The organism is Mucilaginibacter sp. SMC90, assembly GCF_022811725.1.
Classification (GTDB): Bacteria; Bacteroidota; Bacteroidia; order Sphingobacteriales; family Sphingobacteriaceae; genus Mucilaginibacter.
Window position 1 is genome coordinate 7,779,048 of sequence record NZ_CP094527.1, and the last position, 230,686, is coordinate 8,009,733.

The 230,686-nt window shown below is 43.3% G+C and carries 210 protein-coding genes, 2 tRNA genes, 2 pseudogenes and 1 riboswitch (2 of these 215 only partly in view); of the genes and pseudogenes, 116 read left to right on the forward strand and 98 right to left on the reverse strand.

Annotated features, from left to right (window positions below; genetic code table 11):
* Window positions 1-853: the 5' portion of a S41 family peptidase gene (locus MTO98_RS32525; RefSeq protein WP_243483713.1), read on the reverse strand. It extends 734 nt beyond the left edge of the window; only the first 853 of its 1,587 coding nucleotides appear in the window; it begins with the start codon at window positions 851-853; its stop codon lies beyond the left edge, outside the window.
* 106 nt (window positions 854-959) lie between these two features.
* On the opposite strand from MTO98_RS32525, the gene murQ reads away from it, so the two are divergent.
* The 6 genes from murQ to metF all read left to right on the forward strand — a co-directional run bounded on the left by murQ (window position 960) and on the right by metF (window position 9,013).
* Window positions 960-1,769: an N-acetylmuramic acid 6-phosphate etherase gene (gene murQ, locus MTO98_RS32530; protein WP_243483715.1), complete on the forward strand. Its 810-nt coding sequence runs from the start codon at window positions 960-962 to the stop codon at window positions 1,767-1,769.
* Window positions 1,770-1,876: 107 nt separating this feature from the next.
* Window positions 1,877-2,443, forward strand: a complete 567-nt coding sequence (locus MTO98_RS32535; RefSeq protein ID WP_243483717.1) for a hypothetical protein — start codon at window positions 1,877-1,879, stop codon at window positions 2,441-2,443.
* Between the two features lie 185 nt (window positions 2,444-2,628).
* The gene (locus MTO98_RS32540) at window positions 2,629-3,357 is read left to right on the forward strand and encodes a Bax inhibitor-1/YccA family protein (protein ID WP_243483719.1); all 729 of its coding nucleotides are present in this window, start codon (window positions 2,629-2,631) and stop codon (window positions 3,355-3,357) included.
* Window positions 3,358-3,489: 132 nt separating this feature from the next.
* Window positions 3,490-3,599, forward strand: a riboswitch (SAM riboswitch).
* A gap of 199 nt (window positions 3,600-3,798) precedes the next feature.
* Complete coding sequence (metH, locus tag MTO98_RS32545; RefSeq protein ID WP_243483721.1) at window positions 3,799-7,503, forward strand: methionine synthase; 3,705 nt, start codon at window positions 3,799-3,801, stop codon at window positions 7,501-7,503.
* A gap of 78 nt (window positions 7,504-7,581) precedes the next feature.
* Window positions 7,582-7,956 carry a four helix bundle protein gene (locus MTO98_RS32550; RefSeq protein WP_243483723.1) on the forward strand — a complete coding sequence of 125 codons (375 nt, stop codon included), beginning with the start codon at window positions 7,582-7,584 and terminating at the stop codon, window positions 7,954-7,956.
* Window positions 7,957-8,056: 100 nt separating this feature from the next.
* Window positions 8,057-9,013: a methylenetetrahydrofolate reductase [NAD(P)H] gene (metF, locus tag MTO98_RS32555; protein ID WP_243483726.1), complete on the forward strand. Its 957-nt coding sequence runs from the start codon at window positions 8,057-8,059 to the stop codon at window positions 9,011-9,013.
* Window positions 9,014-9,070: 57 nt separating this feature from the next.
* Here the strand turns inward: metF and MTO98_RS32560 are convergent, their stop codons facing one another.
* The gene (locus MTO98_RS32560; protein WP_243483728.1) at window positions 9,071-9,817 is read right to left on the reverse strand and encodes a DUF6794 domain-containing protein; all 747 of its coding nucleotides are present in this window, start codon (window positions 9,815-9,817) and stop codon (window positions 9,071-9,073) included.
* A 184-nt stretch (window positions 9,818-10,001) separates the two neighbouring features.
* Here MTO98_RS32560 and MTO98_RS32565 point away from each other — a divergent pair, with 184 nt between their 5' ends.
* Entirely contained in the window at window positions 10,002-10,559 is a 558-nt protein-coding gene (locus MTO98_RS32565; protein WP_243483729.1) for a hypothetical protein, read from the forward strand.
* 60 nt (window positions 10,560-10,619) lie between these two features.
* Here MTO98_RS32565 and MTO98_RS32570 read toward each other — a convergent pair whose 3' ends face one another.
* Entirely contained in the window at window positions 10,620-12,458 is a 1,839-nt protein-coding gene (locus tag MTO98_RS32570; protein WP_243483731.1) for a hypothetical protein, read from the reverse strand.
* A 669-nt stretch (window positions 12,459-13,127) separates the two neighbouring features.
* Between MTO98_RS32570 and MTO98_RS32575 the strand changes: the two genes are divergently transcribed.
* The 4 genes from MTO98_RS32575 to MTO98_RS32590 are packed head-to-tail and all read left to right on the forward strand — an operon-like array spanning window position 13,128 to window position 15,803.
* The gene (locus MTO98_RS32575) at window positions 13,128-13,619 is read left to right on the forward strand and encodes a hypothetical protein (RefSeq protein ID WP_243483734.1); all 492 of its coding nucleotides are present in this window, start codon (window positions 13,128-13,130) and stop codon (window positions 13,617-13,619) included.
* A 19-nt stretch (window positions 13,620-13,638) separates the two neighbouring features.
* Window positions 13,639-14,271, forward strand: a complete 633-nt coding sequence (locus MTO98_RS32580; RefSeq protein WP_243483736.1) for a hypothetical protein — start codon at window positions 13,639-13,641, stop codon at window positions 14,269-14,271.
* Window positions 14,272-14,295: 24 nt separating this feature from the next.
* The gene (locus MTO98_RS32585; RefSeq protein ID WP_243483738.1) at window positions 14,296-15,096 is read left to right on the forward strand and encodes a sensor histidine kinase; all 801 of its coding nucleotides are present in this window, start codon (window positions 14,296-14,298) and stop codon (window positions 15,094-15,096) included.
* Between the two features lie 50 nt (window positions 15,097-15,146).
* On the forward strand, window positions 15,147-15,803 hold the full coding sequence (locus MTO98_RS32590; RefSeq protein ID WP_243483740.1) for a response regulator transcription factor: 657 nt from the start codon (window positions 15,147-15,149) through the stop codon (window positions 15,801-15,803).
* A gap of 93 nt (window positions 15,804-15,896) precedes the next feature.
* Here the strand turns inward: MTO98_RS32590 and MTO98_RS32595 are convergent, their stop codons facing one another.
* Window positions 15,897-16,790 (reverse strand): AraC family transcriptional regulator, encoded by an 894-nt coding sequence (locus MTO98_RS32595; RefSeq protein ID WP_243483742.1) that lies wholly within the window; start codon window positions 16,788-16,790, stop codon window positions 15,897-15,899.
* Between the two features lie 124 nt (window positions 16,791-16,914).
* Here MTO98_RS32595 and MTO98_RS32600 point away from each other — a divergent pair, with 124 nt between their 5' ends.
* Window positions 16,915-17,736, forward strand: coding sequence for a phytanoyl-CoA dioxygenase family protein (locus MTO98_RS32600; RefSeq protein WP_243483744.1), 822 nt, complete (start codon window positions 16,915-16,917; stop codon window positions 17,734-17,736).
* A gap of 93 nt (window positions 17,737-17,829) precedes the next feature.
* Here MTO98_RS32600 and MTO98_RS32605 read toward each other — a convergent pair whose 3' ends face one another.
* From MTO98_RS32605 to MTO98_RS32630, 6 genes are read right to left on the reverse strand one after another with little or no spacing between them, the layout of a single operon-like run.
* Entirely contained in the window at window positions 17,830-18,819 is a 990-nt protein-coding gene (locus MTO98_RS32605; protein WP_243483746.1) for an L-histidine N(alpha)-methyltransferase, read from the reverse strand.
* A 29-nt stretch (window positions 18,820-18,848) separates the two neighbouring features.
* The gene (gene egtB, locus MTO98_RS32610) at window positions 18,849-20,000 is read right to left on the reverse strand and encodes an ergothioneine biosynthesis protein EgtB (RefSeq protein WP_243483748.1); all 1,152 of its coding nucleotides are present in this window, start codon (window positions 19,998-20,000) and stop codon (window positions 18,849-18,851) included.
* A 5-nt stretch (window positions 20,001-20,005) separates the two neighbouring features.
* Window positions 20,006-21,577, reverse strand: coding sequence for an ABC transporter permease/substrate-binding protein (locus tag MTO98_RS32615; protein WP_243483751.1), 1,572 nt, complete (start codon window positions 21,575-21,577; stop codon window positions 20,006-20,008).
* The gene (locus tag MTO98_RS32620; RefSeq protein ID WP_243483753.1) at window positions 21,570-22,532 is read right to left on the reverse strand and encodes an ABC transporter ATP-binding protein; all 963 of its coding nucleotides are present in this window, start codon (window positions 22,530-22,532) and stop codon (window positions 21,570-21,572) included. The genes MTO98_RS32615 and MTO98_RS32620 overlap by 8 nt, the downstream gene beginning before the upstream one ends.
* Before the next feature lie 11 nt (window positions 22,533-22,543).
* Window positions 22,544-23,929 (reverse strand): mercuric reductase, encoded by a 1,386-nt coding sequence (locus MTO98_RS32625; protein ID WP_243483754.1) that lies wholly within the window; start codon window positions 23,927-23,929, stop codon window positions 22,544-22,546.
* 3 nt (window positions 23,930-23,932) lie between these two features.
* Entirely contained in the window at window positions 23,933-24,214 is a 282-nt protein-coding gene (locus MTO98_RS32630; protein ID WP_110584115.1) for a DUF427 domain-containing protein, read from the reverse strand.
* Between the two features lie 197 nt (window positions 24,215-24,411).
* Here MTO98_RS32630 and MTO98_RS32635 point away from each other — a divergent pair.
* The 14 genes from MTO98_RS32635 (at window position 24,412) to MTO98_RS32700 (ending at window position 40,300) form a co-directional block, all read left to right on the forward strand.
* A tRNA-Glu gene (locus tag MTO98_RS32635) sits at window positions 24,412-24,486 on the forward strand.
* Between the two features lie 119 nt (window positions 24,487-24,605).
* A tRNA-Glu gene (locus tag MTO98_RS32640) sits at window positions 24,606-24,677 on the forward strand.
* Between the two features lie 249 nt (window positions 24,678-24,926).
* Window positions 24,927-26,147: a site-specific integrase gene (locus MTO98_RS32645; RefSeq protein WP_243483756.1), complete on the forward strand. Its 1,221-nt coding sequence runs from the start codon at window positions 24,927-24,929 to the stop codon at window positions 26,145-26,147.
* Between the two features lie 75 nt (window positions 26,148-26,222).
* Complete coding sequence (locus MTO98_RS32650) at window positions 26,223-26,534, forward strand: ORF6N domain-containing protein (protein WP_243483758.1); 312 nt, start codon at window positions 26,223-26,225, stop codon at window positions 26,532-26,534.
* Window positions 26,535-27,126: 592 nt separating this feature from the next.
* Complete coding sequence (locus tag MTO98_RS32655; RefSeq protein ID WP_243483760.1) at window positions 27,127-28,875, forward strand: DUF262 domain-containing protein; 1,749 nt, start codon at window positions 27,127-27,129, stop codon at window positions 28,873-28,875.
* Window positions 28,876-29,093: 218 nt separating this feature from the next.
* The gene (locus tag MTO98_RS32660; protein ID WP_243483762.1) at window positions 29,094-29,471 is read left to right on the forward strand and encodes a very short patch repair endonuclease; all 378 of its coding nucleotides are present in this window, start codon (window positions 29,094-29,096) and stop codon (window positions 29,469-29,471) included.
* Between the two features lie 83 nt (window positions 29,472-29,554).
* Window positions 29,555-30,973: an ATP-binding protein gene (locus MTO98_RS32665; RefSeq protein ID WP_243483764.1), complete on the forward strand. Its 1,419-nt coding sequence runs from the start codon at window positions 29,555-29,557 to the stop codon at window positions 30,971-30,973.
* A complete protein-coding gene (locus MTO98_RS32670; RefSeq protein WP_243483767.1) occupies window positions 30,960-33,605 on the forward strand; it encodes a Z1 domain-containing protein in 2,646 nt (881 codons plus the stop codon). Before MTO98_RS32665 ends, MTO98_RS32670 begins: the two co-directional genes overlap by 14 nt.
* Window positions 33,598-34,548, forward strand: a complete 951-nt coding sequence (locus tag MTO98_RS32675; protein ID WP_243483769.1) for a PD-(D/E)XK motif protein — start codon at window positions 33,598-33,600, stop codon at window positions 34,546-34,548. Before MTO98_RS32670 ends, MTO98_RS32675 begins: the two co-directional genes overlap by 8 nt.
* Window positions 34,548-34,799, forward strand: coding sequence for a hypothetical protein (locus MTO98_RS32680; protein ID WP_243483771.1), 252 nt, complete (start codon window positions 34,548-34,550; stop codon window positions 34,797-34,799). The genes MTO98_RS32675 and MTO98_RS32680 overlap by 1 nt, the downstream gene beginning before the upstream one ends.
* A gap of 149 nt (window positions 34,800-34,948) precedes the next feature.
* Window positions 34,949-36,478, forward strand: a complete 1,530-nt coding sequence (gene istA, locus MTO98_RS32685; protein ID WP_243481480.1) for an IS21 family transposase — start codon at window positions 34,949-34,951, stop codon at window positions 36,476-36,478.
* Window positions 36,479-36,498: 20 nt separating this feature from the next.
* On the forward strand, window positions 36,499-37,260 hold the full coding sequence (istB, locus tag MTO98_RS32690; protein ID WP_119407387.1) for an IS21-like element helper ATPase IstB: 762 nt from the start codon (window positions 36,499-36,501) through the stop codon (window positions 37,258-37,260).
* A gap of 156 nt (window positions 37,261-37,416) precedes the next feature.
* Window positions 37,417-39,123, forward strand: coding sequence for an AIPR family protein (locus tag MTO98_RS32695; RefSeq protein WP_243483773.1), 1,707 nt, complete (start codon window positions 37,417-37,419; stop codon window positions 39,121-39,123).
* Window positions 39,124-39,238: 115 nt separating this feature from the next.
* Window positions 39,239-40,300, forward strand: a complete 1,062-nt coding sequence (locus MTO98_RS32700; protein ID WP_243483775.1) for a DNA cytosine methyltransferase — start codon at window positions 39,239-39,241, stop codon at window positions 40,298-40,300.
* Here the strand turns inward: MTO98_RS32700 and MTO98_RS32705 are convergent.
* The 6 genes from MTO98_RS32705 to MTO98_RS32730 form a co-directional block, all read right to left on the reverse strand.
* Window positions 40,289-41,260, reverse strand: a complete 972-nt coding sequence (locus MTO98_RS32705; protein ID WP_243483777.1) for a hypothetical protein — start codon at window positions 41,258-41,260, stop codon at window positions 40,289-40,291. The two genes, MTO98_RS32700 and MTO98_RS32705, sit on opposite strands and share 12 nt — an antisense overlap.
* Window positions 41,261-41,264: 4 nt before the next feature.
* On the reverse strand, window positions 41,265-43,055 hold the full coding sequence (locus tag MTO98_RS32710; protein WP_243483779.1) for a hypothetical protein: 1,791 nt from the start codon (window positions 43,053-43,055) through the stop codon (window positions 41,265-41,267).
* Window positions 43,052-44,107, reverse strand: a complete 1,056-nt coding sequence (locus MTO98_RS32715) for a hypothetical protein (RefSeq protein ID WP_243483781.1) — start codon at window positions 44,105-44,107, stop codon at window positions 43,052-43,054. The genes MTO98_RS32710 and MTO98_RS32715 overlap by 4 nt, the downstream gene beginning before the upstream one ends.
* Window positions 44,108-44,219: 112 nt before the next feature.
* A complete protein-coding gene (locus tag MTO98_RS32720) occupies window positions 44,220-44,513 on the reverse strand; it encodes a hypothetical protein (protein ID WP_243483783.1) in 294 nt (97 codons plus the stop codon).
* Window positions 44,510-46,858 carry a hypothetical protein gene (locus tag MTO98_RS32725; RefSeq protein WP_243483785.1) on the reverse strand — a complete coding sequence of 783 codons (2,349 nt, stop codon included), beginning with the start codon at window positions 46,856-46,858 and terminating at the stop codon, window positions 44,510-44,512. Before MTO98_RS32725 ends, MTO98_RS32720 begins: the two co-directional genes overlap by 4 nt.
* Before the next feature lie 257 nt (window positions 46,859-47,115).
* Window positions 47,116-47,823 (reverse strand): hypothetical protein, encoded by a 708-nt coding sequence (locus tag MTO98_RS32730; protein ID WP_243483786.1) that lies wholly within the window; start codon window positions 47,821-47,823, stop codon window positions 47,116-47,118.
* Between the two features lie 293 nt (window positions 47,824-48,116).
* On the opposite strand from MTO98_RS32730, the gene MTO98_RS32735 reads away from it, so the two are divergent.
* From MTO98_RS32735 to MTO98_RS32755, 5 genes are all read left to right on the forward strand, one after another.
* Window positions 48,117-48,383 carry a helix-turn-helix domain-containing protein gene (locus tag MTO98_RS32735; RefSeq protein WP_243483788.1) on the forward strand — a complete coding sequence of 89 codons (267 nt, stop codon included), beginning with the start codon at window positions 48,117-48,119 and terminating at the stop codon, window positions 48,381-48,383.
* Between the two features lie 23 nt (window positions 48,384-48,406).
* The gene (locus MTO98_RS32740; RefSeq protein WP_243483790.1) at window positions 48,407-48,718 is read left to right on the forward strand and encodes a hypothetical protein; all 312 of its coding nucleotides are present in this window, start codon (window positions 48,407-48,409) and stop codon (window positions 48,716-48,718) included.
* A 215-nt stretch (window positions 48,719-48,933) separates the two neighbouring features.
* A complete protein-coding gene (locus tag MTO98_RS32745) occupies window positions 48,934-49,221 on the forward strand; it encodes a hypothetical protein (RefSeq protein WP_243483791.1) in 288 nt (95 codons plus the stop codon).
* Window positions 49,218-49,772, forward strand: coding sequence for a BfmA/BtgA family mobilization protein (locus MTO98_RS32750; protein ID WP_243483793.1), 555 nt, complete (start codon window positions 49,218-49,220; stop codon window positions 49,770-49,772). The genes MTO98_RS32745 and MTO98_RS32750 overlap by 4 nt, the downstream gene beginning before the upstream one ends.
* A gap of 12 nt (window positions 49,773-49,784) precedes the next feature.
* Window positions 49,785-50,735 (forward strand): DUF5712 family protein, encoded by a 951-nt coding sequence (locus MTO98_RS32755; RefSeq protein ID WP_243483795.1) that lies wholly within the window; start codon window positions 49,785-49,787, stop codon window positions 50,733-50,735.
* 18 nt (window positions 50,736-50,753) lie between these two features.
* Here MTO98_RS32755 and MTO98_RS32760 read toward each other — a convergent pair whose 3' ends face one another.
* Complete coding sequence (locus tag MTO98_RS32760) at window positions 50,754-51,017, reverse strand: helix-turn-helix transcriptional regulator (protein WP_243483797.1); 264 nt, start codon at window positions 51,015-51,017, stop codon at window positions 50,754-50,756.
* A 414-nt stretch (window positions 51,018-51,431) separates the two neighbouring features.
* On the opposite strand from MTO98_RS32760, the gene MTO98_RS32765 reads away from it, so the two are divergent.
* The 4 genes from MTO98_RS32765 (at window position 51,432) to MTO98_RS32780 (ending at window position 57,634) form a co-directional block, all read left to right on the forward strand.
* On the forward strand, window positions 51,432-51,746 hold the full coding sequence (locus MTO98_RS32765) for a hypothetical protein (protein ID WP_243483799.1): 315 nt from the start codon (window positions 51,432-51,434) through the stop codon (window positions 51,744-51,746).
* A 120-nt stretch (window positions 51,747-51,866) separates the two neighbouring features.
* Entirely contained in the window at window positions 51,867-53,201 is a 1,335-nt protein-coding gene (locus tag MTO98_RS32770; RefSeq protein ID WP_243483800.1) for a TlpA disulfide reductase family protein, read from the forward strand.
* Window positions 53,188-56,229, forward strand: a complete 3,042-nt coding sequence (locus MTO98_RS32775) for a SusC/RagA family TonB-linked outer membrane protein (protein WP_243483803.1) — start codon at window positions 53,188-53,190, stop codon at window positions 56,227-56,229. The genes MTO98_RS32770 and MTO98_RS32775 overlap by 14 nt, the downstream gene beginning before the upstream one ends.
* 10 nt (window positions 56,230-56,239) lie before the next feature.
* A complete protein-coding gene (locus MTO98_RS32780; protein WP_243483805.1) occupies window positions 56,240-57,634 on the forward strand; it encodes a RagB/SusD family nutrient uptake outer membrane protein in 1,395 nt (464 codons plus the stop codon).
* A 51-nt stretch (window positions 57,635-57,685) separates the two neighbouring features.
* Here MTO98_RS32780 and MTO98_RS32785 read toward each other — a convergent pair whose 3' ends face one another.
* From MTO98_RS32785 to MTO98_RS32795, 3 genes are all read right to left on the reverse strand, one after another.
* Window positions 57,686-58,024, reverse strand: coding sequence for a hypothetical protein (locus MTO98_RS32785; RefSeq protein WP_183562557.1), 339 nt, complete (start codon window positions 58,022-58,024; stop codon window positions 57,686-57,688).
* A gap of 115 nt (window positions 58,025-58,139) precedes the next feature.
* Complete coding sequence (locus MTO98_RS32790; RefSeq protein WP_243483807.1) at window positions 58,140-58,412, reverse strand: hypothetical protein; 273 nt, start codon at window positions 58,410-58,412, stop codon at window positions 58,140-58,142.
* A gap of 397 nt (window positions 58,413-58,809) precedes the next feature.
* Window positions 58,810-59,766, reverse strand: a complete 957-nt coding sequence (locus MTO98_RS32795) for an AraC family transcriptional regulator (RefSeq protein ID WP_243483809.1) — start codon at window positions 59,764-59,766, stop codon at window positions 58,810-58,812.
* Between the two features lie 1,352 nt (window positions 59,767-61,118).
* Between MTO98_RS32795 and MTO98_RS32800 the strand changes: the two genes are divergently transcribed.
* Genes MTO98_RS32800 through MTO98_RS32810 form a run of 3 tightly spaced genes read left to right on the forward strand, consistent with a single transcriptional unit; the run spans window position 61,119 to window position 62,565 of the window.
* Window positions 61,119-61,322, forward strand: coding sequence for a helix-turn-helix transcriptional regulator (locus tag MTO98_RS32800; protein WP_090463249.1), 204 nt, complete (start codon window positions 61,119-61,121; stop codon window positions 61,320-61,322).
* On the forward strand, window positions 61,312-61,638 hold the full coding sequence (locus MTO98_RS32805; RefSeq protein ID WP_243483811.1) for a HipA N-terminal domain-containing protein: 327 nt from the start codon (window positions 61,312-61,314) through the stop codon (window positions 61,636-61,638). Before MTO98_RS32800 ends, MTO98_RS32805 begins: the two co-directional genes overlap by 11 nt.
* A 3-nt stretch (window positions 61,639-61,641) precedes the next feature.
* Window positions 61,642-62,565, forward strand: a complete 924-nt coding sequence (locus MTO98_RS32810) for a HipA domain-containing protein (protein ID WP_243483813.1) — start codon at window positions 61,642-61,644, stop codon at window positions 62,563-62,565.
* A gap of 432 nt (window positions 62,566-62,997) precedes the next feature.
* Here MTO98_RS32810 and MTO98_RS32815 read toward each other — a convergent pair whose 3' ends face one another.
* Together MTO98_RS32815 and MTO98_RS32820 are read right to left on the reverse strand one after the other, a co-directional pair.
* Complete coding sequence (locus tag MTO98_RS32815; protein ID WP_243483816.1) at window positions 62,998-63,366, reverse strand: PleD family two-component system response regulator; 369 nt, start codon at window positions 63,364-63,366, stop codon at window positions 62,998-63,000.
* A gap of 40 nt (window positions 63,367-63,406) precedes the next feature.
* Complete coding sequence (locus MTO98_RS32820; RefSeq protein WP_243483817.1) at window positions 63,407-65,377, reverse strand: PAS domain S-box protein; 1,971 nt, start codon at window positions 65,375-65,377, stop codon at window positions 63,407-63,409.
* A gap of 291 nt (window positions 65,378-65,668) precedes the next feature.
* Here MTO98_RS32820 and MTO98_RS32825 point away from each other — a divergent pair, with 291 nt between their 5' ends.
* From MTO98_RS32825 to MTO98_RS32835, 3 genes are all read left to right on the forward strand, one after another.
* Window positions 65,669-66,109 (forward strand): Hsp20/alpha crystallin family protein, encoded by a 441-nt coding sequence (locus MTO98_RS32825; protein WP_243483820.1) that lies wholly within the window; start codon window positions 65,669-65,671, stop codon window positions 66,107-66,109.
* Window positions 66,110-66,344: 235 nt separating this feature from the next.
* The gene (locus tag MTO98_RS32830; protein WP_183566087.1) at window positions 66,345-66,638 is read left to right on the forward strand and encodes a hypothetical protein; all 294 of its coding nucleotides are present in this window, start codon (window positions 66,345-66,347) and stop codon (window positions 66,636-66,638) included.
* The gene (locus MTO98_RS32835) at window positions 66,635-66,841 is read left to right on the forward strand and encodes a hypothetical protein (protein ID WP_143013796.1); all 207 of its coding nucleotides are present in this window, start codon (window positions 66,635-66,637) and stop codon (window positions 66,839-66,841) included. Before MTO98_RS32830 ends, MTO98_RS32835 begins: the two co-directional genes overlap by 4 nt.
* Window positions 66,842-66,974: 133 nt before the next feature.
* On the opposite strand, the gene MTO98_RS32840 is transcribed toward MTO98_RS32835, so the two are convergent.
* Window positions 66,975-67,355 carry a single-stranded DNA-binding protein gene (locus MTO98_RS32840; RefSeq protein WP_243483822.1) on the reverse strand — a complete coding sequence of 127 codons (381 nt, stop codon included), beginning with the start codon at window positions 67,353-67,355 and terminating at the stop codon, window positions 66,975-66,977.
* 495 nt (window positions 67,356-67,850) lie between these two features.
* Here MTO98_RS32840 and MTO98_RS32845 point away from each other — a divergent pair, with 495 nt between their 5' ends.
* The 8 genes from MTO98_RS32845 to MTO98_RS32880 all read left to right on the forward strand — a co-directional run bounded on the left by MTO98_RS32845 (window position 67,851) and on the right by MTO98_RS32880 (window position 72,531).
* Entirely contained in the window at window positions 67,851-68,705 is an 855-nt protein-coding gene (locus MTO98_RS32845; protein WP_243483824.1) for an SDR family oxidoreductase, read from the forward strand.
* Between the two features lie 54 nt (window positions 68,706-68,759).
* Window positions 68,760-68,939, forward strand: coding sequence for a DUF6496 domain-containing protein (locus MTO98_RS32850; protein WP_090463211.1), 180 nt, complete (start codon window positions 68,760-68,762; stop codon window positions 68,937-68,939).
* 21 nt (window positions 68,940-68,960) lie between these two features.
* Window positions 68,961-69,965, forward strand: coding sequence for an SDR family oxidoreductase (locus tag MTO98_RS32855; RefSeq protein WP_305852738.1), 1,005 nt, complete (start codon window positions 68,961-68,963; stop codon window positions 69,963-69,965).
* Between the two features lie 82 nt (window positions 69,966-70,047).
* Window positions 70,048-70,593, forward strand: a complete 546-nt coding sequence (locus MTO98_RS32860; protein ID WP_243483826.1) for a ferritin-like domain-containing protein — start codon at window positions 70,048-70,050, stop codon at window positions 70,591-70,593.
* A 99-nt stretch (window positions 70,594-70,692) separates the two neighbouring features.
* Window positions 70,693-70,881, forward strand: coding sequence for a hypothetical protein (locus MTO98_RS32865; protein WP_243483828.1), 189 nt, complete (start codon window positions 70,693-70,695; stop codon window positions 70,879-70,881).
* A 47-nt stretch (window positions 70,882-70,928) separates the two neighbouring features.
* Window positions 70,929-71,609 (forward strand): flavodoxin family protein, encoded by a 681-nt coding sequence (locus MTO98_RS32870; RefSeq protein WP_243483831.1) that lies wholly within the window; start codon window positions 70,929-70,931, stop codon window positions 71,607-71,609.
* A gap of 27 nt (window positions 71,610-71,636) precedes the next feature.
* Entirely contained in the window at window positions 71,637-71,936 is a 300-nt protein-coding gene (locus tag MTO98_RS32875; RefSeq protein WP_243483834.1) for a DUF3175 domain-containing protein, read from the forward strand.
* Window positions 71,937-72,048: 112 nt separating this feature from the next.
* A complete protein-coding gene (locus tag MTO98_RS32880; RefSeq protein ID WP_243483836.1) occupies window positions 72,049-72,531 on the forward strand; it encodes a CinA family protein in 483 nt (160 codons plus the stop codon).
* A 52-nt stretch (window positions 72,532-72,583) separates the two neighbouring features.
* Here MTO98_RS32880 and MTO98_RS32885 read toward each other — a convergent pair whose 3' ends face one another.
* The 5 genes from MTO98_RS32885 to MTO98_RS32905 form a co-directional block, all read right to left on the reverse strand.
* Window positions 72,584-73,138 (reverse strand): ferritin-like domain-containing protein, encoded by a 555-nt coding sequence (locus tag MTO98_RS32885; RefSeq protein WP_243483838.1) that lies wholly within the window; start codon window positions 73,136-73,138, stop codon window positions 72,584-72,586.
* 96 nt (window positions 73,139-73,234) lie between these two features.
* A complete protein-coding gene (locus MTO98_RS32890; protein ID WP_243483840.1) occupies window positions 73,235-73,723 on the reverse strand; it encodes a DUF421 domain-containing protein in 489 nt (162 codons plus the stop codon).
* A gap of 144 nt (window positions 73,724-73,867) precedes the next feature.
* Entirely contained in the window at window positions 73,868-74,350 is a 483-nt protein-coding gene (locus MTO98_RS32895; RefSeq protein WP_243483842.1) for an inorganic diphosphatase, read from the reverse strand.
* Between the two features lie 3 nt (window positions 74,351-74,353).
* Window positions 74,354-74,815 carry a low affinity iron permease family protein gene (locus MTO98_RS32900; RefSeq protein ID WP_243483844.1) on the reverse strand — a complete coding sequence of 154 codons (462 nt, stop codon included), beginning with the start codon at window positions 74,813-74,815 and terminating at the stop codon, window positions 74,354-74,356.
* Complete coding sequence (locus MTO98_RS32905) at window positions 74,812-77,028, reverse strand: hypothetical protein (protein ID WP_243483846.1); 2,217 nt, start codon at window positions 77,026-77,028, stop codon at window positions 74,812-74,814. Before MTO98_RS32905 ends, MTO98_RS32900 begins: the two co-directional genes overlap by 4 nt.
* Window positions 77,029-77,225: 197 nt before the next feature.
* Between MTO98_RS32905 and MTO98_RS32910 the strand changes: the two are divergent.
* The 5 genes and pseudogenes from MTO98_RS32910 (at window position 77,226) to MTO98_RS32930 (ending at window position 79,577) form a co-directional block, all read left to right on the forward strand.
* Window positions 77,226-78,173, forward strand: a pseudogene (locus MTO98_RS32910) (manganese catalase family protein).
* Window positions 78,173-78,334, forward strand: coding sequence for a hypothetical protein (locus tag MTO98_RS32915; protein WP_243483848.1), 162 nt, complete (start codon window positions 78,173-78,175; stop codon window positions 78,332-78,334). Before MTO98_RS32910 ends, MTO98_RS32915 begins: the two are co-directional and overlap by 1 nt.
* Before the next feature lie 16 nt (window positions 78,335-78,350).
* The gene (locus MTO98_RS32920; protein ID WP_183566016.1) at window positions 78,351-78,524 is read left to right on the forward strand and encodes a hypothetical protein; all 174 of its coding nucleotides are present in this window, start codon (window positions 78,351-78,353) and stop codon (window positions 78,522-78,524) included.
* 8 nt (window positions 78,525-78,532) lie between these two features.
* A complete protein-coding gene (locus MTO98_RS32925) occupies window positions 78,533-78,955 on the forward strand; it encodes a DUF1810 domain-containing protein (protein WP_090463174.1) in 423 nt (140 codons plus the stop codon).
* A 40-nt stretch (window positions 78,956-78,995) separates the two neighbouring features.
* Entirely contained in the window at window positions 78,996-79,577 is a 582-nt protein-coding gene (locus tag MTO98_RS32930; RefSeq protein WP_243483850.1) for a DUF4142 domain-containing protein, read from the forward strand.
* Window positions 79,578-79,678: 101 nt separating this feature from the next.
* Here the strand turns inward: MTO98_RS32930 and MTO98_RS32935 are convergent, their stop codons facing one another.
* Genes MTO98_RS32935 through MTO98_RS32945 form a run of 3 tightly spaced genes read right to left on the reverse strand, consistent with a single transcriptional unit; the run spans window position 79,679 to window position 82,746 of the window.
* Window positions 79,679-80,764, reverse strand: a complete 1,086-nt coding sequence (locus MTO98_RS32935) for a glycoside hydrolase family 130 protein (RefSeq protein ID WP_243483851.1) — start codon at window positions 80,762-80,764, stop codon at window positions 79,679-79,681.
* Window positions 80,745-81,209 carry a hypothetical protein gene (locus tag MTO98_RS32940; RefSeq protein ID WP_243483853.1) on the reverse strand — a complete coding sequence of 155 codons (465 nt, stop codon included), beginning with the start codon at window positions 81,207-81,209 and terminating at the stop codon, window positions 80,745-80,747. The genes MTO98_RS32935 and MTO98_RS32940 overlap by 20 nt, the downstream gene beginning before the upstream one ends.
* Window positions 81,199-82,746, reverse strand: coding sequence for an FAD-dependent oxidoreductase (locus tag MTO98_RS32945; RefSeq protein WP_243483855.1), 1,548 nt, complete (start codon window positions 82,744-82,746; stop codon window positions 81,199-81,201). The genes MTO98_RS32940 and MTO98_RS32945 overlap by 11 nt, the downstream gene beginning before the upstream one ends.
* A 419-nt stretch (window positions 82,747-83,165) precedes the next feature.
* Between MTO98_RS32945 and MTO98_RS32950 the strand changes: the two genes are divergently transcribed.
* From MTO98_RS32950 to MTO98_RS32980, 7 genes are all read left to right on the forward strand, one after another.
* Window positions 83,166-83,876 carry an NEW3 domain-containing protein gene (locus MTO98_RS32950; protein ID WP_243483857.1) on the forward strand — a complete coding sequence of 237 codons (711 nt, stop codon included), beginning with the start codon at window positions 83,166-83,168 and terminating at the stop codon, window positions 83,874-83,876.
* Window positions 83,877-83,899: 23 nt separating this feature from the next.
* Window positions 83,900-84,880 carry an ABC transporter ATP-binding protein gene (locus MTO98_RS32955; protein WP_243483859.1) on the forward strand — a complete coding sequence of 327 codons (981 nt, stop codon included), beginning with the start codon at window positions 83,900-83,902 and terminating at the stop codon, window positions 84,878-84,880.
* Window positions 84,831-85,829: an ABC transporter permease gene (locus MTO98_RS32960; protein WP_243483861.1), complete on the forward strand. Its 999-nt coding sequence runs from the start codon at window positions 84,831-84,833 to the stop codon at window positions 85,827-85,829. Before MTO98_RS32955 ends, MTO98_RS32960 begins: the two co-directional genes overlap by 50 nt.
* 593 nt (window positions 85,830-86,422) lie before the next feature.
* Entirely contained in the window at window positions 86,423-87,130 is a 708-nt protein-coding gene (locus MTO98_RS32965) for a DUF4262 domain-containing protein (RefSeq protein WP_243483862.1), read from the forward strand.
* Between the two features lie 343 nt (window positions 87,131-87,473).
* Window positions 87,474-88,328: a hypothetical protein gene (locus tag MTO98_RS32970; protein ID WP_243483864.1), complete on the forward strand. Its 855-nt coding sequence runs from the start codon at window positions 87,474-87,476 to the stop codon at window positions 88,326-88,328.
* A 24-nt stretch (window positions 88,329-88,352) separates the two neighbouring features.
* Window positions 88,353-89,165: an oxidoreductase gene (locus tag MTO98_RS32975; protein WP_243483866.1), complete on the forward strand. Its 813-nt coding sequence runs from the start codon at window positions 88,353-88,355 to the stop codon at window positions 89,163-89,165.
* A gap of 29 nt (window positions 89,166-89,194) precedes the next feature.
* The gene (locus tag MTO98_RS32980; protein WP_243483868.1) at window positions 89,195-89,998 is read left to right on the forward strand and encodes an AraC family transcriptional regulator; all 804 of its coding nucleotides are present in this window, start codon (window positions 89,195-89,197) and stop codon (window positions 89,996-89,998) included.
* Between the two features lie 302 nt (window positions 89,999-90,300).
* Here MTO98_RS32980 and MTO98_RS32985 read toward each other — a convergent pair whose 3' ends face one another.
* A complete protein-coding gene (locus tag MTO98_RS32985; RefSeq protein ID WP_243483870.1) occupies window positions 90,301-90,549 on the reverse strand; it encodes a hypothetical protein in 249 nt (82 codons plus the stop codon).
* A 418-nt stretch (window positions 90,550-90,967) separates the two neighbouring features.
* Here MTO98_RS32985 and MTO98_RS32990 point away from each other — a divergent pair, with 418 nt between their 5' ends.
* The 18 genes from MTO98_RS32990 to MTO98_RS33075 all read left to right on the forward strand — a co-directional run bounded on the left by MTO98_RS32990 (window position 90,968) and on the right by MTO98_RS33075 (window position 116,731).
* Window positions 90,968-91,843 (forward strand): alpha/beta fold hydrolase, encoded by an 876-nt coding sequence (locus MTO98_RS32990; protein ID WP_243483871.1) that lies wholly within the window; start codon window positions 90,968-90,970, stop codon window positions 91,841-91,843.
* 571 nt (window positions 91,844-92,414) lie between these two features.
* Entirely contained in the window at window positions 92,415-96,545 is a 4,131-nt protein-coding gene (locus tag MTO98_RS32995) for a two-component regulator propeller domain-containing protein (protein ID WP_243483873.1), read from the forward strand.
* Window positions 96,546-96,726: 181 nt separating this feature from the next.
* On the forward strand, window positions 96,727-99,885 hold the full coding sequence (locus MTO98_RS33000; protein WP_243483875.1) for a sigma 54-interacting transcriptional regulator: 3,159 nt from the start codon (window positions 96,727-96,729) through the stop codon (window positions 99,883-99,885).
* 55 nt (window positions 99,886-99,940) lie between these two features.
* Window positions 99,941-101,128: a sigma-54 dependent transcriptional regulator gene (locus MTO98_RS33005; RefSeq protein ID WP_243483878.1), complete on the forward strand. Its 1,188-nt coding sequence runs from the start codon at window positions 99,941-99,943 to the stop codon at window positions 101,126-101,128.
* 394 nt (window positions 101,129-101,522) lie between these two features.
* The gene (locus MTO98_RS33010; RefSeq protein WP_243483880.1) at window positions 101,523-102,062 is read left to right on the forward strand and encodes a carboxymuconolactone decarboxylase family protein; all 540 of its coding nucleotides are present in this window, start codon (window positions 101,523-101,525) and stop codon (window positions 102,060-102,062) included.
* A gap of 27 nt (window positions 102,063-102,089) precedes the next feature.
* Entirely contained in the window at window positions 102,090-102,476 is a 387-nt protein-coding gene (locus tag MTO98_RS33015; RefSeq protein ID WP_243483882.1) for a DUF302 domain-containing protein, read from the forward strand.
* Window positions 102,477-102,503: 27 nt separating this feature from the next.
* Window positions 102,504-103,382, forward strand: coding sequence for a nuclear transport factor 2 family protein (locus MTO98_RS33020; protein WP_243483884.1), 879 nt, complete (start codon window positions 102,504-102,506; stop codon window positions 103,380-103,382).
* A gap of 24 nt (window positions 103,383-103,406) precedes the next feature.
* The gene (locus MTO98_RS33025) at window positions 103,407-104,273 is read left to right on the forward strand and encodes an MBL fold metallo-hydrolase (protein ID WP_243483886.1); all 867 of its coding nucleotides are present in this window, start codon (window positions 103,407-103,409) and stop codon (window positions 104,271-104,273) included.
* A gap of 84 nt (window positions 104,274-104,357) precedes the next feature.
* Window positions 104,358-104,894 carry an ester cyclase gene (locus tag MTO98_RS33030; protein ID WP_243483888.1) on the forward strand — a complete coding sequence of 179 codons (537 nt, stop codon included), beginning with the start codon at window positions 104,358-104,360 and terminating at the stop codon, window positions 104,892-104,894.
* A 32-nt stretch (window positions 104,895-104,926) separates the two neighbouring features.
* Window positions 104,927-106,027: a Gfo/Idh/MocA family protein gene (locus MTO98_RS33035; protein WP_243483889.1), complete on the forward strand. Its 1,101-nt coding sequence runs from the start codon at window positions 104,927-104,929 to the stop codon at window positions 106,025-106,027.
* 12 nt (window positions 106,028-106,039) lie between these two features.
* The gene (locus MTO98_RS33040; RefSeq protein WP_243483891.1) at window positions 106,040-106,474 is read left to right on the forward strand and encodes a cupin domain-containing protein; all 435 of its coding nucleotides are present in this window, start codon (window positions 106,040-106,042) and stop codon (window positions 106,472-106,474) included.
* Window positions 106,475-106,610: 136 nt separating this feature from the next.
* Window positions 106,611-107,570, forward strand: coding sequence for an alpha/beta fold hydrolase (locus MTO98_RS33045; RefSeq protein ID WP_243483894.1), 960 nt, complete (start codon window positions 106,611-106,613; stop codon window positions 107,568-107,570).
* Between the two features lie 55 nt (window positions 107,571-107,625).
* On the forward strand, window positions 107,626-108,588 hold the full coding sequence (locus MTO98_RS33050) for an MBL fold metallo-hydrolase (protein ID WP_243483896.1): 963 nt from the start codon (window positions 107,626-107,628) through the stop codon (window positions 108,586-108,588).
* 646 nt (window positions 108,589-109,234) lie between these two features.
* Window positions 109,235-109,705, forward strand: coding sequence for a (2Fe-2S)-binding protein (locus MTO98_RS33055; protein ID WP_243483898.1), 471 nt, complete (start codon window positions 109,235-109,237; stop codon window positions 109,703-109,705).
* Entirely contained in the window at window positions 109,702-110,307 is a 606-nt protein-coding gene (locus MTO98_RS33060) for a hypothetical protein (RefSeq protein WP_243483900.1), read from the forward strand. The genes MTO98_RS33055 and MTO98_RS33060 overlap by 4 nt, the downstream gene beginning before the upstream one ends.
* Before the next feature lie 24 nt (window positions 110,308-110,331).
* Window positions 110,332-112,482 (forward strand): molybdopterin cofactor-binding domain-containing protein, encoded by a 2,151-nt coding sequence (locus tag MTO98_RS33065; protein WP_243483902.1) that lies wholly within the window; start codon window positions 110,332-110,334, stop codon window positions 112,480-112,482.
* A 118-nt stretch (window positions 112,483-112,600) separates the two neighbouring features.
* A complete protein-coding gene (locus MTO98_RS33070) occupies window positions 112,601-116,272 on the forward strand; it encodes an ABC transporter permease (RefSeq protein ID WP_243483904.1) in 3,672 nt (1,223 codons plus the stop codon).
* Window positions 116,273-116,329: 57 nt separating this feature from the next.
* A complete protein-coding gene (locus MTO98_RS33075; RefSeq protein ID WP_243483906.1) occupies window positions 116,330-116,731 on the forward strand; it encodes a cupin domain-containing protein in 402 nt (133 codons plus the stop codon).
* Between the two features lie 18 nt (window positions 116,732-116,749).
* Here the strand turns inward: MTO98_RS33075 and MTO98_RS33080 are convergent, their stop codons facing one another.
* Both MTO98_RS33080 and MTO98_RS33085 read right to left on the reverse strand, forming a co-directional pair.
* On the reverse strand, window positions 116,750-117,442 hold the full coding sequence (locus MTO98_RS33080; protein ID WP_243483907.1) for a LytTR family DNA-binding domain-containing protein: 693 nt from the start codon (window positions 117,440-117,442) through the stop codon (window positions 116,750-116,752).
* Window positions 117,439-118,587, reverse strand: a complete 1,149-nt coding sequence (locus MTO98_RS33085) for a sensor histidine kinase (protein ID WP_243483909.1) — start codon at window positions 118,585-118,587, stop codon at window positions 117,439-117,441. The genes MTO98_RS33080 and MTO98_RS33085 overlap by 4 nt, the downstream gene beginning before the upstream one ends.
* 233 nt (window positions 118,588-118,820) lie before the next feature.
* Between MTO98_RS33085 and MTO98_RS33090 the strand changes: the two genes are divergently transcribed.
* From MTO98_RS33090 to MTO98_RS33105, 4 genes are all read left to right on the forward strand, one after another.
* Window positions 118,821-119,744, forward strand: coding sequence for a GLPGLI family protein (locus MTO98_RS33090; RefSeq protein ID WP_243483911.1), 924 nt, complete (start codon window positions 118,821-118,823; stop codon window positions 119,742-119,744).
* A complete protein-coding gene (locus MTO98_RS33095; protein ID WP_243483914.1) occupies window positions 119,741-122,416 on the forward strand; it encodes a carboxypeptidase-like regulatory domain-containing protein in 2,676 nt (891 codons plus the stop codon). The genes MTO98_RS33090 and MTO98_RS33095 overlap by 4 nt, the downstream gene beginning before the upstream one ends.
* Window positions 122,417-122,901: 485 nt before the next feature.
* A complete protein-coding gene (ppsA, locus tag MTO98_RS33100) occupies window positions 122,902-125,547 on the forward strand; it encodes a phosphoenolpyruvate synthase (protein ID WP_243483916.1) in 2,646 nt (881 codons plus the stop codon).
* 29 nt (window positions 125,548-125,576) lie between these two features.
* Window positions 125,577-126,059, forward strand: coding sequence for a cupin domain-containing protein (locus MTO98_RS33105; RefSeq protein ID WP_243483918.1), 483 nt, complete (start codon window positions 125,577-125,579; stop codon window positions 126,057-126,059).
* A 12-nt stretch (window positions 126,060-126,071) separates the two neighbouring features.
* Here MTO98_RS33105 and MTO98_RS33110 read toward each other — a convergent pair.
* From MTO98_RS33110 to MTO98_RS33145, 8 genes and pseudogenes are all read right to left on the reverse strand, one after another.
* Window positions 126,072-126,914, reverse strand: a pseudogene (locus MTO98_RS33110) (SDR family NAD(P)-dependent oxidoreductase).
* A 70-nt stretch (window positions 126,915-126,984) separates the two neighbouring features.
* A complete protein-coding gene (locus MTO98_RS33115) occupies window positions 126,985-127,734 on the reverse strand; it encodes an MBL fold metallo-hydrolase (protein ID WP_243483921.1) in 750 nt (249 codons plus the stop codon).
* Complete coding sequence (locus MTO98_RS33120) at window positions 127,731-128,807, reverse strand: nitronate monooxygenase family protein (protein ID WP_243483923.1); 1,077 nt, start codon at window positions 128,805-128,807, stop codon at window positions 127,731-127,733. Before MTO98_RS33120 ends, MTO98_RS33115 begins: the two co-directional genes overlap by 4 nt.
* 102 nt (window positions 128,808-128,909) lie before the next feature.
* Window positions 128,910-129,287 (reverse strand): nuclear transport factor 2 family protein, encoded by a 378-nt coding sequence (locus MTO98_RS33125; protein ID WP_243483925.1) that lies wholly within the window; start codon window positions 129,285-129,287, stop codon window positions 128,910-128,912.
* Window positions 129,288-129,364: 77 nt separating this feature from the next.
* Window positions 129,365-130,096 (reverse strand): SDR family NAD(P)-dependent oxidoreductase, encoded by a 732-nt coding sequence (locus MTO98_RS33130; protein ID WP_243483926.1) that lies wholly within the window; start codon window positions 130,094-130,096, stop codon window positions 129,365-129,367.
* A gap of 4 nt (window positions 130,097-130,100) precedes the next feature.
* A complete protein-coding gene (locus MTO98_RS33135) occupies window positions 130,101-130,319 on the reverse strand; it encodes a 4-oxalocrotonate tautomerase family protein (RefSeq protein WP_243483928.1) in 219 nt (72 codons plus the stop codon).
* 28 nt (window positions 130,320-130,347) lie between these two features.
* Entirely contained in the window at window positions 130,348-130,881 is a 534-nt protein-coding gene (locus MTO98_RS33140) for a YceI family protein (protein ID WP_243483931.1), read from the reverse strand.
* Window positions 130,882-130,991: 110 nt separating this feature from the next.
* A complete protein-coding gene (locus tag MTO98_RS33145; protein ID WP_243483933.1) occupies window positions 130,992-131,564 on the reverse strand; it encodes a Crp/Fnr family transcriptional regulator in 573 nt (190 codons plus the stop codon).
* Between the two features lie 437 nt (window positions 131,565-132,001).
* Between MTO98_RS33145 and MTO98_RS33150 the strand changes: the two genes are divergently transcribed.
* A complete protein-coding gene (locus tag MTO98_RS33150; RefSeq protein ID WP_243483935.1) occupies window positions 132,002-132,460 on the forward strand; it encodes a peptide deformylase in 459 nt (152 codons plus the stop codon).
* A 153-nt stretch (window positions 132,461-132,613) separates the two neighbouring features.
* On the forward strand, window positions 132,614-133,654 hold the full coding sequence (locus tag MTO98_RS33155; RefSeq protein WP_243483937.1) for a DUF4097 family beta strand repeat-containing protein: 1,041 nt from the start codon (window positions 132,614-132,616) through the stop codon (window positions 133,652-133,654).
* 78 nt (window positions 133,655-133,732) lie between these two features.
* On the opposite strand, the gene MTO98_RS33160 is transcribed toward MTO98_RS33155, so the two are convergent.
* Window positions 133,733-134,452 (reverse strand): hypothetical protein, encoded by a 720-nt coding sequence (locus MTO98_RS33160; RefSeq protein WP_243483939.1) that lies wholly within the window; start codon window positions 134,450-134,452, stop codon window positions 133,733-133,735.
* A gap of 92 nt (window positions 134,453-134,544) precedes the next feature.
* Entirely contained in the window at window positions 134,545-135,708 is a 1,164-nt protein-coding gene (locus MTO98_RS33165; RefSeq protein ID WP_243483941.1) for a nitrate/nitrite transporter, read from the reverse strand.
* 375 nt (window positions 135,709-136,083) lie between these two features.
* On the opposite strand from MTO98_RS33165, the gene MTO98_RS33170 reads away from it, so the two are divergent.
* The 4 genes from MTO98_RS33170 to MTO98_RS33185 all read left to right on the forward strand — a co-directional run bounded on the left by MTO98_RS33170 (window position 136,084) and on the right by MTO98_RS33185 (window position 142,859).
* Window positions 136,084-136,698, forward strand: a complete 615-nt coding sequence (locus MTO98_RS33170; RefSeq protein WP_243483944.1) for a hypothetical protein — start codon at window positions 136,084-136,086, stop codon at window positions 136,696-136,698.
* A 341-nt stretch (window positions 136,699-137,039) separates the two neighbouring features.
* Complete coding sequence (locus MTO98_RS33175) at window positions 137,040-140,033, forward strand: TonB-dependent receptor (RefSeq protein WP_243483946.1); 2,994 nt, start codon at window positions 137,040-137,042, stop codon at window positions 140,031-140,033.
* 20 nt (window positions 140,034-140,053) lie between these two features.
* Entirely contained in the window at window positions 140,054-141,682 is a 1,629-nt protein-coding gene (locus MTO98_RS33180) for a RagB/SusD family nutrient uptake outer membrane protein (RefSeq protein WP_243483948.1), read from the forward strand.
* 79 nt (window positions 141,683-141,761) lie between these two features.
* Entirely contained in the window at window positions 141,762-142,859 is a 1,098-nt protein-coding gene (locus tag MTO98_RS33185; RefSeq protein WP_243483950.1) for a phosphatidylinositol-specific phospholipase C1-like protein, read from the forward strand.
* A 162-nt stretch (window positions 142,860-143,021) separates the two neighbouring features.
* Here the strand turns inward: MTO98_RS33185 and MTO98_RS33190 are convergent, their stop codons facing one another.
* The gene (locus tag MTO98_RS33190) at window positions 143,022-144,884 is read right to left on the reverse strand and encodes a chloride channel protein (protein WP_243483952.1); all 1,863 of its coding nucleotides are present in this window, start codon (window positions 144,882-144,884) and stop codon (window positions 143,022-143,024) included.
* A gap of 166 nt (window positions 144,885-145,050) precedes the next feature.
* On the opposite strand from MTO98_RS33190, the gene MTO98_RS33195 reads away from it, so the two are divergent.
* Genes MTO98_RS33195 through MTO98_RS33205 form a run of 3 tightly spaced genes read left to right on the forward strand, consistent with a single transcriptional unit; the run spans window position 145,051 to window position 146,607 of the window.
* Window positions 145,051-145,284 (forward strand): hypothetical protein, encoded by a 234-nt coding sequence (locus tag MTO98_RS33195; RefSeq protein ID WP_243483954.1) that lies wholly within the window; start codon window positions 145,051-145,053, stop codon window positions 145,282-145,284.
* Window positions 145,285-145,333: 49 nt separating this feature from the next.
* Window positions 145,334-146,035, forward strand: coding sequence for a Crp/Fnr family transcriptional regulator (locus MTO98_RS33200; RefSeq protein WP_243483956.1), 702 nt, complete (start codon window positions 145,334-145,336; stop codon window positions 146,033-146,035).
* Window positions 146,036-146,061: 26 nt separating this feature from the next.
* Entirely contained in the window at window positions 146,062-146,607 is a 546-nt protein-coding gene (locus MTO98_RS33205) for a hypothetical protein (RefSeq protein WP_243483958.1), read from the forward strand.
* Between the two features lie 194 nt (window positions 146,608-146,801).
* Here MTO98_RS33205 and MTO98_RS33210 read toward each other — a convergent pair whose 3' ends face one another.
* The 8 genes from MTO98_RS33210 to MTO98_RS33245 form a co-directional block, all read right to left on the reverse strand.
* On the reverse strand, window positions 146,802-148,052 hold the full coding sequence (locus MTO98_RS33210; RefSeq protein WP_243483960.1) for a cation:proton antiporter: 1,251 nt from the start codon (window positions 148,050-148,052) through the stop codon (window positions 146,802-146,804).
* 24 nt (window positions 148,053-148,076) lie between these two features.
* Entirely contained in the window at window positions 148,077-149,378 is a 1,302-nt protein-coding gene (locus MTO98_RS33215; protein ID WP_243483962.1) for a phenylacetate--CoA ligase family protein, read from the reverse strand.
* Window positions 149,375-149,752 (reverse strand): holo-ACP synthase, encoded by a 378-nt coding sequence (acpS, locus tag MTO98_RS33220; RefSeq protein WP_243483964.1) that lies wholly within the window; start codon window positions 149,750-149,752, stop codon window positions 149,375-149,377. The genes MTO98_RS33215 and acpS overlap by 4 nt, the downstream gene beginning before the upstream one ends.
* A gap of 295 nt (window positions 149,753-150,047) precedes the next feature.
* The gene (locus tag MTO98_RS33225) at window positions 150,048-151,730 is read right to left on the reverse strand and encodes a C45 family peptidase (protein ID WP_243483966.1); all 1,683 of its coding nucleotides are present in this window, start codon (window positions 151,728-151,730) and stop codon (window positions 150,048-150,050) included.
* Window positions 151,723-153,237 carry an NAD(P)/FAD-dependent oxidoreductase gene (locus MTO98_RS33230; RefSeq protein ID WP_243483968.1) on the reverse strand — a complete coding sequence of 505 codons (1,515 nt, stop codon included), beginning with the start codon at window positions 153,235-153,237 and terminating at the stop codon, window positions 151,723-151,725. The genes MTO98_RS33225 and MTO98_RS33230 overlap by 8 nt, the downstream gene beginning before the upstream one ends.
* Window positions 153,238-157,092 carry a trifunctional MMPL family transporter/lysophospholipid acyltransferase/class I SAM-dependent methyltransferase gene (locus tag MTO98_RS33235; protein WP_243483969.1) on the reverse strand — a complete coding sequence of 1,285 codons (3,855 nt, stop codon included), beginning with the start codon at window positions 157,090-157,092 and terminating at the stop codon, window positions 153,238-153,240.
* 3 nt (window positions 157,093-157,095) lie between these two features.
* Complete coding sequence (locus MTO98_RS33240) at window positions 157,096-158,292, reverse strand: DUF2062 domain-containing protein (RefSeq protein ID WP_243483971.1); 1,197 nt, start codon at window positions 158,290-158,292, stop codon at window positions 157,096-157,098.
* A gap of 821 nt (window positions 158,293-159,113) precedes the next feature.
* On the reverse strand, window positions 159,114-160,646 hold the full coding sequence (locus tag MTO98_RS33245; RefSeq protein ID WP_243483973.1) for a Do family serine endopeptidase: 1,533 nt from the start codon (window positions 160,644-160,646) through the stop codon (window positions 159,114-159,116).
* 191 nt (window positions 160,647-160,837) lie between these two features.
* On the opposite strand from MTO98_RS33245, the gene dapF reads away from it, so the two are divergent.
* Window positions 160,838-161,623, forward strand: a complete 786-nt coding sequence (gene dapF, locus MTO98_RS33250) for a diaminopimelate epimerase (protein ID WP_243483975.1) — start codon at window positions 160,838-160,840, stop codon at window positions 161,621-161,623.
* Between the two features lie 166 nt (window positions 161,624-161,789).
* Here dapF and MTO98_RS33255 read toward each other — a convergent pair whose 3' ends face one another.
* From MTO98_RS33255 to MTO98_RS33265, 3 genes are all read right to left on the reverse strand, one after another.
* A complete protein-coding gene (locus tag MTO98_RS33255; protein ID WP_243483977.1) occupies window positions 161,790-162,203 on the reverse strand; it encodes a hypothetical protein in 414 nt (137 codons plus the stop codon).
* Between the two features lie 168 nt (window positions 162,204-162,371).
* Complete coding sequence (locus tag MTO98_RS33260; protein WP_243483979.1) at window positions 162,372-163,256, reverse strand: DUF4349 domain-containing protein; 885 nt, start codon at window positions 163,254-163,256, stop codon at window positions 162,372-162,374.
* Window positions 163,257-163,372: 116 nt separating this feature from the next.
* Window positions 163,373-163,699 carry a nucleotide pyrophosphohydrolase gene (locus MTO98_RS33265; protein ID WP_243483981.1) on the reverse strand — a complete coding sequence of 109 codons (327 nt, stop codon included), beginning with the start codon at window positions 163,697-163,699 and terminating at the stop codon, window positions 163,373-163,375.
* Between the two features lie 140 nt (window positions 163,700-163,839).
* Between MTO98_RS33265 and MTO98_RS33270 the strand changes: the two genes are divergently transcribed.
* The gene (locus MTO98_RS33270) at window positions 163,840-164,142 is read left to right on the forward strand and encodes a hypothetical protein (RefSeq protein ID WP_243483983.1); all 303 of its coding nucleotides are present in this window, start codon (window positions 163,840-163,842) and stop codon (window positions 164,140-164,142) included.
* A gap of 50 nt (window positions 164,143-164,192) precedes the next feature.
* Here MTO98_RS33270 and MTO98_RS33275 read toward each other — a convergent pair whose 3' ends face one another.
* Window positions 164,193-166,616: a TonB-dependent receptor domain-containing protein gene (locus MTO98_RS33275; protein WP_243483984.1), complete on the reverse strand. Its 2,424-nt coding sequence runs from the start codon at window positions 166,614-166,616 to the stop codon at window positions 164,193-164,195.
* Window positions 166,617-166,728: 112 nt separating this feature from the next.
* Window positions 166,729-166,902 carry a hypothetical protein gene (locus MTO98_RS33280; protein WP_243483986.1) on the reverse strand — a complete coding sequence of 58 codons (174 nt, stop codon included), beginning with the start codon at window positions 166,900-166,902 and terminating at the stop codon, window positions 166,729-166,731.
* Between the two features lie 168 nt (window positions 166,903-167,070).
* Between MTO98_RS33280 and MTO98_RS33285 the strand changes: the two genes are divergently transcribed.
* A complete protein-coding gene (locus MTO98_RS33285) occupies window positions 167,071-167,667 on the forward strand; it encodes a Crp/Fnr family transcriptional regulator (protein WP_243483988.1) in 597 nt (198 codons plus the stop codon).
* 114 nt (window positions 167,668-167,781) lie between these two features.
* Window positions 167,782-168,369, forward strand: coding sequence for a DUF308 domain-containing protein (locus MTO98_RS33290; RefSeq protein ID WP_243483989.1), 588 nt, complete (start codon window positions 167,782-167,784; stop codon window positions 168,367-168,369).
* A gap of 203 nt (window positions 168,370-168,572) precedes the next feature.
* Here the strand turns inward: MTO98_RS33290 and MTO98_RS33295 are convergent, their stop codons facing one another.
* From MTO98_RS33295 to hutH, 18 genes are all read right to left on the reverse strand, one after another.
* Entirely contained in the window at window positions 168,573-168,932 is a 360-nt protein-coding gene (locus MTO98_RS33295; RefSeq protein WP_243483991.1) for a hypothetical protein, read from the reverse strand.
* Window positions 168,932-169,567 carry a hypothetical protein gene (locus MTO98_RS33300; RefSeq protein WP_243483993.1) on the reverse strand — a complete coding sequence of 212 codons (636 nt, stop codon included), beginning with the start codon at window positions 169,565-169,567 and terminating at the stop codon, window positions 168,932-168,934. The genes MTO98_RS33295 and MTO98_RS33300 overlap by 1 nt, the downstream gene beginning before the upstream one ends.
* Window positions 169,530-170,330, reverse strand: coding sequence for an outer membrane lipoprotein carrier protein LolA (locus tag MTO98_RS33305; protein ID WP_243483995.1), 801 nt, complete (start codon window positions 170,328-170,330; stop codon window positions 169,530-169,532). The genes MTO98_RS33300 and MTO98_RS33305 overlap by 38 nt, the downstream gene beginning before the upstream one ends.
* The gene (locus tag MTO98_RS33310; protein ID WP_243483997.1) at window positions 170,323-171,093 is read right to left on the reverse strand and encodes a polysaccharide deacetylase family protein; all 771 of its coding nucleotides are present in this window, start codon (window positions 171,091-171,093) and stop codon (window positions 170,323-170,325) included. The genes MTO98_RS33305 and MTO98_RS33310 overlap by 8 nt, the downstream gene beginning before the upstream one ends.
* Window positions 171,087-172,136: a beta-ketoacyl synthase chain length factor gene (locus MTO98_RS33315; protein ID WP_243483999.1), complete on the reverse strand. Its 1,050-nt coding sequence runs from the start codon at window positions 172,134-172,136 to the stop codon at window positions 171,087-171,089. The genes MTO98_RS33310 and MTO98_RS33315 overlap by 7 nt, the downstream gene beginning before the upstream one ends.
* Before the next feature lie 3 nt (window positions 172,137-172,139).
* Entirely contained in the window at window positions 172,140-173,339 is a 1,200-nt protein-coding gene (locus tag MTO98_RS33320; RefSeq protein ID WP_243484001.1) for a beta-ketoacyl-[acyl-carrier-protein] synthase family protein, read from the reverse strand.
* A 3-nt stretch (window positions 173,340-173,342) separates the two neighbouring features.
* Complete coding sequence (locus MTO98_RS33325; RefSeq protein WP_243484003.1) at window positions 173,343-173,606, reverse strand: phosphopantetheine-binding protein; 264 nt, start codon at window positions 173,604-173,606, stop codon at window positions 173,343-173,345.
* Between the two features lie 186 nt (window positions 173,607-173,792).
* On the reverse strand, window positions 173,793-174,425 hold the full coding sequence (locus MTO98_RS33330) for a hypothetical protein (protein WP_243484005.1): 633 nt from the start codon (window positions 174,423-174,425) through the stop codon (window positions 173,793-173,795).
* Window positions 174,426-174,470: 45 nt separating this feature from the next.
* Window positions 174,471-175,721: an NAD(P)/FAD-dependent oxidoreductase gene (locus MTO98_RS33335; RefSeq protein WP_243484007.1), complete on the reverse strand. Its 1,251-nt coding sequence runs from the start codon at window positions 175,719-175,721 to the stop codon at window positions 174,471-174,473.
* Complete coding sequence (locus MTO98_RS33340) at window positions 175,722-176,861, reverse strand: beta-ketoacyl synthase N-terminal-like domain-containing protein (RefSeq protein WP_243484009.1); 1,140 nt, start codon at window positions 176,859-176,861, stop codon at window positions 175,722-175,724.
* 12 nt (window positions 176,862-176,873) lie between these two features.
* Complete coding sequence (locus MTO98_RS33345; protein ID WP_243484010.1) at window positions 176,874-177,299, reverse strand: thioesterase family protein; 426 nt, start codon at window positions 177,297-177,299, stop codon at window positions 176,874-176,876.
* A 12-nt stretch (window positions 177,300-177,311) separates the two neighbouring features.
* On the reverse strand, window positions 177,312-177,956 hold the full coding sequence (locus tag MTO98_RS33350) for a hypothetical protein (protein ID WP_243484012.1): 645 nt from the start codon (window positions 177,954-177,956) through the stop codon (window positions 177,312-177,314).
* A 6-nt stretch (window positions 177,957-177,962) separates the two neighbouring features.
* Window positions 177,963-178,388 carry a 3-hydroxyacyl-ACP dehydratase gene (locus MTO98_RS33355; RefSeq protein WP_243484013.1) on the reverse strand — a complete coding sequence of 142 codons (426 nt, stop codon included), beginning with the start codon at window positions 178,386-178,388 and terminating at the stop codon, window positions 177,963-177,965.
* The gene (locus tag MTO98_RS33360) at window positions 178,385-179,263 is read right to left on the reverse strand and encodes a hypothetical protein (RefSeq protein WP_243484015.1); all 879 of its coding nucleotides are present in this window, start codon (window positions 179,261-179,263) and stop codon (window positions 178,385-178,387) included. The genes MTO98_RS33355 and MTO98_RS33360 overlap by 4 nt, the downstream gene beginning before the upstream one ends.
* Window positions 179,263-179,520 carry an acyl carrier protein gene (locus MTO98_RS33365; protein WP_091222634.1) on the reverse strand — a complete coding sequence of 86 codons (258 nt, stop codon included), beginning with the start codon at window positions 179,518-179,520 and terminating at the stop codon, window positions 179,263-179,265. Before MTO98_RS33365 ends, MTO98_RS33360 begins: the two co-directional genes overlap by 1 nt.
* Window positions 179,521-179,531: 11 nt before the next feature.
* Complete coding sequence (locus MTO98_RS33370; protein WP_243484017.1) at window positions 179,532-180,752, reverse strand: beta-ketoacyl synthase; 1,221 nt, start codon at window positions 180,750-180,752, stop codon at window positions 179,532-179,534.
* 463 nt (window positions 180,753-181,215) lie between these two features.
* Window positions 181,216-181,944, reverse strand: a complete 729-nt coding sequence (gene fabG / locus MTO98_RS33375) for a 3-oxoacyl-ACP reductase FabG (RefSeq protein ID WP_243484020.1) — start codon at window positions 181,942-181,944, stop codon at window positions 181,216-181,218.
* Between the two features lie 32 nt (window positions 181,945-181,976).
* Window positions 181,977-183,521 (reverse strand): histidine ammonia-lyase, encoded by a 1,545-nt coding sequence (hutH, locus tag MTO98_RS33380; RefSeq protein ID WP_243484022.1) that lies wholly within the window; start codon window positions 183,519-183,521, stop codon window positions 181,977-181,979.
* Between the two features lie 298 nt (window positions 183,522-183,819).
* On the opposite strand from hutH, the gene MTO98_RS33385 reads away from it, so the two are divergent.
* The 5 genes from MTO98_RS33385 to MTO98_RS33405 all read left to right on the forward strand — a co-directional run bounded on the left by MTO98_RS33385 (window position 183,820) and on the right by MTO98_RS33405 (window position 188,656).
* Window positions 183,820-184,203, forward strand: coding sequence for a (deoxy)nucleoside triphosphate pyrophosphohydrolase (locus MTO98_RS33385; protein WP_243484024.1), 384 nt, complete (start codon window positions 183,820-183,822; stop codon window positions 184,201-184,203).
* Between the two features lie 191 nt (window positions 184,204-184,394).
* Window positions 184,395-185,078, forward strand: a complete 684-nt coding sequence (locus tag MTO98_RS33390) for a DUF6134 family protein (RefSeq protein ID WP_243484026.1) — start codon at window positions 184,395-184,397, stop codon at window positions 185,076-185,078.
* A gap of 23 nt (window positions 185,079-185,101) precedes the next feature.
* Window positions 185,102-185,740, forward strand: coding sequence for an RNA polymerase sigma-70 factor (locus MTO98_RS33395; protein ID WP_243484028.1), 639 nt, complete (start codon window positions 185,102-185,104; stop codon window positions 185,738-185,740).
* Window positions 185,737-186,729 carry a FecR domain-containing protein gene (locus MTO98_RS33400; protein ID WP_243484030.1) on the forward strand — a complete coding sequence of 331 codons (993 nt, stop codon included), beginning with the start codon at window positions 185,737-185,739 and terminating at the stop codon, window positions 186,727-186,729. Before MTO98_RS33395 ends, MTO98_RS33400 begins: the two co-directional genes overlap by 4 nt.
* A gap of 175 nt (window positions 186,730-186,904) precedes the next feature.
* A complete protein-coding gene (locus MTO98_RS33405; RefSeq protein ID WP_243484032.1) occupies window positions 186,905-188,656 on the forward strand; it encodes a carboxypeptidase-like regulatory domain-containing protein in 1,752 nt (583 codons plus the stop codon).
* Window positions 188,657-189,398: 742 nt separating this feature from the next.
* Here MTO98_RS33405 and MTO98_RS33410 read toward each other — a convergent pair.
* Window positions 189,399-190,289, reverse strand: coding sequence for a neutral zinc metallopeptidase (locus MTO98_RS33410; RefSeq protein ID WP_371825395.1), 891 nt, complete (start codon window positions 190,287-190,289; stop codon window positions 189,399-189,401).
* A gap of 74 nt (window positions 190,290-190,363) precedes the next feature.
* Entirely contained in the window at window positions 190,364-191,059 is a 696-nt protein-coding gene (locus MTO98_RS33415) for an SIMPL domain-containing protein (protein ID WP_243484035.1), read from the reverse strand.
* Between the two features lie 262 nt (window positions 191,060-191,321).
* On the opposite strand from MTO98_RS33415, the gene MTO98_RS33420 reads away from it, so the two are divergent.
* The 3 genes from MTO98_RS33420 (at window position 191,322) to MTO98_RS33430 (ending at window position 194,748) form a co-directional block, all read left to right on the forward strand.
* Window positions 191,322-192,092 carry a Ku protein gene (locus tag MTO98_RS33420; protein WP_243484037.1) on the forward strand — a complete coding sequence of 257 codons (771 nt, stop codon included), beginning with the start codon at window positions 191,322-191,324 and terminating at the stop codon, window positions 192,090-192,092.
* Between the two features lie 228 nt (window positions 192,093-192,320).
* Window positions 192,321-192,866: a ferritin-like domain-containing protein gene (locus tag MTO98_RS33425; RefSeq protein WP_243484039.1), complete on the forward strand. Its 546-nt coding sequence runs from the start codon at window positions 192,321-192,323 to the stop codon at window positions 192,864-192,866.
* A 487-nt stretch (window positions 192,867-193,353) separates the two neighbouring features.
* Window positions 193,354-194,748 (forward strand): hypothetical protein, encoded by a 1,395-nt coding sequence (locus MTO98_RS33430; protein WP_243484042.1) that lies wholly within the window; start codon window positions 193,354-193,356, stop codon window positions 194,746-194,748.
* Between the two features lie 2 nt (window positions 194,749-194,750).
* On the opposite strand, the gene MTO98_RS33435 is transcribed toward MTO98_RS33430, so the two are convergent.
* A complete protein-coding gene (locus MTO98_RS33435; protein ID WP_243484044.1) occupies window positions 194,751-195,917 on the reverse strand; it encodes a hypothetical protein in 1,167 nt (388 codons plus the stop codon).
* A gap of 165 nt (window positions 195,918-196,082) precedes the next feature.
* On the opposite strand from MTO98_RS33435, the gene MTO98_RS33440 reads away from it, so the two are divergent.
* The 3 genes from MTO98_RS33440 to MTO98_RS33450 all read left to right on the forward strand — a co-directional run bounded on the left by MTO98_RS33440 (window position 196,083) and on the right by MTO98_RS33450 (window position 197,715).
* The gene (locus MTO98_RS33440; protein ID WP_243484046.1) at window positions 196,083-196,238 is read left to right on the forward strand and encodes a lmo0937 family membrane protein; all 156 of its coding nucleotides are present in this window, start codon (window positions 196,083-196,085) and stop codon (window positions 196,236-196,238) included.
* Window positions 196,239-196,416: 178 nt separating this feature from the next.
* Window positions 196,417-197,244: an N-acetylmuramoyl-L-alanine amidase gene (locus MTO98_RS33445; protein ID WP_243484048.1), complete on the forward strand. Its 828-nt coding sequence runs from the start codon at window positions 196,417-196,419 to the stop codon at window positions 197,242-197,244.
* A gap of 66 nt (window positions 197,245-197,310) precedes the next feature.
* Complete coding sequence (locus MTO98_RS33450; protein WP_243484051.1) at window positions 197,311-197,715, forward strand: HAD domain-containing protein; 405 nt, start codon at window positions 197,311-197,313, stop codon at window positions 197,713-197,715.
* Between the two features lie 101 nt (window positions 197,716-197,816).
* Here MTO98_RS33450 and serS read toward each other — a convergent pair whose 3' ends face one another.
* Complete coding sequence (gene serS, locus MTO98_RS33455) at window positions 197,817-199,088, reverse strand: serine--tRNA ligase (RefSeq protein WP_243484053.1); 1,272 nt, start codon at window positions 199,086-199,088, stop codon at window positions 197,817-197,819.
* A gap of 117 nt (window positions 199,089-199,205) precedes the next feature.
* On the opposite strand from serS, the gene rsmI reads away from it, so the two are divergent.
* Window positions 199,206-199,934: a 16S rRNA (cytidine(1402)-2'-O)-methyltransferase gene (gene rsmI / locus MTO98_RS33460; RefSeq protein WP_243484055.1), complete on the forward strand. Its 729-nt coding sequence runs from the start codon at window positions 199,206-199,208 to the stop codon at window positions 199,932-199,934.
* A 153-nt stretch (window positions 199,935-200,087) separates the two neighbouring features.
* Window positions 200,088-201,722, forward strand: a complete 1,635-nt coding sequence (lnt, locus tag MTO98_RS33465; protein ID WP_243484057.1) for an apolipoprotein N-acyltransferase — start codon at window positions 200,088-200,090, stop codon at window positions 201,720-201,722.
* 12 nt (window positions 201,723-201,734) lie between these two features.
* Here lnt and MTO98_RS33470 read toward each other — a convergent pair whose 3' ends face one another.
* The 8 genes from MTO98_RS33470 to MTO98_RS33505 all read right to left on the reverse strand — a co-directional run bounded on the left by MTO98_RS33470 (window position 201,735) and on the right by MTO98_RS33505 (window position 211,568).
* Window positions 201,735-202,316 (reverse strand): TetR/AcrR family transcriptional regulator, encoded by a 582-nt coding sequence (locus MTO98_RS33470; RefSeq protein ID WP_243484059.1) that lies wholly within the window; start codon window positions 202,314-202,316, stop codon window positions 201,735-201,737.
* Between the two features lie 162 nt (window positions 202,317-202,478).
* Window positions 202,479-203,228, reverse strand: coding sequence for a glucose 1-dehydrogenase (locus MTO98_RS33475; protein ID WP_243484060.1), 750 nt, complete (start codon window positions 203,226-203,228; stop codon window positions 202,479-202,481).
* A 1,000-nt stretch (window positions 203,229-204,228) separates the two neighbouring features.
* Window positions 204,229-205,095: an N-acetylglucosamine kinase gene (locus MTO98_RS33480; RefSeq protein ID WP_243484062.1), complete on the reverse strand. Its 867-nt coding sequence runs from the start codon at window positions 205,093-205,095 to the stop codon at window positions 204,229-204,231.
* Window positions 205,092-205,472 carry a response regulator gene (locus MTO98_RS33485; protein ID WP_243484065.1) on the reverse strand — a complete coding sequence of 127 codons (381 nt, stop codon included), beginning with the start codon at window positions 205,470-205,472 and terminating at the stop codon, window positions 205,092-205,094. The genes MTO98_RS33480 and MTO98_RS33485 overlap by 4 nt, the downstream gene beginning before the upstream one ends.
* 41 nt (window positions 205,473-205,513) lie before the next feature.
* Complete coding sequence (locus tag MTO98_RS33490; protein ID WP_243484067.1) at window positions 205,514-206,839, reverse strand: TolC family protein; 1,326 nt, start codon at window positions 206,837-206,839, stop codon at window positions 205,514-205,516.
* Window positions 206,840-206,845: 6 nt separating this feature from the next.
* Window positions 206,846-210,004, reverse strand: coding sequence for an efflux RND transporter permease subunit (locus MTO98_RS33495; RefSeq protein WP_243484069.1), 3,159 nt, complete (start codon window positions 210,002-210,004; stop codon window positions 206,846-206,848).
* 6 nt (window positions 210,005-210,010) lie between these two features.
* Window positions 210,011-211,093, reverse strand: coding sequence for an efflux RND transporter periplasmic adaptor subunit (locus tag MTO98_RS33500; RefSeq protein WP_243484071.1), 1,083 nt, complete (start codon window positions 211,091-211,093; stop codon window positions 210,011-210,013).
* Window positions 211,094-211,100: 7 nt separating this feature from the next.
* Window positions 211,101-211,568 (reverse strand): MarR family winged helix-turn-helix transcriptional regulator, encoded by a 468-nt coding sequence (locus MTO98_RS33505; RefSeq protein WP_243484073.1) that lies wholly within the window; start codon window positions 211,566-211,568, stop codon window positions 211,101-211,103.
* Between the two features lie 181 nt (window positions 211,569-211,749).
* Between MTO98_RS33505 and MTO98_RS33510 the strand changes: the two genes are divergently transcribed.
* The 3 genes from MTO98_RS33510 to MTO98_RS33520 all read left to right on the forward strand — a co-directional run bounded on the left by MTO98_RS33510 (window position 211,750) and on the right by MTO98_RS33520 (window position 216,782).
* Complete coding sequence (locus tag MTO98_RS33510) at window positions 211,750-213,504, forward strand: M61 family metallopeptidase (protein WP_243484075.1); 1,755 nt, start codon at window positions 211,750-211,752, stop codon at window positions 213,502-213,504.
* 119 nt (window positions 213,505-213,623) lie between these two features.
* Window positions 213,624-214,946 (forward strand): APC family permease, encoded by a 1,323-nt coding sequence (locus MTO98_RS33515; protein WP_243484077.1) that lies wholly within the window; start codon window positions 213,624-213,626, stop codon window positions 214,944-214,946.
* A 189-nt stretch (window positions 214,947-215,135) separates the two neighbouring features.
* On the forward strand, window positions 215,136-216,782 hold the full coding sequence (locus MTO98_RS33520; protein ID WP_243484079.1) for a M28 family metallopeptidase: 1,647 nt from the start codon (window positions 215,136-215,138) through the stop codon (window positions 216,780-216,782).
* Between the two features lie 199 nt (window positions 216,783-216,981).
* Here MTO98_RS33520 and MTO98_RS33525 read toward each other — a convergent pair whose 3' ends face one another.
* The 3 genes from MTO98_RS33525 to MTO98_RS33535 form a co-directional block, all read right to left on the reverse strand.
* Window positions 216,982-217,344, reverse strand: a complete 363-nt coding sequence (locus MTO98_RS33525; RefSeq protein ID WP_022830459.1) for a TM2 domain-containing protein — start codon at window positions 217,342-217,344, stop codon at window positions 216,982-216,984.
* 276 nt (window positions 217,345-217,620) lie between these two features.
* A complete protein-coding gene (locus tag MTO98_RS33530; RefSeq protein WP_243484081.1) occupies window positions 217,621-217,929 on the reverse strand; it encodes a DUF2752 domain-containing protein in 309 nt (102 codons plus the stop codon).
* Entirely contained in the window at window positions 217,922-218,332 is a 411-nt protein-coding gene (locus MTO98_RS33535; protein ID WP_243484083.1) for a DUF4199 domain-containing protein, read from the reverse strand. The genes MTO98_RS33530 and MTO98_RS33535 overlap by 8 nt, the downstream gene beginning before the upstream one ends.
* A gap of 157 nt (window positions 218,333-218,489) precedes the next feature.
* Between MTO98_RS33535 and mfd the strand changes: the two genes are divergently transcribed.
* Window positions 218,490-221,837 carry a transcription-repair coupling factor gene (mfd, locus tag MTO98_RS33540; protein WP_243484085.1) on the forward strand — a complete coding sequence of 1,116 codons (3,348 nt, stop codon included), beginning with the start codon at window positions 218,490-218,492 and terminating at the stop codon, window positions 221,835-221,837.
* Window positions 221,838-222,023: 186 nt separating this feature from the next.
* Here mfd and MTO98_RS33545 read toward each other — a convergent pair whose 3' ends face one another.
* The 3 genes from MTO98_RS33545 to hpt all read right to left on the reverse strand — a co-directional run bounded on the left by MTO98_RS33545 (window position 222,024) and on the right by hpt (window position 223,914).
* A complete protein-coding gene (locus MTO98_RS33545) occupies window positions 222,024-222,746 on the reverse strand; it encodes a transposase (RefSeq protein ID WP_243484087.1) in 723 nt (240 codons plus the stop codon).
* 12 nt (window positions 222,747-222,758) lie between these two features.
* The gene (locus MTO98_RS33550) at window positions 222,759-223,259 is read right to left on the reverse strand and encodes a hypothetical protein (RefSeq protein ID WP_243484089.1); all 501 of its coding nucleotides are present in this window, start codon (window positions 223,257-223,259) and stop codon (window positions 222,759-222,761) included.
* Window positions 223,260-223,374: 115 nt separating this feature from the next.
* Window positions 223,375-223,914, reverse strand: coding sequence for a hypoxanthine phosphoribosyltransferase (gene hpt / locus MTO98_RS33555; protein ID WP_243484091.1), 540 nt, complete (start codon window positions 223,912-223,914; stop codon window positions 223,375-223,377).
* Between the two features lie 147 nt (window positions 223,915-224,061).
* Between hpt and MTO98_RS33560 the strand changes: the two genes are divergently transcribed.
* The 3 genes from MTO98_RS33560 to MTO98_RS33570 all read left to right on the forward strand — a co-directional run bounded on the left by MTO98_RS33560 (window position 224,062) and on the right by MTO98_RS33570 (window position 226,938).
* On the forward strand, window positions 224,062-225,291 hold the full coding sequence (locus MTO98_RS33560) for a pitrilysin family protein (protein ID WP_243487966.1): 1,230 nt from the start codon (window positions 224,062-224,064) through the stop codon (window positions 225,289-225,291).
* Between the two features lie 17 nt (window positions 225,292-225,308).
* Window positions 225,309-225,881 (forward strand): peptide deformylase, encoded by a 573-nt coding sequence (gene def / locus MTO98_RS33565; protein WP_243484092.1) that lies wholly within the window; start codon window positions 225,309-225,311, stop codon window positions 225,879-225,881.
* 172 nt (window positions 225,882-226,053) lie between these two features.
* Window positions 226,054-226,938 (forward strand): sugar phosphate isomerase/epimerase, encoded by an 885-nt coding sequence (locus MTO98_RS33570; RefSeq protein ID WP_243484094.1) that lies wholly within the window; start codon window positions 226,054-226,056, stop codon window positions 226,936-226,938.
* Between the two features lie 279 nt (window positions 226,939-227,217).
* Here the strand turns inward: MTO98_RS33570 and MTO98_RS33575 are convergent, their stop codons facing one another.
* The 4 genes in view from MTO98_RS33575 to MTO98_RS33590 are tightly spaced (at most 53 nt apart) and all read right to left on the reverse strand, a layout consistent with a single transcriptional unit that may run on beyond the window.
* Window positions 227,218-228,585 (reverse strand): MFS transporter, encoded by a 1,368-nt coding sequence (locus MTO98_RS33575; protein WP_243484097.1) that lies wholly within the window; start codon window positions 228,583-228,585, stop codon window positions 227,218-227,220.
* Window positions 228,586-228,638: 53 nt separating this feature from the next.
* Entirely contained in the window at window positions 228,639-229,451 is an 813-nt protein-coding gene (locus MTO98_RS33580) for a molybdopterin-dependent oxidoreductase (RefSeq protein WP_243484099.1), read from the reverse strand.
* The gene (locus tag MTO98_RS33585; RefSeq protein WP_243484100.1) at window positions 229,423-230,130 is read right to left on the reverse strand and encodes a cytochrome b/b6 domain-containing protein; all 708 of its coding nucleotides are present in this window, start codon (window positions 230,128-230,130) and stop codon (window positions 229,423-229,425) included. The genes MTO98_RS33580 and MTO98_RS33585 overlap by 29 nt, the downstream gene beginning before the upstream one ends.
* 38 nt (window positions 230,131-230,168) lie before the next feature.
* On the reverse strand, window positions 230,169-230,686 hold the 3' portion of the coding sequence (locus MTO98_RS33590; protein ID WP_243484102.1) for a thioredoxin family protein. 319 nt of this gene lie beyond the right edge of the window; only the last 518 of its 837 coding nucleotides appear in the window; its start codon lies beyond the right edge, outside the window; its stop codon occupies window positions 230,169-230,171.

Here is a 230,686-nt window from a genome sequence, read left to right on the forward strand (position 1 = left end):
TCTGAAACATGCCCGAATCTGTGGCAAAATAATCGGTACGTGGCTCGTGAATCCCTTTGGTATAAACTATCAGCTTTCCGCCGGTTAAAAACTCATCGGCCATTGAGGTAGCCGCGTTTAGGTACCCACCGCCATTGCCTCTCAGGTCAAGTAACAATTTATCCATCCCGTCATTTTTCAGCGTAGTTAATGCTTTTCTGAAATCAACATCGGTAGTAGCCGAAAATTTACTGATCTTGATATAACCTGTTTGGGCATCGGCCATATAGGCGGCGTCAACACTACTCAAATCTACATGACCGCGTTTAACCTTAAGTATTTTCAGGTCTTTGCTTAAAGGAGGTAATACAGTCAGTTTTATTTCCGCGTCTTTATCTCCCCTAAAAACACCATTTATGCGGGTTGCTGTAAGCTTACTGCCCGAAAACTTTTTATCATCAACATTGATCACTTTACTCCCTACCAGCAGTCCTGCCTTTTCGGCCGGGCCACCGGCATAAACCTGTGTTATGATCAGGGTATCGCGCAGCAACTGGTACTCGATGCCTATGCCGTTAAAACCACCGTCTAATCTTTCATTAATGGATTGGGCCTGCTGCTGGGGTAAATACAGCGAATGCGGATCGAGGTTTTGAAGCAGGTTATTTACCGAAACACCTTCAATGCTGTCAATGTTCACACTATCAACATAGTTGCGGTCAACCAGTTGCAGTACTTTGGCAATTTTGCTGTTTGCAGTAAACGAAAGACCGAGATTATGGGTCGCAAAATCCCTGTTAAGCAATAAGCCTATCATTATCCCCAAAAATAGCAGGATCATTGTCCGGAAAATTACACCTGCGGTCCTCTTCATAATTTATAACACAAAGTTAACAAATGCAAGGTCAATAATTTTTACCTGCACCCTTGCATTTGATGATTTTTACCGAATTTTGTTATAAATTATTTGAAAATAGGCTATGGAAACCACCACCGAAAGGGAATCGCACTATAAAAACCTCGAAAAACAGACCGTAAGGGAAATTTTAGAAAACATTAACAACGAGGATAAAACCGTTCCATTGGCTGTTGAAAAGGCCCTGCCACAAATAGAAGCGCTTGCAACCATCACTGCCGAAAGGATGAAAAGCGGCGGCCGGTTGTTTTATATAGGTGCCGGCACCAGTGGCAGGTTAGGTGTGGTTGACGCGTCAGAATGCCCGCCAACATTCGGCGTTCCGTTTGATATGGTGGTTGGACTCATAGCCGGCGGTGACAGCGCTATCCGCAAAGCGGTTGAATTTGCCGAAGATGATGCCGTACAAGCCTGGCTTGATCTGCAGGAATTTAATATCAATGATAAAGACGTGGTGGTTGGCATAGCGGCTTCGGGCACTACGCCTTATGTAATTGGCGGCTTAAAAACCGCTAACGAACACAATATAGTTACTGGCTGTATTGTTTGTAACAGTGGCAGTCCGGTAGCAGCTGTGGCACAATACCCGGTTGAAGTAGTAACGGGACCGGAGTTTTTAACGGGCTCAACCCGTATGAAAGCCGGTACCGCACAGAAATTAGTTTTGAATATGCTGAGCACAAGCGTTATGATCCAGCTTGGCCGCGTAAAAGGGAACAGGATGGTTGATATGCAGTTAAGCAACCATAAATTGGTGAACAGGGGCACCCACATGGTAATGGACGAAACCGGCTTGAGCGAAGAGGAAGCAGCCGCGTTACTGAAACAATACGGCAGCGTACGGAACGCTGTTTATCATTATTTAAAAAAATAAACTGAATTTGAAAATGTGTTGATTTGAAAATTTGAAAATGCAAAGCAGCATTCGAGAAATTCCTCAATTCAATAAATTCAGGTTCAGACAAATTTGGAATTAACACAATGCACGATATTGAACCATATTACCGCTGGAGAGATGATTACGTAGCATCTGAAGATGAGTTTTCGCCTTTTTATGCTACCGAATACAGCGAATTTGAATTTGACAAGCAGGTATATAATTACCTGCTGCACCCCCAATGGGATTCCTTCGGCTCCAATACACTTTACCTTAAAGTACTTTTTGCCGATTACGATAAAGGCTACACCATTATTGAATTGATAGGCGAATGGAATGATGCCATTAATAACGACATCATGCTATTGAAGCGTGAGCTGCTCGACCTCATGATCGATAACGGCATCACCCACTTTATCCTGATAGGCGAAAACGTACTTAACTTTCACTCAAGTGATGATTGCTACTATGAAGAGTGGTTTCAGGATGTTGAGGATGGCTGGATAGCGGGCATCAATTTCCGCGAACACGTGATTGAAGAGTTTAAGAACAGCAATATCGATTATTACATCAACTTTGGCGGCGAGCTCGATAACCTCGGCTGGCGGGCATTAAAACCTGTACAGGTTTTTAAAAAGGTAGAAGAGCAGTTGATGCGTCGTTTAAATTAACTCTAAACCACTGCGTCATTGCGAGGAACGAAGCAATCCCCGACTGTACAGAGAAACCTGCATGGCCGCTCTGCCTCTTGGGGATTGCTTCGTTCCTCGCAATGACGCGGTGGAGAGACAGGCATATATTCTTCACCTCATATTCACTTTTTATTCATAAATTCGTACTATAATTTTAACAAAAAATGGAATTTAAAGAATCTAAATACAACTACGATAATGTTATCGAAGTTAGAGATCAATCAGAAGTTTCTTCACGCAGGTTTATGGCCGGCGTTTTCAGCTGGATGTTTGTTGCGCTCGGCGTTTCGGCTGTAACTGTATACCTGTTTTTAAACATGGGCCTGCTGAGCCTGATCGTTGGCCCAACCGGCTTTACACCTTTCGGCTACTTCGCCTTGTTTTCACCATTAGCGTTTTCACTGGTAATGCAGTTTGGCTATAACCGTATTTCGTACCCGGTACTGGTATTGCTTTTTGTGGCTTATGCCACGCTTATCGGTATCAGTTTAAGCCTGATATTTTTGATTTATACATCTGCATCAATATTAGGTGTTTTCATCACCGCGTCGGTAACTTTTGGTATCATGGGCATTGCTGGTTACACCACTCAAATGGATTTAACCAAGTTTGGCTCAATCATGTACATTCTGTTCATCGGTATATTTGTAGCTTCACTGGCAAACTTCTTTATGCACAGCGAACAAATGGGCTATATCATCAGCTACATAGGCATAGCGGTATTTACCGGTTTAACTGCTTACTACATGCAAATGCTTAAACGTATTGGCGCGGGCATTGAATACGGCGATGCAAGCTCGAAAAAACTGGCGCTGATGGGTGCATTAACACTATACATCACCCTGATCAACCTGTTTTTCATGATCCTCCGTTTATTCGGCAGAAGAAGATAATTTCAGTAAGAAACTCAATCAAAAAGCTGCCTCCAAAAAGGCAGCTTTTTTTGTTTAACAATGTGGCTTAGCTATGATATATTGTATACCTTATACACTTGCAAATGATAACTTTATTACGCAAATTTGCAGTGCTTATGGAGAAAGACGGAGGGATTAGACCCTGCGATGTCTTAGCAACCTGTGCTTCACAAGGTGCTACATTCTACCAGGCAGCAATTATGCGCCCGGACAGATAAGCGAAAGTCATAATAACACCCGACTTTTCGATATAAGCTGTATTTAGATTTGAGATATTAGATTTGAGATTTGAGATAGCTCCTGCTCTTTCCGATTGCTTGTTTAATATCTTTTTATCAGATATATGAGATAAAGTATTGAGTATCCAAGGCTTTTCGCCCCGGTCTCACATCTCAAAGCTCATATCTCACATCTCAAAAAATGGACATTAGAAAAGAATTACAAAAACGCATCCTGGTAATTGATGGAGCGATGGGTACCATGATACAGCGGTACCAGCTTACCGAAAAGGATTTTCGTGGTGAGCGTTTTCGCGATCACCATAGCGACCTGCAGGGCAATAATGACCTGCTCAATATTACACGTCCTGATATTATCAAGGCTATCCATGCCGAATATTTAGATGCTGGTGCCGATATCATTGAAACCAATACTTTCAGTACGCAGGTAATTTCCCTTGCCGATTACCACCTCGAAGAACTGGCCTATGAGCTAAGCTACGAAGGTGCACGTATTGCCCGTGAAGTAGCCGACGAATATACCCAGCGCAACCCTGCCAAACCGCGATTTGTTGCCGGTGCCGTAGGTCCAACAAACCGTACAGCTTCCCTATCGCCCGATGTAAACGACCCGGGATATCGTGCCGTTACATTTGATGACCTGGCCGAGGCCTACTATGACCAGGTTCGTGGTTTGGTTGACGGCGGTTCGCATTTATTATTGGTTGAAACCATTTTTGATACCCTTAATGCCAAGGCAGCCCTTTTCGCCATAAAACGTTATGAGCTGGAATGCAAAGCTGCCGGTAAGGATTTTCCTGCTTTCCGCGATAGCGGTGGCATCATGATCTCAGGTACCATTACCGATGCTTCCGGCCGTACCCTTTCCGGGCAAACGGTTGAGGCCTTCTGGAACTCGATAAGCCATGCCAACCTGCTTTCGGTAGGTTTAAACTGCGCTTTGGGCGCAAAAGAAATGCGCCCGCACCTCGCCGAACTTTCTGAAAAAGCAGGCGTGTACATATCGGCCTATCCAAACGCCGGTTTACCTAACGAGTTTGGCCAGTATGATGAAACCCCTCACGAAACCGCTCACCAGGTTGATGATTTTATTAAAGCTGGCTTAGTGAATATTGTAGGCGGATGCTGTGGTACAACGCCCGATCATATTAAATGTATTGCCGATAAGGCTGCTGCATTCCCACCCCGCCCTATCCCTCAAATTGAGCCGGATATGCGCCTGAGTGGCTTGGAATCCGTTACCATAAAACCCGAAAGCATTTTTGTGAACGTGGGCGAGCGTACCAATATCACCGGTTCACCAAAATTCTCCAAACTTATCCTTGCCGAAGATTATGAGGCCGCATTATCTGTTGCCTTACAGCAGGTAGAAGGCGGCGCACAGGTCATCGATATCAATATGGATGAGGGCATGATCGATTCGGAAGCGGTAATGGTGAAATTCCTGAACCTGGTTGCTTCTGAACCGGATATTGCCAAGCTGCCTATCATGATCGACTCCTCCAAATGGACAGTGATCGAGGCGGGTTTAAAATGCGTACAGGGCAAAGGCATCGTGAACTCCATCTCTCTGAAAGAGGGCGAAGATAAATTCAGGGAACACGCCAGCAAGATATTGAGTTATGGTGCAGCTACCGTAGTAATGGCCTTTGACGAAACCGGCCAGGCCGATTCATTGGAGCGACGCATTGAGATCTGTAAACGATCATATGATATATTAGTTAACGAAGTGGGCTTCCCGCCGCAGGATATCATTTTCGACCCCAACATCCTAACCGTTGCTACCGGTTTGGAGGAGCATAACAACTACGCGGTTGACTTTATTGAAGCCACCCGCTGGATCAAGCAAAACCTGCCCCATGCCAAAGTGAGCGGTGGGGTGAGTAATATTTCGTTCTCGTTCAGAGGTAACAATACCGTGCGCGAGGCCATGCACTCGGCCTTCCTGTACCACGCTATTAAAGCGGGGATGGATATGGGCATTGTAAACGCAGGCATGCTGGAGGTTTACGAACAAATACCCAAAAACCTGCTTGAATTAGTTGAGGATGTACTGCTTAACCGTCGCCCGGATGCAACAGAAAGGTTAGTTGAATTTGCAGATACTATCAAAAGCAAAGGTAAGGAAGTGGTACGCGACGAAGAATGGCGCAAAGGCACTGTTCAGGAACGCCTTTCCCACTCACTGGTAAAAGGCATTGTTGAGTACCTGGATAACGATGTAGAAGAAGCCCGCCAGGCCTACAGTAAACCGCTTGAAGTTATTGAGGGCCCGCTAATGGATGGGATGAACATAGTAGGCGATTTGTTTGGTGCAGGCAAAATGTTTTTGCCACAGGTAGTAAAATCGGCCCGTGTAATGAAAAAAGCGGTGGCCTACCTCCTACCTTTCATCGAAGAAGAAAAAAAGAATAACGTTAATGCCGATCAGCGTGCTAACGCCGGTAAGGTATTAATGGCAACCGTAAAAGGCGATGTGCATGACATTGGTAAAAATATAGTTGGCGTAGTACTGGCCTGTAACAACTTCGAGGTGATAGACCTCGGTGTGATGGTGCCTGCACAACGCATTATTGAAGAAGCTAAAAAGCAAAATGTTGATATTATAGGCTTAAGTGGCCTCATCACCCCTTCGCTTGATGAAATGGTGCATTTTGCCAAGGAAATGGAGCGTGAAAACTTCACCATACCGTTGATTGTCGGCGGCGCTACTACATCACGTATTCATGCGGCTGTAAAAATTGCGCCTCAATATTCTGGTGCTGCTATTCACGTTCTGGATGCATCACGAAGTGTTACTGTGTGCAGCAGCCTTATGAGTAAGGATAACCGCGACGCTTATATCCATGGCATTAAAGATGAATATGCCAAAGCTCGCGAGGCGCATGCCAACAAAAAATCCGACAAACGCTTTGTAACCATTGAAGAAGCCCGCGCAGGTAAATTCCAGATCAGTCTGGATGGTGATGTGGCCCCGAAACCGGCATTTACCGGCACTAAAGTATTTGAAGCATACCCGCTTGAAGAATTACTGCCTTACATCGACTGGACGCCGTTTTTCCATACTTGGGAACTTCGCGGCAGCTATCCAAAGATCTTTGATGATAAGTTTGTAGGCGTTGAAGCCAAAAAACTATTTGACGATGCGCAGTTATTGATGAAACGCATTGTTGATGAAAAGCTATTGACAGCAAGCGGTGTTATCGGTTTTTGGCCGGCAAACAGCGTAGGCGACGATATTGAACTATATACAGATGAAAGCCGCACAAATGTGCTAACGCGCATCCATACGCTTCGTCAGCAGGCCGAAAAGGTGAAGAACGATCCGTATTTTGCCCTGTCGGATTTTATCGCACCAAAAGAAAGCGGCGTACCCGATTACTTTGGCGGCTTTGCCGTAACAACCGGCTTAGGTTGCGATGAGCTGGTAGCTGAGTTTGAGGCCGACCATGACGACTATAACAGCATTATGGCTAAAGCTCTTGCCGACCGCCTTGCCGAAGCTTTCGCCGAAAAAATGCACGAACTGGTACGTAAAGAACACTGGGGTTATGCCAAAGGCGAACAGCTAAGCAATGTTGATTTGATCAAAGAGGAATACCAGGGCATCCGCCCGGCACCGGGTTATCCTGCCTGTCCGGATCATACCGAAAAAACTACATTGTTTGAATTGCTGAAGGCCGAAGATAATGCCCACATGCACCTTACCGAAAGCCTGGCCATGATGCCGGCTGCATCGGTAAGTGGTTTCTACTTCGCGCACCCGCAGGCAAGGTATTTCGGACTGGGAAAGATCAGCAAGGACCAGGTGGAGGACTACGCGATAAGGAAGAACATGCCGCTGGAAGATGTGGAGAGATGGTTGGGGCCGAATATTAATTATTAGTGGCAGTTACCTCATAGTTCAATATAAATTATTAGTGGCAGCTTTTAGTAGTAGTTATTTCGTTAACATAAATCACACATGACCGGAAGTTTTAAGGATTTAAAAGTTTATAAACTTGCATTTGAAACAGCAAGCGACATTTTTAAACTTACAAAAGCGTTTCCTAAAGAAGAACGATATTCACTTACCGATCAAATAAGACGATCATCGAGATCTGTTTGCGTCAATATCGGAGAGGGATATAGGAAACGTATTTATCCGAAGCATTTCACTTCCAAAATGACTGATGCCGACGGAGAAGCGACAGAAACGTCAATTTGGCTGGACTTTGCTTTAGATTGTGAGTATATCGATCAACAGGTTCATACAAATCTTCAAACTAAATATCAGGAAATTGGCAGGATGCTAAACGGAATGGCTCAAAATCCGGAAAAGTTCTTACCTAAAAGCTGAACGCGAGAAAGAACGCCTGCTACTAACTTAACCAACATTCAAAAAACAATAAAAATAAAACTGCAACTGCTTCTGCAACTGCAACTCTAAAAAGGGGCAAATGAAAATACCTGAACATATAGCAAACGCCAACGGCAAAACACTTTTTTCTTTTGAATTGATCCCGCCTTTAAAGGGGCAGAGCATCCAGGGCATTTACAACGCTATCGATCCATTGATGGAGTTTAAACCTCCGTTCATTGATGTTACCACCCTGCGCGAGGATTTTATTTACAAGCAGCACCCAACCGGTTTGCTCGAAAAACTATCTTACCGCAAACGCCCCGGCACCATTGCCATTTGTGCGGCTATCATGAATAAGTACAAGGTTGATACTGTGCCTCATCTCCTTTGCGGCGGTTTTACCAAAGACGAAACCGAGAACGCGCTTATTGAGCTGGAATTTTTAGGAATCGAGAACGTATTAGTATTACGTGGCGACGCAAGGCTTGGTGACTCATCTTTTGTGCCCACTCCCAACGGTCATTGTTACGCCACTGAATTACTGCAGCAGGTGGTAAACCTTAATAACGGTATTTACCTGCACGAAGATCATGGCAATACGGTCAAAACAAATTTCTGCATAGGTGTTGCCGGTTATCCTGAAAAGCATTTTGAGGCCCCTAACCTCAAAACCGATTTCAAATACCTCAAACAAAAGGTAGAGATGGGTGCGCAATTTATTGTAACCCAGATGTTTTTTGACATTGACAAATACAAAGAATTTGTGAACGGCTGCCGGGCCAATGGCATCAACGTGCCTATTATTCCGGGATTAAAGCCGATCACCTCATCAAAGCAACTGGTTACATTATCAAAAACCTTCCATATCGATATCCCTGAAGATCTGAGCGATGCTATCCATGCTTGTGAAAACGAAAAAGCGGTAAAAGAGGTTGGTATTGAATGGATGATCAACCAGTGTAAAGAGCTGATCGCCTTTGGCGCGCCGGTGCTACATTTTTACACCATGAGTAATGCAGGGCCTACTAAAAGGATTGCCGAGGCGATATTTTAGTCAGAGCAGGCTTATTAGTTAAAAGTGGCTCAAACAAACGGGTTGAAAGTTATCCTATTATTTAACTTTCAACCCAATAAGTGAACAATCTATATCATCACCTACCTTAACATTCTTACCAAGAACCTGAGTGTTGCCATAATTCATATATCCTACCTTAACCTTGAAAAAGCCATTTTGGGGGCTATTGATAACATATTTTTCTACTATTTTGCCCTTCATCAATAAATCTTTTTGGGGATTAAATATCCACTCCACTTTTGGACACATGTACTCAAAGACATTTCTATCCCCGTCACTATCATCAACGGGCATGTATATCGAAATTTCATCACCAACCTTGAATTTATTGTAAGTTTTGAACGCATCCTCTTTTTGTTTTTTATCACATTCAATGATCAGCGTCCAATAAGCTTTATATCCTTCAACTTGTTTATTAACATCAATATTTTTATGATTAAGGCTTCGATGCAACGAGGTCAAAATTATTGACGACATATCGTCCGCACTATGAATATCTAATGAATTGAAGTACTTTGTTAAGGCAGCATCCCTTCCCCCTCTAATCCAATTGTTTCTAATCCACAAGCCGGTTTTAAAATGCTGTTCGGCAACCGCTTTTTCTTCAGGCAGTTTTTTAAACTCGTACAATTCGATTTTTGACAGATTTTGTTTGAGACACAAAATAGCTTCATTCAAGTTTTTGGGTAAGCTATTTTGAGCATGAGAATTTGCCGGAGACAGGCAAATCATTAAAATGGCAAAACAAATTACAGTGCTTATTATTTTACATGCCGGTTTCATAGTATGTTAAAACTAATTATTATTGCCGATAATCATTCGGGTAATAGTACTCTTTTTATCAGAGCAGTTTACATACTCTAAAATACAACAAGGCTTTTCTCCGTTTTCCTGCCCAAACCGTTGACCCTGTTGTGATTGATAAATTAAAATATTTACTTTTAGTTATCAAATCCAACGTCTGCCTATGGATACCTTTAGTCACATCAAGGCTGTTATCAGCATTACATTAGGTCTTAGTATTACCCATCTGCTTAAAGGAGCAGCCAAGCAGATTCAGCACCCCGGCAGGGATAAACCTTATTGGGTCCACAATTTGTGGACACTTTACCTTTTTATTTTATTGCTGCATTTTTGGTGGTGGGAAATCAATCTGCATGAAATAAAGCATTGGCTTTTTGCCGAATACTTTTTCATCATCATATACATAGTAACCTATTACAGCGTTTGCGCGCTGCTATATCCTGATGACCTGAAAGATTACCAGGGTTACAAGGACTACTTTTATTCGCGGCGGAAATGGATTTTTGGCATCTTAGGTGCAAGTTACCTGCTTGATCTTATCGATACCGAGATAAAAGGGGCCACATATGTACACCACTATAATATCGAATATCCAATCCGCAATATCAGTCATTTCATATTATGTATGATTGCTATAAAGGTAGAGAACCGGAATTTCCACGCAGTTTTGGTGATCCTGTTTATCCTTTATGAAGCGTCGTACATTCTGAGGCTCTTTTAAAAAGCACCAATAAGAGGGTGCCGACATGCAACGGCACCCTCATCCCCGTACACATACAGGTTACTTGCAAAAGATAACCTGGTTCGTTTTTGCCCAGTCGTTACTTTCGCCGGTAGTTAATTTGCGATAAGTTGTCAGGGTTAGGCTATAAGCACATGAGGGCCATGCGCTGAAAGGAGGAGTTAAAACAAATGGGGCTGGCGCGGCCAGGTTAAACTTTTTGGCGTCACCGCGCGGAACTGTTCCACTGGGTAAGCCATTTACCGTGCCGGTAGCGTTTGACCATACACCCAGCGACCAGCTGGCAATCAGCTCATGATCTACAGTGTAATCGGCATGTGCAGCTCCACCCACCGGGGTACAGCCGCTGCCTCCGCCGGCAAAAAGTTCTTCCAGTTTAAGCAGGCTCACCTCATTCCAGTTGTTCACATAGATCTTACCGATAAGCGATTGCGTATTAAGGTTAGGCGAGCCTGGGTTAGCCGGGTCATCGGTAGTTTGGAATTGGATATATAGCATTCTGCCGTTTTTCTGATTGGCCGCAGGTACTGCTAACCCCGGGGTTAACCCGGCGCTTGCGTCGCCTCCGCCAATAATGGTAACAGTATTTAAATAAAACAGCGAGCCATAAAAGCCATTATCAAGCGCAGGCTGATCAACCCGCACCCAGCCATTAGCATCCGGGTGCAGCACATGATCAGGGATTGCATTAGGGTAATTATCAGCAGGGATGCTATCGGGCACCGAAGCTGCTTGGTTAATATCTATCACTACATTCTGAAACGCAGTAGTACCATTCCAGGTGATTTGCCGGGTGGCAACTTTTAAAGCCGTTGTTTCCATCTGGGCGGTAGTTACAGGATTAAAACTTACATTATCGGTCGAAAACAAAAAGCGGTAATAAAGCGGACTGCCAGGTGCTGAAGGGACTTTCTTGGTGGCATAGCCCCCAAGCTTTACCGAACCAAAGAAACCATAACCAGTACCACCTGCTCCAAATTTGCCGGTGAGGGTTTTACCGCTGCCGTCAATGTCAGATGTAATGCTGAAATTCCCCACTGAAGTAAACCATGGTGTATCGCTGGTAATGATACCGCCACCTTTAATGCAAAGTTTTACACAAAAACAGTTATTGGCATTGTGCCTGTCGTTCTGGCGGCCACGGGTACGATCTTCGGCCAGCAGGACGGTGCCCGACGAACTTTCAACCCTGAAATAGTAATCAGGCCCGGCAGGCCATTCAACATTTAGCCATGGCAATAAGGTTTTCCGGAAATTGTCGCCGGGGTATACGATAGTGAATTTGCCGTTGTTGTCGGTATAGGCATTGCCTAAATAGTCATCTTGCAGCAGGTCTACATCATAGGCAAAAACCTTAACGCCGGGAATTGGCTTTTGGGTTTCACAATCGTTTACATAACCGCAAACCACCCAGATATCCAGCAGGGTAAGGATGCGGCAAAACCATTTGGAATCTATTTTATAATCAAATCTTGCATATTGAGCATTTTCCTGGGTGCTTTTATACAGGGGTTGCAGCGTGGTAATATGAAACTGCAATGCCGGGCCTTTTTTAGGCAGCGGGATTTTGAAGGGCACGTTGCCACAATACCAGTCCACATCGATACTGCCACCCTCATAACCAGATTTAGCGCCATCAATTTCTATAGTAAAATCGCCGCTCTCTTGCACGTCGGCCTGGGTAATGAACAGTCGTTCCTTTGCTTTCAGCTCTTCATCGTTTACCTGGTGAAAGGTTTGTTTGGGATCGGCGACGGCAAGCCGGGTTTCGTTTTGCTGATCGGCGGTGCGATAAACTTTTACCGCTGTCCCCGCAACAGGCAGTTCGCAGTCTGAGCATAATAAACCGCGTAGGTTCCCTTTAATAATGTAGTTCATAAGTTTTTGATTAGTATTTGTACCGGCTTACTCTTTAAACTGGATTTTCAGCATACTCCACCGCAAGCAGCTGAGTACAGCTTATTTGCTGAGTCAAAGTTTGGGCAAAACCGGTACGCAATCAACGTTGCCACTACGCTATTATAACCTGTAACTGTACGCTATTTAACAGCGTACCCTCAACATAAATGAGGCGTAGAACTACGCTTAGGAAATACGTATAAAACAACTGCTCCTTTCAGGCCAAAGGGAATACGCCTTATAAATCTTGTTTGTTGCAGGTATAAAGCGCCGCCTGATTTTTGCCCTGTTTAACTATGCTTTTAAAAGCTGCGCAAAAACCAGCAACCGCCATATTAATATTACAAAAACAGTATAATAAATAATACTTATATTAATACAAGCACCCGGCCGTTGAAGCGTCTTATTTACACGGAAAAAGCAAAAAACAACACCTGTTTTAAGCCACGTAAGATTACAGTTTCTGATACGTAAAAACACGCATAATAAACCCGTAATAAAACGGAACAAAAACACAAATACCTATAAATCAATAATTTAAAAACTCAAAAAAAGACCGCAATATGCCAAGTAACCGGAGCTATGATTGAAAGAGTTACATATTAGCATTAGTTTTATACAATAAATCCCTACACGCTATTATTTTTTATGGAAACACAAGAAAGAAAACCTTCATCACCTATTACCGGCCAGGAAGGCGCACCAATTGAACTTGATTTAGCTGCACAATGGACTGAAAACCACAGACACCGCAATCCTAAAGATATAATATCACAATTTTTTGGTCGCGAAATATTAAATACAATACTTAACCAGCCCGATTGCATGGGTATCCGTATTTATTATGCAAATGATCAAAGGCTGAACAGCTGGCAAAAATTCTGGATAGCAATAAGCAATTTTTTATTATCTGTAATTGCCAACGTTGGCGGACAACAGCATTTTATTATCACCGGGGTTCTTGAAACAGGCGAAGATCAGCTCCCTGATGATACGGCACCAAAAGCAAAAGCTCCTGAAGGAGTACAAACGTTTTCCTTGATGTCTGCCGCAACGTCTAATATACTTGGAGAGCAATCTTATCCTTGTCCTGGCTCAACCGGTTGCCCACAAAACAAGCTTACAGGGAAAACCGAATAGCAAAACAGCAAACTTTAGCATGTCTTTAGATTATACATTTGATCTTGTTTCCATTTTATCTGGTTTCTTACCGGTATTAGCCGCTTTGTATAATCGTAAGTTACTGGATAAGGTGTTAAAGACAGCTGCTGTTTTTTTTTTAATCTCATGCTTTTTTGACCCAGCCACCTGGCTTGCCGCTAAAGCTGGGTTAAAAAACAATATGCCATTCTTTCATTTGTACAACCTGCTTAGTATCCTATTTTTTTCAGCGATATACTATCAACTATTTGTTAATAGTTTACAAAAAAAAATAACCTTATCATTAGGAGCCGTTACACTTTTAATTTTGTTAATATACAATTCCAATATATTTGAGTACCCATCTGTATCAAACACCGCTTTAGGTATATTTTTAATCATTTTATCATTAATATACTTTTACCAGCTCTTAAACCCACAGGAATTTGTACATATCGAGAAGCAGGGACCTTTCTGGATTAATGCGGGAGTTTTATTTTATTCGGCAGTTAATATTTTCCTATTCATGCTATTAGACCGTATACCAAAAGCGCAACAACATAACTATTACATGATCCATAGCGTTACGAATATTATAGCTAATATATTATATTCGATAGGTTTACTCTGCAAACCACAAAAAACATCATAAATTTAGGTTTGTATATAATATATTATGTATAACAGTCCAATCCTACAGGTATCTGAAAACGGCCTCATCCCTGTTCTCATCATCGGCACACTTGTGGTGGTTGTATTGATTATTTTTTTATTCTTCTTCGTAATCGTATATCAGCGGAGAATGCTAAAAAACCAGGCAGAGTTGCGCGCTTTGCATGATGCCCGGCAAACCGACCTTATGACCGCCGTTTTTGAAACCCAGGAAAGTGAACGCAGGCGATTGGCCGAAGACCTGCATGACAGTGTTGGCCAGGTACTTTCGGCTATAAAGCTTAACCTGCACCGGCTTGATAAAAACTGTGTAAATGAACTAACCCAACCTCTGCTTTTGGATACGCGCAAACTGGCCGATGAATGTATCCAGGAGATCAGGAATATCATCCAAAACGTACTGCCCCCTATCCTTACCGATTATGGCTTGCTGGTTGCGGTGGAGGCGCTATGTACCAAGGTTGAAAACAATACGCATATCAAAGTTAAATTCACAAAAAACTTTGCCGATAAACGCTTCCCAAATGAAATTGAGCTGGCGCTTTACCGCATAGCCCAGGAGCTTTTTGGCAATGCAATCAAGCACTCGGAGGCTACTGTCATCAACCTTAATATGGCCTTAGAAGCTGGCTATCTTGTTATGGAATTTAAGGATAATGGCAAGGGCTTTAATATGGGTGATATTAAGCAGGGTTTTGGCCTTAAAAATTTACAAAGCCGCGTGCAACTCATTAACGGCGAAATAAATACGTACAGCAAACCGCTTAGCGGAGCAATAACAATCATTAAATTAAAAGTAGTATAGTTAAGATCAATAGTCTATATTTATTGATTATTTGAATTTTGCAACCACCTATGGGCCCAATTAAATTAGGTATAGTAGACGACCATAAAATTTTCAGAAATGGTTTAAAAGCTACCCTTGAAGATTGCGGAGATTTTGAGCTGCTGCTTGAAGCTTCGAACGGAAAGGAATTGATAGGGTTATTGACCGACAAAATCCCTGACGTTATATTGATGGATATTAAAATGCCTGAGATGGATGGTATCCAAACCGCGGCTTATGTTCATCAGCATTTTAAGGATATCAAGATCCTGGCCTTATCAATGTTTAATGAGGACAAATATATTGTAGACATGATGAAGGCCGGCGCATCGGGCTATTTGCTTAAAAATGCCGAACCGGAAGAAATTATTGAAGCAGTATCAACTGTTTACAACAAGGGGTTCTACTTTAATGAACATCTTTCCATAACCCTGATTAAACAGCTGGTGGGCAATGATCAGGTTGATAATATGCCCAACAATAAAGCCGATCTTAATGAACGCGAAATTGAAGTGCTTAAACTGGTTTGCCAGGAGTGCTCCAACCAGGAGATAGCAGATAAAATTTTCCTGAGTGTACGTACTGTTGAAGGTTACCGTGCAAGGCTGTTTGAAAAAACCGGATCAAAGAACCTGGTCGGGCTGGTTATTTATGCCATTAAGCGAGGCATTATCAATGTAACGTGATGTTAGTCTCAAGTCTTTAGTTCTAAGTATGAAGTCAGAATCGGGAAAGCAACCATAACTCAGGACTTTTGACTTACGACTTCTGACTCCCAACTACGCCGATAGCTTCTTATCGCCTGCCAGGTTGCGCATAAACCTTTTGCGGTAATTGAGCGGGCTCAGGTTCATTTTGGCTTTAAACATTTTATAAAAGTGCGATACATCTCCAAAGCCGCTCTCAAATGAAATTTCTGAAATAGGCTTATCCGTTTGTACCAGTTGCTGTATGGCATAATTAAGGCGGTACTCAATTATAGTTTCCATAAACGTTTTGCGGGTAACTTTTTTAAAGTATTTGCAAAATGCATTCGGCGTCATATTGGCAATACTGGCCGCTTTATCTAACGATACGTGTTTTCTGAAATTTTCAACCAAATAAGCAAAAACGGGGTTGATCCGCTCGCGTTCGGTATTGGAACGCTCACCTATGATCCGGTGCTGATCGAGCAACACATATTCATCTGACGAAGCCATACGATGCAGCACTTCCAGCAGACCTATCAGCATCCTGAAATTACTTTTTTCCTCAACCAGGCTTAGCAACAGCTTTTTAACCTCGGTCCGCGTTTCGCCATAAAATGACACCCCGCAACCGCTTTGCTGAAAAAGCTTTTTAATTAACTGCAGCTCAAATTTGTTAAAAAACTCCTCGCCTAAAAATGCGTCATTAAACTGGATCACCACTGCGCATGCTTCGCGGAGCACAGTTTCATTGGGTTCAAGCTTCCAGCAGTGTGGCAGGTTAGGGCCAAGCAAAACCAAATCGCCGCACGCAAAATCCTCCATATGGCTGCCAACATAGCGCTTGCCAGTACCACTTATAATACACGTCAATTCATATTCTTCGTGAAAATGGTAAGGGGCATCAAATGCCAGCTTATCAAATTTCCGCACAAGAAATGATTGCGTATTTGTAGGCTGAAGAACTTCGTACGACGCTTTTATCATTGCATATTTTAACGTAAATAAAATTATAACTCAAATTACGGATAAAATCACCCATAAATGTACCATTCATTTCATTTTTTTTCAACTAAAGTTAAGCTTACTTTGAAATATAAACCTAAAAACTATGAAGACACAGATCGCTCATTTACCGTCACTTGATAATTTTACAAAACTATCCAACCACAATATTAATGAATTTCGTGAAAAAGGCCATACCCTTGTACACGAAGTGCTTACAAAAAATGAAATTGATGCCTATCGCCCTATAATTGTTGGTGCAGCCGATAGGTACAATACCGAAAAGCGCAAACTGGAAGAACGGGATACCTACGGTAAGGCCTTTTTACAGATCATGAACCTTTGGCAGGTTGATGAAGATGTTAAAGCTTTTGTACTTTCAAAACGGCTGGCAAAAATTGCTGCCGACCTGATGGGGGTTGAAAACGTACGTATTTATCATGACCAGGCCCTGTTTAAAGAACCTGGCGGCGGCCCCACGCCATGGCACCAGGATCAGTACTATTGGCCTATCGATACCAATAACACCGTAACCCTTTGGATGCCGCTGATTGATATTGATGTAAACATGGGGATGCTAACCTTTGCATCGGGCTCATATGTTAACGGGGCGGTATTTAACACCGAAATTTCTGACGAATCGGAATCGGCATTTGATGATTACGTTAAAGAAAAAGGATTTGAAATAACCCGGGCCAACACCATGAAGGCCGGTGATGCTACCTGGCACCGGGGCTTTACTATTCATAATGCCCCCGGCAATAACTCAGATAAAATGCGTGAGGTCATGACCATAATTTACGTTGCCGACGGCGCACGCATCTCCCCTTATAAAAATGAATGGCAAAAAAAAGACCACCACAAATGGTTGATGGGCAAACCCATCGGCGAACTGATAGATTCGGAATTGAACCCGAAGGTGCTCTGAACCGTTGATATTTTTTGATTGCACTGATTACGTTGATTTTTCTGAGCTTTTTCAAGTATCAGTGAAATCAACGTAATCACTCCTACTCAGCGGTCACGCTGCCACCCACACCGCATCGATAAACCATTTTTTAGTATCGAAAAATTGCCCTACCGGCTGAAAGCCCGTGTTTATGGCAATCTGATCGGTTTGCATCAGTGTAAATTTCTGGGAGATCTCCATGTAGATGTATTCATCCTTTTTGAAATCTATTTTTTCATTGCCGATGGTTACCTGCTGATCCTGCAAACTGATGAGGTAGCTTTTGCAAGCCCCGGTTTCAGGATCATAGGTTGGATAATGCTCAAATTTACTTACATCAAAATCGGCATGCAGCTCGCGGTTAATACGGCGAAGCAAATTGAGGTTAAACTCGCGGGTAATACCGTCTTTATCATTATAAGCAGCAAGGATAACCCGCGGATCTTTTTTCAGGTCCATGCCAATTAATACCATATCCCCTTCTGATAGGTTATTCCTCAATTCGCGGCAAAATTCAATGGCCACATCAAGCGGCATATTGCCAATGTTAGAGCCCAAAAACAACACCACCTTGCGTCTCGGCGAAATAGTTGCCGCCTTATTAAGCATTTCAAAATACTCGCCGTTAAGCCCGGTGATCTTTAACCCCGGCAAAGTTACCGGCAGGGTTATGTTAAGGTACGATATCACGTTATCTGAAATATCAATAGGCAGATAGGTAAAGTCAGCTTTTTTATCCAGCAGGTACTTAAGCAGGTAGGTGGATTTAGTGGCGTCGCCGGCACCAAGCTCTATAAGGTCAAAAGCGTCACCATCGGCAATCAGCGCATCGCAGATCTCGGCAGTTTTTTCCGAAAAGATCTCCAGCTCGCAATTGGTTGGATAATATTCAGGGCAATTCATAAGCTCCTGAAACAACTTATCACCATTGGCATCATAAAAATATTTTGAGTTAAGATGCTTAGGCTCTGATTGCAACCCAGCAATAACGTCGGCATAAAACTGCTGATTTTCGGCGCTTATGGTGCAATTAACGGCTGTTGATGTAAAAACTTGATTCATAGGTGATGATGGTGGTTTTTGTGAACAATTTACCTCGCAAGTCTTATGCCAGTAAATTGCCATCGTAAATTTGTCTGAAAAAAATTGCGATAGGTTACACGGCTATGACCCGGAGGCGTAACTTCCGAGGCGCCTCGCAGCACCTTTTGGTTAACCATAAATTTACCATTGTATTCGCCTATTGCACCCGGAGCTTTTGCAAAACCGGGGTAAGGCAGATATGAACTCTCCGTCCATTCCCAACGGCGGCCCCAATTAAACTTTGACGCGGCGGCTTCCCACTCAAATTCGGTTGGTAGCCTTAACCCTTTCCATGAGGCGTAGGCATAGGCCTCAAAATAGCTGATGTGGGTAACCGGCTCTTTTAAATGCAATGGCTCCAGGCCACGGTAGGTATAATTATGCCATTCGTTATCTATCAAATGCCAGTACAACGGTGCTTCAACCTTATTGGTTTTTACCCAATCCCAACCTTCGGCATGCCAGTGACGGAAATCATGATAACCACCGCTACTAATAAACTCCAGGTACTCGGCATTGGTTACCAGCTTAGGGCTTATCTGATAGGCATTCAGGTACACCTTATGGCGGTTAAGCTCATTATCAAAGCAAAAGCCATCGCCGGTAAAACCTATTTCATAAATACCTTCGTTCATGTTAATAAAAACATCGCTCTCTCCTTCGTCAGCATGAGGTGCAGCATAGTTTTTATCATAAGCCGGGAATAGTGGGTTATGCCCCAAAATAAATTTAATATCAGTCATTAAAAGCTCCTGATGCTGCTCTTCGTGGTTAAAACCGAGAATCAGTAATTCTTTAACATCATCACTTACCTCACCGCACAAAAAGCCTTCCATGGCCTCATCAACATATTTACGATAGCTATAAATTTCAATAACCGTAGGACGGCTCAGGTTGCCCCTGTCCGTACGGATCACGCGCGTACCAACGGTTTCATAGTAACTGTTAAAAACGTAATTATAATCGGGATTGTACTCCTGGTAGCCCATAAAGTAGGGCTTAAGGATAAAGGTTTCAAAAAACCAGGTGACATGACCAATATGCCATTTCGGCGGACTAACATCTACCACAGGCTGTACTACATAGTCTTCCGTTTGCAGAAACGAGCAAATTTTTTCTGTACGCTGGCGTACCTCTTTGTACCGGGCTATTAAATCCATTGATGTTACTTCCTATCCAAAAACTGCTTTAAGCTTGAAATTGTTTTAATACCCAATTGCCTAGCCTGCTGTTGCCGCATCATTAAAGCGTAAGCATTGTTGAAGCCAATTGGTTTAAGCCATTTAATCTGATACCTACTTTCAAACTGGCGTTGTACGTAATTGTATGTGCTATCCCTGTTTACTGTTACCTCATTTATTATTGTGGGCGATGCCTGCAAAATAGCCAGCAAACCCGTACCCGTATATTCCGGATAAAAATCTATCTGGTTATTGGTTAGTGCGTCAAAACATATCTTTGTGCCACCGAGGCCTGTTTTTGTCGATACATCATGGTCTGTATAGCCCTTTATCAGCATGCTGTACATATTGGCCAGGATGTATTGCTCTCCAAATATCTTCGACCCTATGCGCACTACGCCATCACTTCCACCCCGCTCAGTTCGCCACAATTTATTGGCTACCAAAAAATCCTTAGCAACCCTTTCGGGGCTTTGGTGAAGATAGTCGGTACGGTAATTTAAAACCGTCATGACCGAATCATTTATTTTACCGGCAAGCAGGTTTAATGTCTGTTCAAGGTCAGGAAATTTTTTCAATACATCATCACGAACTATTGGTGCCGCATAATATGGTGGAAAAATATGCTTGTCATCATCCAGCACAACCAGGTTATAAGCCTTTAACCTGCCATCGGTTGAGTAGCCACTGATCACATCAAGCTGTTTTTCAAACGCGGCCTTATACATCACAGCATCACTGATCACTATGGTATGGATCTTTAGACCGTATTTGCTCCGGAGGCCAAGATCACCATCTTGGCGACCCATAAACTCGGGCGTAAAGCCTGCGGTAAGCTTTCCTTTTGATTTTGCAGGGATAATGTAAAACAGGCATAACACGATGAGCAATGCGGGAAATACATATACAACACGCCCAAGCTTTTTAAAGCTGAACTTTTGCACCATAGATAACAGCAGATCAAAAATAACTGCCAGTAATGCCGAAGGAATAGCCCCGGCCAATATCATATTGGTGTTATTTAACGAGATACCACCGAAAATAAACTCACCTAAGCCACCGGCTGCAATGAGCGAAGCCAGCGTTGCAACACCTACGTTGATCACGGTAGCGGTACGGATGCCGGCAAATATCACAGGCATGGCCAGGGGCAGCTCTACCTTAAACAAGATCTGCCATTTGCTCATGCCCATAGCAACCGCGGCTTCTTTAACCGCTGCATCAACCCCTAAAATACCAGTGTAAGTGTTACGGATTATGGGTAACAAAGCGTATAACAGCAGGGCGACAATGGCAGGCTTAGGGCCGATACCAAAAACAGGGATCATAAAACCAAGCAAGGCTATGCTTGGAATAGTTTGCAATACCCCGGCAATACCTAAAACAACACCGGCCAATTGCTTTTTACGAACGATAAGGATACCCAGCGGCAAACCTACCAGTACAGCGATGCAGAGCGAAATAAACGTAAGCCCAACATGCTGCAAGGTTTGCTCCTGCAGCTTGCCCGACTGCTGCTGCATAAACTGCCATAAAGTTTGCTGCTGCTCATTCATGGGCTTGCTGGTTTTTATATTGATAAAAGGCCGACATCAACTGCTCAAAGCTTACGGTTTTAACCTGGTTTTGATCTTTACTGATATTGATAGTTTCACCATTGTTGAATTTAAAACTCTCCAACGCCTCCCACAAGTTAGTATCAGCGGTAAATGACGATGCATTTGTTTCTTTATGCAATTCGGGCAGCAGTTCCCAAAGATCGTTCAGTTTAATGGCTTTAAACTCCAATTGCAGGCGCTGATGCTTCAGGAAATCTTTTACAAAATCATTTACCGGGTTAAAAAGTAACTGAGCAGGTGTGCCCGATTGGATAATTTTGCCTTGATCCATCAGGCAGATCCTGTCGCCCAATTCAAAAGCTTCCTGAACATCGTGCGTTACCATGATGATCGTTTTACGCTTCAACTCATCGAGGGCCTTAAACTCAGCATGAATTTTTGAGCGGGTAACATTATCCAGCGCGCCGAAAGGCTCATCCATCAGTAACACCGGCGGATCAGACACCAATGCCCTGGCCAGGCCAATGCGCTGCTGCTGGCCGCCACTCAGTTCATTGGGATAAATGTTGAGATATGTAGCATCAAGGTGAAGCTTTTCCATCAGCTCGGCTGTACGCTTTTCCGTTTTCTGCTTATCCCATTTTAGCAGGTTAGGCACAACAGCAATATTTTGGGCAACAGTATAATGCGGAAACAGGCCATTATTTTGCAATACATAACCAATTCCACGACGCAGAATCTCTGGCTGCTGTTCCAGGATGCTTTTACCATCAATGTAGATACTGCCGCTTGTTGGCTCAATAAGCCGGTTGATCATTTTTAACGTGGTGGTTTTACCGCAGCCACTGGTACCTAACAAGATCAGGTTTTCCCGATCCTCTACCTCAAAAGATACCCCATCAACCGCTTTAACCCCGCCAAAATGCTTACTTACATTGTCAACTTTTATCATGCGCGCCGGTTTTAGTCGCCAAGGGTCATGAACAGGTTGTTCAACGATTCGGAATACAGCGGATGGGCAAAAACACAATAACGGATCCTATCATAAGTAATACCACCTTCCATGGCCATTTGCAGCACAGTCATGATCTCGCCGCCTTCGGGGCCAAGTACTGTTGCCCCTAATATTTTTTTTGTATCGGGGTCCACAATCGCTTTCATAAAACCGCGCGTGTCGCCGGTTTCAATGGCGCGGGCAACGTGGGCCATTGGCAGTTTCGCCACTTTATATTTGATGCCCTGTTTTTTTGCTTCTGTTTCGTCAATTCCAACACGGCCCAGCTGCGGATCGGTAAACATACAATAGGGCACCGGGCGGTCTTTGATATTGTAATCTGTACCTTCAAACAGGTTTCGGTAAACTATAGTATAATCGTTATAGGAGATATGCGTAAATGCCGGGCCTCCTTTTGCATCGCCAAGGGCATAAATGCCGGCAGCAGTTGTTTCCAGTTTATCGTTTACTTTAATATTACCGTGCTCATCTGTTTCAACTCCGGTAGCAGACAGGTTTAAAGCTTCAGTTTGCGGTTTGCGGCCAACAGCTACCAACACATGAGTACACTTAATTTTCCGCTCCTCCCCTTTTTGCGAGATAGTCACTGTTATTTTGCCACCTGCTTTTTGCTTAAACTTAACGGCTTGCGTGTTATTGTGAACCGTGATGGATTCCATTTCAAGAATCTTCTGCATCTCATCCGAAACATCCTGATCCTCGTGCGAAACTATCCGTTCCGACTTTTCCAGGATAGTAACCTTACTGCCAAAGCGGCGAAACATTTGCCCAAACTCCAGGCCGATATAATTACCGCCCAGCACCAGCAAATGTTCCGGTACTTTATCAAGGTCAAGGATGGTGGTTGAGTTAAGATACTGGATCTCATTCAACCCCTCAATTTCGGGGATCAAAGGCAAAGCACCCGGATTTAAAAAGACAAGATCGGCCGAAAAGCTTTGCTTTTTACCGCTGTTAAGCCTAACCTCAATTGTTTTTTCGCCGGTAAAAACAGCCTCTCCAAATACCACATCAAGGTTTTGTGTTTTTTCGGCGGCTTTCAATCCGCCATTGCGCGAGCGTAATACTATCTCGTCCTTTCGCTTTTTGATAGCGGCCAAATCAACCGAAAACTTTTTTACAGGCACGCCCAACTCAAAACTTTTAGTGGCCATATAAGCCGCCTTTGCCGAAGCAACCATGGTTTTAGTGGGCGTACAGCCATCATTAACACAGGTGCCGCCATAAAATCGTTTCTCAATTAAAACAGTTTTTTTTCCGGCTTTAGCCAATCTTTTAGCTAAGGGACCGCCGGCCTGACCGGCACCTATAACAATGGCATCGTAAGTTTTCATAGTTTATTCGGTAATTTTAACACCTTTCCAAAACGCTACATAATTGGTAATGTTTGTTGCAGCCTCTTTTGGTTCGGGATAATACCAGGCGGCATCCTGGTTTTCTTTGCCGTCAACTTCAAGACTGTAGTATGATGCCAGCCCCTTCCAAGGGCAGGTTGTATGTACATCAGATGGCTTAAGGTACTCGGCCTTAACACTTTCTTTAGGGAAATAATGATTATTTTCAACAACAATAGTGTCATTACTTTCGGCAATGACCTGGTTATTCCAGATAGCTTTCATAAAAAGATGATTGATTTATGGAATAAAGATAGCCTTAACCTGCTAAAGATTGCAAGCCCGGCGGTGCAATTTTATTTTATTTGATTGATATACAGCTATTTTTACAGGCCATTTAATTTTTTTTTGAAAATTATTTTAATTTTATCACTTAAACTCTATCTTTGCAATCCCAAATCAAGGGAAACAAAATAAAAAAAGGCCCGTTCGTCTAGGGGTTAGGACAGGAGATTTTCATTCTTCAAACAGGGGTTCGATTCCCCTACGGGCTACCAAGACACAAAACCTCAAGTCGAAAGATCTGGGGTTTTTTAATATCTTAACCGTTCGGATCATTAACAATCACCCGGTTAAGCCACAATACGATCCCAGCCATGGGAAACAAAATAAAAATGGCCCGTTCGTCTAGGGGTTAGGACAGGAGATTTTCATTCTTCAAACAGGGGTTCGATTCCCCTACGGGCTACTTAAAACAATATCGAAAGATGCTAAAAACCTGCAAATCAAATGATTGCAGGTTTTTTTGTTTCTATCAAACACCATTTTATGCACCCAATTGCAACAAAAAAGACGCAAATTCGGTGCGTACCTAAATGGGAAAATGCTACGCACCGAATTGCTCATAATTAATTGATTATCAATATGTTCAATCATTAAACATCTTGATAATAGCAGGCTACAAACTTACTTTTGTTTCACTTTTAAGCTTGTAATTATGAAAAGTAATTTCCATCTGCTTTTTTACCTGAGAAAGCAAAAAAACTACAAAGGCGGCCCTATGGCCGTCTACATGCGTATTACCGTAGACGGTAAACGCGTAGAAATGTCTGCCGGGCGTGAATGTGATCCGGCCAAATGGAACAGCCATGCGGGTCGAGCCATCGGCGCAAAAGAAGAGATAAAATCGCTTAATTATTATCTGGACAGCCTGCTAACCAAAGTTAGAAATGCGCACCAGGTGTTGATTGATGCAAACCAGCGCATCACCACTGAAAGCCTGCAGAACCAGTTCACAGGGAAAACAGAAAAGAGTCGCTATCTGATGAAACTGTTTGCTGAACATAATGCGAAAGTAAAGGCATTGATTGGTAATGGTTTTGAGGCGAATACATTAAAAGGATACAATACGTCTGAAAAACACCTTACTGGCTTCCTGCAAAAAAAATATGGCAAAACAGATATAGAGATCAGCCAATTAAACTACGCCTTTATTACAGGATTTGAGTTTTACCTGAAGGCAGATTGTAAAATTACCGGTGTATCTGCCGCCAAGTACATTAAACATCTTAAAAAAATAGCTAATCACTGTATTGCTAATGGCTGGCTAAAGCAAAACCCATTCATCAATTTTAAATCCACTGCCAAGGCAAAAGAACGCACTTTTCTTACGCAGCAGGAACTTGATAATATTACGACATCCCCAAAGATTACGATTGAGCGCCTGAAGCAAGTAAGAGATGTTTTTGTTTTTTGCTGTTACACCGGTTTGTCTTATGCTGATGTAAAGAAGCTAAAACGCAGCGAGATCGGCATTGGCATAGATGGTGAGCAGTGGATATTTACCAGTCGCCAAAAAACGGATACATCTTCCCGCATACCACTGCTCCCTGTAGCTTTAGCAATATTAAACCGTTATCAGGATCATCCGCAATGTGAAAATAAAGGATTGCTATTACCTGTATTGAGTAATCAAAAAATGAATGCTTACCTTAAAGAAATAGCTGACTTATCGGATGTTTATAAACATTTGACCTTTCACCTGGCTAGGCATACTTTTGCCACGACAGTTACCCTATCCAATAGTGTACCGATAGAAACAGTCAGCAAAATGTTAGGGCATACCAATATCAAAACAACCCAGCACTATGCTAAAATCCTGGACTTAAAAGTGAGCCAGGATATGGCAGCTCTCAAACAGAAATATCTAACCGTTTAATAATTACTGCTCTATAAGGTGGCAAAATGGCACCTTATAGAGTTTATTCCCATCTTATCCTTTCAATCTAAAAAAATGGAAAACCAATTTATACCTGATGAAATCATCATGAATAAAATCTATTATATCCGTGGGCATAAAACAATGCAGGCAAGCGATTTGGCGGAATTATACAATATTGAAACACGTGTTTTAAATCAATCAGTAAATAGAAATCTAAAACGATTCCCGCCGGACTTCATGTTTCAGCTTTCGGAAAATGAATATTCATTTTTGACATCACAAATTGTGATGTCAAAGAAAGGGCGCGGAGGGTATTACCGTTTGTCTTTACTGAGCATGGTGTTCTTATGCTTTCGAGTGTTCTTAACAGCGACAGAGCGATAGAAGTAAATATTCAAGTAATGAGGATTTTTACGAAGATTCGCCAAATGCTTTTCGACAATACGGAATTGAGACTCGAAATCGAAAAAATTAAATCCAAGATCAACAGTCAGGATAAAAACATGGGAATAGTATTTCGATACCTGGATGAATTGATTGACAGAAAGAGCGAATCACAACAACGAAGAAGGATTGGTTATAAACCCGATAAGATATGACCATCAAGTATCATGATGAGTGCCCAATCGCGATTAATTAAACATGGCGATTTTACTTAACTTTATAGATTTCTGCATTGCTGAAATCAGAACTTATCTGTTGTCAATTTTGCCCGGAACTAGAATCGCCGCCGTTTTTAAGTTTTCAATGAAAAAACAATAATCTCTGCTTAAATTAAATACTGAACAAAATGAGGATTTAGGTATTCTGGCAAGGTATAGAGGATGCGTACAATTCATTACCATTTTCGTATTTTGATAATTATATATAGAGAAGCCTTTGAAGTGCCATCGATAAGACTTTGGATCGATCTATTTAATCCGTTTCACTTAGGTAGTTTTGTTACTTTTGCGCCTACCGACTTTATTCAATTTATATGCCCAGCGGATTTGTTAACCCTATCACCATTAAAGAGGCAATCAACAACATCGTTGACCGCTCATATCTTTTACCCGCCATACAGCGTAAGTTCGTATGGAGCAGTGAACAAATCGAAATCCTGTTCGACAGTATTATGCGCGGTTATCCAATCAACTCTTTTATGTTTTGGGAGGTTAAAGACAGCAAAATTAAAAGCGAATTTAAATTTTATCAGTTTTTAACCGAATTCCGTCAATTCTTTAAAGAAGACAACCCGGATATGGACACCAAAGGTTATAAAGACTTTATGGCAATAATTGACGGTCAGCAACGCCTAACCAGTCTTTATATCGGATTAAAAGGTACTTATGCTTATAAAATGCCTCGAAAATGGTGGTACAACAATGAAGAGAACTTACCGACTCGAATGCTCTATCTGTATTTGGGCGAACCGCTGTCCGATGAGAACGAACGGCAGATGATATATAATTTTCAATTCCTGACCAAACAGGAATATGAACGTAAATCAACCGATGATCCTTTATGGTTTAAGGTTAATGATATCTTGTCGTATGGAACTGCAGATGAACTGGATAATTTACTTGACGAAAAGGAATGGCTTTCACGTCCGTTCACCAAACAGACCTTGCGAAAGCTTCGAAAGGTAATTTTTGATGAGAAGTTGATTAATTACTATCTCGAAACCACACAGGAAATCGATATCGTTCTTGATATCTTTATCAGAACAAATAGCGGCGGGGAGCCACTAAGTTTCTCCGATCTTCTTATGTCAATTACTACTGCACATTGGCGTGCTGATGCCCGCAAGGAAATACCTGATGTGGTCAACAAAGTATTTGAGATTGGAAACCCAGGTTTTATGATAAGTAAAGATTTTGTCCTGAAAACCTGCCTCGTATTATTTAATGACAACATCAAATTTCAAGTTAAAAATTTCGACCGGAGCAATGTTGTTATTTTCGAGGAACATTGGGATCGTATCAGGAAAAGTATAATAGAAGCGTTCCGATTGCTCGCCAATCTAGGTTTCAACAATCATAGCCTCAGAGCCAAAAACGCCGCTATCCCGGTTATTTACTATATTTTCCATCGCGGTATTGAAAATGAAATAAATAACCCTATACGCCATCAAAGCGATAAAACACTAATTCGTAAATGGCTTTGCTTATCGCTGCTTAAGGGGGTTTTTAGTAGCCAGTCGGATAATGTTCTCAACAATATTCGTAAGGTTATTAAGTCCGAACTGGAAACCGCTGGCGGAATCGCAACATTTCCACTGGACCGTATCAAAGCTGAATTTAAAGGAAACCCATCTAAAAGTCTTTCTTTTGACGATGAGTATATTGAAGGCTTGCTATCAACTCAAAAGGATGCGGGGGATGCGTTCACGATCCTTTCTCTCTTGTATTCACACCTTAATTTTACACAACAGGTGTTTCATAAAGATCATTTGCACCCGGCTGCTTATTTTAATAGTATCAAAAGGGAAGATTTTCAAAGCGAAGGAGACTTCAATTATTATAAAGACCCGTCCAACTGGAACAGCATTGTCAACCTTCAATTATTAAACGGCTCAATGAACCAATCAAAATTGGATACACCACTGCACGATTGGGTAGTAAATAACAGAGTCGATAGAATTAACCAACTAATACCTGATGTTAGCCTGCAACCTGATGACCTTCGAGTTTTTCTTTCCGAAAGAAAAAAAATGCTTATCGAACAATTAAAACGCATGGTGTAACATGAAATTACTTGCAAGATAAACCGTATTATGTTCTGTAAGCGAGACTCACAGTTGTCATAAAGCGTTGAGCATATCATTCCGGAATCATTGGTGAAATCTACAATCGGCATAATTTAGCTATACCTGCGTTAATGATTCCTTCGTACTTAATGGCATATTAGTTGTTTGATTTAAATATGGCAGACGTCCACAGTAAAGATGTAAGGAGTTATAATATGTCCCGTATCCTCAGTAAGGATACAAAACCAGAACTTTTAGTAAGAAAGTTTCTGTTTGGTAATGGATTTCGATATCGGATTCATGATAAAAAACTGCCAGGCAAGCCTGATATCGTATTTCCTAAAAAAAAGATAGCTGTATTTATTCATGGGTGCTTTTGGCATTCACATCAAAATTGTAAATACGCCGTTTCGCCAAAATCAAATACGGAGTACTGGTCTAAAAAAATAAGTAATAATGTAACTCGAGACAGGAAGAATACAGATGAATTATTAGAAAAAGGCTGGAAGATTATTACCGTTTGGGAATGTGAATTAAAGCGTTCGGTGTTAAATCAGACAATGACAGCTTTAATAAAATCTATCTCTTTATGATTTATAAATATTCCTAATTTGTTTTAATATAAATATAGTACATTTAACCTCACTACCCCTATTGCCTGAAACCTTGCTGTGTTATGTTAAAAACCGAACTGGTTAATCCAAATGTGGGGAATTTTATCGAGTCAATCAGGGACATCGGATATTCATTCGAGGTTGCTGTGGCCGATTTAATTGATAACAGTCTTACTGCCGGTTGCACCGATTTGCAGATAATTATGCTTCCTCAGCCCGATCTGATTTTTTCTATGCTGGACAACGGGCAGGGAATGAATGAATTACAGCTCGTTGAAGCAATGCGCATGGCTTCAAGGAACCCTAAAGAAATTAGAAGTAAAAATGATCTGGGAAGGTTCGGCCTTGGATTAAAGACTGCTTCATTTTCTCAATGCCGTAAGCTTACTGTAATTAGTAAGAAAGGAACGGAAATCCATAGCCGGCAATGGGACCTTGATTATATTTCAGAAAAAAATGAATGGCTCCTGATTACTCCTGACACGATTTCGAATATTCCTTTATTTGAAGAGTTAAATAAAATGGAAAGCGGGACGCTAGTCTGCTGGCAGTTAATTGATCGCTGCGATAAAAACAGTCTTACGGACATAATAGATCAAGTTCGAAAACATCTTGCACTAGTATTTCACAGATTTCTAGAAGGTGCAGATCAAAGAGCTGTTAAAATAAAAATTAATAATAACCCTGTTTTTCCCTTTAATCCATTTAATCTTAATCACCCGGCGACCCAGCAGCTTCAGCTGGAGAAAATTAAAATTTACGGTTCCGACGTTTTTGTACAGCCATTCATTTTACCGCATCATTCCAAACTTTCTCAAAAAGAATATGAATTTTATGCCACTGAAGAGGGCTACATTAAGTCTCAGGGATTTTATTTATACCGGGGTAATAGAATATTAATTTATGGAACCTGGTGGGGATTACACAAGACCGTGGATGCTCATAAGCTTGTCCGGATCAAAATAGATATTCCAAATAACATGGATGCCCTATGGGGAATCGACATAAAAAAATCAATAGCAAGGCCTGCCGAAATTATTAAAAATGACTTGCGGCGTATCATTGGACGAGTAACAGAAATTGGATCAAAACCATTTACCGGCAGAGGGCGAAAAATCGAGGATAAGACTGTGATTTCTTTCTGGGAAATTCTTCCCATCAATGAAAATTTCAGATTCGCCGTAAATCATCATCATCCGCTTTATACAGATCTGCAGGATGAATTATCAGCATCCGGTCTGGAAAAACTGGAAATATACTTAAAAGGTCTGGAAGCCTATTTACCTATTGATGCCATACAGTTTAAACTTCAGAACAGTCCGCATCAGCTGAAACAGCAGTCCGCGATATCCGAATCAGATATAGAAGAACTAAGTGTCCGGCTCCGCGGAGCCGGACTTAGCCAAGCATATATAGATGACCTTTTAAAAACCGAAATATATAAAAACCGAAAAGACCTTATCACGGATGCAAACAAATAATTATGAAGTCATTAAGCAGTATATTTTTGGTAAACTGAATAATGCCGGCAGTCCTCTCGAAAGGACGAAAATAGTACAGGAAATCCAAAGTATTCAAACAGTTATTGCAACTGTGAATGCTGAAACGCTACCGTTAATACTTCCTGTGAATGATTTCACAGGTTTGCCCGACGGCGACTGGGAAAGGATGTCCATTGAATTTGAGAAGCACTTTGATGTTGAAATGAAGCATGGCATTTTAATTCAGGGTGACGAACAGCAGAACAGAGATAATACATGGTGGACAGCAATTTTTAAGCAGAAAACAGTTAATTTTTACTGGGACCGTTATCGCAAATATCTGGGGAACGCTCTCCCGCCGGATGTGGTTAAAACAATAGATACTGATACGGATATTGTAATGAACAACCTTGAAAATCCTATTGGAGAGCCCTTTTCAAGATACGGCATGGTAGTAGGTCATGTTCAGTCAGGAAAAACGGGAAACTATTCCGCGCTTATCTGTAAAGCGGCTGATGCAGGATATAAGTTCATTGTTGTTATTGCCGGGGGAATAAATAACCTGAGGGACCAGACCCAAGAGCGCCTGAATGAATCATTTATCGGACAGACTAAAGGTGTTCAGGTTGGTGCCGGTATCGGTAATACGCAACGGGAAACAATGCCTCTAAGCTTAACTACAATAGAAAGAGATTTTAATAAACAGGATGCAGACAGGCTGGCGCACGGGCTCAACTTCGAGACAATAAATGTCCCGGTTCTGCTGGTAATAAAGAAAAATACACGCACATTAGAAAACGTAATTGACTGGCTAGATCAGCAGTACAAAGGTAAAGGGATAAATCATGCGATGCTGGTAATTGATGATGAATCTGACTATGCTTCCATTAATACCAAAGAGGAGGAAGATCCGACAAAAATCAATTTGAAACTTAGGATCCTGCTTAGCCTCTTCAAAAAATATGCCTATGTCGCATATACCGCTACACCTTATGCAAATATCTTTATTGATCACGAGGCATCTCACGATACCGCAGGGCAGGATCTGTTTCCTAAAGATTTTATTTATGCACTTGACGCTCCAAGTAATTACTTCGGCGCACGAAAAATATTTATCGAGAATGCTGACAAATATCTGATACCGATAACAGATAACGAAGAAAGTATTCCGTACAGCCATAAAAAAGACTTCACCCTTGATGAATTGCCCGATAGCCTGCTTGAAGCAATTCGCCTCTTTACATTAGTAATCGCTGTACGCCACCTTCGAGGTCAAAGAGGGAAACATAATAGTATGCTTATTCATGCAACACGGTTCACTGATGTTCATAAACTGCTCGCTGCACTCACCGAAGAATATTTAAGCTCCATAAAAAAAGATGTTGCAGCTTATGCCAGCTTGCCCGACGCATTAACGCAGAGTGCCATCCTTAATACTCTGAAGGCAACATTTGAAAAGCATCTGTCAAAAACTGAATTTTCATGGCATGATATAATGCAGGAACTTCCGGGATTTTCGGAATCAATTGTCGTTCGGGAAGTGCATCAGAAGAAATCTGTTCCTTTAGAATACAGAAAAGATATCGCAACTAATGCCATTGTTATTGGAGGTGCCAGTCTTGCAAGAGGATTCACTGTTGAAGGACTTAGTGTGAGCTATTTTTTAAGAAATACGGTCTTCTATGATACACTGATGCAAATGGGCAGATGGTTTGGCTATCGTCCGGGGTATGAAGACCTTTGCAGAATTTACATGCCGGCTGACAGGATTACTGATTTTGCTAATATCATTGAGGCTACTGAAAACCTAATCCTGGATTTCAAACTCATGGCAGAACAGAAGAAAACACCGAATGATTTTGGTTTGGCCATCCAGCAGAGCCCGGACAGCGCACTGCAGGTTACCGCTAGAAACAAACTAAAAAATGTAAGAGAATTCTTTTTTAATATGCGCCTTGATGGTACTCTGAAAGAAACCAGTTACCTGCTTACATCAAGAGAGGATATTAATCACAATCTTCTGGTTGTGAAAAACCTGCTTGACGAACTTCCCGCCCCACCCCAGACAACAGGGACACGAGTTTGGAAAAACGTCAGCAAATCACTGGTTCGGAAATTTATAAAAGATTTCAAAACCTTTGATAAAGATAAGCTTGGCCTGACATCCAGAATGCCAATCGGATTTATTAAACAGTACCTCGAAGAAAGAGCCACAGACTGGGACATAGCCCTTTATAATGGAACTGGGACTGTTTTTGAGCATGGAGCTATAAATATTAATAAGGAACGCCGCCAGATCAGTATAAATGCCAGCGGTGCTTATGAGGTACTTAACAGGCAGGTTTCCTCAGGTAACTCAGAATCTGTATCAATTGAAGATGAAGATGAGTTCGCAGAAATAGGAAACAACCGCAGAAAAGCGAGAGCCAGCGTGCATCGGTTAAACCCGCTTTTAATGCTGCACATACTCGAAACTGAAACAGAGCCGATAATAAACGAAATTGCCGCATTTGGGATCAGCTTTTCAGGAACAGTCTTAAGTACACAGCAGCCAACCAAGCTTTTAATAAATACGGTTTATTACCAGAACCTTTTTGACAGTATGAACCTTGGCAACGACAGCGATGACTAATCCAGCAGAAAACCCGTGGCTAAATATGCAGGCTGATACTGCCAGAAGGGTGGATATCGAAACCAGTTTTGATTTTTTCTGGATAAAGGATATTGAAAATAGATTAGGCCTGCTTATAAAATTCAAATTTGATCTTTCTGAAATAGCCATTGAAAGTAAAGTAAAAGGAATTTCAGTAATTACCGCAAGTGAAGAGAATGCCGGTAAACTTTATTTTGTTCTCAACAATAATAATGACTGGGAGATATTCCTGTCAGTTTGTACCGATCTTGTCTTTATGGCCAGCCAGAGCAAGGATCAGGCTAAAATGATACCGGTTATAAATCAAAGGATCAGGAGATGGCAGAGGTTTCTAAGCGAAAATAATACGGCCTCAATCCCGGAGATACTGCAAATGGGACTGATATCAGAATTGTATTTTCTGCTTAACTCCCTTGTTCCTGTTTACGGATATAAAGCTTCAATAATTAGCTGGGTTGGCCCTGATGCTGACAAAAAGGATTTTTCCCTGCCAGACCTATTTATTGAAATTAAATCTTTTATCTCCAGCAAAGGAAGGATAGTTACCATTTCATCCATACAGCAACTGGATAATGAAATCAAACCCCTTTACCTTACAGTTTACGGGCTAACTCGTACTGATCATGGAAGTACAATTTTACAAATAATATCCGCTGTCGATGCATTAATACCAGCGGAGGACTTTGAAACCAGAGAGATTTTTGAAAATAAACTGGCAGCTTGCGGATATATTCATACGGTTACTGAACCTCCTTTTTACGGCTATTCGTTCGACTGGAACAAGTCATATTCCGTTTCAGAGGACTTTCCGAAAATTTCGTCCAAAAACATTGACAGCCGGATTGTTGCTTTACAATATTCAATAGACCTAGCGAAATGTGCTGCGCATGAAGCTCCTTTACCATTTAATACCCGATCATAATGGCATCAATTGAAGAATTTCATCAGGATTTTTTGCAGTCTATCCTAAGCGATGCAGAAAGCAGGGGCCTGCTTAAAGCTCAGTCTTTTTTTGAAATAGTCTGTGAAGATCTGGTAAGTGTTGGGGATCTTACAAACAATTACACTCCTGCTGAGTACATTAAAAGAGGAATAGAGGCATATGGATATGATTACGATGAAGAACGAAAAATCCTGACCATATTGGAGAATTCGCTGATATTGACCACCTGATTTCGGCGCAAACTGACCACCGATTCCGCGGGAAAGTGACCACCTGATTTCGGAGGAAACTGACCACCCCGAACGAGCCGCTTATGCTGTAGAAGCAGGCCTATTTTTGAGGTTTAACAACTTCACTAATGGCCAACACTACGATAAGCATGAGTAAGATAAGACAGATCCTAAGGATGTACAGCCAGGGCCGCAGCAAGCTATCGATAGCGGCCCAGACCGGCGTGTCACGCAATACCGCAAAGAAGTACCTTATTGCGTTCGATGCCAGCGGCTTTACGTTCGAAGAGATCAATACCCTTAATGATAAAGAGCTGGAGGACTTCTTTGGCAAAAGCAGTGAACGCCCTCCGGACAAGCGGATGGTAGCCCTGCAACGATGTTTCCCGCAAATAGATAAAGAGCTAAAGCGGGTCGGTATGAACCGCCGCATCCTGTGGGAAGCTTATATCAAAGAGTTCCCTGACGGGTTCAAATACACCCAATTCTGCTTTTATTACAACCAGTGGAAAGCCCGCGTGAACCCCACAATGCACCTGGATCATAAAGCCGGTGATAAGCTGTATGTGGACTTTGCCGGTGAAAAGCTAAGCATAACGGACAAGGATACCGGTGAGGTCATTGAGGCCGAGGTGTTCGTTGCTATCCTTGGCGCCAGTCAATTGACCTATGTTGAAGCTGTGCTGAGCCAGCAGAAAGAAGACTTTATAGCAGCCTGCGAGAATGCCCTGCACTTTTATGGCGGCGTACCTGCCGCCATCGTTCCCGACAACCTGAAGGCTGCCGTTACCAAAAGCAACCGCTATGAGCCAACACTGAACGAGACCTTTGCCGACTTTGCCGACCATTACGGAACGACCATCTTACCAGCGAGGGCGTACCGCCCTCGCGACAAAGCACTGGTAGAAGGAGCTGTTAAGATCGTTTACAGCCGTATCTACGCACCTATTCGCAAAGAGGCCTATCATACCCTTGCAGAACTGAACACAGCGGTCAAGGTCGCTTTAGAAGCACATAACAGCCAGCCGCTGAAAGGCCGCAATTACAGCAGAAAGCTCCAGTTCGAGGAGATAGAACGCCAGGCTCTCTCGCCATTACCGGCATTACGTTATGAGTTCAAACGGCAGCACCAGGCCACCGTAATGAAGAACGGGCATGTTTGTCTTGGTATCGACAAACACTACTACAGCGTACCGTACCGCTTCATCGGCAGGAAGGTCAAACTGCTGTATTCCCGCACCAACGTAGAGGTCTATTACCACTACGAACGCATTGCCATGCACAGGCGTATCAAAAGCCCTTACAGCTATACTACGGATAAAGACCACCTGGCTTCGACACACCGCTTTATGACCGAATGGACACCCGATAAGTTCCTGGAATGGGCGGCATCCATTCATGAGGATGTGAGGCTTTACATCCTGAAGATACTGGACCGGAAGCAACACCCGGAACAAGCTTACCGCTCCTGTATCGGTATCCTCAGCCTGGCGCGTAAGGCAGGTAACGAAAGGCTGGCCAGTGCCTGCAGGCGTGCACTCGGTTATGGCGTTTATAACTACAAGACTATACAGCAGATACTGGAGAACAAGATGGACAGCTACGAGGATAGCTTATTTGCTGACGAACTGCCTATGCCCAGCCATGACAATATCCGTGGAGAGAACTACTATAAATAACCATTAATAAATAGATCGATATGAACACGAACACCTTGGACAAACTTCGCAAGCTGAAGTTCTTTGGCATGTACCATGCCTTTAAAAGCTGCCTGGAAACGGGCCAGACCGCTGAATACACTACTGATGAACTGCTGGCTCACCTGGTAGAGGCCGAATGGGACGACCGGCAGAACAGGCGCATAGAGCGTACCATCATGTACGCCAAGTTCCGCTATAAAGCATCGGTAGAGAACATTCATTATCATGCAGATCGCAGCATCGACCGCAACCAGGTGATGCGTTTGGCAGACTGTCACTTTATTGACCGTAATGAGAACCTGCTGATCACAGGCAGCACCGGTATCGGCAAAAGCTACATTGCTTCTGCTATCGGACACCAGGCCTGCATACTGGGTTACCGCGTGTTCTATGCCAGTACACCCAAGCTCTTCGCTAAGCTGAAGATGGCCAAGGCAGATGGTTCCTACATGAAGGATGTCGCCAAACTGGAACGCCAGCAACTACTGATCCTGGATGACTTCGGTATACAGCCTTTTGATGCGCAGAGCAGGGCTGCACTGATGGAGATCATTGAGGACAGGCACGGTAAGACATCGCTGATCATCACCTCTCAGCTGCCGGTCAGTAAATGGTATGAGGTCATTGGTGAAAAGACGATCGCTGATGCTATCCTTGACCGTATCGTGCATGATGCGCACCGGATGGAACTGAAAGGAGAGTCGATGAGAAAAAGAAGGCCGGCAGAGCCCGAAAAAAGCTATCTGCAAAACACACTTTAAATAACTACTTTTGACAACGCTTCTACAGCGTTCGCTGCGCTCGTTCGCCAGCACTTTAGGTGGTCAATTTGCCACGGAATCACCTGGTCAACTTCTCCGTATTATACACGGTTAAGGACATTTTTCAATAAATGTTCAGAAGGAATGTATAACGATATGGAAGAAACCTCTGAAGCTTATTCCATGGCCTATAACATTTATAAATACTTTGAAAAAAAGCAGCTGAACAAGGTAAGGTTGATGGTGCTGACGGACGGAAAAGCAACACGGAACCTACTTGAACTGCCATCAGAAACCGATAAAAACATTCAGTTTGATTTCAGGGTGGTTGATATTGAATATCTGCATAATATTTATGAATCTGAATCAAAAGCTGCAGTTTCAGATATTGATGTAAATCTGCCATGCCTGAAAATCAATGATGACAGCAATAGTTATCAGTCATATTTAGCTGTAATTAATGGTGACCTCCTGGTTAGCATTTATGAAGATCATGGTCAAAAGCTATTTGAACAGAACGTACGAACATTTCTCCAGTTCAAAGGCGCTGTGAATAAAGGATTAAAAAACACTATTGAATGGCGGCCCGAAATGTTTTTTGCCTATAATAACGGCATTACGGCTACTGCTGAATCTGTTGAAATAGGTGCTGACGGAAATCTCAGGAAAATAAAAAACTTTCAGATTGTAAACGGCGGCCAGACAACATCCGCAATTTATGCTGCTAAAACTACATCTAACCTTGATGTGTCCAAAGTGGCAGTACAGATGAAACTCTCTGTCGTTAAAAAGGCTGAAAATCAGGATGAATTTATATCTAAGGTTGCTGAATACGCCAACACCCAGAATAAAATTAACAACTCTGACTTCTTTTCTAACAGCCCCTTTCATAAGGATATGAAAGAGTATTCAAATCGCATTTACGCCCCTGCAATTGGTGGTTCCCAAAAACGGACTCACTGGTTCTATGAAAGAGTAAGGGGGGAATATCTGAATAGTCAGGCATATCTTAAACCAGCGGAAAAAAACAGGTTTATAATTGAAAACCCCAAATCACAAGTAGTCGATAAAACCCTGCTTTCAAAAACTGAAATAATGTGGCGCCGGAGGCCGGATATTGTTTCAAAGGGCGCTCAGGAAAGTTTCAAGAAGTTTGCAGATGAAATTACAGAAGTCTTGGAAAAAGATAACCTTGCCATTACAGAATCCTATTTTAAGGATGCCATCTGCCGTGTTCTACTATTCAGATCTGTCGAAAAAATGGTTTCAGCTGCTTCCTGGTATGACGGAGGTTTTCGTGCACAGACAGTCGCATATACTATTTCTTACCTCTCTGCTTTAACCCACGCATCAGGACTTGATCTGAACTTTGACCTGATCTGGGAAATGCAGGATATTCCAGGGTCATTAATTGAAATGCTGAAATTAATTTCAGAACAGGTTTACAAAAAGGTTACTCACCCTGCTCCGGGTTATGCGAATATAACCCAATGGACAAAAAACTCAATGTGCTGGGTAAGCGTTCAGGAGATAAATATAGATTTTCCTGAAGAAGACCCCAGGTTATTTGTTTTTCGCGAGGATAAAAACTTTAAAATGAAAGAAGCGAAAGAGGTAAAAGCCGTCGATAAAGGAATTGACGCACAGATAACGGTCATGAAGGTTTCTCATCATGACTGGAATGTAATATATAAGTATTACAGCAACTATCAAGGAATAAAAGTGCTGAGCACCATGCATCTGGATATGCTTTCAAAAATGGCATCAGGAAAAATCACACTTCCGTCAGAAAAGCAAGCAAAAATACTGCATCAGATTTGGGAAAGTGCCAAAGCGGAGGGGGTCGGAGTCGATATTAATTAAAGTGAAATTCGATTTTAAATATCAATCCTTATTCGTTAATTTCATAAATTAAAAAAATTAACTTTGGAAAATTTAAATATTTTCCTTATATGCCTGACTATCACCGCTTTGAATTGTGAATAAAGCTAAAAAAATTGGTATAGACATTTTCAGCGGTGCTGGTGGTTTAAGCTTAGGCGCTGAAAACGCCGGTATTAGAATTGGTCTGGCCATCGAAAAAGAACCTTCTGCGGCAAAAACTTTTGCCACAAATCATCCGGGGGTCAATATTCTATGTAAGGATATTGGTGAAATAAAGCCTCTTGAACACATAGAAAAATATCCGTTTATTGTCTTTGGAGGCCCTCCTTGTCAGGGTTTTTCTTTGTCAAATACTAAGACCAGAACAGAGTTTAATAGGAATAACTATCTCTTTAATGAATTCGTTCGATTTGTTGATGAACTCCAACCTGAGTGGTTTCTATTTGAAAATGTTGAAGGTATCACCACTTTTAATCGTGGTGAAACAGTTAAAGAAATTAAAGCCTGCTTTAAAGAAATCGGGTATGAAACAACCGAAAGGGTTTTGTACGCCTCTGATTATGGTGTTCCCCAACATAGAAATCGCTTCATAATGGTTGGTAACAGGCTTGGTAAACAATTTGAATTTCCGGAGAAAAGCAATAAAAAGGTAAGTGTAGAAGAAGCAATTTCAGATTTACCAGATCTTACCAATGGTGATAAATTTGAGGAACTTCCCTATAAAATGAATTTGGACGAGGTTAGCGTTTACGCTAAATCTATGAGATCAAAATCAAATGCGGCTCGTCAAAATCTGGTTTCCAGAAATGAGTCCTATGTTATCGAACGATATAAACATATTAAGCAGGGTCAGAACTGGCGCGCCATTCCATCGGAAATGATGGAAAATTACGCCAACGTAAATAACTGCCACAGCGGGATTTATAAAAGGCTAGATGCCAAAATTCCGTCTGTTGTTATTTCTAACTACAGAAAGAACATGCTTATTCATCCATTTCAGGATCGCGGATTATCAGTAAGAGAAGCCGCACGCCTGCAAAGTTTCCCTGATCATTTTGTGTTTGAGGGAACCTTAATGCATGTTCAGCAGCAGATAGGAAATGCCGTCCCCCCTTTACTGGCTGAGGCTATTTTTAAGAAGATTTTAACTTATTAATTCTTCGAAATTATAAACCAGGAAGTAGTCAGATGCTTTTGAATAAGCATTGATATTATACTGATTAGCTGACGCGTAGCAAACCTGAATGCTTTCGTTTTTCAGTCCAGCAATTGCGACTCCTAACGTAGAGATCTTGTTATTGAGCGGCGATATAACTACATTGTACTTATCACCGTGCATTGCCAGTAACAGATCAATCTGATTTTTAGTTTCAATGATATTTGTACAAGAGAATTCAAATTCGTCTAAAAGAATAGACTCATTGTGAAGACGTAATTCTGCATATTTTTTATTTGCAATTCCACTGAGATCACTGTTGATTGAGTCTTGCCTGGAAGCTCTTCCTAATATCAGCTGATGAGGCTCAAATGAATTGATAATTTCTTCGGCACGCTCTTCTTCAAACCCGCTTAATAAAATCAACAGCAAGTCTTTTGATGGAGAATGTAAACCAGCGTATCCAAGTACTGAACGTATCTCTCTGACACCTTTAGTCAACCATAAATCCTCATCGTTATTTGAATAGCTTTCAGCTGGCGTGTAAACAAAATTAACATCAAATGCTTTAATGAAAAGTTCAAAAGAAAGTAGTTTTAATAAAATCAGTAAAACCTCTCTGGTAAAAGTTGTGATATCTATCACAACCTTTATTTTCGTATCACCGTCTTTTAATTCATTTAGTTCTTTGAATAGATGGTAAAATCTGTCGTACACTGCTAACGGCGCGTTTTTGGGATAGATTACCGTTATTAATTCAGGAAGATTCGCTTTTACGGATGCCAGGTTATCCTCAGACACTTTGTAAGTATCTTCAATGTGAAATATGATTGATTTTTTAATAGAAGATGCATTTAACATTGTGCCAAGAAATGCTGAACGACCTTCAAAACCGGATGAACATAGAAAGAGATCTATATTTCCTAAAGTTGTAGCAATTAATTCTTTTTCTACCTTCATGAGATTAATCCAATTCTGTTAGTAAACTTAATTGCGGATCTTCGCCACCATTAGACAGTGTTTTATTAGCTTCCCGTTCGAATCTGGCGGGATCAGTAAGGCTGATTTTTAACAGGCTGCTGTTCATGAATTTGTATCCTTTGAAGCCAGCCGGATCTAATTTAAAATATGGTGAAAGTGTTCTGCTTAGAATGTAAAGACGGCATCTTCCTGTTCCCTGTTTATTTCCTATAGAACTTTTATGGAGATACCCATAATGTTCTGCCAGTTCAATAATTTCTTTTAGCTCATTATCCGGATTGTCATTTAATGCCACGGAGAACACAATTCTCTCTGCTCTGTCTGAAACAAATATTCTGTGAAACATCTGACCAAGGCCGATTATTAAATTATAAAGCTTATCTGCTTTACTTAGTCTTTCATTTTCCCCTTTATGCCCATGCTCCTCAATGACTTTTTGAAATTCATTTTCAAGAAAACTGCTCGAATACTCTTTTATTATGGTATCCTGGATGATGACAGGTATAAAATTAATATCCGCTACTTTTACTTCATTCCTGGAAATATGATTGGAAAACATTCTTGTAGCCGGCTCCAGAAAATGCCGGATAATTCCGGATGAAATATCAACAAGATTATCAAAACCTGCATAGTTGAAATGTGATCCAGCCCTGCTGCCTTTTAATTTTTTTACAAATTCAGAAGTTGCATATCTGCGAGCCGCATCACCTCCTGCATATGCCTTGTCAGGGTTACTGTAATCGAGTTTAAGATTCGCCTTAATTGCTTCAATTTCCTTGTCCTGATCTGCATCAAATGGAAAAAAATCGACAGGATCTATTTTTTTCTCTAGATATTTTTCAATTCGCTTGCTAACTATCCGCTCAATCCTTTTATAGTAGTTATTATTTGATGTTGTGTATACGGTAGCAATGTTAACCTGAGAGTAATCGTGCGGTGAATCTATAGTTTTATTAGTAACGGTTTTTAAGGATTTGTAATCTAACTGCGTTGATATTTTGATACTTATATCCTTAGATGTTCTGTATGATACCCATGTGTTTAAAATTCTGGTCTGGGTTTCATTTAAATATCCGGCATCATCAACCAGGATAAAAATTGGTTTATCTGCTGGGAAAAATGCCAGTTTTTTTAATTCCATTAATAACGGATACAGGAAGTCTAAGTAATTACATAACGGCCCATTATATTCTAAGGGAACAGCTGGTGAAAGTCCGACCTTTTTACAATAAGTTTTACATTTGAGGAAAATCTCATCCAGTATTTTTACGATTTTTTCAATATACTCAGCGCTGCTCGTAAGCTTGACTTTATAGCTATCGATATTTTGGCCTGATATGTCTACGTACCATAAAAAGGTCTCATTATAAAACCGTTCTATTTCTTCCAGGCAGCAATCTATATCCTCCCTGTATTGCAGGATATTATTAAAGCATTTTGATGCGACATATGTGGTTAAAAGATGTTCGTTAAAAAAAGTATTTGAACTGTCTTTCAGACGGTCTAATTCTGGATAATTAATATCTGTTAACTTGATTGGAGCATACAGAGAAAAATATTCCAATTCACTTAAACTGCAGTTTTTATCAATTTTCTGACAATCAGGCATCATATACCTGAACATCATGCTTTTTCCGGATCCCCTAGGGCCGTTTAAAAAGGTATGTCCAATTTCTGGTACCTGATAAAAATCTGTAAAAACGTCAACAAACAATTCATAAACTTCTTTTGCTGAAATTCCTTCCGGAGTATTTACTTCAAATGGATTTCTCATACGGTATGAATTTTTTGTTTAACCAGATTTGATATATAATCTCCGTCAATTCTTTGGCCGTTGTGCAATGTCAGACTCTCACAAGCCTGATAAATATCGGTTTTTTCTAGTGTCGGATAACCATTTTCTTTCAGCTCGTAGGCAATCGGCGTAGTGATTTCGTCGTGATCAGAGGAAGTAACAAGATTTATCTTCACCTTGACTATATTAAAACGACATTCTTCGGGCAGAAAGCGACCACAATAGAGCGCCTCTAAGAATGTCTTTTGCGTACGTTTAAATATCTCAGTGATCAGGTATTCATAAACAATACCCTCTTTGGTTCTTTTTGGGTATTTATCCGTCAGATATTTATCCATAACATAAAAGCTCAGCTCAATTTCACGATCACCTAGGTCTAAACTGTCAAGACTGTTAGAGTACAAATGGAATATTTTGCTGGTCTGCTCCAGCTGGTCTATTTCGAGTATAAACTTCGATGCCCGCGTTAAATCTTCTGCAAGTTCATCACCGAGCCGCAATAGCGCGGCTAAAAACTGAGGACGTATTTTCTGATGCGAAACAGAATCCGACGGCGGGAGCTTGCCAATTGGATCGTCCTGACCTCCATGGGCCCTGGCAATATTTCCAATGATCAGCTTTTCCGCTGTATTCAGAATATTACCGGAATCAAATCTGGCCAATAGTTCTTTTCCTTTCTTTGCGTGCTCTGCTCTGCTGCCAATTAAATGCCCTGTATCATGGAGCTGAATAGCCATCAGCAGGATGAAAATTTCATACGGGGAAATGTAAAACTTATTAGCTTCTACAGTCAACGAAGGATTAAGGCAGGTAATTATTTTAGAAACTCTGTCAATGACCATCTTGATATGATCAACGCCATGGTCATTGTAATAACCGTCCTTTTCAATTTCTAGAATTTTGGTTTTTATTTCAGGATGTACATCCTTATCAAATGCATTCTTAAAGGTATTATAAATACCAACATAATCTTTCTGATGAGGAAACACCGATTTATCAGTAATATTTAAAAATTCGGTTTCTATATTCACGAATATTGATTTTTACAAACCAAGATAAGATCAGAAAAATTCTTTTTGTTCAAGGTTTAAGTATGTAAAGTTTGTAAAATTATTTGAAGTTCGTTGCGGTCTGTAAAAATAGTTAAAAATGATCAAGGTTGAGAATAGCTGTTCGGGCCCGAGATTCAACAAAATCATCGACAAAAAGTGAAATAATCTTCCAAGTGTATCGGCGAGCGGCTGATTCACCATCAGAACTAAAATAGTCAGCAGATTGCTTATAATCCGTGAGGCCGCCTGCATTAAATGACAGAATGTTAAACCAGGAAAGGGTAAGAAATCCACTCAACAACATAAAAAAGCAGGAGACGTCAATCAAACGATGGCATTCCTTTGTCTTTAACGACTTTACTAAGTCCCGTTCTTTTCTTTTCATAAAACTTTAGCCGATGACCGTTGCGCCTGCAGAATGCCTAAGATATTTTCCTTCATTTTAATCGCATTTTTGATGCTTAAACCGCCGATGTCAAAACAGTCCGGATCTGCCGGGTGCCAGAAGACCACGCGGTTATAGATATTATAAAGTATACTTATCACGGTTTGATCATCGTCGGTGCTTCTTTCCTCGTCTTTTAACAATTCACTGCATTTGGTTACTATCTTTGTATAAAGAGTTGCGGTGTCGTCATCGGGAAACTCATTTGCCATTTTTATAAAGAGCTGCAGGTCTCCGATGGCGGCTGTCATCCGATCTTTTCCGCCGCTTCCGGCTGAAGCTGCTATACCTAACTCTGGCGGATTTATCCAAGCAGCAGCGATATTGGCAATGATACGTTCCCGAAATTTCCGACTTTCGGTTTTTGGAGGTTCCTGTCCGCGTAGCAGATGGAGGATAAGCTCGATGGCTAATGCCTTGTTGGATGAGGTGATTTTTTTGTCGCTGAGTAGGTCGAGAATTGCATCCACAGAGAATTGCAGTGCCGAGAGCTCACGAATGTTGTTCCACCGATCTTCTTTCGCACCAACCGTTTTTTTGTCCGGATCAGGCGATGTCTTAACAATCGACTTATCTAATTTTACTTGTCGAGGCTGAATTGATTCCAGCTGAAATACTGAAGCGTAACCATCGTCCGACCGGCCATCCAGTGTGTATTCTTGTTTGTTACTTGCTGAAATAGTAAACATTAATGCGTCAGAACCATCTTTGATCTCGAATTCCTGATAACCCTTAACCATGTCTTTCCACAAGCCAACCACCGGCGGTTTTTCTTCCGTTAGCGGTTTTGCCGGCTTTGACCGCACCGCCATTCCTTCAGAGGTTAGCGACAACACCGCCGTTCCAGGATCATCGGCGAGGACGCTGGCGTACCGGGCGGACCACCTGTTCTCTAACTGTGGACCATCACTCAATAGTGCCATAAGTAAGGTAGGGCCAATTCCGCGAATTACATCACTTACCGGTTCCTGTCTTGCAAGGTCCTCACAGATCAGCGCCGTGACAGCCAACCAATCATTTGGCGCCAATATGGTCAAACGTCGTTGCGCGATCGAAGAATATTCAAACCAACGTTTATCGACGGCGAAATAGCCCTCCAATTGATATTGCCGGATCTGGGCGCCATCCAGTTGCCAACGGTGATGTTTCCGCTGAGTGGTTGTATACCACTCGCCTGCGAAGAAAACTGCCATACGCACTTCGTTTTGAAAAGTATTATCGACTCCAGGGTAACCTGTATCCTTTTCATTCATCTTCATGACGCCAGCGATGACCAAAGGTAGCTGCAAACAACTTTGTTGGTCCCTGAACTGTGCACTAAATTTTTCTAACAATAATAGGTACTGGTCCTCGGTTAATGCCATTTCCGGAAACGCAATCAAATCTACTTCGTTCTTTTCTTCCGCAAAATGCAAAACGGTCTTGACCAAAGCGTCTAGGAAAGGTTCATCGATTTCTTTCTTTGTATTCCCTTTGAAATACCGTACGGGTTGATAACTGTCCGGCAGTAGTTCAAAGTCGGCAGGTTCGATCTTTTTGGGATAAGGAACTGCAAGGATATTCAAACTTTGTTTCCGTGCCTCTAATTTTGGAAAAGTCCGCCAAATCACTTCCACTTCGGTTGTATGAAATGTTAAATGATGAGATAGCGACCGGGCGACCATGCCTGCCTGTGGAGTACGCATCTTGGGTAAAACAACGCCGTGGAATTTCGTGATGGTACTCAATGAGCCGGTATTGTTGAGCAGAAGATTAGCTACGGCCATAAATATCCGGTGCTCTAAATTCTCCTTGGCCAATGGCTGGCCCAAGAAGCCGAGACCAGAACAACTGGCATCCGCCAAGATATAAAGGAATAGAAGGGCCTTTGCGAATTCCTTTTCCGCCAGATGCTCTGGTTTTGGACTGCGTTTATAAAGGTCACCGAGAACTCGAAGATGTAACAGGTCCATAGTCGGATTCTTAAATTCCTGCTCCAGCACATCGTAATATTTTTTAAGCACTGGTTTTTCCTTAAATTTCGTATTATCGGCTTTCCTGAGCAACTGATTGCTCGAGGACTTGATCCATAATTTGCTTAATTCTGAAATATCCGATTCCCATTCTTTGGTATTCCACCATTCGGCATCCAATAAGCATAATTTATAAAGACCTGTACGATTAATAACCAGTGCGCATAACGCGAACATATCAGGTGGCCACAGCAGCCATTCGTCCAGCGTCCAATCCAGATTGATATGGTTTGCGAGCTTATTAAAAGTAACGGTATAGGGGCTGATCGGCATATCGATAAGGTTTAAATTTGACGTAAATTAGCTAATACTCGACAGGTCCGCAAATTTTGACACTACTAAAGTACATTGTTTGCGAGCCATATACGTATTATCCATAAAGTGCTCCAACACACTTATTTAAAATCAGCCGGGGCTCCTACAAAGTTCGATTTGCTGTTCTAATGAGGCCAATTTAGTAGATCTATAAGTTGTTTTTTTAGAAGCCCCTAGCTAAGATTGTCTCGGTTCATGATTTTTTCTTTGAAAATCTACAAAGCCTTTCTTCGATAATTCGGCCAGGCACTTACCTGCCCAATCAATGTAGTAGACTTCAACTTCGGAAAATGCAATTCCACATACTCTTTAAAAGACCTGATTGTTTCCATATTGTCCCATTCCATAGCTGTGAGGCAAAGCATTGGCCATTTTTTGGTGTGGATCATAAAACTATATAACTGCAGATAAGGCGGTGCCTTTTCAAATGCTTGCTCGACAAGCTCATTATATAAAGCCTTTTTAAGCACTTTTTTAAAATCCATGATTAGATCATAAGTTACCAATTGAAGAGTACCCCATTTTATTAATTCCGCCATGTGTGGCATTTCTTTATCGTCAAAGAATAGATACAGGAAAGTGATAAAATCGAATTCAGTTACATCACAAAGATCCTTACTCAAATAAGCATAGTTTTTTTTAAATGCCTCCAATGAAAATCCGTCCTTCATTTTATCAATGACAAAACGGATCACATCGTTCTCCTTTTCGATGATCTGTTCCATATCAGGCCCTTTAACACTACCATCCGGCAACTCCAGTGCATACCTGGATTTAGAGAACAGCTCGAAATAATAACTTTTAAAAAATATGGTCTTCCGTTCAAAAGTTACCTGCACATATAAAGGATATGTAAGCTGTCCGTGAAAGTCAACCTGCTTCAGACGGTCATTCAGGTAGGTTTTGAAACTGATTTTATTCACTTTTTTAAAAAATATTTTTTGATGCTATTTGACTGCTTTTGGTGTTCCCTGTTTTCTATTAACCGGGGATGATTTACCAAGCTTAATCAAAAATAAGCAAACCAAATGAAGTTGCTTTCTGATTGAACAGGTCAAAATTAATCATTTGTTTTGACATATTTTATTTTGTCAAAACAATATTTTATATTTGATTTATGCGGAAGCAACTGCAATTCAAATAATTGCAGATTAGGGGAAGCCATTCTCATAAAGTAGCGGGTGGCGAGATACATGATTACTATTAATTTAATACAATGACATCAAATGAATTAGTTACAAAAGAGGATCTGGAGGTATTTGGAAATAAACTCCTAGAAGCAATAACAATTATTCTTCAGCCGGGAAAAGGGCCAAGCAAGCAATGGTTAAAGAGTAAAGATGTGAGAAAACTATTAAACATTTCACCAGGCACTTTACAAAACCTGCGTATCAACGGTACGCTTAGTTATACCAAGATTGGCGGTATGATATATTACAAACTGGAAGACATTCATAAAGTACTGGAAGGGGGTAAACATTGAAACCCGTCGTTAAAACAAAAGAAATGGCGGCCTATGTGGAGCGGGTAAGGCAAATGGGTAGGAACCCGCATCTGCTTGCTACCCACGTAAGCCTATATAATGCTTTGTTTGTTTGCTGGCAACGGAGTGAATATAATAACCCTTTTCCGGTTAATCGCAGGATGCTCATGTCCTACAGCAGGATCGCTTCTACCGCTACTTATCATAAATGCATAAAGGAACTGGAAACTTTTGGGTACATTCTGTATTACCCATCTTATCACCCCATAAAAGGTAGCCTGGCTGGGTGGCCGGAAGATAAGCATGATAGCAGATCTGCTGATAGCGAGATATAATGTTACAGAGATAACCCGATAGTAAGATCGGCTGATAACCTGTTATAATGATAGTTAGATATCATGTTATCAAATGAAGTCATACAACGAACACACCAGCCCTTATTGCAAAACGCTATCTCCAAAGAACTTTAAAAAGGAGACAACTCTAATGCAATATTCTATAGGTGTAACCCCAATAATTTATGCAAAGTAATTGTTTAGATCCTTTTTTGATGAACAAAACCATTAATCCAGGCAATTTTTCTATAGCAGCAATCTGGAATGCGCGACCGTCAAAACGTCCTTTTCTTCTTGGAAGAAAAGGAGCAAGCGGAAGTTGGGCAGAGCCCTACTTTGCTTGCCATTTGCGCTGCAAATGGGGTTTTGCGTATCCTCCGGGGATACTTTACCGCGTTTTTACCGGCAAAAAAGAAGAAAACAGGATACCGCCAGGTATCCTGTATAGATATTTAAAGGCATATCCTGTTATACAGTCTAATGCCTCGTTAAAAATTAAATGATGGAAGATATTAATGTAAGATCCGTAAGATATCCGGTTTCGGTTGATCAGAAGTTTGAAAAGATCGCCCTTAAACTGGGCCGCACAAAGCGTCTGCTTTTTATTCAGATGGTGGACTATTTTTATAAAAGCAAGAAAGATCCTATAGACCTGAATGATGAACTCTTAAAAAATGCACTGATGAAAAACCACCAGCAATACATCGGTTTTATTAAAGCACAGGAAACTATGCTGCTCATTCCTATCAAAACAGAGATGGATAGGGTTTCCCAATCACAGGGAAAGATCATCGACCGCTTTAATTCCGAAGTGCTGAAGCATAATGTGGATGTGTTAAATAACCTGCAAAGCCATGCTAAAGCGTTCGGGGAAGTAGCCCGCGTCATGGATGCGATCTTGAAGGCTATGAAAAGTAAGGAAACCTTTAAAGAACAGTTCTTGTTTATTCTGGATGGTTATATCAGATCCAGGGAGGCTTTTGGCATGATGACATCGGGCAGGGAAAAAGAGGAACTGATCGCCATTACGAAAGAGCAGATCAGGTTATTATAACGAATCGACTTTATGTTTATCAATATTACCGATAGTAAAGAAGCGGCTAACAAGGGCAGCAGCAGCGGACTGGTTCATTACCTGGAAAAAGAGAACCGGATTTATAATAAGAATGAACCCGAGTATTGGTTTAATGGGCAACAGGTCAGAATAGATCCATACGTCGCTATGCGGACAATAGATAACAATATTGCCAAGCTGGGTAAGGACGATGCAAAGTTCTTTCTGCTTAATATCAGCCCCAGTCAAAAGGAGATCACTTTTTTAAAGAAGCAATACGGTGAGGACGGAGCCCAAGACCAAATGAAAGGGTTTGCTGTCAGAGTGATGGATGGTTACGCACAGAATTTTAAACGGGAGGGCATTAACAGCCATGAAGATCTGGTATGGTTTGGGAAGCTGGAAAACTACCGTTATTACACCCATAATGACCCGGAGGTTAAACAGGGCATCAAAAAGCGGGGTGGCCGCAAGGAGGGCGAGCAAATGCATGTACAGATCATTGTGAGCAGGAAAGATGCGACCAACAAAGTCAAGCTTAGCCCGATGAATACATCAAGGGGGAAGAATGAAGATCATTCTAAAAAGATGGGACAGTTTGATCGGGTGGCTTTTAAACAATGTGGTGAAACCCTCTTTGACGAATTATTTGAGTTTGACAGGCAATTAAAAGACACAATGGCCTATGCCAATGCACATAAAAACGGCAGCCTGGCCGAGCGGGTGCAGATGGAAACACGCAATAAGGAAGAAGAAGCCGCACACTTAGGCACCAGTCTTACCGAAAATCAGTCAGACATGAAGTTAGCGCCTGGCATTCATCCATATTCTACCACCATAGACCAGTCTTTTGAAGATTTTATCAGCCCTATCCATGTCGACATCAAAGATGATGTGGATGATGAGGCTATACATGGGAGAAATCGCCATAGGAAAAGACAGGCGAGAACTAATACAAGATGATCGTTAAATAATTTTAACTTAATCTTTTTTTGATTTCTTATCCCACTCATCCTCGGGACGTAGCTTCAAATCCTTACAAAGAAAGTCCATTATTTCTGCATAAGGCACGTCAACAGCCAATGCTATTAAATAGATTTCTTCGGCTGTTGGCCGTGATTTAATATCTACATGAAGTTTGCTGATCCTGTCTTTTGATATTCCCGTACGTCTTGCGAGTTTGGCTTGACTTAAAGGTTTCCGAGACAAGTATAATCCTAATAGAGTTAATGTTTCTTTTTCCAATGAGCCTGTATTCTTAAATGTAGATTACATTAAAAGTACAGATGAAAAAAAACAATAGAAAAATCATTGCTAAATGGCGAATAATTATCTATATTTGTTGATAAATAAACTACATTAAGCGCCTTTCTACTATATAAAGTTTTTAAATGATTTAAAATAATAAGAAAATATTGACACTGATTGTGTCTAGGTTTATTCAGGAGTCTCGTCGCAAAAACTACCACTTTTAACGACCACGGGAAGATAGAGTAAAGCCCATTCTTGGAATTGTGCATATATTTGCGCAATCTTTAGGGATGGGCTCTATCGAAAGTTATGGTCTGGTTCTAGTGGTAGTACCTTGCGAATAGCGGAAGATAGGGTCCTCCCTATTGTATTTTAATCTGCAATAGAGACTCATAAAATTGAATGTTTATGAGTAAAAATCAAACCAAAACTACATCCTTTTTTAGAATCGAAATCTTTCCCAGACGAGTAAAGAATGGCTATGTCTCTGATATATTGTTGCCCTTTCAAAGGCGTTTAATAAACCTTCTTAAACTGCAATTTAACCCCTCTCCAGGTATTTTCCATTTTAATAAAAAGCATTTACTTTCACAAGGAAAGAAGGTTGATAATGAATTAATTAGTTTGTCTACAAGATTGCCCTTTGTTATGCTATTCTTAGGAACGGTAATTTTTTATCCGCTGCAAAACCCAATCAAGAATATTATCTGCTCTCCTGAGTGAAGCTTTTAAAAACGGCAACCTAAGATCAGCTTAATAGTTAATAGTCAATTTCAGGTTGCCGTTTCCTTTTCATAGTCTTACCTGACTCATTTTTTTAATCAGCTCAACTAAAGAAATTTCATGAAAAAAACTATACTTTTTATAGTGCTGGCCACGCTTTGCCTTTTTTTTCAGGTAGAAGCCCAGGATAAATTTACTATCAGTTCCCTTAAGATCGGCGATCAGGTACCAAACCTTAGCATAAATGGCATCATCAATTACCCCGCGCAAACCGCAAAGATCTCTGACTTTAAAAATAAGCTCCTGATCCTGGACTTTATGAATACCTATTGCGGTAGCTGTATTGAGGCATTACCGAGGCTGGATTCTTTGCAACGCCAATACGCAGGTAAAATCCAAATTTTTATTGTTATTGATGAGTCAATAGCACGGGTCAGAGCGTTCCTTAAAAACAATCCGATAGCTAAAAATATAAAGCCGTCTATAATCGTCGGGGATAAAACACTAAGCAGGCTCTTTCCTCACCAATATGTTTCTCACGAGGTCTGGATCAATAACGGGACAGTCAGGGCTATTACAACGGCCCAGTATGTCCAGTCAAAAAACATCGAAGAGATATTAAAACAAGGCGCTGTTAATTGGGAATTGAAATCTGATTTTGCTTTTGATTACCATGCCCCTTTCCTCGTAACCAATGAACAGCATATTCCCGAACAGATCCTTTCTTCCGGCTTATTTTTCTCTGCCTTAACCGGGCATTTAAAAGGTGTGGCAACCCGACATACTTATGAAGTTGATAGTCTGAAAAGACTTGTTAAAATCCATTATATTAATTTCAGCATAGTTGATTTGTATTTGGCCACGCTGCCTGATCAGAAAGATTTCTCGGTAAGCTATGTGCAGATCAGGGCGGAACACCCTGGGAATTTCATTTTCCGAAATAACAATATCGAATATCGGGATGTCTGGAATAATCTGCATACCTGGTGCTATGAAGGGGTATTTCCGATTGATTTCTCTGAACAGGAAATTAAAAGGAAAATACAAAAAGACCTTGATTTCTACCTGCATTTAAACAGCGGTTTTGAAACGGTCAGAACTAAAGTAATTCAATTAGTCAAAGATTCTACTCATTCAAGTTTAGTTAAGCAACCCTTCAAGGTCAGACAGAACGGTAAAGAACTATTGAACCTCATCACTGTAAATGACCTGCTCAAAAAGCTGAATCATGATTTTGTAAACAGGCCGGCAGATAGTAACCTCTCACCTGATGAGGTGATCAATGTCCATATCGATGCGGCTGACCTGATGAAAGAGTCCGACCTCAATGAGGCATTAAAAGCCTATCACCTGACTTTTAAAAACGTGGAAAAAGAAGTCCGCATGTTCGTCCTTTCAGCGAGTAATAGTCCAATTCAAATCACCTTAAACCATTCCATTTATGAAGGCAAATAAACGCTCTCTATTCATATTACTCATTTTTCTTTTTTACGCCAATCTTCTATTTGCGCAACAGTTAAGTCTTAAGGGAAAAGTTGTTTCCGAAACCGGCATGCCGGTTGCAGGCGCTACGGTAGTCGTGAAGTCCGGGAAGCAAGCAACCGTTACTAACCTTGATGGTGAATTTAGCTTAGTTCGTGTTGCGCCTAATGCCACGTTAATTGTTACCTGTATCGGGTACAATATGCAGGAGGCTATTGTTAAAGGTACCGATAGTATGGTCATCAAGTTAAGTCTACATAACAGCCAGCTTGACGAAGTGATCATTCAGGCGTATGGTACGACAACTCAACGGAAGAATACAGGGAACATCACCAAGATCACGGCCGCTGAAATAGCAAACCAGCCGGTGTCTAATCCATTGGCCGCCCTGGAGGGGCGCGTTCCCGGTGTCAATATTACCCAATCCAGTGGAGTGCCCGGATCATCGTTTAATGTCGAGGTCAGGGGAAGGTCTACTTTAGATGGTAGTTTATCCAGGAACGATCCATTGATTGTCATTGATGGTATCTTCTTTGAAGCAGGTAACCAATCCTATAACCAATTGCGGTCGGCGGCAAATGATAATTTCGGTCACGGAGGTTTAAGTCCTTTGAATAATATCAATCCGAATGATATTGAAAGTATAGAAGTGTTAAAAGATGCAGATGCTACCGCGATCTATGGGAGCCGCGGGGCTAATGGAGTACTTCTGATCACAACAAAAAAAGGAAAAACGGGGAAAACCGTTTTTAATGGCAGTGTCTATTCTGGTATTAGTACGGTTCCGGGTACGATGAACCTGCTGAACACGCAGCAATATGTTCAGATGCGAAAAGAGGGTTTTAGAAATGACGGCATAGCACCGAGCGCTGATCCAAGCGATCCGGGTTTTGCTCCGGACATTATGCTTTGGGATACTACCCGCTATACGGATTTAAAAAAACTATTGATCGGAAATACTGCCCGAACTACTGATGTGCAGGGATCATTAACGGGTGGTAACCCGCTCAATCAATTCCTGATCGGGGGAGGTTACCACCGGGAAACCAACGTTTTTTCCGATGATCTGGCAGATACACGGGCTTCTCTTCATTTTAACCTTAACCACAGCTCTGAGAACAAAAAATTCACGATGGGCTTTTCAGGAGGTTATAGCAATGATAAAAATCAACTCATTGCCACAGACCTTACTCAGTACATTAACCTCCCGCCAAATCTGTTGCTCCGGGACAAAAGCGGCAACCTTGTTTTTCAGGAGGCGGGGGTAAGTTACGCAACGGTAAATAACATGGTTAATCCATTGGCTATCTTACAACAGACCAATACGGCTATAACCGAAAATTTGTATAGTAACCTACAGTTGAGTTATAAGATACTACCGTCGCTCCTGTTTAAGGTTAGTGCGGGCTATAATACTTTTAAAACAGATGAAGTATCAATTATTCCGCAAAGTTCCATAGATCCATATGTCGCATCCTATACCCCGGCATCATCTGCTTTTGCAAATACATCCCTGAACAGCTGGATCATCGAACCTCAATTGAGCTATACGAAAAGTATCAGCAAAGGAATTTTAAATGTATTGATCGGCGGTACATTCCAGGAGAAAAAGTTGAAAAGCAATGTGATCCAGGCAACCAACTTTTCCAGCGACCTGCTGCTGAACAATCCGGCTGCCGCGGGATTGGTTACCGCCGATATTGAACAGTTCTTATATCATTATGAAGCCGTGTTCGGCAGGGTTAACTATGACTGGCTGGGCAAATATATCCTGAATGCAACTTTCCGGCGTGACGGCTCCAGCAGGTTTGGGCCGAATAAACAATTTGCCAATTTCGGTGCTATAGGAGCCGGCTGGATATTTTCAGATGAGCCATTCATTCAGCGATCCCTTCCATTTTTAAGCTTTGGAAAGCTAAGGGCAAGTTATGGCATCACCGGGAATGACCAGATCGGTGATTACAATTACCTGAGCCTTTACCAGAATACAGGTATCACCTACAATGGGTCGCCCACCTTATCTCCAGCCAAATTATATAACCCCGATTACCACTGGCAGACCAATAAAAAGGCGGAGATCGGTATAGAGCTGGGATGGTTAAGGGACAGGCTGTTTTTTACCGCATCCTATTACCGGGAAAGAAGCAGCAATCAACTGGTCAATTACCCGCTGCCTACGCAAACCGGATTCCAAAATGTGGTGATGAATTTACCGGCCCTGGTCCAAAACTCGGGTTTGGAGTTGGTGCTGACCACCAAAAATGTGAACCAAAAGAATTTCAAATGGGCCACATCGCTCAATGCAACGATTCCAAGGAATAAGCTGTTATCCTTTCCCGGATTAGCTTCAACCAGTTACAGGAGTATTTATGTAGTAGGACAACCGTTGTCCGTTATCTATGGATTAAAGTACCTGGGGGTAAATCCGCAAACGGGCATCTATAATTTTCAGGATGTCAATAATGACGGAAAGCTGAATGCGTCCGACTATCAGCCTCTTGGTAACCTGAACCCGAAATATTATGGCGGGGTATCCAATACCATTACCGTACACCAGTTTCAGCTTGATTTCCTATTTGAATTTAAAAAGCAAATGGGGCGGAATTATTTAGCACAACTATTTAATAATTTCCCCGGAACCGTGGCTAACCAGCCCACTATCATATTAAACCGCTGGCAGCAACCTGGCAATATAAGTATCGTTCAGCAATACACTGCCGGGAATAACGAAGCAGCCATTATCGCGGCAAACACACAACTGAATATATCCAATGGGATTTATGGAGATGCTTCCTATATCCGCCTGAAAAATATCGCGCTTGCTTATCATTTGCCTGAAAGCTTTTTAAGGCGTTTGGGGATTACAGGAGGAAAAGTTTATATCAATATCCAGAATCTATTGACCATCACAAAATATAAAGGATTAGATCCTGAGACACAGAATTTCTATGTATTACCACCGCTCCGCACCATTGCGGCAGGTCTGCAATTATCCCTTTAAATATAAAAACATGAAAAAGATTTTTTACCATAACCTAAAAAGTTCAATGCTGTATTTCAGCGTGATCAATGCTGTCTGCCTGCTCTTTTCCTGTAAAAAGTTTGTGGAGATCGGAGCCCCGGTAAGTAAGATCGAAACGGCCAGTGTATTTTCCAATGATCAGGCAGCGCTTTCTGCGGCATTAGGCGTTTATGCGAACATGGGGACTTCGGGTTTAACGATATGTTCCGGTGGTGCAACCTTATACCCCGCACTTAGCGCGGATGAACTGACTTATACCTCTACCAATACGGAACTGCTTTCCTTTCAGCATAATGCGATTATAGCCGACAATGGCACCGGGATTTACGGCAGGCTGTGGACACCTGGCTATAAAAATATTTATTACGCAAACGCGGTACTGGAGGGTGTATCGAAATCAGTATCCATCTCTGACACACTAAAAAAGCAGCTCAAGGGTGAAATGCTCGTCGTTCGCGCCTTGAATTATTTTTACCTGTTTAATTTGTTTGGTAACGTGCCGCTTGAATTGTCAACAGATTATAAGGTTAATGATATCATGGCGAGAACACCCGCAAATAAAATTTATGAACAGCTTGTCACAGACCTGACCCTTGCCGTAAGTTTATTGCCTGCTTCAAATCCGGCACAACTGAATATACGGCCTAACAAATGGACCGCATCCGCACTGTTAGCAAGGGTTTATTTATATCAAAAAGACTGGGCCGGTGCCGAAGCACAATCTTCAGCAGTGATCGGTTCCGCGCAGTATCACCTTGAAAATAATTTAAATAATGTCTTTACACAAGGTTCAGCCGAAACGATCTGGCAATTGGCGAGTGATTATAGAAATACCAGCGAGGGAAGCACATTTATTCCGTCAGGTTCATCATCACGTCCATCTTATGCGATCAACAATTATTTATTATCTGCTTTTGAAAGTGGTGACCAAAGGAAAGTGTCCTGGCTGAAAAAGAATACAGTTGGCGGCACTGACTATTATTATCCTAATAAATACAAAGTCAGAACGTCTACACCGATCACTGAGTATTATGTCGTATTCAGGCTGGCAGAACAATATCTGATCCGAGCGGAGGCCAGGGTGCAGCAGAATAATTTCGATGGGGCAAAAGCGGATTTAAACCTGATCCGCTCACGCGCCGGTTTAATCGGTACAGATGCTACTGATCAACCATCATTGCTCAGTGCTGTTGTCGCAGAACGGCAAACAGAATTGTTCTGTGAGTGGGGGCATCGTTTTCTTGATCTCAAAAGAAACGGGCAGGTCGATCAACTTTTAGGAATTAGAAAAGCACCGGACTGGCAGCCGACCGATGCGGTTTATCCAATTCCTTTAAGCCAAATACAGGCAAACCCTTACTTAGTACAAAACTCAGGTTATTGAACAAACAAAAAGCACGACCGGACAGTCGTGCTTTTTTATTAACGCGGAGGTTTAGTTTTGCTTTTTAAGCGGATCGGCATCACCATGCGCAGATGTTGGAAAACTGGTGATCTGAGTATTAAAACCTCTTACACAATCAGCATCGTTCCCTGGTGTGCAAGGCAAATTATCTTCCGCATAAGTAGCATCTACCTTTGCACCGCTATAGGCTTGTGATCCGGCAACGATCTGTCCGCTGCTGTTTACACTGTACCAGTAATAGGTGCTTAGGTTTTTATGCTTGTTAACGAGATGGCCTTTGCTGGTAAAAGCGCTGAAGCCTAAAGCGGAAACAATTAAAATGGCAGCTACTATAGCCGCGTATTTGTTTTTTATCGTGTTTTTTATCACGTGTTTTGAACTTTTTATAATAGCAAAAAAGGGCTCCAAAAACTTTATATTCGTATAATAATGTTGCGTTTTGCCTTTAGGCAGACCTCACCGGAAACTTTTGCGCCCTGGGTGCTTATGTTTCCATTTGCCCGAATAGCCCGGCACGGCTATTCGGGTTTTTCGTGAATAATGCATCTTTACGGTCGTGAACACTGGTGTGGGTAATTCTCTTTCGGACGTAAGCATGATTAAAAAGAGGCCGGATGTTGATGGTATAAAACCACAGACATGCTGCCATGTACCTCTGGATAAAACAGATGCAAAGCGCTGCCATAGCGGCCAGCATGACCTTTGAGTTATAATCCTCTGCCATGTCCCTGATTGTTGCTGCATCAAACCTTTTCATCCTCTACATTTTTTCTTGTTAATCAACTTAACACCAGCGGCGCAGCCTTGGCGTCACCTGTCCTGGGTTTGTGCACTTTATCGCTGTACCCGCGTTCCATGCATCAGCATCCGGTGCCATCTTACCAGTACCGGCCGGATATCCCTCTGATAGTAGTTTACTTTAGGGGCTGCTATCATGTTGCTGATACTTTACCGCCAGGAAATGGCGGCTCGGCTCCCGGTACTCTCCTTACATATCTTTGCAACGGTATTGATCGTTGAGTTTAGTAAATCTCGGTATCTGTTTTCCCCTAAAGCATAAAAAAACAGAGATAATAAGGATGGGAAACCACTAAAAAGGGTAAGTTTTTTATGCCTGTTTTTGAGAAAAGGAGAGAATGGGCATAAAACAAGCCTTAAGGACTATCAGATGGCGGGTATCCGAAAAATTTCTTGAACTGTATGCGAAAACTTTGCACATCCTTATATCCCACGAACATATATACTTCATTGGTGGATAGCTGGCCCGCTGCAAACAATTGTTTTGCCTTCTGTAAACGGAGGTTGATCAGGAACGCGTGTGGTGTGGTGCCAAATTCTTCTTTGAAATTTTCGATCAGTGTTTTCTCCGTGATATGAAAAGTCCGGATCAGTGTTTGGTTGCTGAGTTCGGAGTCTGTATAATTTTTTTCCAGGAAGTCCTTAACGCGGTAGGCCGGTTGTTCCAATTTGATTGAAACCAGGTCGTCATATTGGGCCAGTAATTGTTTGAAGAACCGGAGCAGCTCTGCTTCAATATCAGCTGCCTTATGATCATTCAGCTCGTATAACTGGAGCAATGTCCGGTAGATCGGTCCTGCTATCGGGCATCGGGGCATATGTCCATATAAAGAATTGCCATTATCGAGGTCAAAAACAAATGCCTTTAGTTGGGGATATTGGCCGATATCTTTTTTCAGCCACTCCATTCTTGGAGCGATGTAAAATATACGGTGAATGCCCGGCTGTAGCTGGCCAATATACTCGCCTGGCTTGTTGAATGTGGCATAGCATGTGCCCTTGTCTGCTTCGGTAATGAGCGTACCATCGGGAGTGGAAAAACGAATGTACCCCTCCAGCATGAAAAAAAGAAACAGGGCTGATTCCTCCACCTGGTAACTCAGAGACAACTCCTTGTCTAGTTTAAATTCATACAATTCAATATAAAACAGGTAATGGCTATGATACTGGCGAAGTAATGTACCCCCTTCCAGTCGGATCAACTCGGCATCGGTATAGTTTACCGGGTAACGACTGTACCCTGGCGGTTTTTGACGAATGGGGCTCCGGGAAATAACCGGAGAAGAAAAATATAAGATGATAGGGTTTTTCATAGGCTTGCTAAAAATCTGGCTGCCTCCTATCTGTATCAGGAGTCTGCCTTAGATGTATTTAATCATAGATAATTTTAATATTGCAATAGCTTATTTAATTAAGCTGCTTAATCTCGGCGTTATTTATATTCAAAAGTGTGACATGCGTAAATATTTTTTTTCGGATTGAATAAATGCATTTTTTTAATGCGAAAACAGTGGTAAAAGGGTGGTGACTTTTGGGGGCGAAAAAGGGAGCAAACACCCAATAATTTGCCTGATTATCACTTCAACGCCAACAATTATTGCATAAATCGGCTCTTTTGGGGTTCTTCGCGATGAAAAAAGTAAAAAATAGTTACTACCCTTTACCCCTGTAAAAAAAATTCTTCTTTCTATGACAGCAGTTTCATCATAACCGAACCATTTATTCTGATATGTATCGGGAGAATCTTCCGGCGAAGTATCCTTTTAATTTTCTCCTATTTATCTGTTTCCTTATTTCAGATGATCGTGCACTTATCTTATCTACCCTTTTCTTTGCAATTTTTAGCTAAAGCGTTAACACCGTATTTTATCAGATTAAAGTTATGCTCCTGAAAATCTTTTATCAATCGATTACATTACAAAATGAGTTGATCTACATTACAAAAAAGGTCGTTCTACCTTAATAAATGGATTAATATACATCACAAATGAAGTTGCTTTACCTACCCTTTTTTCGCAATTTTTAGCTAAAACGTGAGTTTTATCCCATCTGGTTAAAGTTATAGTATGGATGTTCTTTTGTCACTAAACAAAGGTTCAGAACGTATTTAACAAAGGATAAAATCGACATTACCGATTGTTAATTGATCAATTAACAATTGGGTTGACTTATTACTTTTCTTATTCGCCGAATATTTTGCACTTTTTATCATCCCATTATTGGCTACCTGAATATTGTGTGTTGACAGAAGCCCTGCTGAAAAATCGCTCTCCTAATACCTATAATATTCAATACACATTAATACAAAAACACTTTCCGTTTACACCATAAATTTCAACGGTCCGTTCGGGATATGCTAAACGTTTGTCGAATAATTTAAAACTTTAACTTATAGGATTTGTCACTGAGAAGTGTGTAGCGATGCTGATTCATCAGGCCCCGTTATTTGAAAATCCGAATGGTAAAAGAGCGTCCAATACTGGTACTCTCAGTACCAGTATTGGATTTTTTTTAAACTGACCGCTAATCCCGATAGGGTATAAAACAAGCATAATTTTACTATATAGTCCCGATAGGGTATAATTATGACATTAATAGAAGGTATGATCCCGATAGGGTATAGTTAATAAATTTAAGTTATATTTGTACCCGAAAGGGTATAATTATGTTGTCAGAGTATTTAAAGAAAAAAAGGAAATCACTAAATCTCACACAGGAAGACCTGGCATCTAAAGCGGGAGTCGGACTTAGGGTCGTTCGTGAGATGGAACAGGGAAAACCAACATTGCGGATGGATAAAGTGAATCAGGTGTTGATGTTATTTGGCGCAGAGCTCGGAGTGGTATTAAAAGTAAAAAATGATGAGTAGAAAAGGTTTGGTTTATTTTCAGAACACATTGGCTGGTATGCTTGCGGAAACTGATGATGGCTACGAATTTACTTACCAGGCGAATTACTTAGAGAATAAGAACGCAAAGCCGGTAAGCTTAACGCTACCATTGTCAACCCAGAAATATGAAAGTAAAGTATTGTTTGCTTTTTTCGATGGCTTGATACCGGAAGGTTGGCTACTGGATTTGGCAACAACACACTGGAAGGTCAAAAGCAATGACCGGTTTGAATTATTACTATTAACATGCAGGGATGCAATCGGAGCTGTAACGGTTATTCCCGAAATAGATTAAGCTATGGCAAATTGTTGGTTTTGTTATCAGGATGCAGGTACATCGTCTTATCATGAAAAATGTTCAAGGCGATTTTTTGGTACGGCTAAAGTACCTGAGCTGGAATTGAATAATAAACTTTTGAAAACGTTGGCAGAACAAACCATCAACGAAAGGATCGCTGTGACCGGAGTTCAGCCCAAGCTTTCTGTTACCCTGGAAAAGACGAAGGGACACATCCGGCTGACAATTGTAGGACTTTGGGGAGAATACATACTTAAACCGCAGCATCCTGATTTTTCGGAAATGCCGCAATCAGAAGATCTGACCATGCATTTGGCAAGCCTATTTAAAATGCCAACTTGTGATCATACTTTAATGGAGGCGTCAGACGGTAGTTTGGTTTATCTTGCCCGGAGGTTTGACCGGGTGAAAGGCCATAAAGTTCACATGGAAGATTTCTGCCAGCTTTCTGAATTTTTAACGGAAAATAAATACAAGGGCTCTTATGAAAAGATCGGTAAGCTTATCCTGAAATACTGCACTCAAACTGGTTTTGATGCGCTGACTTATTTTGAACTGGTGTTATTTTCTTTTTTGACAGGCAACAATGATATGCACCTGAAAAACTTTTCTGTACTATATACGGACGAGGGGGTAAGTCTAAGTCCTGCCTATGACCTTCTAAATGTAAATCTTGTTAATCCACAGGACGATGAAGAGCTGGCCCTGACCATAAACGGCAAAAGGAAAAGAATTAGATTATCTGATTTTGATGTATTGGCAAGAAGCATGAATATACCTGAAACCGCCGTTAGGAATACGTATAACAAATTTTCCTCCAGTAATAAGGAGGTTGGTAAGATGATTGAAGCATCATTCCTGAGCCCCGAAAAAAAGGCACTATACCTGGAAATTTGGAATAGAAAGCAACGGTTGTTTAATTGACAAGCCACAGTTATACATTGTGGATTTTCCTCCTGGTGCGGAAAAAATAAAATCCTTATTCACCGCAGTCGCGAAGATAGCCCACGCCGGAATCAAACGTCAAGGGTACACAAGCGGGCCGTTGTGTCCGCTTCCAGCGGTTGGCCCGCCCTTGACATTTGATCCGGCTAAGCGCTTTTGTTGCTTAAGCGTTGAATAAGGCTCGATTGTTCACAAGCTTTCCTATTTCTTTTGCAATTGTTTGAGCCGGCTTGATAGGATTGCCAGTAGTGCCATTTTGTGGTTTTTTCTAAGAACGAGGAAAATGTGAACCGCTCAACAGCGTCTGATTGTGTAACCATTAATTCCATCATTTCATTAAATACTTTTTCCGCGATACCTGCTTCTCGCGCCAACACACTGAATTGATGCCTTAATTTCCATATTCCCGGATCACGAAGCCATCATATATTCATCAACTTTCGCCTTGAAATGATTGATGTCAAAAGGCTTGCTGATAAATCCGTCGCTATGGGTATTTCCCTGGATTTCCCTCTTGCTCCGGTGTGCTGACATCAGCAGAACCGGAATATGAGTGGTAGCCGCATCCTCCTTCAGTTGCCGGCAGATTTCGACGCCGTCGCCGTCCGGCAGCATAATATCCAGTACAATTAAATTCGGTAATTCCAGGGAAAGGCCCTTTTTAAGCGTGTTTACATCTGGAAACAGCTGCACCTGGTAAAGATCATCTTTTAGGATATAATCAATGAGTAACCTAATGTCCTCATCGTCTTCAACAACAAACACTTTCTTAGTGGACATACAATTTCAATTATATGTGATATACGTCTATACGGCTGTTTTAGTTTGTAAAAGCTGGTAGAGAAAATGTAAATGTCGCTCCATGACCCGGGGTGCTTTCTACCCAGATCCTCCCCCCGTGCCGGTCAATAATGTCCTTGGATATGTAAAGTCCCAGGCCAAGCCCGGAGGTCTTTCGCTCCTGCTCTTTAACACGGTAAAACTGGCTAAAAATGTGCTGCTGGTTTTCGGGCAAAATACCGGGACCCTGATCCTTCACAGAGATGCGAACCTCATTCCCGGTCCTGATAGCAATCATGCTTACCTCTCTGGCGTCCGGCGCATACTTCACGGCATTTCCAAGTAAATTCGTGAGCACCTGTTCTAATCGCATTTTATCGCCCGAGACCCAAAGCTCTCCATCTGCCGCCATTTTCAAATTATAGTGGGCATGGGTCTGTCCAAACGTGTCGGCGATTTCGTCTAAAAGATCCGAAAGATCAAAAGGTTCAAAATTCAACTGTAGTTTACCGGCCTGGATTTTAGATATATCAAAAAGGTCATTGACTAAGTCGTTGAGTTTGGCCAATTGCTTCAGTGCCTTTTCTGCAAAACTTTTGGCAATACCGTCCGGAACCGTTCTTTCTAAAATCTGCAAAAAACCGCTCATCGAAGTCAGTGGCGTCTTAAGCTCATGGGAGGCCAGGGCGATAAACTCATCTTTTTTATTGCTCAGATCTTTTACTTCCTCAAAGAGCCTGGAATTATCTATGGCAACGGCAGCCTGTGAAGCTACGGTGACAACCAGGTCCTCATGCTCCTCTTTAAAAATGCCAGCCTGTTGATGACCAAAAAACAGCCCGCCGATGACCACGCCCGAATGGGTTATAACCGGAACCGCAAGGTAACTCACAACGGGCAAATGGCCTTCGGGCATACCAAAATATGGTGAATTTTTTCCATAACGTGGGTCTTTCGTAACGTCATCCACCCGGACCACCCCCTCACCGCTAAATGTTGGATGGAAAACGGCCGTGTTGCGGGGCATGGGGAAATTCTCAAAAGCCGCCCTTGGAGCGCCCGAAATAGTATAAAGCCAATAAGATTCGCCAGCCTGGTCCACCTGGTTATAGAAGAAAGCACCAAAGTCCGCGCCGGTAAGCCTGGTAGTGGCATCGGTCACTTTTTGTAAGATGTGTTGCAGATCGAGGTCTTCATTGATGCTTTTACTGATTGAATTGAGGATTTCCATGCGCTCCATACTTTTAGCGATGGACCGTTCCGCTTCTTTCTGCGCTGTAATGTTCCGGGCAATTTTGGAAGCCCCGATGATTTCGCCGGCTTTGTTGAGGATGGGCGATACCGTCAGTGATATGTGCAGCTGCTGTCCGCCTTTAGTTCTGCGGATAGTCTGGAAATGATCTACTTTTTTTCCGGCACGAATATTTCCTATAATTATATCTTCTTCATCCAGACGTTCCGGCGGTATTAGTAATGAAATATGTTGACCGATAGCCTCCTGCTCCGTATAGCCAAACATTTTTTCTGCGCCGATATTCCAGCTGGTGATGATGCCCTGCAGGCTTTTACCGACAATCGCATCGTCCGAACTGGCGACAATGGCGGCCAGCCTGGCCTGCTTTTCTTCGGCAGTATTTTCTTCGATGATACTGCGGGCAACCTGAGACGATCCTATAACTTGTCCCTCCTGGTCCCTGATAGGCGAAATGGTTATAGACACGGGGATTTCAACGCCTTCCCTGGTTCTGCGAATCGTTTTGAAATGTCCGATCCGCTTCCCTTCCATAATATCACGCATGATCTCCATTTTTTCCTGCTGCCTTTCTTCAGGGATCAGCAAGTAAACAGATTCATTGATTATTTCCTCATGACCATAGCCGAATAATCGTTCAGCTGCCGGATTCCAATGGGTAATCCGCATATCAAGGTCATGGCAAAATATCGCGTCGTCAATGCCTTCAAATATAGATTGCAGGGTTGATAGTTCTTGTGAATGCTGATGTCTGATCATTAGTTTGGTGCGGCCAGAAAACGGCATTATTTGTTCAGTGGCTTCTGATGTTTGATTTTATCTAATAATAACCTTAAAAACACAGAAAGGTTTTAGGCCTTTGATAGAGGACCGGCCGGTGAAAATCTGGCAGCGAAGCTGTAAATTTTTCAGATGTCCACTGCAAAAATTTCAGTTTTAATTCCATTTCTGACTTTGGCATTTCACTTGTAGTATTACTGCCGAACAACCGTTCTTTAAGTTTAATGAATAAATGGTTTGATCCTTTTAAAAACAATTAAAAGAAAAATTATGACATTGGTTAAATTTAATCCTGAAAAAAGAAACAGTTCACTATTACCAGGTTTTAGTGATGTTTTCGATTCTATTTTTAATGACACCTTTTTTAATGACCGTATGGTAACCCGCGTACCTGCTGTCAACATCAGCGAGACGGAAAACAACTATCATGTGGAACTGGCTGCACCGGGTCTGAAGAAAGAAGATTTCAAACTGAACCTGGAACGTAACGTACTGAATATTGCAGTTGAACAAACCGCCAGTCAGGAAGACAACCAGAAAAATTACAGCAAACGCGAATATAGCTACAGCTCGTTCGTGCGTTCTTTTACGCTGCCAGAAAGTGCGGATGACAGCCAGATCAGCGCAAGTTATACCGATGGCATACTCCGCATCGATATTGCCAAGCGCGAGGAAGCAAAAAGCCTGCGCAGGCAGATCGAAATAAAATAATCGACTCCATCATATATCCGGAAAGGCTGCCGTCATGGCGGCCTTTTTCAGGATATACTAAGAAGTCAGTTTAATTATAGTGGGACTTTAAATTTAAAGTTATTCGATTTAACCGCTTTGCTGACGCCCAAATACGCGGCCGGATGGCTGCTTTTAACAGGACAGCATCTGATATGTGCCAGCGTTAAAAAAGCAAGTGCTCCTCTTGCAATGGCCCTTTCATTTATAAACCGCTATGAAAACACAATTCTATATTTTATTAAGCCTGAAGACGCCGCGCGGCTTTGTCGACTATGGACAGTACTTCTTCGGTGACGACCGCGGTACCGCCTATGAGTTATTCGGGCAGTTAAAAGGTCACCAAAATTTAAAAGATTCTTGCCTTTTACATATTGACCTGATGGAAACCGTCGATGAACTACCGGTAAAGGTCAAAACCATCTGCTGTACGCTGGATGAATTGGCTTACAATTGTAAATTGATCGCAAGAGAGGTTTTTCGCTTAAAGAACCTGGAGGAAATGGAATGATGAATAAGTTATTTTTACTTAGAACACTGATCATCTCCATGATGATCTGCATGTTGATCTTTGACGTGCTGCGGATAATGAGCCATTCGGCTGATGCCTTTCCCGAGCATAAAAAGCTATTACTGACCGGGATTTTATTATGGATCGTTTCCGTAATTACTAACCAGGGCAGTAATGACGACGATTGGGCAGGAGAGATTTAGGAAGATCTGGCCGATTAAAAAATTGCAGAATGCGGCAAAGACTAATATTTGAATAAATCTGCGGCATCTCGAAGCAGCCGCCAACAGGCATTATGTCCATTTCCCTCTCAAAGCGTGTAGTAGCTGAATGCTTCTACTTCTGTGAATGAGTCACATTTTCCAGTAATTCATTAATTTCAAAATCACTGCTCCGTCCCAAAAGGGTAAAGGTTTCAGGAATAATTTCCGTAGTGTAACGTTTGATACCTTCTTTATCTTCAAAAGAGCGGGTACGACATTTACCTTCTACATAGATCAGCTTTCCTTTACGGAGCGATCTATGACCAGCTTCCGCTAGCGAACGCCACATCACGATATTGTGCCATTCTGTATGTTCCGTTTTAACACCGTTTTTGATGATAAACTCGGACGTCGCAAGCGGAAAACTTAAAACTGCAGCGTTATCCGGCAAATACCTGAATTCCGGGTCTTTTCGTAAATGGCCGACCAGGATAACTTTATTAACTCCTGACATAGCTTTTAAATTTAAGGTTATTTCAATTTCCCCAATGTGATAACACCAGTTACCGCATTGGGTTTTAAACAATTAGCCTTCTTGATATTCTTTAAAGCTGAAATTGAAATCTCAAAGTTCTGCTCGTCAGCCTCTATACCTCATTGAACACCTCTGTTCTAAATTAATGACACATATAGTTGATTTTAGTACAATTATTAAATTAAAAAGAAATAATTTTAAGTATAGATAGCTAAAATGTAAAATATTTTTACTCATATATCCACTACTGGAATAATATTGGAGGTGATTTATTCAGATTATTTTGCCGCTCCCGCCCGCTTTCTGCCGCCGCCAATTTTACTCATTTATCAAAGAATGAATCTGTATGATGCAAGCAGTAATTTTTCATAAATCAGGCAGCATTGCCAATAAAGAGAGTTTATGCAAATAGTTGATCTGCCATTCCGGGCTAAAATTGAAAAAGTAATTTGAAGGAAAAAACATTTGACCGATATGGAAACGAAAACAAAAAAGCCACAAAAACAGGATCGCCAGCCGGGTATTGAAGCGGAGATGGATCCGAAACCGGAATATATTAAGGATAGTTACAAGGCCGCCGGCAAACTCCAGGGCAAGATAGCCCTGATCACAGGTGGTGACAGCGGCATCGGCCGGGCTGTCAGCGTCCATTTTGCCGAAGAAGGTGCGGATATAGCCATCGTTTACCTCGATGAAGATAATGACGCCGAAACAACCAAAAATTTGGTGGAAGCCGCGGGCAGAAATTGCCTGCTTATCAAAGGAGATGTGAAGGATGCTGCCTTTTGCAAAAACGCGGTCGAAAGGACCGTTAAGAAATATGGAAAGCTGAATATCCTCGTCAATAATTCAGGAATGCAATTTCCACAAAAAGATGTCAAGGCGATTGACCCCGAGCAGCTGGACACCACTTTCCGCACCAATATATTTGCTTATTTCTACTTCGCTGAGGCAGCAGTGGTGCATATGCATGAAGGTGATAGTATTATCAATACCACCTCGGTAACCGCTTACCGTTCCTCTCCTTCGCTGATTGATTACTCTTCGACTAAAGGAGCTATTACAACCTTTACGCGCTCACTCGCAACAAATCTTGTTGAAAAAAAGATCCGTGTAAATGCTGTTGCTCCCGGGCCGGTATGGACACCCCTGATCGTATCCACCTTCGATGAGGAAAAGATCAAAAGTTTTGGAAGTGAAACAGCCATGAAACGGGCTGGACAGCCTTCGGAGCTTGGACCTGCCTATGTTTTTCTGGCTTCGGATGATGCTTCTTTTATAACGGGCCAGGTCATCCACGTAAACGGTGGTGAAGTAGTCAACGGATAAGGTTATATAATCAACGGAATCGTTTATACTATGAATAACAATTAAATCAAAAAAATGGCAAAGTATTCAGAAAAGGCACAGGACAAGGTCCACAAAGCCTTACATGAGGAAAAAGAAGGAACACTAAAAAGTGGCAAAAGCGGTAAAAAAGTAACGTCCAGAAAACAAGCTGTGGCAATCGGATTGTCGGAAGCCCGCAAGGAAGGCGCTAAGGTTCCAAAAAAGAAATCATAACAAAATACATCCTACACTACCATGAACGAAGAACATAAAATCACCCGGCGGCAAGCGGTCGCCGGGTTAGGTGCCACTTTAGCTGTCGCGACAGTAACACCTGTCTTCGCAGCAGGCGGTAAAACAAACAGTATAATGGAAGCAAAAGCATTAGAAGATCCGATCACCAAATACCCCAAGCCGCCTTTTGAAGGCCAGTCACAGCCCTGGCCAGGCTTAGCCAGTAAAATGAACCCCAAACCGGATCACGGCGAAAAAAGCTATAAAGGTTCGGGACGGTTAGCTGGTCGCAAGGCGTTGATCACCGGTGGCGATTCGGGGATGGGACGAGCTACCGCCATAGCCTACGCCCGTGAAGGTGCTGATGTGGCGATCAATTATTTCCCGACAGAGGAAGAAGATGCCAAAGAGGTGATCGCATTGATCAAAGCTGAAGGCCGAAAAGCCATCGCAATTCCTGGCGATCTGCGTGATGAAACTTTTTGCAAAAAACTCGTAGACGAGGCGGTTAAGGGTTTGGGCGGTTTGGATATTGTAGTAAATAATGCAGGGAGGCAGCAAAGCAACCAGTCTATTTTGGACATTTCTACAGAACAGTTTGACTGGACGATGAAAACCAATATTTATGCTCCTTTCTGGATCATTAAAGCGGCTTTGCAGCATTTACAGCCAGGCTCGGTTATCATCGGTACCACTTCTGAACAGGCTTACGATCCTTCACCCGATCTGTATGATTACGCGCAAACAAAGGCTGCGACAATGAATTATGTCAAGTCGCTGGCAAAACAATTAGGGCCGAAAGGCATCCGTGTAAATGGTGTCGCACCCGGACCGATCTGGACACCGTTACAGGTTAGTGGCGGTGCCAGCCAGGAAAAGCTGAAGCAGTTCGGCGGACAAACACCATTGGGCAGACCCGGACAACCCGCAGAACTGGCCTCTATCTATGTACAATTGGCTGCCTCAGATGCCAGTTACGCAACCGGACAGATCTATGGTTCATCCGGCGGCTCGGGACAGCCTTAATACATAGCGGCTCGCCTGGCCATGATCCAGGCATCGATCCAATTTAAAGAAATTACTAAATCATTTATCAAAAACAAATATCATGGAAACACAAACCGCACAGACTACCGATTCAAAACTCAGGGAGTTTTTTGTCGATCAATTAGAAGACTTGCTTTGGGCAGAAAAAAAACTGGTTAAAACCTTGCCGAAATTGCAGGAAGCCGCTACATCCGCCGAACTGAAGGATGCCTTCGGCAATCACCTCACACAAACTCAAAACCATGTTACCCGGTTGGAACAAGTCTTTGGCCTGATTGGCGAAGACGTGGACACCACCAAATGCGCGGCGATGGCCGGTATTGTTGACGAAGGCGAAGATATTATAGATGAAACCGAAGAAGGCACCGCGCAACGGGATGTAGGTTTGATCTTCGCCGGACAAAAGGCGGAACATTATGAGATCGCCACATACGGCGGCATGGTCACACTGGCTAAAACTTTAGGATATAATGATGCGGCCGACCTCCTGGTCCAGACCCTGGAGGAAGAAAAGGAAGCAGACAACCTGCTGACCCAGATCGCTGAAAATAATATCAATTACCAGGCAAGCACCGAACCCAAAGAAGACAAGGGATTTTTTTCCTGATCTTTTTACAGCGCCTGTCATCAGGCAGGCGCTGCTGAACGCAAATGGAAAACAAGGGTGAAATGAAAGCGTATTTAGGAAACATTTAAAAATTAGCTTATGCCATGGTATAACGGAAACTACCCGCCATCTTATAAGAACCAACCTAAGAAAATCAGGGAAAAGGCAACGGAGATCGCCAATGAAGTGTTGCGAACAACCGGCAATGAAGGGGAAGCAATAGCGACTGGTTTAAAGCAGGCGCGCGCTCATTTTGCAAAAGAAAAAAAGAAGAACAGTGATAGCTGAATCACATCAGGCTGTTATTTTTCTAACTAATTATTAAAACAAACTTCATGAAAGCATTACTTATAAACTGTACGCTCAAACGCCATCCAGATTTTTCCAACACAGGCGCATTGGCTGACAAGGCGGCAAGCCAGCTTCGTGAGCAGGGGTTTGAAACGGAGATTATCCGTCTTAATGATTACCAGGTACTTACCGGTAATTCTTCTGATGAAGGAGGGGGTGACCAATGGCCGCTTATCCTGGAAAAGATCAAATCCTGCCAAATTTTTATTATCGCCACGCCCATCTGGATGGGACACCTGGCCTCGACCGCTCAAAAAGTGATTGAACGGTTAGATGCTATTTTCCGGGACGAAGAACTGAGCAATCAAGAAAACGGACAATATATGCCCTATAATAAGGTAGGCGGCTGCCTGGTTACCGGCAACGAAGACGGTGCCCATAGCTGCGCCGCGCAAGTACTCTGGGCTTTGCAGGAAGTGGGCTTTACAATTCCACCAAATGTTAACGCCTATTGGGTTGGTATGGCCGGAGGAGAAAAAGATTATGTGGAAGCTGGCGGCGAACGGTATTTATATACCAATAAAACCTTGCGTTATATGACCGCAAACCTGGCCTGGTTTGCCAAATTATTAGCCGCTAACCCTATCGGTACCAATCTACTGGAAGAGGATAAAAAAGCGGAAGCAGAAAGCGACAAGCAAGAAGGTTATTATCAACGATACTAAAATCATTTACTGATAAACTATACTTCTATGACTACGAAAACAAAAAAAACAGTAAACAAATGGTCTGCAGATGTTACAGAGCACAGCGATGCGATGGATCTGGAGAAAGATATTTTTAAATCCGGAGATCCGGATAAGATCGCGGCATCAGTAAAACATTCGGCGGAGACAAGCAAACGGCGAAAATCTTCGCCTTATCAAAGCGCGATGTCTATGCTGACCTTTTACGAGAACCGGGCCGGGAAGAACTTAAACGCAGACGAAAAAGACACGCAGGAAAAAGCAAAGGATAAGCTGAGGGAGTTATTCGGTAAGGACGATAAGTGATAAGTAGTAGTCGGTCTGTATACGGAATTTATGATTGTTGGGAAAAGACCTGATGCTTGCGCCAAATGTCTGTATATCCAAACCATTTTCAGAGCCAGATCGTTAAATATAAATGGCGGAAAGCAAAATCATCGTTTGCAGTAAACTCATAGCTCAACGAGGGCTGACTATTGCTTTTGCAGAAAGCGCGACAGCGGGCTGGCTCTGCTCCGAATTTGCGCTGACCGAAGAATCTGGTAAAGTGCTTAAAGGGGGCATTGCCTGTTATGACGCGAGTTTGAAAGTCAGTTTACTAGGTGTACCACAGGAACTCATTGATAAATACACGCCGGAATCGATGGAAGTGACCCGGGAGATGGCTTGCCGCTTAAAAACAATAATCGATTCGGATATTCAGGTAACCGTTACCGGCCTGACCACTCCCGGCGGCAGCGAAACACCGGAGAAACCGGTCGGCACAATGTTCGTTTTTGCTTTGATCTGTGGTCGTGAAGCCAGCTTCCGTCAAGTGTTTTCCGGTTCCTGTGAGGAGGTCATTCATCAGACCATCGAGGCGACCGCTGAACTTTTGATCGCGGCGCTAAGCAAAACTTAAACAAAAAAGGGATACCTTCCGGTATCCCCTGAAAGATCACAATTTGCTTCTTTTATTCTACTTCAGCGGCAGCGGCTTCATTCACATAATTTTCGGCTACTTGGGTCAACAGGGTATCGGCATTTTTTTCTTCAGCTAAGGTTTCGTCAAACAGGTTCTGTGCTTCACTATAGCCCAGGGTTCCGGCTAAGGTGCGCAGGGTACCATAAGATGCGATCTCGTAATGTTCTACCTTTTGAGCAGCAGAAATAATAGCTACATCCCTTACTTCTGTGCCTTTGTCTGTATCGGACAGTAGTTCAGTAGCTTCGTTTAGCAGGCCTTCCATGGCCAGGCATTTCTTAGCCACTGCTTTTTCACCGATCGAAGCGAAAGCGCTTTCCAGACGGGTCACATGGTTCTTGGTTTCTTCCAGGTGGTTGCTAATGGTTTGTTTAAGGTCTTCCGAGGTCGCTCCCTTGATCAGTTTCGGCAAAGCGGAGGCTAAATGTTTTTCCGCCCAGTAGATGTCCTTGATCTCATCAATAAATAATTCTTTCAGCGCACTTTCAGCTTCTGGTGTGCGGCTGGCTGCTGCTGCAGACTTTTTGTTGCTTTTTGTAGGCATGATTGTAGATTTTATTTTGGTTAAAATTATAGTGAACAACGCTGTTGTTAAAAAAACAAGAAGCGTTCCAAACTCCCTGAAAAATCAGAACAATTTTCATTTTTTCCGGATTGCGCTGATCTCGCCGTTTCTTTCCATATAAACTTTTTCAACCCCCTCCATATCTTCGGTTAGCGCTGACTTCCGGACACCCTGCATGATATCTTCTTCACACACTAACCCTTTTTCCATATGGCTTTTAATGAACTTTCCCTGATCAAATAGCAGGATTTTATCGCCTTCCACAAAGCGGCCGAATGCCTTATGATGAACGATCAGCCAGCCAAAGACCCGGTGCAGGAAAACAATCACAAAACAGCAGACGATTACCGGTACAAAAGCTGATGCACCCACAACCGCCCGGCTCATGATGGCTCCCAGTGAAATGGTAATAATGTTGTCGAGCGGCGTCCGCACGCCAAACGAGCGGCGTCCCGAGACGCGGATGAGCAGGAAGGCAATTATAAAAATGACTACGCCTCGACTGCTCATCTGCAGGGCATTGAGGTCTTTGCCCTCACCAAAAATTTTTAACAGCAGTTCCATAGCAATTGATTTGATTCTTATTTAATTCATTTACCGCAGACAGCTGCGGGCTTCTTTAATTCCGCAGCCGGCTTACGGTTAACGAGCCAGGCGGTAATTTACAGTGATGCCAGCATGACCGGTATGAGCAGCTGCTTTATTTCTTCACTCACTTAATAATTTGGCGGCCTGCGGGGCGTTTAGCCTCGCAGTCACGTTAAATTTCTTGCCCGCCTGTTCGTTATAATTTTTGAAAAAGGCTTCGAGCTGGTCAATGAGAACCTGTGGCAGCTCCTCCAGTGTATGGATGTCCGAGTATAACAGGGAAACATCCGGGATGCCGATAAAACGGTCATTCCGTACCTTGTGCCCGTTCCGTTCGGTTTGCTCTGCTTTTAGCCCACCGATGATCCGGCAATCTACCAGGCAACCGGGGAAAGCGGAACATTCGGAGATCACGATGATATCCAGCGGGTCGCCGTCCTCACCTTTGGTTCCCGGGATCATCCCGAAATCAAAGGGAAAGACAAGTCCGGCGGGCAGGATCTTATTCAGTTTAAAACGTTTTTCCGCCGGATCATAGTCGAACTTCTGGTTCGATCCCTTCGGACATTCGATCATCGCGGTGATTGTAGTTGGCTTATTCATGGCTCAGGTCTTTTTAATCGGCTTCCGTGTCTGTGATTTTCTTTTCTGGTTTTCTGCAGCAGCATCTATTGAATGCGTGCGGGTCAGATCATTTTCCTTTTCTGCCAGATCGGACAACCGGATATAAAATTTATAAAGATGGTCCAGTTCTTCCTCGGTCAGGTCCTCGATATTCACCATGCGGTTACTGGTGCCCTCATGCGAAGCTAATAATTCATTTAACTTCAGGTGGATGGCTTTGGAGTCCTTATTCTGCGACTTCTGAATTAAAAACACCATCAGAAAGGTAATGATCGTCGTGCCGGTATTGATCACCAGTTGCCAGGTTTCCGAGTAATGAAATAACGGTCCCGTAACTGCCCAGATGAGCACGGTGGATGTAGCGATGATAAATGCCGCGGAACTTCCGGTGGCCGCTGTGGCCCAGTTGCTGAAACGTTCGAACAAATTCGTCTTTTTTTTCATAAGGCTTTCCATTTGATATGAATTTCACTGTCACCGGGGATGGTAAACTCCAGGTGGCCTTCTTTTGTTTTTTTGCCTTTAGCAGGCTCTTTACCGTCGTTCAACATCACCGTAAATTCCGGCATTTTACCTTTATCCGTTTTAACCAGCATCAGGCGGCAATTAAGCCGCGCATCTCCCGCCAGTCTGAATCTGGCCGGAAGGTGCTTTTTTGGCGAAAAGCCATAAGTGGGATAATCGGTGTAGATCATAAAGGGCTCATCTTCCACCTGCATATAATGGCGCGGCAGGATACCGAAAGCATTTCCCGCGCCGTAAACCTCCTGCCCAACTTCGCCGGACTGTTCCCAGCCATCATGCATGTCTTCCAGGGCGATCCATAGGCTTGCGTCTACCTCGCCGGTCTTTACCTCATCGGATAACATTTCTTTGGGCAGCATTGTCGGGTAATAATACACGGCACGGTCTACCAGATACCGGATATATTCAGCCATCAGTAATCGGAGCGACGGCAGGATCTCGACACCCTCCGCCTGCCTCAGGTAATCATGAAAGGCACAGAAGACTTCCTGCTCCTCGTAAACCGCCGTATAGGGCGCATCGTTCAACGGGAACAGGGCAAAAAAAGATGGAAAATTCCGACCGTAGCCATAATTGCAGTCCCAGAGTTTTACGTTCCTGAACACATTAGCCAGGCATAAATAACTGAGCTCTTTATATACTTCTTTTTGGGTGATCTTATACAGCCGTAATAAGGCACCTGCCGAGAAGGAGGTATTATTCGCCTGGTAGAATAAGTCAAAACCTAAACCTTGCAGTTTTAAAGCGCCTCTTTCAGCTTCGGCCAGATAACGTTTGTTGCCTGTCAGTTCCCAGGCCTGCAGCATCACATGTGCATACAAACCCGGCACATCCTTTTCACCGCCTTTTCCAGGTTGTGTTTCCGCTTTGATCACCTCGAGCGTATCCATTTTATAAAACACCGGCCACCTGTAATTGAAATGACGGGCCACCTTTATTGCGAATTCCAGCGAATCCAGGAACAGCTTTTCGGCAACTTTATCCCCTTTGAGCGCTAAGCGTGACAAGTTCAGCAGCGGGTGATGCAGATACCAGGAATCCATAACCATTGGCTTTTTGTGTTCTTCTTCGCCTTCCATCTTATCGGCCACTTTAGGGTGCCAGCGCATGATCGTGCCAAATTCCTCATTATAAAAAGCGGGCAGGCCTTCCTTGATCTTTTTCATCACTTCCAGCTGGCCATCGCTCCATTCTACATAATCCAGCAAAGGCAGGAGTACTGCCAGTTGTACCATGATCTCGGGTGGTGTTGCATAATCACAGACATAAGCATTCAGGTAATGATTTCCGTTCACCTGTGACCAGCAACCCGGGCTTTCGGTCAGGTCAGTTAAACCTTTTTGTAAAGTTTCAGGCCAGTTTTTATAAGTAGTGGCGGGTTTTGGCAATTCCAGATAAACTGCCGCTAATAAATCAAGATACTGGCGTACCATGGCTCCCTCATCTGCAGGTACTTCTTCAGAAAAGACGATAAGCGCGTCACTCAGGGCATACGTTTTCCCGGCTTCCAATGGTTTATTTTTCAAAGTAGGTGGCAGGGCAAATCCAATTTCCGGCCATTCACCACCCACCGTATCACCGGCCGAGGTCTCGGTCTGCTGGTTATAGTCCGCCAGTGCGGTCAGATTCTGTAGGTAAAGCACAGAACCCGCCTTCGGCCGGGTCAGGCTAAAATAGAGCTGTCCGGAACGTGTGCCTACCTGGCTGACTTTGATCTCACCTTCAGCTATCTTATCGCTGCTAACTGCGCCGAGCGGCACGATATCCCTCGGCCAGAAAGGGAACAAGATCGGTGCTGCCGCTCTCAGTGTTGTCGTAAAACGCAGCACGGGGATTTCTCCAACCGGTAACCGGACAACAGCCTCGTATTCCCCCATCAGGGAGGCGATCCGAAAAGTAATGTTTTGATCCTTCTCCATGACTTTCCTGAGTTCCAGCTGATCGTTGGGTGAATAAGCAAGCCGGAAAGCGATCCGGCTGCCTTTCGGCCAGGCTACAACCATCCAGCAGGAGTCATCAATCAGATAAACTTTAAAGGCATAACCTACTGCCTGCTGTTCATAAACAGCGGTCAGGCCGGGACTGTTCAATTTTGAATTAACAGCCAATAGCCAGGCTGAGGTTGCATTCATGGTAAAAAAAATAATCTTTCAACAATTGGCATAATTACGTTGCAAACGCTTGCGGAAAGCGCTTAAAAGGTAGTACAACAACTATTTTCAGTTAAATATTGTTTTTATATTTCTTTATAAATTATTTAATTAATTAAAAACATAATATCAACTCCTGTAGTTTTATCATTATACATTTACCTAAAACAAATAATATTATGTTTCACCATGTAAAAGACCTTCAATTCAATGCCAGGGTATCTCGTCCCGATCCGCGTTTTGCGAACCTGTTATTGGAGCAATTCGGCGGCGAAAACGGTGAGCTGGCCGCTGCCATGCAATATTTCACCCAGGCCTTCGGCGCGAAAGTTCCACACCCGGATAAATACGATATGCTGATGGACATCGCCACCGAAGAATTCAGTCACCTGGAGATCGTGGGCGCTACCATCCAGATGCTGCTGAAGGGTGTGAACGGCGAACTCAAAAACGCTGCCGATAGTTCCGAAATCATGCAGGTATTAAACGGCAAGGCCGCTAAAGAGGATATTATCCACGCAGCGGTATTTGCTAATCCGCAGTTTGGCATCATCACCGGAGGCGGCGTCACCCCGCGTAACAGCCAGGGCATTCCCTAGTGTGCTTCCTACATCCACTCCAACGGCGACCTGACCGTAGACCTGCGCAGCAACCTGGCTTCTGAATCACGGGCCAAGCTCGTTTACGAGCATTTGATGAAATTTACAGAGGATCCGTACATCCACGAAACCTTATCCTTCCTGATGACCCGGGAGGTTACACACTATAAAATGTTTGAGGCAGCTTTGAACAGCATTCAGCCTAATTTTCCGCCGGGAGTATTGGCTGCCGATCCCCGCTACCTGCAAAACGTTTACAACCTATCCGACGGTACCGTTCGCGGGCCGTGGAATGAGGGTGAGATCAAAGGCATGGGCAAAGAATTTAATTACGTTGAAGACCCAATTGCACAGGTACAGGAAACAGAAGGCCAAACGAAATTGCCGGATGATTTCGGCGCGGAGGTAAAAGAAAGCGAAAAACTCAATAAAGACATGAGCAAGATCAAAAGTGCTGAAGTAAAAAATGCAGAACCAAAAGGTGTCGCTCAATGGAGTGCCTATGGCGCTGAAAAGGTACAAGTATAATGGATGAGCACCTATTTTTGAAAGGACAGCGTGTGATCACTCCTTCAGGTGAAGGCGAGGTTGTTGACGCTATTGGCGATAAGATCGTCGTCAGGCTGGATACCGGATCAACAGAAACTTATCCCTCGGACGACATACAGGATAATAGCAGCGCAGGGTGAACATAAAAACATAACCATGAAAAAAATCATTGTGCCGGTGGCCATCCTCATGATGGCCGCCTTATTTACAAGCTGTACCGCCATCGCAGGTATTTTCAAAGCCGGCGCGGTGGTGGGCATTATAGCAGTCGTGATCGTGATCGCCATTATCATATGGATCATCTCGCTGTTCAGGGGGAAAAGCAACTAAGTAAAAAAATGAAAGAGCACTTACAACGTTTTAAAACTGCGCAGGACCGTGATTATGATACCGCGCTGGCGGAAATCAAAGACGGCCGCAAGCAAGGCCACTGGATGTGGTATATCTTCCCGCAGATCGCAGGTTTGGGCATGACCGAAATGTCACGTTTTTACGCCATAAAAGATATAAAGGAAGCGGGAGACCTGCTGATGGACCCGGAACTCGGGCTGCGGCTGACGACTATCTGTAAAGCGCTGCTGGAATTGGAAACAAATGACCCGCATGCTGTTTTCGGTAGCCCCGACGACCTCAAGCTTAAGTCGTCAATGACCCTATTTGATGCTGTGCCCGCGACCTTCCCGGTTTTTAGCCGTGTACTGGACAAGTTCTATCATGGCGAACGCGATGAAAGGACGCTGGAAATACTTGGTATAAAATAGCTTGACGATAAAAGAGATACAAATTAACAAAACACCCACCATGAAAAAGCTCATGTACATCAGCCTGATCGCAGGTGTCGCCTGTATGGTACAGGCCTGCAGCGGCAACAAGGACAGCAAAGCCAGCGCAGACAGCGCGAATACAGCAAAAGCTGACACGGCCAAAAAGGATTCATCCGCATCAGCAGTCGACAAGGACGATGCGAAATTTGCCGTGGCGGCAGCTAATGGCGGTATGGCAGAAGTCGAGCTCGGCACGCTCGCCCAGCAAAAAGCTGCCAACCAAAAAGTTAAAGATTTCGGTGGCATGATGGTCAGTGACCATAGCAAAGCCAACGAGGAAATGAAGGCCCTTGCAAAATCCAAAGGGATCACCTTGCCAACAACGATAGATAGTGACGAACAAAAGGTGAAAGATAATCTCTCTTCAAAATCAGGCGCGGACTTTGATAAAGCCTATGTTGATAATATGATCGAAGATCACAAAAACGACATCAAAGAATTTGAGGATGCCACTAAAAACCTGAAGGACCCGGGTTTGAAAGCATTTGCGGTGAAGACATTACCAACCTTAAAGATGCACCTCGACGCGATCCAAAAGATCCATGACAGCATGAAATAAAGCATAAGCTTATGAAGCGGCCGCCTTTGCCAGGGCGGACTTTTTTATTTTCCTGCGATAGTTCGATGGTTTGCAGCGTTGCTGAAGAAACTTTCGATATGCTAATAAGAAACCAATTGTTCCAGTATTGCACTGATGGAAAAATGCGCGCCGCACACGAACTCATCTGCCGCGCCATAGTACATCGTCAAGCGGTCACCATCAATCAGGTGCCCGTTGGTAAAAACTACATGCCCAAAAAAGCCGCTTAATTCATATGGTTCCGTAGGCACCATAATGGGTTCAACGGTACGTGAAATGATCTTCGAAGGATTATCCAAATCCATCAGGAAAGCGCCCAGGCAATACTGGTGCTCCGTATTTGCACCGTGATAAATCGCCAGCCAACCCCGCCCGGTACGGATCGGTGCCGCCCCGGCACCGACGCGTGCACTGTCCCAAAGGCCGGGCCTGGTCTTGATCAGGCATTGATGGTTCCCCCATTGTCTGCCGTCGGAAGATTCGGCCAGCCAGATATAATTGCCGCCGATCTCTTTGCTGCTCGGCCGGTGCAGGCAATAATACTTACCGTTGATGGTTTCTTCAAAGATGGCGCAGTCTTTATTATGCGGCGGCAGGATCATGCCAGCATTTTCAAAGTGTTGCCAATCTCTGGTGGTTTGCAAACCTACGCCAACACCACTATCAGAGACTGCGGTATAGGTCAGATAATAAGTGTCACCTATCTGGCTCACCCGGCAATCTTCGATGCCGAATCGTTCCAGGTAGCCCTGTCCAAATATGGGAGCATAGTCTCCCGGCTCGGTGAAATGCACACCATCATCACTGGATAATAAGCGTAAATGTGAGATTGTGGTCAGGTAATCCAGGCCTTTATAGCTGATTACACGGGCATCGATAGCGATCAGGTCGGGATCGTTTAATGGTACTTCGATGATCTCGGTATTCCCAGTCGCGTTCAGGGCGGGGAAAAATAGTACGCCTTCCTTTTGCACAGCACCTTCCGCTACCCTGACCAGAAGCCATATTTTCCCCCCGTAACGGAATACGCCCGGATTCAGCAGACTAATGATTTGTAAACCACCGGCGCTGGGCGCAAGGTCTTTAGGTAATAACAAAGGATTTTCCGGGAAACGTTGGGCCAGATCCGTCCTGCTTTTTTCCGCCTCATCGATGATCTGTAACATAATTTGCTCTTTTTAAGATTTGATAACCGATCCCGGCGAAGACTGCAAAGACCAGGTGAGCCGGAACGAGTTGCAGGTAATATTTATTAAAACTTAACGAAGGCGGCAGCGGGTGCATTTTAAATGTGGCTTTCCAGACCACGACCGCCAGCAAGCCACTTAAGCCACCCAGCCAAAGGTTCGTTTTCAGATCAGGTTTTAATTTTCCGCGCCGCCAAAGCTCCACATAGACTAGTGCAAAAAGCAGGCCTACCCCATAATGACCGAGCCAGCCTAAAGCCTGACTCTGCTGCTTGTCCAGTTTCGGAATGAGACGGCCAGCCAGTTGTCCGAGGCGCTCCGGTTCGCTGAAGTTTTCGCCATCGGCCAGCGAAATGAGGTAGCTGAACAGGGTCATGAAAGTTGTACCGGTAATTCCGCCGGCTAATATTTCCTTAGTTTTCATCGCTGCTGATCTTGGGTAGGTTTTTGGTTGCCGGTCCTGTCAATACATTTCCGTCAATATCATAACGTGCACCGTGGCAGGGGCAGTCCCAGCTTTTTTCTTCACCGTTCCAGTTCACGATACACGCGGCATGGGTACAAACCGGACTGAGCGCGTGGACGGCTCCTTTTTCATCCCGGTATGCCGCTATCTTCTCACCGTCTACTTCCAGCACCTTGCCGGTACCTCGCTGAAGCCGTTTTAATGAATCCGTTTCGTGGATATGAAACCTGTCTGCTATAAAGTGGTAAGCTACATCCACATTTTCTTTAACAAATTCGCTGAAGCTATCCACTGGTTTGATCCGTGAAGGACTGAACAAGTCCTGATATCTATTGGGCCGTCTCCTGACCAGGTCGCTGAGTATTTTGCCGGCGATACTGCCCAGCATCATCCCGTTACCGTTATAGCCGGTTGCGCAGTAAATACCGTCCGCCGCCAGCGGCATCTGTCCGATATAAGGAAGGCCGTCCACAGGTACATAATATTGTGATGACCAGCGGTATTTAACCGACGACACGTTATAATATTTCCGGATATATTTTTCCAGATCGGCAAAGGCTTTTTCCGGGTCGGCATGACCCGTTTTATGATCATTACCACCGGCGATCAAGAGTTTTTCCCCGTTAAGTACCTGTGTCCGGAAATAATGATAAGGTTCCTGCATATCGTAAACCAGGGCATCCGGATAAGTATCCGTTTTTAATTTCAGGCCCAGTACATAACTGCGGTAAGGGGCGCACTCAAAATTGAACAGGTTGATATTGGGCGGCATATGCGTAGCGTAAATCACCGTTTTAGCCCTGATAACACCTGTTGGCGAATGCGCGGTATGTACGCCATTGTCAGTTTCGATACCGGTTACCAACGTGTTTTCCAAAACTATACCACCTGCTTCCCGGTAAGCTTTTTGTAAACCCCGCAAATATTTTAACGGGTGAAACTGTGCCTGCCTATCGAAAACCAGGGCCTTTAAATATTCTACCGGTGTCGGCACTTCTTCCGTATAGTTTACAGGCACACCTACTTTTAAGGCACCATTGTAGATCTCGTCGAGTTGTTTGGCCTCGTCCCCGGTTTCTGCATACAGGTAGCCAGGATTGATTTCGTAATCGCAATCAATCTGGTAAGTATCAATGTTGGATTTAATGGTCGTGAAACCTTCGTTGATCGCATCCGCGAAAAGTTGCGCTCCTTCTTCGCCGAAAGCGCTCGCTACTTCCGCATAAGTAGTATCCGCGAAGGTATTGATGTGGGCGCTGGTCCCACCGGTAGTTCCAAATCCCGGTTTATGCGCTTCGGCGATCACTACTTTTTTTCCCGCTTTCTGAAGAAACAGTGCCGTTGTGATACCGGTAATGCCGCCACCTACGATCAGCGCATCATAAATGGCGGTGGTATCAAATAAAGCTTTCGAAATTATAGTCGCTGCGCCATACTGCCAGGGAGCCTGCAGTGCTCCGTCGCGGGCTAATACGGTATTCGTTGTCTTTCCCATAATTCTATTACAAAAATCATCATCACTCTGTTTGGCAATAGTTTACCTATTTATCAAACAAATCCGCTCGTATACCCGATCTTTTATAACCCGGCGACAATGGGTGTCAGGGCTTAATCGTTTAGGCTAATATCTAATTGTTAAAAAATGTTAAAGCTGTTTGAAGTTTTGAGGCGACTTTTTTTCTTTGAGCCGTCAATTTTTAAACATTAAACCAATTATCGAAAAAGCATTTTTTGAAAGCTATCATTAACCATTTTAGTTGTTAGATCATGTTACCCCAAATCACTATCACCCGTTTCAGCGCAGCGCGCAGCTTGACATTTCTTTTATTATTTCTAACATCCGCCTTCGCATCACAAGCGCAACAGCAGCCAGTCACCTGGCCGGCTGGCAAATCAGGCTTTACCGCCAAACTGATGAACATCGAGGCCGCAACCAGCGAAACCTTCCGTTACAGCACGACGCTCCATAACGGCTCGGCCAGCGCCAAGATCTACGAATTTAAAACCGATATTCCCTTTGGCTGGACGATTGCCTACAAGGTGGACGGCAACCAGGTCACTTCCATAAACATGGACGCAGGCAAAACACAGGATATCGCCATCGAGATCAATGCCACGGCTACCGCCTCCCCGAAAAAATACAAGGTTCCGATCAGGGCCGTATCCGGTTCCGATACCCTATCGCTGAATCTGGAAGCCGTAGTTAAAGGCTCCTACAGTTTGACACTAAGTACACCTACCGGAAGATTAAGCGACGAAGTAACCTCGGGCAGCCAAAAAGAGTTGCAGCTGACCGTCAAAAACACTGGTACGCTGCCGTTGAACGACCTGCAGGTTACCGCACAATTGCCTACCGGCTGGGAATCTACTTTTGAACCCGCGAGTATCAAACAACTGGAGGCTGGGAAAACCGTTGATGTTAAAGCGACCGTAAAAGTGCCGGACAAAACCATTGCCGGGGACTATGCTGCTAATTTTACGGCAACTAATAGCAATACCAACTCACAGATCGCTTTCCGACTCGCGGTCAAAACGTCCTTGCTTTCCGGCTGGATCGGTATTTTGGTCATCCTGTTGGCCATTGGCATCGTTTATTATCTCATTCGTAAATATGGCAGAAGATAAAATAGCCAATCCATTTTTTACCAATGAAAGATCCTATTATACAATTAAAGGACTTAACCAAACAGTATGGCGCTGTTAAAGCGGTAGATGGTTTAAACCTTGAAATAAACAAGGGCGAGATCTTCGGATTGCTGGGGCCTAATGGCGCAGGCAAAACTACCACCATATTGATGATGCTCGGGCTTACCGACCCGACGAGCGGTACCGCTTTTGTTTGCGGGCATAACGCTACCAGCAACCCTATTTCGGTTAAGAAAAAAGTGGGTTATATGCCTGATAGCGTCGGTTTTTATGATAACATGACCGCGCTGGAAAACCTGGTGTATATCGGCAGACTGAACAGCGTACCTGAAAATGAACTAAAAAAGCGTTCGGCCGAAGTGCTGGAGATTGTGGGCCTTGCTGCAGACCAACATAAAAAGACTTCGGCTTTTTCCCGAGGCATGAAACAGCGACTTGGTCTGGCCGATGTGCTGATCAAAAAACCGGATGTCATCATCCTGGATGAGCCAACGCTTGGTATAGACCCAACAGGCGTAAAAGACTTTTTGGCGCTCATCAAACAGTTGAGCCGGCAGCAGGGACTTACCGTTTTACTCTCATCGCACCATTTACACCACGTCCAGCAGGTGTGCGACCGGGTTGGGATTTTTGTGAAGGGCCAATTGCTGGCACAGGGAGATATCGGCGCGCTGTCCGGTCAACTATTCGGCACCGACAGCCATGTCACTTCTATCAGGGTAGCACAACCTGTTTCACAACCCTGGCAGCAGGAGCCGGAACTCCAGGCATGGGAAGCCATCACCCAGATTCGCATCCACGAAAATGAACTGGAATTTACCAGCAGCCGCGATGTAACTGCCGCTCTTGTTCGCTTTCTGGTTGGAAAAGGCTACGATGTGATCGGTGTCAATCAAAAAAATTATGGACTCGACGATATTTACCAGAAATATTTTGAATCAAATAGTACTAAAAATACAAGCTATGAAAAGTCAATCTCTTGATCCGGGGCCTTTTGGTGTTATGATTCATAAGGAAATAGCGGATCATATACGCAGCTGGCGCTTCAGCATATTGATTGCGCTTATTGTGCTTACTTTTATCGCCGCGATGTACGTATCGCTGGCGAATATCAAATCAGCAATAGGAAATACAAAAGATCCTGATCACCTTTTTTTATATCTGAAGTTGTTAACCACAACCGATAATTCCATCCCGCCATTTCATGTGTTCCTGAGTTTTCTGGCACCGTTGCTGGGCATCAGCCTAGGGTTTGACGCGGTCAATTCCGAGCAGAACAACGGCACTTTGACCCGCCTGATGGCGCAGCCCATCTACCGGGATAATTTATTGCTGGCCAAATTTGTGAGCGCCCTGGTTATCGTTAGCGGTTTATTTTTTGCATTGACTTTGCTGATGATAGGCGGCGGATTAGTACTGACTGGCGTGCGTATGGAGCCGCAGGAATTGCTTCGCATACTGGGGTTTATTGTGATCACTATTGCTTATGTGGCTTTCTGGTTGAGCTTATCTATCATGCTTTCCATCTTGTTTAAGCAAGCCGCAACTTCCGCGCTTACGGCCATCGGGATCTGGTTGTTCTTTACGATATTTTACCAGATCGTCATTAACCTTATTGTCAAGTCCTTCTTACCTGATCCGGCTTATCTTAGCCAGGCCGAAATCATTAGTTATAACGACGTTATTTTGAATCTGCAACGCGTTGCTCCAAACCAGCTTTACTCAGATGCCGTCACCACGCTGCTAATGCCTTCCGTTCGCAGCCTCGGCCCGGTAACCATGGAACAAATGGCAGGCGCCATACCAGCGCCATTACCGTTTAAAGAGAGTGTCATGATTGTCTGGCCTCAGGTAAGTGGTTTAATGGCTTCAACGGTAGGCTGTTTTGCATTTGCTTATTATCTTTTTATGCGACGTGAGATACGTAGTTAATAAAACGATGACGCGCTATCTTTGGGCATCAGGAACAGATCGTAGCGACTACCGGCATAAAATCACATAAGTAATATGCGATCTGATATTAAAATTCGTGAATTTATTTATCGGAACGTGGGTTGATGGATTCCCAAACAGCCCAACATCTCAGAGCTTTCTGACCATATTTAAAAAAGCTTCTTACTAGCACAAACATCCACAATGGTTACTACTTTGCTTTTTCGATCTATAATTTGATCTTGTTACAAGTGAAATTAAAAACTGTATAATGAATCATGGTACGGCCTTTTTTGTGATGTTAAAATTGTTAGGGTTTTCAATATTTTGTATCTTCGTAAAGTAAGATTTGCAAATAAAATAATCTGCATCAAAAAATGGTTGGTAATTCGGTGCGTAGCCAATTTTAAACCATATAAAATATTGTAAGCCAATTGGTTAAGAATCGTGTTCGATTCCCCTACGGGCTACCAAGCCGCTTTACGAAAGTAAGGCGGCTTTTTTTGTTATGTTAATTTTCCAAAGATTGCAAGGGTTGTAAATCAGTTTTATATTTAAGTTCGGAGTTGCAGATCCCGACTAACGACGGAGTAATGACAAATACAGAATTTTTAGACATCATAAGAAAAAACATTGATAAAAATGGCTATCATGTTACGTTAGTCAATGGTGGCCAAAACCCAAATTTTTCTTACTCAATAGGGTTATCCGAAAAGTTCGGTTTTGAATTGATTATAGCAGGAGGATTTAAATCCATAAAGGAGAATGAATTTATATTTGATCAAATATATCAAAAGCTACAATCTGGATCTACAGTTAATTCTCAGTTTTCACTATCCGACAACAACGTTTTCTATTTAGGTATTGTAGATTCATCTTGGTGTGAAAAATTAATGTTAGGAGTCTATGACTATTATAGTGTGGATAAAATCACGGCTTATCAAATTATTCCTATAGAAAAAACATTGGAAACACCACTAATGTCAGATGCAGTAATTCCCAATGACCCTATTTGGAAATGGTTATATATGAATTGGGACATTGATGCGCCTAAAAATTCTTATGTAATAACTGATCTTAATGCATTAAAAGGCAAAACAATAACCGAGATCGCTAAATGGGAAGACCATGTATGGGAAATGTTTTCAGAACCAGGGCCAGATGTGGAAAAAGAGGATATAAGGATAGTACCTTTAGGAACAATATTGGGAATTGACACTACATTAAAACCAATTGTAAACTTAATTATCGGTCAAGGTTTGTGGCGAAATGATAAAGATTCAAGCTGGCAAGATTGGTAGTCCAGCATTACCCCCGACTCGCGTAACATATCGGGCGGGGTGGGTAAAGGCTCCTTGAGCCTAACAAATAAGAAAACAACAGAGCCTGGCCGAGTGCCGGGCTTTGTTGTGTAGTGGGCATAAGCCTTACCAGTTTCTGCATCACGAACTTGTGTTTTTTATAGCGCTATTTATGGATCCATATTATCCCGGAAACTTTAAACCTTTATACGATATAGTCTAAAGATGTACTATCCCTTTTCGCCACCTCATTTGTGAGCTTTTCACTAAAGCAATTTGATCCTTTCACGAAAACCGCGTACGAATTTTCTGCCGAGCTTTGTTTTATTAAAAGAATACGGGCATGAATTTACTTCAAACCATCATCAGCTACTATCACGGCGAAGCCAGGCACGGTTTCTGGGGAGCTGTTATTGGCGGATTATTGCTGATTGGCGGCTTTGTACTTTGGAAATGGGCATCTCCGTTTTCATTGCTTAAAGGAGTGCCTGTACCGATGATTTTATTCGGACTGCTGATAGGCATAGGAGGCGGGGCCGACAGCATATACACCAGTAAAATAACAGCCGGAAAAATAGCACTATATCAAAAAGATGCGACCACTTTCTTAAAGCTGGAAAAAGTAAAAGTTGAAAAAACCCACCGTGGCTGGCGCGGTATCCGGATATTTTGGGGCATATTGGGATTGAGCGGCCTGGTACTCGCCTTGTTATTCAGAAAGCCATTTTGGATTGGTGTCGGTTTGGGCACACTGGTTTTAGCATTTATCATCTCCCTTTTTGAGTTATATTCAATGAGGTTTAACGAGCGTTACTACCACGCAATTAACGCTGCGGGTACACAAAAGCCAAATACTGAGGTACAAGAAACCCATCCCGGTGCACAGCAGCAGACTAAAACACAGGTTAGCGAACAAAAACAGGCAAGGCCAGCAATCGACAACACGCCTCCGCAAATCCCGCCTTTAGATAGTTTAATGACCTTATCTGCACCACGTATAAACGAAGTTATAATTAAAGATACCTTGATCATTAGCACGCTTAACATTTTGCAACCACAGGTATTGGCAAATGAAACCGCACAGGATTATCACCAAGATAAGAAAATAAGATTACTGGATTATTATAACTCTGATCTGATCCAGGCCAATGGAGTTAGCGCCAAACATTGTTGGTTCGGCAAAAAATATATCAAATAAAGAACTGATTAAATAATGCATAATATGAAAAAAGTAGCATTGGTTACCGGCGCTTCGGCCGGTATCGGGGCAGCTACGGCCCGCCTTTTAGCCCAAAATGGCTATACCGTTTATGGTGTTGCACGCCGCACAGAGAAAATGGCCACACTCATGGACCTGGGAATTAAAACCATACCCATGGACGTAGCTGACGATGAATCGATGGTTAAAGCTGTTGAACGCATCATTTCCGAACAAGGGCACATTGATGTGCTGGTAAATAGCGCAGGTTTCGGGTCTTATGGCGCTGTTGAAGATGTTCCAATGCATGATGCCCGCTACCAGCTCGAAGTAAATGTGATTGGCCTGGCCCGCCTATGTCAGCTGGTATTACCGCACATGCGCAAACAACATTTTGGCAAAATCGTAAATATCACTTCCATTGGTGGTAAAATGGCTACGCCGCTGGGCGGTTGGTACCATGCAAGCAAATTTGCCGTTGAGGGACTTAGCGACAGCCTGCGCCTGGAAGTTAAACCTTTTGGCGTAGATGTGATTATTATTGAACCGGGCGGTGTAAAAACTGAATGGGGCGGCATCGCTTTTGATAGTGCCGAAAAAACGTCAGGACATACGTTTTACGGAGATTTAACCAAGAAAGCTAAAAAAGTTTTTGCCAAATCGGAGGTAAACAACGTTGAACCGATAGTGATAGCCGAACTGATCAAAAGTGCTATTGAAACAAAATCGCCTAAACCGCGCTATGCAAAAGGTTACATGGCTGCAATAATATTGGGAACAAAAAAATGGCTTAGCGACTCCATGTTCGATAAGATGATCATGAGCCAGATGAAATAACATTAACGCAAAGACATATCTTTGAATATATGACCAACGATGAATTGCAGCATAACATATTGTACAGTTGCAGTGCGCAAAGCAAAAGAGATGGCGAATCCGTTGTAAGGGACCACGCCTTATCCTACATCATTACCGGGGAAATTACTTTTTACCATAACGGCGGCACTTTCACCTATGGCCGCGGTTCGGTAGGATTGCTGCGTAAAAATTTATTGCTGAAGTCTGTTAAAAAGCCCGCTGCAGACGGTACGCCTTTCCAGTCAATAAGTATTTTTTTTGATCAGTCCAGCTTAAGAAAGTACAGTGGACAAACCGATGTAACCGCAGATGGTTTATATGTAGGAGAGCCGGTGATCAATATGAGCCATGACGCTTTTCTGAAAGGTTATTTTGACTCCCTTATTCCTTATTTTAAGTCGGACTTGCCTTTAACAGCAAGCATGGCCGAAATAAAAACGCATGAAGCGATTGAGCTCGTACTTCGCCACAACCTGCGATTAAAAAATATGCTTTTTGATTTCAGCGAACCTTTCAAGATTGACATTGAAGCCTTTATGGGTCAAAATTACCTTTACAATGTACCGATAGCTCAATTTGCCCGGCTAAGTGGCCGCAGTCTCGCTACATTTAAACGCGATTTCAAGAAAGTATTTAATGATACGCCCGAACGTTGGATAAAGAAACGAAGGCTTGAACGCGCACATTTCCTGATCAAAGAACAGCATCAGGCACCGGTTTCGGTTTTTAATGAAGTAGGCTTTGAAAGCCTCTCCCATTTTTCTGATGCTTTTAAAAAGTTTTTTGGATATAATGCATCTTCTATAAGTTAGCGGCCTCCTGAGATCATCCGGGAAAGCGGAATGCATGTTGTAAACAGCACCATTTCGCTATCAATCAGGTGGCGCTTATCAATTAACTAAAAGACTAAATCATTAATACATTACTTTAGACCGCCGAAGTTATAGTCCCCCAAAAACGACGAAAGGGCAACAATATGTGCATAGTTGGCTCACCGGCAATATACAGTGCTTGCCCAAGCAGGCAGACTCGCGCAATGATTTGTTCAATTACACCTTTTTGCAGGGCATTGCTCTCATCAGCAGGCCTAACTTTGGCAATTTTTAGCCATTTGTTATTTTAAACCCCTATCCCTGGCCAATTTTTCCAGCTCTTTATTTCTGGCTTTATTTTTAGCAGCTATTGGTATATAGATTAAAGGAAGAAAACTTAATAAGCCAACCCCATTTCTAAAGGCACTATAAACGGAAACCCCGATCAAAAAACCAAAGATCGCGGCATCTAAAATATTACCTGATTTAATTTTTTTTACTTCTTGTAATAATTCCTCGTTTGTTAATTCTGCTAATTCTTTTTGCTTCATTGATGTGATATGTTTTGGCCGTTCAAGTTTCAGATAATGTTGTTCTTAAATTATCGCTAATTATCAAACACACAAACCGTGTATCGCTGCAATCATCCCACTATCTGAACTACAAGTTTACCAAATAAAACGATTCCATCATGTAGCAAGTCTGCAAAAGCGTTCTACTTTAATAGCTCTCTCCCCACGAATATATTCCGCTTTTATAAAGTAGCGCCGCCGGGACACTGCCTAACATCTGCCAATTACAGCATGCATGCACCAGCGAAGCAAGCAATAGATCCTTGTTGCTTAATAACAAGGGCAGCATCTTGTCGCAATTTGCCCCTGAACTTGTCGTTTTTACACAGTACACGATCCTGAAATACCTGCCATCTTTGTATTGTCAATAAAATCAAAACAACTTAAATCACGTTTTATGAAAAGAGTATTTAAACGATCGGATGTCGGCCAACCTGTATTAATGATTGCAATGCTTTTTTTTACAATACTGCAAACCAAAGCACAACAAATCAAACCTTCTGCCAGTGGCTACGCACCTGTTAATGGCCTTAAAGTTTATTACGAAGTATATGGCGAAGGCAGGCCTGTAGTTTTACTACATGGTGCCTTTATGACCATTGAAGGCAACTGGGGCCAAATAATTCCCGAGCTGGCAAAAACAAGGAAGGTAATTGCCATTGAATTACAGGGACATGGGCATACGCCATTTTCAGATAGAAAATTGTCACACGCTACTTTAGCAAGTGATGTAGCAGGTGTAATGGACCACCTGAAAATTGACAGTGCCGATGTTGTGGGATATAGCTTTGGCGGCGCGATAGCTTACCAGTTTGCTATACAAAGCCCAAAACGGTTAAGAAAATTAGTGATCATCTCTTCCACCTATAAAAGCAGTGGTTGGATGCCCGAAGTAAATAATGCATTTAAAGGCCTGAAGCCCGAATTTCTTACCAACACTCCTATGAAAACCGCATATGATGCCGTGGCACCTGATAAAACAAATTGGACAAAATTTTTAGAGCAGATGATCGCCTATGCTCAAACACCATTCGACTTAGGTGACGCCAATATCTCGAAAATTTCTGCACCCGTATTAATCATATCCGGAGATAACGACGGACTGGATAAAATTGAATTGATAAAAACATATAAATTATTGGGAGGCGACGTTTTTGCCGACATGGGAAAAATGCCGCAATCACAATTGGCTATTGTTCCTTCACAAAGCCATGTTAGTTTAATGATGCAAACCAACACGATATTGGGCTATCTGGCCGGCTTTTTAAAATAGCCCGGTAGTGTTTGGTATTGAAAAGCGGCCATTTCTTGCACTTTATATACTCCTGGTTATCAACACCCTACATCTAACTATCCAGTTCTAAAAACCCTTAAATAAGCAGATTATCACAAACGAGCACGAAGCCGCTTAAAGCGGCTTTTGTGTTGCAGTCCATTTTCATAATCCGCTTGTATCGGAATAATTATCAGTCTTTCAGAAAACAGCCGAAAAACGTCATGTAATCATGACAGCCTGGTGTAAACTTAAACAACTAATTGAGCAAAGGACTTTAAAAATCCCCTCTTGAGCGCGCGCGGAGGAACGAGTGGTGGCAGGGGGTGTTTCTGCTGCAAGTTTATCAAAGCAGCAACACGCCCCTCCACCGCATCTCAAGAGGCGGATCGCACAAGCCTCTTCTTTTTCTTTCTTAGGTTAACAACTATGGCACTAACGCCCAGGCCTTTGTCCCGCCGTTTGTATTTATATTTTTTGAAATGGATTAGCTGTGTTTTTATGATTATATAATTTAATCTACAAAATACGTAGATTTAAATTCTCAATTAAGGCAACATCCAGCACGCAGATGAAAAAGCTTTTGATACTTATAGCCTGTTTGCTTTTAGCTTATAACACTGCCTTTTCACAAATTTCTTTTGATCACTTAACGGTTGCTAACGGTCTGTCGCAAAGTACTGTCCTGTCTTTTTGTAAAGATAGCCGCGGTTATATTTGGATTGGAACCCGCGATCGCCTAAACCGCTACGATGCACGTAGCATTAAAATATACAATCACTCATATAAAGATCCGGGCAGCATAAGCTGCAACGACTACGTTTTCTCCGTTTTTGAAGACCGCACCAAAAACCTGTGGGTTGGTACCGTAAGAGGCCTCAACAGGTACATTCCCGAAACAGATTCGTTTGAACATATTTTAAAAGACAGTACTAACAGCAGCAGCTTAAGTGATGACAATATTCATTGCATTTTTCAGGACCACCTGGGTCAATTATGGATAGGTACAAACAACGGGCTTAATGTGGCCGCCACATCAAACTCACGGAAGTTTACCCATTTTTTTAAAGCCAATGCAACACATCCCGGTCTTGCCGGCAACGAAATTCAAACCATATTTGAAGACCATGCAAATAACCTTTGGATTGGCACCATGTACGGGTTAACCAAAATGGCTATTAAAAATGGCAGGTATATATTTACATCATTTGTTAATACCGAAACAGCCTCAAACAGCTTAAGCGGCAACTCGGTACAGGCTATTACCGAAGACACGGAACATCGCCTGTGGATAGGCACACAAAATGGAGGTTTAAGCCTGTACCACCCCGAAAGTGGCACATTCACCAATTTCAAACACGCTCCCTCCAACATCAAAAGTTTAAGCAGCAATGATGTACGCAGTATTTTGGCCGATAAGCAAAATAAGCTTTGGATAGGTACCATCAACGGGTTAAATATCTATGACCCGGCAACGGGTTCATTTACTTTGTATGATCACGATACCGAAAACCAAAATAGCCTGAGCAATAATTCAATAAAGGACATTTATCTTGATAAAACCGGCACTATTTGGATAGGTACCATGTACGGAGGCATCAACATAGTTCACCCCTACAGCATTCCGTTTAAGATATATCGCTCCAATAAATTTAAGAACAGCATAAGCGGTAATACGGTAAGCCCTGTTATTGCTGATGCAAAAGACAATTTATGGATAGGTACCGACGGCTACGGCCTAAATTATTTCGACAAAAGTGAAGGCCGGTTTATAAATTATGTAAATGTTCCGGGAGATGCGGGCAGCCTGTCGGTAAACTATGTAAAATCACTTTATATAGATAAAGAAAATGATCTTTGGATTGGCTTTCACCAGGGAGGGCTTGATCTATTCGAGCCGTCAAAACATACTTTCAAGCACTACAAGCATGATCCGGCTAACCCAAATTCTATCAGCAGCGACATCGTTAGCTGTACCCTGGAAGACAGCCAGAACAGGTTTTGGGTGGGCACATCGCTGGGCCTGGATATTTTTGATAAAAAACTGCAGCAATTTCGCATCTACATTACCGACGCCGCTCACCCAATTCGCCTGAGTACCATTGCAGTAAGATGCATTTATGAAGATTCAAAGCACAATATTTGGGTTGGCACAACTATCGGACTTAATATTTTAAAAAACCATTCAGCGGCATTCACCGCGTTCAAGACCGATGAGCGCGACAACAACAGTTTAAAAGCCAGCTATATCAATTGCATTACAGAAGATAAAGCCGGCACCGTATGGATAGGTTCCTATCACGGAGGGTTAAGCAGATACGATGCTAACACAAACACCTTTAAAACCTATACTACGGAACAAGGCCTGCCAACAGATAATGTTTTGAAAATTGAGCAGGCTGATGACGGTGCCTTGTGGATCAGTACAGATAACGGCCTGGCCAGGTTTGATCAAAAAACTGAAAAGTTTAAATCATTTACAGTTAAAGACGGCCTCCCTATCAATGAATTTAACGCTAATTCGTCTTTTAAAGATCTAAACGGCGATATTTATTTTGGCACATATAACGGGCTTGTGAGTTTTAATCCTAAAGATGTGAGGGACAATAACTACGCGGCACCGGTATTATTTACCGGCTTAAAGCTATTTAACGAGCCTGTACAGATAGGCGATAAAACCGGCTTGCTTAACAAGGATATCAGCTTAACCCGGCAAATAACTTTTAATCACAACCAAAACGTTTTCAGTTTGGATTTTACTGCGCTAAACTACAATACGCCCGAGCGCAATAAATTCATGTACAAGCTTGACGGCTTTGAGAAAAACTGGAACCTGGTGAGTATACCATCGGCAACTTACACCAATCTGCCCGCAGGTGATTATGAGTTTTTAGTACGGGGCAGCAATAGCGATGGGTTGTGGAATAAAAATACCGTGTCTTTACATATTGCTATACTCCCCCCGGCCTGGAAAACCTGGTGGGCATATACCATTTACTTTTTTGCGTTTTCGGCATTACTTTACCTGGTGATACGGTTTTTCCGAAAACAGGCAAAACTGGAGCGCGACCTGTACTATGAACATTTAAATCGCGAAAAGCAGCAGGAGATCTACCAGTTAAAAGTTGATTTTTTCACAAAGGTATCTCACGAAATACGTACACCGCTGAGCCTGATCCTGGCCCCTGTCGAAAAAATACTCGAACAGGTAACTGATAATCCTGTTATCAGCCGCCAATTGAACCTCATAAAACAAAGTACCGACAGGCTATTAAGATTGGTTAACGAATTATTGGATTTCCGTAAAATTGAGAGCAGTCATCTTCAGCTAAGCATTGGCGAATACGATATTATAAGGTTTTGCTATAAAGTATTTGAGTCGTTTGAGCAATTGGCCGCAGCAAATAATATCAATTACCAATTTAAGACCAACATTCAGTCAGTTTTGTTGCATTTTGACCAACAGCAGTTTGAAAAGGTATTATATAACGTATTGTCAAACGCCTTTAAATTTACAACCACAGGCGGCGAAATAACATTGGCTATTGAACCCGGTCATCAAAAAATCGATATTATTATAACAGACAATGGCACCGGCATAGCTGCCGAATCAATACCTGATATATTCACCAATTTCTACCAGGTTAATGCAGCCTCAAAATCTCAGGGCTGGGGAATTGGACTGGCCCTTGCTAAAAACATAATCGAACTTCATAAAGGTAGCATTACGGTTAAGTCAACCCTCCAAACAGCACATCAAGCCGGCTGCACTGCATTTATCATTTCGCTATTAAAAGGCCATACCCATTTTTCTGAAAAGGAGCTGCTAAATGTCATGGATTGCAACCATGATGTACAAACAGATATCACGGTTCCATCGCAAAGCGCAGCAACAACCCGGCAGGTTATCCAAAAGGAACAGGCGATAATTTTGATTGTTGAAGATAATGATGACCTGCGCGGGTTTATCAGGGAAACCCTGTGCGGTTTATATACAGTTCACGAAGCTGCAAACGGTGCCGATGGCTGGGGATTAGCTGCCAGCCTGATCCCCGATTTAATTATCAGTGATGTGGCTATGCCCTTAATGGATGGATTTGAGTTTTGCGCCAGGGTTAAATCAGATGACAGGACCAATCACATTCCTTTTATTATGCTTACCGCTAAGGTAGCTCAATCGCATCTTGTAAACGGATTAAAAACAGGTGCCGACGTTTACCTAACCAAGCCATTTAGCGTTCAGGTACTGCAGCTAAGTATCTCCAACCTATTACAGGCCCGTGAACGCCTGCGTCAAAAATATGCCAGGCAGATAACCCTGATGCCGCAGGATAAAGTAATTGAATCGCCTGATGAGATCTTTCTGAACAAGCTGATGCAAATAGTTGAAAAACACATGGAAGACCCCGGGTTTGATGTTAACCGGCTTGTAAAGGAAATAGGCATAAGCCAAACCGTGTTATACCGGAAAATTAAAGCGCTGACGGATTTAACCATTGTAGATTTCATCAAAACAACACGACTAAAACAAGCCGCTCTTCTGCTCGCTCAAAATAAACTCGGTATTGCCGAAGTAGCATATTCAGTAGGCTTTAACGACCGGAAATATTTCAGCCGCGAATTTAAGAAGCAGTTTGGCAAAGCCCCTGCCGATTATATTCAGAACAATGCCGGCACAGATAACGGCCCCGTTAACGCCTGATTTTACCCCAAAATCATCCATTGAATAATATTTACCCCTAAACAGGCGAATCTTTACCCCCTTTTGGCCATTGTGCCACACCATATTTGTATAGGGCGAACCCCAATTAGCTACCTGTTCAGCAACTACCATACGATGAGGTATTCGTCCCGTATCATGTATTCTTGTAATCTGTACCGTTATGACAGCGTTCTCCCCCCAATCATCACCCCAGGAAAGCATTACAAACGATCTCTTGTTATTATTTGGTGCCGAGCTCGCCGCGGTTAAAAGCAAAGATCAATTAAGGCTTATCATTGATACCTGGCTAAAGGACATATTATTATTTAATCATTCAACCATATTCATTGTCAATTCAAAAGATGGTATTCTGTTTGATTTTACACTACCACCGGCCACTCCCGCCAATAATTATCCGTTCAGGCCTACCCTGCTTGTTAAAGCGCGCAAGTCAGTTTTATCAGAAACAGGCCAGCGTTTATCACCACCTCATGTGCATGAGTTTATAGTTCCGGAAGCGGTTTCTGATTTCCGGGAAGGGCTGGTTATTCCGCTTATTCAGGGCGATAAACCAATTGGCTTTTGGGTAATGGCTTATAACAACAGCGCCACAGCGGCGCGGGAGCAGCAAACGCTTATCGGGTTAATCGCAAACCAATTTTCTATAGTAACGCAAATGCTCCTGGCAGAAGAAGCCTCTGTTGGGCGGGAGGCTGAATCCGAAATTATTCAATCATTGAATATCGATTTTGCATCGATAAAAGAAAAAAAAGACCTGCTCAAGATCATCCATTTTAAATTAAAAAGACTATTTGAATTTGGGCACCAGTGGGTAGCGATTATCAATAACGATCAGCTCACCATGACATCTTTTTTACAGGATGAACATTCATGGGCCAGTAACCATGCCAAATATCAGCATGTCATCAACGCTAAATACGCTATTAACGATCGTGTTTTTAATAAGGTCCTTTTATCTAAAGAGCCATTTGTTTTTGACCTGCAACAGCTTTCCCAACGGTTGCCAATGCCCGAATACCTGGAGGTATTTTACGAAAGCGGCGTTACCCGCGTAGTTATGGTTGGGCTGCAGGTTGGCCTGCGCATTATAGGTGTTTGGGCTATATGTTTGGTTGGTGAGCAAACTATGGATTGCCGGCAGCTTAACCTCATTAGCGGCATTGCCAACCAGTTATCAATTGCTGTAGATAACATTATCATTAATCAGTCAATAAAGCAAAAAGAAACCGAAGCAGAATTGCTGCTTAAACTGAGCTATGATATCAGTACAATACGCAATAAAAAAGATCTTATCAGGGTGATCAATGCCGATCTACGTAAGATATTTGATTTTGAAAGTATCCTCATTTTTATGTTAAACGGAGATTATGATCAGGGCTCATTCATTCTTTCGTCGGCCCCTGATCATAGTGCTCTCAAACTGGACGGCCCCGCCAATATCAATGAACATACCCTGAACTGCCTGAGCAAGGTATTGCAAACCGAAGGTGCACAAGTGTTTGATATGGAGCAATTGTATCACCAGGAAACAAGTCCCGAATCTGTAAAACAGGAATTTAAAAACGGGATAAAAGAAAAAGTTGCCGTTAGCTTAAAAGATGGCGATAACTACATTGGTGTGTTCTGTGTAAACTCAACCGTAAAAGGCGGCTATACAGATCATGACCTTGAACTCATTAAAGGAGTGGCGTACCAGATCTCAACCGCAGTTTCAAACATTATTGCTAATGAAGAAATCTCAAGGCGCGAAGCCGAGCGGGAATTACTGCTGTCATTGAGTATCGATATCGGCGCAGTCAGGGCTACCCATGAGCTTCTTTTCATGATGAATAACCGCTTTAAGGAAATGCTCGGTTTTACGCATACCGCCATCCTTACCATAAACAAAGATCGCTCGGCCGTACATGCGTTTTTAAAAGACCCCGAATCGAAAAGCAGAAATCACCCTCGTTATGAAGAGCTGAGCAAATCCGGCTTCCCTGCAAACGATGGCATCCTCAACAAAGTGATCAATCAATCCAAACCAATATTGATTGATTTGAATACGTTTAACCAGGAAGCGGAGTTGCCGTTATATATGAAGGTAAACCAGGAAAGCGGCATAAAACAAGCAGTTGTAGTAAGGCTTTCAAAAGGTGTGGAGATTTATGGCTTCTGGCTTATTTTTTTTGAAAATGAATGTATTAACTATGGCAATAAACTTAATTTGATTGAAAGTTTGGCTAACCTGATTTCGGTAGCGGTGCTTAACATCATTGCCGATGAAAAAATCAACAACCAACTTAACGAGATCAATAATTATAAACAACAGCTTGAAGAAGAAAAAACCTACCTGCGCGAAGAACTGGAAATAACCCATAATTATGCCGAAATTATAGGCGATAGTCCGGCTATGCAGCAAACCTTCAGGATGCTTACACAAGTTGGCCCTTCAGATAGCACCGTGCTTATCCTGGGTGAAACCGGAACCGGTAAAGAACTAATAGCGAGGGCAATCCACAACAATTCTCCACGCAAAAACAAAATGATGGTAAAAGTGAATTGTGCCGCACTGCCTTCAAATTTAATTGAGAGCGAATTATTTGGCCATGAACGGGGCAGCTTTACCGGGGCCATTGACAGGCGTGTGGGTAAGTTTGAGCTTGCAAACGGCGGCACACTGTTCCTTGATGAAATTGGCGAAATGCCGTTTGACCTTCAGGCCAAACTGTTACGCGCACTTCAGGAACGTGAAATTGAACGAATTGGTGGCAAGGGCGTTATTAAAATTGATGTAAGGATCATAGCGGCAACCAACAGACAATTGGAAAAGGAAATGGCAGAAGGCCGCTTCAGAAGCGACCTTTATTACCGCCTAAACATCTTCCCCATCGAAATCCCCCCTTTGCGGCACCGCAAAGAGGATATTCCCTTACTGGCAATGCATTTCATCAGTCGTTTTGCCAAAAAGGCCGGACGCAAAATCAAGATGATCAGTAAAAAAGCTCTTCTTGACATGCAGGCATACAATTGGCCGGGAAACATCAGGGAAATGGAACATCTCATTGAACGGAGTATTTTGTTATCAGAAGGAGATACCTTAAAAACCATACATCTTTCTACCCTTAAAATTGGGGCACCTGCTGCAGCCGAGAAAAAGGATTTTGAAATCAAAACCATTGATGAAAACGAGCGGGCCCACATTATTAAAATACTTAAATACTGCAACGGAAGGGTTGGCGGGTTTCGCGGTGCTGCAGAATTGCTTGATGTGCCGGCGAGCACTCTTTTTTCGAAAATGAAAAAACTGGGCATCAAAAAAAATACAAATACCAATTAACAATATACTTTTTTAAACATCTGCAGTAAACCAGTAACCTATACCCTTATCTGTAATGATGAAAATCAAATTGCTGATTGTTGATAACCCGGTTACAGAAGTCAACCGCCTTAAAATAATACTAAAAAACACAGGCTATCTTGTTTCCCAAATAGCGGGTTCGGTGCAAGAGGGCTTAACTCTAATGGCTCATGATAACCCAAACTTAGTTTTATTGGATGCTGGCATCGCAGAAACCCCAAACGGTTTAAATTTTGCAGACATCTTAACTAAAAAAAAGATAGCGTTTGTTTATTTATCGCCTGATGCAAGCAAGCTTATACTCAGCATAGCAAAGCCAAACAGCGCTTATGGTATTTTAGTAAAACCTTTTCGCAAAAAGGATGTGTTGATTATGCTTGATGTAGCAACTTATGTGCACCGGCAAAAAACACTCAAACCCCGTATTGCGGTCGCTTTATCTTCTACACCACAACAGCGGGTTTTTGAAAACATTATTGGTAAAAGCCAAACTTTCTTGGATGCGTTGAAAAAGGCAAATATGGCGGGCTTATCTAACATGCCTATACTTATTCAGGGCGAAAGCGGAACCGGAAAAGAATTGATTGCAAGGGCCATTCACGAGTTATCCGCAAGAAAAGCAGGGCCGCTTATAGTGATCAACTGCGCAACGCTGGCCCCGGGATTGGTTGAACCGGAAATGTACGGCTATGAAAAAAACCCATTTAACGGCATGCCGGAACAGCGGATAGGCAAACTTGAGCAGGCTAATGGGGGCACCATTTTACTGGATGAAATTGCAGAATTACCAATAACCTTTCAGGCTAAGTTTGTACGGGGCCTGCTGGAACAAAAGGTTAAACCAATTGGCGGCAAAAAACGCATCATAAATGTGCGTGTAATTGCTATTACAAACCATAAGCTGGAAGATGAAATACAACGGGGGCGCTTCAGGATAGATCTATATTATTATCTTAATATCACTCCAATTGCTCTGCCCTCCCTTCGTAACCGCAAGGAGGATATTTCACTACTGGCAAAATACTTTGTTGCCTTATTTGCAAACAAGGCAAACAAACAGATCATAGGCCTGTCTGACGATGCCCTTATCTCGCTTAACAATCATCTGTGGCCAGGAAACGTCAGGGAGCTAAAAAACCTGATGGAAAGATGCGTGCTGCTCGCAAACAGTACTGTAATTAACTCGGTGTTCCCTCCTGCCGATAAAGATAGCCTTCATTAAACGCGGTATGATCCCTCCCCTCTTTACTCTTTGCATCCCCTTCATTTGTCCTCTTTAAATCGCCGGTGAATATTGCAACGACAATTAACGTATCTGCGACATTCCGTTATGCAATTCGCATCAACACAACTACAAACTGCTTAAAATCAACAACTTAAACAGATGGCATAATTGTTATTTGATATCGGTTATGTTACTCCCGGTTATCGACATATCAAACCACGATGAATAAAATGAAAACTTATACATATAACCCTTACCCTGCATTGGTTTGCTTATTTGTGAAGGATTTGTCCAAGTCTTTGACCCTTTTGTCCATGTTGGCGCACCCTGTATAAGGCTAATTTTGAACTATCAAAACAATCAGAACATACACATTTAAATAAAAAACAATATGAAAACTATAACAGTGCCAGCATTTGAACAGGTAAGTCCCGAAGCACAAGCTTTGTTTGAACAAATGAAAAAACGCATTGGCAAAGTGCCAAACCTTTACGCAACTATAGGTTATTCGGTACATGCACTTAAAGCATTTCTTGATTTTGAAGGCGAATTGAACCACGGCGTTTTTAACGGCAAGGAGCGCGAAGCCATAGCCCTGGTAGTTTCTGAAATAAACCATTGCGAATACTGTTTGGCAGGACACACCCTGGCCGCAATCAAAAACGGGTTTTCACAGGCAGATACTATCAGTATCAGGAAAGGGGCAATTGCCGACTCAAAACTTGACGCTGTCATTAAACTTGCAAAATCGGTTACAGAAACAAAAGGGCACCCTGAAGAACAATATCTCGAAGCATTTTACAACGCAGGCTTTAATGAAGCAGCCCTGATGGAGCTTATCGGCCTGGTTACTGTAAGGGTATTTACCAATTATGTATTTGCTACCACAAATATCCCGGTTGATTTTCCTGCTGCACCACAATTAAACTAACATTTCCCATATCAGCATCAAAACCACATGAAAAATAACGGAGTGATCATTCGTCGCAGTTTATTGCCTGTGAAAGAAACCATCGATAAGTTATCAGAGGCATTATCTAAAAATGGTGTAACTATTTATACACGGATTAACCAGCAGGCTGAAGCCGCCAAAGCAGGCATCAAACTAAACCCGCTGGAGTTTATTCTTTTCGGCAATCCTAAACGCGGAGGTGAAGTAATGCAGGAAAACCCTGTTGCCGCACTTGACCTCCCCTTAAAGATCATTGCCTGGCAGGATGATGAGCTTAAAACATGGGTTTACTACAATGATGCCGTTTATCTGCAGTCAAGGTTTATGCTTAGTAACGAGGTAACCGAATTAATTGATATGGACCCTGTCGTGATCCGGGTACTGCAACAATAAATAACATTATCCATACAAACTTTAATCATGGAAAATACAAATAACGATAGGGCTACTGAAACTGTACCCGACAGTTCAAAACTGATCATAGCCGATCAGTTTTTAAAAGCTTTAACTACTAAAGACTGGGACTTGCTTCGTAGTGTTATAACAGATGATATCACCTGGACTTTGCCCGGCGACAGCAGCGTATCAGGAAAAGTTACCGGTATCGATGCCGTAGTTAAAACCGCGACGATTATTATGAATTTTGGCGTGGCCCTGAAATTAAATCATTACATGATAGCCTTAAAAGGCGTAGCGTTATCACTCCGCGGGCAGGCAAACCAAAACGAGCTTAAACTCGACCAGCCCCTGGCTATTACATGCTCAATATCAGGCGGCAAAATCAAAGCCATAAATACTTACGTTTTAGATACTGCGCAAATTAACGCCTTTTTTACTACTCAAAACCTTGACCTTCTTGAAGCTACCGTTATCCTTGGCGATAAACCAGAACCGGTAACAAACAACGAAAGCCAAAAATTTGCGTTAGCCAACACATTTATTACCGCTCTGAAAGGTAATGACTGGGATGCCATGCGTTCCATCATGTTTGAAAACCTAACCTGGACACTTCCCGGCACAAGCATCTTATCGGGTTTGGCAAATGGCGTTAACGCAGTGGTTAAAAGAGCTCAATCATTAAAGCAATTTGGGGTGATGTTTCAGTTGCAGCATATCATTTACGGCATGAATGGCTTTACCCTTTTACTGCATAATACAGCCAAACGAAACGAGCTTATCCTTGACGAATATGTGGCCATTGTTTTTGATGTAAAGGATGGCAAAATTGAAGCTATGACAACCTACCTGTCAGACGTTGAGGGAATTGAGCGGTTTTTTATTCATGGTATAATCGACTAACCCTTCGCATAATAATAAATAGTTATGAAAATCTTGAAAATTACTATAGGGCTGCTTTTAATAGTTGCAACAACAGTAAGCGCCCAAAAAACAAAAAGCATTCAATGGATTGGCGGCCCAACCTATGTACTCCATTTAGGCAGTTTCAAAATATTGACCGATCCTATGTTAAGTCCCAAAGGCGACTCAGCATTCATCATTAAACAGCATCCTACCACCGGGCAGCTAAACGCCCCGGTTACCAGGCTCATAGCCCCCGCTACTTTTGATATGAACAATATTGATGTGCTGCTGATCAGTCATCCCCATGCCGATCATATTGATAAGCAAGCCATCGCAGCATTATCTAAAAGCCTTCATTTGGTTGGCCCCGCCATTAACGAAACAGTTTTTAAAGACTGGGGATGGACAGATATTACCGGCCTTAACTGGGGTGATAGCACTGTAATAAAAAAGGATAATGAATCGCTTAGTATCACTGCCGTTGAGGCGCATCATGCAGCAAATGATCCGCTTAAAACCCAATTGGGCAAAGGAAACGGATACATCATTACCTACCACAACGGAAAAACCTTATACCGTATTTACTGGACAGGAGATACCGTATGGTTTGACGAAATAGCCACCTATACCAAATACGGAAAAATCAATTTGCTGGTGCCTGATATGGGCTCGGTTGGCTCTGATGGAGCTATCGGCCGCCGTGGTTTAAATGCAGCCGACGGCCTTCACATTGCCCGGTCTCTTAACCCGGAAATGATCATCCCTGTTCATCACAGTACTTTTTCAATGTATGTTGAACCAATATCGGTTTTAAAGGATACGCTAAGCAAAACCGAATTTGGCAAACGTTTGCACATTCTTAAAACCGGGCAAACATTCAAACTATAAATGATTGATCCGGCAAAAATGACATCATATAACTGAAGCAGTTGAAATTAAAACAACATCATTAATTCATAAAAACATCTTACCATGAAAAAACACATGTTTCTTTTATCCCTGCTAACCATTGTTTTGGCAGGTACAGCATCAGCACAAAAAACTTCAGCCGATGTTCCGGTACCAAAATCTGCAACAACTGATGCAAGCCTTTCAAAGGCACAAAACGATCAGATGATGCATGCCGGGCTTATGTTTTATGCCTTTTGGAACACGGGCAACGAAAAGTACCTGCATGAAGCCGTATCTATGGATTTTCATGACAACACCTTACCCGAAGGCCGCCCGCAAGGGTTTAAAGGGATACTATTTGCTTCGGCAAATTTCAGAAAGGCAGTGCCCGATTTACGCTGCAGTATTGAAGATATCATCATTGCTAAAGATAAAATAACCTGTCGGCAAATTTATACGGGGCATAATACCGGGCCAATAGGTGATCATGCAGCATCTGGTAAACCTATCCGCTTTATTGCCATTGATATTTTGCATGTAAAAAACGGCAAAGTATATGAAGACTGGCACCTGGAGGATAATCTCACTTTTTTGAAGGAAGCCGGCATTGTAAAATAGCTTATAACAACAGAATAAATAAAAGTGTAATTATGAATGATCAAATTAAAGTAGGAATCATTGGGGTAAGTGCAGACAGAGGCTGGGCAACGGTTGCCCACATTCCTGCTATTAAATCATTGCCCGGGTTTAAATTAACAGCCATCAGTAACCGTCATGCTGATCAGGCCATTGCTGCAGGTAAGGCCCATGACGTACAGCATACCTACCATACAACTCATGAATTGGTGAATAGCCCGGATGTTGACCTGGTTGTAGTAACTGTAAAAGTACCGGAACATAAAACCGTAGTAGAGGCCGCCATTAACGCAGGCAAGAACATTTACTGCGAATGGCCGCTCGGTAACGGATTGGCCGAAGCCGAAGAGCTGGCCCAACAGGCAAGAGAAAAAGGGATATATGGCGTAGTTGGCCTGCAATCGCGCGCGGTACCTGCCATCAATTTTATAAAAGATCTTGTAAATGAAGGTTATGTTGGTGAGGTGCTATCAACCACGCTTGTTGGCTCGGGTATTTACTATGGTGCCTTTACCGATCAAACCACGGCTTATGCTATGGATGCAAAAAACGGTGCCGGGATGATCTATTCAACATTCGGTAACAGCATTGATGCACTTTGTTACTGCCTTGGCGAATTCCAGGAACTAAGTGCAACTGCCATCAATCGCCGTAAAGTGACAACCGTGGCAGAAACGGGCGAAGAGGTCCCGATGACGGCTTTTGACCAGGTTGCTGTTTCCGGTGTATTGGAAAGCGGCGCGGTTGCAACGGCACATTTCCGGGGCGGTATGTTTAAAGGAACCAACTTTTTTTGGGAGATAAACGGCACTAAAGGCGATTTGGTGATAACAGCAGACGGCGGGCATCCCGGTGTATTTGAACTAACCATTAAAGGCGGACAAGACAGTGCCTTAGCCGTGATCCCCGTACCCGAAAAATACTTCAACGTTAACATGGAGCCGAAACAGGGGCCGGCCTACAATATAGCCGAAAACTATGCCCGGCTTGGCAGCGATCTTTTAGCCGGCACACATCTGAGTGCAACTTTTGAAGATGCCCTTATACGCCACCGGATGATCAACGCAATAGAGGTTGCAGCTGCAACCGGTAAAAGGCAAACCTATCTTAAATAACATATTAATAAAATGAAAGAAAAGATTGTAAAAGCTCCGGAAGGACAACGGATAAATGTACTTGGAGATAACCAGGTGCTAAAACTAACAGGAAAAGATACCAATGGACAGTTTGCAGTAATAATACAAAATTTGCCCCCCGGGGCAGGCGTACCCAAACATGTGCACAGTAATGACGATGAGCACTTTCATTTACTGGAGGGCGAAGTACATTTTGAAGTTGGCAACGACGAGTATACTTTAAAAGCAGGCGATATGATCTTTTTGCCGCGGCACATCCCCCACTCATTACGTGTACTGGGCGATACAACCGCTGTGGTGAGGCTTACGGTTGTACCGGCCGGTGCCGAAGATATGTTTATGGAACTGGATAAACTACCCGAAGGCCCGCCAGACTTTGAAAAGGTTTCCGAAATATGCGGCAGGTACGGAGTAGCCTTTGTTTAATAATTTTTTAAAAACATGCATTGGCGCCCTGTCGTGCCAGTGCATGTTTTTAGCATAATTCGGGAACGTTCCCCGCTGAAACGCGATAAGCTATTATAGCTAACCATTACACACCAGGCATTCAAACACTAACCATATGAAACGTTTAGTACTAATCACAGCGGTTCTGTTAGCCGCAGCAGGGCAAAAAGCCCGGGCACAACAGCCGGTACCCGTACCAATTTCAATTACTTCGGAGCAAGCGGTACACTACCGAACCATTAATGTAAATGGCATAAACATTTTTTATCGGGAAGCCGGCCCTAAAAATGGCCCGGTGATTTTGCTTATGCATGGCTTCCCAACATCATCTTTTATGTTCAGGAACCTTATACCCATGCTTAGCAACAAGTTTCATGTTATTGCTCCTGATTTGCCTGGTTTCGGCTTCTCCGACTTCCCTTCGCGCGAAAAATACCAGTATACCTTTGAAAACCTTGCCAATACCATGCAAGGCTTCATTGAGCAAATGAGCCTTAAGCATTTTGCAATTTATATTTTTGATTACGGTGCGCCTGTAGGCTTACGGCTGGCACTTCACAATCCCGAAAAAATAACAGGAATAATTACACAAAACGGTAATGCCTATAAAGAGGGATTACTGGATTGGGCCAATGGGTTGGTGCAGGCCTTTTGGGCCGATGGTTCACAAAAAAACCGGGATGCTGTACGAAAGTTCTTTTTGGTTGACGCAACTAATTTCCAATATCGCCATGGAGTTTCTGATCAAACCCTGATTGCCCCCGAAACGGTTTTGCTTGACCAGCACCTGATGGACAGACCGGACAACATTGAAATGCAACTGGACCTTTTGCGGGATTATCGTACCAACATTGAGCTCTATCCCCGTTTTCACGAATACTTCAGGAAGTATAAGCCGAAGATCCTGGCTGTTTGGGGTTCAAATGATCCATATTTTGCACCGGCCGGGGCCGAGGCTTACAAAAAAGATGATTCCAACACAACCGTGAAGTTTTATAATACCGGGCATTTCGCTTTGGAAACCAATGTAAATGAGATTGGGACGGATGTATATAACTTCCTTTCAAACCTTTAAAAGGTTTTTGATCCCGGCTGTTGCCGCTTAGTGAAACTAATTAAAAATCCATATTATGAACTCACAACAACCAAACAACATGAGCCGCCGCAAATTTTTAGGTACTGCCGGGCTGTTTACCGCAGGTTTGTACCTGGCACCAAAAAATTTGTTTGCCTTTCAGCAGGCAGCAAGTCCTGTGGTAACTATTATCAATGCTGCAAAAACGGCAAAGGTAACTGTGACACCGTTACGTAAAAACATCAGTATGCTGGAAGGATCGGGCGGTAACATTGCCGTATTAGATGGGGCACAGGGAAAATTAATGGTTGACGGAGGTATAGGTGTTTCCAAAAGCCATGTTTTAGAAGCTCTAAATTCAATCAGTAAAACCCCCGTTAAGTTTTTGATCAACAGCCATTGGCATTTTGATCATACTTTTGGAAATGAATGGCTCCATGGCCAGGGGGCTACTATCATAGCACAGGACGTTACAAAAAAACACCTCGAAAATACCGTACGGGTTGATGACTGGAACTATACCTTCCCACCGCTTCCCAAAACAGCCCTGCCAACAGTACTTTACAAAAAGGAGCATGCAATAAACTTTAATGGCGAAACTGTTCATATCAACACGTATAAACCAGCCCATACTGACGGCGATTCGTCAATTCATTTTGCAAACGCCGATATTTTACACGTAGCAGATACCTTTTGGAACGGCTATTTTCCCTTCATTGATTACTCAACAGGCGGAAGCATTGATGGCATGATCGAAGCTTCGCGGCAAAATATTGCCAGGGCGGGCAAAACCACAATCGTTATACCCGGCCATGGCCCTATCGGGAACAAAGCTCAGCTTATGGAGTTTCATGAAATGCTTGTAACCGTACGCGATAAAGTAGCCAAACTAAAACAATCAGGAAAGTCATTAAATGAAATTATTGCGGCCCGGCCAACCGAAAAGTATGATGCAAAATTTGGTGGCTTTGTTATATCGGGCAAAACATTTACCAACCTGGTATATAAGGGCTTATAGTTATTCGTAAAAGTCCTGCCTTTTAAAACTAAAAAGCAGAATACGTGCCTGAACGAGTGTCGCGCTGCGTTACACTCATCCAGGCATTACAACTAAGCCTGTTTCAGGCTTGTTATTATCACGCTACTATCCCGGAGGGCAATGTCATTAAGTTAAGGGATTGACAGGTTGCACCAGAGGTGCAAAAGGTTTGTAGAAATTAAAGATTTGTTTGTCTTGGTGTGCCAGAGGTACACAACCCCGAATGTTCCGTACCTCTGGCACGGTTATTTTCGGTATGTGATATTACTACAAACCTATTCCCCCTCTGGGGGATTTTCCTTAACTTAATGACATTGCCCGGAGGGGTCATTTTCTTCCCGGCGCTTATCACTCCAGCCCTGGTTATTACTAAATAACTGAGCTAATTTAACCCAATCCGGGGAAACCGTTAACCTGCGCTTCTTTATCAGATAACCCGCTATATTTTAAATAGTTAATCTGGTTAACAATACTCCTATCATCTTCTGTTTTGCATTTTTAACGCGTATTGTAAAGGGTACGCAACCCTGTTTAAATTCTGAGCCATAGCTTATTTAATGTCTTTTGCGTTTTTGTCTTAATTATTTTCGAACTTTAATGTAAATAATTACCAAACCAACCGATTATGACAAGCATTACCGTTAACGGAAAACTTCATAACATTGAAGCAAATCCTGATATGCCGTTATTGTGGGTTATCCGGGATATCCTGGGTTTAACTGGCACCAAATTTGGCTGCGGGGCTGCACAATGCGGGGCCTGCACAGTTCATCTCAACGGAGAAGCAGTACGTTCATGCGTCACAAAAATTAACCGGGCAGCCGGCCAGCATATTGTAACTATTGAAGGGCTATCGCCCGCCAACGATCACCCGCTGCAACTTGCCTGGAATGAAATGAATGTTCCGCAATGCGGTTATTGTCAATCCGGACAGATCATGTCGGCAGCAGTGCTGCTGCGCGAAAACCCCAACCCTTCCGATCAGGATATTGACGATGCCATGTCTGGTAACATTTGCCGCTGCGGTACTTATCAGCGTATTCGTGCAGCTATTCACAAAGCCGCAAGCATGCAAACGGAAGGGGCCAAACTATGAAGAAGCTTTTTGTTATTTGTATTATGTCATCGGTAATTGTCTTTTTTGAACTGTCATTTAAATCAGAGCCTCCTAAAGCTAACTACCCTGTTTTACCTAAAGATAGCGTTGGTTCCGTAAAAGCCTTCATGTCAGTTTATAAGGTTTTGATGAGTGCGCGTTGTATGAATTGCCACCCTTCGGGCGATTCACCGCTACAGGGCGATGACAGCCACATCCATACTATGAATGTAAAACGAGGGGCCGACGGCAGGGGCTTGTATGCTGTACGCTGCAGTAATTGTCATCAATCAGAAAATACAGAAGGGTTACACATGCCGCCCGGAAACCCCAAATGGGGATTACCGCCGGCACACATGCGAATGGTTTTTCAGGGGCGGACACCGCGTCAGCTGGCTTTGCAATTACTTGATCCCAAACAAAACGGCGGCCGAACAAAAGCAGACCTGATCAACCACATGGCCAATGATGAGCTTGTAGGCTGGGCCTGGCACCCCGGCAAGGGCCGTACCTTGCCACCAATGAGCCGTGCGGCTTTAACTGCACAGGTAAAGTTATGGATTGCTAAAGGGGCTTATGCGCCTTCGGCAAAAACTAAATAACACATTTAAAGCGATAGACCAACCATGGAGACTAACGGAATATCAAGAAGAAATTTTTTGAAGGTATCCGGCCTTGCCGGAACTGCACTTTGCCTGGGCTTTTATTTTCCGGCCAATGCCCAAAAGGAAGAACTGGTTGCCGCAGCTGCAGGCTCGGGCTTTGAGTTCAATGCCTGGATGCACATCGATACCAACGGAAAAGTTACGCTAACCGATCACCGGGCAGAAATGGGCCAGGGCTCATACCAGTCCGTTCCGCAGATCATCGCCGAAGAATTGGAGGTTGACCTGAAAGATATTAACGTAATTTTTGCTAAAGGCGATCCGGATAAATATGGGAGCCAGATTACAGGTGGAAGCTCTACCATCAGGGGATCATACAAAAACCTGCTTAAATTAAGTGCAACAGCACGGGAAATGCTTATTGCCGCGGCGGCGGCGAAATGGAATGTTCCGGCGGCTGAGTGCTATGCCCAATCCGGACATGTTATCCACAAGCCAACAGGCAAAAAGTTTAACTATGGCCAACTGGTAACAGATGCCTCACAGCTTCCGCCACCTACCGATGTTAAATTGAAAAACATCGCCGATTATAAGCTGATCCGCAAACCATTGAACAGGCTTGATACGCCAATGAAAACCAATGGAGAAGCCGTTTTTGGCCTGGATAAAAAATTGCCCGGAATGGTTTACGCCTGTGTAGAACGCAGCCCGAGATTGCGTGGAAAAATAAAGAGTGTTGACAGTGCGGATGCACTGAAAGTTCCGGGCGTTAAACAGGTTTTAAAAATACAGATGATGGTTTTTAATACCACCCGTGATGGTGTGGTAGTTATTGCCGATTCAACCTGGGCGGCCATGCAAGGGCGTAAAGCATTGAAGGTAGAGTGGGACGACAGCGGATTTGACCATGTGAATACTTCCGATATTTATAAAACCCACCAGGCGTTATTGCAAAAAGAAGAAGGCCTTTCATTTAAAAAACAGGGCGACCCCGATAATGCCCTGGCCAGGTCAGATAAAAAGATAGATGTTGTTTATCAAACGCCCTACCAGTCGCATGCTGCAATGGAGCCGCTAAACTGCATTGCTCATTATAAGCCCGACGGTATAGAGATCTGGGGCCCGATACAGGCACCAGATTGGGTACAGGGCGATATTGCGGACAGATTTAAGCTGCCTAAAGAAAAGGTGATCGTCAACATGACATTTTTGGGTGGTGGTTTTGGACGAAAAGCGTTTAAAGACTATACCCATGAAGCCGTTGTAATTTCAAAAGCAGTGGGCGCACCTGTACAGGTTGTATGGACCCGGGAGGATGACATAAGGCAGGGGCCTTTCCGCGCCGGTATTTCTTACAGGGGGCAGGGAGCAATTGAAAACGGCGAGATCAGTGCTTTAAAATTCAAAATGGCCGGCCAGAATATTGACCATTGGAACGGCCCCGGCCGAGGCAAACCCAATGACAGTACCAACGAAGGTTTTCTGAAACCGTATTTTGAAACCATTAAAAATATCAGCTTTGCTGATGTTCCTTATGAAATGCCATTGCCTAATATGTGGTGGCGCTCCGTTTACGCTTCTACCAATGGTTTCGCTTATGAAAGCTTTATGAACGAAATGTCGGTTTTAGCAGGAGAAGACCAGCTTGCTTTCCGGAGAAAATATCTGAAAGACGAGCGTTGCCAGCGATTGATAGACCGACTGGAAGAAGTATCAGGATGGAAATCCAGAACAAAAAATGAGGGCTACGGCGTAGCTATAACGGAGTGCTTTGAAACTACCGTTGGCCAGGTGGTAAAGGTTTCAAGAAACGCCGGCGGGAAAGTAAAAATCGACAAGGTTTGGGCGGTGATGGATTGCGGCTGGTATGTAAATCCTGATATTATCAAAGCACAGGTTGAGGGCTCGGTTATTATGGCCCTTGGCGCTGCTACCATACATGAAATCACATTTAATAATGGCTTGGTAAATCAACATAACTTTTATGATTACCTGATGCCCCGAATGAGTGACGCCCCACAGGTTGAAGTGCACATTATGGAAAACACTGCCGATGCCGGCGGAGTAGGTGAACCAGGTTTGCCTCCGTTTGCTCCTGCACTAACGGATGCCATTTATGATCTTACCGGAAACCGGATCAGGAAATTACCGTTTGATATGAACGCCATTTAGCATAGTAAACCAGGCAAAGGGTAATTTATCGCATACAAAAGATGTTTGCCTGATCCTGTTATAGCTTACATTGGCTTTTATTTCGTCCGGGTGAGGTTTTTAATCGCCATTAGTTAAGTTGAAACCATATACGCTCCATATTTCCCTTTATGACGCCGCGTTTTTCGGGATGTTGTTTATCGGCGTCACTTTTATACTGCTATTATGCTTTGCAGGGAAAACAAACCGGCCGGCAAACCGGTTTTTGGCCATGGCATTGGGTGTTGCTGTTTTATGGATGGCCCGGCTCCTGGCTATTGATATTCAACTGTCGGCTTATATTGCTTTCTGGAGCTGGCTGCCGCTCCGGTTTTCGTTGGCTATTGGCCCGCTGTTCTTTTTTTATGTACTCAAAGTAACCCAGCCCCAATATAAATTCAGGCGTAAGGACCTCCTGCATTTTAGCCCCCTGCTCCTGGAATTAGGGGCTCAGGCCATGGAGACCATTGAAAGCCTGAATACAGGCCTGGCAACTTATGACACCTTAATCTTCAGGCAATTAAACCCTGTATTACAAACACTGGCGCTCGCTTCGGTTATTATTTATTTATACCGGTGCCGTATACAGATCGAAACCTTTTACAAACAACAAAAATTTAACGGAGGCGACCGGTTCAGGCACGAGTTGCACTGGCTTCGCAGCTTAATAACAGGTTTCGGGTTGCTTTGGCTGCTCTGGCTCCCTTTTATGGCTGCAGACTATTTTTATTACAATCAGCTATTAGCCGTACAAGCTTATTATCCTTTGTACCTGCTGCAAATGCTGATGCTGATCTGGATAGCGGCAAGAGCATTTTTAAGGCCGGATCTTAATTCACAACCAAATGGCTTGCCGATTTTAAAACCGGTATTACCGGCACATCTGAAGCAAAAAGGTGCCTGGTTAAAAAGAGCTGTTAAAGACAACCAGTATTACCAGGATCCGGAACTAAGCTTAACCACGCTTGCCGAAAAGCTTGGTTTAACTACACATGAGTTGTCGCGCATCATCAATACCGTACTCAAAAAAAGTTTCAATGATTTCATCAATGAGTACCGTGTTAATGCGGCGGCTCAAAAAATGCACGACCCCGCTTATGCTCACATTACTTTGCTCGGAATTGCGTACGAATCGGGGTTTAACTCTCAAAGTACATTTAGCCGAATTTTCAGGCAAGTAACCGGAAAAAGCCCCCTTGAATATAAAAATGAGCAGAAAAAAGAGTACCCATCTTATAAACTGGGCAGCCGTGCTCAAGCTGCACCGGTAGTTTTGAATCGGGAAACCACCCTCAAATGGTCTCGTTACAAAACAAACCGCAACTTTATGTTTAAAAATTATTTTAAAATTGCATGGCGTAATTTAACCCGAAATAAAAGCTATGCCGCTATTAACATTACCGGCCTGGCCGTGGGTATTGCTGTTTGTATGGTGATCTTTATCATCATACAATTTCAACTAAGCTTTGATAATTTTCACCCCACAAAAAACCGAACCTATCGCGTATTAACCGAATATCATCACCCGGAAACAGGGAATATTACTTATGGTAAAGACATTCCTTTTCCGCTCCCCTTAGGGTTAAAAACGGCCTTCCCCCAAATAGAACAGGTAGCACCAATTTTTGCGAGCCAGAATGACCAGTTAATAATTCCTGATGCCAATGGAGCTGCTGTAAAAATATTTAATGAGCAAAGAGGCTTGTTTTACACCAATCCGTCATTTTTTAAAATATTCAACTTTCCGTTGCTTGCCGGTTCATACGCTTCATTAAAAGACCCGGACAATGTGTTGCTTACCAAAGAGACTGCTGAAAAGTATTTTGGCGACTGGAAGACAGCTATGGGCAAAACCATTAAACTGCAAATGGGCGGTTTTATGTTTGAGCATGGTACAGACGTTTTAAGAGTTTCGGGTATCCTTGCAAATATCCCTGAAAACTCCGACTTCCAGCTAAAAGTTGTTGTTAGTTTCGGGACAGGGTTTACCGGGGATTTTTTAACCAAATCTACCGATTGGAACAGAACCGTAGCCGATTTTGGCTGCTATGTTCTGCTGCCCCCAAACCTTACTGCCGCAAATTTCAACCAGCAGCTGAGGGCATATTCACAAAAGGTAGAATCTTCCGACAACAAGGACAGCCATATTATCCAGGCATTAAATGCGGTGCATTATGATACCCAGGTTGGCAATTACAGCAATAAAACAACCAGTCATGAATTACTTAATGTACTATGGCTCATTGCCGCATTCATACTGTTAATTGCCTGCGTAAATTTCATTAACCTCTCAACCGCGCAGGCGGTTAACCGGGCAAAGGAAGTTGGCGTCAGAAAAGTTTTGGGAAGTAATAAATCACAATTGCAACTCCAGTTCATTGTCGAAACATTTTTGATAGTTGCAAGTGCCGTAATAGTTGCCCTTGTTATTACCATACTTGCGTTGCCTTATGTAAGCCGGCTTTTAGAACTCTCACTTTCATTTAATATATTCCGCAACCCTGTCCTCATCTTGTTTCTTTTAGTTGTAATGGTTGCTGTAACCGCACTTGCAGGTTTTTATCCTTCTGTTGTTTTATCCCGTTTCAACCCTGTTAATGCATTAAAGAGCAAACTTGCAACAGGCCCGGTAAAAGGTATTTCATTAAGACGAGGATTAGTAGTGTTCCAATTCATCATTGCGCAAGCCCTGATCATCGGAACGCTCATCATCGTAAAGCAAATGAATTACTTTATGGATCAGCCTTTGGGCTTTGATAAAGATGCCATTATCAATGTCCCTTTCCGGGTGGATAGTGTTCGCCTCAGCAAGATGGAATATTTAAAAAACCAGCTCCTGTCCATAAACGATGTAAAATCGGTAAGCTTCAGTTCCAATACCCCCATAGAAAATGGCAACGATACCTGGAGCGCCATCAAATACAACCGCGCACAAAAAGAAACGGATTTTAAGGCTATAACCAAATTTGCCGACCATGACTATGTGCCTGCTTACAAATTACAATTGATAGCCGGGCGAAACCTGAAACCTAACAGCATGACAAGGGAGTTTTTAGTAAATGAGTCATTACTGAAAAGTTTAGGAATAAAAAAGCCCGAAGACATATTGAACAAGGAAATAAGCATCTGGGACGGCCTTATCAAATGCCCCGTTGTTGGTGTGCTGAAAGATTTTAATGACCGGTCTTTCCGCCAGGACCTTGCGCCATTACTCATTACCACAGATAACGTCATGTATAACCAGGCCGGAATAAAACTGGCTACAACCAACATGCCTGCCACACTGGAAGCCGTTAAGAAAGTATGGGAGCAAACATTTCCGGATTTTGTTTACGAGTACAGGTTTCTTGATGACAAAATCGCCGGTTTTTACAAACAGGAAAATCAGTTATCACAATTGTATAAAACATTTGCAGTAATCGCTATATTTTTGAGCTGTCTGGGCTTGTATGGCTTAGCTTCATTCATGGCAGTACAACGGATAAAAGAAGTTGGTATCCGCAAGGTACTCGGTGCCACCGCCGGTAGCATCGTTTACCTGTTTTCAAAAGAGTTTATCATACTTATTGCTATTGCCTTTGCTATAGCTGCGCCTATTGCCTGGTATTACATGCACCAATGGCTGCAGGCTTATGTTTATCGTATTAATATCAGCTGGTGGTTATTTGCCATAGGCGGCGTTGCAGCAACAATTATTGCACTTGTAACCATAAGCTTCCAGGCTATAAAGGCAGCAAAAGCAAACCCGGTGAAAAGTTTGAGGAGCGAGTAGTAATTAATTCAATCTTTACAAACCAACTAAAACAGTTTTTTAACGACACAAAATAGAATGGAAATTACACGATCAGGTACAAAACCATCTGCCAAAGGCCCCGCCGACTGGTTTACAGGTGCGGTACGAATTGACCCTTTATTTGATGCTAATGACACCCGCCGGGGAGTATCGGCATCTGTAACTTTTGAACCCGGCGCAAGAACGGCCTGGCATACGCACCCACTGGGTCAAACCCTCATCATTACTTCGGGGATTGGCTGGGTGCAGCACGAAGGTGGTGCTGTTGAAGAGGTGCGCCCCGGCGATGTTGTTTGGTTTGAGGCTAACGAAAAACACTGGCACGGAGCCTCGGCAACCAATGGCATGAGCCATATAGCCATACAGGAAAACCTGAACGGCAAAGTGGTTGATTGGCTGGAACACGTAACAGATGAGCAATACAACGCTGCGCGATAGCCGGAGATTTGACAAATGTTATTTCAATCCCAATCTGCTGCGTAAAAGATCCCGGTAGGTACTGCCTATCGGGATCTTTTCGCCATTAATAATAAGCTGGTGCACTTCAATCATAGTAATATGTTTGATAGCTACTACATACGATTTATGCACCCTTAAAAAATCCCCTGCCGGCACAACGTCAAAAATATCCCCCATGTTTTCGCGCACCAGGATGTTTCTGTCTTTAAGGTGAACGGTGATATAGTTACCGTCTTTTTCAAGGTACAAGATCTCGCTCACCTTAACCTGGTACGTTTGCGGCCCGCTTTTAATAAAAACGGTGGGTTCATTTTCTTTAATCGGACCATTTTTTGGAGCCAATACCCCCGCCGCTTTATTTATTGCCGCCAGGAAACGCTCAAAGGTTATCGGCTTCAGCAGGTAATCAAGCGCATTCAGGTCATAACTTTCTACTGCGTAATGGCTGTAGGCCGTAGTAAAAATGATCATTGGCCTGGGCAACAAAGTTTGCACTAACTGCATCCCGCTGATATCGGGCATGTTAATGTCGAGAAAAATGAGATCAACCTTTTCGCAGTTCAAAAATTCTATCGCCTTCACCGGTTCGCGAAAAGTGGCTTTCAAATCAACCAGGTTTGTTTTATAGCAATAGCGTTCTATCACTTCAAGCGCCTTGGGTTCATCATCAATGGCAATACAGCTTATCATTCCAGGTCAAGTTCAAGTTTAACAATATATTTCCCACCATCTTCACTAATCTGCAGTTTATGTTTATTCGGGTACAGTAAATCCAGCCGCCGTTTCACATTTTCGAGCCCGATACCGCTTTTTTCATCTTCCATTTTTTTAATAGTACTGTATTTAGTGTTAACGCAGCTAAAGTTTAGCCGCTGATCTGCAAGCGCAATACCAATATCAATTACGGATGTTTGCCCGATAGAAACCCCATGTTTAAAAGCATTTTCAACAAAAGGGATAAAGAGCATCGGAGCTACAATGGCGTTTCCGGTTTGCGCAGGATGATTAAATATCACCTTCACCTCATCATCGGCATAACGAAGTTTATTCAGAGTGATACAATCTTCCAGGTATGCCATTTCTTTACTCAACGGTACACTGCCTGCATTGCTGTCGTAAATCATATACCGCATCATGCCCGATAGCTTAGAGATCCCGTCGGCAAGTTCATCATTTCCCTTTTCCTGTGCCATCGAAAAAAGGTTATTGAGTGTATTGAACAGGAAATGCGGATTGATCTGCGATTTAAGGAATTTGATCTCCGTACTTAATTGATAAGCCTGCAATTGGTTACGCATCAATTCATTTCGCGCCCATTCTTTTAAAAAGAAATAAGCGATTGAAAGCCCTGCCGCGGTAAAAAAAATAAGCAGCATGGTGAGCTGCATATGTATCCAGTTCCCAATGGCAAAAATTGCTGTACGCCCTTGAATCAAATGGTCAGGCCCATCCTTGCCTGCAGCAAAATCCGGAATTGGAGGAACTACAGGAAGGTTGCTACTTAATTTAGATACAACAAAAACATAGTTGGCCATGAAAATGAGTATGAACCAGCCGGCCGCCATAGCAACGCCCGCAACTAAGCTTTTATAATGAAGCACTTTTTTAAAGATCCAAAATATATTGCCGTAAAAAAGCAATGCTAAAAAAGCGAGGGTAATACGGGAATAAGGAAAAACGGTATCGATCTGGCTCTTTTCCATAACCCTTCCGTTTTGGCTTACCTTCACGCGCACCGTTGAGCCCGTCAGCGAGTTCAGGGTATAATACACCCCTATCCAAAATGCCAGGTGGATCAGTATTTCGATGATATGTTTGGCTTTGATACGGCTCATTATTCAAAGGTATATTAAGCCTGGTTTACTTATTAATTATTGATGTTAATATACTGATTTGGCAGGTAAACGGACATTTTTTGAAATCCGGGTCCGGCTATGCAGGCAATTTGTTTTTGACAGAAGCTCAAATAACAAATACACACTTTATAATGATATGAAAAGGGTGTTTGTACCAATGTTTTTGGCACCCTGATATGACACAGTACAATTGCTTAAAAATATCCGAAATTATGAAAAAGCAATTGCTATTATGTGCCGCACTACTAACCCAGGTGCTTTCTGCATCGGCACAAAAACCGGATACCGCGCAGGTATTGGTACACTACAAGTTTTCTCACATCAGGGATACCACCAACCGCGACCATCCCTATACCGAAAACATGGTTTTGATTATAGGCAAAACCGCCGGCGCTTACAAAAGTTATGACAAGCAGTTACAGGATGCGCTGTTCAGGAAACAAGTGCAGCAACAGGTAGCCAACTCGCCCGATGGGCATGTAAACATCCAGCGGAGATCATCGGGCTCGGGTACAGAATATTACCAGTTCCCGAACGGAAAAAAACTAATGAGGAAGGAACCGCTGCTGTTCAACAACTATCTTATAACAGATGCCCTCCCACCCATCGAATGGAAGATAAGCGGCGATACTGCAACGTTTGGCGGGTTGCATTGCCAAAAAGCAACAACCCATTTTAAGGGAAGAGATTACACAGCCTGGTTCAGTCCTGATTTGCTGCTGCATATAGGCCCCTGGAAACTCAATGGCTTACCCGGGGTAATTGTAGAAGCGTATGATACCAGAAAGGACGTTATTTTTAAGTTTGACGGGGTTGAAAAAGCAGTAATCTCCACCCAAAAAGATGCACAGGCTGCCAGTCAGCCCCAGGGCAACCAGGGACGAATGGTTATGATAGGCATGGACGATCAGGCCGGTGATCCTAACATCATCCAACCTCCTGCCAACGCCATCAAAACCACCGAAAAGGAATTTTCCAAATTGCAGGAGGCCATGCGTAAAGATCCAAATGCTTTTGCACAGTCAATGGCAGCCGCGCAGGCAGCGGGCCAGGGCAGGCCAGCTCCGAAAATTGATATCAGAATAGGCCCGCAGCCGGTGATCAACAACCCAATTGAATTACCCGAAAAGAAATGAGCCGGTTTATAAAACATATCCGGTTGCTGGGGATAGCATTGTTATTTTCAGCTTCCGGCTTTAGTCAAAGTATCAAAGGGATAGTGAAGGACAGCACCGGCAAACCGGTGCCTTATGCCACCATCAACCTCAGAAACATTGCAGCCGGCAGCATTGTAACCTATACCATTACCGACACCAGGGGCTCCTATATTTTGCTGCTCCCGGCCAATGTACCCGTGAGCGGCCTCGCGGTCGAGGTACGATGTATCGGCTATAAAAACCAGCAAAAAAATATCACTGACTTTCAGGCTCCGGTGGATTTTACTTTAACGGCATCCGTCAATCAGCTGCAGGCGGTAGTGATTAAAAGCAGCCGGCCCGTACTGCGAACAAATGGGGACACATTAAGCTACAAAGTATCTGATTTCAGCAGCGCACAGGACAGGGTTATTGGCGATGTGATCAAAAAGCTACCGGGTATAACTGTTGCCGCTGATGGCAGGATCAGTTACAATAACAAACCGATCTCCAACCTGTACATCGGCGGTGATAACCTGCTTGACGATAAATATAATATTGCTACCGGCACTATTCCAAACGGAGTGGTAGACCAGGTACAGGTGATTCAAAACCATCAGCCTGTTAAGGTACTTCAAAACAAGGTAATGAGCGATGATGTAGCGCTCAACCTCAGCATAAAAAAAGGGGCCAAACTACAGATGGTAGGACAGGAAAGCATCGGGGCGGGTTTACCCGGTAATTACGATGCAGACATGAATGCCATGATGTTTAAAGATAAATACAAAGCCATTAATTACCTTAAAGGGAATAATACCGGCAATGACCTGCAGGAGGACCTGGTATCGCATAATTATGCTGATTATATGCAGCGGATTGATAATGATGTACCTGCTACCGTACTATCGCTTGGTTCGGTGAATGATCCGGCATTATCGCGTAACCGGTATTTGTTCAACAAAGCTGGTATCCTCAACCTCAATAACCTGGTAAACTTTAAAAAGAACGTGCAAATGAAGATCAATGCTTATTATTTGCATGATACCCAGCGACAGGATTACAGCCAGCAAACAACCATCTTTTTACCCGGCGATACGGTGCGCTACAGCGAGACCCAGCGCAATCGTTTTAGTCCGGATGTACTGCATGCTCAATTTACGCTGAATGTTAACCAGGATAAATATTACCTTAACAATGTGCTGCTGCTGGATAACAGCCGGTCGGTCAATTACTCGGCATTGAATGCTAATGGCGGCATGGTGAACCAGGTATTCAGGGATAATGCGCTGAGCTTTTCAAATGAATTTAACCTGATCAGATCTTTAAAATCCAACAACATTATCCAGGCCTATTGTTATATCAGTCATTCAACCGAGCCGGAGAGCAGGGCTATTGAACCCAACTTTAACAATGCTATATTTAATAACGGGATCCCCTATGCGAGGCTGGCGCAAAATGTAAATGTGCCGGCATGGTATACTAATAATTATATTTCTTTCAAGATACCGTCAAACTTCATTACACAAAGTTTCAGAACAGGGTTTAGCCTCCAATCACAAAATTTAACCTCCAACCTAAACGCTGTACAGAATGATGATACTGTTAAGCCGCAATCTGACAGTTCAGTTAACCATTTAAACTGGACCAGGAAAAAGCTTTACGCCGAAGCAGCCTATGATTTGCCGGGCGATATCCTTAAAGTAAACCTTACTTTACCGATAAGCCTGCAGCAAATCAATTACTCGGATAGCTTGTATTCATTGAGCAAGAGTTTGACCCGCCTATACATTAACCCGCAGTTAAGGGTAAAATATAAAACCGGGCAAGAGAACTACCTGAATTTCCTTTACAGCTACCGCAATGAAACGGGTACAATAGAAGATATGTACCAGGGCTATATCCTGAAAGACTACCGGACGCTTTATGCCAATAATGCCGGCCTCACCGAACGGCAAAACCAACAGGCAGCTATTGGGTTTAATTACAGGAAGGCGCTGACACTGTTCTTCGGCAGTCTGAACGTAGTATATAACCATGTAGCTTCCAACAATATTGCGTCGGAGGTTATCACCAACAGCCTTCGGCAGCGCGTGGTGCTCCCCTACTCAAATAGCACAGATTCGTGGACGATGAATGCTACAGTTAGCAAGTATTCCTTTTCATTAAAAACCACTTTCAGCGGTGGCCTGCAATGGCAAAGTAACAAATCGGTACAGATCCAAAATAATACACTACTGCCTTTCAACACCGTTTCCAAAAGCATTAATACGGGCGCGGATACCAAAGTAAATGAACTGGTGAACTTTAGCTATAAAGCTATATTAACTCAAACCCACAGCCATTCGGCAACGGAAGCATCGGCTTATCATATCAGCCAGTTACTTCAGCAAGCATCTGTCAATTATAATCCTGTAACTGTTCTTCAGTTCAGGTTATCAGGCGAACATTACTTTACCCGCCAGCAAGGCAACCCCGATCTGAAATATTTTTTTGCTGATGCATCGGCAAAATTCAGGGTCGAAAAATGGAAAATCGATCTGGAGCTGAGCGCTGCGAATTTCCTGAATGTAAAAACTTACAATACGCTTTACCTATCAGCCAATACACTAACAGCCAGTTCGTACACCCTGCCAGGAAGGATTATACTGCTCAAGGTGCAGTTTCATATTTGAGTAGATTAATCTCGTTTACAGGTAGATAAAACTTCATTGCCGTTGATTTTAACCAACGGAATAATGAACAGCGGTAAGAGGGCTTCAGCCGAAATCCGCTTGTATAATTGGGCTAAAGCCAAGACTTTTCAGCTTTTTTAACCGTTTGTTAAAACCAACGGCAATGAATATTTCATGTTCCCTCAGGGTCTCTCGCAGAGGACCCTGAGGTTCACCGCATGCTAAACATCTAACCGAACATTCAGAACAACCGAATCAGCATGGTGTATACATCATGATCCTCTGCGAGAGATCCTGATGGGACGTTAAAAGTCAGTAAAACAGGCACCTAACACCTGCAATAATACCTCACTCCGCCCCCGCTGTTTGTAAGGATAACGCCTTGTTTCTGTCATTATTGCGCTCAAAAAAATATACCTTAAAAACAGTGTTTTGATCCATTTTACCTTATATTTTTGGTTATAAGTCTCAGAATAATCACCAATATGACCGCGGAAAACAAGCCCAACACAGCAATAGAAGCACACACCTACGTGCTTGATTTTAAGGATCTCAACAGGACAAAGCTTATGACTGCAGGCGGCAAGGGCGCAAACCTCGGCGAACTATCCGGGATCAAAGGGATCCAGGTGCCGGAGGGCTTTTGTGTAACCACCGAAGCTTATAAAAAAACGATCAAAGACAATCAGGAGCTTAACAGCCTGCTGGGTGAATTAACCAAACTCAAGGCAGAAGATCGGAAAAACATCGGCGAAGTATGTGCAAAAACCCGCAGAATCATCGAAAACCTGTTCATTTCTAACGATATAGCAGATGACATTACAGATCATCTTGCACAATTTGACCAGCAAGAGGCCTTCGCCGTTCGCTCCAGTGCCACGGCCGAAGATCTTCCTACAGCATCTTTTGCAGGCCAGCAGGATACCTATCTAAATATAATCGGGAAAGATGCGATCTTGAAACATATCAGCAAGTGCTGGGCATCCTTGTTCACGGACAGGGCGGTGATCTATCGCCTTCAAAATGGTTTCGACAACCGCAAAGTTTACCTATCAGTTATTGTTCAGAAAATGGTATTCCCACAGGCAGCAGGAATTTTGTTTGCTGCCGATCCTGTTACTTCTAACAGAAAGACCTTATCTATTGATGCAGGCTTCGGGCTTGGGGAGGATATGGTTTCCGGCCTGGTGAATGCCGATAGCTATAAGGTGTGCAACGGAAAGATCATCGATAAAAAGATCTCCACTAAAAAACTTGCTATTCATGCTTTAAAAGATGGCGGCACGCAGGAGCAGGAAATTGAGAAGGAGCAACAGACCAGCCAGGTGCTTACAGATGAACAGATCTTACAGCTTGAGCACATTGGCAGAAAGATTGAAGCGCATTTCGGCAGCCCGCAGGATATTGAATGGTGTTTGGCTGATGATATATTTTATATTGTTCAGAGCAGGCCTATTACCACTTTATATCCTGTTCCTGAAGCGAATGACCAGGAAAATCATGTTTATATCTCTGTCGGTCATCAGCAAATGATGACCGATGCCATGAAACCATTAGGGCTATCTTTATGGCAGTTAACCGCTGCCCGCCCCATGTTTAAGGCTGGCGGAAGGCTGTTTGTTGATGTTATGGATAGCCTGACTTCGCTTACCGGCAGGTCAGCTTTGCTAAATGGCATGTCGCAACATGATCCGCTTATCAAAGACGCACTCACAACTATTATTGAACGGGGGGATTTCATCCGGTTGTCACCGAACGAAGAACAAGATCCCGCTAAAAGCAATAAAGCTTTGCCATCCTGGGCTGCTCCGGCACCAATTGAAAACGATCCCCAAATTGCTGCTGACCTGATTGAACGGAGCCAAATATCTATAAAAACATTAAAACAAATCATCCAAACCAAATCAGGAACTGAGCTCTTTGATTTTATCCTGGAAGACCAGCAGAATTTAAGAAAGAACTTATTTACCCCGCAAAGCATAGCTGTGATAATGGCGGGAATGAATGCCTCATCATGGGTCAATGAAAAAATGCAGGAATGGCTGGGCGAAAAAAATGCGGCAGACACGCTTTCACAATCTGTACCAAACAATATTACTTCAGAAATGGGCCTCGAACTTTTGGATGTTGCAGATGCGATCCGTCAGTACCCCAAAGTGGTTGATTATTTACAACATGCAAAAGATGATAGCTTTTTGAACGGGCTGGCAAGGCTTAATGGCGGCGAAGAAACCCTGCATGCAATCAATGCTTATCTTAACAAATACGGGATGCGCTGCGCCGGCGAAATAGATATTACTAAACCGCGCTGGAGCGAAAAACCTATTGTACTGGTTCCCATGATCCTCAATAACATCAAAAACTTTGAGCCGGGTGAAAGTACGCGAAAATTTGAGCGCGGGCTACAGGAAGCTTTAAAAAAAGAACAGGAATTGCTGCACAGGCTAAGACAATTGCCGGATGGTGAACCCAAAGCCCAAGAAACCAAACAAAAGATAAGCCTGATCCGGAATTTTGCCGGTTACCGCGAATATCCTAAATATGGCATAGTTAGCCGCAGTTTTGTTTATAAGCAAGCTTTACTGCACGAAGCAGAAAAGCTTGTACAGGCGGGACTGATCCATGAAAAAGAAGACATCTACTATCTCTATTTTGATGAGCTGCGCGAAGTTGTACGTACGGGCAAACTGGATTACCGGATCATCGGCGAGCGAAAAGAAGAGCATAAATTATACGAAAAACTAAACCCGCCGCGTGTCATCACATCCGACGGAGAAATTATTGCAGGCAGGTATAAACGGGAAAACCTCCCGGCCGGAGCTATCATAGGTCTGCCCGTTTCTGCCGGAATTATAGAGGGACGGGCACGTGTAATCTTGAATATGGAAGACGCCGACTTAGATGAAGGAGACATATTAGTTACCATATTTACCGACCCCAGCTGGACACCATTGTTTGTATCTATAAAAGGGCTTATCACCGAAGTAGGTGGACTGATGACCCACGGAGCAGTTATAGCCCGCGAATATGGCTTACCGGCAGTTGTTGGGGTAGAGGGTGCCACCCAACTGATCAAAGATGGGCAGCGAATAAGGGTGAACGGAACAGAGGGATATATAGAAATACTGTAGATTAATACTCATTGGAATTGTACCAGAAAATGAATAATTTTAATGCTACACCAACCATAAACCCAACACACATGTTTCCTCACTTTAAAGAACGCATCAGCTTTGGCTCTCTCGAAATTAATTTTTTGTTAGATGGCGATGATACCGATGGCTCGCTGGTACAATTCGAGCTCGTTGTTCCGCCCGGGGTAAAGGTGCCGGCACCTCACTTTCATGTTGAAGTGGATGAAACGCTTTACATATTAGAAGGAACCCTCACCCAACTAATAGGCACAGAAACACGGGAGTTACAACCCGGCGATCATTGTTTTATAAAAAGGGGAACGATCCACGGTTTTAACAACCTTCATAAAAATACAGTGAGGGCGCTGTGCACACTTTCACCGGCATCTATAGGGCCGACTTATTTTCGCGAAATTGCCGAGGTAATTAATGCCGGTGGCCCTCCCGACATACAGCAGATCCTTGCCATCATGAAAAATCACGGACTTGAGCCAGTTAAACCAACATAGGCAAAATTCAAATCACGATTTAAAATCGGCCGAGATCGTTACATCTTTCCATTTTTCCAGTTCGGCATTCATGGCACCAAGCTTTTCGGACGCACGTTTGTAGGCGTCCTCGCCAAGGTAAAGATGCAGCGGCGGTTCGGCCATTTCTGTAAGGCTGATGATGATTTCTGAAGCTCTTTCGGGATCGCCGGGTTGCTTGCCGTCGGCAGCGAGGTAGCGTTGCTGAGCGCTTTTAACAGCCTGGTAGCCTTCAATATGGCTTTCGGTAAAGGCTAATGAGCCTGCAGTAAGAAAACCGGTACGAAAACCCGATGGCTCAACCACCGTTACTTTAATCCCGAACTCCTTAACATCAAGGGCAAGCACTTCTGAAAACGCGGCAACAGCGGCTTTGGTAGCCGAGTAAACCGACCAGCCCGGTGCACCAACAAAACCGGCTACCGAGCCTATATTGATAATATACCCCCCGCCTTGCTCACGCATGATGGGCAGCACCGCCTTAGTTACATCGATAGTTGCCAGCACATTTACGCTGAAAATGTCGCGGATCTTTTGCCCTTCTGTTTCTTCAACGGTACCCGCCATGCCTTAGCCTGCGTTATTAACCAGTACATCAATTTGCCCAAATGCCTTTAGGGTTTCGCGGATAGACTCTTCAATACAATCCGGGTTGCTTAGGTCAACCGCGAGGGGTAAAAACCTGTCGGTATCTATTAAGCCTACGGCCTGCTTCAACAACTGTGCGTTACGTGATGTTGCAGCTACACGATAGCCTTTATTCAATAGACTTTTTACCAGGGTAAGTCCCAATCCCTGGGATGCCCCGGTTACATACCATACTTTTGTTGAGTTCATGGTTGAAATTTTTAAGCATGAGCCATCCAGCCCGCATTTCAGCAGCCCATAAACTCACACTGGTAATTATTTATAAACTTGTTTTTACACCCGGCGCAAGGATCCTGAGCTGCCCGCCAATACCAAGCGCGTTAAATGATTGTTGCAGCATCTCTCCGGTTTCGGTATAATGCGACCAGCCCTCAAAATGCACCGGAATAATTGTAGCATCAGGAAAAGCAAAGGCGGTATCAATGGCATCATTGGTGCCCATGGTTACATTGAAGGGGCCACGCGGCTTGGCAGCTCCGGCAAATATGAATACGTACTGAGGTTTAAATTTCTCTGCAACCTCTTTCACTCCATCATAAAACACGGTATCGCCGGTAATATAAATCTGGATCCCGGCTGCTGTTACTATAAAGCCGGTTACATCGCCGGTAAGTTTTTCACTGCCGGCTGGGCCGTGCCTTGCAGGTGTACCCGTTATAACTACCTCATCGTTTAATGTGATGCTTTCCCATGGTGCCAGGCCAATGGCATTATCGCCTAATCTTTCGGCTCCTATTTTTGTTGTTAATGTTTTATCAACCTTATTCAGCAATTCCCTGCCTGCATGGTCAAGATTATCTCCATGCTGGTCGTGGCTTAACAATACCGTATCTATTTTACCAATGTTGGTAGTAGCCGGGCCCTCGGTTTTATGGTAGGCGGGCTTGTCATTGATCATAAATTGCTCTCCTGCCGGGTCGAGCGTAGGGTCGGTCATAAGCCTTAAGCCGCCGACTTCCAGGATGATTGTCGGCCCGCCGAGGTAGGTTACATTAACTTCGTTTTTCATGGGTTCATTATTTTAGTAGTATCTTCAATTATCGACTGCATCAGCGCGGCAGCCCTGGTATGTTTTAATATCGGCGCTATCTGTCCACCCCAAAACAAAATCATATCCCATTTTTGCTGTTCAAGCGCAGCTTTTCTTAATGGCGAAATAAACGTTGTTTGCAGCGGGAATGGTAAAAAACCGGCTTCCTTTCCAACCAGGTCTTTAGCAATCCTGCTGGTAATTCCGCGGCCAAGCCTGCCGGTAAATGCACGCGACAAGGTAGTATATTTTGCCGCATCCGAAAACAACATTTGCCTATGAATGGGTAACGCGCCCGATTCGTCGCAGGCCAAAAAAGCAGTACCAATCTGCGCAGCATCGGCACCCAGCATTAATGCCGCTGCCACTCCCCTGCCGTTGGCAATGCCGCCTGCAGCAATAACGGGCGTTTTAATTTTGTCTTTGAGCAGCTGCAGCAATACAAAAGTACCGGTAGTTGAAGCCTCTGCCGGTGCAAGGAAAGATGGCCTGTGACCACCGGCTTCAAAACCCGATGCTATGATCATATCCACCCCGGTAGCTTCCAGGGCGATAGCCTCATCTAATGTGGTAGCTGCGCCTACGGTGACAATGCCTAACCTGCGGCATTGCTCCAATACATCTGCAGGTAAGGTGCCAAACATAAAGCTGAACACCTTCGGACGCAGATCAAGGATTGCCTGCAACTGGTTTTCAAACCGTAATTTAAATGGCGCGGGTTTGGGTGGCAGCGGGATCCCAACTTCATCAAAATAAGGTTTAAACAACTGTGCTGCATCATCATACTGCCCGTCGGTAGCTTCGCCGTTTAGCGCATCAGTTTCGGACACCCACAAATTAATATTATAAGGCTTATTGGTTGCCGCTTTGATCTGTTTATCTACCGCTGCAATTTCCTGTCCGCTGAGGGTGTAAGCCCCGTAGCCTCCCAGGCCTCCCGCGTTTGAAACTGCGGCCACCAATTCAACCGATGATAAATTGCCGCCAAAAGGCCCTTGTAAAATGGGATAATCAATACCCAGTATTTCCGATGCTTTTGTGTTATACCACATGATTTTAGAGTTATTTATTAAGTCAATAGTACTAAGCCGAAAGTCACAAGTCTGATTTTCACTTAGAACTTAAGACTTTGAACTAAAGACTATGACAGAACTTTAATTTATATCGCTGATCATTTTATTTACGATTAGCCATTTACCATCAATTTTATGAAATGATAAAAACTCATAGTAGTTAAAGTCATACATTTTCACCGTTACTTCGGCAACTGCAATTGAGTTTACCGCCTTAACAAAAATAGTCTTCCCCTCAAATGGTTTGCCCGAATCTTTAGGACTTACCCTGTTTTTTACACCATCCAGATAAACATCCAATGTTTTTGCATAGGGCTGCCCTTTCACGTCGCCAAAAAGCAGGGTACCGGTATTCATTACCTGTTTTAACAAATCCACGTTACCTTCATAAATTCCTTTAAAGTAGTAAGTTTCAAGCGCCTGTTCAATGGCGGCTTTGTCTTGATTGTTAGTTTCCATTTTGCTTTTGCTTTGTGCCTTTATGCCCTGCAATGTGCAGAGCATAAAGGCGGTTATTAAAAGGGGTTTCATATTAATTAAAGGTTGCGACCGGCAGCTGTACCACCGTCAACGTTGATAATTGCGCCGGTAATAAAATTGCTTTTGGCAACAGAATAAGCCATTTGCGCAATATCCTCAACTTCGCCAACACGGTTTAGCAAGTGTAAACCCGCGGTTTGATCTGCATTATCGCCGTGCATTGGTGTGCGGATGGTACCGGGGGCAATTGTATTTACCCTGATATTATCTTTACCAAACTCGCCGGCCAGTTGTATGGTAAGCGCATGTACTGCTCCTTTTGAAGCCATTTGCGCTGTAATAGGGACCCCGCTAAGCGCATGGTTAACCAATGGCGTACCTATATTGATCACCACTCCATCGTGCTGTTTGATCATTTGAGGAATTACCGCCTGGGTGGTAAAGTAAGTACCTTTAAGGTTAGTATCTAAAAAACGGTCAAGATACGCTTCGTCAACTTCAAGGAAAGGCCTGGTTTCAAAAATACCGGCGTTGTTTACTAAAACATCCACGCTCCCAAATCTTTCCATAGCTGCCTGGGCAAGCTTTTTACCGGTTTCCTTGTCGCTTACACTCCCGGCAACCATGGCCAGGTTGTCGCCTGCACCAAGTTCCTGGTAAACGGCTTCCAGTTTATCGGCAGTTGTTGAATTAATTACTACATTATCGCCCTGTTCCAAAAAGTGGCGGGCTATTTCTTTACCGATACCAGATGATGCTCCGGTAACGATTATGGTTTGCTTTTTCATTGTTTTACTTCTTATCGGCAGTGATGCCTTTTTCTCTTAGTACAGATACCTGTTCGCCGGCATAGCCCCAATCATCCAAATCAACTTCACTGATCACTACATGGGTTAAATGCGGATCTTTGTTCAGGGTATTTACAATCAAATCAGTTACGCCCTTTATTAGGGTTTGTTTCTGCTCGCGGGTAACACCTTCGCGGGTCAGTTCAATTTTTACGTATGGCATGGCTTTGGTTTTTAAGCAAAATCTGTTATTAAACAGCTTTTGCGGTTATGTTTACATTCAGGTCAAAATCATTGTAGATGAGCGTATCGCCCAGGTCTTTAAAAAAGTTTCCAGAACGGAATTTCATGCCATATTTGGTACGGTCAACCACCACTTTACCTGTTGCGCTTACGGTATCGGTAGCGCTGGTAACCTGTGCATCAAAACCTACAGCATGGGTAATGCCTTTTATGCTCAAATCGCCGGTGATACGATAGGTGTCATTGCTGCCCTTGTTAATAGCAGTAACAACAAACTGGGCTTCGGGATAATTTTCAGAATTAAAGAAGTCGTCGGAAGCGAGGTGACCTGCAAACTGGGCGTTGGTAGCCGGGTCAGTTATGTCGAGTATTTTGATGGAGGTGGTATCGATAGTAAATTTACCACCGGTTAACTGTCCATCTGCAAAAGTTAACGAGCCATCTTTTATAGCGATGGTACCATTATGTGCGCCTGTAACTTTACGACCAACCCAGTCGATATTACTTTTTGCGCTGATGATTTCAAATTTTTGAGTTTCCATTTTGTTTATGTCCTTAATGACAATACAAATTTAGGGACTAACTGCCTGGAAACTGTGTGACCTACATCACAATCGAAACGCTGCCTTATTTATGTGACATACATCACATTTCAGGAATGGTACAAACGGCTTAACGTTTCTCTTGAAACACCTAAATATGAGGCTATTAGCTGCTTTGGAACTATATTATATAATGTTGGATATTGCGCCAGCAGTTCTTCATAACGATGCTTGGCATCATTGTTCATGAATGATAAAAGCCTTTTTTGTGTAGCTACATAGCCTTTATTGGTACGCCAGCGAAAAAAATGCTCGCCCTCATGAATTTCGTTACAAAGCTTTTCGCGGTCCTGGCTGGTAAGGCAAAGTACCTCGGCATCAGTAATACAATCCACATTTACTGTAGCACGGTCGCCGCTGTAAAGCGCATTATAATCTGAAGCCCACCAGGTAGGCATGGCAAACTGTAAAATGAACATTTTCATGTCGTCGTTAATAAAAAACGACTTTAAATATCCTGAAAGCACAAAATACTCACAGTCTACCTTGTCACCTTCGCTTATTATGGTTTGCCCTTTTTTAAATTTTTTGTAGGTAAAGTGCGAAAAGAAATAATCGAACTGATCATCCGTGAGTGTAATGGTTTTGCTTACGTGTTCTTTTAAAATTTCTTTTGGCTGCATGGTACAATAAACTAACTACAAAAAACTTTATTTGATAGAAAAAGTCAATCTTTAACTTTCTCCTGTATACGGTCTCTGCTTATTTTAGTTTCGTTATTTAAGAAAACAACAGGTGCAATTGGTAAGTATAAAGTTAACTCTATTATGAACGATTACACCTATCACTCACTAAAAAAATTAACTTTTACTATAGTATGAAAAAACTGACCGATATCTTGCTGCTTGGTGATGAGCCATTGCCGTTAACTTAAAGTAAAAAACTCCTCAAAAGCGTGGGAATGTGCGATTCCCCTCTTGAGAGGGGTGGAGGGGTGTGTTATTCTACGTGCGGCTTATCGCTTGTATAACACCCCCCTGCTACAACACGTCCCACGCGCCCCCTCTCGAGAGGGGATTTTAAAAGGTTTGCGCCAAATTACTCCCTTAAGTTAACCACTATGGGTGATGAGCGCCTTTACCAGGTTTGCCCGCCTGTGTTGCAAAATGAGCTGCCGCTGGTAAGCGAATGGGTTAAGGACATGCATAATGTAATGCAGCAGATAAGGCAGAAGTACAATTTTGGCAGGGCCATAGCTGCTCCCCAACTGGGTATTATGAAACGCCTTGTTTACATGAATATTGATAAACCCATAGTTTTTATTAATCCCGAAATACAGGAGGCCAGCGAAGAGTTTTTTGAACTTTGGGACGATTGCATGAGTTTCCCCAACCTGCTTGTAAAGGTTAAAAGACATAAAACCATTACTGTAAATTATCTCGACGAAAACTGGCAGCAAAAGCAATGGATCATGACCGATGCCCTGTCTGAACTGATGCAGCATGAGTATGACCACTTAAACGGCATCTTATGTACCATGCGGGCAATTGATAGCATGTCATTTAAATGGCGGCCGTAATAAAGCTGCCCAATAAAGCCATGCTATAATTAGCAATCAATTTAGCCCGGGCTTTCCGCATTTAGCTTTCAGCAGTAATAATAAATATTAAAACGCCTGTAACGTATGGGGGTAAAGTAGGGTCATAGCTGTATCACTATTAAAACCCCTTTTATGAAAAATTATATTTTACTCCTTCTGCTTGCCGGGCAAACCGCTGTAGCAGCAGCGCAGAGTGGCGACAGCCGTTCTTTATACCTCACCAGGTCATTAGCTAACGATGCCATTAACAGTGCTGTTGTACGTACATCGGCCGGTGGTATCGTAGTTAGCGGAAAACCAGGCGAAGCCCCCCGTGTTGAAGTTTATATCAAGGGCAACAATGGCAACGAACTATCAAAAGATGAGATTAAAAAGCGGCTTGATAAAGATTACACACTTGATATTTCGGTAAGCGGGCATGAGGTTAAGGCCATAGCCAAAAGCAAACGTCAAAGTTTTTTTAACTGGAGAAGTACGCTGAGTATCTCATTCCGTATTTATGTACCGCAGCAATGCTCAACCGATCTGGAAACCAGCGGTGGTGGTATTGGCCTTGATAATTTAAAAGGGAATGAAAAATTCAGCACCAGCGGCGGCGGCCTTCAGCTCGACAGGCTTTATGGTACCATCCGTGGCAATACTTCCGGAGGAGGCATCCATGTTTCTAATTCTGGCGATGACATCTCGCTTGAAACCAGCGGCGGCGGCATCGAGGCCAAAAACTGCAACGGAAAGATCAGGCTGGAAACCAGCGGCGGCGGCATCACTTTAGAAAACCTTAAAGGTACCATCAATGCCGAAACCAGCGGCGGCGGCGTTGACGGTAATAACATCAGCGGCGAACTCATCACCAGCACATCAGGCGGCAGCATTAACCTTAAACGCATGATAGCCAGCGTTAGCGCCGAAACCAGCGGTGGCGGCTTGTACGCTCAAATGCTAAAAGTTGGCAAATACCTTAAACTGCAATCAAGCGCCGGCAATGTTGATATCGAACTTCCGCAAAACCAGGGCTATAACCTCGACCTCCGTGGCGAAGGCGTATCGCCATCATCTGTTGCCAAGTTTAACGGACAGTGGGAAAAAGAACGCGTTAACGGCACCTATAATGGCGGCGGCATCCCGGTTAAAGCCGAAGCATCGGGCGGCAGCGTTAATATTACATTCAGGTAATTTCACAACTTGAAACTTATAAACAAACAAGCCCGGACGCATTTGCCTGGGCTTGTTTGTTTTAATAAATGATACCGTTTATTTAGCAACGTTTTTTGAGTTGTAGTCATTAAATGCAGCCACTATACCATCTGCTTCTTCTTGTTTAAAAGCAGTCTTTTTAGCCAGGGCCACCATTCGTGCAGCTAATCCTTTTTTAACCGGCTGATTCCCGTAGCTGCCACTTTTGTATTTTTCCAGCACCTCTGGTGTATCTTCAAAATATTTCTGAAGATCATAATCAAATGCATTTCTGAGTTTATCGTTATCCTTTTGAGCCAGTATAAAATACCCGCGAATCAAAGCATCCTTTTTCTCTTTCTCTCTTCTTTCCACCTCATCTTCACTCGCTACATAAATCGCCACATCAGCAGGATATTCATAAAAACGATGCGCAGTGATCCGGCCAACATTCAGTCGTTCCATCATATGATCGTTAGTCCCCATGCTTTTAAGCTGAAGGTTTTGCATGTCAACATAATGCACTTTATCAAACAGTCGCGTGCCAACTGCGTAAAACTTCATATCGTCGGCTTTGATGCGCCTTGGCTTCACATTTGGATCCTTAACAAAAGCAACTGAATCTTTAATTCTGATATAACGCTGATTATACCAGGGCTCAGCTTCGTTAAGAGCAATTACACCGCCCACCCGTGTGCCATCATTCAATATCACATAGCCCGGTTGATAATCTTGCGCTTTACAAATAGAAATGCCAATAAATAAAAGGAATACTAAGAAGGTGTACTTTTTTGTCATGTTATAAGGTTTAAAAATATTAGCAAAATTACTGATTATATGCAAATACCTTTTAACTATATTATTTAATAACATCAGGATAATAAAGCCGGTTAGCCATCGGTTCTTCTCAATAAATTAACTAACCCAAATACCGGCCCAATTGCAAGTATCATATAGATATATCGCGTGTTTTGGGCCGTTTGTAAGGCGGTGATCAATTGAATACTTACAATAGTAACAGCAAAGCCGATACAGTTAACAATGGTAAGCGCAGTACCTTTTGACTGCTGATCGGCATTTTGGGCAACCAATGTTGAAAACAAAGGCGAATCGGCAATAATAGCAATACTCCAAACCGATAAAAAAACAACGGTTACCCATGCGGGGCCGGCAAACAAAAATAGCGGCGATACCAAACAGCAGGCACATGAAATTGCCAACGCAATGGTAGCTGTCTTTTTTACCCCTATATACTTGGATATGATCCCGCTAACTGCGCACGACGGTGCGCCTAATCCAATAATGAAAAACGACAATAGCGGAACATTTAAATTGGCTGTTGCAAACCTGCCGTTGCAAGCTATTAACATCACGGGCACAAAGGCCCAAAAAGCATAAAGCTCCCACATATGGCCAAAATAGCCGAAGGCAGCAGCACTGAAGCGCCTGTTGCCAAAACCCTTTAAAAACACAGCCGGGTTCAAACCAGCACCCGGTTTCCTTTCGGGGCCGTCGGGCACAAGCAGTACCATGGCCCAACCACCAAAGGCCGCCAGTACCGAAGTTGATAATACAACATAGCGCCATGGCAAGGCCGACATCATACTTTTGAGCAGATGCGGAAATGATGTACCCAAAACCAAAGCCCCTACCAAAAACCCAAGGGCTTTTCCCAGTCCCTGCGGATAATGATCTGAGGCTATCTTCATACCCACCGGATAGACCCCGGCAAGGAAAAAGCCAGTGATATATCTCAATACCAATATTGCCGTGGCATTTGTACCGGGTAAGCAAGCAAACGCATTAATAACTGCGGCAATAAGCGCACATATAAAAAACACCCGCACAGGCGAAAACCTATCGGCAATACCAAGGATGGCAAAAACGAGGGTACCGGTAATAAAGCCAAGTTGCACGGCACTGGTTAAGTAAGCCAGGTATGAAGGTTCAACCTGCAATTGCCTGGCGATGTCGCCCATAACAGCATTACCCGCAAACCACAATGAAGTGCAAAAAAACTGGGAAAGTACAATTACCGGAAGAATACGTTTCATTGATTGCACCAAACGATGACCTGAAATTAAAGCAGCGCAATAATAATTATAAACTATGCTTTATGAACAACGAAAACTGTTTGTATCGGGGAAATAATTCGATCTGTTTTATTAAATCTCTAACTAAAAATTTCTACACGAATGCTTTGCAAGCTCTCCACAATTAATCGAATTACACGAATCCCAAATTAACATCCATTCAAAATTCGTGTAATTCTATTAATACGTAAAAATTAGTGTGAAAATTTTTCATTTATCGCTTCTCAATCTGTTTGTGGTCAAAAGTAATTTCCATTCTTGTTTTTATTGCACATGGCTTTGTCTTTATAAAAATTATGTATCTTGAGTTTTAAATAAACCTAAACCTCTACTTATATGGACAAGCAGCAAATTATTGATCAAATAAAATGGATGATTGCCGATGGTAATACAGATCATGAAATTGAGGCTTTGCTGGTTGCAGAGGGTGTTGCCCGTTCCGATGCAAAATACACCTTGTCTGTGATCAGGAATGAGCTGTTCCCTCACGAATATCCCATAATCTTCGAACCCAAAAAAAACAAAAACTACCTTTGGGCCAGCCTATTAATAGTTGTAACCGTAATAGCGCTATTGCTTTTTCATCCATGGCGTAAAGCAACCACTGCAGAAAGAGATATTACCCCTGCCGATATGATACGGCTTATCAAAGCAGGGCCGGGAGTTTATACTACCGAACTCAATAAAATTAACAGCGGCTGGACCTACAGCCAGGATAAAGACCGATGGGAAAACAAGAAACGAAAAACGGCTATCGCTACCAGAATGGAACAACTCCTGTACATGTGCCCCGTACTGCGTGACCATTCATTCCAGGATTATCTTGAAAACCATGACTTTAGAGATGTAGTCTATTCCAAACCAGGCAGCAAGATCTTCCAAAACACCGAATTTATGTTCACTATCCAAACCAATGAACATTATACAATGATTTCGCTGGCCTACCGGTAAATTGTCCAATACCTTTATCCCCCTTTTTCCATCGATTGCATTTACCCTGAAATTTGCTTTAATTTTTCCCGGTTGCCTTACAACGGGCTTTTTACAAAACACTAAAATTTAACACAAATTAATCACCTGTTAACAGTGTTAATTGACTTTCAAATACTAAAAACCTGAAAACCAACCACAAACAGCATAGCTTTTAAAACTAACCCCTGTTTTAATTGATAGATAAGTTAACCCAGCATTTATTTCCCGATAATAAAACAACCGTTGCTTTGCAGCAATTACAGCCCTCCTATTCTCAACTTGGGCAACTATTACAAGGGGTTTATCATTAATTAAAAACTATGGAAAAACATTACCGACCTATTTTAAGGTTATGGCAGAGATCGGGTAAAACGATTTGCCTGTTTATGCTGATGCTCATGGCCTCAACAGTGGCTTTCGCGCAGCAACGTACCATCAAAGGTGTTGTCACCGACGAAACAAATTTACCGTTACCAGGGGTAGTAGTAACGGTTAAAAGTACAGGTAAAGCAACTTCAACTACAGCTAATGGTATTTACCAGGTTATGGTAAGTGGCCCCGAAGATGTGATCAAATTCACGTTTTTAGGCTCACTGCCAAAAGAAGTTACCATTGGCGACAAAAAAGTAGTTAACGTTACCATGGTAACCGACACCAAACAACTTAAAGATGTTGTGGTTATCGGTTACGGTACCGCAAGCCGTAAAGACGTAACAGGCGCTATTACTTCAGTTAAAGCCGAAGATTTTAACGCCGGCGTATTAACCACCCCTGCCGAGTTATTGCAAGGTAAGGTGGCTGGCCTGAACATAACCAAAAGCGGCGACCCTAACAAACAGCCCGCCACCATTTTAAGGGGGCCATCAACTTTACGTGAAGGCGCTGCTCAGCAACCGTTTTATGTAATTGACGGCGTACCGGGTGCATCTATCGACCTTTTGGCCCCTGCCGATATCGAAAGTATCGACGTACTGAAAGACGCGTCATCAACTGCAATTTATGGTTCACGTGCTGCCAACGGTGTAATCATCGTTACAACCCGCAGGGCCAAAGCCGGTCAAACCCGTTTAAGTTACAGCGCTTATGCTGCCGTTGAAAACGTATCAAAAAACATTGATGTGCTTACCGGCGATGAACTGCGTAAATATTTAACCGACAATGGCGTGCCTAAATTAAGCGCGGCAGATGATGACGGCTCAAATACCAACTGGCAAAAACTGGCCGAAAGGACCGGTTACTCTCAAAACCATAACCTTTCATACGGCGGCGCAGGTACCAATTCAGAGTATGGTGCAAGCGTAAACTATATGAAAAATAACGGGATCCTGAATAACACCAGTCTTGAGCGTACTATTTACAAAGGCTATATCAACCAGCGCTTTTTTAATGATCGTTTAAAATTAGGTATCACCCTTACCAACAGTGCTACTAAAAACAACGATATTTTCCAAAGCCAGGTGTTATCAGGTATCTTATTCTACCTGCCAACGGTTAGTCCTTTTAACCCCGACGGTACTTATAAAGAAAACTACAGCCGTACAGGCAGCGGTCCTTTGAACCCACTATCGCTGATCAATAACAACTTTACCAAAACGGAGAACAACAAAACCCTGATCAATGGTTTTGCCTCAGTCGACATTTTGAAAGGCTTAAAATTCACCGTATCCGGATCAACCCAAAAAGAACAAAACAACGTTAATACATACTCTACCAGCCAGTCGGGTATCTACGTTAACGCCGGTGGTGTAGCTGTGCGCAGTGCATACACCAACACGAGTAACGTTGTTGAAGCTTATTTTAACTATGATCGTGTTTTCGGCAAACACTCGCTGAAATTATTGGGTGGTTACTCGTACCAGCAAGACCGTAACAATGACGGCTTTGGTGTACAAACACAGGGTTTCTCAAATGATGCTTTAACATACAACTACCTGGCGCTGTCAAACCCAACACAACTTTCGCAAATAGTATTTAACCCGGCTTACATTTCAACACTGAGGTTCGTATCATTCTACGCACGTGCCCAGTACGAGTTTTCGGATAAATACCTGTTGCAGGCTTCATTAAGGGAAGACGGTTCATCGGCATTTGGTATCAACCAGCGTCATGGCTACTTCCCGGCTGTTTCGGCAGGATGGAAGCTTATTAATGAGGATTTCATCAAATCAATACCTGTAATCAGCGACCTGAAATTAAGGGCAGGTTATGGTGTATCTGGTAACAGCTTAGGTTTTGACGCCTTTACCGCACGTTTAATTTACGGTGTGCCTCCCGGCGGCGGTAAATTTTTGAGCAATGGCAACATTGTTAACCCTATTGGCCCGGTACGTAACGATAACCCTGACCTGAAATGGGAAAGCACTGCTACTACTAACATCGGTTTGGATTTTGGTTTGTTCAACAACCGCTTAACCGGTTCGGTAGATTATTATATCAAGAAAACATCCGACCTGATCTACACTTACCCGGTATCAACCACCTTATACTTCTATCCGTTTTACACTGCTAACGTAGGTAAAATTAAAAACAGCGGTATCGAGGTTGTGTTGAACGCGGTACCAGTAAAATCACAGGCATTTACATGGCGTACTTCATTCAACGTTTCGCATAACAAAAACGTTGTTGAAAGCTTATCAAACAGCCAGTTCGGTCTTAACTTTATCCAAACAGCACAGTTAGGAGGCAAGGGCCAATCGGGCAACTATAGCCAGATCATTCAGCCGGGCTATGCTATCGGCACTTTTGACCTGTGGCATTATTTAGGCAAAAACGCTAACGGCGTAAGTACCTATGAAAAAGCCGACGGGTCAACCACCGCCACACAGCCGCTTACTACCGATCAGTTTATTAAATATGATGCGCAGCCTAAATTGATTTATGGCTGGAGCAACAGTTTCTTCTATAAAGGCTTTGACCTTAACTTCCTGGTACGCGGTGTTTATGGCAACAAGATCCTGAATGCAACCCTTGCTTCATTGAACAACCCTGCCGATTCAAAACTGCAAAACATCCCAAGGTTCACTTTAGGCGAATCATTTAAGGATATCAATGCTTATCTGATATCTGATCGTTTCCTTGAAAGTGGTTCATACCTGCGTTTGGATAACGCTACTTTGGGTTACACCATTAAACCGCATATCCAGGCTATTAAGAGCTTACGTTTCTACGCTTCGGGCAACAACATATTTATCATCACCAAATACCGTGGTGTTGATCCCGAAGTTAATATCGGCGGCTTAACCCCGGGTATCGACAACCGCGATTTCTATCCTAAAACACGCACGTTCAGCTTAGGTATAACTGCACAATTCTAATAAACCCAGAAAGACAAAAGATGAAAAAGATATTTTTAGCATGTGCCGCTTTCGCTACCATGATTGGCACATATTCATGTACAAAATTGGATGTACCTGTTGAATCACAATACGTAAAATCAAACTTCCCAACTACCGATGCCGACTACACAGCATTGTTGGGTACCATTTATTCAAACCTGTCATCAAGCTATGCGGTACCATACTGGCGCATGCAGGATATGTCGACAGATGAGGCTATCCTACCTGCCCGCGATGGTAACTTTGACGATGGTGGCCAGTACCGCCAATTACACTACCACACCTGGACCTTTGACCACCCTAACGTTATCGGCGTATGGCAATGGGGTTTCGGCGGTATCAATACCTGTAACCGTATCATTACCGTTATCAATGCCTCTTCGTCAACAGCAGCAAAAAAAGCAGCCTCTATTGCCGAAGTTAGAGCCATGCGCGCCCTGTACCTTTATTTCATGATGGACCTGTATGGCAACGTACCTATCATTACCGATTTCCCGGTAACAACCCAACCGTCCAATCAGCCTCGTGCTAAAGTGTATGAGTTTATTGAAAGCGAGTTGAAAGCCGTTTTACCGTTATTGCCGGCTAAAAGCAATAATGGGCCAATAAACGTAGGCCAATACGGCCGCCCAACAAAAGGTATGGTGTTTGCATTACTTGCAAAAATGTACCTTAATTCGGGCGTATATATTAACTCAAACCGCTACCAGGAAACTGTTACCATGTGCGATAGTGTCCAGGCCAACACAAACTATTTCCTGGATGCAAGATACCGCGATATATTTTTACCAACCAACGGCCCTACAGTTAATGAAACCATATTTGCGGTTCCTTACGATCAGCAAATTCCGGGCAACCAGTTCACCCGCTTTGGTTTCTTTTATTACCTGGCCCAGGCATACGGCTTTAACGTAGGTTTAAGTATAGCCATGAGCACTACGCCTGAGTTTTACAACCGCTTTAACATCCCTGGCGACGACCGCACCAAAACATGGTTGGCCGGCCCGCAATATTACCCTGATGGCAATGGCGGCTTTACCAATCAACCTGTTTATTATCCTGCTGGTACTGCAGGAGTTCCAGCTAACACACAAATCAACCTCATTCCAACATTAACCCTAACCGGATTAAAACCAATGGATTTGGGCAACGATGTGCTTAATGCACAATCAGAAGGTGTACGTTCCATTAAATACTATCCCGACGTTAACATTATCCAGGCTACCCGCTTAAACGGCAATGATGTACCGGTATTCCGTTTGGCTGATATTTACCTGATGAAAGCCGAAGCTATTTTACGCGGCGCTACTCCAACAACTATAAACGGTGAGTTCCAATCTCCGATTATCCTGGTAAATAAACTACGTACCCGTGCACATGCACAGGTAGCGGGATCTATTGATTTAGATGGGTTACTTGATGAACGCGCACGTGAGCTTTCATGGGAAGCATGGCGTCGTAATGACCTGATCCGTTATGGTTTATTTGAGAAAGAATATCCATTACCGGTAATGGGCGGCAAAACGGATGACCTGAAAATGAACACCGATCTAACCCGCAGGATATACCCTATTCCATCAACCGAATTAAAAACTAACCCCAACCTGAAACAAAACCCGGGTTATTAATTAGTAACATTTTTTATACAAGCGCAAAGGGACACCCTTTTGCGCTTGTTTTGTTAAACAAATTATAATCAATTAAACCATGAAACTTACAGGCGGACTACTTGCCGGTATTTTTATTACTGCATCAGCCCTAATAAACAACAATACCGACGATCAAACTATCAATCATTTCCAGGTAATAGGGTCACATAACAGCTACAAACAGGCCATTAACCCTAAGCTGTTCCGCTTTTTACAACAGCGTGATTCTGTTGGCATGAGCAAAATAGATTACGAGCACATTAGCCTTGCCGATCAGCTTAATTTAGGCCTCAACGCACTTGAAATTGATGTTTATGCCGATCCTAAAGGCGGTAAATACGCCCATCCTAAAGGACTGGACTGGGTACCCGGCCAACCGGCTTTTGATACCCAGGGAGTAATGAAAGAACCCGGTTTTAAAGTATTCCATATTGAGGATATCGATTTCCGCAGTAATTGCGCCACATTTAAAATTTGTCTGCAGCAGCTAAAAAAATGGAGTGATGAGCATCCGGACCATAACCCAGTTTATATTACCATGAATGCAAAGGATGAGCCTTCAAAAAAGCCAGGGTTTACCGTTCCTGAAAAATTCACGGCCCAAACCTTTGCCGATCTTGACAAAGAGATTTTAACCAATCTCGGCAAACAGTATTTAATTACACCCGATGATGTGCGCGGCTCGTACAAAACGCTTGAAGCAGCCGTATTGCATAACAACTGGCCAAAGTTGAAAGCAGCTAAAGGCAAGTTCATTTTTATCCTTGACGAAAAGGGCGAAAAAAGAGCCACTTATATTGCAGGCCATCCATCACTGAAAGGCCGCGTGTTATTTGCCGACGCGATGCCCGGAACGCCGGAAGCGGCCATTCACATCATGAACGATGCAAAAAAAGATCTGGCAGCCATTCAAAGCCTGGTTAAAAAAGGCTACATTATCCGTACCCGTGCCGATTCGGATACAGAAGAAGCGCGCGCAAATGATATGAGCTCATTCATAGCAGCACAAAAATCAGGAGCACAGATCATCAGTACCGATTATTACAAAAAAAGCACCCATTTCAAATCTGATTATGTGATCAGCTTTGCAGGAGGTAATTATTTTAAAGCCGATCCTTTATTTAAAACAACAGATGCAGCTTCAGCAGGTAATTAACCTGCATTGATATAACTAACCCAATCGGCTCGTGATAATCGCGGGCCGGTTGGGTTTAATGCCTGCCGGTAATTTCCCGGCTCATTACACCCGTATTAAAAAACAAAGCCCGCCTGACCTTACATCACGCGGGGTTTATATTTCAATCAAAACGCGGCCTTTTTAAGATTTAGTTTTGCTGCGGCCACGACCACGGACAGCCATTTTCAGGCGGCGTCTTTTAAGGGAGATCTGTGTATTTTCCTGCCTGTTCTCATCTATATAATGGTAGTAGGTATTTAAGATCTCTTTATAGGAGATTTTTCCGGCAATAGTATTTCCGGCAGCAATAACAGGAAGCACCTCTACCGATTCCTCGGCCATGATCTCTACAACACGTTTCAGCGGATCATTGCTTTTCACGGCCTGTTTGCTTGCACGAGTGAGGTTAATAATGGCAAGCCCGGCAGAAATACTATGGTTATAAATATCAGAGAGGCTAACCATTCCGGCATAAGTACCGTCATTATTAATTACAACAAAAAAGCTTTGGGTAATGTTATTTGCGGCAAGCAAAGCCCTTACTTCGGCAACAGTGCTATTACTGTTTAACGTTTCACCTACTTTGTTATCAACATCAGCTACGGTCAGTACCTGCAACAAATCCGGCTCATATGAATCTGGCGTGTACACCCCTCTGCGGGCAATTTTTTCGGTCATGATGGTGTTTTCCATCAGGAAGAATGAAACCAGGTATGATGCAGTACAAGCGCCAAGCAATGGCAGCAATGCATGCGATTGCATGGTAGCTTCCAGCGCAAAGGTAATACTGGTTAAATAAGCCCTTGAAGCACCGGCAAACATGGCAGCCATGCCAATAAGTGCAGCCATCGGAATACTTACACCCGCATCAGGGAATATAAGATGTACCAGCGCACCAAATGCCGCACCTGCCGCACCACCTATGGTTAACAAAGGTGCCAGCGTACCACCAGATGTACCGCTGCCCAGCGCAATAGCCCATGACAGGAATTTGAAGAAACATAAACGCACAATTAACATTAATGATAATGTGCCCGACAGAATACTGATGATATTATCATACCCAACGCCAAGCGTGTGCGGGGCGAAATAGCCGATAAGGCCAACTGCCAAACCACCAAGTGCAGGCCACCACATCCAATGGATAGGCAGCTCCTCAAAGCTATCTTCAATAAAATAAACGATTTTGGTAAGCCCCAATGAGATAAAGCCAATAGCTAAGCCAATAATACTGTAAACAGCCAGCGCTGTATTTGAAGGTGCATCTACATCGGGCATCGGGAATACAGGTCCTGCTTCAAACAATAAATGGTGACCGGCGGCCCCCGTGATACAAGCTAAAGCCACAGGCAATATGGCCTTGGGCGAAAACTCGAACAGCAATAATTCGATAGCCAAAAAAACCGCAGCTATAGGCGTACCAAATATGGCCGACATACCGGCCGTTGCTCCGGCCGCTAAAATGATCTTACGTTCGTTAGGAGATATCTTGAATAACTGGCCAAAGGTTGAACCAAGTGCTCCGCCGGTTGCTATAATTGGCCCCTCGGCACCAAACGGGCCTCCGGTACCTATGGCAATGGCCGATGATACGGGCTTCAGGAAAGTTATAACCGGCTTTATTTTGCTTTTATTTACCAGTATCTGCTCCATGGCTTCGGGTATGCCGTGCCCCCTGATAGCCTTTGAACCATACAGGGCCATGAAGCCCACGATAATACCGCCTATTGCCGGTATTACAATTACCCATAAACCTAAATGATTATTTGCCGGGCTATGAAAGCTGGCATCAAACATCCCGTAAAATGAAATATTGGTAACAATGTTTATAAGATAAACAAGGCCTTTGGCAATTACGCTGATGAGGCAGGCGATGAGAATGCAAACTGTTGATATAAAAATCAGCCTTTTTTTCATTTGCCTTGTACCTTTTAAACCAGACTTAAAATTGTAAAGATCATTTAATGAGGGCGAAACCGGGATGGCGTTCTGTTTTGTTTCCATGTTTTGATTAGTCCCGCTCAGTTTTTTGGGGACTGTACTATTTTTCTTGCAAAGGTAATACTTAAAGCATCATAATTAAATTTAATTTTCATTTTATATTGCACATGCAATATATTTATTCAACATTTGCTTAATTTTTAATGAAAATCATTGCACAAACAATTTTATGAAAATCACAAGCATTATTCTTTCTGTGTTAGGTGCTGTAAGCATTATTGCCGGATTATTATTGTTCAGAAACCTGAATACCGTTAATCCGTTCGATTCCCATCCCTGGAGCATTAATATCAACGGCATCCGGTCATTTCCCTGGCCTGTTTTTGGCGGTTCGGTACTATTAAGTCTCGGAGTTATTTTCAATATGGCTACCTGGGAACAGCCAAAAGGCCGTCGCTTTTAATAAATTAGCACGTTTTATTAAAGCACCGGCTTAAATACTTTTTCAATAAATGGCGAAAAACAAAGATAAATGCAATTTGGGTACCTGCTTTTTATGCACACATTGCTTGCCCGACTGGATACCGGCCATCAGCGCCGCCAGGCAAAATATTGTTGTAAAAAAAGGGCAGCAGATATTTAAAGAAGGCGATCCTGTTACGGGCATTTACTTTGTTTATTCGGGCACGGTAAAAGTTCATAAAAAGTGGGATAAGGAAAAAGAGCTCATTCTCCGCTTTGCCCGCGAAGGCGATATTGTTGGTCACCTTGGCTTAGGCAGTACCGAATTTTACCCGGTTTCGGCCACGGCCATTGAGGCAGGTATAATTTGCTACATCGAAATGCCTTTTTTTGAAAGCACCCTGCAGGTTAATAATAACTTTGTGATCAAACTGATGCGTTTTTTTGCCAACGAACTGCAGGAGTCAGAAAAACGCATGCGCAACCTGGCCCACATGCCGGTTAAAGGCCGTGTAGCTCAGGCTTTCATTTCGCTTAGAAACAAATTCGGACTTAACGAAGACGGTTTTATCAATATTGAACTTACCCGGCAGGACCTGGCCTCCTTTACAGGCGCAGCCTATGAATCGCTGTTCCGCACTATTAATGATTTTATCGAAGAACAAATCATCGAAATATCAGGCAAAAGCATTCGCATAAAAAATGAAACTACGTTGCTGAAGCTAACGGAAGAGGAACAGCAGGCGGGATAAAACCCGAGCCGTTGTTGGAGAAAATAATGGAGAAAGCAGAATTTACTATTGCCAAAGGGACACTTCCATTTTTAGTATCTTTGATAGCAATGAACCTTATTATCAAAATTGCGATCAAGTACTTAGCTATAATACTCATCTGGCTATTACTTGCATTTTATATTTTAAATGAAACCGATTTTGTCCCAGAATTTATTCCTTATACTCCTATTAAAATCGGAGGATTAATTTTCACTTTTATCTCAATAACAACCATCATTTTTTTTGAAAAAGAAATTATTTATAGAATTCCAGATTTAACGATTACCCGACTTACATTTTATAGTGCCGGAGTTTGGTTTATAACGGAGTTGATATTTCAGGCGATCAGGCAGCTAACTTTTGACGAAAACCAGCTAAAATCTTTTCTTGTAGCAGTTATCGGCATGACAATATTTAATTCCATTATCTCTTTTTTAACTGCTTTTCAGCTAAAGACAAAACGTATAGATAGGTTGATCACCTACATAACCGTCATTTTGGTTCTGTTTTCAATTTTGATTAAGATATTCCCCAACCTTACAGCGTCATAAGGAATCAGGATATTTACTGGTAAATATCGGCCTCGACGAGCGATTCTGGACAAAGCAATCGCATACTATGCAGAGCAGCCATGCGTCCGTGCGATTGCCACACTAAGCTTACAGCAATGACATGGTTTTTAAAGGAACAATCCCATCGTCCGAACGCACCGGGAGATCTCCCATGTGTTCCTTTACTGTATACCTTAGCCAACGGGCTGTTCTTCTGTTAAAAGTTCATTTTCACCGGTCTGTTTAACCAGCTTTTTACCGGCATGCTCTGTAGCAAACGAGGCTACAACGCAGGTAACCAATATCAGAATAATAGTGCCATTCAAGATATTATCGTCAATGATCTGCGCCTTAAAGCCAACCAGTATGATAGCCAGCGTAGCTGCGGCATGTGCACTGCTTAGCCCGAAAATAAGTGTGCGTTGTGTAGCCGAATATTTAAATATTTTTTGGGTAGATAATGCTGCCAGCCACTTGCCCAACAAAGCGCCAAGCGTAAGGCTAACGGCCACTATGGTAGCTTGCGGCCCCCGGGCAAGCACCCGCAAATCAACCAGCATACCTACGCTGATCAGGAAAAAAGGGATGAATATGGCATTGCCCACAAAATCAATCCGGTGCATTAATGGCCGCGATTGTTGTACTGCTTTGTTCAGCGCCAGCCCGGCAACAAAAGCGCCGATAATAGGCTCAACGCCTGCTAACTGTGATAAAAACGCCGAAAAAAACACAATGAACAGCACAAATACATAGGGCAGCGTTTTGTTATCACGGTAGCGGTTAAAGAACCAACGTGCCAATGGCGGGATCAGCACAAACATGATAAAGGCGAATATGGAAAGCGAGATCACCAATTGCAGCCAGAAGCTGAAACCTAAGCCACCGTTTTTTGCCCCCATAATTACAGGCAGTAATATCAGCACAGCTGTATCGGTCAATATGGTACCGCCTACACTAATAGCTACAGCCTCATTTTTAGCCATGCCGTATTTACTTACAATAGGATAAGCCACCAGCGTATGGGTAGCAAACATGCTTGCTGTTAATGCCGATGTGATCAACGGATAGCCCAGCAGATAATAACATATCGGAAAGCCGATCAGTATCGGAATACAAAAGGTAAAAAAGCCAAACACCAGGCTTTTGTGCTTTTTCTGTTTAAACTCGTTCAGATCGAGCTCAACACCGGCAATGAACATGATATACAACAAGCCAATGGTAGAGAACAGATCGACAGCCGAGTTTTTCCGGAGCAGGTTTAACCCATGCGGCCCGATAGCTATCCCTGCCAAAATAAAGCCTACGATGCCCGGAAACCTGAACTTGCCCATAACAATAGGCGCAAGTAAAATGATCAATAATATCAGCGAGAAAACAAGTACCGGGTTGCTAAAAGGCAGTTCGAACTGCTGCGTTAACCGGCCCAGGATATCGGCATTATGCATATAGCAAAGTTAGCACATAATAGCTTACTTTCTTTTATCGATGAACTTAACCGGCTTGCGTACCGCTTCAGGGAATTGTAATTTCTGCATTTCATCGTGCTTTAGATAAGTAATATGCGGGCTCACCCTTAAGCGGGCCTGTAAATTGGCGCGGATCTTCCGGTCGCACTCATCAGTATAATGTATAGGCAACAGGTGCAGCAGCACTTCATCCATGCCTATCTCGTTTGAGTAAACTTCGGCCACAAAATCTTTGATCTCTTCCATGCCATTCAACAGATCAAACAGCGCCGGCGGATAAAGCGTAGTACCTTTAAACTTGATCATCTGCTTTTTACGGCCCACTATGGACGACAGCCGGATACTGGTGCGTCCGCAAGCGCAGGGCTCATCAAAATAATGACAGATATCTCCGGTTTTATACCTCAGCAACGGCATCCCCTCAACGCCAAGCGTGGTAATGGTCACCTCGCCCGATTCGCCGGGAGCAACCGGGTTGTTATGCTCGTCCAAAACCTCCACTATCAGTAGTTCGGGTTGATGATGCCCACCCCTGCCCTCGCCGCATTCGGTAAAGGCGGTTTGCATTTCGGTGGAGGCATAGGTTGAATAGAGCTTGATATCCCATGCCTCGGTTATTTTTTGGCCGAGGATATTCAGACTGAAATCGGTGTTGCGGATATTCTCGCCAATGCAAACCGCCTTTTTTACCGACGATGCATTGATATCGATGTTGTGCTCCTGCGCAAACTGGATCAGCTTTAAAATAAACGATGGTACGGCAACTATAGCGGTAGGTTTCAGCCTTAAAATGGTTTCCCATTGCAACGACGGCACACCGGGGCCTAAGCGGATAATCCCCGCGCCAATTTTTCGGATGCCGGAGTAATAAGCCATCCCTGCCATAAACTGCCTGTCGAGCGTAAGCATCAACTGGTACAGGTCGGCAGGCGAACCATCGGCACAGGTAAAAGAATTGTATTCGTTAAAAGCCAGTCGCTCCAAATCATTTTCGGTAAGTGCTATGGTTACCGGGCTGCCTAAAGTACCCGAAGTAGAGCTGTACTCGATGATTTTCCCCCGTTCAACGCATAAAAAATCATCATTGCGTTTTTGCAGGTCTTCTTTCGTTGTGGTTGGGATCAGCCGCAGGTCACCAAGCGTTTTGATTTGGCTGATATCGATATGATGTTTAGCAAAAAGGTCTTTATAAAACGGCGAATTCCGGCTGAGGTAGGCCAGTAACTCCTGCAGTTTTTGTTCCTGTATGTTAACAACCTCGTGTTTGGGTTGGTATGCTAATGATTTAGGCGGAGATACTATCACTTTTCAATAATTACCACGGCAGATGCCATTGTTTTTAAATGGGTTAATGATACAGAAATTTTCAACGGACCGCCACGGTTGATCACTATGGCGCTTTCGCCAATGGGTTCAAGGCATGGCTTACCGCTTTCGTCATTGCTGATCTCAATTTCGTTAAAAGCGGTATCCGTTAGCCAGCCAGTACCCAGCGCCTTAAAAAAAGCTTCCTTGGCGGCAAAGCGGGCAGCATAGTGCTGGTATTTATTAGTTTTGCTCTCGCAATAAGCTATCTCGTTTGCCGAAAAAACGAGTTCACGGAAGCCCTGTTCTTTGGCAATGCTGCTTTGCACGCGTTCCACTTCAATCATATCAATACCTACACCTGCAACTGTCATGAGCTATTTTAAATTAATCATGATAAACAACAAGAGATCTTCTCTCCAGAAAACCATCTGTAAATACAAAAATACTCATGGCCGTTGGTTTCAACCAACGGTAAAAGACGCTCAATAGCCCTGGTTTTAGCCAATTAAGCAAGCAGATTGGGGCTGAAGCCCGCTTATCGCTCTTCATTGCCCCGTTGGTTGAAACCACCGGCAATGAATTTTTTTGTCCGCACATGATATTCATCAAATATGAAAGTCTCTAATACTATTAGTGGTTTAAACTTTGTTTACGCCTATACACTCATCATGAGCTTAGTCTTTTAGTGCACTTTTCAACCTGTTTTTTAATATAGTTTTCCTCGTTTACCGTGGCTGCCACTTTTGTTAAAGCTGTTTTATAATACCCGATGGCTTTTCTGTAGTCGCTATGTTTAAACGAATAATCACCGGCAATAACATAAGCATGATAAAACTGCGGGTTACTGGCTACCAAACTATCGGGGTTGATCTCTCCGCCATCATATACTTTTTGCTTTAGCGAGCGGAAAGTTATGAAGTTATGATAGGCTTTGGTATTTAAAAACGTATCCGGTTTAATGGTAAGAGCAGTATCAATAATTTCATGATCGGTTTGCATGCCTTTCATGGCAAAGATCTTTTTTAAATCGTAACCCACAAACTCGCCCAGCTGCCACGGCGAGGTAGACACCCAAACCAGCAGTTTCTGCGGCTCAAACACTACCGAATGGTGAGCTATCAACTGGTTCAATGCTTTTTCGTTACCCATGCCAATATCTTCGCCATGCAGGCCCTGGCGGTTACGTAAAATATCCACCGTTTTTTGTACCGTGTTTTTTCCTTCGGCATTCAGCAGTTCCATTAAGCGCTGGTAGCGATATGGCGACGCGCTGTTGCTGAGCTGTACCAGGTTTTCTTTTGAATGCGCCAGTCCCTTGCTTTGAAAATGGTTTGCGCAAACAATAAAGTTTTGATGCGGGTCATACACATCCAGCGTATCGGGTGTTTTTTCGATCACCACAGCCTTGTTATCTTTGGCCGAAGCTACCAGGAACGATTCGGACACAAACATTTTGCGCCTTTTAGCTATCGCGATGGCCTCATTAATGTTTTGGGCATATTGCAAAATTTCGCGGGCCACTAAAGATACAGGCGTAGCCGAGCCTGATGGAATATTGGTTTTATCGGCATTAATGGTAACGCTCAGGCCCTTTTCATTCATGCCTGATACGGCACCCACAAAACCGCCCCAGGTTATGGTCATGAATTTGTGCCCTTCACTTGGGTTGAAGAACGCCACTATTTTATCGCGGGCAAAATTATCGCCCACATAAAAATCAAAATTGCGCCCAACGATCATGGTACCATCAGCCGAGCGGTCGTTCCAGGTACCGAACGAGGTACAACCCACCAGTGCCATACTTTGCAAAGCGTGACCAATATCATGCGCAGCGTGGTAATTTAATATGCGCTGGTAATTAGAGCCAATGAATTGGTATTTATCCGAAGCAGATTTAGAGATACCGTAGATCTCCTCTTTATATTCTTCACTTACATTTTTAGCAAGGTCGCGGTTAAACCAGGCTATGAAATATTTAAGGAACGACAGGTATGATTTTGAGGGAATGATCTTGTTGATCTGGTCGGTAAAATAGACTTCCTGATTAACCACCAGCTCTTTACTGAGTTTACCATTGATCACACCGCGTTCAAAAGGTTTGCCTTCTACGTACATCTCAAACAAGCCGCTCTTGCTTTTCCTGAACCAGTTGTTATCGATGGTATAAAATCCCGGCGATGGCTGCTTACGCTGTAATTGCAAACTGCTCAGATCAGCAGGTTTGGGGGGATAATCAATAGCTACACAATACAGGTAAACAAAGCCGATCAGCAGCAATCCCACAAACACAACACCTGCGTACAGTAATCTTTTCCCGAACTTTTTCCAACTGAATTTCCTGTTACGCATTTCTTATTTTATCTATCAATTCATCATTGCCCAGCAAGGCGCAACAGGTTACTATCCCGCTCATGGCAGCACCCAAAATGCCATGTAAATTAAGGTTTTGCCCCGTGAAGTACAAATTAGGCAATTTGGTGCGCGGCGATATGAACGTTTTTAAAGGGTGTTTATAATCCTTGGCAATGCCATAAAGCGAGCCATCATCGTTGCCAATATAATCGCGGTATGAGAGCGGCGTTGCCGTATAGTATGAATGGATCTGCTCCCGCAGACCCGGGAATTTCAGTTTCACATCATCCAGTAAAACTTCGGCTTTGCGCTTTTTAAATTGCTCGTAAGTTTCACCGCGATAGGCCTCGTCACTCACCGTATTGAAGGTATCCTCCCAGGGCTTCACCTCTTCATAACGCATGTAGGCCAGTATGGTCATGCCATCGGCGTATTCTTTATTTTTTGACGAGGGTGTCATGAACACGGCATAGCCCAGCGGCCAGTTTTCCTGCGTGTAATCGGCCATGTGCCATACCTGCCCATCCTTAAAACTGTAAACGTTGTGGCTAAAATATTTAAACGAATCTTTTTTAAATACAATATTGATGGTGAATGACGACACCGAGTTTTCCAGGCTTTTTAACCGGTTTCGGTACACGTTTTTTATCACGGATGAATCCGTCATTTCCAGCGTTTTTACAGGGTGGATGTTGGAAATAAAATGATCGGCATAAAGCTTTTCGCCATGCTGTAGTTCCACATATGCTATTTTACCATCCTGTTCCACCAGTTTTTTTACGGCTTTATTACGGATGATAACGCCTCCCCTGTCGCGGATATTGCGGGCTATCAGTTTTGCAATCTGCGAACCGCCATCAACACATTTCCATGAGCTTTCAATATAGCTGTTAAGTATGAGCGCATGAACGTACAACGGTGTTTTATCGGCCTGCCCGGCGTATAATGAGTTATTGCCGGCCAGTACCTGCTGCAATTTTTTATTACTGGTGATGGATGCCAGGAATGCTTCGGTATCTACCTCCAGCACATCGGCCTTTTCATAAAAATCGTCTGACGAGCGCAGGTTATAGAGCGGGAACTTATCACAAACCTCTTTAAGCTTAGCGCAGTAAGCGCGTAAAGCAGGCTCCTCATCCGGGAAATAAACCAGCAATTGTTTGATGAAATTTTCATAGCCCTGCGCCTGCGGATACTCCACCGGGTCGTTATCTATCATGATCTTATCAAAGGCATCAGGGCTTTGTTTTTCCAGTTTCAGGCTATCAATAATATCTATATACTTAAAGATCTGGTATAGATTTTGGCCTTTATCGAGCCCGCCCAAATAATGCACCCCCGAATCAAAAATCACCCTGTCGCGCACATAAGTTTGCAGCGAACCGCCAAGCTGTTTGTTTTTTTCAACAACGCAAACCCGATAACCTTCGCGGCCAAGCATATCGGCACAAACTAAACCACCCATGCCGCTTCCAATGATCAATACATCAAACTTATCGTCCATTTAATCTGGGTTCCCTTCTTTTCTGATCACAAAAATAATATTTGACGTGTACTTGGTATTGTCAATTTCGGAGACCGAAAGCTCATGCGACGCCGCTATGTCCCTCAGCATCTGTCCCGAAAGAAAAGATAGGCCATTTGCACCGGTTTTATTAAAGCCGAGCAATTTGGTTGAAAACGTTTCGGTAAGCTCCGTGCCCTTATGCCTTTCCTGCATATCCTTATTACCATCCCTGATGATAAGCTGACCATTAGGGTTCAATTGTGCTATACATTTTTCTATCAATTGCTTCTGCTCTTCAGGTTGCAAATAGTGCAGCATATCGGCTATGATAATGGCATCGTATTGCTGCATTTCAAAAGCAAGGGCATCGGCATAAACAAAATTTATCCCGGCCGTTTTGCTGAAACAGTTGTTAGCTACTTCTATCTTTTCCTCATCATAATCAACCCCGGTAAGCTCACGCCCAGGTGCTGCAAAGTGCAGCATATAAGGCATAAAACCATAACCACAACCCAGGTCAAGCATTTTGCCCTGTTTGGGCAGCAAGTCATGAAACACATGGTAGTTTTTCTCAAGCCTTACTTTAATCCGCATGTACCATTCCAGCACCGGGCCTTTGTACAGGTAGTTATAAAACAGCTGCTCTTTATGGTACGCCGGCTGTTCAATTTCGGCACTTAGCTTTTGGTATTCTTCTTTAAAATAGCGGCTGATATTTTTGGTGCGTTCGGCGTAGCCAGAGCCAAATGAGGTATCATTGGCCGCTATTCTCGGCAGGTATTTGATGGTAATCGTTCCGTTCTTCAACAGAAAATCGCCTTTGGTCATATTGTAGCCGGTGCCGTGCAGCACAATAGGCAGGATATCCATTCCTGTTTGTTCGGCCAAAAAGAACGCGCCTTTATGAAAACGTTTCATTTTACCATCGGGCGAGCGGCTACCTTCAGGGAAAATTACCATCGAATAACCCTGCTTTACTTTTTCGGCCAGTTCATCAATATTCTGCTCCACACCCTCGGCCACCGGGAAGTACCCGGCCATGCGCACCACAGCCCCGAATACCGGCGAGTTCCATACCCAGTGATTGGTAAACAAGATGAGTTTCGGGTGCTGCATGATCAATACCAAAATATCAAGGAACGACTGATGGTTGCTGATCACCACAGCGGGCTTTTCAAACTTGTCTTTATCCACCACACGCTTACGCAGGTTGGGCATAATGTACATCATCGACCAGCAAAAGCGAGCCAGGATAGTATGATAAACATATTTGCTTCGTTCACCCTTAAACGGGTTAAGCTTGATCAGTAGCAAACCGATAAGGGATGACAACAGGCAGCCGCTTACAAAGTACGTGAACGCGAAAACTGAGATCACAAAGCCGCTCAAAGTCCAGGGGAAACGTTTTTTCTGCACCCTGTTTTTGATGAGGATATTGAACAGAAACGGGATCAGGATCTGGGCCATTACCACCACGCAAACTATCCCGATGATAGAGATCAACGCTATCGACCGCAAAGCCGGATGTTTGGCAAAGATGAGCACGCCCAAACCGGCAACAGTAGTAATGGCCGATAGAAAGATGGACGATTTATACGACGATAAATTCTTCTTCCCCGTTTTATATTCCTGCAGCAGGCCATCCATAATAAACAGGCTGTAGTCATCGCCCAAACCAAATATCAATGCCGATATAATAATGTTCACGATATTGAACTGAATGCCCAGCAGCCCCATCAACCCCAGGATCCAGATCCAGGAAATAAACATCGGGATAAAGGAAACCAGCGTTAGTTCAATGCGCCCGTAAGTAAGCAGCAGTACCGTAAACACCAGTAATGACGACATGATGGCGATACTGGTAAAATCATTATTGATAATACCCACAAACCGGTTAGTGAGGTATTGCTTATCAACAACGGTTACGTTGGGCGTATTTTCAAACAGGTTGTAGATCTTATTTTTATCCTCCGGCGATATTTTTACCAGCGTGATCACCCCTGCACGGCCCGGTCGCTCGGTGATATAATCATCCAGCAGGCTTTTGCGGATGCCCGCCATTTCATCCTGACCAACCACTTTAAAATCTTTGTTGATGAGATCGTGGAAATGATCAAAAGCGGCAGCTTTAAAACCCAGCGCAGTGCCCTCTTTGATGAGTACGGCCATTAGCTCCTGCTTTTTAGTCGGGGTCCAATAGTTGTTCCAGCGGGCTATGCGGGCTTTTTGTAAAGAGTCGGATATAATGAGTGATGATACCCCTGAATATTTTTTAACGACATTTTGTTCTTTCAGCAGTTCTACCTGTGCCGATAGTTTTTCGTTGGTACGGAGAGCGTCATCAAGCGTTTTACCTTCGGCCAGGAGATAAACCGATTGCAGGGCATATTTATTAATGGCGTTTAGTTTGGCTTCGGATGCCTTGAGCTTATCGGTCATGAAGTTCATGCGGCTCATATCCGTTTCAAAACTCACATTACGGGCGGTATAGCTGAACACAATGGTGAGTATAACGATGGCCGAAATAATGAACTTATTATACTCGGGGTTGTAGGCTGCTACCTTATCGATCCAAGATAGTTTGGCAATATGCTCGTCCTGTTCTTTTTGGGAAGCGATGAAATGCGGCAGGAAAACCAGCGAACAAAACGAAGCGCCTATTAAGCTAAAGGCGGCAAACAGCCCAAGGTCCTTCAGCATTTCTGACTCTACAAACTCCAAACAGAAAAACCCGCCAATGGTGGTAAAACTGCCCACAGTAAGCGGCATAGCCAGGTCGCGGATCACCTGTTCAATACTGCGGGTATGGCGGTAGTGGTTAAACACATGCAGCGAATAATTAACCGCGATGCCCAGCACCACCGAGCCTGTACCTAATGCAATGACCGAGATACTACCCTTTACAAAATAAATTACCGCCAGCGAAAACAGTGCCCCAAACAGCACCGGCACCAATATTACTATCGGCGCTCGTTTCTTTTTAAAATACAATCCCAGGAAAACGATCAGGAAAACTACGGTAATGCCCTGTGTAAACATCGAGTCGCGCCGTAGTTGCAGGGCGTTACCTACCGATACGGCAGTTGTACCGAAGTAACTGCAGTTAACGGTTTTAAAGCTTTTTGTTTGCAGACTATCAATAACCTGATCAATGCCTTTAAGCATCACCGCGTTCTCGCCGGTATTATTTGGCGAATACTTTGGTGTGATAAACAACAGCAGGTTTTTATGATCCTTGGTCATCACATAGCTGTCATACAGTTCAAAGTTTTCGTCGTATTGCAGCTGCTGCAGTTTTTTGAGGCCGAGGTATGAGATACCAACCGGGTCGCTGCTGATCATGCCTTTTAAAGCCAGCCCTGCGGGTGAGGTAAGCGTACGCAAATTTCGGGCAAGCGTTTCTTTTATCTTATCTGGTCGGATGAGCGTATCAATGTTAAGGTAATCATGCTCGTTCAGGTAAATGGGCAGGCTTTTATTGATGGTACCAAACAGCTCCATCACCAGGCCGTCATCAACCTTAGCATTGATCTTACTGATGTATGCGGGGAGTTTCTGTTGAATGGTTCCGGTAAATGTATCGGCAAAAGAGATGAGGCTATCCGGCTCCTGCTGTGTGGAATCTTTAAGCGAAACCATTACTACCAGCTTATCAACAAATTTGGAATTTTGAAAAATGTAATTGAGCTTTTCGATCTTTTTATCCTTCGGCAGTACCTTGGAGATATCCTCCTCAAACCTGATCCGCGAAGCAAAAAAACCTATAAGCACAAAGCTTAACGCAAACACGGCATAAAACAGCGGCTTGCGGGCATTGAAATAATTATAGATGCCTACCAGGATTTTTTCCATGAATTACAGCGCGGGGACAGGCCTCCGCTTAAACAGCTTCAATAACGCAAAAGTGAGCAATCCTGCTATAATACCTGCAAAAATTGCCAGCGAAATGCTGCCGTAAAGATATTGTTCCAAATGTTCACCGATGGACTGGAGCGAAATTTTATCCAGGGGGATATCTACATTACGGTTCCCCATCCACAAACTGCCTGTTTTATAACTCAGAAAAATGATAACCGGGATCATAGGCGCAACGCTGATATGCGCTGCCGTAACCACGATAGCTTTATTTAGCCTGAATAGGAAAGCCAGCGAAATAGCTACCAAAAGCTGGAAACCCCAGATAGGCACAATCCCCATAAAAACCCCGAATGCTACCGATTTGGCCTTAAGCTGCGGCGAATGCTCGGGATTAAAGAACAGGTTTTTCATCATCTGCCTGGCTTTTTTTTTATCAAAAAGCGTCCTGAAAAAATCGCGGGGTTTGATGTATGCAAAGGTGATGATCACTAAAATAGTATTCAAAACACTGATGCGTGAAAAATCCTGAAAAGGACGAAAATGCGAGATACGCGTTTCTTTTGGAGCATAGTATACCTTCACAGGCACCCAATCAATTTTAATCCCTTTCCATGCGGCCCTAACGATCACCTCTATCTCAAACTCGTATTTACGGGTGATGAACCTGGTGTTTTTAAGCAAGTGAATGGGATACAAACGGTAACCCGATTGCGTATCCGGGCATTTGATTCCGGTTTCTACCCAAAACCAAAAATTGGAAAACTTATGCCCAAAACTGCTTTTACCAGGCACGGATGATTGCTCCATATTGCGTGAGCCAATGATCAGCGAATCCGGCTCTTGTTCCAGCTTTTCGATAAAAGCAGGCAGATCGGTAGCAAAATGCTGCCCGTCCGAGTCGATGGTAATGGCGTGCTGATAGCCCTGTTCGGCAGCAAATTCAAATGCCTTTCTTAATGCCCAACCCTTGCCTACATTTTGGGTATAACTTACAGATTTTATTTGCGGGAATGACTGGATAATGGCCGGGGTATCATCTGTTGAGCCATCGTTTACCACAATAACCTGGTCGGTATAAGCTAAAACATCGGTAATGACAGTAGCCAGCGTACCCTGGTTATTATAGGTAGGTATAATAACGCATACCTGTAATTGTTTAAACTTTGCCTGTATCATTTGTGAGTTATCCGTCATATATCAATCGCACGTACCGGCTTCAGTCCAGGTATTTATCAATGGGTTTTGTGGGTTTACGTTTATTGTTTTACAAAGTTATTCTTTCGGGTTAAATTAAACATTAAATTTTTGTGCGGATGTTATGAATCATGGCATTACCGGCCAAACTGCTTAAAAATGCAAAATATTCATTGTCGTTAGTTTCGATTAACAGTAAAGCTCCTGGGTTTAGTCCAACTATACAAGCGTATTTGGGCTAAAGCCCTCTTATCGCTACTCATTATTCCGTTGGTTGAAACCAACGGCTATGAAGTTTGATATGTCTGTAAACTTTAAACAGTTTCTAAGGCAAAACAAGGCCCCGCCCGGCCAACTGCGTTATTAACTGAAGACTGAAAAAGCGCGGGAATTTGCGATTCTCCCTCTTGAGAGCTACTGTGTGTACACATCTTTTTAATTTTAGCATTAATAAGAAAATGTCATTTCGACGAACCAAGGGTAGGGCTTTGCGCATCGGAGGCGAGGAGAAATCTTCTACGCTCTGCTTTTACAGGTATAATTGTAGAGTCCGATGTAGAAGATTTCTCTTTCGCTCCACCTCTCAGCCCGCCCCTGCTCTATCGAAATGAAATTTTTTTATAAGATGTGTACACACAGTAGCTCTCGGGAGGCATTTTCAAACCCTTTGTTCAATTAATTGCTTAATTAACCGCAATACCCCGGACAACAGGGCAAAAATGCATGTGCGTTATTTCTTGTACCCCTTATAAATTCTCCTAAAAAACAAAAACCCCTGCCATAACAGCCGGGGTTTCATATGCAAAATCACTTTAAAAAGCTTATTGAGCCGGGAACGCGCTGCTGAAGTGCGAACCATCAGGATAGATACCGGCAATGATGATATTGCCTTGTATCGGTTTTACAATTGCCCTGTCAATATCATCGATACTGGTAATTGGCAATTTGTTGATGCTGGTGATCACTACCCCTTCAGGTATTTCGGCTGCGTCAAATAAACCGCCTTCGCGTACCTGGGTTACCAATACACCGCCGTTAACATGCAGTTTTGCTTTTTCGGCCGGGGTTAATGCGTGGAAGCTTGCGCCCAGTTTGTTAAACAATTCTTCGGCCGATTTAGATGCCGCTGTACGGTTTGATGGCGCTACGGCATCACCTTTCAGCGTTACTGCGAAATCTTTGTCCTTACCATCGCGCAGCACAGTAACGTTGATCTTATCGCCAGGCTGTAAACGGCCAACACGTTCCTGCAGATCAGATGATTCATAAACCGGCTGACCTTCAACCTTCACAATGATATCACCTTTGCGTAAACCTGCCTGTTCGGCACCACCGCCCGGTACAAGGTCGTTAACATACAAACCGTTGGTGGTTGTTACATCAAGTTTTTGAGCTACATCCGGGTTTAGTTCGGTAAAAGTAACACCTACAAAACCACGTTTTACGGTACCGAATTTTTTGATATCGTTCAATACTTTTTTAGCAAGGTTAACCGGGATAGCAAAGCCATAACCTTCATATGAGCCGGTGTGTGATGCGATAGCGGCGTTAATACCGATCAGTTCGCCACGGGTGTTAACCAATGCACCGCCGCTGTTACCTGGGTTAATGGCCGCATCTGTTTGAATGAACGACTCGATAGCTTTATTAAGCTTAGGGCCGGTTTGCTGACGGGTACGGCCAAATGGATTTTCATCCTGGCTGTCTTCGCTGCCAATGATACCGATGTTACGACCTTTAGCGCTGATAATGCCTGCCGTAACGGTTGATGTTAAGTTAAAGGGGTTACCTACGGCCAAAACCCATTCGCCAACTTTAGCTTCATCGCTGTTGCCTAATTTAACGATAGGCAGGTTGGTTGCACTCACTTTGATCAGGGCCAGGTCGGTACTTGGATCGGTTCCGATAACTTTAGCGCTGAATGTACGGTGATCATTGGTAGCTACGGTAATTTTATCAGCCTTTTCAACCACGTGGTTGTTGGTTACGATATAACCATCGGGCGAAATAATAACGCCTGAGCCAGATGCCATTTGCGGGCCCTGCGGACGAGAACGCTGACCAAACATATCGCCAAACATTTGCTCCAGCTGATCCTGACCGCCACCACTTGCTTTACTGCTGTAAGAGGTGCGGATGTAAACCACCGCCGGGGTAGCTACTGCAGCTGCCTGCGTAAAATCCAGATCGCCGGTTGATGATACCGGGGCCGACGGATTACTGGTGAAATATACTTTTTGTTTGTCCTCAAAGCTCATGTTGTCTGAGTACTTGTTTTCGATAACCTTGTATACACCTAAGGCCATCGCTCCTCCAACAAAAGCGGTTAATAGTGTTAAACCTATCTTTTTCATTTATAATTTGCCTTTCTTATTATTAAGTTTACTTATTTTACAATCAAATTTAATACCATATAGACGAGATAATCAACGATAAGTTATCCCGTTTTTTGTTAAAATTTGTTAAATAGATCAACATTGGCTTTTTTGATTGTTAGCACGGGTTTTGCTAACACTAATTAGCTGACATTAAATAGCATAATAACGTGAATTTACACTTTTATAAGTACCAGGGTGCCGGAAATGATTTTATTTTGATTGACAACCGTGATAATAGCGTTGACCACCGCAACCCTAAGCTGATTTCAAGCCTTTGCGACCGCCGTTTTGGTATTGGCGGCGATGGCCTCATGCTGCTTCAAAACAAAGAAGGGTATGATTTTGAGATGGTTTATTACAATGCCGATGGCCAGCCAAGCAGCATGTGCGGCAATGGCGGCAGATGCATTGTGGCCTTTGCCAAATTCCTGGGCGTTATTGGGTCTGAAACTGAATTTTTGGCTGTTGATGGCCCCCACTATGCCAAAATTTCAGACGAGGGCGATTGGGTGAGCCTGCAAATGATAGATGTAAATGATGTAAGTAAGGATGCTGATGCTTATGTGCTCAACACCGGCTCGCCACACTATGTAAAACTGGTTGACGGTTTAGCCGGGCGCGATATGTATACCGAGGGATATGCCATCCGAAATAACGAAACCTATCACGAAAAAGGCATTAACGTGAACTTTGTTGAACCTGCAGCCGAAGGCTATTTTGTACGCACGTTTGAGCGCGGGGTAGAAGACGAAACTTTTGCCTGCGGTACGGGTGTTACCGCGGTTGCATTGGCAATGGCGCAGCACAATGAACAAACCGGGCATATCACAACACCTATAAAGGTATTAGGCGGCAATCTGAATATCCGCTTTGACTACGATGGTAAAGCTTTTACCGATATCTTTTTAGAAGGCCCGGCGGTGAAGGTTTTTGAAGGGGATGTTGTGATTTAAGAATCAAGACGGTTAGATTCAGGAATCAAGAAATAGAACTACAAAGGCCGCTAATTAAAGTTATGTCATTGCGAGGAGGAACGACGAAGCAATCGCATGCTTTACAGGGCGGCTGTGCTTCCGTGCGGTTGCCACGCTTCGCTCAATGACATGTACGTAGAATGGCTTAATGCACAGGCTTCAACAAACTGAAAAGCGTACCATCCATTATCACATCGCCGATAGCTTCAAAAACGTTTTTTCGGGATGCTTCTTCTTTCATGTCCTCAGCGTAAAAAATATGGTCGACGCCTAATGTTTTCAGAAAGGGGTCAATTTTAGAGTGCCATTTGTTTTTATAGCAGCAGATCCTGATATTTTTATACGAGGGGTTTGAGCTTAAACGGCGAAGGATTTTTTCGATGTCATGAACAAGATAATCGTAATCGAGAATGAGCAGATTGGGTTTGATATCATGTATTGCCGGAAAGATGGCCGCAGTGATTGAGATATGTTTGAAAACCTTGTTATTAGGTAATACCTGAAGCCCGACCATATGGGGCGCAACCAGCAGTACAACTTTAGACCGTACACGGATCATGATCAATTAATTAGGTGTTTAAAAGTAGCTGTTAAATTTCTACTTGTCAAGCAATTATTAATTAATTTAATAAAAACTCTACTCTTATAATTAAATCTTTACAAGGTAATACCTTTTATCATTTTCAGTTTTTATAATTTAAATATAAAATTAACTTCGAGGATAATTTTATCCTCCGACGACATCATCAGTCCTTCTCCGCTTTTTCCAACGCCTGATCAATAACGCAAAAATGAATACGCCGATAACTAAAGGCCACAGCGCAATTAGTGCAAAAAACAGGTTCTGTAAAACATCCCAACCTTCGCCAAGTGCGGTTTTAAGTTTATAAGCGAACCCATTCCCTGTATTTACTTCGCCGGGATGACGGGTATAAAAGCTGATATCAAGCGAGCTGTAACTAACCTGGCTGTTTAGATAATTAAGTTGTCCCTGCGCCGAATCAATTGAGGTGCGAATGGTATCTAACTTAGCTTCTATGGCAAGCAGGTCGGTCATCCTGGTAGCTTTGGCTGCAAGCTGCAGGTAACGCTGCTCAAGTTGTTTGTTATTGCTGATCTGCGCCTGAATATCGATAAACTGCGAGGTTACATCCCGAATGTGGATATTCTTCGATTCGATATGATCGGCATTGGAGGTTAGGTTATTTAAAAAGGCATCAAAGTTTTTGGAAGGCACCCTTATTTTGAGGCTATATTCTTTCTGATTGGTTTCGCCGCTGTTGGTTTCGTTTTCTTCGGCCAGGTAACCGCCTAATCTTTTGAGCGAAGAAACAATGTTTTGCCTCGCAGTTTTAGGATCGCCGGTCTCAAAACGGATGTCACCTTCTTTGATGATCTTTTTGGTGGTGTCGGTAATAGAAGAATTGGATGCCGGTGGTTTATTAGCAGTACCGGCATCTTCCAGCCGATCGGCTGCTGCTATGCTTTTTTCCTCGGCGGGTGCAGGAGGGACTAACTCAATGTTGGCAACTTTTAGTTTTTGTTCTGTTTCATGCTTGCAAGATGTAAGTACGAGCAAAAAACTTATCGACAGAAAAAAATAGGCTTTCATAATAAGGCTGTTTAATTGTTTTAGATTAAACGCCTTTGTCGTTATTAAATTTCGCAAAGACAAATAATAACAAAATTAAATTCTATTATTATAAAAATAGCAAAACTTAATTTTAATTATTTAAGCTTTTCATTGTTTTTATGCCGTTCCGCATCGCGGATACTTTTCTTTTGCATGTTATTTTCAAGGGCTTCGGTGAGATCGATCCCTGTTTGATTGGCCAGGCAAATGAGTACAAAAAGCACATCGGCCATTTCATCGGCAAGGTTTACTTCTGTATCTGACTTTTTGAACGACTGCTCGCCGTATTGCCGGGCCATGATGCGGGCCACTTCGCCAACTTCTTCCATTAAAATGGCCGTATTGGTGAGCTCGTTAAAATACCGGATCCCCGTTGTTTTTATCCAGTTATCTACCAGTTGCTGTGCTTCGCTTATTTTCATAAAGTAGTTTTAGTGCTGCCCAATTTCATGATTTTTTTTGGATTGACATGAATTGCAGGAGATCGTTGATAAAATGAAAATACTTTGTAAGGTTTTATCCCGCAGCACGACAAAGCGGTAAAACTAACTAAAAGATCAATATGAAAACCAGGTTAATCATTTCAGGTACATTTATCGCCATTTTTGCTGCCACCGGCTTTACAGCTCATGCTAAAGCATCGGCCCCTTTGCATAATACAGTTGCGCTCAGCGATACCGGTAAAATGAAAAAGGACAAGATGGGTAAAGACAAAATGAGCCACGATAAAATGGCTTCAGACAAAATGGGAGCTGATAAGATGAGCAAAAATAAAATGTCAAAAGGCAAGATGAGTTCAGATAAAATGAGCCACAATAAAATGTTTAAAGGTAAAATGGAAAAAGATACTACAGGAAAAATGTAGCCTTTTTTGTTCGTGATTTGTTTAAAAGGAGCCGCAAGCTCCTTTTTTTATTAATGAATCCTGCCTTTTTCGTCCTGATTACCGGTATCCTGTTTTTCTGCTTTATTTTGACTATTGCCAAAACGATAGCTGATCCCCAGCAAAGCATACCTGTTGATCTGGAAATTGGTATATTTTTGCCTTACCCCATTAACAACAGTGGTTACTGCCGATGCACTGCTCCTGAAAACATCATTCATCACAAATGAAACGTCAACCTTCTTTTTAAAAACTGATGCTTTAAGGCCGAGGTCGAGTTTATAATAAGCATCACTTCGGCCAATATGATCTATCTCCGGAAACTGGTACCAGAAATTTACCGCTCCCGAAAAGGTTTTATCGGCGTTAAAATAAATGTTGTTGTTAGTAGCGATGTACGCTCCGAAACCGCTGATATCTTTTACTGCACTGATGGTCGATTTAGCGTCAGTATGGTAAAATGTAAATTGATTGTTATTATCAAGCCAGCTTAGCAATTGCAACGAGTAATTTTCGGAAATACCCACCCGGTAAGTTCTGATAAAGTTAAGCGGCGTGGTATAAACCAGGTTGGTATCCGGCCTGGCAATGGTTACATTGTTGAAACCATTGTTGGTTACGTTTAAAAACAAGGCCGATGTAAGCCGGTTTTTGTAGGTATCTGATATCTCAAAATTGGTATTGTATTCGGGTTGAAGGTAAGGGTTGCCTTCGCCGTAGCTATAAGCCGTAAACAGGCTTTTGAATGGATTAAGGTTCCAGAATGTTGGCCGGTTAACGCGCCTGCCAAAATTCAATGATAAGCTATGATCAACAGCGGCCTGGTAACTTACTGTTGCCGATGGAAATAGCCTGGTGTAATTATTAATGGTAGTTTGATCAAGTGTGTGCGAAAAGCCTTTGGTTTCCGTACGTTCAACGCGCAAGCCGGCCTGATATTTCCACTTGCCATCCTCGCGGTTAATACTGCCATAAACCGATTGGGTATTTTCGGTATAAGTAAACTCGTTACTCAGGTTCGGATCATACTTTAAAGAATCGTTAGCGGCTTTCTTGTAATAAAAAGCATTGCTGTAATTGTTGATAAAGCTCAGTTTTCCGCCAAAAGCAAACCGGGCGTATTTGGTTGGCAATAAGGCATCGGCTTTAAAAGTATAAATGTTGATATCCTGCTTATTGGTATCATGATAGCGGTTACGGCTGGCTGCGTTAAGCGAGCCATCGGCAAGGTAAGTGTTACTTTCAAAGTCAGATCTGTCGGTACGGTAGTAGTTAAAATAATCGGCATTGAGTACCAGTTTAGCGCCTGCAGTATCCAGGTTAATGGTGCTGTGCAGGTTAATTGCATTGCTTACAGCCACAGGATGGTAGGTGGCATAAGTTTTCAATGTTGAATCAATGCCGCCGGTAGCATTATTGATGATAGGGTTGTTTACATGGTCCGATCCATTATAGGTGTTTTTACCGCCCTGGTAATTTACCCCGGCAGTTACTTTTGAGCTAAACCGGTAATCGGCCCCGGCAATAAAGTTTAAATTATGGTATCGATAATTGCCGGTATCAGTTTGCAGCCAGGTTTGTTTGGGATAATAAATATCGGTTTCAAAACCTTCCAGCTCGTGGTCATGATCAACGTTTACGCTGGCATAGGCCGATAGTTTATTTGAATTATAGTTGATATCGCCGCTTGCATTAAGCCACCAGTAGTTGCTGGTGCCGTAAACAGTTGCGGGGCTATGCAGCCATTGCTTATCGTTAATTTGCACACTGCCCGAATAGCCTTGCTTTTTGCTGTGTTTTAAGGTGATATTGATGAGGCCCGCATTACCTTCTGCATCATAGGCGGCCCCGGGATTTTTGATAAGCTCAATACTGGCTACCTGACTTGCCGAAAGCGACCGCAAGTAACGAAGCAGATCGGTACCGGCCAACTGCACCAGCCTTTCATTCACCATAACCTTAACACTGCCTTTGCCAACAATGCTCAGATCATTATCGCCAACTTTTACACCGGGTACCCTGCCTATAACTGTAAGTGCATCGGCCCCCGCCGATGTTGCACTGGTTGATACATTATAAACAAGCTTATCATTCCTGTTTTCAACGGCAGCTTTGCTTGCAGTTACGGTTACTTCATTTAACTGTGTGGTATTATCAACAAGGGTAATGTACAACGTGGTATCATGCCGTAGGTACAACTTGATCTCGGTTTTTTCATAGCCGGTATAAGCAATGGTTAAGCGATAATTGCCCTGATCAACGTTGGTAAAACCAAATACCCCAAGCGAGTCAGTTTGTACCGCCCTTGTTTGTTCGGAATTTTGCTGTTGTAAGTTAACCACAGCAAAGGGCACCGGAATTTTAGAATTGTTAGCTATTTTACCTGTAACTTTTATTTGTGCAAACAGACCGCTATAAACTAAGCAGAAAATTAAAACGCTGTAAATATGTTTCAAAACCGGGAAATGGTTGGGTTTATAATGCCGTAAATTAAATAAAAAACCGCCGCAAATTGTTGGCGGCGGTTCTATTTTATTTATGGCTGTTGCTCCGGAGGCAGGGTTGATATTAATTATCGTTTTTTACATGTTCCAGTCCACCGTTTTCTGTAACATGGTATTCGGAATATAAATGCGTATCCGGGTTGATGTTATTGCCTTTCTTTTTGCTTTTACGAGGGCCTGATACTGCCAGAATAATGGCAGCCAGGAAGAGGGTTATCTCTATCAAACTCACTAACATGGGGAGATGTTTTGGTATTCTTCATTGTGTTGATTGATTGTTGATTGTTTTTCGTTTTATTTAGTTTGATTGTAAAATAAGAAAATAAATCCTGATGTTATTATCCCTCGTGAAAATTACTGTGGTTTTTTGTGCCGATATTTGAATTAACTACGCTTTGTTAACACTATGGAATCAAAACAGGAATTATTGAACGAATTGCTTGGCAAATTTGCCGATCTCTCGGCCGATGATGTCAACGTGAGTCTGCCCTATTGGCGCACCCGTAAAATCACCAAAAGTGACTTTTTCAACATGCAAAGTTTTGTATGTACCGATCTCGCGCTGATCACCAAAGGCCTGTTCCGCATTTACTATGTGCACCCCGAAACGCAGGAAGAAAAGAATATCTACTTCTTTTCCGAGCGGCAATTCCTGGTGTCGTTCCGGAGTTTTATAAACCAGTACCCTTGCGCTTATTTTATCCAGGCGATGGAAGACGCCGAGATCATATCCATCAATTATACCGATCTTCAGTACCTTTACAGCACGCCAACCGGCTGGCAGCGCTTTGGCCGCCTCATTGCCGAATTGTTTTTCAACCAGTCGCAGGCCCGAACCGAAGAATTTCTGTTCAATACTGCCGAAGAACGTTATTTGAAAATGATAACTCAGCACCCTAACATTGTAAGCCGCATTCCGGCGTATCATATCTCATCCTACCTGGGCATCAAAAACCCATCGCTTACCCGTATCAAAAAACGGTTATCGCAGCAAAAGCCTTAAAAACGAAACTTTGCTGACAATTCCCCATCCCGGTTTTCACCCAGGTGAAAATTACTGCCCCGTTTTGTACGCAACTTTGCTTCATCAAACAAAACGAAATAAAAATTTAAAGTCATGTCAGCAAATAAAACATTGATCATAGAAACTTCAGCTGCGGCTAACACAGCCCGCGAATTGCGCAAATTATATTTTACAAGGGTTGCATTTTCGGTTACCTGGGTAATCCTGGTATCCTTATTGGCAAAAACCTCATTCACTGCAGCCACCATATTACTGGTGATCTATCCATTGTGGGATGTGGTGGGTACCTTTCTTGATATCCGCGCAAACCAGGGCAATGGCACTTCAGTAACACCGCAATACGTTAACGCCGCTATAAGTATTGTTACCACCATTGCGGTTGGCTTTGCTATAACCAAAGGTGTTCCATCGGCACTGATTGTATTTGGTGCCTGGGCTTTATTAACCGGGTTGATACAACTGGTATTGGGCTTAAAAAGGCGCAAAGAATTTGGCGGCCAATGGCCAATGATATTAAGTGGTGGCCAGTCAATGCTTGCAGGTATATCATTTATAGCCATGGCCCATTCGCCTAATATGGGGATTGTTAATTTGGCAGGATATTCGGCCTTTGGTGCTTTTTATTACTTACTGGCCGCTATCAGGCTGGGTAAAAGCGCCAAACAGACTTTACAGGCTTAATATATCAGATAAAGGATTAGGTGTAATTGATGAGCCTTTGGTTGTGTAAACCAAGGGCTTTTTTTATTACCAGGTCATTGCAAGCGATAGCATGGCAACCTCGTCGGATACAGGGTGAATTGCAAGGTGGCTGTGCATGGCTACGAGATTGCCGCGTCGCGTCCAGCGCTTCGGCCCCCCGCCGCTCCTCGCAATGACATTCTTTATTTAAACAGTCCCTTAAACTTCAAAAACACAGTCCCTTCATTCACCAACTGTGCATCAGCTTTAACCTGTCCTTCAATAGTATTAACCTTTATTTCCAGCCCAATCTGCTTATGTTGAGTGGGATCCATAAACGATAAAAACTTAATATTATCTGCCTTAATCAGTTGTAGTCTTTTATCAATATAGGCTTCAAGCACCTCCTTGATCATCTGCATCATACAAACCCCCGGTACAACCGGGTTGCCCGGAAAATGCCCTTTGAAAATATCATGTGCGGGGTTAAGGGTGATTGTGGTTTTAAGCAAAACATCATTAACCACAGGCGGAGTAAAACTGAAAAAAGTATCCTTGAGCATTATCGTTTGAGGCGTTTAAGGCCGATGTTAAATTTAAAGTTTTTATGACTGATGCCAATGGTATCGGCAACGCCGTCGTGGATGCCGCCCACAATGGCCTGCACTACCGGCTTCCGATCCGACGAGCGCTCCATGCGGATCAACTCTGTTCCGGCCTTGTTGGTGATGTAGTAATTGGCACCCTTTTCCTGCGGAAAAACATAGTACAAGTATTTATCATCTTTGCGAATATAACCGGTTGAAGGATTTTGTTTGCGCATCATCACCAGTTCAAAATCTTTTTGCAGCGTAATGATCACCGGGCGCTTATCCATTTGCTTAATGATGTAATACACTTTAAAACCGCCGTCGGGCTTAAACTCAAAATCAAAAAATTTAAAGCCCATCTCGTTGCTGAACACCATGCGCACGCTTTTATCGGGCAGGGTTTTAATAAGCAGCAGTCCGCTTAAATGGTGACCGCCTATCACATCAACCTCAGTTTTGTAAAGTACATTGGTAAAATCGGGCGCAAACTTTTTAATGTCACGCACATCGCCCCCGGCCGGTTTCAGATTTTTATAAACCGATGAGCAGCTTGCCAGGATGAGCAGGCAGCTACTTAATAGCAAAAAGCGCATCCGGAATAGTAGCATTGATCTCTTTGTTAGTGAAATGAAGCGTGGTGCTATCGCCCGAACCCTCCAGCATCTCAATGGTATTTACAGAATAGTCCTTTTTATCAACAGTAATTTCAATGGTTTTGAAAAAATCGCTCAATTGCTTGTTTACCGGCGAAAGCGAAACCAGATAAGTCCCCTTGTTTTCATAAACCGCCGACTTGAAATCACCGCTGTTGAGCGCTGTGCCCTGGATGCAGTCCACTACAATTTTGTTGATCTGCTTAAATACCTTGTTAGACCGGGTAGATACCTTGTTTTCCTTCTGGCCGTCCTTGATATACACATTGTCCTTGTTCAGGATCATGAGGTAGCTAAAGGGTTGGGTGTATTCCATCCGCAGCATATTTGGCTTGCGGTACCAGAATTTTCCTTTTGAAGTGATCTTTTCCGATAACATACTCAGGCTTTTTTCCTGGGTGAAATCACTTTTAATGCTGTTGGTTTTTGCAGCAACTTCGGCAAATTGCTGTTTAAATTTGGTAAGATCGGATAGCTGGGTGTAGCCTGCGTGCTGGGCATGAGCGGTTAGGCCGAAAGAAAGGAAAGCAACGAAAAGACAGATCGCTTTGACCCAATTAGAATGAGCGCAAGCCGGTGCGGTTCCTTCCTTGGGGAAGGAGGAGGTAGGGGTAAAACGCTGATGAAACCCCTCCCTACACCCTCCCAAGGGAGGGAATCGCACGGCCCCGGCTTCAACTTTCGTTATATTATCTTCATTAAAAATTGCTTTACGCATAAGCCTGTAAATTTAGCATTTTATCCAGTCGCACTATTTCGTATCCCTTTGCTTTAGCATGTTCAATAAACAGGGGTAAAACCGAAATTGTTGCGGCTCCCGTATCATGAAACAGGAAAATAGCGCCGGGGTTTAACCGGCGGGTTATCTTACTTAACAGTTTTTGATTGTCTTTAATAACAGTATCCATCGAGCGTACGCTCCAGCCTATCGGTACCAACCTGCTTTTTACAATGGCCTTCTTCAAATTGGGATTGATCACCCCGTAAGGCGGCCTGAATAACTGCGGACTTAAATTGATCGTTTGCCTTATCAATTGGTTTGCCCTAAGGATATCATCAAGCATTTTGGCCGATGAAAACAGATCGAACCAAAAATGATGCGAAAAACTGTGGTTACCGATAATGTGCCCCTGTTCATGAATGCGCTTTAGAGTTGCCTCATTGCCTGCAATCCGATTGCCGATGCAGAAAAATGCTGCCTGGGCGTTATGCTGTTTTAAAATATCCAGTATTTGAGGCGTAGCTGCGTTTGGCCCGTCGTCGAAAGTAATGGCTATAACTTTTTTACTGGTTTTGAGCGAGCAAACCACCCGCATAAAAAAATTGGAGCCGATATAATAGCAACCGTAAAATAATATCAGCGAGTAAATAACAATAAGTGCCAGGTAACTCCACAATGACACCCCGTCTGTAATATGCTGCCAGATTACTAACCCCAGCAGGCCAACAAAAAGGATATTGGTGTTCCTGAAGTTTAACATGCCGAGAGCAGGATTAACGAGTGGTGAATATTTTGGTAGTGATTGTAGATCAACACTTTTTTTAACGGAATTTGGTTGCTCTGCGGCACAAATGAACAAACATCGTTTTTAATTTCATGGGCAGCCAGCCACATTGCAAATGCAGATGAGGTTGGGTATTCACCGCACAGGGCCTTGTAGCTGATGGCAGGAATATGGGCAAAATCATATTGCTGCAATTGACCGTAAACTGTGTCGTTTTTTAAATCCCCGTTATTGCCTGTTATCACCAGGTCAATTTCGTTAATATCGATATGCCGGGTTAACAAAAAGGTGTTGATATGCTGTTGTATTTCGGCTATGCTGCGCGGTTTGTAAAAACTGGATACACCTTCAATTTTAGCCCAATCATTACCTGATGCTTCCTGGCTTAACATAAAAAATGCCGCCCCTTCACCTGCCATTGTCCCTTTACCCGGAATGTTAAGCAATTCAAAGTTTGATCCCGGGAACCTGCGATATAAGCCCATCCTTTTTAAAATAGCATGGCTGTTAGCCGTGATTTCGTCAATACCTCCAACCAGTACATTAGCTGCAGTCCCCTCATACAAAAGCATCATGGCATCAAGCAGGGCATTTTCAAATGATGCACCGCCATTTACAAAGGTATTGTTATAGTTATGGCATTGCAGCAACAAGGCTATCTGTGCGCTGATGGTATTATGGGTTGATTGGATAAAGGCCGTGGGTGCAAGCGCTTCTTCGTTCTGCTGCACCATTTTACTCAGAAAAGTATTGGTATCATCCAGGCAGCCATAGGCAGTTCCGGTAATGATAGCACCTGGCATTGGTATGCCGGCTTGCTGCAAACAATCCATTCCTGCAGCCACACCCATTTTAATGATGCGGCTCATGCGGCGAATGAGTTTCGGATCGATCAGGGTTTTATAATCCGGTTCGATACAGCTGAGCAGGTCGCCGGTGTATTCAACCAGTTCCGAAAGGAACGGCTGATTACCAAAAGTGTTTTGCGGCGATATGTTGCTTGCTGCCCTGATGTACATTCCCTATAGTTTTGAAAATATTAATGAGGAACAGTTACCGCCAAAACCAAAGGAATTGGAAAGCACATGCTTTAACCCCTGTTGTTTTGAAAACCGCGTTTCAGGAGTAAAAGACAGGCCTTCCATCTGCGTTTCAAAACGCAGGTTAGGATATATTAAACCATGCTTTACCGCCAGCGCCGAAAATACAGCTTCAATGCCCCCGCTTGCCCCAAGGGTATGGCCTGTAAAAGCCTTGGTAGAGCTCATTTTAGGAGAATGCCCTGCGAATAGTGTGCCGATAGCAGCCCCTTCTGAACTATCATTGTTTTGTGTGCCTGTGCCATGCAGATTGATATACCCGATATCTGAAGGCTGTAAATTGCCTTTCTTCAACGCGCCCTCCATAGCCAGTAATGAGCCTGTACCCTCGGGCGATGAAGCCGTTTGGTGATAGGCATCATTTGCATTATGATAACCGCTGAGTGTACAATACAGTTCTTTTTTAAGCGACAAGGCCATCCGCTCAGATACCAGCACTACATAGCCCGCTCCCTCGCCAAGGTTAAGCCCGCGGCGATTGGCATCAAAGGGCTGGCAGGGCTGTTTGTCAAGAATCATAAGCGTGTTAAAGCCGTTTAGTGTAAAGCGTGTAAGGGCGTCGGTGCCCCCGGCTATGACTACATCAAGCATATTGTTTTTGATGAGCCTTGCCCCGTACATGATGGCATTGGCCGATGAGGAACAGGCAGTGCTGATGGTGCTTACATGATGCCGGATGCCCAGCCGATCGGCAACCAAACTGGTAATTGCACCGCACTCATGATCACGCACGTTGCGCAATTTGCCTTTGGTATTATCATTTAAAAATTCCCTGAAAAAATCTTCGGTTTTATCCATGCCGCCAACGGTATTGGCGGAGATAAAGCCTGTTCTTAAACCTGCAAGGCTGGCAATTCCGGTATCTGTTAACGCTTCTTTAGCGGCAATTAAACTCAACATGGCCGTACGGCTGATGCCAGGCTCAAACCCCGACAATCCGGCAAGCTCATTATTGCTCAGCTTAACCTCACCAACCGGAAACTCATCCCTGTGCCCGGTATCGAGATATTGGATAGCGGCAATGCCCGTTTTCTCCTGTTGAAGCGACAGCAGGTTCTGGGCCACAGTGTTACCTATGGCCGAAATTATGCCCGCACCAGCTATAAAAACAGGTTGCTCCATTGTTTAGGCGTTCGGGATCTTGCTGCTTTCAATAAACTCAGCAATGGTACGTACCGAGCGGAAGATCTTAGGGCCATCCTCGGCATTTGAAAGTTTAACTTTATACTTCTGCTGCAGCAAAACAATCAGCTCCAGGGCATCTATAGAATCAAGTCCTAAACCGTCGCCAAAAAGTGCCTGATCATCGCCTATATCCTCCGGCTTCACATCCTGTAAGTTCAACTGCTCAATGATCTGTTCTTTCAGATCGGCCATTAATTTATCCATTGGGTGTACTGTAAACTTTATTAATATTTTTTGTGAAACCTCTGTGGCTCCATTTCATCTTTACTATTTAATTCATTGCCGTTGGTTTTAACCAACGGAATATGGGTCTGGTACAACTGGCTTTAGCCAAAATACCCCATGGTTAGAAGGCCCATTTTGGCTGAAGCCAGGATTGCTTCGTCGCAACTACCGTTGGTTAAAACCAACGGCAATGAACAGGTTTCCGATGCTTGTTGCATCGAAAGCTATTGAGCCTTGTTTTTTTTCTTTCTCAACTAAAAACAAAACCGCCTTATATTCATCGCCAAGCAGTTCAACCCAACCGCAAATGCAGGCTTTCAATTGCTGGGCATCCAGTAAATTGGAAACGTAATTCACTATAAAATCTGCATTAAACCGCTCAAAAATAAAGAACGCATTCTCACCTTTAAAATGATGACGGATACAGATCTCACCTATAACAATATTGGGCAGCGTATAAACAAATAGCGCGGGGCTTGCTATACCCTGAACGGATTCATAATACCGCTTATCAGCATCCAAACTGGAGCTGGCGTTTGATAACACTACGCCTATGTCGGCCGGGTTGTATTTGGCCGCATCAAAGTCTTTCAGCAAAACTTCGGCAGCAAGCCAGCCCAGTTTAGCAAGGTTATCCATTTTATAAAACTTAGGATATTTTGCCCCTATGAGTTGATAAGCGGATAACAGGAAACCGGCAATATCAGCATATTCTGCCTCAAACAATAGCGTACCATTATAGCGTACAGCATTGTTGCTGATGATACATTGAGATGATATGTAATGCTGGTTCTTCAATTTATATAAAAATGTATCGGGCTTTAAGCTTTGAGCATTCCACTTTTAGCTTTTACCTTCAGCTACAATATCCCTTAAGGTAATTGTACGGGCCAGTTTGTGTAATGCTGTTTCGTGGTTTTTAACGTATGGGTTATCCAGGTCCCAAACGTAACCGGCCAATACCGAGCAAATCTGGCTTTTAACAAGCGGATCCTGGTTATCGGCAAAAAATATGGTGTCGAGTACGCCCTCATACCATGCAGTAACATATGATCGAAACGTGTTTACGCCCTGCATCATGTGCTGCATATATTCCTTATCCCAGTCCACTGCTTCGCCATTAAGCTTGCGGATCACCAGCTTGGCAGCTGTTTGGCTCGATACCGTAGCCAGCGTTACACCCGATGAAAATATTGGGTCCAGAAATTCCGTAACATTGCCGGTAAGCACAAAACCATCGCCGTAAAACTTATCTGTAGTGGCCGACCATGATTCCAGCACTCGCGGGGCGAAGGCAAATTCCACATCTTCAAATCGCTCACTAAAATATGGCTGCGAAGCGATCAGGCTGCGTAAAATTTCCTCATCACTACCCTCATATTGTTTAAAAAACTCAGGATTACCCACAAAGCCCAACGAGGTAATGCCATTGGCAAAAGGTATGATCCAGATCCAGACGCCGGGCTGATGAACCACGATGGTAATGCGATTGGGCTCATCGGCCATGGAACGTTTTTTATCAATTGTATGCACAAATAATGCCCTGCGTGGTACCTGGGTTGATGGCCTGTCGAGGTTAAACAGTTTGGGGATCACCCGGCCATAACCGCTGCCATCAATAATAAAACGGGCCGAAATTTCGGTTTGGCTGCCGTCTTTATCTTCCACAGTAGTTACAGAGTCTTGCCCGTTGAAAACGATATTGGTAACCGTAGTTTCATAGTGAACAGGAACACCCATTTTTTCGACTGTATCGGCCAATGTTTTATCAAAATCGGCGCGGGGCACCTGCCAGGTCCAGTTCCAGCCGGGAGTGAATTGGTCGGCAAACTGGTAGTCGCAGATCTTGCCGTCTTTTACAAATTTAGCCCCGTTTTTTTGCTGAAATCCTTTTTCGCTTATGGCGTCAACAAAACCGGCTTCGGTTAATGCTTCCATGCAGCGCGGCAGCAGGCTTTCGCCTATCACAAAGCGGGGAAAAAGCTGTTTCTCTACAATTTTTACCTTAAAGCCCGCCTGGTGTACAATGGAAGCAGCTACCGTTCCCGCAGGGCCGGCACCTATAACCAATACATCTACCTGTTCTGTGTTCATTTATAAAATATCTTGCTGTGATTTAGTTAAGATTATCGCCGCGTTGCATCCCCCAAAGCCCGAGGCTATTTTGAGGCAGCTGTTCAGCGGTTTCGAGATCAATTGGCTGCAAACATTTACCGGGTTGGCATCGCCCTGCTTGCTGAAACCTTTTGTTGGAATGATAGTGTTCTGCTTCAGTGACCGGGCCGATATAATGGCTTCGATCAACCCGGAAGCGCCTAAAGTATGCCCATAAAAGCCTTTAAGACTATTCAGCGGAACGTTCTGCAATCCTGCCAGCGTCACAGCTTTTGCTTCCATTTCGTCGTTATAAATGGTAGCCGTGCCATGGGCCGATATAAAATCGATATCCCCGGCCTGCAACCCCGCGCTTTTCATGGCCTTATCAATGGCAAAGTAAAGTTCCTTGCCTGTGCGCGATGGGCCTGAAATATGATTAGCATCGTTGCTTACCGCACCTGAAACTAATTCAATAGCTTCTTCAACCGGTTTTTGAGCCGATAAAATAACAGTAGCGGCACCTTCGCCCAAATTAATACCGTTACGGGTGATATCGAAAGGCTTGCACAAACCCGGACTAACAGCCTGGAAGGATTGAAACCCAGACAATACAAATTTCGAAATAACATCGGCCCCGGCAATAACCGCATAATCATACTGGCCTGATTGGATCAGCCGCATCCCGGTGATCATAGCTGCCAAACCCGAAATACAGGCGTGTGAAATAACTATCGGTTCATTTACGAAGCCGAAATGTTGGGCTATTTTTTTTGCTGAAGTATGCAAAGCTATGCGCGCATCTAAATCCGGACTTGGCTCTTCAGTTTCCAACAGGCTGATATTACCTTTAGTGGTGGAAATGATCAGAACAGTTTTTTTGTCGGCTATATTTTTATCAACTCCATACAAGATTTCGGTTAACGAAGCAATGAGGAGGTGCTCGAATTTTGTCCAGCACTCATCAGTTTGAAAATATCCTTTTTCAAATAACGATGCGAAAAAATGCTCGTCAGATATGGCTTTGTCATTGTGTTTCCTCACGCTTGTAACGTCGTTAACCAGGTGCTCAAAGTTTTGCGCAGTTGTAGCGCCCAGAGGCGAGGTAATATTATCAGCAACAAGGTAAACCTTCTTCATCGCGGCGCTGTATTATATCAAACCTTGTTTTTGTTTCCACTCAACAAAAAAGTCCGGATTGGTGAGTTGCAGTTCAAAACTATCGCGGCGTACAAATACCTGTACGGTTGATCCTTTAACAATCAGCTCTCCGGTTTGGGCGTTGAGCAGCCGGTAAGCAAAATTGACCTTGGCCGACTCGGTAGGCGTGTACGTGGTTTCGATGACCACCCTGTCCTCATACCGCAAAAAACGTTTATAGTCGCAGTTTACGTTAACTATTGGTACAACATAGCCCGCGTTATATACATCCATATAACCCAGGCCATATTGCTTGCCAAATGCTTCGCGGCCATCCTCAAAGTAGCGGATGTAGTTGCCATGCCAAACCACACCCAGCATATCCACGTCGCTGAATTTGACTTCTATCTCAATAGTATTTGTTAACGATTGCTTCAAAACGCTGCTGGCTTAGTACTTTTTGAAAAGGTCGAAATCTTTACCAAAATCCTTCAGGATCTCATACCATGGATGTGCCCAATAGTTTCTGAAACCGAAGCCAAAGCTGCTGCCTGTGCGAAAAACTGTATAAAGCACGGTTTTGTCATTCATGTTTACAAAGGTTACCCAGGCCCCGGCTTCTTTACGGCCTTTATCCATACCTTCAACAATGAGCAGCATGCCGATGCCTTTGTTGCCTAAAAAATCATAATTTTTCACAAGGGCATCAATATCTTTTTCGGTCAGTACTTTGAAATCGCCGGGGTTTGAGTTGAAAAAGTTTTTAGTAAGCGCACTGTTTACCTTTTCAGTAACGTTCATAGCAAAATGAACCGTATCACGATTGGCTGCTTTGGCCGGGTTATATTTCTTGGGTTCGGTGACAAATAAATTTGTCCAGGCCGGGATGTATTTGCCAACAAATTCGGCATTGATCACTTCTCCTTTATATGCAGCTTCCGAACCGATGAACTTCATCTGCGAAAAATCCATACCTAACCAGGTTATGGGCGTTTTTTTGTCAAACACTTCGGCTTTGGTTTGAGCTGATGCCGGTTTCAGAAAAGTACTTAGTAGTGCTATAAGTAAACTTAGTTTAATTGCGGTTTTTTTCATGGTTGATTATTGTTGGGGTTGTATAAATATCTTCATTTCGCATTGGGCCAATGTATCGCCCTTACAGGTGATTGTTCCTTTAATAATGGTAACGTCGAAAACCTGGTTCTCAATTTTTACCTCGGTTGTTATTGTGTCGCCAACTTTTGGGCGGGCAAACACTTCCAGGTTTTTAACTGCGCCGATAAAGCCGGGCTGTACAGGCTTGCCCAATTGCCGGGCAGCATATCCGGCACCTGCGGCGGCAGTTTGGGCAATGTTTTCAACCAGGCCGGCCTCGCTTAATTCGCCATCACTTACCAAAACATTTTCGGCTGTTACCAGCAGGCTGGCAAGGGTCGTATCATCTGTTGATGATAGCAGCGTATCAACCATCACAAAAGGTGGTTGTTGAGGTATCAATGTTAATATATCCTGTGCTGATAAGCTCATTGCCAAAAATTATAATAGTTGTACCACTGTTCGGGATACGTTTTTACTTTGTTTTCAAAGCTGGTTATAAAATCATTTGCCAATTGTTCCATTCCCCTGCCCCTGCCTAAGTCAGAATAGTCCTTTACCGGGCTGGAAAAAAAATGGTAGTGTAACGCACTTTCCTTCAGGGCGTAAACAAATGTTACCGGTACTTTAAATTTTTCGGCCATTACAAAGGGGCCAGCCGGAAATTTTGCATCCTCACCTAAAAACTCTCGCGTTATGGTTTTATTGCCCTCGATATACCTGTCTGCATGCATGCAAACCAGCTCATTGTTCTGGAACGCCGCGTTGATCTTAAAAATGTGCGACAGATCATTTTTGATCACAATGATGTTTATTTTCCGCTCGCCGGTTACCGAATCCATGTATTGCTTGATCTGCCTGTCTTCACCATCAAACATCACAATGTTAATGCGGGTATTGATATGATCAAGCAGTTCGCCTGCTATTTCCCAGCTGCCTATGTGCGAGCTGAGCAGCAAGCCGCCCCTGTTCATCGCGGCAATCTGCCGCAGGTTATCTATCCCGTCAAAATTAAAAGTGAACTTATTGGGGATGCCCGACATAATTACCACCTTATCAATAATACTTTGCCCAAACAGGTAGTAATTGCGGTACAGTTTAAATATTGATTTCACCTTGCCGAAACCCAGCCGCTTATGGAAATAGTAGTACGTGCTTTTTGATGTTTGCCACGAAAACAGGAAATAATAAAGCGCCACAAACCTCAGCATAAAATAAGCGGGTATTACACCGGCTGTTTTTAAAACGCTTACAAAAATGCGGTAGCCAAGGGTGTTGCCTTTTGATTTTCCCTGCCAGGCGGGCATTATGCAAGCTCTTTAGGTTGCACGCGCGATAGTACGTAATCGTAAAAATCCTGGAAGGTAACAATCCCCGTAAAGTCTTCGGGTTTTACTTTGAACCCAAAGTTACTTTCAATTACTACAACAAGGTCAATATAATCAAGACTATCAAGGTCAAGAGTTTCTTTCAGGTTAGCTGTGGGTACCATTTTATCTGCATCAACCTCAAATTCTTCGGCCAGGAAGCTGTTAATTTTTTCAATGATCTCTTCAATTTGCATAATGGCTTAGTTTAAATATATTTTTTAATGATCAGGGACGAATTTGTACCGCCAAACCCAAACGAGTTTGACAGGAATGTATCTATATTTTTTTCGATGGTTTCGGTAGCGATGTTAAGCTTCGCCGAATCTTCATCGGGATTTTCAAAGTTAATATTGGGGGCCACGAACGAATTTTGCATCATGAGCATGGAGTACACAATTTCGCTTGCGCCCGCCATCCAGCACTCGTGGCCGGTCATGGATTTTGTTGAGCTTACCAGTGGCTTATAACTGCCAAAAACTTCGTCGATAGCTTTAGCTTCGCTGGCATCACCTGCGGGCGTAGAGGTTGCATGAGCGTTAATGTAATCAATTTCGGATGCATGCATACCGGCATCTTTAAGCGCCATGTTTAACGAACGCACAGGCCCATCAACCGTTGGGTTTGAAATATGTGCCCCGTTTGATGAAAAGCCGTAGCCCACAACCTCGCCCAAAATAGTGGCCCCCCTTTTCAGGGCCGAATCAAGGCTTTCCAGGATCACGGTAGCTGCACCGCCACTCGGAACCAGCCCGTCGCGGTCGCGGTCAAATGGACGGGAGGCTTTAGCCGGATCAGCTTCATGTACTGAAAAAGCCGAAAGCGCATCAAAACTGCCCATCGAATAATGGCTCAGTTCCTGTGCGCCGCCGCAGATAATGCAATCCTGCATACCGCTTTTGATGAGGTGATACCCCATGCCAATGGAGTGCGAACCGCTGGCACATGCCGCGCTGATGGTAAAGTTAACCCCACGCAGCTTAAAAATGGTGGCCAGGTTCATGGTAACGGTGGAGTTCATGGTTTGAAAAACCGCTCCTGAGCCAATAAGCATGGTATCTTTTTTTTCGCGAATGATATCGGTGGTTTCAATAACAGCTTTAGCCGTGCTATCATTGCCGTATAGAATGCCCACATCGGTTTGGGCGATGTAATCAGCACCAATACCAGCCTGTTGCAAGGCCTCTATAGTGGCTATGTAGGCATATTCGCCCTGCTCGGGAAGCATAATGCGCGCCCGGCGATCAAGCGTACCTTTAAGATTGGGCTTTTCTACCGCACCGGTAAGCCCCGAACGATAGCCAAAATCTTTACGGATAGCATCATATACAATGCCCGACCTGCCGGTATAAAGGGATTCCTTAACTTCATCAAGATTTTTCCCAATACACGAATAGATACCCATCCCTGTTATCACAACCCTATTCATATTTGAGCAAAAACTGATAGTACATAGTCAACAAAATGCAATAAAAATACAAAAAAATAAAACTTTACAGGTTTTGTATGCCTTGCGTTCCTTTAGTGTTTCAAATATAAGCGGTTAAAATACCTGTATGTTAATAGCTTATAATTAAGTTTATATTAAGAGTAAATTACTCTTGTGTTTGTTACTGTTTTCTTCCTTTTTGAGCCGGAGGAATGTGCGATTCCCCTCTTGAGAGGGGTGGAGGGGTGTGTTTCTGCTTTTGCACATCGCTTGCATAACACACCCCTGCTTTCGCTCATTCCTCCGCGCCCCCTCTCGAGAGGGGAATTGCCTTTCGCTTTTTCTTGCGCTCGTTTGCAACGAGCGCTTAATATGTTTTGGCGATTGTATCGCCAGCCCGTGCGTTAAAAACGCAAACCCAGGTTAAGAACTCGTTACAAACGAGCGCAAGGACTTTAGGGTGTTAGGAATACAATCCTCCATTAATCGAAAGTACCTCTGCCGTAATGTAAGCCGCCTCCGGCGATGCTAAAAAGCCTACCGCATGCGCCACTTCCTCGGGGGTGCCGAACCTTTTTAGCGGTACCATCGCTTTCAATTCCTTTTCATCAAGCCCGGCTGTCATGTCGGTAGCTATAAAACCCGGAGCCACTGCATTTACAGTTATTCCCCGCCGGCCAACTTCCTGTGCTAATGCCTTGGTAGCGCCAATAACACCTGCTTTAGCAGCCGAATAATTCACCTGCCCCGGTAAGCCTTTTAAGCCCGAAAGCGATACCACGTTAACAATTCGGCCATATTTTTTAACCAGCATATTATTAAGCACCAGGCGGGTAACGTAAAAGAACCCGCCGAGGCTGGTGTTTATTACGCCATCCCATTGCTCATCTGTCATCCACATCATCAGGCCATCATCTTTAACACCGGCATTGTTTATTAAAACCTCAATGTACTTATCGGCATTGGTCTCTATCCAGCCGCCTAATTTTTGCTGAATATCATTCTTGTCGGCCACATTAAACTGAAGCAGTTCGCCTTCGCCGCCATCAGCTTTGATCTGCTCGAGGGTGTTGTTAGCTTCATCAACGTTACCTTTATAATTAATCAGTACATAATAACCCATAGCGGCCATTTTGTAGCAAATGGCCCTGCCAATTCCTCTTGAGCCGCCGGTTACTAATGCACATTTCATATGATATTTTTGGTGTTAAAAGGTTTAATAATTCAGGAAATAAGTTCGGCCGTTTCAAAATAAGCTTTCACTTGTTGCAAGTCCTGGTATTTGGGTTTATCCTCAATAAATTTAGGGAATATCGCCCTTAACGCTGTATAAACTTTATTGGTTTGGGTTGATAGCCTGTTTGCGCAATCAAGATAATCAACAGCCTGCAGCAGGGTCATGGCCTGGATAGCCAGCACCTCAAAACTGTTATCGATCACTTTTTTGGTTAACAACGCCGCGTTACAGCCCATGCTTACAATATCCTGGTTATCATTATTATTCGGAATACTGTGTACGTACATCGGGTACGAAAGGGTTTGGTTTTCGGCAACTGTGGAAGTAGCCGTAAACTGCATGCCCTGCATGCCGAAGTTGAAACCCAGCACTCCCAAATTTAAAAATGGCGGAAATTTCTGGTTCAGTTTGTCGTTGAGCAGATAGTTGAGCTGCCTTTCTGAAAGCATGGATAGGCGGGTAACCGCTATTTTCAGTTTGTCCATTTCCAGCGATACATAATCGCCGTGAAAATTGCCGCCATGGAAGATGTTGTGACTTTCATGGTCGATAACCGGGTTGTCATTCACTGAATTCAGTTCATCTACAACCACCTGTTCGGCCTGAGCAATGGTATCATAAACCGGACCGAGGATCTGCGTTACACAGCGAAGCGAATAGTATTCCTGCACCTTATCCTCAAATACTTCCTGGTCAATATTTTCGGGGTTATATAAATGTTCTGAACGGCTACGGGTCATTTGGCTGTCCTTCAGAATATCTCTCAGCTGCGATGCAATGGCATTTTGCCCCTTATGCTGTTTAACCCTGTTCAATTCGTGCGAGTAATGATCATCAAAAGCGCTCACCACCTCGTTGATCATGGCTGATAACATTACCGACCAGCCCAGCAACTTTTTAGCCCGGATAATGTTCAGCAACCCAATCCCCGTCATGGCCGAAGTTCCGTTGATAATGGCCAGCCCTTCGCGAATATGAATTTGAAGAGGCCGAATGTTCAGTTGCTCAAAAACTACAGCGGTTGGTTTTATCTCATCATTGTAAATCACTTCACCCTCGCCAATTAAAACTAAAGCAAGGTGTGCCAACTGCACCAGATCGCCGCTGGCACCTACGCCGCCATGCTCAAATATGCACGGGGCAACGTTTTTGTTGATGAGTTCGGCAAGGAGGTTTACCAGTTGGGGGTGAACGCCGGAGTGTGCCTGCATAAAGCTGTTAAGCCGGGCAAGCATCAACGCTTTAGCCAGCTGTGGCTGCATTAAACTGCCGCCGCCAGATGCGTGACTGCGGATCAGATTATACTGTAATTGCAGCCGGTTTTCATCGCTCACCTTATACTGCGCCATCGGGCCGAAGCCTGTATTGATGCCATAAATGAGTTTATTGGATGAAAAATTGCCAAGAAAATTAAAGCTGGCTTCTACCCTTTTCAGCGCCTGTTCGTCGGGAACTATCACACTGTTTTTAAAAATTATCTGGTAAAAATCATTCAGCGTAAGGGCCTTCCCTCCAACTTGCAGTATGGGCACAGTAGTTTTATTTAATAAGGTTTGATTACTCTTTTCCACAAAATCAGGGCGAAAATAAGGTAAATGTTCGGAATTGGAAACAACGTTGATGCCACGCTCCCCGAGCCGGGTGGCAACTATTAAACGGCCCCGCCCCGGCAGGTATTGTGCGGGCGGGGTTCAAACAAACATGGTATTGCAATAACCAGCAATACTTCCGCGCTATTACCACGCGCCACTCACGGTGCCATGGTTTTATTAATCTTGTTTCTTGCTTCAAATAGTCTTCTTTTTTTCCCAAAACCCCTATCTTAGAAATGTGATCAAAGTAACATGCGCTATTATTGTAGATGCCGACGGACTTGTTTTTGCTGCCCAGCGAAGCCCGACCATGAGTTTGCCGTTAAAATGGGAGTTCCCCGGCGGCAAAATTGAACCCGGTGAAACTGCCGAAGCCTGCCTCATCCGCGAAATTAAGGAGGAACTTCACGTGGATATTGAAATTGTGGCACCCCAGCCCGCCAACACCCATCAATATCCTAATATCACTATACAACTGATCCCTTTTGTTTGCAGGCTTATTTTAGGCGAGATCACGCTTAAAGAGCATCTTGATTTCAAATGGCTATCTAAAGATGAATTGTTAGCTTTGGATTGGGCGGAAGCGGATGTGCCGATTGTTAAATATTATTTAAACTTTTAATCCAATCTGTTTATACCAAACCCATTGTAATTATTAGTTTTTTTTACTACACTTGTAATCTATAATACCGATAGATATAGTAGTAATTAATTAAAACAAAATAATGCAAAGGCATAGGGGTAAAAGTTTAGAGTGTTGTAATAAAGTAAACGCGTTAAAAGCTTTATTCAATCACTTTAAAATAATTACCCATGATACCCGCATTAATAATTTGGTTATTTAAAAAATATATCCTCCCCTACTTCCGCAACAAAACCTTCCCGGTATTAAAAATATTCGGTCCGCTGAAAAAAGTGGTCGTGGTGTTGGCGTTGTTATGCCTTTCAGTCGGCGCTTTGGCGCAGGAACAAACGGTTAAATACAATGTGCTGCACAGCGGTAAGGTGGTCGGTCACATGAACTTGTACCAAAAACGTCAGGGTGATGAGCTGTACCTCAAAATGATCTCGGAAGTTAAAATGCGCTTCATTTTCAGTGTTAAAGTTGACATTCAGGAGGAGAGCACTTTTAACAATGGTAAGCTCATAAACTCGCTGGTGTGCCGCAATGTTAATGGCTCAGAAAAGTGCAACCGCCAAACTAAAGCCGTTGCGTCGGGCTACCAAACCATTGCCGAGGGCAAATGCGGCAAAACAGTTGATCAAAAACAAATTGCCGCCAACCTCATGCTGCTGTACTGCCATGAACCCAACGACCAGGCGCAGGTGTACTCTGATAATTTTCAGCAATTTTTACAGGTTAAGCAGGTGAGCCCGCATGTATACCGCATCGATCTGCCCGATGGTAATTATAACTTTTACAGCTATACCAATGGCGTGTGCAGCAAGGTAGACATTCACCATTCGCTGTATACCATCCAGATTCAGCTGGCCTGATTTATTTTTAACATTTGGGCTCTATGAATTTAACGGCCAAACAAGCTATCTTTAGCGCTAACATCTCCCCTCTAAAAGTGGAATATAGCGATAGCACGGCCATTGATTTAATTAAACAGGGAAGCCAGAAGGCTTTTGAGCGGCTTTTTAAAGATCACTTTAAAAGCCTGCACGCCTATGCCTACACTTTTTTAAAGGATGATGAAATGGCCGAAGAGGTAGTACAAAACGTATTTTGCCGCATTTGGGAAAAACGCGATCAGCTTAAAACCGACGGCAGTATCAAGGCCTACCTGTACCGCTCCGTACATAACGAAAGTTTGAACTATTTAAAGCATCAGAAGGTACGCGCCAATTTCGGCGTTTATTATGCCGATGAAATGGAGCAGAACAGCAGCAGTGAACTGGCCTCAAAAAAACTACTCACTGCCGAACTGCAAAAGCATATTGAAAAAGCCCTGAGCGAACTGCCCGAGCAGTGCCGTATCATTTTTCAGCTGAGCAGGTTTGAGCAGCTTAAATACCAGCAAATTGCCGATCAGATGGGGCTTTCGATCAAAACCATCGAAAACCAGATGGGCAAAGCGCTGCGGGTAATGCGCCAGAAACTGGCCGAATTTTTACCCATAATTTTATTGTTATTTATTAATTGGTTTGTATGAGCTATACCGGTATGCCCATAGATGATGATTTGCTGGTGAAATACCTGGTTGGCGAAGCTACGCCCGCCGAGGTGGAAGCTATACAGAACTGGATTGCCGCCACACCTGCTAACAGGCAGGAATATGATAATTTTAAACTGATCTGGGACGAGAGCCAGCATATAGCATCTACCAAAAATGTGGATGAAGATGCGGCCTATCTGCGCCTGCAAAAAAGGCTGAACAATACAGCACCAACTATAGCACAGCCTGCACAGGTCCGCAAAATGAAAACAAGCTGGTGGGTAGGTATTGCAGCATCGCTATTGCTGATTTGTACAGTGGCCTGGCTAACTGTTAGCCATTACTACGATAACCAAAACATCGCTTTTGTTAAGGTAGATAGCAAAGGGAAAACCCGCGCACAAACCCTGCCCGATGGCTCGGTAGTAACAATGAACAGTCATAGCACCCTTATTTATCCGGAAAAATTTACCGGCACCATTCGCCCGGTTACTATGCTGGGTGAAGCCTTTTTTAAAGTTACACCCGATAAAACAAAACCTTTTATAATTAAGGTGAACGGTGTAACGGTTAGGGTTGTTGGCACGTCATTCAATATAAAAAGCCGCGACGGTAAAACGCTGGTAATTGTGGAAACGGGCATTGTTAACGTAAGCGAGAAGAGCAAAAATGTAAACCTTAACCCGGGCGAAAAGGTTCTTATTACAAAAAAGGATGGCTTATTGGCTAAAGAAAATAACAAAGGCCGCCTGTATAATTATTATGTAACCCATGAATTGGTTTGCGATGAAACCCCGCTGCATGAACTGGTAGGTTCACTGAATGAAATTTATGGGGCCAACATTGTTGTCGGGAATAAAGCCATTGCCAACCTGCCTATTACTACGGTGTTTAAAGACCAATCGTTAGATCAGGTATTGCTGGTGATCTCCGAAACGTTCAAGATCAAGGTGGAGCGCGGGAAAAAGGGAATTGTGTTGAAGTAGCGGAAAAAAATTCCTACACCATGTCATTGCGAGGAGCATGCGTGAGGCTGTGTATGGCGTGACGTGGCAATCTCGTCGGCATGCATAAACGACATGCTTATTCGACAGGCATTGGCTACGAGATTGCCGCGCTTCGCTCGCAATGACATAATTTAATATACACGTTAGATATTTTATGTTGTATAAACTACATCGTTACCTAAACTATACCCTATTCCTGCTGCTCCTTACAGCACTAACCGCCCGTGCTGATTCTATTCTTTCCAAAAACATATCGGTACACGTTACCGAAATGCGCCTGGGCACGGTACTTAAAATCATCGAGCAAAAAGGCAACTTCTACTTTTCATACAACAGCAACATTGTAAAAACCGATAGCCTGGTTAGTATCAGTGCCGATAACTGGACGATAAAAGAAGTACTTGACCATATGCTCAGCTACCGCTTTGAATACAGGGAAACGAAGAATTTTATTATCCTGCGATACGCGCCCCTGCAACTTACCATAGTTACCGACAAAGCCGCCACCGAAGGCGATAGCTATAACATCAGCGGCACTGTTACAGACGAGCGGTCGGGACACAAACTGGCCAATGCCAGCGTATACTCGCATGAGCAATTGCAATCGGTATTAACCGATAAAGAAGGGCACTTTGATATAACCCTTCGTAACGAAGGTCAGCCAATAACACTCACCATCAGCAGGGAATTTTATAAGGATACCACTGTCACTTTCCTGGCCGATGTTACCGTAAGGAGTACCGACACTACATTGAAAAAAAAGAGCCTGCTGGGTTATATCCTTAGTGATGATTATTCGGGCGTCGAAAATACTTCACTGGGTAAGCTATTCCTCTCAACCAAGCAACAGATCCAGGCTGCCAACCTGGGCGGCTTGATTGCCCAGGCTCCATTCCAGGCCTCGGCCATACCGGGCGTAAGCACCCACGGCAACTTCAGCGGACAGGTAGTTAACGTTGTTTCGCTCAATGCCGTTGGCGGTTATAATGCCGGGGTTGATGGTTTTGAAATGGGCATCATCTTCAATTTAGATAAAGGCGATGTTGGTGCAGTGCAGATAGCCGGGATCTTTAATGTGGTTGGCGGTTCGGTAAATGGTATTCAGCTTGGCGGTTTGTACAACAATGTACTTGGTAATGTGCGGGGTATTCAACTGGCGCTGCTGCATAACAGCGTAAAGCAAAACATGAACGGCCTGCAGTTATCGGCACTTTATAACCACACACGTGGTTCGGTGCGGGGCATCCAATTGGGTGCGATAGGTAATATCGCCGGTAAAAATTCTGATGCTTTACAACTGGGCGGTATCGGAAACATTGCGCAGCAAAAGTTCAGCGGCCTGCAGGTTGCAGGGCTTTTCAATTATGCCAAGCATCTTAGCGGTGTACAGCTGGCACTGGTAAACATTGCTGATACATCGTCGGGCTTTAGCATTGGCTTGCTGAATATCATCAACAGCGGCTATCATAAGCTCGCTATCTCCACCAACGAAACACAGAACATCAACCTAGCTTTCAAAAACGGCAACAATAAACTGTACACCATTTGGCAGGGTGGTATGCGGGTAGATGGCAATAGTAAATTATACTCATTTGGATTGGGCTTTGGGCGGGAATTCGGTTTAGGCCGGCACTTGGCTATCAATACCGAAATCGGTTCGAGTTACCTGTACCAGGGCACCTGGCTAAAAACAAACCAGCTTAATAAATTCAACCTTGATTTTACTTACAAGGTAAGCCGCAAGTTCTCCATCTTTGCAGGACCATCTTTAAATTTCCTCTATTCAGATCAGCGCACGCCTGTTAATGGCTACGCCTATGTGCGGGACCTGCATCATTCATTTATTAATGACAACCGCAACTGGAGTGGCTGGGTTGGATGGAGCTTTGGGGTTAACCTGTTTTAACGAGATTTGGTGGTAATAACTTACATCGTCATCCTCTTGGCCGGGCGGAGGTCAGTTACTTTTGTCTTGACACAAAAGTAACCAAGACCGAGCTATAGCGAGATAACGAACGCTGTAACAAAAAACAATAGTGAGTAACTCAAGTCAGCAGATAGGCTTATCTGCAGCACAGGCCTTTACCCTGAAAACCGGACAGAACCACGGGCTGCAATTATTTTTCCCTGCCTGTACAGGCCCTCACATCTGCAAAAACTTGCTATGCCCCTGCAGCCGCACCACCCGCCATTGTTCTACCCGCTTTCGCCCGAAGCTTACCTGCCGACGGGGAGAGGAAAGAAGTAAGACGGTTAGAGTCAAGAAACAAGAATAATAAAACCCATGTCATTGCAAGCGATAGTGTGGCAATCGCACTGAAGCATGGCCACTCTGTATAGTATGCGATTGCCACGTCGCGCCCAGGCTCGTTTCCGTTTCGCTCCTCGCAATGACATGGTTTGATGAAAGGGTTAACAAAAAGTGCGTCGGCCCGACAAAAAAGCGGGCCTGGGAGTATGGCCTGCGGGGGGAAGCATTTTTTTGTCTTGATGTTTGGTTACTTTGCATCTAAGGTAAAGTAACTGGCCCCCGCCCGGCCAAGAGGGCGACGATGTGAGTTAATTACCACAAAACTCGTCCAAGTTACCCAAGGCTCCTTTACCATCGCGCAAAACTTGAACTAAGCTATACCCCCCCAATGAACTAATCAATCCAAATCCCCATTACCAAAAGTATCTCCCTGGTTAATATCACCGGTTTCATAGCCTTTTTTAAACCAGTACATGCGCTGGGCACTGGTGCCATGGGTAAAGCTGTCCGGCTCAACATGTCCTTGGGCCTGCTTTTGAAGACGGTCATCACCGATGGCGTTAGCCGCGTTCAGGGCCTCTTCAATATCTCCTTTATCAAGCACATTTTTCATGCTTTTTTCGTAGTGCGCCCAAACACCAGCATAAAAATCGGCCTGTAACTCCAGTTTCACCGAAAGCTTGTTATATGCGCCTTCACTTAACCTTGAGCGTGCTGCGTCCATTTTTTGAGAAATGCCCAAAAGATTTTGCACATGATGACCTATCTCATGGGCTATTACATACGCCTGTGCAAAATCGCCGGCCGCTCCAAAACGGTTCTTCAGTTCATCGTAAAAAGAAATATCTATATATACCTGCGAATCGCCGGGACAATAAAACGGACCACTTGCCGAACTTGCTGTACCACAGGCCGACTGTACGTAATCATTAAATATAGTTAGCTGCGGCTTTTCGTACGTTTTGCCCATATCGCTAAAAAGTTTTGTCCAGATATCTTCGGTATCAGCCAAAACTACGCGTACAAAGTGCTTGCCCGCGTCCTCGGGGCCGTTATTGGCTGTTTGCTCCTGCCTGGGCTGATTGGTTGCCACCTGGTTAAGCAGGGCTGAAGGATCAACCCCGGTAAAAAAATAAATTGCAGCAGCTATTAAACCAAGTACACCGCCACCTATGGCTATCCTGCCACCGCCGCTGCCCCGTTCATCGTTAACATTATCGCTTTCGCGTCTGCCAAACCATTGCATATTGTCGCCCCCCGGCCCCCTAAAGGGAGCGTTTTTATACATGATAATGAAAAAAGCCCCTGTTTGTTTTGACAGAGGCTTTACATTTTTTATTCCCCCTTTAGGGGGTTAGAGGGCTATTTTACAATCTCAAACACCGCCTGAATCTGGAAGTTAAGTTTAATAGTTTTAAAACTGATATCCGAATCGCCAACATTGCTATCGGCCGAAGCTTTGAACATCATCGTGTTTGCATAAACACGTGGCTGAGGAAAGCTGCTGTTATCACTTTCGGTAATGTTAATAGCACCGCCTAATTTTTCGCCAAGAGCAGCCAGCAGGTAAGTCGCTTTATCGCGGGCAGCAAGCAGCGCCTTTATTTTCAGATCACGTTTCAAATCGGCCATTTTTGAATAGTCATAGCTTTCAATATTGGTGGATTGGATACCTTTAGGATCAATTTTTGACATAATCTGGTTAAACTTGTTCAGATCGCGTACGCGCAAACCATACTGTTTGCTGGCCAAAAAATCGGGGGCTTTTTTCTTTTGATAAGTATTGTTCCAGGCCGATACATTGTTCACTGTAAAGTCGGAAGCCGGGGTACCGGCATCTTTAACGGCTTTTTCAAGTTGATCTTCCAGATCATTAATGGCGATGTGTTTTTTGCCATCCATGTATTCCTGTAGTGATATGGTTACGTTTATAATATCAGGAGTAACCTCCTGCTCGGCAATGCCGGTAACTTCAATTTTACGCCTAAGGTCAACGTTTTGAGCAAATGCTCCAACAGTAGTTGCTAATAGTGCGGCAAGGATAAATAGCTTTTTCATGTGTAATTTATTTGATGTTATGACTAAGGTAACGAGCATTTAGTTTAATATGTAACAGCAAGGCTACAATTATTTACTAAACCACTGGTATGCTTGCAAATAAAGCGAAGGTGTTTTGCATGGGCAGCTAACGCATTTTACTAACGGAAATAGGAATAATGCAATATCCCACTTTTGTTTATGAACTCTGATAACACATCTGTACTCTCAAACCCTTTACCCCTTTTATGGTTATATAACAGCACATTAATGACATTTGGTTATGAGATCGATATGGAAAGGTTCGATAGGTTTTGGGCTCGTAAGCATCCCCGTAAAATTGTATTCGGCGGTTGAAACCAGCTCGCTTGATTTTGATATGCTGGATAGCCGCGATCATGCACGTATCCGCTATCAACGGGTTAATGAAAACACCCATAAGGAAGTACCTTATGATAAGATTGTTAAAGGCTATAAGCTTGATGAAGATTACGTTATTATGGATGAGCAGGATTTTGAAGATGCTGCACCCGAAAAAAGCAAGGTAATTGAAATTGAAAGCTTTGTTGATATTGCCGATGTAAACCCCATGTTTTATGAAACTTCATACTATACGGAGCCTGATACCAAAAACAATAAAGCCTATGCCTTGCTCATCCAGGCATTAACCAAATCAAAAAAAGCGGGACTGGCGCGTTTTGTTTTACGCAGTACCGAAAGCCTGTGTATTGTTCATCCGCTTAAAAACGTGCTGGTAGTAACCCGAATCCGCTTTGCCCAGGAAATTCGCGATACCGGAGATCTCAACCTGCCCGATAAAATAGATGTAAGCAAAAAAGAACTGGACATGGGCCTCACACTTATAAACCAGTATGCCGAAGATTTTGACGTATCTAAATTTAAAGACGAGTATAATGATGAATTGCTCAAAATCATCGAAGCCAAATCAAAGGGTAAACGAGCCAAAGTTAAAAAGCTTAAACCACGTAAAACCGGTAGCGACGATCTGTATGATCAATTGATGGCAAGTTTAAAAACTAAAAAAGGAGCGTGATTAAGTCGTAAGGCAAAATAGGATTAACAGATTCCTTAAAATTGGGCATGATGTATGCTTTTTAGAACTTTTAGTTGTAAACCATGGCCTTCAGTTGCTCTATCCCGATAGGAATTGCAGCTTTAAACTCCACTTAAATTATCCTAATAATTAATTTACTTGTTAAATAAATAAAATTTGGCTTTTTGTTTGTAGATGCTATCCCACAAAAACATTAAAACATCTATCATGGCAACAACTAAAGTAAAAGCCCCCGAGCAAACTAACAACGTACAGGAATCGGCCCTGAACGAATTATTCATCGATGAGCTAAAAGACATCTACTGGGCCGAAAAACATCTTTCAAAAGCATTGCCTAAAATGGCCAAAGCTGCTACTTCTGACGAGTTACGCTCTGCTATTGAAAATCACCAATCCGAAACGGAGCGGCAGATCATCCGCCTGGAAGATGCTTTTGCTTCCATCGGTCAAAAAGCTGTAGCTGTAAAATGCGAAGCGATGGCGGGCCTCATTAAAGAAGGCGAAGAAATTGTAGCCGAAACCGAAAAAGGAAGCATCACCCGCGATGCCGGAATTATTTCGGCCGCACAAAAAATTGAGCATTACGAAATTGCTTCGTATGGCACGCTCCGCACCCTGGCCAGTGTACTGGGCTATGACCATGCCGCAGAACTGCTTGATTCAACCCTGCAGGAAGAAAAAACATGCGACGGCCTGCTCACCCAAATTGCCGAAGCTGGCATTAACCAGGCATCAAAAGCAGAAAAAGCTTAACCATTTATTAGTTTTTTAAGAGCGGCCGCAAAGGGTTTATTCCTTTCGGCCGTTTTTTATTAAAATTCTAATACCAAATTGAGGCCTTGCGCCATTCCCTTCCCGGGGCTTTAAGTTTACCTACAAAATCTAAGTGTGCACTAAACAGGATTGAGAAATCAAGTTTACAATTAGCAGACTCCGCTGGAGTCGACTATTTCTTTGAATTTATCTATAAACAGGGGGCCTCTCTGAGGCCAAATTACAGGTTTGGAATACTGGTCATAGTATAAAGCATTGCCGGCCCCAGCGGGGCCACGTGTTTATAGCTCTAAAAAAGCATTTTTTGGGCTCCGTAGGTGCCTCCTATTTAAATTTTAGCTTGTGGGTAAACTTAAACCCCAGGGAGGAAATTGGGCTTTTCGTCAGCGTTAATTACATATTAATTAAAATATTTCCACAAACAATAGCCGGAGAATATGGTTTAAGTCAAAAAAACCGAAGCCCTATGAAACAATTCCTGCTGGCAGCGCTTGCTGTCTTCTCCTGCTGTTCAAATGATATTTTTGCACAAGTAAAACTTGATGGTGTTTATGCCGGATGTGAGTTTTCGCCAAGCCCGATATTTGGCGGCGGGATGAACAGGCGGGATGTTGCTGTAATGTTTAGGCCAGATGGCACTTTCAATGATGTACTTAACCGCGCGGATTGGCAAACCAATGTAAGTGGCAAATACACGGTGAACAATAATGAGGTTAATCTTAAATATACCAAAAGCTCATCTGTTTACACAATAACAAAATATGGCAGTCTTTCTAATTACGCGCATGAGCTGTTCAAGCTTCAGGGTAATGTTATACCGGCTGGTTACTATTCATTTATCAGTGCAATGGGTGGTGGCGGCGCGGCTTACGGTACAACTTATGTCGGCGCTTTAAGCACACAGGGATTAAATTTCGACGGCCAGGGGCATTTTAGTAATTCGCGTTATTCGGGCTCGGTTGTTGCCGGCGAAAATGTTGGCGGCGGCAGTTCGAGCAGTAAAGATGGCCGTGGTACCTATAAAATAAACAAGGGGGTACTTACACTTACCTATACTGATGGCCATACCGAACTGCACAGCTTTTTTTGCGACATGGGCGGTAAAACCCGCATGGCTGTAGTTGACGGGCGGGTGTTTTTTGTAGACAATAATGACCAGGCCACCAATAACGATGTAAAACCATCAACCACTGCTAAAAATGCTCAGGAGGGCGCTCCTGCAAATACCGGCAACACCGCCGTGCCAGATGGAAAAACATTACTTTTAAAAGCTAATGCCATACATGGCGGCGATAAACTAAATGCATTGAAAACCGCACGTTTAACGGGTTCAGTTTCGGGCTTAAAAGTTGTTGAGCTAATTGACATTACTAACAGCAAGGTGCGTGTTGAGGTATGGAAAAACAGCAAGCCCGTTTCTGTGCAGCAAACCGAAGGCAATACCGGTTGGCAATGGAGCAGCGGTAACAAGTCCGATCTCCCGGCCAATAGTGTGGCCGAAGTAAAAACCGCGCTGTACACCGGGGTTATTGGATTACGGAAATCATTGCTTGATCAAATGCAGATCGTGAATACGCAAAAAATTGCCAACAATAATATGTACACGGTTCAATGCAAGCTAAACGGCAACGAATATGTGTTTGCTGTAAATGATAAAAACCAACTGATGGCGTATGGATATAAGGTGGGCGACAAAACCTTGTTCTCTATGCTATCAGATCTCCGGCCGGTACAGGGCATTACAATTCCTTATCATGAGGCCACAACAAGCGGTCAGCAAAAGCTTAATATCCAATACGACAGCATGGATGTGAACCCGGTTTTGGACGAACAAAGCTGGGCTGTACCCGCCGGGAACTAAATTCAGGCAGATAATTTATTGGGCCTCAGGTACAGGTAATCGTTCTTAAAATCGATGATCATGTTGAAGCGTTTTAACAACCCGTTACCTAAGTAATTTATTTGGAACCCCATCGGGTTTTTGTTGCTCAGCATAATAGCGGGCACATTGGCAACCGGAAAGCCATTGAGCCTGAACAATGGCGTTTCCACTATTTTCATCTCATATTTTACCCCACGCGGATCGCTGATGGTGGATGCTTTGATAACCTTCAGGTCGGCCGGAAAATTGCTTTTGGTGGCCCATTCACTATCCAGGATCAATGACTGATCAGACCCGGTATCCATCGAAAAATTGCCGGTATATTTTTTACCCCTTATTTCAAATTCGCCAGTGGCATAAGGGAATCCACGCATAAAGCCCATCTTAGTCCGTTCGTACCCTTTTAACCCTTTAGGCAATTTGTTGTAAACTATTATGCGGTTATTATCGTAATCAATCTCCACCTGCTTGCCCTCAAATAAATTCCACCCAAAACGGCCATCCATCCCATACGAAGTTATACCCGTTGAAAGCATCTCCTGGTTTTGCCAAACAGCTGTGCCCATCTGAAGTTTTTGGGCCTTATTCATTTCATTAAAGTTAGGCTTGGCATTACCAGCCAACACATCGGCATTGTTTGGCAATAGCTTTGTTCTTTTTATGATCGCATCCCTTGTTAAATGAAAATCAAATGAGCTCAAATCAAAATGCAGGTTTAAAGTGTCGGTATTATTTATAACAGCTTTTACAGCTATGGCATTATAGGCTGTAAGCTTAAACGGGATAGTATCATTTTTGCTAATAACGGCATCCTGTTTACCTGCCGGAGGTATGGCGCTTGCTATTTGTGTGTAACATGAATCCTTGCCGTTAAGCACGATAATGAAATTATACCGGGTACCGGGTTTAACTTTTACCCTTATCGAATCGATATCGGTATAAAAAGTAACCCACTTTGTTGTCCGGGCCCTATCAGCGGTATAAACATCCGGTCTTGTTTTTGGCGACAGCGACCACGCGTTTTTATCCAAAAAACCGCCGTCATTAATAGCTACGCTTTTTGATGTCGCTTTAATTACAGGCAGCTTTGACTGAGCGTTAACAAGTGCGGCAGGCAACAGGCATATCAGCAGCAATATATATTTCATTGTTTTTTGAGGTAAGGGAGCTTAAAGATACACCAGGATTAAATCTTTACAAAACAACCTTTTAAATGATTGTACTGCTTTAAAAAAATGCAAAACTTAAAACTTTTCGGCCATCTCAACTATTATAAAGATATCTATGAAAATCATTAATTAAAACAAAGTATTATGAACTCACTCCTGTATATAATTGCAATCATCCTTATTATAGGGTGGGCAATTGGCGTATTTTTTACAACCGTTGGCGGCCTTATTCATATTTTGCTGGTAATAGCTGTTATTGCCCTGCTGTTAGGTGTAATAAGACGGTCGACAGCTATATAAGCTGCGGAAAATATAAACCTGACAGGCTATCTCAAATGGGATAGCCTATCTGAACCTTGATTCGCTTGATTTGCGGATTACCTGATAAAATCAGAAAGTCTTTAAATCAAATGGATCAAGGTTTTTTGTATACTTGTTTAGTCGTGAGGATAAATCCTTAAATCAGGAGAATCAAGGTTTGAAAAATATATACACTTTATTATTTATCGCAGTTATAGCCGCCATTAGCGCATGCTCGCCTAAAGTACAACCTTATGCTGCAACCAATAAGCTTTATCACACCCAAACCGATTCGTTAGTCGAAGTCATCAGCAGAGAACAACCGGCCATGCTGATAGATAGCGCAGGCGGGGCTATTCCTTCAGAATGGGTTGGCACCGTAAACTTTAACCTCCGAAAACCTAATTATGTGATCATTCACTACACGGCACAGGATTCGGTTAAGCAAACCCTCAATACTTTCACCTTAGTAGAACCCCAGGTAAGCGCACACTACGTAGTAAGTAAAGACGGCAAAGTTTACCATATGCTTAATGATTATTTGCGGGCCTGGCATGCCGGCATCAGCAAATGGGGCAGCATCAGCGATATGAACAGTTGTTCAATCGGAATTGAAATTGACAATAACGGGCACGAGCCTTTTAATGATATACAGGTTAAAAGCCTGCTGGCTTTGCTGGCACAACTCAAAAAAACATACAATATTCCGCAAGCTAACTTTATCGGGCACCAGGATATTGCACCATTACGCAAGCCCGATCCGGGCCCTCTTTTTCCATGGAAGTTATTAGCCCAAAAAGGCTTCGGCTTTTGGCGGGAGGAATTGCTTGAGCTTCCGCCTGATAATTTTGATTATGCTACCGCGCTTAAACTGATTGGCTATGATATTAGTAACCTTCCTGTAGCCATAGTTGCCTTTAAACGCCACTTTGTGCAGAGTGATGAGACGCCGGTTATGACACAGTTGGACCTGAATATTCTTTATAACGTTTACAGGAAATATTAGTTCTATGTTGATTTTGTTAGAGATGGTGTATTGATTCCGTCTAACTCGTGGAGAAAACCCGAATTTATGGATGATGGTTTTCCTGTATTCAACGCGGGAGCAGTTAAAGCACTTCAACGTATTCTTGCGGTAACCAATGCATCTGTTATATTAACAACGTCTCGCAAATTGAGCTATACCATTGCAGAATGGAGAACCATGCTTAAATACCGGGGAGTTATCCCAACAAAAGTTCAGCGACTTACTACTGATAGCTTAAAGAAAACACGCGCTGAGGAAATAACAGAATGGTATCAAGACCAGCATCGGCCTAATCAACCTTTTGTAATTATCGACGACGATAAGATGCTAAACGGATTGCCTGAATATATAAAGAGTAACCTTGTTTTAACCAGCCCTTCAATGGGCTTTACAGATGATCTTGCCAATGAGGCAATTGCCATTTTAAAGATGCCGGCATACAAGGCATGATGACCACAAGCGGGGACGCTTGCAGTAGCGCTATAAAATATAAAAGCCCTTGAAAATCAACTTTCCAGGGCTTTTATATTTTCTCTTTAGAGGCCGGGGAACTAATCTATCCACTCAAACTTAGTATAAGGCACAAGTACCTCCGGCACTTTAATTCCTTTTTCAGTTTGATTGTTTTCCAACAACGTAGCAACAATACGAGGCAGGGCAAGCGCACTGCCATTCAATGTATGTGCCAATTGGGTTTTACCATCGGCATTACGGAAACGCAGTTTAAGCCTGTTGCTCTGAAAAGTTTCGAAGTTTGATACTGATGAAACTTCCAGCCAGCGTTGCTGTGCCGCGCTCCAGGTTTCCATGTCGTAGGTTAACGCCGAGCCAAAACCCATATCACCACCGCAAAGGCGCAATACGCGGTATGGCAAGCCTAATTTTTGTAACAAGCCTTGCACATGGCTGCTCATCTGCTCCAAAATTTCGTATGATTTATCGGGATGGGCTATAGTTACAATTTCCACCTTATCAAACTGGTGTAAACGGTTCAGGCCGCGCACGTGCGAACCATAAGAACCCGCTTCACGGCGGAAACATGGCGTATGACCACAATTACGTACCGGCAACTGATCTTCTTTTAATATCACCTCGCGGTACAGGTTGGTGATAGGTACCTCGGCAGTAGGGATCAGGTACAGGTTATCAACACCTACATGGTACATCTGCCCTTCTTTGTCCGGCAATTGTGAAGTACCGAAACCTGATGCTTCGTTTACCATTAAAGGCACGCTTACTTCGCTGTAGCCTGCTTTTTCGGCTTCGTCAATAAAGTAATTGATCAAAGCGCGTTGCAGCTTAGCACCTTTATTTTTATATACAGGGAAACCGGCTCCGGTTATTTTAACGCCCAGTTCAAAATCAATCAGGTTGTATTTTGCAGCAAGCTCCCAGTGTGGTAAAGCATCAGCTGGTAACTCGGGTTTTATGCCGTTCTCTAACACCACTTCGTTATCCTCGGGAGTTAAGCCTTTAGGCACCGAGCTATGAGGCAGGTTAGGCAGCAATACTAATTTTTGATATAACTCTTCCTCGGTAATAGTAAGCAGTTCACCAAGCTTTTTGATCTCTTCCTTCCAGGCACCTGTTTTGCCTTTAAGACCTTCTGCTTCTTCTTTTTTACCGGCGCGCATCAGCTCGCCAATCTGTTTTGCAGCTGCATTGGCCTCGGCCGAAACATTATCCATACTGGTTTGAGTGGAGCGACGTTTGTCGTCCAGTTCAATTATTTCATCAACCAGTTGGGGCTGTTTAAAATTTTTTACAGCCAAACGTTCCAAAACCTGTTCCCGGTTATCACGGATATAACTAACTTGCAGCATTATTTTATTTTTTAGGCAAAGATATAATTAGTTCATTGTTTATGGTTCATAGTTCATAGCTGATTTATGAAATTTAAAAACCATCAACCAATATCCATGAACTATGATCTATGAACCATGAACAACCCAATAGGTAAACTATACTTAGTCCCCACCCCGATAGGTAATCTGGAGGATATGACCTTCAGGGCTATCCGCGTGTTGAAGGAGGTGGATCTGATACTGGCCGAAGATACCCGCACTTCTGCCCCGATGCTGAAACACTTCGAGATCCATCAAAAAGTATTTGCACATCATCAGCACAATGAGCACCAATCAAGCAACGAGATCATTAAGTTTTTGCTGCAAGGGAAAAATATCGCGCTTATCTCTGATGCAGGTACACCCGCTATATCCGATCCGGGTTTTTTCCTGGTACGAGAGGCTTTAAAGTTTAATATCGCTGTGGAATGCCTGCCAGGTGCTACAGCTTTTGTACCCGCGCTGGTTAATTCCGGCTTCCCTACCGATAAGTTTTGTTTCGAAGGGTTTTTGCCGTTGAAAAAAGGCCGCCAAACCCGGTATAAGTTTTTGGCCGAAGAAGAGCGGACCATCATACTATACGAGTCGCCCCACCGTTTGTTAAAAACGCTGGATGAGATGGCAACTTATTTCGGGGCCGACAGGCAGATCTCGGTATCGCGCGAGCTTACCAAAATGTTTGAAGAAACCGTGCGGGGTACTGTGCTTGAAGTAAAACAGTACTTTGAAACACACCCTATGAAAGGCGAGTTTGTAATGTGTGTTGCCGGTGCGGCAGCTAAACCTGCAAAGGGAAAGTATGACAGGGACGAGGAGGAAGAGTAGCCTATAAGCACAAACCATGTCATTGCGAGGTACGAAGCAATCGCATGCTATACAGGGCTGCTTTGCTTCAGTGCGATTGCCGCGCTGCGCTCGCAATGACATAGTTAATATAAGTAAATAAATAAACTCGTCATTGCGAGGATATTACCCTACATGAAAAAAAACATACCATTAGCCATACTATCGGGCTTACTTTTGTGGATAGCCTGGCCGCCTACCCCTTATACTACCTTTTTACTTTTTATAGGCTTTGTGCCTATGCTGCTGGCTATTGAAAACATCATTAATGATGATAAACCCAAAAAGGGTAAACGGGTTTTTAATTTAAGCTTCATAGGCTTTTTTATCTGGAACTCATTATCCGTTTATTGGGTTTATAACGCGCTTAAAATAGTTGGCGAACTGGTGGCCGTCCCTATTACGCTTATCCCCTATTCGCTTGGGCCGTTGCTGATGGCTGCCGCTTTCTGGTTATATTACCGCTTCAGGCTGGTTGCTCCCCGCTGGATAGCACTCATTGGCCTGGTTTGTTTTTGGATAGGGTACGAATATCTGCACCAAAGCTGGGACCTTTATTTCCCATGGATGACACTTGGCAATGGTTTTGCCGTAGCTCATCAGTGGGTTCAATGGTATCAATATACCGGCGTATACGGCGGTACGGTATGGATCTGGGCTGTGAATATCCTGGCTTTTTTAATTTATACTGGCTTTCGCGAAGCACAGGCTAAAAACACCCGATTGTCATTGTCTGCAGCTTTGCTGATTGTTATCATAGTGCCTATCGGCTACTCATTATCCGTTTACAGCAATTATGTTGAGGAAGTAAATCCATCAAATATTGTTGTTGCCCAGCCTAATATCGATCCCTATGAAAAAGATGGCACCATCCCTCCTGCTTTGCAGGTTGATATCCTCATCCATCTTTCAAGGCAGGTGGCTCAACCTAATACAGAATTTTTTATCTGGCCCGAAACGGCCATTCCAGCACCTGTTTATATTAATGAAGACCAGATAGGCCAAAACAACTTTGTTAAGCAAGCCCAGTTTTTTTTACGCAAGTACCCCAATGGCAACCTGGTTACCGGTGCCGAAACGTACAGGCTTTATAACAACAGGGCTACGCCAACAGCGGTTCCATCACCATTTGGCGGCGACCAGTTTGCTGATTTTTACAGCACAGCCCTCAACTTAGAAAACGGCGACCGCATCCAAACGTATCACAAATCGCGCTTTGTACCTGGGGCCGAATCAATGCCTTTTGGCGAAACACTATCGTTTCTTAAACCTGTTTTTGAGCATTTAGGCGGAGCTACCGGCAACTATGCTCCCGACAAGGATGCGAAAGTACTTTACTCGCAAAGCGGCATCGGCGTTGATCCTGTTATTTGCTATGAATCGATATGGGGAGGCTATATTGCCCGCTCCGTTAAAAAAGGGGCACAATTTATTGCCATTATTACCAACGATGGCTGGTGGGAAAACACATCTGGTAAAGACCAGCATTTAGACTACGCCAAACTTCGCGCTATTGAAACCCGTCGCTGGGTATGCCAGTCGGCCAATACCGGTATTTCCGGTTTCATCAACCAACGCGGCGACATAGTTAAGCACACCGAATGGTGGACCAAAACCGCCATTAAACAGGATATCAACCTTAACAGCGAGCTTACATTTTACGTTAAACACGGAGACTATATTCCGCAAAGCGGGAGTGTGCTGGCGGGCGTTGGTATATTATTTTTACTTGGGATGAGGCTGAGGAAAAAACAGGCAATAACTGCCTAAGTAATAAAAGACTTAATCAAGCACCGACAGGGTAGTTTTTATAATATCATCAAAAAAAGCCTTGTCGGCTGTTGCCTTGGCCGATACCTGCATGCCACGTACCGCGTTAATAATGAAGCGGGCAAGTGCAAGGGCATCCTGGGTTTTATGGATCTCGCCGCTGTCCTGCCCTTTTTTAACGGCAAGATAAATGGCTTTTTCAAACTGCTGCTCGTTACGGCATACCATCTCCTTCACTTCAGTGTCGTGTGCTGCAAGCTCAATTTCGGCGTTTACCATGAAGCAGCCCTTGCGCTGTTCATCTTCTAATAACGCGCTTGTGGTAAGCTCTAAAAGCTTTTTTATTGCTTCTTTAGCCGATGCTTCATCTTTTATGATGCTGCACATCTGGTCGTCCCCGGCTTTTTGATAACTGTCCAGGGCCTTAATATACAAAGCGTGTTTATCGCCAAAGGTATCGTACAGGCTTGACCGGCTTATACCTAAACCTTCCACCAGATCCTGCATTGATGTACCGTTGTAGCCTTTATGCCAAAAAATACAAACGGCCTTGCTCAATACCTCGGCTTCATCAAAATCTTTACTTCGTGCCATAACAGAAAAGCTTTACCCGTTTCGGGCAAAGCTATTCATTTTTAGTTAATTGTTAATAATGTATGTCCCTTATAGCTCGATGAACTATAAGAGGCACCTAAAGCATCATGCCCTTCAACTTCTAAAAGTGCCCATCGGCAGGTGCCCCCTTCTGTGGCTTTCTTATCTTACGCCGCCGCTGGCAATGATAATTTCGCCGGTTAACCAACGTGAATCATCAGAAGCAAGGAACACTGCAATTGGCGCAATATCATCCGGCTGACCAATACGGCCAAGCGGTGTGGTTTTTTCTATCTCCACCTGGAAATCGCTACCAATAAACCCGGCAGTGTGTGTACCTTCGGTTTCAACCATACCCGGGTTGATAGCATTAACACGTATTTTTTTAGGGCCAAGCTCTTTTGATAATACCTGTGTAATAGAATCAACCGCGCCCTTAGTTCCTGTATAAATAGCGCTTTGCGGCGGAGTGATACGTGTAACAGTTGAGCTAACATTTATTATACTGCCTCCTTTATCGCCAAAGCTGTTAACTGCCGCCTGTGATGCAAGTAATAAACCAAGCACGTTGGTATTAAACTGGCGGTGAAATTCATCTTCGGTAACCGCTTCAATTGGTGTAAATTGATATACACCTGCGTTGTTTACTAAAACATCAACACCGCCAAAAGCTGCGTTGGTTTCTGCAAAAAGGCGGTCGACATCGGCTTTTACTGCTACGCTGCCTTGTACCGCAATAGCTTTACCGCCGTTAGCAGTAATTTCAGCTACCACTTTATCAGCACCTGTTTTGTCTGATGCATAATTTACTACTACTGCTGCACCTTCTGAAGCGAGACTTTTAGCTATGCCTGCGCCGATACCTTTTGATGCTCCTGTTACAACTGCAACTTTGTTCTCTAATTTTTTCATTTTCTGGAAGATTAATTTCAATTTTGGAATAATCGTTCCACAAATGTAAAATCAATTTCGGAACAACCGTTCCTAAATTGATTTTTATTATCCTGGGATGACAAAAGAGATATAACTGGTCATATTAAAACCTCCATAAACAAAAGGGATAATTCCGGGAGAGCTTATGGGTCCATTGCCGTTAACTTAAAGAAAAAGCTCCTCAAAAGCGTGGGATTGTGCGATTCCACTCTTGAGAGCAGGGCTGTTGCATTCTAATATATAGTCGCAAGTTCAAGCGTCTTTCACTTGAATTATTACTCAGGTAAGCGTCCACGCTTACCTTTTTGATATTGTTACGCGAGCGTGGACGCTCAAAAAAAGCCAACACTCGAGCGTGGACGCTCGACCGTGCGATTTTTAAGCTCATTGAATTAGAATGCAATAACCCTTCTCTTGAGAGGGGTGGAGGGATGTGTTATTCTACGTGCGGCTTATCGCTTGTATAGCACACCCCTGCTACAACACGTTCCTACACGCCCCCCTTGAGTTTAAGTTAACCCACAAAATTGTTTTGTCGTTTAATCAGCAAGGTGTTTGTTTTGATCCTCTGGTTCAAAGGGTATTTCTATACTTTTTATCCTACAAACCTTTTGCACCTCCGGTGCATCTGTCCTTAAGCATTAATTAGTACCTGATTATATTATAAAACCAGCGGGGCCACGTGTTTATAGCCCTAAAAGAGTAGATTTTTTGGCTCCATAGGTGCCTCCTATTGAAATTTCAGGTTGGCTGATTTTGTGGGTTAACTTAAACTCTCGAGAGGGGATTTTAAAAGGTTTGCGCCAACTTACTCCCTTAAGTTAACGGCTAAGATAAAGGGCCGGGCGAAAGAGATATTATACGCCATACGTTATGGCTGAATAACCTGATTAGGCAATTGAGTATAATTTCTCCTCAGGCCCGGCGCAGCTCTTGCTTGTTCGTCGAAATGATAATTGGTTTCCTTATTGTAAACTCCTTACTCTTCTGTTGCCATTTCGTTCCTTTTCAGGATAAAGGCCATCAGGTCGTTTATGGGATGTTTGATGATCTTGCCGGTTTTTACACCATGCAAATGGCATAAGGATGTCAGCTCGTCGGCAAATGAATAAGCTATAGAGCCAACAAAGTGGCATTTATATTTATGATATTCGGGGTACGATTTAATATTGCTTTCAATAAATTCAACCAGGCCCTCAACCAGCATAGAGTGGCCATATTCGGTAGTTTTTATTTCGCTAACAAACTTGCTGAATGATGCCAGGTAGGTATTAGCATTAGGTTTTTGATAAACGTTTTTGATTACTATCTCCTTGTTAAGATGGTAAGCTTTATCAAATTTTTGGCTAATTTCATATGGCATATTACCGTATAAAAAATCGATAATCAGCTTTTTGCCAAACCAGGTGCCCGATCCTTCATCGCCTAAAACAAAACCAAGGCCATGCTGCCCGTCGTAAATATCTTCGCCGTCGAAAAAAGAGATATTGCTGCCCGTTCCCATTACACAACAAATTCCCTTTTCCTGTCCACAGGTAGCATAAGCACAGCCAAGCAGGTCGCTGTCAACACTGATATAAGCCTTACTAAAATGAGTGCTCAGGGCATTTGAAACAATCTCATGCCTGTCGGGACTGCTGCACCCCGCTCCAAAAAAATAGATCTCGGATATTTCGGCGGCAAGCGCCACCATTTCAGGGGCCTGCTCCTGTACAATACGGGCTATCTCCTTTTCGGTTAAAAAATACGGGTTTAACCCGGCAGTAAGGAACGAGCGGGTTTCCTGGTCTGAAACGGTCAGCAGCCAGTCGGTTTTTGATGAGCCGCTATCTGCAACTAATATCATTGACAAATTTCCTCGAGCGCTTTAACAGTAAGTGGCTTATGAATAAACTGGGTAATATGTTTATTATCGCTTGATTGCTTCATATCTGTGGGATCAAGTGATGATGATAACATATATATTTTAATTCCTTTTTTAGCAATTTCCAACCCATCATATTCGTGCAGAAACTCAAAGCCGCTCATCATTGGCATCCTGATATCCAAAAAGATAACGTCGGGATTCACCGACCCATCTCGTAATGATTCAATAGCCTCCATCGGCGATTGGCGCACAATGATCTTTTCTGCAAAATTACTACTCTCTAAAACTCTCCGCGTTATAAAGTTATCAATGTAGTTATCATCAATAAGCAGGCAGGTTTTAAAAGGGGTAGTCATGTTTCAAAAATAAGTTTTTAAACCTATTATTAAAATATTTTTTATTGGATGTTAATGCTGTTGGTTATCTGTTTTAACATGATCTCGGCCTGTTTGCTTTGATATTGTGCAGCAAAAAACTTTGATTGGGCATCAAGATAATTGCGTTGTGCTTCCCTTACCTCAAGCGGGGTAATATTCCCTAACTTATATTTATCAAGCGTAATATCCAGGTTTTTTTTATTGAGGTTAACATTTGATTCTTCCAGCTTTACCAAATCAAGTCCCGACAGGTAAACCACAAAAAGGCTGCTGATCTGGCTTTCAATATTTAGCTTGGTTTGCTTGGCATTGATGCTGGCATTGTCAATCTGGATCTTAGCATTCTTTTCGCGCCGGTTTTGGTTAAAGCCATTGAAAATGTTGATGCTTGCAGTAAGGCCATAATTAAACCCATGCACGTTTTGCGACAGGGTGAAGCCCGCCGGGGTTTTGCTGTTACTAAACGTATAGCCCGATGTTACCCCCACCTGCGGATACCTTGTAGCACGTACCTGTTTAAGGTTAATTTCGGCCAAACGCTGGTTTATTTGTGCCGAAAGGATAGCCGGGTTTTGTAATTGCGCATTGTTAAGCACATCGGCCAGCGCCAGTTTCTCATCAACAATAATGGTATCAGCAACAGAAAAATCAGTTTGCAGATCGCGGATGAGCATTTGGTTTAGCTGTATTTTGGTTGTCCGGAATTGCTGGTATTGAATTACAAGATTACCTGTATCCGTATTGAGGTTAACCTGGGCATTCAACACTTCCAGTCTTGAGGCACGGCCCACAGCAAATTTATCGTTAGCGATGCGCAATTGCGTACGCGAAATATCTATAGCACCCTTCAATGCTTTAATCTGCTCGTTTTGGCTAATCAGGCTATAATAAGTATCAATAACACTGGCTACCGTTCTTTGTACAGTATCCTGTAGCTGCAATATTCCCAGTTTATCTGTTTGCTTTAGCTGATCATAATTGGCAAACATGGCAAAGCCGTCAAAAATTGTCCAGTTAAGGTTTACACCGTAATTATTGTTGGAGTTTTTGGCATTACGGATATTGTTGATAGTACCATCATTACGGGTTTGCTTGGTGGTTTGACGGCTGTTGTTATCAGTAAAGTCGCCGGTAAGTGAGGGTAAGATCCCCGCATTGCCAAGCGTAACATTATTTGATGCTATGGTTGAGTTGTTTTGCGACAACTTAATATTATAGTTATTCTTCAGCGCAATTTCTACCGCATCTTTCAGCGTAAGTAGTGGCTGCTCAGGCTGCTGGGCTTTCGCAATGGCCGATACCATTGCGAAAGAAATTACCAGACAAGCTATTTTCTTGATCATCATATTAAATTACAGGTTTTCGATCAGTTTAGGTTCAAGGTGATGCGGATGACGTGCGGCTTCGGCCATTTCAGCTTCGGCAGCCATATCTTCAGGATCATGGTCGTGATCTTTACGGCTTTTGGCGGCCAGTAACAGGTACATCATCGGAATAATGTAAAGCGTTAGCACCAATGAAAAAAGCATCCCGCCCATAATAACAATCCCTAATGATACACGGCTTTTTGCGCCGGCCCCCAATGCAAATGCGATAGGCACGGCACCCAGCACTACGGCTAAGCTTGTCATCAATATCGGGCGCAAGCGGGCTGTTGCAGCTTCAACAACCGCCTCATATTTGGCCACGCCCTGTTCCATACGCTGATTGGCAAACTCTACAATCAAAATACCGTTCTTGGTTACCAGCCCTACAAGGGTGATAATACCGATCTCACTGAAAATATTGAGGGTTTGGTTAAACAGCCACAGTGATAAAAATGCACCGGAAATAGCCAGCGGCACGGTAAGCATCACGATAAACGGGTCCATAAAGCTTTCAAACTGGGCAGCCAGTACCAGGTAAATCAGCAACAATGCAAAGCCAAAAGCAAAAAGGATATTTGATGACCCCTCTGCATAGTCACGTGACGGCCCGCTCAGCGCAGTGCTGAAGGTGTCGTCAAGCAGACTTTTGGAGATCCTGTCCATTTCCTTGATACCATCGCCAACGGTATAGCCCGGAGCAAGGCCGGCAGAAAGAGTGGCCGACTTGTAACGGTTAAAGTGATAAATAGCCGGAGGCGTAGCACCCTCGGTTGTTTTAACCACGTTATCCAGTTGTACCAGGGTACCTTTTGTGCTTCGTACATATATAGATTTCAAGTCAAGCGGCTGATCACGATGAGCGCGGTCAACCTGTGCTATTACCTGGTACTGCTTGCCGTTTATCAGGAAATAATCCAAACGGCCCGCACTATAGTACAGTTGCAATGTTTGGGCAATATCATCAACCGAAACACCTAAATCGCGGGCACGCTCACGGTCGGTAACCACGCGCAGCTCGGGCTTGGTAAATTTCAGGTTAACATCCGTTCCCTGGAAAACCGGACTCTTTGATACCTCGGCAAAAAACGTTGGCAGCACCTTGCGGATCTTTTCAAAATCCTGGTTCTGTATTACGTATTGCACCGGTAACGATGTTTTTGACCCCGAACCGCCACCGCTTATGGTTTGTTCCTGTACCACAATAGCACGGGCATCGGGCATTTTTCTCAGCTTGGCGTTAAGCCAGTCTGCAAGCTCCTGCTGTGTCCGCTTCCGTTCGTCGGGAGCAACAAGGCCTACCCTGCCGAAACCGGTATTTGAAGCGCCGCCACCACCAAACGATGGCGAAACGATTTCAAGGTTAACGTTTGATTCCGGAATTGAATCCTCAACCAGGTTAGATACCTTGTCCATGTACTTGGTCATGTATTCGTAGGTTGCACCTTCCGACCCGGTAACACTATAACGAAGCAGGCTACGGTCATCAAGCGGGGCAAGCTCTGACGGGATAACCCGAACCAGGACACCGATGATAATGATCGACGCGGCCAGGATAGCAAATGATATCCACTTACGCTTCATAAACTTAACAAGCGACTCGGAATACGAGTTGATCATATTTACAAAGAAAGGCTCTGTTCTTTCATAGAACTTTGATTTCTTTTGGTTTTTGCGGATCAGCTTTACGTTAAGCATCGGGGTTAACGACAGGGATACGAATGCAGATATCAACACCGCCCCGGCCACCACCACCGCAAACTCACGGAATAAACGGCCTGTAAAGCCCTGTAAAAACACAATCGGTAAAAACACCGCCGCCAGCGTAACAGATGTGGATACTACCGCGAAAAAGATTTCGGCCGAACCCTCAAAAGCCGCCTTGCGGATTGCCATACCGGCCTCAACTTTTTTGTAGATATTTTCCGTTACCACAATACCATCATCCACGACCAGGCCCGTTGCCAGTACTATCCCCAAAAGGGTTAATATATTGATAGAAAATCCAAAAATGTACATGATAAAGAATGCACCGATCAATGATACCGGGATGTCTATCAGCGGACGGAAAGCGATCAGCCAATCGCGGAAGAAAAGGTAAATGATAATTACCACAAGCACAAAAGCCACAATCAACGTTTCCTGTACTTCAGATATCGATTGGTTAATGAACTTTGTATTATCTAAGGCTACTTTTACCGAAATATCGGGAGGAAGATCTTTTTTGATCTGCTCCAAACGGGTGTAAAAATCCTTGGCAATCTGTACATAGTTAGCACCCGGTTGCGGCACCAGGGCCAAACCAACCATCGGCACGCCCGATTCTTTAAATATGGTTTCTTCGTTTGCCGAACCCAGCACAGCATAACCTATATCGCTCAGCCTGATCACCCGGCTGCTATCTGCACGGATAATGAGGTTATTAAAATCTTTTTCGGTTGCCAGTTTACCCAGGGCCCTGATGGTAACTTCGGTATTATTACCTTCAATTTTACCTGCGGGCAGCTCCACGTTCTCTTTAGCTAATGCCGCACCAATATCGGTAGCTGTAACACCAAGGGCCGAAAGCTTGTTGGGGTCGATCCAAAGGCGCATAGCGTACTGACGCTGTCCCTGCACGTTGATGGTACTCACCCCGGGGATGGTTTGCAATCCCTCCAATAACACATTTTCCGCATAATCATCCAGTTGGTTTATGTTACGCGTATTACTGCTTACGGTGAGGGTGATGATCTGGTCGGCGCTGGCATCGGCCTTGGTTACTACCGGCGGGGCATTAATATCCTGCGGCAACTGGCGCTGGGCCTGCCCCACTTTGTCGCGCACGTCGTTAGCGGCAGTTTCCAGATCGGCATCAAGGTCAAACTCAACCGTGATGTTACTTTGACCAACCGAACTTGTTGACGATATGTTACGGATACCAGGTACACCGTTGATTGATTTTTCAAGCGGCTCCGTTATCTGCGATTCAATTACATCGGCATTGGCACCAGAATAACTGGTGGATACCGAAATAATTGGAGGGTCTACCGAGGGAAAATCCCTCACCCCTAAAAACTTATAGCCGATAATGCCAAATACAACAATAACCACAGACATTACTGTTGCCAATACCGGCCGTTTAATACTTACTGAGGATAAACTCATAATGGTTTATTTAATAACTTTTAAAATTTTCAAAGGCACTTTTGGTCGCATTTGTATCAGGCCGGATACCACCACGCTATCGCCGGGATTTAAGCCTTCTATAACCTGGATCTTAGTATCTGTGCGCAAATCTGTCTTTACTGGTTTTGATACCGCAATGCCATTATGGTAAATCCAAACCAGGCTGCTTTTTAAATCCGGAATAACCGCTTCTGTTGGCAGCAAAATGGTTTTGGGGATTTGATCAAGTGTTAAATTGATTTTGGCAAAACTACCTGCAGTAAGGATCCCTTTGGGGTTTGGTGCTTTGGCACGCACAGTAATAGTACGTGAGCTGGCATCAATTGATGGATCGATAGCATACACAGTACCCACAAAGTTCTCCATCGAACTTTCGGTTTTGAACCTGATCTTGCTGCCCGGGCCAAGTATGGAAAGGTATCTTTCAGGCACTGCAAATGTTACTTTTGCCGGATCGATATTAACCAAATTGGCAATTGGCGATGATGGTGACAGGTAACTGCCGGGGCTCACATTCCTTAAACCGATAGTGCCCGAAAAAGGTGCACGGATCTCGGTGCGGCTTATCTGTGCTTTGATCACATCTGCCGCCGCCTTTAACGAGTTTAGCGATGTTAATGACGTATCGTATTCTTCCTGGCTTATGGCTTCTTTTTGAAGTAACTGGCGGTTGCGGCTTTCCTGCTGTTTAGCCAATGCCACCTGGTATTGGTTTTGCTGTAACGATGCTTCCAGATCCTGGTTATAAACTTTAACCAGCAACTGACCTTTTGTTACTTTAGTGCCTTCGTTAAAATATATGCCGGTAATATTACCTGCGGTTTGGCTTATCAGGCTTACCTTTTCATTGGCATCAATAGTGCCGGTTATATCAATGATGTTATTTACGGCGGTGTCTTTAACTATCATAACGTTAACTCCTACCGGGCCGCCTCCTTTTTTCTTGTCGCCCTTACCCGAAGCCATGGCCGCGGCCGATTTCTTTGCGCCCTCGCTAAAAAATTTGTTGTAAATTAAATAGGCAACCAGCAGGGCCAGTGCCGTGTAAATAATATATTTCGTTTTCATACTTTGTTTAATCCGTGTGTGATTTAGCTTGTAGGGTTGTTTCGGGTGATATTAATGGGTTTAAATTGTTGTGCATTCGGGCAAGTACGCTTTCAAACACCTGCATATCGGCATCAGATATGCCTTCGGTGGTATCTGAATTAATATTTTCAAACGTTTCGACGATCTGGGGTACCGCCTGTTTTGCTTTATCGGTAACCCTGAGTAATTGCTGCCTCCTGTCGTTCGGGTTATTTTCGCGGTAAACAAAACCCTTTTCGGTAAGCAGGTTAATGATGCTCACCATGGCCGATTTATCCTTGCCCAGTATTTGCGCCAGCGCGTTCTGTGTAAGCTGACCGTCGTGAAAATAAATGAGCGAAAGTATGTAATGGTACCTGGTAACATCCAGGTGAGTGGTATGTTTCACCAGTACATCCAGATACAATTTACCTAAGCGGATCAGCTTGCGCGAAATAGGTTCAATCAGTTCCATTGATTTAAAATCGATGTAAAACTAACAGCATAATATTAACAATAGTTGCATGTATCAACCATTTTACAACCCTGTTTTGGGCACCATAACACCACATACATAACTGATTATATAATTTTTTTAAATTGCGGCCATGAAACTGACCAACCTACGCACGTTATTTTTTCTAACGCTTTTAATTATGAGTACTACCATCAGCAAGGCGGCCGCCAACGCTCAGATCATCTACAATGTTTCGTTTCCTGAAGCCCAGGCCCATTATGCTGATATTGAAATGCATATCACCGGCCTTCAGCAAAACACGCTTGAACTTAAAATGCCGGTATGGACACCCGGCTCATACCTGGTACGCGAGTTTGCTAAAAACATCGAATCGTTAAACGCCGAAACCAATGGCAAACCCATTGCAGCACCCAAGGTCAATAAAAACACCTGGCAAATTGTTACAAAAGGAATTTCGTCGGTAACGGTAAAATACAGGGTTTATGCATTTGAACTTTCTGTACGTACCAGCTTTATTGATGCATCACATGGCTTTCTGTCAACCAGCGGTATTTTCATTTACCCGGCAAGCATGCTGCATTCGCCGGCTATTATCCATATCAAACCTTACAAAAACTGGGATAAGGTTTCAACCAGTTTAGAGATGGTAAATAACGATCCTTTTACCCGCCTGTCGCCAAATTTTGATATCCTGTTTGATTCGCCTATTGAAGTGGGAAACCAGGATGTTTTTGGTTTTGATGCATCAGGGGTTCATTATGAAATTTGCATGTACGGCGGCGGTAACTATGATAAGGAAAAATTAACAGCCGATGTACATAAAATTGTGGATCAGGAAACGGCTGTTTTTGGCGAAAACCCCAATAAACACTATGTATTCATTGTACACAACCGCCAGCGTAACGGCGGTGGCCTTGAGCACCTGAGCTCAACAGTTTTAGGCGCATCACGTGATAATTATGCTAATGACAAAGGTTACCAAAGCTTTTTAGGCCTCGTGGCACACGAACATTTTCATTTGTGGAATGTAAAACGCCTGCGCCCCATTGTATTAGGTCCGTTTGATTATGACAATGAAAACTACACCACCAACCTATGGATAGCAGAGGGCTTTACTGAGTATTACCAGGGTATTATTGTTAGGCGCACGCAGTTGTTCCCGGTCGAAAATTACTTTGATGTTTTGGAAGGCGAATTTAACATACTTGAAAACCTGCCAGGCAAAGACGTTCAAACCGTAGCCGAATCAAGTTTCGACGCCTGGATCAAGGCTTACCGCCCTAATGAAAATTCAAACAATACCACCATATCATACTACAACAAAGGAGCTATTATTGGAATGATGCTCGATTTGGAGATCATCAACGACAGCAAAGGCAAATACTCCTTAGATGATGCAATGAAATACATGTACACCCAGTACTATAAAATTAAGAAACGCGGTTATACCGATGCTGAATTTAAAGCCGCCTTTGAAAAATTCGCGGGCAAAAAACTGGATGATTTTTATGCTAAATATATCAATGGCTTAACCCCTGTAGATTATAATAAATACTTAGGCTATGCCGGTTATAAAGTGGTTGATGAGCTGGCTGATAAAAATGATGCTGCTTTAGGTGTTACTACGGTAACAACCGCAGGCAAAAAAGTAATAGTAACCGGGGTACAGCGCGGCACATCAGCTTATATTGATGGCATTAACGTAAACGACGAGATCACCGCTATTGACGGCGCACCGGTTACAGATGCAGCTGCCATGATCAACGGCAAAAACCCGGGTGATAAAATCGAGGTAACCGTAACCCGCGACGGACAAGCAATGACCTTACCAGTTACTCTGTTAAAAAGCAACCGTGTTAAATACAATATTGTAACCATTGACGGCCCGACTGCGCAGCAATTGGCTGTAAGGAAAAAGTGGCTGAGCTTGTAAGAATTGTTTTTTTTATAGAAGAGGCCGGCTGCAAAGCGGGCCTTTCTTGTTTAATACCACATCTCGCCTCCTCAACAAAAAATTAAAATATTAACGCATAAATTATATTTTTATAGCTTATGCCCTCTGCAGCCTCATTAAAAAAAATACGCCCCATACAGCTTGTAGCTGTTATTTTCTTTACCGTATCCGGCGGCCCCTATGGCCTCGAACCGCTATTGAGTTATGCCGGTGATCATGGCTCATTGATCATCTTACTTATAACGCCGTTAATGTGGGATGTACCGGCCATTTTTACAGTACTTGAGCTTAACAGCATGATGCCCATAACCGGCGGCTATTACAGATGGGTGAAATACGCGCTTGGTACACATTGGGGCTTTATTGAAGGCTGGTGGACCTGGCTTTACACCTTTGTCGATCTTGCCATTTACCCCGTGCTGTTTGTGCAATATGCCGGATTCTTTTTCCCCGAATTGTTAAATTTTCAAATCCCGGTTTGTTTGGTGATCATCTGGGCATCGGCGGGGTTAAATATTTTAGGCATTATGCCAGTGGGCAGGGTTTCGGTATTTTTGAGTGCCGCAGTACTTGCTCCTATTGTATTATTGATAGCATTGGGCATTTATCATCACAGTGGGCCAATGCATATCCCCGCAACATCATTAAAAGGGATCACCTTTCCATCGTTTGGCATGGCCTTGTATACGGTAATGTGGAACTGCCTGGGCTGGGATAACGTAACAACTTATGCCGAAGAGGTTGAAAAACCTGTCCGCTCCTACCTTGTTTCTATTTTTACGGCTTTTGCCCTGGTTATGGTGGTGTACTTTTTTGCCATTTGGGTTGCCCAACAATCGGGCATTAATCATGATACCTTAACCGAAAACGGCTTCCCCGCGTTAGGAGTGTTGATTGGCGGGCACTGGCTGGGTATTGTTGTTGCAGCGGGAGGCATGGCCAGCACGCTGGGGATCTATACAGCCGTATTGCTATCGGTATCGCGCGTGCCGCAGGTAATGGCTGAAGACAACCTGCTCCCTAAAGGTGTTAACAGGCTGCATCCCCGTTTCAAAACACCATTTGTTTCCATCATTATATGCTCTATCGTGGTAAGCTTTATGGTACTGTGGACCTTTGCCGATCTGCTCATTATTGATGTAACCGTTTACGGTGCCGGACTTTCATTAGAGTATATTGCCCTTGTAAAACTCCGGATCAAAGAACCAATGAAAGAACGCCCATTTCGCATTCCGCTTAGTGTTACCGGGCTATGTTTTGTTTTGTTGCTGCCATTTATTGTTTACTGTGTTGCGCTTGGGGGCGCTTTGAGTTCTACACCAAAAGCACTTTCGGCGGCTATTTTTGCCTTGGTCGCGCTATCAAGTGCAGAAGTAGCATGGCAATTGATCAAGCTCAGCAAACCGGAATTGAAGCAATGAGTATACACGAATTATAATGGCTACCTAATACAATTAGTTCGAATTTCACAAATCGTGACGCAGAAAGAAAATCCATGTAATTCGGTTAATTCGGAAAAATTTGCGTCAAAAATTTCTTCCTTGCATCGCCGATTGGATAATTGCCGGGGATTTGTGTAAATTCGGTTCTTTCGCAAAATTTCTATCAATATGAAAATCAAATACCGATACTTAATGTTTATTGGTGGCCTTGCTATTTTTGCAGGCTGCCAGAATAATAAAAGTGTACCCGCCGAAAAGGCTGTTACCGCTGCCGAAATAAAGAAATACATTTCGGCTTTGGCTAATGATTCGATGATGGGCCGTAAGCCCTTCACTGCCGGCGAAGACAAGGCTATCAAATATATTTCGGAACAATTTAAACAGGCCGGGCTTGAGCCGGGCAATAACGGCAGCTATTTTCAGGATGTGCCTATGGTGCAGATCACCAGTACGCCCTCTCCGGTAATGGAGATTTCTGGCGGTAAAACACCGATCAGCCTCCATGCCAATACCGACTTCGTTACATTCAGCCGCCGTGAGGTAGATTCGGTGACACTTAAAAACTCGCCGCTGATTTTTGCGGGATATGGGGTTGTTGCTCCCGAATACCACTGGAATGATTATGCCGGTCTTGATGTGAAGGGCAAAACAGTTGTTGTGCTGGTAAATGATCCCGGGTTTAAAAATGGCGATCCAACCTTTTTTAAAGGCGATACCATGACTTACTATGGCCGATGGACTTATAAATACGAGGAAGCTGCCCGCCAGGGTGCTGCAGGGGTATTGATCATCCATCAAAAAGAACCAGCCAGTTATGGATGGGAAGTTGTGGCCAACAGCAATACCGGCGCCAAACTGTATCTGCAGCAAAAAGATAAGCATATAAACCGGTGTAAAGTTGAGGGCTGGATCACCGAAGATATGGGCAAAAAGCTGTTAGCCGAAGCTGGCATAACCGGCGATTTCCGCGCACTGGCCCGCAAAAAGGACTTTAAGGCCATCCCGCTTAAACAATCGGTTAATTTAACCATCAATAATCAATTAAAATATTCAACATCTCACAATGTTATCGGTACGCTCAAAGGCAGTTCACAGGCCGGCGAATACGTATTATACACAGCTCATTGGGACCACCTTGGTATTGGCAAGCCCGACGCTAAAGGCGATAGTATCTATAACGGAGCCGTTGATAATGCTGACGGTGTTGCTGCTATCATAAGCGTAGCTAAAGCATTCAGCAAGGCTAAAGAAAAACCAAAGCGCTCTATTGTATTTTTAGCCGTTACCGCCGAAGAACAGGGTTTACTGGGTTCTGAATATTATGCTACCCATCCTATTTACCCGGTTAACAAAACCGTTGCCGATCTGAATATGGACGCCCTTGGCGATTATGGTGAAACTAAAGACATTGCTGTAACAGGCAAAGGCCAAAACGAACTGGAAGACTACGTTGATGAAATAGTTAAAGCACAAGGCCTTAGCACCGTTGGCGACAGGCATCCCGGCTCGGGCAGCTACTACCGGTCAGACCATTTTAATTTTGCCAAGGTTGGCATCCCGGCCCTTGATATCAACAATGGCAGCATCAGCGTGATCCATGACGGCAATTACGGTGAGGCCAAACAAAAAGATTATGGCGACAACCGCTATCACCAACAAGCCGATAATTATACCGATACCATGGATGCCACGGGCATGGCACAAATAGCTAACATTCTTTATGAGGTTGGCACTAAGCTGAGTAACGAAACAGCCTTCCCCGGATGGAAAAACGGTTCGGAATTTAAAGCGATAAGAGATAAATCTATGAAGTAAGGCAACTCAGCCATGTCATTGCGCGCTACGAAGCGTGGCAACCGCACGGAAGCATAGCCGCCCTGCATAGTATGCGATTGCTTCGTCGTTCCTCCTTGCAATGACATGTTTTTTTGACTCTTTTACCATAAAAAAATCCACCTCGTAACAGAAGGTGGATTTTTTATTGATATATAGTGAAACTAACCCTTAAAGGGATTTAGTTGCTCATTTTAGCGATATTGAAACTTTCATAAGCCATTTGCCTGTTATAGTCGTTGGCGATTGTTTTGTAGTTGATCAGGTCGACAATGGTGCCGATAAAACAGAAACCTGCTGTGAAAAAATACAGGATACCCATACCAATCTGATCGGTCATGAAACGCTGCACACCTGATACACCAAGAAAACCGGCCAGCGTAGCAAACATGATGTCTTGAGGGTTGCGTCTTTTGCTGGCATAAAATGACATAAAAGTACGTGCCTGATTTTCTGTTAATGAGGCGGTAGCCTGTTGCAGAAATGTATATTCTTCGGGAGTGATACCGTCGAAAGACATATATGGATTTTGATAAGTGTTCATCTCAGTAAGTTTTAAAGTTTGCGATTGTTTTATGATATAAAGGTACAGCCATGACGCTAAAACGCCTACGGGAGATAGGTTAGCGGAGATAAGTTATCGGTGAAATGATGGGTTTTGGCGGTGAAAAGGAGAACCCTTTTTTTGTACGCCCGTCATTGCGAGGCACGAAGCAATCCCCTAAATACAGATCGGCTATGCAGGTCTCCCTGTAAAGTTCGCGATTGCTTCGTACCTCGCAATGACGATATTAGAGAAATTATAGAAGATTTAGGAAAATCACACAACTCCCTTAAACTGGCTTCGCTCCATCAATCTTGCCTTGGTAAGCACATAAATCCGGTTAAAGATCACGGCTACGGCGGGGATGCCAAGCCAGTGGGCACGGAACGAATTGCTGATGTCGCCGTGAAAAAGATAAACAATACTGTGCCCTAAACCACAGCCAGGGCACCAGCCTATGCCCATTAGTTTAAGCGGGCACAGGGTAAAATGCGATGCCTCGGTTGGCGAGGTCATTGCTAACGAAAGCATCGCAGCTGTCCAGAACAATAGTTCAAAATATTTTGAAAAATAACGCCTAATCAAGTTTGTTTGATTTGTTAGTGAATAATAATGATACCGCGAAGGCGAGCAGTACCCCAACTATCAATGCGCCAAAAATCCGCTCAGAAAAATCCTTTATATTATCGCCAGACGATGATATGTAGCTGATATAAAGTATTGAACCGAAAACGGCTATGATGCCGCCTACAATTAATATTTTAAAGCTTTGAAAAAGGGCCTCCAAAAACCCCATCTGGCCTTTACATTCATCTTTTCGATAACTCATGATACCGAAAAAAAGACCGACGGCCGGTATAATAAATGAAAAGTATTCGGCTGGGGATACTACGTCTTTTTGCGGCATAACACCGAATTTTGGCATGGCAAAAACCCATAGTAAACTTAGTACGCCGATGATTCCCCCGAATAAAACTGCATTCTTCATGTTTATAAATTTAAGTTGAGTTTATAAGTCTGCTTATGCCTGTTTACATGCATAAATTTATCATTTAAAAGTAAATTAGCTGCTATATTGTTTGCATTAATTTTAGCCATATGCTTTTTTAATTGGGTTTTCCTTTTTTGTTTATCTTTGCCGCAATTTGAACATCCGCGATATATTAGACAGATACAAGGCTGATGACCGGATCAAAGCGTTGGCTACCGCGCTTAACGCGTCAAAAAATCCAAGGGTACAGCTACGTGGTTTGGTGGGATCAAGTGATTCGGCCATGGCGGTAGCATTGTATTTTTTGCAGCATAAGCACATGGTGTTTGTATTGCCCGATCGCGAAGAAGCAGGCTATTTCCAGGCCGACCTGGAAAACCTTACCGGTAAAGAAGCCCTGCTATTCCCTTCATCATACCGTAAACCGTTTGAATTTACCCAGCCCGATAGCAGCAATGTGCTTGCCCGTGCCGAAGTTTTAAACGAGCTTAACCACAGTACCGAATATGGGCAGCTGATTGTTACCTATCCCGAGGCCCTGGCCGAAAAGGTAATTGACCGTTCGTCGCTCGAAAAAAACACCCTCGAAATAGCAGTTGGCAATAAACTCAGCATTGATTTTATCAACGAGTTTTTGATAGAATATGATTTTGAGCGCGTTGACTTCGTTTATGAGCCGGGACAATTTTCAATTCGTGGTGGTATTGTTGATATTTTTTCGTTTTCGCATATGCTCCCTTACCGGGTGGAGTTTTTCGGAGACTTTATCGAGTCTATCCGCACATTTGAAATCGAGAGCCAGCTCTCTGTCGAGCATGTTAAAAGCATCACCATTGTACCCAATGTGCAATCTAAATTTTTAACGGAAAACAACATTTCCCTGCTTGAATATGTTGAACCCGGCACACAGGTATGGATCAAGGATGTTCAGTTTACGCTGGATATCATCCAAACCGGCTATAAAAAAGCGGTAAACCTGTGGAAAGCACTCTCCGCCGACGAAAAAGCGCAAAACCCCGATTGGATAGATCCTAAATTTGGCTTTACCGACGAAAAACTGATCGGCGATCAGCTGCATGATTTCCCGGTAGTAGAATTTGGCAAGCAGTTTTTTTACCATGATGCTACCGCTATCAATTTTGATATGCGCCCGCAGCCATCGTTCAATAAAGATTTTACGCTGCTTATCCACAACTTTAAAAACAACGAAGCCGAAAAGATCGAGAATTTCATCTTTACCGATTCGGCAAAACAGGTGGAGCGGTTATACGCTATTTTGGATGATCTGGATAAAACGGTAAAATTTACACCGATAAGCATCTCCGTACGCGAGGGCTTTATTGACCAGGAACAAAAAATAGCCTGCTACACCGATCACCAGATATTTGACCGCTACTACAAATACAAAACCCGTAAGGGCTACCAGCGCTCTCAGGCCATTACCCTTAAAGAACTGCGTGACCTTAAGCCCGGCGACTATGTTACCCATATTGACCATGGCATAGGCAAATATGCCGGCCTGGAAAAGGTTGACGTAAATGGCAAACAACAGGAAATGATCAGGCTTATTTATGCCGATAACGACCTGCTGTATGTGAACATCAACTCGCTTAACCGCATCTCCAAATTCAGCGGTAAAGAAGGCTCAGTTCCCAAAATGAATAAGCTGGGTACCGATACCTGGGAACGCCTAAAGAAAACAACAAAAAAAAAAGTTAAGGACATAGCCCGCGATCTGATCAAGCTATATGCGGTCCGTAAAGCTCAGCACGGCAATGCCTTTTCGCCCGATAGTTACCTGCAAACCGAGCTGGAAGCATCTTTTTTGTATGAGGATACGCCCGACCAGGAAAAAGCCACGGCAGACTTCAAAAGGGATATGGAATCGCCCCACCCTATGGACCGCCTCATTTGCGGTGATGTGGGGTTTGGCAAAACCGAAGTGGCCGTTCGCGCGGCATTTAAGGCCGTTGCGGATAGCAAGCAGGTAGCCATACTGGTACCAACTACCATTTTAGCAGCTCAGCATTATAAAACCTTCACAGACAGGCTTAAGGGCTTCCCTGCCAATATTGATTATGTTAACCGCTTTAAATCAACCAGGCAGATCAAGGACACGCTTGAGAAACTAAAGGAAGGCAAGGTTGATATCATCATCGGCACCCACCGCTTAGTGAGCAAGGATGTGAAGTTTAAAGATCTTGGGCTGATGATCATTGACGAAGAGCAAAAATTTGGTGTATCAACCAAAGAGAAGCTTAAGCAGATGCGTGCCAATGTAGATACGCTTACCTTAACAGCCACTCCTATCCCGCGTACGCTCCATTTTTCATTGATGGGCGCACGTGACCTTTCTATCATATCAACACCACCGCCAAACCGCCAGCCGGTTGTTACCGAACTGCACGTGTTTAACGATAAGCTCATTAAAGAGGCCGTTGAATTTGAAATTGACCGCGGCGGGCAGATCTTCTTTATCCACAACCGTGTAGCCGACCTGCCCCAACTGGGCGGTATGATCCGCAAGCTGGTACCTAAAGCCCGTATTGGCATTGCCCATGGGCAACTGGAAGGCGACGACCTGGAAGACGTGATGCTCAAATTTGTGAACCACGAGTATGATGTATTAGTGGCTACAACCATTATTGAGGCCGGGTTGGACATTCCTAACGCCAATACCATCATCATCAACTACGCCCACATGTTTGGCCTGAGCGATCTGCACCAGATGCGTGGCCGCGTGGGCAGGAGTAATAAAAAGGCATATTGTTATTTGTTAAGTCCGCCGTTGTCAACACTCACCAGCGAAGCCCGAAAACGCCTGAGCGCTATTGAGGAGTTCAGCGACCTGGGCAGCGGTTTTAACGTAGCTATGCGCGATCTCGACATCCGCGGCAGCGGTAACCTGCTTGGCGCCGAGCAGAGTGGTTTCATTGCCGAAATAGGCTTTGAAATGTACCACAAGATCCTCGACGAAGCCATACAGGAACTTAAGGAAGATGAGTTTAAAGGTGTATTCCCTGAGGATAAACCCCGTCCGTATATCTCTTTTACCCAAATTGATACGGACCTGGAAATCCTTATTCCCGATGAATACGTAACCAATCTTTCCGAGCGGTATAACCTGTATACCGAGCTTTCTAAATTGGAAAACGAGGTAGAGTTACAGGCATTTCAGCAAAAACTGCATGATCGTTTCGGCCCGGTGCCGGCACAGGTTGATGGTTTGCTCAACACCTTACGCCTGCAATGGCTGGGCAAAGCAATCGGTTTTGAAAAGATCTCGCTTAAGAAAAACGTGTTGAGAGGTTATTTTATCACCAATCAACAATCAAGCTACTTCGAAACCGAGGCTTTCCGCAATGTGCTCGATTTTGTGAAGAATAATCCAAGGCGCACTAATTTAAAAGAAGTTAAAAACACACTTCGTTTGGGTATTGAGGGGATTGATAGCGTTGATGAAGCTGTGAGGATGCTGAGCGAAGTGGCGGGGATAGGGTAGATCTAATAATTTATTTTCTCTCCCCAGTTGCCGTGTCCCCACGGCAACATATGCATCCGATAAAACGTCGGTGAAAAAAGTTGGCGTGAGGACACGCCAACTGCGGAGAAATGAAAATGAGGTTTGTGAGACACAAACCTCAGAAAATAACATCCATGTTGCCGTGTCCCCACGGCAACACACAAGTTACATCACGTCCATATAATGCGTTAACCAATCAAACTTTTTATCCTCCTGCTCATAAAATGAACACGATAAAAAATAATAATTATTGGGATCATCGGTTAAATTCCAATGTGATTGTAGGGGGTTGAGATGAATATAATCCAACTTTTGTTCTAACATTTTTCGATCGAGTATTTTTATCGGTAACGAATTAGTTTGCCAAAACAAGTAATTTCTATTCCTCAAATCTGTTTTGAACTTTGCCAGCAACGGCTCATCTGTTGTCCGCAATTCGTCTAAAAACTTATGTCCGGTAAACTTCATAAAGCTGGCGAAAGGCTTTTCCTTACCATTCATTTTTGATCCCGACCAAATGAGGTGAATGTGATTGGGCATAATTACAAAACCATAAATCCCTATTTTTTTCTGCTTAACAAGATGGATCAGGCTGTTTAAAACAATGTGTTTAAATTTATCAGCCTGAAGCAAGGGGGTCCAGTTGTTAATTGTAGCGGTATAAAAATAGATCTCATCAAACTCCATTAAATAAACATAGCAAGAATTGGGGAATAATTGCATGTCCTGCATGTTGCCGTGTCTCCACGGCAACGGGGATGATTTTGTATTGCGCGACCAGAATAGCGATTTAAACAGAAAAGCTACCGGATTAATCCGGTAGCTTTTCTGTTTAAATCGAATCCTTCCTTCCCGTTGCCGTGTCCTCACGGCAACGTATCGAATCATTAACTAATCAAATTAATAAACCGCTGTACTATAAGTAAGCGTTTGCCCGGCTTCTAAAAACAAATTTGGCGCGTGTGTTTTGTCCGAATCATTGATAACGCCATCGCCATTGGTATCCTTAAACTTCACTGAACCTATTGTTGCAGCTGGCGTTTGTGTAGGGCTGCTGTCAATTTCTGATTGCGTTTTAAATATGCCTATCGGGATCAGGCCGTTATAGTAACTTTTGCGGGATCCGTTTTCAGCAACAACATAATACCCTCCTATGTAGGCAACTGATGCCGTGGCTTTTCCTGATGCATCTGCAGTAAGTGTATATGACGGAGCTTCACCTGTATTGGGCTTATTTACATCGTCATACAGCTTTACCGTTGCACCTGCCGAAGCAGCGCCGGTTAAGCCATCGGTTACAGTAATATCTACGGTAGAAGTAAGTGGCGGCTTTTTATCACATGATGAAAACAAGAACGATGCTGCCACACAGCCAGATAAAAGTAAAGATGTATATTTCATAAACCCTAAAACGAAGCAGCTGCGCTATTGTTTTAATTGGCTGTTAAAAAATTTACTCGCAACGCCTTATAAACCAACCTTAACGGCCGATATTTAATGAAGGCAATATTGCTATTTATCCTACTTTTTTATAGATATCTGCCAGGTTGCGGCCCATTTCTTTATAATCCAGACCATATCCTACTACAAACTCATTTTCAATTTCAAAGCCTACGTATTTAAGCTCTTCTATCTTTTTTTGCAAAGCGGCAGGCTTCAGCAATAGCGAGCATAATTTCAATGAAGCCGGTTCTCGTTCTTTGAGTTTTTCAATCAGGTAATGGGCCGTATTACCGGTATCAACAATATCTTCAATGATAAGTACATCACGGCCTTTTATATCAACTATTAAATCGATATCCTCGCGTATTTTTAACGTACTGGTTGTACCGCCATAATACGAGGCCAATTTGGTGAAGCCGATTTCGCAGGGGATGCTTACCTGTTTGATCAGGTCGGCAGTAAAAAGAAAGCTGCCGTTAAGTACGCCTACCACCACCGGAATGGTGTCTTTAAAATCTTCACTTATTTGTGCGCCAATAGCTTTTACGCGTTCTTCAATCTGTTGGGCAGTTATCAATACTTCAAATCCGAGGTCGGCAATTTGTTTTTTCATTAGGGGTCAGGTGCTTATGTGTGCCTAAAGCATCTAAATACTTTTAACAGTAGATACATTTGGCCTTAAACGCCTAAAATACTATAAATCACTTACAATAACATGAAAAATAATTGTGACATATAAGCTTATCTTTGCAGCCGAATGATTGACTATCAACTTTATACTTTGCCCAATGGCATTCGTATCCTTTACAAGCACTGGCCATCAGCAATAACACATTGCTGCTTTATTGTTAACGCAGGCTCACGCGATGAAACTCCAGGCCAGGAAGGCCTTGCACATTTTATTGAGCACCTGTTATTTAAAGAAACCGAACGCCGTAACACCAACCAGATCCTGAACAGGCTTGAGCTTGTTGGTGCCGATTTGAATGCCTATACCACCAAAGAATATACCTGCATCCACGCATCACTGCTTAATCAGCACCTTGACCGTACCATGGATCTTTTTGAGGATATTCTGTTTCACTCTACATTTCCGGATGATGAGCAGGAAAAAGAACGCGGTGTTATTTTAGATGAAATAGCATCCTATCTTGACCAGCCCGAGGAGGCCATACAGGATGATTTTGAGGAACTGCTATTCAAGGGGCACCCTATGGGCCAAAACATTTTAGGAACGCCCGAAACGGTTGGCAGGCTTAACGGCGATGACATCCGCCGGTTTATTGCAGCAAATTACAATACAACCGAAATGATATTTGCCGTACATGGCAATTACGATTTCAAAAAATTGGTTGCGATGTCCGAAAAATATTTCGGACACGTCCCTTTCAACCAGCTTCAAAAAAAGCGGATAAAACCCGAACTAATTACGGGCGGTATCCATCTTGTTAATAAGCCCATTTCACAAACACATTGCATTATAGGCACGCAGGCTTATCCATCAGGGCATGAGCATAAATGGGGGTTATTGTTACTTAATAACCTGCTGGGTGGCGTTGGCATGAGCAGCCGGTTAAACCTCGAGATCAGGGAAAAACATGGTATAGCATACACTGTCGAATCAAACTACACCCCCTTAACAGATACCGGCATTTTTTCCATATACTTTGGTACCGATGCAGAGAAAGCAAACAAGGCTTCAAAGCTGGTTCATAAAGAATTAAAAAAGCTGCGTGACCAAAAGCTTGGGACATTGCAACTACACCAGGCACAGCAAAAATTTATCGGGCAGATAGCATTGGCCGAAGAGAACCGCATGAGCCTCATTATTGCCATGGCCAAAAGCATGGTTGACTTTAACCGTATTGACACCCTTGAAGAGATCTTTGCTAAAATTAACCAGGTAAGCGCCGAACAATTATTGGAGATCAGCAATGAAATTTTTGATAATAACCGCTTGATCACTTTGCTATTTGAGCCTAAGCAATAATCCTTTATTTTTGCAAGATGAAGTACCCTATCATTGCCTACGGTGATCCTGTTTTAAGAAAGAAAGCTACGGCCATTGAGCCCGACGAATATCCCCATATAAAAGAACTGGTTGACAATATGTTTGAAACCATGTATGCCGCCAGGGGTGTTGGTTTGGCCGCTCCGCAGGTGGGCATGTCAATGCGTTTATTTGTAATTGACGCCACGCCTTTTGATGACGACGAACCGGAACTGAAGGATTTCAAAAAGGCATTTATCAATGCTACCATTTTGGAGGAAACCGGCGAAGAATGGGGCTTTAACGAAGGCTGCCTGAGCATTCCCGACATTCGCGAGGATGTATACCGCAAACCCGTTGTACGTTTGTCATATTATGATGCCGACTGGAAGCACCATGAAGAAACTTTTAAGGGTATGGCAGCACGCGTTATCCAGCATGAATATGACCATATTGAAGGCAAGTTATTTACCGATAAGCTAAGCCCGCTGCGCAAACGCCTTATTGAAAAAAAGCTTAACGATATTTCAAAAGGCATGGTTGATGTAGACTATAAAATGAAGTTCCCCAATGTTAAAAAAGGACGATAATTTTCTATAAAGAACAAACAAGGCCGCAGAATTGCGGCCTTGTTTGTTTAACACCAATCCGTTTGTATCATTTTTATGAGGATCTGCAATTAAACCAATCAATGTTATTTGGGTCTTTGAATTGGCATTTTTAATGTGTTATATTTACACAACCAATCAAAAAACATAACCAATGACTACCAGACGCTCATTCCTAAAAACTTCGGCGCTGCTTTCAGCAGGCTTGTTGGCAGCTCCTAATTTGTTTGCCTATGATAAAAAATACATCGGCTTACAATTATATACTGTACGTGATGCCATGGCAGCCGATCCGGCTGCAGCCTTAGCCAAAGTTGCCGGTTTAGGCTATACTTCGGTTGAAGGTGCTACTTACACCGGCACCGAATTGTTTTACGGAAAAAGCCCGACAGATTTTGCTGCGCTGTTAAAACAAAACGGCCTCATTATGCCAAGTGCACATTATCGTTTAGGTGAGGAGCTTGTAAACGGCGAGCACCAGAAAGGTACCATCATGAACGACTGGAAAAAAGCAGTTGATGATGCTGCCGCAGCCGGGGTTAAATACATGGTATGCGCATACCTTTCGCAGTCAGAGCGCGGTGATCTTGATCACTATAAAAAAATAGCCAACATGCTTGACGTTGCCGGCGAAACCTGTAAAGGTGCAGGTATCCAGCTTTGCTACCATAACCACGATTTTGAATTTATACAAGAGAACGGCAAATACCCATACGAGATTTTGCTTGATAGCACTGATAAAAATCTTGTAAAAATGGAAATGGACCTTTACTGGGTAACCAAAGCCAACCAAGACCCTATTGCGCTGATCAACAAGCATCCGGGCCGCTTCCCGTTGTGGCATGTTAAGGACATGGATAAAACACCTGAAAAGAAATTTACTGAAGTTGGCAACGGTGTTATCGACTTTAAAAAGATCTTCACTCAGGCAAAAAAATCAGGACTTCAATATTTCTTTGTGGAACAGGATGTTTGCCCCGGCGATCCTTTTAACAGCATTAGCCAAAGTATCAGCTACATTAAAAAGAACCTTGTGTAATATTGCTTTTACACACATAATTAAAGGCCTGTATTTAAAACAAAATACGGGCCTTTTTATTTTATAAACATAATCAATGCATAGTATTCAACGTTAAGGAAAAATGAGCCCATCTACCATCAAATACCTCATAGCCATTTTACTGGCATCTTTCCTTTTTGCCTGCGCTGCCGAAGCTCAAACAGGCAAGCAAGTGGTTATGGGCAATAAAATATACCGGTAATTGCTGCGGCGGTCAGCATGCCGCTTGCGCTATTAGCTTTTTCAGGGTTTCAAAACTCAATGGTGGATAATTTTTCTTTTGGCACCACCCCTCCCTTCTCTGAACCGGCTAAAGAAAACAATAGCCAGCAAGCACAGCACGCAACCGCAAATACCATTCAGGCGCAGCCCATAATCATTCCCCGGGTCTTTACCATAAATGGTTAAAAATGCAAACAAAGCAATCCCTAATGTTTGTCCAAGCTTTACAAACAGGTATTTAACCGCAAAAAACATTCCCTCACGGTTTTCTCCAGTACGTTTAGCATCATTTTGCGCTATTTCAGCGAGTATGGCATTGGGCAGGATGCCCAATGATGCCAGTGGAAACGAGGCGCTGATAACCAGTGTATAGATCTGAGCCTGCGGTGTAAGCGGAAGTTTGCCCAGGAAAAATATCGCTACAAAGATCAAGCTCAGCAGCCCGAACGAAAAAAGCACAATTGGCTTTTTACCGATCTTAAGCGACAGGTAGTTAACCAGCGGATAAAACAGCAGCGATACCAGTACCATGGTGGCCATAAGTTCGCCGCCCATTGATTCGGGCAGGTTTAATAGCGATTTCAAGAAAAACAATAAACCGCTTGATATGATGCTTAATGCCATGTAGTACGAAAAATCAGATATGAGGTAATATTTGAAATTACGGTTCTGAAAGGTTTTTTGAATGGCAGGAAATAATGACAAATGCGATGGGTGGCCATTGGAATAACGCTTTTCATCAATCGTAAACACAGGCACCAGCATTACAAGCCCTGCAAATACCGCCAGCCCCCAAATGGTATATTGCACGGCAGTTTCACGATTGGTGATGCCGGCAAAGCGCTCAACCCAGTCGGCAAAGTTGTTGACCATTGCCGACAGGATGATCCCAATCACAAAGCCCACCTGTTGTAATGACGAAAGTTTAACCCGCTCACGCCCGGTACGGGTAAGCTCAGGCAACAATGCATTGTAGGGGATAATATAGGCCGTAGCGCCCATAAAAAAGCAAACGAGCGTGAAGATAAGCCAGTATGCATTATGAATGCTTTCAACCTTTAACATTGGGCAAAAGGTTAACCCGCAAAATAAAACAGCCGGCAATACCGCCCATTGCATAAAAGGGATACGCCGCCCGCGCCGGCTTTCGCTTTTATCGCTTAATGATGCTATAAAAGGATCAAAAAAGGCATCAACCAATCGGCCTGATGCAGTAATTACCGACATGATATTAAACAGGCCAAAAAGCAATAACTGAGGTACCAGCGGGGTAAGCCCTGCATTATTTGGCGGCAGGTAAAAGTAAGGCAGCATCACGATGATAATATTGGTCATGATGCTCCACCCTATCATTCCACAGGCATAAGCAAGCTGTTTGGAAAGTGGTAGTTTATCGGCCGGCATTTAATGCAATATGCAAATATTACATCACAAATGCAGCCGCATCAACGGGTTCTTTACAATCCGGCGTAATAATCATACCCCTGTTCGGCCCAGTAATCGCGGGGGCGATTATTGCTGAAAGAGATACTGCCAATCCGTTTCAGGTTTTTAATGCCATATTTAACAGGGATAATAAGTCGCAGAGGCGCGCCATGTTTGGGAGGCAGTGGCTTTTCATTAACCTCATAGGCCAGCAGGGTTTGCGGGTGCATGGCGCTGGGCATGTCAACGCCCACATAATACTCTTTATCCGGAGTTTCCATACCTACGTATCCAAATTCCGTTTCAGCATCGAGCTTAAAGTGCGCAATAAAATCGCTGAATTTTACGCCTCCCCAATGCGAGATCTGGTCCCAGCCTTCTACACACTTAAAATCATAAATGATCTCCGTTTTGGGTAGTTTTCTGATTTCATCGATGCCAACGTTCAATACTTCCCCACTGCTTTTTTTGACCGACAGCTTCCAGGCATCTACATCTATCAACCCCTCCGAACCAATATCACTATTATGCCTCACCACTTTGGCAGCCATTTCTTTAGGATAGGTTTTTACCCGGTTTTTATTGCTGTATAGCTGGCGAACTACTTTTTCATTGGCATTGAGTACTGCACGCAATGGCCTGTGCGCCTCTCCCGTAATGCCCGCCACCTCGTCGGGCGAGGTATAAAGCCATCGCCATCCGCCATAAGCAGCACTTCCCAATGCAAGGAAACTGCCGAAAGAGATAAAATTGCGGCGGCTGATCTTTTGCTCAACGGTAAGCTCCTTTTTGGGACCTTTATTTTTATTGAAAACCTTAGTCAGCTTTTTGGTTAGTTTCATCATTTTGAATTTGAATAACAGGCTGCGGCTTTTCATCAATTACCTCAAAGCCCGAAATCACCGATCTGAAATTATTCCAGCCGGCAAGCACAACCTGAACAACATGAACCAGGAAAAACAACACATAGCCTATAGTAAGCACAAAATGCCAGATACGGGCCAGGTGGTACCCCCCGCAAATCCATGCCAGGTAATTAAACTGTACTGGTTTGTAAATGGCCAACCCGGTTATCAACGAGCCAAAACCCATTACTATAATGGCCGTATAGGCAATTCGCTGGGCAGCATTGTATTTATTTTGAGGAGGCGCCATTTTGCGGATATGCAGGTCATGCAACACCACCAGCCAGGCCTCTTTAAACGAATGCCTGTTTGGTAGCAGTTCACGCCACTGGCCCGATATAATGGTGTACATTACATACAAAAAGCCATTAAGCGCAAAAAACCACATGAATAAAAAGTGGAACGCCATACCCTCGGCCAGCCGCTTGGGAATATGCAGGGCATCATAAAAACCCTGTGGAAAAAAACGGATAAACGTAACACCGAAAATAGTGAACGTATAAGTATCGTTAGCCCAGTAAATAAGCAGCCCGCTCCAGATCATGATAGTCAGGATGGGAAAGTTTACCCAGTGCGTCCAGCGCATTAACAGGGGGTGTTTTTCTTTGATTACTTTCATTTAGTGGTTACATATCAACCGGCATAAACGGTGTTTAACTATAGTATATTTTTAGTATACTGATTATCGGCCTTTGCCGTTGCTTTAAACCTAACTTTTGATACCCCTAAAATTGCTCCGCTGCCGCTGTTTTGCACAAAACCTATTACTTCCCAACCAGGCAACTTAAACCCCGCAGGTAAGGCAAGCGTTGCAGTGCCCGTATTTTTGCTTAAAGGCTGGCTTTGCAGGGTACGTACAATTTGAGTGTGTGCCAGTGTGCGGCCGCCATTTTCACCACGCTCAACTTTTATTTCGGCTTGCTTTTGCACCAGCGCCAGCGTTATCACGTTATTGCCCTCCCCGGCATTTCCTTCAATTTTATATTGCACCGAAGCCGTATTATCGGCATTAGGGGTTACGTTGAGGCTTAACTGAATATTGCTGCCGCCCTGCAGCCCGTTTTTGATAGCATTACGCAAAGCCTCTTCCTGCGAACCTACAAACTCGGTTTTACCATTAACCACAACCTGCGGCGTATAAACCTGTGACAGCTTTAACCAACGGGCATATTCAT

Coding starts and splice junctions, on each gene's coding strand:
- MTO98_RS32815 (WP_243483816.1), bottom strand. CDS start 63,366: ATGTCCACTAAGAAAGTGTTTGTTGTTGAAGACGATGAGGACATTAGG.
- MTO98_RS33490 (WP_243484067.1), bottom strand. CDS start 206,839: ATGATGATCAAGAAAATAGCTTGTCTGGTAATTTCTTTCGCAATGGTA.
- MTO98_RS32990 (WP_243483871.1), top strand. CDS start 90,968: ATGAAAAGAGTATTTAAACGATCGGATGTCGGCCAACCTGTATTAATG.
- MTO98_RS33230 (WP_243483968.1), bottom strand. CDS start 153,237: ATGGACGATAAGTTTGATGTATTGATCATTGGAAGCGGCATGGGTGGT.
- MTO98_RS32745 (WP_243483791.1), top strand. CDS start 48,934: ATGAACAAAACCATTAATCCAGGCAATTTTTCTATAGCAGCAATCTGG.
- MTO98_RS33080 (WP_243483907.1), bottom strand. CDS start 117,442: ATGATAAGCTGTATTGCCATTGATGATGAACCCAAGGCGCTTGAAGTG.
- MTO98_RS32655 (WP_243483760.1), top strand. CDS start 27,127: ATGCCCAGCGGATTTGTTAACCCTATCACCATTAAAGAGGCAATCAAC.
- MTO98_RS33510 (WP_243484075.1), top strand. CDS start 211,750: ATGAGTACTACCATCAGCAAGGCGGCCGCCAACGCTCAGATCATCTAC.
- rsmI (WP_243484055.1), top strand. CDS start 199,206: ATGAACAACCCAATAGGTAAACTATACTTAGTCCCCACCCCGATAGGT.
- MTO98_RS32540 (WP_243483719.1), top strand. CDS start 2,629: ATGGAATTTAAAGAATCTAAATACAACTACGATAATGTTATCGAAGTT.
- MTO98_RS33150 (WP_243483935.1), top strand. CDS start 132,002: ATGGGTGATGAGCGCCTTTACCAGGTTTGCCCGCCTGTGTTGCAAAAT.
- MTO98_RS32805 (WP_243483811.1), top strand. CDS start 61,312: ATGATGAGTAGAAAAGGTTTGGTTTATTTTCAGAACACATTGGCTGGT.
- MTO98_RS32810 (WP_243483813.1), top strand. CDS start 61,642: ATGGCAAATTGTTGGTTTTGTTATCAGGATGCAGGTACATCGTCTTAT.
- MTO98_RS32535 (WP_243483717.1), top strand. CDS start 1,877: ATGCACGATATTGAACCATATTACCGCTGGAGAGATGATTACGTAGCA.
- MTO98_RS32680 (WP_243483771.1), top strand. CDS start 34,548: ATGGCATCAATTGAAGAATTTCATCAGGATTTTTTGCAGTCTATCCTA.
- MTO98_RS33350 (WP_243484012.1), bottom strand. CDS start 177,956: ATGAAAAAAACCGCAATTAAACTAAGTTTACTTATAGCACTACTAAGT.
- MTO98_RS32905 (WP_243483846.1), bottom strand. CDS start 77,028: ATGAATGCAACCTCAGCCTGGCTATTGGCTGTTAATTCAAAATTGAAC.
- MTO98_RS33475 (WP_243484060.1), bottom strand. CDS start 203,228: ATGAAAAAATTAGAGAACAAAGTTGCAGTTGTAACAGGAGCATCAAAA.
- metF (WP_243483726.1), top strand. CDS start 8,057: ATGAAAATACCTGAACATATAGCAAACGCCAACGGCAAAACACTTTTT.
- MTO98_RS33395 (WP_243484028.1), top strand. CDS start 185,102: ATGAATTTAACGGCCAAACAAGCTATCTTTAGCGCTAACATCTCCCCT.
- acpS (WP_243483964.1), bottom strand. CDS start 149,752: ATGACAGTTGCAGGTGTAGGTATTGATATGATTGAAGTGGAACGCGTG.
- MTO98_RS32775 (WP_243483803.1), top strand. CDS start 53,188: ATGAAGGCAAATAAACGCTCTCTATTCATATTACTCATTTTTCTTTTT.
- MTO98_RS32865 (WP_243483828.1), top strand. CDS start 70,693: ATGCCATGGTATAACGGAAACTACCCGCCATCTTATAAGAACCAACCT.
- MTO98_RS33570 (WP_243484094.1), top strand. CDS start 226,054: ATGACTACCAGACGCTCATTCCTAAAAACTTCGGCGCTGCTTTCAGCA.
- MTO98_RS33300 (WP_243483993.1), bottom strand. CDS start 169,567: ATGCTACTATTCCGGATGCGCTTTTTGCTATTAAGTAGCTGCCTGCTC.
- MTO98_RS33140 (WP_243483931.1), bottom strand. CDS start 130,881: ATGGAAACTCAAAAATTTGAAATCATCAGCGCAAAAAGTAATATCGAC.
- MTO98_RS33415 (WP_243484035.1), bottom strand. CDS start 191,059: ATGAAAAAGCTATTTATCCTTGCCGCACTATTAGCAACTACTGTTGGA.
- MTO98_RS33310 (WP_243483997.1), bottom strand. CDS start 171,093: ATGTTAAACTTCAGGAACACCAATATCCTTTTTGTTGGCCTGCTGGGG.
- MTO98_RS33210 (WP_243483960.1), bottom strand. CDS start 148,052: ATGCATAATGCCGATATCCTGGGCCGGTTAACGCAGCAGTTCGAACTG.
- MTO98_RS33130 (WP_243483926.1), bottom strand. CDS start 130,096: ATGAAAAAGCAAACCATAATCGTTACCGGAGCATCATCTGGTATCGGT.
- MTO98_RS32650 (WP_243483758.1), top strand. CDS start 26,223: ATGGAAAACCAATTTATACCTGATGAAATCATCATGAATAAAATCTAT.
- MTO98_RS32570 (WP_243483731.1), bottom strand. CDS start 12,458: ATGAACTACATTATTAAAGGGAACCTACGCGGTTTATTATGCTCAGAC.
- MTO98_RS33105 (WP_243483918.1), top strand. CDS start 125,577: ATGAATAATTTTAATGCTACACCAACCATAAACCCAACACACATGTTT.
- MTO98_RS32850 (WP_090463211.1), top strand. CDS start 68,760: ATGGCAAAGTATTCAGAAAAGGCACAGGACAAGGTCCACAAAGCCTTA.
- MTO98_RS33360 (WP_243484015.1), bottom strand. CDS start 179,263: ATGCCCGCCTGGCAGGGAAAATCAAAAGGCAACACCCTTGGCTACCGC.
- MTO98_RS32930 (WP_243483850.1), top strand. CDS start 78,996: ATGAAAAAGCTCATGTACATCAGCCTGATCGCAGGTGTCGCCTGTATG.
- MTO98_RS32970 (WP_243483864.1), top strand. CDS start 87,474: ATGAATTTACTTCAAACCATCATCAGCTACTATCACGGCGAAGCCAGG.
- MTO98_RS33315 (WP_243483999.1), bottom strand. CDS start 172,136: ATGTACATCAGGGCAGCAAGCAACATATCGCCGCAAAACACTTTTGGT.
- MTO98_RS33505 (WP_243484073.1), bottom strand. CDS start 211,568: ATGGAACTGATTGAACCTATTTCGCGCAAGCTGATCCGCTTAGGTAAA.
- MTO98_RS32820 (WP_243483817.1), bottom strand. CDS start 65,377: ATGATCAGACATCAGCATTCACAAGAACTATCAACCCTGCAATCTATA.
- MTO98_RS33495 (WP_243484069.1), bottom strand. CDS start 210,004: ATGAGTTTATCCTCAGTAAGTATTAAACGGCCGGTATTGGCAACAGTA.
- MTO98_RS33095 (WP_243483914.1), top strand. CDS start 119,741: ATGAGCCGGTTTATAAAACATATCCGGTTGCTGGGGATAGCATTGTTA.
- MTO98_RS33450 (WP_243484051.1), top strand. CDS start 197,311: ATGGATGATGGTTTTCCTGTATTCAACGCGGGAGCAGTTAAAGCACTT.
- MTO98_RS32660 (WP_243483762.1), top strand. CDS start 29,094: ATGTCCCGTATCCTCAGTAAGGATACAAAACCAGAACTTTTAGTAAGA.
- MTO98_RS32645 (WP_243483756.1), top strand. CDS start 24,927: ATGAAAAGTAATTTCCATCTGCTTTTTTACCTGAGAAAGCAAAAAAAC.
- MTO98_RS33270 (WP_243483983.1), top strand. CDS start 163,840: ATGAAAACCAGGTTAATCATTTCAGGTACATTTATCGCCATTTTTGCT.
- murQ (WP_243483715.1), top strand. CDS start 960: ATGGAAACCACCACCGAAAGGGAATCGCACTATAAAAACCTCGAAAAA.
- MTO98_RS32875 (WP_243483834.1), top strand. CDS start 71,637: ATGACTACGAAAACAAAAAAAACAGTAAACAAATGGTCTGCAGATGTT.
- MTO98_RS32870 (WP_243483831.1), top strand. CDS start 70,929: ATGAAAGCATTACTTATAAACTGTACGCTCAAACGCCATCCAGATTTT.
- MTO98_RS33480 (WP_243484062.1), bottom strand. CDS start 205,095: ATGATATTAGTTGCAGATAGCGGCTCATCAAAAACCGACTGGCTGCTG.
- istA (WP_243481480.1), top strand. CDS start 34,949: ATGAGTAAGATAAGACAGATCCTAAGGATGTACAGCCAGGGCCGCAGC.
- MTO98_RS32550 (WP_243483723.1), top strand. CDS start 7,582: ATGACCGGAAGTTTTAAGGATTTAAAAGTTTATAAACTTGCATTTGAA.
- MTO98_RS33320 (WP_243484001.1), bottom strand. CDS start 173,339: ATGGAGCAACCTGTTTTTATAGCTGGTGCGGGCATAATTTCGGCCATA.
- MTO98_RS33390 (WP_243484026.1), top strand. CDS start 184,395: ATGATACCCGCATTAATAATTTGGTTATTTAAAAAATATATCCTCCCC.
- MTO98_RS33265 (WP_243483981.1), bottom strand. CDS start 163,699: ATGAAAATAAGCGAAGCACAGCAACTGGTAGATAACTGGATAAAAACA.
- MTO98_RS32575 (WP_243483734.1), top strand. CDS start 13,128: ATGGAAACACAAGAAAGAAAACCTTCATCACCTATTACCGGCCAGGAA.
- MTO98_RS33020 (WP_243483884.1), top strand. CDS start 102,504: ATGGAAAATACAAATAACGATAGGGCTACTGAAACTGTACCCGACAGT.
- MTO98_RS32975 (WP_243483866.1), top strand. CDS start 88,353: ATGAAAAAAGTAGCATTGGTTACCGGCGCTTCGGCCGGTATCGGGGCA.
- MTO98_RS32860 (WP_243483826.1), top strand. CDS start 70,048: ATGGAAACACAAACCGCACAGACTACCGATTCAAAACTCAGGGAGTTT.
- MTO98_RS33305 (WP_243483995.1), bottom strand. CDS start 170,330: ATGCGTAAAGCAATTTTTAATGAAGATAATATAACGAAAGTTGAAGCC.
- MTO98_RS32825 (WP_243483820.1), top strand. CDS start 65,669: ATGACATTGGTTAAATTTAATCCTGAAAAAAGAAACAGTTCACTATTA.
- MTO98_RS33515 (WP_243484077.1), top strand. CDS start 213,624: ATGCCCTCTGCAGCCTCATTAAAAAAAATACGCCCCATACAGCTTGTA.
- MTO98_RS33400 (WP_243484030.1), top strand. CDS start 185,737: ATGAGCTATACCGGTATGCCCATAGATGATGATTTGCTGGTGAAATAC.
- MTO98_RS32705 (WP_243483777.1), bottom strand. CDS start 41,260: ATGAAGGTAGAAAAAGAATTAATTGCTACAACTTTAGGAAATATAGAT.
- MTO98_RS33170 (WP_243483944.1), top strand. CDS start 136,084: ATGGACAAGCAGCAAATTATTGATCAAATAAAATGGATGATTGCCGAT.
- MTO98_RS32770 (WP_243483800.1), top strand. CDS start 51,867: ATGAAAAAAACTATACTTTTTATAGTGCTGGCCACGCTTTGCCTTTTT.
- MTO98_RS32940 (WP_243483853.1), bottom strand. CDS start 81,209: ATGAAAACTAAGGAAATATTAGCCGGCGGAATTACCGGTACAACTTTC.
- MTO98_RS32565 (WP_243483729.1), top strand. CDS start 10,002: ATGGATACCTTTAGTCACATCAAGGCTGTTATCAGCATTACATTAGGT.
- MTO98_RS32935 (WP_243483851.1), bottom strand. CDS start 80,764: ATGTTACAGATCATCGATGAGGCGGAAAAAAGCAGGACGGATCTGGCC.
- MTO98_RS33235 (WP_243483969.1), bottom strand. CDS start 157,092: ATGGAAAAAATCCTGGTAGGCATCTATAATTATTTCAATGCCCGCAAG.
- MTO98_RS32755 (WP_243483795.1), top strand. CDS start 49,785: ATGTTTATCAATATTACCGATAGTAAAGAAGCGGCTAACAAGGGCAGC.
- istB (WP_119407387.1), top strand. CDS start 36,499: ATGAACACGAACACCTTGGACAAACTTCGCAAGCTGAAGTTCTTTGGC.
- MTO98_RS33485 (WP_243484065.1), bottom strand. CDS start 205,472: ATGACTACCCCTTTTAAAACCTGCCTGCTTATTGATGATAACTACATT.
- MTO98_RS33425 (WP_243484039.1), top strand. CDS start 192,321: ATGGCAACAACTAAAGTAAAAGCCCCCGAGCAAACTAACAACGTACAG.
- MTO98_RS33055 (WP_243483898.1), top strand. CDS start 109,235: ATGACAAGCATTACCGTTAACGGAAAACTTCATAACATTGAAGCAAAT.
- serS (WP_243484053.1), bottom strand. CDS start 199,088: ATGCTGCAAGTTAGTTATATCCGTGATAACCGGGAACAGGTTTTGGAA.
- MTO98_RS32590 (WP_243483740.1), top strand. CDS start 15,147: ATGGGCCCAATTAAATTAGGTATAGTAGACGACCATAAAATTTTCAGA.
- MTO98_RS33135 (WP_243483928.1), bottom strand. CDS start 130,319: ATGCCATACGTAAAAATTGAACTGACCCGCGAAGGTGTTACCCGCGAG.
- MTO98_RS33500 (WP_243484071.1), bottom strand. CDS start 211,093: ATGAAAACGAAATATATTATTTACACGGCACTGGCCCTGCTGGTTGCC.
- MTO98_RS32625 (WP_243483754.1), bottom strand. CDS start 23,929: ATGAAAACTTACGATGCCATTGTTATAGGTGCCGGTCAGGCCGGCGGT.
- MTO98_RS33430 (WP_243484042.1), top strand. CDS start 193,354: ATGAAACAATTCCTGCTGGCAGCGCTTGCTGTCTTCTCCTGCTGTTCA.
- MTO98_RS33005 (WP_243483878.1), top strand. CDS start 99,941: ATGATGAAAATCAAATTGCTGATTGTTGATAACCCGGTTACAGAAGTC.
- MTO98_RS33125 (WP_243483925.1), bottom strand. CDS start 129,287: ATGGAAACTAACAATCAAGACAAAGCCGCCATTGAACAGGCGCTTGAA.
- MTO98_RS33175 (WP_243483946.1), top strand. CDS start 137,040: ATGGAAAAACATTACCGACCTATTTTAAGGTTATGGCAGAGATCGGGT.
- MTO98_RS32630 (WP_110584115.1), bottom strand. CDS start 24,214: ATGAAAGCTATCTGGAATAACCAGGTCATTGCCGAAAGTAATGACACT.
- hpt (WP_243484091.1), bottom strand. CDS start 223,914: ATGAAAAAACAAATTGCCGACCTCGGATTTGAAGTATTGATAACTGCC.
- MTO98_RS32900 (WP_243483844.1), bottom strand. CDS start 74,815: ATGAAAAAAAAGACGAATTTGTTCGAACGTTTCAGCAACTGGGCCACA.
- MTO98_RS33190 (WP_243483952.1), bottom strand. CDS start 144,884: ATGGAAACAAAACAGAACGCCATCCCGGTTTCGCCCTCATTAAATGAT.
- MTO98_RS33085 (WP_243483909.1), bottom strand. CDS start 118,587: ATGAGCCGTATCAAAGCCAAACATATCATCGAAATACTGATCCACCTG.
- MTO98_RS33435 (WP_243484044.1), bottom strand. CDS start 195,917: ATGAAATATATATTGCTGCTGATATGCCTGTTGCCTGCCGCACTTGTT.
- MTO98_RS32955 (WP_243483859.1), top strand. CDS start 83,900: ATGAAAGATCCTATTATACAATTAAAGGACTTAACCAAACAGTATGGC.
- MTO98_RS32895 (WP_243483842.1), bottom strand. CDS start 74,350: ATGAATAAGCCAACTACAATCACCGCGATGATCGAATGTCCGAAGGGA.
- MTO98_RS32670 (WP_243483767.1), top strand. CDS start 30,960: ATGCAAACAAATAATTATGAAGTCATTAAGCAGTATATTTTTGGTAAA.
- metH (WP_243483721.1), top strand. CDS start 3,799: ATGGACATTAGAAAAGAATTACAAAAACGCATCCTGGTAATTGATGGA.
- MTO98_RS33420 (WP_243484037.1), top strand. CDS start 191,322: ATGAGATCGATATGGAAAGGTTCGATAGGTTTTGGGCTCGTAAGCATC.
- MTO98_RS33030 (WP_243483888.1), top strand. CDS start 104,358: ATGAAAAAACACATGTTTCTTTTATCCCTGCTAACCATTGTTTTGGCA.
- MTO98_RS33290 (WP_243483989.1), top strand. CDS start 167,782: ATGTCAGCAAATAAAACATTGATCATAGAAACTTCAGCTGCGGCTAAC.
- fabG (WP_243484020.1), bottom strand. CDS start 181,944: ATGAAATGTGCATTAGTAACCGGCGGCTCAAGAGGAATTGGCAGGGCC.
- MTO98_RS32845 (WP_243483824.1), top strand. CDS start 67,851: ATGGAAACGAAAACAAAAAAGCCACAAAAACAGGATCGCCAGCCGGGT.
- MTO98_RS33010 (WP_243483880.1), top strand. CDS start 101,523: ATGAAAACTATAACAGTGCCAGCATTTGAACAGGTAAGTCCCGAAGCA.
- MTO98_RS32835 (WP_143013796.1), top strand. CDS start 66,635: ATGATGAATAAGTTATTTTTACTTAGAACACTGATCATCTCCATGATG.
- MTO98_RS33280 (WP_243483986.1), bottom strand. CDS start 166,902: ATGTTAGTGAGTTTGATAGAGATAACCCTCTTCCTGGCTGCCATTATT.
- MTO98_RS33285 (WP_243483988.1), top strand. CDS start 167,071: ATGGAATCAAAACAGGAATTATTGAACGAATTGCTTGGCAAATTTGCC.
- MTO98_RS32735 (WP_243483788.1), top strand. CDS start 48,117: ATGACATCAAATGAATTAGTTACAAAAGAGGATCTGGAGGTATTTGGA.
- MTO98_RS33295 (WP_243483991.1), bottom strand. CDS start 168,932: ATGCTCAAGGATACTTTTTTCAGTTTTACTCCGCCTGTGGTTAATGAT.
- MTO98_RS32840 (WP_243483822.1), bottom strand. CDS start 67,355: ATGTCAGGAGTTAATAAAGTTATCCTGGTCGGCCATTTACGAAAAGAC.
- MTO98_RS33370 (WP_243484017.1), bottom strand. CDS start 180,752: ATGAATAGGGTTGTGATAACAGGGATGGGTATCTATTCGTGTATTGGG.
- MTO98_RS32595 (WP_243483742.1), bottom strand. CDS start 16,790: ATGATAAAAGCGTCGTACGAAGTTCTTCAGCCTACAAATACGCAATCA.
- MTO98_RS32765 (WP_243483799.1), top strand. CDS start 51,432: ATGAGTAAAAATCAAACCAAAACTACATCCTTTTTTAGAATCGAAATC.
- MTO98_RS32580 (WP_243483736.1), top strand. CDS start 13,639: ATGTCTTTAGATTATACATTTGATCTTGTTTCCATTTTATCTGGTTTC.
- MTO98_RS33040 (WP_243483891.1), top strand. CDS start 106,040: ATGAAAGAAAAGATTGTAAAAGCTCCGGAAGGACAACGGATAAATGTA.
- MTO98_RS32740 (WP_243483790.1), top strand. CDS start 48,407: ATGGCGGCCTATGTGGAGCGGGTAAGGCAAATGGGTAGGAACCCGCAT.
- MTO98_RS33440 (WP_243484046.1), top strand. CDS start 196,083: ATGAACTCACTCCTGTATATAATTGCAATCATCCTTATTATAGGGTGG.
- MTO98_RS32795 (WP_243483809.1), bottom strand. CDS start 59,766: ATGAAAAACCCTATCATCTTATATTTTTCTTCTCCGGTTATTTCCCGG.
- MTO98_RS33090 (WP_243483911.1), top strand. CDS start 118,821: ATGAAAAAGCAATTGCTATTATGTGCCGCACTACTAACCCAGGTGCTT.
- MTO98_RS33180 (WP_243483948.1), top strand. CDS start 140,054: ATGAAAAAGATATTTTTAGCATGTGCCGCTTTCGCTACCATGATTGGC.
- ppsA (WP_243483916.1), top strand. CDS start 122,902: ATGACCGCGGAAAACAAGCCCAACACAGCAATAGAAGCACACACCTAC.
- MTO98_RS32965 (WP_243483862.1), top strand. CDS start 86,423: ATGACAAATACAGAATTTTTAGACATCATAAGAAAAAACATTGATAAA.
- MTO98_RS32985 (WP_243483870.1), bottom strand. CDS start 90,549: ATGAAGCAAAAAGAATTAGCAGAATTAACAAACGAGGAATTATTACAA.
- MTO98_RS33355 (WP_243484013.1), bottom strand. CDS start 178,388: ATGAGCTTATCAGCACAGGATATATTAACATTGATACCTCAACAACCA.
- MTO98_RS32855 (WP_305852738.1), top strand. CDS start 68,961: ATGAACGAAGAACATAAAATCACCCGGCGGCAAGCGGTCGCCGGGTTA.
- MTO98_RS33195 (WP_243483954.1), top strand. CDS start 145,051: ATGAAAATCACAAGCATTATTCTTTCTGTGTTAGGTGCTGTAAGCATT.
- MTO98_RS32950 (WP_243483857.1), top strand. CDS start 83,166: ATGAACATCGAGGCCGCAACCAGCGAAACCTTCCGTTACAGCACGACG.
- MTO98_RS33405 (WP_243484032.1), top strand. CDS start 186,905: ATGTTGTATAAACTACATCGTTACCTAAACTATACCCTATTCCTGCTG.
- MTO98_RS33240 (WP_243483971.1), bottom strand. CDS start 158,292: ATGACGGATAACTCACAAATGATACAGGCAAAGTTTAAACAATTACAG.
- MTO98_RS32665 (WP_243483764.1), top strand. CDS start 29,555: ATGTTAAAAACCGAACTGGTTAATCCAAATGTGGGGAATTTTATCGAG.
- MTO98_RS33065 (WP_243483902.1), top strand. CDS start 110,332: ATGGAGACTAACGGAATATCAAGAAGAAATTTTTTGAAGGTATCCGGC.
- MTO98_RS32880 (WP_243483836.1), top strand. CDS start 72,049: ATGGCGGAAAGCAAAATCATCGTTTGCAGTAAACTCATAGCTCAACGA.
- MTO98_RS33165 (WP_243483941.1), bottom strand. CDS start 135,708: ATGAAACGTATTCTTCCGGTAATTGTACTTTCCCAGTTTTTTTGCACT.
- MTO98_RS32585 (WP_243483738.1), top strand. CDS start 14,296: ATGTATAACAGTCCAATCCTACAGGTATCTGAAAACGGCCTCATCCCT.
- MTO98_RS33575 (WP_243484097.1), bottom strand. CDS start 228,585: ATGCCGGCCGATAAACTACCACTTTCCAAACAGCTTGCTTATGCCTGT.
- MTO98_RS32790 (WP_243483807.1), bottom strand. CDS start 58,412: ATGAAAAGGTTTGATGCAGCAACAATCAGGGACATGGCAGAGGATTAT.
- MTO98_RS32750 (WP_243483793.1), top strand. CDS start 49,218: ATGATGGAAGATATTAATGTAAGATCCGTAAGATATCCGGTTTCGGTT.
- egtB (WP_243483748.1), bottom strand. CDS start 20,000: ATGGATTTAATAGCCCGGTACAAAGAGGTACGCCAGCGTACAGAAAAA.
- MTO98_RS32600 (WP_243483744.1), top strand. CDS start 16,915: ATGAAGACACAGATCGCTCATTTACCGTCACTTGATAATTTTACAAAA.
- MTO98_RS33470 (WP_243484059.1), bottom strand. CDS start 202,316: ATGGCACGAAGTAAAGATTTTGATGAAGCCGAGGTATTGAGCAAGGCC.
- MTO98_RS33015 (WP_243483882.1), top strand. CDS start 102,090: ATGAAAAATAACGGAGTGATCATTCGTCGCAGTTTATTGCCTGTGAAA.
- MTO98_RS32980 (WP_243483868.1), top strand. CDS start 89,195: ATGACCAACGATGAATTGCAGCATAACATATTGTACAGTTGCAGTGCG.
- MTO98_RS33545 (WP_243484087.1), bottom strand. CDS start 222,746: ATGATTCGATACGTTGCCGTGAGGACACGGCAACGGGAAGGAAGGATT.
- MTO98_RS33410 (WP_371825395.1), bottom strand. CDS start 190,289: ATGTATAAAAACGCTCCCTTTAGGGGGCCGGGGGGCGACAATATGCAA.
- MTO98_RS33045 (WP_243483894.1), top strand. CDS start 106,611: ATGAAACGTTTAGTACTAATCACAGCGGTTCTGTTAGCCGCAGCAGGG.
- MTO98_RS33200 (WP_243483956.1), top strand. CDS start 145,334: ATGGCGAAAAACAAAGATAAATGCAATTTGGGTACCTGCTTTTTATGC.
- MTO98_RS33520 (WP_243484079.1), top strand. CDS start 215,136: ATGAAAATCAAATACCGATACTTAATGTTTATTGGTGGCCTTGCTATT.
- MTO98_RS32800 (WP_090463249.1), top strand. CDS start 61,119: ATGTTGTCAGAGTATTTAAAGAAAAAAAGGAAATCACTAAATCTCACA.
- MTO98_RS33185 (WP_243483950.1), top strand. CDS start 141,762: ATGAAACTTACAGGCGGACTACTTGCCGGTATTTTTATTACTGCATCA.
- MTO98_RS33035 (WP_243483889.1), top strand. CDS start 104,927: ATGAATGATCAAATTAAAGTAGGAATCATTGGGGTAAGTGCAGACAGA.
- MTO98_RS33365 (WP_091222634.1), bottom strand. CDS start 179,520: ATGCAAATTGAAGAGATCATTGAAAAAATTAACAGCTTCCTGGCCGAA.
- MTO98_RS33000 (WP_243483875.1), top strand. CDS start 96,727: ATGACAGCGTTCTCCCCCCAATCATCACCCCAGGAAAGCATTACAAAC.
- MTO98_RS33115 (WP_243483921.1), bottom strand. CDS start 127,734: ATGAAAAACGAAGTTAATGTAACCTACCTCGGCGGGCCGACAATCATC.
- def (WP_243484092.1), top strand. CDS start 225,309: ATGAAGTACCCTATCATTGCCTACGGTGATCCTGTTTTAAGAAAGAAA.
- MTO98_RS32915 (WP_243483848.1), top strand. CDS start 78,173: ATGGATGAGCACCTATTTTTGAAAGGACAGCGTGTGATCACTCCTTCA.
- MTO98_RS32720 (WP_243483783.1), bottom strand. CDS start 44,513: ATGAAAAGAAAAGAACGGGACTTAGTAAAGTCGTTAAAGACAAAGGAA.
- MTO98_RS33550 (WP_243484089.1), bottom strand. CDS start 223,259: ATGAAATATACATCTTTACTTTTATCTGGCTGTGTGGCAGCATCGTTC.
- MTO98_RS33245 (WP_243483973.1), bottom strand. CDS start 160,646: ATGAAAAAGATAGGTTTAACACTATTAACCGCTTTTGTTGGAGGAGCG.
- MTO98_RS32675 (WP_243483769.1), top strand. CDS start 33,598: ATGACTAATCCAGCAGAAAACCCGTGGCTAAATATGCAGGCTGATACT.
- MTO98_RS33145 (WP_243483933.1), bottom strand. CDS start 131,564: ATGCAGCCAAAAGAAATTTTAAAAGAACACGTAAGCAAAACCATTACA.
- MTO98_RS33255 (WP_243483977.1), bottom strand. CDS start 162,203: ATGATCCGTGTACGGTCTAAAGTTGTACTGCTGGTTGCGCCCCATATG.
- MTO98_RS32890 (WP_243483840.1), bottom strand. CDS start 73,723: ATGGAACTGCTGTTAAAAATTTTTGGTGAGGGCAAAGACCTCAATGCC.
- MTO98_RS33050 (WP_243483896.1), top strand. CDS start 107,626: ATGAACTCACAACAACCAAACAACATGAGCCGCCGCAAATTTTTAGGT.
- MTO98_RS32620 (WP_243483753.1), bottom strand. CDS start 22,532: ATGATAAAAGTTGACAATGTAAGTAAGCATTTTGGCGGGGTTAAAGCG.
- MTO98_RS33525 (WP_022830459.1), bottom strand. CDS start 217,344: ATGAACACTTATCAAAATCCATATATGTCTTTCGACGGTATCACTCCC.
- MTO98_RS33075 (WP_243483906.1), top strand. CDS start 116,330: ATGGAAATTACACGATCAGGTACAAAACCATCTGCCAAAGGCCCCGCC.
- MTO98_RS33025 (WP_243483886.1), top strand. CDS start 103,407: ATGAAAATCTTGAAAATTACTATAGGGCTGCTTTTAATAGTTGCAACA.
- MTO98_RS32725 (WP_243483785.1), bottom strand. CDS start 46,858: ATGCCGATCAGCCCCTATACCGTTACTTTTAATAAGCTCGCAAACCAT.
- MTO98_RS33585 (WP_243484100.1), bottom strand. CDS start 230,130: ATGAAAGTAATCAAAGAAAAACACCCCCTGTTAATGCGCTGGACGCAC.
- MTO98_RS32605 (WP_243483746.1), bottom strand. CDS start 18,819: ATGAATCAAGTTTTTACATCAACAGCCGTTAATTGCACCATAAGCGCC.
- MTO98_RS33160 (WP_243483939.1), bottom strand. CDS start 134,452: ATGACAAAAAAGTACACCTTCTTAGTATTCCTTTTATTTATTGGCATT.
- MTO98_RS32780 (WP_243483805.1), top strand. CDS start 56,240: ATGAAAAAGATTTTTTACCATAACCTAAAAAGTTCAATGCTGTATTTC.
- MTO98_RS33580 (WP_243484099.1), bottom strand. CDS start 229,451: ATGATGAAACTAACCAAAAAGCTGACTAAGGTTTTCAATAAAAATAAA.
- MTO98_RS32615 (WP_243483751.1), bottom strand. CDS start 21,577: ATGAATGAGCAGCAGCAAACTTTATGGCAGTTTATGCAGCAGCAGTCG.
- MTO98_RS33155 (WP_243483937.1), top strand. CDS start 132,614: ATGAAAAATTATATTTTACTCCTTCTGCTTGCCGGGCAAACCGCTGTA.
- MTO98_RS33060 (WP_243483900.1), top strand. CDS start 109,702: ATGAAGAAGCTTTTTGTTATTTGTATTATGTCATCGGTAATTGTCTTT.
- MTO98_RS33325 (WP_243484003.1), bottom strand. CDS start 173,606: ATGGATAAATTAATGGCCGATCTGAAAGAACAGATCATTGAGCAGTTG.
- MTO98_RS33340 (WP_243484009.1), bottom strand. CDS start 176,861: ATGAAGAAGGTTTACCTTGTTGCTGATAATATTACCTCGCCTCTGGGC.
- MTO98_RS33225 (WP_243483966.1), bottom strand. CDS start 151,730: ATGCGTAACAGGAAATTCAGTTGGAAAAAGTTCGGGAAAAGATTACTG.
- MTO98_RS32945 (WP_243483855.1), bottom strand. CDS start 82,746: ATGGGAAAGACAACGAATACCGTATTAGCCCGCGACGGAGCACTGCAG.
- MTO98_RS33120 (WP_243483923.1), bottom strand. CDS start 128,807: ATGTGGTATAACACAAAAGCATCGGAAATACTGGGTATTGATTATCCC.
- MTO98_RS32920 (WP_183566016.1), top strand. CDS start 78,351: ATGAAAAAAATCATTGTGCCGGTGGCCATCCTCATGATGGCCGCCTTA.
- MTO98_RS33535 (WP_243484083.1), bottom strand. CDS start 218,332: ATGAAGAATGCAGTTTTATTCGGGGGAATCATCGGCGTACTAAGTTTA.
- MTO98_RS33335 (WP_243484007.1), bottom strand. CDS start 175,721: ATGAACACAGAACAGGTAGATGTATTGGTTATAGGTGCCGGCCCTGCG.
- MTO98_RS32830 (WP_183566087.1), top strand. CDS start 66,345: ATGAAAACACAATTCTATATTTTATTAAGCCTGAAGACGCCGCGCGGC.
- MTO98_RS32710 (WP_243483779.1), bottom strand. CDS start 43,055: ATGAGAAATCCATTTGAAGTAAATACTCCGGAAGGAATTTCAGCAAAA.
- MTO98_RS32560 (WP_243483728.1), bottom strand. CDS start 9,817: ATGAAACCGGCATGTAAAATAATAAGCACTGTAATTTGTTTTGCCATT.
- MTO98_RS33205 (WP_243483958.1), top strand. CDS start 146,062: ATGGAGAAAGCAGAATTTACTATTGCCAAAGGGACACTTCCATTTTTA.
- lnt (WP_243484057.1), top strand. CDS start 200,088: ATGAAAAAAAACATACCATTAGCCATACTATCGGGCTTACTTTTGTGG.
- MTO98_RS32885 (WP_243483838.1), bottom strand. CDS start 73,138: ATGCCTACAAAAAGCAACAAAAAGTCTGCAGCAGCAGCCAGCCGCACA.
- MTO98_RS33260 (WP_243483979.1), bottom strand. CDS start 163,256: ATGAAAGCCTATTTTTTTCTGTCGATAAGTTTTTTGCTCGTACTTACA.
- MTO98_RS32995 (WP_243483873.1), top strand. CDS start 92,415: ATGAAAAAGCTTTTGATACTTATAGCCTGTTTGCTTTTAGCTTATAAC.
- MTO98_RS32695 (WP_243483773.1), top strand. CDS start 37,417: ATGGAAGAAACCTCTGAAGCTTATTCCATGGCCTATAACATTTATAAA.
- MTO98_RS32925 (WP_090463174.1), top strand. CDS start 78,533: ATGAAAGAGCACTTACAACGTTTTAAAACTGCGCAGGACCGTGATTAT.